General features: G+C 62.5%; 205 protein-coding genes, 2 tRNA genes and 14 pseudogenes (2 of these 221 only partly in view). 150 read left to right on the forward strand and 71 right to left on the reverse strand.

Features of this window, described 5'->3' with window-relative positions; genetic code table 11:
• The 10 genes from ACRQ5Q_RS17800 to ACRQ5Q_RS17845 form a co-directional block, all read left to right on the forward strand.
• A protein-coding gene (locus ACRQ5Q_RS17800; protein WP_439399242.1) for a TetR/AcrR family transcriptional regulator crosses the window boundary here: on the forward strand, window positions 1–594 show its 3' portion. The gene continues 3 nt to the left of window position 1, outside the view; the window shows 594 of its 597 coding nt (coding positions 4–597); its start codon lies beyond the left edge, outside the window; it ends in the stop codon at window positions 592–594.
• Between the two features lie 33 nt (window positions 595–627).
• A complete protein-coding gene (locus tag ACRQ5Q_RS17805; protein ID WP_439399243.1) occupies window positions 628–1,038 on the forward strand; it encodes a VOC family protein in 411 nt (136 codons plus the stop codon).
• 253 nt (window positions 1,039–1,291) lie between these two features.
• Complete coding sequence (locus tag ACRQ5Q_RS17810) at window positions 1,292–2,029, forward strand: class I SAM-dependent methyltransferase (protein ID WP_439399244.1); 738 nt, start codon at window positions 1,292–1,294, stop codon at window positions 2,027–2,029.
• A gap of 869 nt (window positions 2,030–2,898) precedes the next feature.
• Entirely contained in the window at window positions 2,899–3,177 is a 279-nt protein-coding gene (locus ACRQ5Q_RS17815) for a DUF2934 domain-containing protein (protein WP_439399246.1), read from the forward strand.
• Window positions 3,178–3,436: 259 nt separating this feature from the next.
• Window positions 3,437–4,156, forward strand: a complete 720-nt coding sequence (locus tag ACRQ5Q_RS17820; RefSeq protein ID WP_439399248.1) for a hypothetical protein — start codon at window positions 3,437–3,439, stop codon at window positions 4,154–4,156.
• A gap of 906 nt (window positions 4,157–5,062) precedes the next feature.
• Complete coding sequence (locus tag ACRQ5Q_RS17825; protein WP_439399249.1) at window positions 5,063–6,034, forward strand: dienelactone hydrolase family protein; 972 nt, start codon at window positions 5,063–5,065, stop codon at window positions 6,032–6,034.
• Window positions 6,035–6,342: 308 nt separating this feature from the next.
• Window positions 6,343–11,073 carry a GAF domain-containing protein gene (locus ACRQ5Q_RS17830; protein WP_439399251.1) on the forward strand — a complete coding sequence of 1,577 codons (4,731 nt, stop codon included), beginning with the start codon at window positions 6,343–6,345 and terminating at the stop codon, window positions 11,071–11,073.
• Entirely contained in the window at window positions 11,070–11,459 is a 390-nt protein-coding gene (locus ACRQ5Q_RS17835) for a response regulator (protein ID WP_439399253.1), read from the forward strand. The genes ACRQ5Q_RS17830 and ACRQ5Q_RS17835 overlap by 4 nt, the downstream gene beginning before the upstream one ends.
• Window positions 11,460–11,749: 290 nt before the next feature.
• Complete coding sequence (locus ACRQ5Q_RS17840; RefSeq protein ID WP_439399255.1) at window positions 11,750–12,739, forward strand: ABC transporter substrate-binding protein; 990 nt, start codon at window positions 11,750–11,752, stop codon at window positions 12,737–12,739.
• Between the two features lie 219 nt (window positions 12,740–12,958).
• Window positions 12,959–13,447: a cupin domain-containing protein gene (locus tag ACRQ5Q_RS17845; protein ID WP_439399257.1), complete on the forward strand. Its 489-nt coding sequence runs from the start codon at window positions 12,959–12,961 to the stop codon at window positions 13,445–13,447.
• A gap of 274 nt (window positions 13,448–13,721) precedes the next feature.
• Here ACRQ5Q_RS17845 and ACRQ5Q_RS17850 read toward each other — a convergent pair whose 3' ends face one another.
• Window positions 13,722–13,901: a hypothetical protein gene (locus tag ACRQ5Q_RS17850; RefSeq protein WP_439399827.1), complete on the reverse strand. Its 180-nt coding sequence runs from the start codon at window positions 13,899–13,901 to the stop codon at window positions 13,722–13,724.
• Between the two features lie 1,029 nt (window positions 13,902–14,930).
• Between ACRQ5Q_RS17850 and ACRQ5Q_RS17855 the strand changes: the two genes are divergently transcribed.
• Together ACRQ5Q_RS17855 and ACRQ5Q_RS17860 are read left to right on the forward strand one after the other, a co-directional pair.
• Window positions 14,931–15,152 carry a hypothetical protein gene (locus tag ACRQ5Q_RS17855; RefSeq protein WP_439399259.1) on the forward strand — a complete coding sequence of 74 codons (222 nt, stop codon included), beginning with the start codon at window positions 14,931–14,933 and terminating at the stop codon, window positions 15,150–15,152.
• A 1,645-nt stretch (window positions 15,153–16,797) separates the two neighbouring features.
• Window positions 16,798–18,879, forward strand: a complete 2,082-nt coding sequence (locus tag ACRQ5Q_RS17860; protein WP_439399261.1) for an alkyl/aryl-sulfatase — start codon at window positions 16,798–16,800, stop codon at window positions 18,877–18,879.
• 127 nt (window positions 18,880–19,006) lie between these two features.
• Here ACRQ5Q_RS17860 and ACRQ5Q_RS17865 read toward each other — a convergent pair whose 3' ends face one another.
• Window positions 19,007–19,465 carry a hypothetical protein gene (locus tag ACRQ5Q_RS17865; RefSeq protein WP_439399263.1) on the reverse strand — a complete coding sequence of 153 codons (459 nt, stop codon included), beginning with the start codon at window positions 19,463–19,465 and terminating at the stop codon, window positions 19,007–19,009.
• A 284-nt stretch (window positions 19,466–19,749) separates the two neighbouring features.
• The gene (locus ACRQ5Q_RS17870; RefSeq protein ID WP_439399265.1) at window positions 19,750–20,739 is read right to left on the reverse strand and encodes a Bug family tripartite tricarboxylate transporter substrate binding protein; all 990 of its coding nucleotides are present in this window, start codon (window positions 20,737–20,739) and stop codon (window positions 19,750–19,752) included.
• Window positions 20,740–21,062: 323 nt separating this feature from the next.
• Here ACRQ5Q_RS17870 and ACRQ5Q_RS17875 point away from each other — a divergent pair, with 323 nt between their 5' ends.
• The 3 genes from ACRQ5Q_RS17875 to ACRQ5Q_RS17885 all read left to right on the forward strand — a co-directional run bounded on the left by ACRQ5Q_RS17875 (window position 21,063) and on the right by ACRQ5Q_RS17885 (window position 24,610).
• A complete protein-coding gene (locus ACRQ5Q_RS17875; RefSeq protein ID WP_439399267.1) occupies window positions 21,063–22,037 on the forward strand; it encodes an ABC transporter substrate-binding protein in 975 nt (324 codons plus the stop codon).
• A 456-nt stretch (window positions 22,038–22,493) separates the two neighbouring features.
• Window positions 22,494–23,165 carry a hypothetical protein gene (locus tag ACRQ5Q_RS17880; RefSeq protein WP_439399268.1) on the forward strand — a complete coding sequence of 224 codons (672 nt, stop codon included), beginning with the start codon at window positions 22,494–22,496 and terminating at the stop codon, window positions 23,163–23,165.
• A gap of 524 nt (window positions 23,166–23,689) precedes the next feature.
• Window positions 23,690–24,610, forward strand: coding sequence for a hypothetical protein (locus ACRQ5Q_RS17885; protein WP_439399270.1), 921 nt, complete (start codon window positions 23,690–23,692; stop codon window positions 24,608–24,610).
• Window positions 24,611–25,865: 1,255 nt separating this feature from the next.
• On the opposite strand, the gene ACRQ5Q_RS17890 is transcribed toward ACRQ5Q_RS17885, so the two are convergent.
• The 5 genes from ACRQ5Q_RS17890 to ACRQ5Q_RS17910 all read right to left on the reverse strand — a co-directional run bounded on the left by ACRQ5Q_RS17890 (window position 25,866) and on the right by ACRQ5Q_RS17910 (window position 31,683).
• Window positions 25,866–28,535 carry a hypothetical protein gene (locus ACRQ5Q_RS17890; RefSeq protein WP_439399272.1) on the reverse strand — a complete coding sequence of 890 codons (2,670 nt, stop codon included), beginning with the start codon at window positions 28,533–28,535 and terminating at the stop codon, window positions 25,866–25,868.
• A gap of 202 nt (window positions 28,536–28,737) precedes the next feature.
• A complete protein-coding gene (locus ACRQ5Q_RS17895; protein ID WP_439399274.1) occupies window positions 28,738–28,917 on the reverse strand; it encodes a hypothetical protein in 180 nt (59 codons plus the stop codon).
• The gene (locus ACRQ5Q_RS17900) at window positions 28,914–29,225 is read right to left on the reverse strand and encodes a hypothetical protein (RefSeq protein ID WP_439399275.1); all 312 of its coding nucleotides are present in this window, start codon (window positions 29,223–29,225) and stop codon (window positions 28,914–28,916) included. Before ACRQ5Q_RS17900 ends, ACRQ5Q_RS17895 begins: the two co-directional genes overlap by 4 nt.
• A 212-nt stretch (window positions 29,226–29,437) precedes the next feature.
• Window positions 29,438–30,829, reverse strand: coding sequence for a tyrosine-type recombinase/integrase (locus ACRQ5Q_RS17905; RefSeq protein ID WP_439399277.1), 1,392 nt, complete (start codon window positions 30,827–30,829; stop codon window positions 29,438–29,440).
• 521 nt (window positions 30,830–31,350) lie between these two features.
• Window positions 31,351–31,683: a Gfo/Idh/MocA family oxidoreductase gene (locus ACRQ5Q_RS17910; RefSeq protein WP_439399279.1), complete on the reverse strand. Its 333-nt coding sequence runs from the start codon at window positions 31,681–31,683 to the stop codon at window positions 31,351–31,353.
• 142 nt (window positions 31,684–31,825) lie between these two features.
• On the opposite strand from ACRQ5Q_RS17910, the gene ACRQ5Q_RS17915 reads away from it, so the two are divergent.
• The 12 genes from ACRQ5Q_RS17915 (at window position 31,826) to ACRQ5Q_RS17970 (ending at window position 50,621) form a co-directional block, all read left to right on the forward strand.
• Complete coding sequence (locus tag ACRQ5Q_RS17915; RefSeq protein ID WP_439399281.1) at window positions 31,826–32,425, forward strand: methyltransferase C-terminal domain-containing protein; 600 nt, start codon at window positions 31,826–31,828, stop codon at window positions 32,423–32,425.
• Between the two features lie 263 nt (window positions 32,426–32,688).
• Window positions 32,689–32,880: a preprotein translocase subunit SecE gene (secE, locus tag ACRQ5Q_RS17920; RefSeq protein ID WP_007602984.1), complete on the forward strand. Its 192-nt coding sequence runs from the start codon at window positions 32,689–32,691 to the stop codon at window positions 32,878–32,880.
• On the forward strand, window positions 32,880–33,434 hold the full coding sequence (gene nusG / locus ACRQ5Q_RS17925) for a transcription termination/antitermination protein NusG (RefSeq protein WP_018647229.1): 555 nt from the start codon (window positions 32,880–32,882) through the stop codon (window positions 33,432–33,434). Before secE ends, nusG begins: the two co-directional genes overlap by 1 nt.
• Window positions 33,435–33,565: 131 nt before the next feature.
• Window positions 33,566–33,994, forward strand: a complete 429-nt coding sequence (gene rplK / locus ACRQ5Q_RS17930; RefSeq protein WP_011088164.1) for a 50S ribosomal protein L11 — start codon at window positions 33,566–33,568, stop codon at window positions 33,992–33,994.
• A 6-nt stretch (window positions 33,995–34,000) separates the two neighbouring features.
• Window positions 34,001–34,693, forward strand: a complete 693-nt coding sequence (gene rplA, locus ACRQ5Q_RS17935; protein WP_439368807.1) for a 50S ribosomal protein L1 — start codon at window positions 34,001–34,003, stop codon at window positions 34,691–34,693.
• Window positions 34,694–34,783: 90 nt separating this feature from the next.
• On the forward strand, window positions 34,784–35,737 hold the full coding sequence (locus ACRQ5Q_RS17940; RefSeq protein ID WP_439399283.1) for a 2-hydroxyacid dehydrogenase: 954 nt from the start codon (window positions 34,784–34,786) through the stop codon (window positions 35,735–35,737).
• Window positions 35,738–36,326: 589 nt separating this feature from the next.
• A complete protein-coding gene (gene rplJ, locus ACRQ5Q_RS17945; RefSeq protein ID WP_439368805.1) occupies window positions 36,327–36,845 on the forward strand; it encodes a 50S ribosomal protein L10 in 519 nt (172 codons plus the stop codon).
• A gap of 54 nt (window positions 36,846–36,899) precedes the next feature.
• Window positions 36,900–37,277, forward strand: coding sequence for a 50S ribosomal protein L7/L12 (rplL, locus tag ACRQ5Q_RS17950; protein WP_018647233.1), 378 nt, complete (start codon window positions 36,900–36,902; stop codon window positions 37,275–37,277).
• A 478-nt stretch (window positions 37,278–37,755) separates the two neighbouring features.
• Window positions 37,756–41,874, forward strand: coding sequence for a DNA-directed RNA polymerase subunit beta (rpoB, locus tag ACRQ5Q_RS17955; RefSeq protein ID WP_183245041.1), 4,119 nt, complete (start codon window positions 37,756–37,758; stop codon window positions 41,872–41,874).
• A gap of 129 nt (window positions 41,875–42,003) precedes the next feature.
• Entirely contained in the window at window positions 42,004–46,200 is a 4,197-nt protein-coding gene (gene rpoC, locus ACRQ5Q_RS17960) for a DNA-directed RNA polymerase subunit beta' (protein WP_439368803.1), read from the forward strand.
• 193 nt (window positions 46,201–46,393) lie between these two features.
• Window positions 46,394–48,454, forward strand: coding sequence for an FAD-dependent oxidoreductase (locus ACRQ5Q_RS17965; protein WP_439399285.1), 2,061 nt, complete (start codon window positions 46,394–46,396; stop codon window positions 48,452–48,454).
• A 133-nt stretch (window positions 48,455–48,587) separates the two neighbouring features.
• Window positions 48,588–50,621, forward strand: a complete 2,034-nt coding sequence (locus ACRQ5Q_RS17970) for an ABC transporter ATP-binding protein (protein WP_439399287.1) — start codon at window positions 48,588–48,590, stop codon at window positions 50,619–50,621.
• Here the strand turns inward: ACRQ5Q_RS17970 and ACRQ5Q_RS17975 are convergent.
• Window positions 50,537–51,786, reverse strand: a pseudogene (locus tag ACRQ5Q_RS17975) (FAD-dependent oxidoreductase). The gene ACRQ5Q_RS17970 and the pseudogene ACRQ5Q_RS17975 sit on opposite strands and share 85 nt — an antisense overlap.
• A gap of 669 nt (window positions 51,787–52,455) precedes the next feature.
• On the opposite strand from ACRQ5Q_RS17975, the gene rpsL reads away from it, so the two are divergent.
• The 32 genes and pseudogenes from rpsL to rplQ all read left to right on the forward strand — a co-directional run bounded on the left by rpsL (window position 52,456) and on the right by rplQ (window position 72,179).
• Window positions 52,456–52,827 (forward strand): 30S ribosomal protein S12, encoded by a 372-nt coding sequence (gene rpsL, locus ACRQ5Q_RS17980; protein ID WP_007603006.1) that lies wholly within the window; start codon window positions 52,456–52,458, stop codon window positions 52,825–52,827.
• A gap of 15 nt (window positions 52,828–52,842) precedes the next feature.
• Window positions 52,843–53,313, forward strand: coding sequence for a 30S ribosomal protein S7 (gene rpsG / locus ACRQ5Q_RS17985; protein ID WP_018647239.1), 471 nt, complete (start codon window positions 52,843–52,845; stop codon window positions 53,311–53,313).
• Window positions 53,314–53,346: 33 nt separating this feature from the next.
• Window positions 53,347–55,419, forward strand: a complete 2,073-nt coding sequence (fusA, locus tag ACRQ5Q_RS17990; RefSeq protein ID WP_439368797.1) for an elongation factor G — start codon at window positions 53,347–53,349, stop codon at window positions 55,417–55,419.
• A 40-nt stretch (window positions 55,420–55,459) separates the two neighbouring features.
• Entirely contained in the window at window positions 55,460–56,650 is a 1,191-nt protein-coding gene (gene tuf / locus ACRQ5Q_RS17995; RefSeq protein WP_235545631.1) for an elongation factor Tu, read from the forward strand.
• A gap of 81 nt (window positions 56,651–56,731) precedes the next feature.
• On the forward strand, window positions 56,732–57,040 hold the full coding sequence (gene rpsJ / locus ACRQ5Q_RS18000) for a 30S ribosomal protein S10 (protein ID WP_002712302.1): 309 nt from the start codon (window positions 56,732–56,734) through the stop codon (window positions 57,038–57,040).
• Between the two features lie 51 nt (window positions 57,041–57,091).
• Window positions 57,092–57,805 (forward strand): 50S ribosomal protein L3, encoded by a 714-nt coding sequence (gene rplC, locus ACRQ5Q_RS18005; protein ID WP_008549275.1) that lies wholly within the window; start codon window positions 57,092–57,094, stop codon window positions 57,803–57,805.
• 1 nt (window position 57,806) lies between these two features.
• The gene (gene rplD, locus ACRQ5Q_RS18010; RefSeq protein ID WP_018647243.1) at window positions 57,807–58,427 is read left to right on the forward strand and encodes a 50S ribosomal protein L4; all 621 of its coding nucleotides are present in this window, start codon (window positions 57,807–57,809) and stop codon (window positions 58,425–58,427) included.
• On the forward strand, window positions 58,424–58,726 hold the full coding sequence (locus ACRQ5Q_RS18015) for a 50S ribosomal protein L23 (protein ID WP_183245047.1): 303 nt from the start codon (window positions 58,424–58,426) through the stop codon (window positions 58,724–58,726). The genes rplD and ACRQ5Q_RS18015 overlap by 4 nt, the downstream gene beginning before the upstream one ends.
• A gap of 12 nt (window positions 58,727–58,738) precedes the next feature.
• Window positions 58,739–59,572, forward strand: coding sequence for a 50S ribosomal protein L2 (gene rplB, locus ACRQ5Q_RS18020; protein ID WP_060736369.1), 834 nt, complete (start codon window positions 58,739–58,741; stop codon window positions 59,570–59,572).
• A 12-nt stretch (window positions 59,573–59,584) separates the two neighbouring features.
• A complete protein-coding gene (rpsS, locus tag ACRQ5Q_RS18025; RefSeq protein WP_008136357.1) occupies window positions 59,585–59,863 on the forward strand; it encodes a 30S ribosomal protein S19 in 279 nt (92 codons plus the stop codon).
• Between the two features lie 10 nt (window positions 59,864–59,873).
• Window positions 59,874–60,260 carry a 50S ribosomal protein L22 gene (gene rplV, locus ACRQ5Q_RS18030; RefSeq protein ID WP_008549264.1) on the forward strand — a complete coding sequence of 129 codons (387 nt, stop codon included), beginning with the start codon at window positions 59,874–59,876 and terminating at the stop codon, window positions 60,258–60,260.
• Window positions 60,261–60,277: 17 nt separating this feature from the next.
• A complete protein-coding gene (gene rpsC, locus ACRQ5Q_RS18035) occupies window positions 60,278–61,003 on the forward strand; it encodes a 30S ribosomal protein S3 (RefSeq protein WP_080137238.1) in 726 nt (241 codons plus the stop codon).
• 30 nt (window positions 61,004–61,033) lie between these two features.
• Window positions 61,034–61,447, forward strand: coding sequence for a 50S ribosomal protein L16 (gene rplP, locus ACRQ5Q_RS18040; RefSeq protein WP_018647247.1), 414 nt, complete (start codon window positions 61,034–61,036; stop codon window positions 61,445–61,447).
• 5 nt (window positions 61,448–61,452) lie between these two features.
• On the forward strand, window positions 61,453–61,659 hold the full coding sequence (gene rpmC / locus ACRQ5Q_RS18045; RefSeq protein WP_011088144.1) for a 50S ribosomal protein L29: 207 nt from the start codon (window positions 61,453–61,455) through the stop codon (window positions 61,657–61,659).
• A 13-nt stretch (window positions 61,660–61,672) separates the two neighbouring features.
• Window positions 61,673–61,921 (forward strand): 30S ribosomal protein S17, encoded by a 249-nt coding sequence (rpsQ, locus tag ACRQ5Q_RS18050; RefSeq protein ID WP_008549247.1) that lies wholly within the window; start codon window positions 61,673–61,675, stop codon window positions 61,919–61,921.
• An 84-nt stretch (window positions 61,922–62,005) separates the two neighbouring features.
• Complete coding sequence (rplN, locus tag ACRQ5Q_RS18055) at window positions 62,006–62,374, forward strand: 50S ribosomal protein L14 (RefSeq protein WP_007603030.1); 369 nt, start codon at window positions 62,006–62,008, stop codon at window positions 62,372–62,374.
• On the forward strand, window positions 62,374–62,688 hold the full coding sequence (gene rplX, locus ACRQ5Q_RS18060; protein WP_439368793.1) for a 50S ribosomal protein L24: 315 nt from the start codon (window positions 62,374–62,376) through the stop codon (window positions 62,686–62,688). Before rplN ends, rplX begins: the two co-directional genes overlap by 1 nt.
• Entirely contained in the window at window positions 62,681–63,238 is a 558-nt protein-coding gene (rplE, locus tag ACRQ5Q_RS18065) for a 50S ribosomal protein L5 (RefSeq protein ID WP_211406466.1), read from the forward strand. The genes rplX and rplE overlap by 8 nt, the downstream gene beginning before the upstream one ends.
• A 46-nt stretch (window positions 63,239–63,284) precedes the next feature.
• On the forward strand, window positions 63,285–63,590 hold the full coding sequence (rpsN, locus tag ACRQ5Q_RS18070) for a 30S ribosomal protein S14 (RefSeq protein WP_018647251.1): 306 nt from the start codon (window positions 63,285–63,287) through the stop codon (window positions 63,588–63,590).
• 14 nt (window positions 63,591–63,604) lie between these two features.
• On the forward strand, window positions 63,605–64,003 hold the full coding sequence (rpsH, locus tag ACRQ5Q_RS18075; protein ID WP_018647252.1) for a 30S ribosomal protein S8: 399 nt from the start codon (window positions 63,605–63,607) through the stop codon (window positions 64,001–64,003).
• 16 nt (window positions 64,004–64,019) lie between these two features.
• On the forward strand, window positions 64,020–64,553 hold the full coding sequence (rplF, locus tag ACRQ5Q_RS18080) for a 50S ribosomal protein L6 (protein ID WP_439368791.1): 534 nt from the start codon (window positions 64,020–64,022) through the stop codon (window positions 64,551–64,553).
• A gap of 11 nt (window positions 64,554–64,564) precedes the next feature.
• On the forward strand, window positions 64,565–64,927 hold the full coding sequence (rplR, locus tag ACRQ5Q_RS18085; RefSeq protein ID WP_008549238.1) for a 50S ribosomal protein L18: 363 nt from the start codon (window positions 64,565–64,567) through the stop codon (window positions 64,925–64,927).
• Between the two features lie 44 nt (window positions 64,928–64,971).
• Entirely contained in the window at window positions 64,972–65,565 is a 594-nt protein-coding gene (gene rpsE, locus ACRQ5Q_RS18090) for a 30S ribosomal protein S5 (RefSeq protein WP_008136332.1), read from the forward strand.
• A 23-nt stretch (window positions 65,566–65,588) separates the two neighbouring features.
• The gene (gene rpmD, locus ACRQ5Q_RS18095; RefSeq protein WP_439368790.1) at window positions 65,589–65,795 is read left to right on the forward strand and encodes a 50S ribosomal protein L30; all 207 of its coding nucleotides are present in this window, start codon (window positions 65,589–65,591) and stop codon (window positions 65,793–65,795) included.
• An 18-nt stretch (window positions 65,796–65,813) separates the two neighbouring features.
• The gene (gene rplO, locus ACRQ5Q_RS18100; RefSeq protein WP_018322273.1) at window positions 65,814–66,299 is read left to right on the forward strand and encodes a 50S ribosomal protein L15; all 486 of its coding nucleotides are present in this window, start codon (window positions 65,814–65,816) and stop codon (window positions 66,297–66,299) included.
• Window positions 66,300–66,546: 247 nt separating this feature from the next.
• On the forward strand, window positions 66,547–67,878 hold the full coding sequence (gene secY, locus ACRQ5Q_RS18105; RefSeq protein ID WP_439368788.1) for a preprotein translocase subunit SecY: 1,332 nt from the start codon (window positions 66,547–66,549) through the stop codon (window positions 67,876–67,878).
• A gap of 331 nt (window positions 67,879–68,209) precedes the next feature.
• Window positions 68,210–68,497 (forward strand): annotated as a pseudogene (locus ACRQ5Q_RS18110) (preprotein translocase subunit SecY); the annotation flags it as partial.
• Window positions 68,498–68,560: 63 nt separating this feature from the next.
• Window positions 68,561–69,430, forward strand: a complete 870-nt coding sequence (locus ACRQ5Q_RS18115) for an adenylate kinase (protein ID WP_439375631.1) — start codon at window positions 68,561–68,563, stop codon at window positions 69,428–69,430.
• A 186-nt stretch (window positions 69,431–69,616) separates the two neighbouring features.
• On the forward strand, window positions 69,617–69,985 hold the full coding sequence (rpsM, locus tag ACRQ5Q_RS18120; protein WP_018647258.1) for a 30S ribosomal protein S13: 369 nt from the start codon (window positions 69,617–69,619) through the stop codon (window positions 69,983–69,985).
• Window positions 69,986–70,107: 122 nt separating this feature from the next.
• Window positions 70,108–70,497, forward strand: coding sequence for a 30S ribosomal protein S11 (gene rpsK / locus ACRQ5Q_RS18125; RefSeq protein WP_007603045.1), 390 nt, complete (start codon window positions 70,108–70,110; stop codon window positions 70,495–70,497).
• A 112-nt stretch (window positions 70,498–70,609) separates the two neighbouring features.
• Window positions 70,610–71,641 (forward strand): DNA-directed RNA polymerase subunit alpha, encoded by a 1,032-nt coding sequence (locus ACRQ5Q_RS18130; protein WP_018647259.1) that lies wholly within the window; start codon window positions 70,610–70,612, stop codon window positions 71,639–71,641.
• 121 nt (window positions 71,642–71,762) lie between these two features.
• Entirely contained in the window at window positions 71,763–72,179 is a 417-nt protein-coding gene (gene rplQ / locus ACRQ5Q_RS18135) for a 50S ribosomal protein L17 (RefSeq protein WP_439399289.1), read from the forward strand.
• Window positions 72,180–72,537: 358 nt separating this feature from the next.
• On the opposite strand, the gene ACRQ5Q_RS18140 is transcribed toward rplQ, so the two are convergent.
• Window positions 72,538–73,023, reverse strand: coding sequence for a Bug family tripartite tricarboxylate transporter substrate binding protein (locus ACRQ5Q_RS18140; RefSeq protein ID WP_439399291.1), 486 nt, complete (start codon window positions 73,021–73,023; stop codon window positions 72,538–72,540).
• A 333-nt stretch (window positions 73,024–73,356) separates the two neighbouring features.
• On the opposite strand from ACRQ5Q_RS18140, the gene ACRQ5Q_RS18145 reads away from it, so the two are divergent.
• A complete protein-coding gene (locus ACRQ5Q_RS18145) occupies window positions 73,357–74,145 on the forward strand; it encodes an SDR family NAD(P)-dependent oxidoreductase (protein WP_439368785.1) in 789 nt (262 codons plus the stop codon).
• A 9-nt stretch (window positions 74,146–74,154) separates the two neighbouring features.
• A pseudogene (locus ACRQ5Q_RS18150) lies at window positions 74,155–74,451 on the forward strand (DUF1330 domain-containing protein).
• 63 nt (window positions 74,452–74,514) lie between these two features.
• Here ACRQ5Q_RS18150 and ACRQ5Q_RS18155 read toward each other — a convergent pair.
• Entirely contained in the window at window positions 74,515–75,528 is a 1,014-nt protein-coding gene (locus ACRQ5Q_RS18155; protein ID WP_439399293.1) for a zinc-binding alcohol dehydrogenase family protein, read from the reverse strand.
• 132 nt (window positions 75,529–75,660) lie between these two features.
• On the opposite strand from ACRQ5Q_RS18155, the gene ACRQ5Q_RS18160 reads away from it, so the two are divergent.
• On the forward strand, window positions 75,661–76,038 hold the full coding sequence (locus tag ACRQ5Q_RS18160) for a winged helix-turn-helix transcriptional regulator (RefSeq protein ID WP_439368783.1): 378 nt from the start codon (window positions 75,661–75,663) through the stop codon (window positions 76,036–76,038).
• A gap of 171 nt (window positions 76,039–76,209) precedes the next feature.
• On the opposite strand, the gene ACRQ5Q_RS18165 is transcribed toward ACRQ5Q_RS18160, so the two are convergent.
• Complete coding sequence (locus tag ACRQ5Q_RS18165) at window positions 76,210–77,841, reverse strand: OprO/OprP family phosphate-selective porin (RefSeq protein WP_439399295.1); 1,632 nt, start codon at window positions 77,839–77,841, stop codon at window positions 76,210–76,212.
• Between the two features lie 324 nt (window positions 77,842–78,165).
• On the opposite strand from ACRQ5Q_RS18165, the gene ACRQ5Q_RS18170 reads away from it, so the two are divergent.
• Genes ACRQ5Q_RS18170 through ACRQ5Q_RS18180 form a run of 3 tightly spaced genes read left to right on the forward strand, consistent with a single transcriptional unit; the run spans window position 78,166 to window position 82,173 of the window.
• Window positions 78,166–79,572, forward strand: a complete 1,407-nt coding sequence (locus tag ACRQ5Q_RS18170) for a DegQ family serine endoprotease (RefSeq protein ID WP_439368779.1) — start codon at window positions 78,166–78,168, stop codon at window positions 79,570–79,572.
• Window positions 79,569–80,906 (forward strand): replication-associated recombination protein A, encoded by a 1,338-nt coding sequence (locus ACRQ5Q_RS18175; protein WP_439368777.1) that lies wholly within the window; start codon window positions 79,569–79,571, stop codon window positions 80,904–80,906. Before ACRQ5Q_RS18170 ends, ACRQ5Q_RS18175 begins: the two co-directional genes overlap by 4 nt.
• Window positions 80,907–80,958: 52 nt before the next feature.
• Window positions 80,959–82,173, forward strand: coding sequence for an RluA family pseudouridine synthase (locus ACRQ5Q_RS18180; RefSeq protein ID WP_439399297.1), 1,215 nt, complete (start codon window positions 80,959–80,961; stop codon window positions 82,171–82,173).
• A 115-nt stretch (window positions 82,174–82,288) separates the two neighbouring features.
• On the opposite strand, the gene ACRQ5Q_RS18185 is transcribed toward ACRQ5Q_RS18180, so the two are convergent.
• On the reverse strand, window positions 82,289–82,735 hold the full coding sequence (locus ACRQ5Q_RS18185) for a hypothetical protein (RefSeq protein WP_439368775.1): 447 nt from the start codon (window positions 82,733–82,735) through the stop codon (window positions 82,289–82,291).
• Window positions 82,736–82,810: 75 nt separating this feature from the next.
• Here ACRQ5Q_RS18185 and ACRQ5Q_RS18190 point away from each other — a divergent pair, with 75 nt between their 5' ends.
• From ACRQ5Q_RS18190 to ACRQ5Q_RS18205, 4 genes are all read left to right on the forward strand, one after another.
• On the forward strand, window positions 82,811–83,605 hold the full coding sequence (locus tag ACRQ5Q_RS18190; protein ID WP_439399298.1) for an ATP12 family chaperone protein: 795 nt from the start codon (window positions 82,811–82,813) through the stop codon (window positions 83,603–83,605).
• A gap of 55 nt (window positions 83,606–83,660) precedes the next feature.
• Entirely contained in the window at window positions 83,661–85,283 is a 1,623-nt protein-coding gene (gene fliK, locus ACRQ5Q_RS18195) for a flagellar hook-length control protein FliK (protein WP_439399300.1), read from the forward strand.
• Window positions 85,280–85,543 carry an EscU/YscU/HrcU family type III secretion system export apparatus switch protein gene (locus tag ACRQ5Q_RS18200; RefSeq protein WP_439368771.1) on the forward strand — a complete coding sequence of 88 codons (264 nt, stop codon included), beginning with the start codon at window positions 85,280–85,282 and terminating at the stop codon, window positions 85,541–85,543. Before fliK ends, ACRQ5Q_RS18200 begins: the two co-directional genes overlap by 4 nt.
• A 70-nt stretch (window positions 85,544–85,613) precedes the next feature.
• On the forward strand, window positions 85,614–86,432 hold the full coding sequence (locus ACRQ5Q_RS18205) for a penicillin-binding transpeptidase domain-containing protein (protein WP_439368769.1): 819 nt from the start codon (window positions 85,614–85,616) through the stop codon (window positions 86,430–86,432).
• A gap of 155 nt (window positions 86,433–86,587) precedes the next feature.
• Here ACRQ5Q_RS18205 and ACRQ5Q_RS18210 read toward each other — a convergent pair whose 3' ends face one another.
• Together ACRQ5Q_RS18210 and ACRQ5Q_RS18215 are read right to left on the reverse strand one after the other, a co-directional pair.
• Window positions 86,588–87,580, reverse strand: a complete 993-nt coding sequence (locus ACRQ5Q_RS18210) for a dienelactone hydrolase family protein (RefSeq protein WP_439368767.1) — start codon at window positions 87,578–87,580, stop codon at window positions 86,588–86,590.
• A 106-nt stretch (window positions 87,581–87,686) separates the two neighbouring features.
• Window positions 87,687–88,091 carry a DUF4260 domain-containing protein gene (locus tag ACRQ5Q_RS18215; protein WP_130369898.1) on the reverse strand — a complete coding sequence of 135 codons (405 nt, stop codon included), beginning with the start codon at window positions 88,089–88,091 and terminating at the stop codon, window positions 87,687–87,689.
• 139 nt (window positions 88,092–88,230) lie between these two features.
• Between ACRQ5Q_RS18215 and ACRQ5Q_RS18220 the strand changes: the two genes are divergently transcribed.
• Window positions 88,231–89,763 carry an acyl-CoA carboxylase subunit beta gene (locus tag ACRQ5Q_RS18220; RefSeq protein WP_439399302.1) on the forward strand — a complete coding sequence of 511 codons (1,533 nt, stop codon included), beginning with the start codon at window positions 88,231–88,233 and terminating at the stop codon, window positions 89,761–89,763.
• A 95-nt stretch (window positions 89,764–89,858) separates the two neighbouring features.
• Window positions 89,859–90,206, forward strand: coding sequence for a hypothetical protein (locus ACRQ5Q_RS18225; RefSeq protein WP_439368765.1), 348 nt, complete (start codon window positions 89,859–89,861; stop codon window positions 90,204–90,206).
• Window positions 90,207–90,228: 22 nt separating this feature from the next.
• On the opposite strand, the gene ACRQ5Q_RS18230 is transcribed toward ACRQ5Q_RS18225, so the two are convergent.
• The gene (locus tag ACRQ5Q_RS18230) at window positions 90,229–90,381 is read right to left on the reverse strand and encodes a hypothetical protein (protein ID WP_439399304.1); all 153 of its coding nucleotides are present in this window, start codon (window positions 90,379–90,381) and stop codon (window positions 90,229–90,231) included.
• 255 nt (window positions 90,382–90,636) lie between these two features.
• Window positions 90,637–92,595 (reverse strand): alpha/beta hydrolase domain-containing protein, encoded by a 1,959-nt coding sequence (locus ACRQ5Q_RS18235; RefSeq protein ID WP_439399306.1) that lies wholly within the window; start codon window positions 92,593–92,595, stop codon window positions 90,637–90,639.
• A gap of 105 nt (window positions 92,596–92,700) precedes the next feature.
• On the opposite strand from ACRQ5Q_RS18235, the gene ACRQ5Q_RS18240 reads away from it, so the two are divergent.
• Entirely contained in the window at window positions 92,701–93,015 is a 315-nt protein-coding gene (locus ACRQ5Q_RS18240) for a hypothetical protein (RefSeq protein ID WP_439368761.1), read from the forward strand.
• A gap of 204 nt (window positions 93,016–93,219) precedes the next feature.
• On the forward strand, window positions 93,220–93,498 hold the full coding sequence (locus tag ACRQ5Q_RS18245) for a twin-arginine translocation signal domain-containing protein (RefSeq protein WP_439399308.1): 279 nt from the start codon (window positions 93,220–93,222) through the stop codon (window positions 93,496–93,498).
• 127 nt (window positions 93,499–93,625) lie between these two features.
• Here the strand turns inward: ACRQ5Q_RS18245 and ACRQ5Q_RS18250 are convergent, their stop codons facing one another.
• Window positions 93,626–94,636, reverse strand: a complete 1,011-nt coding sequence (locus tag ACRQ5Q_RS18250) for an alpha/beta fold hydrolase (RefSeq protein WP_439399310.1) — start codon at window positions 94,634–94,636, stop codon at window positions 93,626–93,628.
• Window positions 94,637–94,828: 192 nt separating this feature from the next.
• Complete coding sequence (locus tag ACRQ5Q_RS18255) at window positions 94,829–95,527, reverse strand: metalloregulator ArsR/SmtB family transcription factor (RefSeq protein ID WP_439399312.1); 699 nt, start codon at window positions 95,525–95,527, stop codon at window positions 94,829–94,831.
• Window positions 95,528–95,691: 164 nt separating this feature from the next.
• On the opposite strand from ACRQ5Q_RS18255, the gene ACRQ5Q_RS18260 reads away from it, so the two are divergent.
• The 3 genes from ACRQ5Q_RS18260 to ACRQ5Q_RS18270 all read left to right on the forward strand — a co-directional run bounded on the left by ACRQ5Q_RS18260 (window position 95,692) and on the right by ACRQ5Q_RS18270 (window position 97,280).
• Window positions 95,692–96,000 carry an NIPSNAP family protein gene (locus tag ACRQ5Q_RS18260; RefSeq protein ID WP_439368757.1) on the forward strand — a complete coding sequence of 103 codons (309 nt, stop codon included), beginning with the start codon at window positions 95,692–95,694 and terminating at the stop codon, window positions 95,998–96,000.
• A 69-nt stretch (window positions 96,001–96,069) separates the two neighbouring features.
• Window positions 96,070–96,420, forward strand: a complete 351-nt coding sequence (locus ACRQ5Q_RS18265) for an antibiotic biosynthesis monooxygenase family protein (RefSeq protein ID WP_439368755.1) — start codon at window positions 96,070–96,072, stop codon at window positions 96,418–96,420.
• A 50-nt stretch (window positions 96,421–96,470) separates the two neighbouring features.
• Window positions 96,471–97,280, forward strand: coding sequence for an isocitrate lyase/PEP mutase family protein (locus ACRQ5Q_RS18270; protein WP_439399314.1), 810 nt, complete (start codon window positions 96,471–96,473; stop codon window positions 97,278–97,280).
• Between the two features lie 62 nt (window positions 97,281–97,342).
• Here ACRQ5Q_RS18270 and ACRQ5Q_RS18275 read toward each other — a convergent pair whose 3' ends face one another.
• Window positions 97,343–97,735: a hypothetical protein gene (locus ACRQ5Q_RS18275; protein ID WP_439399316.1), complete on the reverse strand. Its 393-nt coding sequence runs from the start codon at window positions 97,733–97,735 to the stop codon at window positions 97,343–97,345.
• Window positions 97,736–97,900: 165 nt separating this feature from the next.
• On the opposite strand from ACRQ5Q_RS18275, the gene ACRQ5Q_RS18280 reads away from it, so the two are divergent.
• Window positions 97,901–98,545, forward strand: coding sequence for a trimeric intracellular cation channel family protein (locus tag ACRQ5Q_RS18280; protein ID WP_439368750.1), 645 nt, complete (start codon window positions 97,901–97,903; stop codon window positions 98,543–98,545).
• A 108-nt stretch (window positions 98,546–98,653) separates the two neighbouring features.
• Here ACRQ5Q_RS18280 and ACRQ5Q_RS18285 read toward each other — a convergent pair whose 3' ends face one another.
• Complete coding sequence (locus ACRQ5Q_RS18285) at window positions 98,654–99,889, reverse strand: c-type cytochrome (protein WP_439399318.1); 1,236 nt, start codon at window positions 99,887–99,889, stop codon at window positions 98,654–98,656.
• 274 nt (window positions 99,890–100,163) lie between these two features.
• Between ACRQ5Q_RS18285 and ACRQ5Q_RS18290 the strand changes: the two genes are divergently transcribed.
• The 10 genes and pseudogenes from ACRQ5Q_RS18290 to ACRQ5Q_RS18335 all read left to right on the forward strand — a co-directional run bounded on the left by ACRQ5Q_RS18290 (window position 100,164) and on the right by ACRQ5Q_RS18335 (window position 113,376).
• Complete coding sequence (locus ACRQ5Q_RS18290; protein WP_439399320.1) at window positions 100,164–103,655, forward strand: indolepyruvate ferredoxin oxidoreductase family protein; 3,492 nt, start codon at window positions 100,164–100,166, stop codon at window positions 103,653–103,655.
• An 842-nt stretch (window positions 103,656–104,497) separates the two neighbouring features.
• A complete protein-coding gene (locus ACRQ5Q_RS18295) occupies window positions 104,498–105,655 on the forward strand; it encodes a thiolase domain-containing protein (protein WP_439399322.1) in 1,158 nt (385 codons plus the stop codon).
• Entirely contained in the window at window positions 105,655–106,044 is a 390-nt protein-coding gene (locus tag ACRQ5Q_RS18300) for a Zn-ribbon domain-containing OB-fold protein (RefSeq protein ID WP_057198968.1), read from the forward strand. Before ACRQ5Q_RS18295 ends, ACRQ5Q_RS18300 begins: the two co-directional genes overlap by 1 nt.
• A gap of 241 nt (window positions 106,045–106,285) precedes the next feature.
• Complete coding sequence (locus ACRQ5Q_RS18305; protein WP_439368743.1) at window positions 106,286–107,146, forward strand: MaoC/PaaZ C-terminal domain-containing protein; 861 nt, start codon at window positions 106,286–106,288, stop codon at window positions 107,144–107,146.
• 219 nt (window positions 107,147–107,365) lie between these two features.
• Window positions 107,366–108,244, forward strand: a complete 879-nt coding sequence (locus tag ACRQ5Q_RS18310) for an SDR family oxidoreductase (protein ID WP_439399324.1) — start codon at window positions 107,366–107,368, stop codon at window positions 108,242–108,244.
• Between the two features lie 144 nt (window positions 108,245–108,388).
• On the forward strand, window positions 108,389–109,342 hold the full coding sequence (locus ACRQ5Q_RS18315; protein WP_439399326.1) for a dihydrodipicolinate synthase family protein: 954 nt from the start codon (window positions 108,389–108,391) through the stop codon (window positions 109,340–109,342).
• 4 nt (window positions 109,343–109,346) lie between these two features.
• Window positions 109,347–110,141 carry an NUDIX hydrolase gene (locus tag ACRQ5Q_RS18320; RefSeq protein WP_439399328.1) on the forward strand — a complete coding sequence of 265 codons (795 nt, stop codon included), beginning with the start codon at window positions 109,347–109,349 and terminating at the stop codon, window positions 110,139–110,141.
• A gap of 64 nt (window positions 110,142–110,205) precedes the next feature.
• Window positions 110,206–110,442: pseudogene (locus ACRQ5Q_RS18325) on the forward strand (EamA family transporter); the annotation flags it as partial.
• Window positions 110,411–110,537 (forward strand): annotated as a pseudogene (locus ACRQ5Q_RS18330) (EamA/RhaT family transporter); the annotation flags it as partial. The pseudogenes ACRQ5Q_RS18325 and ACRQ5Q_RS18330, both read left to right, overlap by 32 nt.
• Before the next feature lie 151 nt (window positions 110,538–110,688).
• The gene (locus ACRQ5Q_RS18335; protein WP_439368738.1) at window positions 110,689–113,376 is read left to right on the forward strand and encodes a PAS domain S-box protein; all 2,688 of its coding nucleotides are present in this window, start codon (window positions 110,689–110,691) and stop codon (window positions 113,374–113,376) included.
• Here the strand turns inward: ACRQ5Q_RS18335 and ACRQ5Q_RS18340 are convergent, their stop codons facing one another.
• Window positions 113,377–113,730, reverse strand: coding sequence for a GrlR family regulatory protein (locus ACRQ5Q_RS18340; RefSeq protein WP_439399330.1), 354 nt, complete (start codon window positions 113,728–113,730; stop codon window positions 113,377–113,379). It abuts the gene before it with no gap.
• Between the two features lie 258 nt (window positions 113,731–113,988).
• Between ACRQ5Q_RS18340 and ACRQ5Q_RS18345 the strand changes: the two genes are divergently transcribed.
• On the forward strand, window positions 113,989–114,486 hold the full coding sequence (locus ACRQ5Q_RS18345) for a hypothetical protein (protein ID WP_439368736.1): 498 nt from the start codon (window positions 113,989–113,991) through the stop codon (window positions 114,484–114,486).
• Between the two features lie 56 nt (window positions 114,487–114,542).
• Here ACRQ5Q_RS18345 and ACRQ5Q_RS18350 read toward each other — a convergent pair whose 3' ends face one another.
• Window positions 114,543–114,929, reverse strand: a complete 387-nt coding sequence (locus ACRQ5Q_RS18350) for a VOC family protein (RefSeq protein WP_439399332.1) — start codon at window positions 114,927–114,929, stop codon at window positions 114,543–114,545.
• A 185-nt stretch (window positions 114,930–115,114) separates the two neighbouring features.
• Here ACRQ5Q_RS18350 and ACRQ5Q_RS18355 point away from each other — a divergent pair, with 185 nt between their 5' ends.
• From ACRQ5Q_RS18355 to ACRQ5Q_RS18370, 4 genes are all read left to right on the forward strand, one after another.
• Window positions 115,115–115,687 (forward strand): hypothetical protein, encoded by a 573-nt coding sequence (locus tag ACRQ5Q_RS18355; RefSeq protein ID WP_439368734.1) that lies wholly within the window; start codon window positions 115,115–115,117, stop codon window positions 115,685–115,687.
• Between the two features lie 172 nt (window positions 115,688–115,859).
• A complete protein-coding gene (locus ACRQ5Q_RS18360; RefSeq protein ID WP_439399334.1) occupies window positions 115,860–116,357 on the forward strand; it encodes a hypothetical protein in 498 nt (165 codons plus the stop codon).
• A 155-nt stretch (window positions 116,358–116,512) separates the two neighbouring features.
• Window positions 116,513–116,589, forward strand: a tRNA-Arg gene (locus ACRQ5Q_RS18365).
• A 259-nt stretch (window positions 116,590–116,848) separates the two neighbouring features.
• Window positions 116,849–117,139 carry a hypothetical protein gene (locus ACRQ5Q_RS18370; protein WP_439399336.1) on the forward strand — a complete coding sequence of 97 codons (291 nt, stop codon included), beginning with the start codon at window positions 116,849–116,851 and terminating at the stop codon, window positions 117,137–117,139.
• 79 nt (window positions 117,140–117,218) lie between these two features.
• Here ACRQ5Q_RS18370 and ACRQ5Q_RS18375 read toward each other — a convergent pair whose 3' ends face one another.
• Together ACRQ5Q_RS18375 and ACRQ5Q_RS18380 are read right to left on the reverse strand one after the other, a co-directional pair.
• Complete coding sequence (locus ACRQ5Q_RS18375; RefSeq protein ID WP_439399337.1) at window positions 117,219–118,388, reverse strand: tyrosine-type recombinase/integrase; 1,170 nt, start codon at window positions 118,386–118,388, stop codon at window positions 117,219–117,221.
• 1 nt (window position 118,389) lies between these two features.
• Window positions 118,390–118,854 carry a MerR family transcriptional regulator gene (locus tag ACRQ5Q_RS18380; RefSeq protein WP_439399339.1) on the reverse strand — a complete coding sequence of 155 codons (465 nt, stop codon included), beginning with the start codon at window positions 118,852–118,854 and terminating at the stop codon, window positions 118,390–118,392.
• A gap of 131 nt (window positions 118,855–118,985) precedes the next feature.
• Here ACRQ5Q_RS18380 and ACRQ5Q_RS18385 point away from each other — a divergent pair, with 131 nt between their 5' ends.
• The 8 genes and pseudogenes from ACRQ5Q_RS18385 to ACRQ5Q_RS18420 form a co-directional block, all read left to right on the forward strand.
• Window positions 118,986–119,177, forward strand: coding sequence for a DNA-binding protein (locus ACRQ5Q_RS18385; protein ID WP_439399341.1), 192 nt, complete (start codon window positions 118,986–118,988; stop codon window positions 119,175–119,177).
• 4 nt (window positions 119,178–119,181) lie between these two features.
• A complete protein-coding gene (locus ACRQ5Q_RS18390) occupies window positions 119,182–119,430 on the forward strand; it encodes a hypothetical protein (protein WP_439399342.1) in 249 nt (82 codons plus the stop codon).
• A gap of 188 nt (window positions 119,431–119,618) precedes the next feature.
• Window positions 119,619–119,960, forward strand: a complete 342-nt coding sequence (locus ACRQ5Q_RS18395) for a single-stranded DNA-binding protein (RefSeq protein WP_439399344.1) — start codon at window positions 119,619–119,621, stop codon at window positions 119,958–119,960.
• Between the two features lie 35 nt (window positions 119,961–119,995).
• The gene (locus tag ACRQ5Q_RS18400; protein WP_439399346.1) at window positions 119,996–121,012 is read left to right on the forward strand and encodes an AAA family ATPase; all 1,017 of its coding nucleotides are present in this window, start codon (window positions 119,996–119,998) and stop codon (window positions 121,010–121,012) included.
• 1,206 nt (window positions 121,013–122,218) lie between these two features.
• Entirely contained in the window at window positions 122,219–122,827 is a 609-nt protein-coding gene (locus ACRQ5Q_RS18405) for a hypothetical protein (RefSeq protein WP_439399348.1), read from the forward strand.
• Window positions 122,817–124,169, forward strand: a complete 1,353-nt coding sequence (locus ACRQ5Q_RS18410) for a DNA-packaging protein (protein ID WP_439399350.1) — start codon at window positions 122,817–122,819, stop codon at window positions 124,167–124,169. The genes ACRQ5Q_RS18405 and ACRQ5Q_RS18410 overlap by 11 nt, the downstream gene beginning before the upstream one ends.
• A gap of 396 nt (window positions 124,170–124,565) precedes the next feature.
• Window positions 124,566–125,648 carry a YncE family protein gene (locus ACRQ5Q_RS18415; RefSeq protein ID WP_439399352.1) on the forward strand — a complete coding sequence of 361 codons (1,083 nt, stop codon included), beginning with the start codon at window positions 124,566–124,568 and terminating at the stop codon, window positions 125,646–125,648.
• Window positions 125,649–125,938: 290 nt separating this feature from the next.
• A pseudogene (locus ACRQ5Q_RS18420) lies at window positions 125,939–126,927 on the forward strand (IS110 family transposase); the annotation flags it as partial.
• Window positions 126,928–127,381: 454 nt separating this feature from the next.
• On the opposite strand, the pseudogene ACRQ5Q_RS18425 reads toward ACRQ5Q_RS18420, so the two are convergent.
• Both ACRQ5Q_RS18425 and ACRQ5Q_RS18430 read right to left on the reverse strand, forming a co-directional pair.
• Window positions 127,382–127,769: pseudogene (locus ACRQ5Q_RS18425) on the reverse strand (response regulator).
• Window positions 127,766–132,304: a GAF domain-containing protein gene (locus ACRQ5Q_RS18430; RefSeq protein WP_439399354.1), complete on the reverse strand. Its 4,539-nt coding sequence runs from the start codon at window positions 132,302–132,304 to the stop codon at window positions 127,766–127,768. The pseudogene ACRQ5Q_RS18425 and the gene ACRQ5Q_RS18430 overlap by 4 nt, the downstream one beginning before the upstream one ends.
• A 135-nt stretch (window positions 132,305–132,439) precedes the next feature.
• On the opposite strand from ACRQ5Q_RS18430, the gene ACRQ5Q_RS18435 reads away from it, so the two are divergent.
• The 7 genes from ACRQ5Q_RS18435 (at window position 132,440) to ACRQ5Q_RS18465 (ending at window position 136,660) form a co-directional block, all read left to right on the forward strand.
• Entirely contained in the window at window positions 132,440–132,895 is a 456-nt protein-coding gene (locus ACRQ5Q_RS18435; protein WP_439399356.1) for a recombinase family protein, read from the forward strand.
• A 285-nt stretch (window positions 132,896–133,180) separates the two neighbouring features.
• On the forward strand, window positions 133,181–133,441 hold the full coding sequence (locus tag ACRQ5Q_RS18440) for a hypothetical protein (protein ID WP_439399358.1): 261 nt from the start codon (window positions 133,181–133,183) through the stop codon (window positions 133,439–133,441).
• Window positions 133,442–133,554: 113 nt separating this feature from the next.
• Window positions 133,555–134,004, forward strand: coding sequence for a hypothetical protein (locus tag ACRQ5Q_RS18445; RefSeq protein WP_439399360.1), 450 nt, complete (start codon window positions 133,555–133,557; stop codon window positions 134,002–134,004).
• A gap of 737 nt (window positions 134,005–134,741) precedes the next feature.
• Window positions 134,742–135,050: a hypothetical protein gene (locus ACRQ5Q_RS18450; protein WP_439399362.1), complete on the forward strand. Its 309-nt coding sequence runs from the start codon at window positions 134,742–134,744 to the stop codon at window positions 135,048–135,050.
• Between the two features lies 1 nt (window position 135,051).
• A complete protein-coding gene (locus ACRQ5Q_RS18455; RefSeq protein ID WP_439399364.1) occupies window positions 135,052–135,372 on the forward strand; it encodes a hypothetical protein in 321 nt (106 codons plus the stop codon).
• A gap of 414 nt (window positions 135,373–135,786) precedes the next feature.
• Window positions 135,787–135,984: a hypothetical protein gene (locus tag ACRQ5Q_RS18460; RefSeq protein WP_439399365.1), complete on the forward strand. Its 198-nt coding sequence runs from the start codon at window positions 135,787–135,789 to the stop codon at window positions 135,982–135,984.
• 268 nt (window positions 135,985–136,252) lie between these two features.
• On the forward strand, window positions 136,253–136,660 hold the full coding sequence (locus ACRQ5Q_RS18465; protein ID WP_439399828.1) for a response regulator: 408 nt from the start codon (window positions 136,253–136,255) through the stop codon (window positions 136,658–136,660).
• Window positions 136,661–137,651: 991 nt separating this feature from the next.
• Here ACRQ5Q_RS18465 and ACRQ5Q_RS18470 read toward each other — a convergent pair.
• Both ACRQ5Q_RS18470 and ACRQ5Q_RS18475 read right to left on the reverse strand, forming a co-directional pair.
• Window positions 137,652–137,855, reverse strand: coding sequence for a hypothetical protein (locus tag ACRQ5Q_RS18470; RefSeq protein WP_439399367.1), 204 nt, complete (start codon window positions 137,853–137,855; stop codon window positions 137,652–137,654).
• A 10-nt stretch (window positions 137,856–137,865) separates the two neighbouring features.
• A complete protein-coding gene (locus ACRQ5Q_RS18475; protein ID WP_439399368.1) occupies window positions 137,866–138,588 on the reverse strand; it encodes a LuxR C-terminal-related transcriptional regulator in 723 nt (240 codons plus the stop codon).
• 477 nt (window positions 138,589–139,065) lie between these two features.
• Between ACRQ5Q_RS18475 and ACRQ5Q_RS18480 the strand changes: the two genes are divergently transcribed.
• Window positions 139,066–139,383 carry a hypothetical protein gene (locus ACRQ5Q_RS18480; protein WP_439369641.1) on the forward strand — a complete coding sequence of 106 codons (318 nt, stop codon included), beginning with the start codon at window positions 139,066–139,068 and terminating at the stop codon, window positions 139,381–139,383.
• Window positions 139,384–139,506: 123 nt separating this feature from the next.
• Here the strand turns inward: ACRQ5Q_RS18480 and ACRQ5Q_RS18485 are convergent, their stop codons facing one another.
• Window positions 139,507–140,109, reverse strand: coding sequence for an ATP-dependent DNA ligase (locus ACRQ5Q_RS18485; RefSeq protein ID WP_439399370.1), 603 nt, complete (start codon window positions 140,107–140,109; stop codon window positions 139,507–139,509).
• Between the two features lie 1,670 nt (window positions 140,110–141,779).
• Here ACRQ5Q_RS18485 and ACRQ5Q_RS18490 point away from each other — a divergent pair.
• The gene (locus ACRQ5Q_RS18490) at window positions 141,780–142,037 is read left to right on the forward strand and encodes a hypothetical protein (protein ID WP_439399372.1); all 258 of its coding nucleotides are present in this window, start codon (window positions 141,780–141,782) and stop codon (window positions 142,035–142,037) included.
• A gap of 626 nt (window positions 142,038–142,663) precedes the next feature.
• Here ACRQ5Q_RS18490 and ACRQ5Q_RS18495 read toward each other — a convergent pair.
• Both ACRQ5Q_RS18495 and ACRQ5Q_RS18500 read right to left on the reverse strand, forming a co-directional pair.
• A complete protein-coding gene (locus ACRQ5Q_RS18495) occupies window positions 142,664–142,846 on the reverse strand; it encodes a hypothetical protein (RefSeq protein WP_439399373.1) in 183 nt (60 codons plus the stop codon).
• Between the two features lie 819 nt (window positions 142,847–143,665).
• The gene (locus ACRQ5Q_RS18500; RefSeq protein ID WP_439399375.1) at window positions 143,666–144,739 is read right to left on the reverse strand and encodes an adenylate/guanylate cyclase domain-containing protein; all 1,074 of its coding nucleotides are present in this window, start codon (window positions 144,737–144,739) and stop codon (window positions 143,666–143,668) included.
• Window positions 144,740–145,090: 351 nt separating this feature from the next.
• Between ACRQ5Q_RS18500 and ACRQ5Q_RS18505 the strand changes: the two genes are divergently transcribed.
• Together ACRQ5Q_RS18505 and ACRQ5Q_RS18510 are read left to right on the forward strand one after the other, a co-directional pair.
• Complete coding sequence (locus tag ACRQ5Q_RS18505) at window positions 145,091–146,413, forward strand: epoxide hydrolase family protein (RefSeq protein ID WP_439399377.1); 1,323 nt, start codon at window positions 145,091–145,093, stop codon at window positions 146,411–146,413.
• A 306-nt stretch (window positions 146,414–146,719) separates the two neighbouring features.
• Window positions 146,720–147,019 (forward strand): hypothetical protein, encoded by a 300-nt coding sequence (locus ACRQ5Q_RS18510; RefSeq protein WP_439399379.1) that lies wholly within the window; start codon window positions 146,720–146,722, stop codon window positions 147,017–147,019.
• A gap of 874 nt (window positions 147,020–147,893) precedes the next feature.
• Here the strand turns inward: ACRQ5Q_RS18510 and istB are convergent.
• Window positions 147,894–148,661, reverse strand: a complete 768-nt coding sequence (istB, locus tag ACRQ5Q_RS18515) for an IS21-like element IS1631 family helper ATPase IstB (protein WP_271608671.1) — start codon at window positions 148,659–148,661, stop codon at window positions 147,894–147,896.
• Window positions 148,639–149,615 (reverse strand): annotated as a pseudogene (locus tag ACRQ5Q_RS18520) (Mu transposase domain-containing protein); the annotation flags it as partial. The gene istB and the pseudogene ACRQ5Q_RS18520, both read right to left, overlap by 23 nt.
• A 73-nt stretch (window positions 149,616–149,688) precedes the next feature.
• Between ACRQ5Q_RS18520 and ACRQ5Q_RS18525 the strand changes: the two are divergent.
• A protein-coding gene (locus ACRQ5Q_RS18525) for an IS3 family transposase (protein ID WP_271580986.1) occupies window positions 149,689–150,902 on the forward strand; the annotation gives its coding sequence in 2 pieces (ribosomal slippage) (window positions 149,689–149,965 and window positions 149,965–150,902; 1,215 coding nt in all).
• Window positions 150,903–150,977: 75 nt separating this feature from the next.
• Here the strand turns inward: ACRQ5Q_RS18525 and istA are convergent.
• A pseudogene (gene istA / locus ACRQ5Q_RS18530) lies at window positions 150,978–151,784 on the reverse strand (IS21 family transposase); the annotation flags it as partial.
• A gap of 308 nt (window positions 151,785–152,092) precedes the next feature.
• Between istA and ACRQ5Q_RS18535 the strand changes: the two are divergent.
• Window positions 152,093–152,327, forward strand: a pseudogene (locus ACRQ5Q_RS18535) (LysM peptidoglycan-binding domain-containing protein); the annotation flags it as partial.
• 27 nt (window positions 152,328–152,354) lie between these two features.
• Here the strand turns inward: ACRQ5Q_RS18535 and ACRQ5Q_RS18540 are convergent.
• The 6 genes from ACRQ5Q_RS18540 to ACRQ5Q_RS18565 all read right to left on the reverse strand — a co-directional run bounded on the left by ACRQ5Q_RS18540 (window position 152,355) and on the right by ACRQ5Q_RS18565 (window position 160,153).
• On the reverse strand, window positions 152,355–156,440 hold the full coding sequence (locus tag ACRQ5Q_RS18540) for a VCBS domain-containing protein (protein ID WP_439399380.1): 4,086 nt from the start codon (window positions 156,438–156,440) through the stop codon (window positions 152,355–152,357).
• 1,057 nt (window positions 156,441–157,497) lie between these two features.
• Window positions 157,498–157,731, reverse strand: a complete 234-nt coding sequence (locus tag ACRQ5Q_RS18545; protein ID WP_439399382.1) for a hypothetical protein — start codon at window positions 157,729–157,731, stop codon at window positions 157,498–157,500.
• Window positions 157,732–158,732: 1,001 nt separating this feature from the next.
• A complete protein-coding gene (locus tag ACRQ5Q_RS18550) occupies window positions 158,733–158,954 on the reverse strand; it encodes a hypothetical protein (protein ID WP_439399384.1) in 222 nt (73 codons plus the stop codon).
• Window positions 158,955–159,136: 182 nt separating this feature from the next.
• Window positions 159,137–159,406, reverse strand: coding sequence for a hypothetical protein (locus ACRQ5Q_RS18555; RefSeq protein ID WP_439399386.1), 270 nt, complete (start codon window positions 159,404–159,406; stop codon window positions 159,137–159,139).
• Between the two features lie 232 nt (window positions 159,407–159,638).
• Complete coding sequence (locus tag ACRQ5Q_RS18560; protein ID WP_439399387.1) at window positions 159,639–159,881, reverse strand: hypothetical protein; 243 nt, start codon at window positions 159,879–159,881, stop codon at window positions 159,639–159,641.
• Window positions 159,882–159,931: 50 nt separating this feature from the next.
• Window positions 159,932–160,153: a hypothetical protein gene (locus tag ACRQ5Q_RS18565; RefSeq protein ID WP_439399388.1), complete on the reverse strand. Its 222-nt coding sequence runs from the start codon at window positions 160,151–160,153 to the stop codon at window positions 159,932–159,934.
• Between the two features lie 455 nt (window positions 160,154–160,608).
• Here ACRQ5Q_RS18565 and ACRQ5Q_RS18570 point away from each other — a divergent pair, with 455 nt between their 5' ends.
• The 5 genes from ACRQ5Q_RS18570 (at window position 160,609) to ACRQ5Q_RS18590 (ending at window position 163,599) form a co-directional block, all read left to right on the forward strand.
• The gene (locus ACRQ5Q_RS18570; RefSeq protein ID WP_439399390.1) at window positions 160,609–161,403 is read left to right on the forward strand and encodes a hypothetical protein; all 795 of its coding nucleotides are present in this window, start codon (window positions 160,609–160,611) and stop codon (window positions 161,401–161,403) included.
• A gap of 16 nt (window positions 161,404–161,419) precedes the next feature.
• Window positions 161,420–162,163, forward strand: a complete 744-nt coding sequence (locus ACRQ5Q_RS18575; RefSeq protein WP_439399392.1) for a hypothetical protein — start codon at window positions 161,420–161,422, stop codon at window positions 162,161–162,163.
• A 180-nt stretch (window positions 162,164–162,343) separates the two neighbouring features.
• Entirely contained in the window at window positions 162,344–162,622 is a 279-nt protein-coding gene (locus ACRQ5Q_RS18580) for a hypothetical protein (RefSeq protein WP_439399394.1), read from the forward strand.
• 242 nt (window positions 162,623–162,864) lie between these two features.
• Window positions 162,865–163,053 (forward strand): hypothetical protein, encoded by a 189-nt coding sequence (locus tag ACRQ5Q_RS18585; RefSeq protein ID WP_439399395.1) that lies wholly within the window; start codon window positions 162,865–162,867, stop codon window positions 163,051–163,053.
• 255 nt (window positions 163,054–163,308) lie between these two features.
• Window positions 163,309–163,599 carry a DUF6894 family protein gene (locus tag ACRQ5Q_RS18590; RefSeq protein ID WP_439399397.1) on the forward strand — a complete coding sequence of 97 codons (291 nt, stop codon included), beginning with the start codon at window positions 163,309–163,311 and terminating at the stop codon, window positions 163,597–163,599.
• A gap of 136 nt (window positions 163,600–163,735) precedes the next feature.
• Here ACRQ5Q_RS18590 and ACRQ5Q_RS18595 read toward each other — a convergent pair.
• Window positions 163,736–164,020 (reverse strand): annotated as a pseudogene (locus tag ACRQ5Q_RS18595) (hypothetical protein); the annotation flags it as partial.
• A 1,329-nt stretch (window positions 164,021–165,349) separates the two neighbouring features.
• Between ACRQ5Q_RS18595 and ACRQ5Q_RS18600 the strand changes: the two are divergent.
• Window positions 165,350–165,667 carry a hypothetical protein gene (locus ACRQ5Q_RS18600; RefSeq protein ID WP_439399399.1) on the forward strand — a complete coding sequence of 106 codons (318 nt, stop codon included), beginning with the start codon at window positions 165,350–165,352 and terminating at the stop codon, window positions 165,665–165,667.
• 279 nt (window positions 165,668–165,946) lie between these two features.
• On the forward strand, window positions 165,947–166,696 hold the full coding sequence (locus ACRQ5Q_RS18605) for a Crp/Fnr family transcriptional regulator (protein ID WP_439399401.1): 750 nt from the start codon (window positions 165,947–165,949) through the stop codon (window positions 166,694–166,696).
• A gap of 1,544 nt (window positions 166,697–168,240) precedes the next feature.
• Here the strand turns inward: ACRQ5Q_RS18605 and ACRQ5Q_RS18610 are convergent.
• Window positions 168,241–168,540 carry a hypothetical protein gene (locus ACRQ5Q_RS18610; protein WP_439399403.1) on the reverse strand — a complete coding sequence of 100 codons (300 nt, stop codon included), beginning with the start codon at window positions 168,538–168,540 and terminating at the stop codon, window positions 168,241–168,243.
• 875 nt (window positions 168,541–169,415) lie between these two features.
• Between ACRQ5Q_RS18610 and ACRQ5Q_RS18615 the strand changes: the two genes are divergently transcribed.
• Window positions 169,416–169,661, forward strand: a complete 246-nt coding sequence (locus ACRQ5Q_RS18615) for a hypothetical protein (RefSeq protein ID WP_439399405.1) — start codon at window positions 169,416–169,418, stop codon at window positions 169,659–169,661.
• Window positions 169,662–170,407: 746 nt separating this feature from the next.
• Here the strand turns inward: ACRQ5Q_RS18615 and ACRQ5Q_RS18620 are convergent.
• Together ACRQ5Q_RS18620 and ACRQ5Q_RS18625 are read right to left on the reverse strand one after the other, a co-directional pair.
• Window positions 170,408–170,650 (reverse strand): annotated as a pseudogene (locus ACRQ5Q_RS18620) (hypothetical protein); the annotation flags it as partial.
• A gap of 87 nt (window positions 170,651–170,737) precedes the next feature.
• Window positions 170,738–170,968 (reverse strand): hypothetical protein, encoded by a 231-nt coding sequence (locus ACRQ5Q_RS18625; RefSeq protein ID WP_439399407.1) that lies wholly within the window; start codon window positions 170,966–170,968, stop codon window positions 170,738–170,740.
• A gap of 402 nt (window positions 170,969–171,370) precedes the next feature.
• On the opposite strand from ACRQ5Q_RS18625, the gene ACRQ5Q_RS18630 reads away from it, so the two are divergent.
• Window positions 171,371–171,634 (forward strand): DUF2786 domain-containing protein, encoded by a 264-nt coding sequence (locus tag ACRQ5Q_RS18630; RefSeq protein WP_439368731.1) that lies wholly within the window; start codon window positions 171,371–171,373, stop codon window positions 171,632–171,634.
• A gap of 986 nt (window positions 171,635–172,620) precedes the next feature.
• Here ACRQ5Q_RS18630 and ACRQ5Q_RS18635 read toward each other — a convergent pair.
• Window positions 172,621–173,592, reverse strand: coding sequence for a helix-turn-helix domain-containing protein (locus tag ACRQ5Q_RS18635; protein WP_439368728.1), 972 nt, complete (start codon window positions 173,590–173,592; stop codon window positions 172,621–172,623).
• Window positions 173,593–174,020: 428 nt separating this feature from the next.
• Window positions 174,021–174,290, reverse strand: a complete 270-nt coding sequence (locus ACRQ5Q_RS18640; protein WP_439399409.1) for a hypothetical protein — start codon at window positions 174,288–174,290, stop codon at window positions 174,021–174,023.
• A 320-nt stretch (window positions 174,291–174,610) separates the two neighbouring features.
• On the opposite strand from ACRQ5Q_RS18640, the gene ACRQ5Q_RS18645 reads away from it, so the two are divergent.
• Complete coding sequence (locus ACRQ5Q_RS18645; RefSeq protein WP_439399411.1) at window positions 174,611–175,072, forward strand: host attachment protein; 462 nt, start codon at window positions 174,611–174,613, stop codon at window positions 175,070–175,072.
• Between the two features lie 30 nt (window positions 175,073–175,102).
• On the opposite strand, the gene ACRQ5Q_RS18650 is transcribed toward ACRQ5Q_RS18645, so the two are convergent.
• Complete coding sequence (locus ACRQ5Q_RS18650; protein ID WP_439368725.1) at window positions 175,103–175,366, reverse strand: hypothetical protein; 264 nt, start codon at window positions 175,364–175,366, stop codon at window positions 175,103–175,105.
• Between the two features lie 292 nt (window positions 175,367–175,658).
• Between ACRQ5Q_RS18650 and ACRQ5Q_RS18655 the strand changes: the two genes are divergently transcribed.
• The 3 genes from ACRQ5Q_RS18655 to ACRQ5Q_RS18665 all read left to right on the forward strand — a co-directional run bounded on the left by ACRQ5Q_RS18655 (window position 175,659) and on the right by ACRQ5Q_RS18665 (window position 177,906).
• Window positions 175,659–176,105, forward strand: a complete 447-nt coding sequence (locus ACRQ5Q_RS18655) for a hypothetical protein (protein ID WP_211413988.1) — start codon at window positions 175,659–175,661, stop codon at window positions 176,103–176,105.
• A 94-nt stretch (window positions 176,106–176,199) separates the two neighbouring features.
• On the forward strand, window positions 176,200–177,072 hold the full coding sequence (locus tag ACRQ5Q_RS18660) for a DMT family transporter (RefSeq protein ID WP_439368724.1): 873 nt from the start codon (window positions 176,200–176,202) through the stop codon (window positions 177,070–177,072).
• A gap of 96 nt (window positions 177,073–177,168) precedes the next feature.
• The gene (locus ACRQ5Q_RS18665) at window positions 177,169–177,906 is read left to right on the forward strand and encodes a hypothetical protein (RefSeq protein ID WP_439399413.1); all 738 of its coding nucleotides are present in this window, start codon (window positions 177,169–177,171) and stop codon (window positions 177,904–177,906) included.
• Between the two features lie 61 nt (window positions 177,907–177,967).
• Here ACRQ5Q_RS18665 and ACRQ5Q_RS18670 read toward each other — a convergent pair whose 3' ends face one another.
• From ACRQ5Q_RS18670 to ACRQ5Q_RS18680, 3 genes are all read right to left on the reverse strand, one after another.
• Window positions 177,968–178,255: a histone gene (locus ACRQ5Q_RS18670; RefSeq protein ID WP_439368722.1), complete on the reverse strand. Its 288-nt coding sequence runs from the start codon at window positions 178,253–178,255 to the stop codon at window positions 177,968–177,970.
• 66 nt (window positions 178,256–178,321) lie between these two features.
• The gene (locus tag ACRQ5Q_RS18675) at window positions 178,322–179,797 is read right to left on the reverse strand and encodes a cryptochrome/photolyase family protein (RefSeq protein ID WP_439399414.1); all 1,476 of its coding nucleotides are present in this window, start codon (window positions 179,795–179,797) and stop codon (window positions 178,322–178,324) included.
• A 197-nt stretch (window positions 179,798–179,994) separates the two neighbouring features.
• A complete protein-coding gene (locus ACRQ5Q_RS18680) occupies window positions 179,995–180,654 on the reverse strand; it encodes a peroxiredoxin (protein WP_439399416.1) in 660 nt (219 codons plus the stop codon).
• Window positions 180,655–181,046: 392 nt separating this feature from the next.
• On the opposite strand from ACRQ5Q_RS18680, the gene ACRQ5Q_RS18685 reads away from it, so the two are divergent.
• Entirely contained in the window at window positions 181,047–181,631 is a 585-nt protein-coding gene (locus ACRQ5Q_RS18685; protein WP_439368719.1) for a hypothetical protein, read from the forward strand.
• A 57-nt stretch (window positions 181,632–181,688) separates the two neighbouring features.
• Here ACRQ5Q_RS18685 and ACRQ5Q_RS18690 read toward each other — a convergent pair whose 3' ends face one another.
• Entirely contained in the window at window positions 181,689–183,542 is a 1,854-nt protein-coding gene (locus tag ACRQ5Q_RS18690) for an alkaline phosphatase family protein (protein WP_439399418.1), read from the reverse strand.
• A gap of 1,198 nt (window positions 183,543–184,740) precedes the next feature.
• Between ACRQ5Q_RS18690 and ACRQ5Q_RS18695 the strand changes: the two genes are divergently transcribed.
• Window positions 184,741–185,211 carry a hypothetical protein gene (locus ACRQ5Q_RS18695; RefSeq protein ID WP_439399420.1) on the forward strand — a complete coding sequence of 157 codons (471 nt, stop codon included), beginning with the start codon at window positions 184,741–184,743 and terminating at the stop codon, window positions 185,209–185,211.
• 1 nt (window position 185,212) lies between these two features.
• Here the strand turns inward: ACRQ5Q_RS18695 and ACRQ5Q_RS18700 are convergent, their stop codons facing one another.
• Window positions 185,213–186,052, reverse strand: coding sequence for a GNAT family N-acetyltransferase (locus ACRQ5Q_RS18700; protein ID WP_439399829.1), 840 nt, complete (start codon window positions 186,050–186,052; stop codon window positions 185,213–185,215).
• A 108-nt stretch (window positions 186,053–186,160) separates the two neighbouring features.
• Here ACRQ5Q_RS18700 and ACRQ5Q_RS18705 point away from each other — a divergent pair, with 108 nt between their 5' ends.
• The 4 genes from ACRQ5Q_RS18705 to ACRQ5Q_RS18720 all read left to right on the forward strand — a co-directional run bounded on the left by ACRQ5Q_RS18705 (window position 186,161) and on the right by ACRQ5Q_RS18720 (window position 188,891).
• Window positions 186,161–186,865 carry an SDR family oxidoreductase gene (locus tag ACRQ5Q_RS18705; RefSeq protein WP_439399422.1) on the forward strand — a complete coding sequence of 235 codons (705 nt, stop codon included), beginning with the start codon at window positions 186,161–186,163 and terminating at the stop codon, window positions 186,863–186,865.
• Between the two features lie 103 nt (window positions 186,866–186,968).
• Window positions 186,969–187,352 carry an ArsR/SmtB family transcription factor gene (locus tag ACRQ5Q_RS18710; protein ID WP_439368714.1) on the forward strand — a complete coding sequence of 128 codons (384 nt, stop codon included), beginning with the start codon at window positions 186,969–186,971 and terminating at the stop codon, window positions 187,350–187,352.
• Entirely contained in the window at window positions 187,352–187,843 is a 492-nt protein-coding gene (locus ACRQ5Q_RS18715; protein WP_439368713.1) for an SRPBCC family protein, read from the forward strand. Before ACRQ5Q_RS18710 ends, ACRQ5Q_RS18715 begins: the two co-directional genes overlap by 1 nt.
• A 205-nt stretch (window positions 187,844–188,048) precedes the next feature.
• Complete coding sequence (locus ACRQ5Q_RS18720) at window positions 188,049–188,891, forward strand: hypothetical protein (RefSeq protein ID WP_439368712.1); 843 nt, start codon at window positions 188,049–188,051, stop codon at window positions 188,889–188,891.
• A 61-nt stretch (window positions 188,892–188,952) separates the two neighbouring features.
• Here ACRQ5Q_RS18720 and ACRQ5Q_RS18725 read toward each other — a convergent pair whose 3' ends face one another.
• From ACRQ5Q_RS18725 to ACRQ5Q_RS18740, 4 genes are all read right to left on the reverse strand, one after another.
• Window positions 188,953–190,164 (reverse strand): ABC transporter substrate-binding protein, encoded by a 1,212-nt coding sequence (locus ACRQ5Q_RS18725; RefSeq protein WP_439399424.1) that lies wholly within the window; start codon window positions 190,162–190,164, stop codon window positions 188,953–188,955.
• Window positions 190,165–190,201: 37 nt separating this feature from the next.
• Window positions 190,202–191,053, reverse strand: coding sequence for a fumarylacetoacetate hydrolase family protein (locus ACRQ5Q_RS18730; protein ID WP_439368710.1), 852 nt, complete (start codon window positions 191,051–191,053; stop codon window positions 190,202–190,204).
• Between the two features lie 20 nt (window positions 191,054–191,073).
• Entirely contained in the window at window positions 191,074–192,597 is a 1,524-nt protein-coding gene (gene mhpA / locus ACRQ5Q_RS18735) for a bifunctional 3-(3-hydroxy-phenyl)propionate/3-hydroxycinnamic acid hydroxylase MhpA (RefSeq protein WP_439368709.1), read from the reverse strand.
• A gap of 77 nt (window positions 192,598–192,674) precedes the next feature.
• Complete coding sequence (locus ACRQ5Q_RS18740; protein ID WP_439368708.1) at window positions 192,675–193,466, reverse strand: DNA-binding transcriptional regulator; 792 nt, start codon at window positions 193,464–193,466, stop codon at window positions 192,675–192,677.
• Window positions 193,467–193,613: 147 nt separating this feature from the next.
• Between ACRQ5Q_RS18740 and ACRQ5Q_RS18745 the strand changes: the two genes are divergently transcribed.
• Window positions 193,614–194,597 (forward strand): VOC family protein, encoded by a 984-nt coding sequence (locus ACRQ5Q_RS18745; RefSeq protein ID WP_439368706.1) that lies wholly within the window; start codon window positions 193,614–193,616, stop codon window positions 194,595–194,597.
• A 21-nt stretch (window positions 194,598–194,618) separates the two neighbouring features.
• Here the strand turns inward: ACRQ5Q_RS18745 and ACRQ5Q_RS18750 are convergent, their stop codons facing one another.
• From ACRQ5Q_RS18750 to ACRQ5Q_RS18775, 6 genes are all read right to left on the reverse strand, one after another.
• Window positions 194,619–195,281: a response regulator gene (locus tag ACRQ5Q_RS18750; RefSeq protein ID WP_439399426.1), complete on the reverse strand. Its 663-nt coding sequence runs from the start codon at window positions 195,279–195,281 to the stop codon at window positions 194,619–194,621.
• Window positions 195,278–196,660 (reverse strand): HAMP domain-containing sensor histidine kinase, encoded by a 1,383-nt coding sequence (locus ACRQ5Q_RS18755; protein WP_439399428.1) that lies wholly within the window; start codon window positions 196,658–196,660, stop codon window positions 195,278–195,280. Before ACRQ5Q_RS18755 ends, ACRQ5Q_RS18750 begins: the two co-directional genes overlap by 4 nt.
• A gap of 184 nt (window positions 196,661–196,844) precedes the next feature.
• Window positions 196,845–197,876: an L-idonate 5-dehydrogenase gene (locus ACRQ5Q_RS18760; RefSeq protein ID WP_439399430.1), complete on the reverse strand. Its 1,032-nt coding sequence runs from the start codon at window positions 197,874–197,876 to the stop codon at window positions 196,845–196,847.
• 26 nt (window positions 197,877–197,902) lie between these two features.
• On the reverse strand, window positions 197,903–198,670 hold the full coding sequence (locus ACRQ5Q_RS18765; RefSeq protein WP_439399432.1) for an SDR family oxidoreductase: 768 nt from the start codon (window positions 198,668–198,670) through the stop codon (window positions 197,903–197,905).
• A 12-nt stretch (window positions 198,671–198,682) separates the two neighbouring features.
• Complete coding sequence (locus ACRQ5Q_RS18770) at window positions 198,683–199,882, reverse strand: mandelate racemase/muconate lactonizing enzyme family protein (protein WP_439399434.1); 1,200 nt, start codon at window positions 199,880–199,882, stop codon at window positions 198,683–198,685.
• An 81-nt stretch (window positions 199,883–199,963) separates the two neighbouring features.
• Window positions 199,964–200,188 (reverse strand): hypothetical protein, encoded by a 225-nt coding sequence (locus ACRQ5Q_RS18775; protein WP_439399436.1) that lies wholly within the window; start codon window positions 200,186–200,188, stop codon window positions 199,964–199,966.
• 24 nt (window positions 200,189–200,212) lie between these two features.
• Between ACRQ5Q_RS18775 and ACRQ5Q_RS18780 the strand changes: the two genes are divergently transcribed.
• On the forward strand, window positions 200,213–200,827 hold the full coding sequence (locus ACRQ5Q_RS18780) for a GntR family transcriptional regulator (protein ID WP_439399437.1): 615 nt from the start codon (window positions 200,213–200,215) through the stop codon (window positions 200,825–200,827).
• 24 nt (window positions 200,828–200,851) lie between these two features.
• Window positions 200,852–202,216: an MFS transporter gene (locus tag ACRQ5Q_RS18785; RefSeq protein WP_439368699.1), complete on the forward strand. Its 1,365-nt coding sequence runs from the start codon at window positions 200,852–200,854 to the stop codon at window positions 202,214–202,216.
• Window positions 202,217–202,312: 96 nt separating this feature from the next.
• On the opposite strand, the gene ACRQ5Q_RS18790 is transcribed toward ACRQ5Q_RS18785, so the two are convergent.
• The 4 genes from ACRQ5Q_RS18790 to ACRQ5Q_RS18805 form a co-directional block, all read right to left on the reverse strand.
• Window positions 202,313–203,563: an arsenic transporter gene (locus ACRQ5Q_RS18790; protein WP_439368698.1), complete on the reverse strand. Its 1,251-nt coding sequence runs from the start codon at window positions 203,561–203,563 to the stop codon at window positions 202,313–202,315.
• A 25-nt stretch (window positions 203,564–203,588) separates the two neighbouring features.
• Window positions 203,589–204,863, reverse strand: coding sequence for an MFS transporter (locus ACRQ5Q_RS18795; protein ID WP_439399439.1), 1,275 nt, complete (start codon window positions 204,861–204,863; stop codon window positions 203,589–203,591).
• Window positions 204,864–204,929: 66 nt separating this feature from the next.
• Window positions 204,930–205,370, reverse strand: a complete 441-nt coding sequence (locus tag ACRQ5Q_RS18800; protein ID WP_439368696.1) for an EamA family transporter — start codon at window positions 205,368–205,370, stop codon at window positions 204,930–204,932.
• Between the two features lie 151 nt (window positions 205,371–205,521).
• Window positions 205,522–207,999 (reverse strand): PAS domain S-box protein, encoded by a 2,478-nt coding sequence (locus ACRQ5Q_RS18805; RefSeq protein ID WP_439368695.1) that lies wholly within the window; start codon window positions 207,997–207,999, stop codon window positions 205,522–205,524.
• 223 nt (window positions 208,000–208,222) lie between these two features.
• Here ACRQ5Q_RS18805 and ACRQ5Q_RS18810 point away from each other — a divergent pair, with 223 nt between their 5' ends.
• The 4 genes from ACRQ5Q_RS18810 (at window position 208,223) to ACRQ5Q_RS18825 (ending at window position 212,816) form a co-directional block, all read left to right on the forward strand.
• Window positions 208,223–209,305, forward strand: a complete 1,083-nt coding sequence (locus ACRQ5Q_RS18810) for a zinc-binding metallopeptidase family protein (RefSeq protein WP_439399441.1) — start codon at window positions 208,223–208,225, stop codon at window positions 209,303–209,305.
• Between the two features lie 175 nt (window positions 209,306–209,480).
• Entirely contained in the window at window positions 209,481–211,496 is a 2,016-nt protein-coding gene (locus ACRQ5Q_RS18815) for an acetyl-CoA carboxylase biotin carboxylase subunit (protein WP_439368692.1), read from the forward strand.
• A gap of 157 nt (window positions 211,497–211,653) precedes the next feature.
• Window positions 211,654–212,520 carry an isocitrate lyase/PEP mutase family protein gene (locus ACRQ5Q_RS18820; protein WP_439368691.1) on the forward strand — a complete coding sequence of 289 codons (867 nt, stop codon included), beginning with the start codon at window positions 211,654–211,656 and terminating at the stop codon, window positions 212,518–212,520.
• Entirely contained in the window at window positions 212,517–212,816 is a 300-nt protein-coding gene (locus tag ACRQ5Q_RS18825) for an acylphosphatase (protein ID WP_439368690.1), read from the forward strand. The genes ACRQ5Q_RS18820 and ACRQ5Q_RS18825 overlap by 4 nt, the downstream gene beginning before the upstream one ends.
• A gap of 70 nt (window positions 212,817–212,886) precedes the next feature.
• On the opposite strand, the gene ACRQ5Q_RS18830 is transcribed toward ACRQ5Q_RS18825, so the two are convergent.
• The gene (locus tag ACRQ5Q_RS18830; RefSeq protein ID WP_439368689.1) at window positions 212,887–214,407 is read right to left on the reverse strand and encodes an ATP-binding protein; all 1,521 of its coding nucleotides are present in this window, start codon (window positions 214,405–214,407) and stop codon (window positions 212,887–212,889) included.
• A gap of 152 nt (window positions 214,408–214,559) precedes the next feature.
• On the opposite strand from ACRQ5Q_RS18830, the gene ACRQ5Q_RS18835 reads away from it, so the two are divergent.
• Genes ACRQ5Q_RS18835 through ACRQ5Q_RS18845 form a run of 3 tightly spaced genes read left to right on the forward strand, consistent with a single transcriptional unit; the run spans window position 214,560 to window position 217,232 of the window.
• Entirely contained in the window at window positions 214,560–215,117 is a 558-nt protein-coding gene (locus ACRQ5Q_RS18835) for a GbsR/MarR family transcriptional regulator (protein WP_439368687.1), read from the forward strand.
• A gap of 16 nt (window positions 215,118–215,133) precedes the next feature.
• Entirely contained in the window at window positions 215,134–215,799 is a 666-nt protein-coding gene (locus ACRQ5Q_RS18840; protein WP_439368685.1) for a DUF4166 domain-containing protein, read from the forward strand.
• On the forward strand, window positions 215,796–217,232 hold the full coding sequence (locus ACRQ5Q_RS18845) for a TIGR01777 family oxidoreductase (protein ID WP_439399443.1): 1,437 nt from the start codon (window positions 215,796–215,798) through the stop codon (window positions 217,230–217,232). The genes ACRQ5Q_RS18840 and ACRQ5Q_RS18845 overlap by 4 nt, the downstream gene beginning before the upstream one ends.
• A 12-nt stretch (window positions 217,233–217,244) precedes the next feature.
• On the opposite strand, the gene ACRQ5Q_RS18850 is transcribed toward ACRQ5Q_RS18845, so the two are convergent.
• Window positions 217,245–218,096: a LysR family transcriptional regulator gene (locus ACRQ5Q_RS18850; RefSeq protein ID WP_439399445.1), complete on the reverse strand. Its 852-nt coding sequence runs from the start codon at window positions 218,094–218,096 to the stop codon at window positions 217,245–217,247.
• 111 nt (window positions 218,097–218,207) lie between these two features.
• Between ACRQ5Q_RS18850 and ACRQ5Q_RS18855 the strand changes: the two genes are divergently transcribed.
• On the forward strand, window positions 218,208–218,630 hold the full coding sequence (locus ACRQ5Q_RS18855) for a tautomerase family protein (RefSeq protein ID WP_439368681.1): 423 nt from the start codon (window positions 218,208–218,210) through the stop codon (window positions 218,628–218,630).
• Between the two features lie 130 nt (window positions 218,631–218,760).
• On the opposite strand, the pseudogene ACRQ5Q_RS18860 reads toward ACRQ5Q_RS18855, so the two are convergent.
• Window positions 218,761–218,925: pseudogene (locus tag ACRQ5Q_RS18860) on the reverse strand (DNA helicase); the annotation flags it as partial.
• Between the two features lie 196 nt (window positions 218,926–219,121).
• A complete protein-coding gene (gene lipB / locus ACRQ5Q_RS18865) occupies window positions 219,122–219,871 on the reverse strand; it encodes a lipoyl(octanoyl) transferase LipB (protein ID WP_439399447.1) in 750 nt (249 codons plus the stop codon).
• An 81-nt stretch (window positions 219,872–219,952) separates the two neighbouring features.
• On the opposite strand from lipB, the gene ACRQ5Q_RS18870 reads away from it, so the two are divergent.
• The 7 genes and pseudogenes from ACRQ5Q_RS18870 to ACRQ5Q_RS18900 all read left to right on the forward strand — a co-directional run.
• Entirely contained in the window at window positions 219,953–220,195 is a 243-nt protein-coding gene (locus ACRQ5Q_RS18870; RefSeq protein ID WP_283042900.1) for a FliM/FliN family flagellar motor switch protein, read from the forward strand.
• A gap of 200 nt (window positions 220,196–220,395) precedes the next feature.
• Window positions 220,396–220,480, forward strand: a tRNA-Leu gene (locus tag ACRQ5Q_RS18875).
• Between the two features lie 124 nt (window positions 220,481–220,604).
• The gene (locus ACRQ5Q_RS18880) at window positions 220,605–220,931 is read left to right on the forward strand and encodes a hypothetical protein (RefSeq protein ID WP_439399449.1); all 327 of its coding nucleotides are present in this window, start codon (window positions 220,605–220,607) and stop codon (window positions 220,929–220,931) included.
• 19 nt (window positions 220,932–220,950) lie between these two features.
• The gene (locus ACRQ5Q_RS18885; protein WP_439399451.1) at window positions 220,951–221,754 is read left to right on the forward strand and encodes a toll/interleukin-1 receptor domain-containing protein; all 804 of its coding nucleotides are present in this window, start codon (window positions 220,951–220,953) and stop codon (window positions 221,752–221,754) included.
• Between the two features lie 1,038 nt (window positions 221,755–222,792).
• Window positions 222,793–222,921 carry a hypothetical protein gene (locus ACRQ5Q_RS18890; protein WP_439368679.1) on the forward strand — a complete coding sequence of 43 codons (129 nt, stop codon included), beginning with the start codon at window positions 222,793–222,795 and terminating at the stop codon, window positions 222,919–222,921.
• Entirely contained in the window at window positions 222,918–223,820 is a 903-nt protein-coding gene (locus ACRQ5Q_RS18895; protein ID WP_439368678.1) for an NAD(P)/FAD-dependent oxidoreductase, read from the forward strand. The genes ACRQ5Q_RS18890 and ACRQ5Q_RS18895 overlap by 4 nt, the downstream gene beginning before the upstream one ends.
• Before the next feature lie 105 nt (window positions 223,821–223,925).
• Window positions 223,926–223,933, forward strand: a pseudogene (locus ACRQ5Q_RS18900) (four-helix bundle copper-binding protein) (its annotated part continues 235 nt past the right edge of the window); the annotation flags it as partial.

The following is a 223,933-nucleotide window of genomic DNA, read 5'->3' on the forward strand; positions in this document are numbered from 1 at the left end:
CGAGCAAAGTTCGCCGAAGCCGATTACCTATCCGCCGCGCTGGCCATTGCTTTTGAGCATGGACCCGCAGCCGCAACGGTGGCGTCCATCAGCGAACGCCTCAAGGCACCCACCGGATCGTTCTATCATCGGTTTCCCTCGCGGGACGTTTTACTCGGGAACCTGTGGCTCAAAACGATTCTCCAGTTTCAGCAGGGCGTTTCGGAGGCACTTGCTGCCGGCGACGGATTAGCCGCGGCGCTGCACACACCGAGATGGTGTCGAGAACATCTCAACGAAGCCCGTCTTTTGCTGCTTTTCAATCGAGAAGATTTTGTCGCAGGCGAGTGGCCGCTAGAGTTGCGGGAGCGTGTGGCCGCCATGAACCGTCGAATGAAGAACGATGCACAGCGCCGTGCCCGTGTCGTTTTCGGCCAAGATGGTGCCGAAGAGAGGCGCCTCGCTGACTTCGTGATAGCGAATGTGCCGGTAGCGGCTGTGCGCGAGCACTTGAAACGGCGAGAGTCGCCGCCGCCGATTGTCGATCACATGATTTTCACGACATATTCGGCGATCGTAGCCGACTACCGCGCGCGTCACGCGGGAAGTGAATAGATCGATCTGCTCGCCGAGCACAAGGAGGTGTCGATGTTTAGTCACTTGACCGTCGGTACTCATGACCTCGTGCGCGCTGCCGCGTTCTATGATGCGGTGCTCACACCACTTGGGATCGAGCGGGTTCCTTCCAAATATCCGAGTTGGGCATCGTGGCGGCGTCCGGGTGAGGCGCAGACGTTTTGGGTAGGTTTGCCCTTCAACAAGCTGCCCGCACATCAGGGCAATGGCTGGATGGCAGCGTTCTCGGCCTCCAGCAGAAAGGCCGTCGACGAGGCATATGCAGCGGCTATCTCCGCCGGCGCGGAAGACGAAGGTGCCCCGGGATTGCGGCCCCACTTCGCACCCAATTACTACGGCGCGTATGTTCGTGATCTCGATGGCAACAAAATTCACTTCGTTTGCCGGGAAGAAGAAGCGACCGACACCGCAAATCCAGCGTGATGCGGTTTCGCACTGAGGGCGGACGACGCGCCGGCCGGTGCGGGCTGTCGGCAAGATGGAGGGGCGAATGCTGCGCTTGATCATTGCGCTAGTCCTCGCGATCCAGCTGACGAGCTCTTTTGTTTCGGCAACGGACACCGTGGTTCAGTAGGCCACGAACCATGCCTGGGTAAATCGCGGAATGAAGTTTGCCGATTGTTGTTTGTGGTGATGGACGCAAAGCCGTAACGTGGTCAGGCTAGAGACGCACATCATGGCGAATAAAAAAGCAAGTGCCTATGCTGCCAAGGTGAGCGAGTACGTCGCGGGACGCCCTGACTATCCAGCGACGTTGCTTTCGGATTTGCCGCCGGCAAATACGGTGATCGAACTGGGCGCCGGCACCGGGAAGTTTACAGAACTCCTGGCTCTGACCGGCAAACGAATTCTGGCCGTCGAACCAATCGAGAAAATGGCCGCGCGCATCCCGGTTAGTCGGATGAAGAACGTTGAGGTGCTAATCGCCAGAGCCGAAGCAATACCAGTGACGGATCATGTCGCGGACCTAGTTTGTTGTGCGACAGCCTTCCATTGGTTTGACTATGAGAAGGCGACGCGCGAAATCGATCGCATCTTGACGCCGGGTGGCACTCTTGCGTTGATCTGGAATGTGCGTGACCAGCGCGTGCCGTGGGTCGCTGAGTTCTCCAGAGTATTGGATAGTTATGCAGGTGACACTCCGCGGCAGTCCAACGGAAAATGGCGGATCATCTTCGACGATGACCGGCTTCGATTTGTGGGCCAGAAGAGTTATTCGTTCAGCCAACCCATGCCCGTCAACGGAATCGTTGACCGCGCACTGTCAACGAGCTTCGTAGCGGCACTGCCGAACACTGAGCAGAAGACCGTTCGATCGAGGATCGAAGGCGTCATCGAACGCGAGCCGGCGCTCGCGGCGCAGGAGGTAATCAAATTTCCCTATGTGACCGAACTCTATCTATTCAGAAAATAGAAGCCGAACCTGAGCCAACGATTTCTGCTCATGGCTCCGACGAGAGATAGCGCCCAACACCGAACTCCTGCAGCGCAGGAAACCCCTCACGTGATCCTCGGCAATTCGCTATGCTGCTACTCTCGCCGAGGGCAGCCGCGATGCGGTTTTTTGTTAGACGGCGCGAAGTCATCAGGGACAGCCGATGCGGCGGCGGGAGTTCATTGTGGTTCTCAGCGGTGCGGCAGCAACCCGGCCGCTGGCGAGCTGGGCGCAGCAAATGCAGAGAGAGCATCGCATCGCATTTGTTCATTCGGGCATACCGGCTGCTGAGCTGACTAAAACGATTGGCCCCTTCTGGGTACGACGGTTTTTTTAAACGTTGCGCGGACTCGGCTATGTCGAGGAAGGCAATGTTATCGTTGAGCGTTATTCGGCCGAGGGACGCTCCCAGCAATTTGCTTCTTTTGTCGGGCGCAAAACGATGGCTGCGAGAGCAAGCTCTCTGGGGGCGCCTTTGGGGAGTGAAGCTTCGAATGCGTCCGCGTCGCGCGTTCGCAATTGGGGCAGATAAAAAGATGGGCGATGAGCGCCGGGGCATCCCGGCATAGCTCAGAGCGGAACCACCTCATCTCGATGTGGCAAGTCGGACACGTTGGCGGCCCGAGCTGCTCGAGTGAGATTTTAAGCCGTTCGACCATTGACCTCTCCGCCCGGCGAGGCCGCAACCTGGCTCCGGACGTTCGGCCTAGTCTGTATACTTTTGCACACATGCCAACATTTGCCGTTGCTCGTCCCCAGGTAATCCAATGAACATTTCGGTCTCCTGAACGTACTTACTCTAGATTATTTCGAGTTTTGCGTATGGACACCGGGGAATGCTTCAAAGCTTGAAACGCCAGCTCGCCGCGGCAAATCGAGCGATGCGGATGATCGTTGACGAGGTTACCATCGAGCGCCTGCGAAGCTTTGCGCAGACCATCGAACGCAAGCTGGCGGACATACAGGTGGGACTCGAAAAGCAACAAACTCGGACTCGGGCGCATCAGCTTTGGGAGGAGGCTGGACGTCCGGAGGGACGCGATCTGGAGTTTTGGCTCAGGGCAGAGCGCGAGATTAAAGGAACGCACATGTCGGAATCTCAAGAGGCCCGGCGCGCCAGCGCTTAAGCACCTTTACCTGGTAGCTGCCAAGCACTCCGCGCTGAATGGTGATGAGGTCAGAAATTCCCTGAACCTTGACTTGCTCTCAGACCTGACTTGTTCGAACTTGGAGGTCGGCCGCAGAATGCGGTCATAGTAGAGGCCTTCCCCTCAAGGTTGAGAGCTTGCTAGTCTAGAGCTATTCTTACTGTCGGGAGTTGGGGAAGCCATGTCAAACGAGAGGAATTGCCCAGTCGTCTTACTGAGTTCTGGACAGAAACTCACATTGTTCAAAGTCATGCTCTACGACGAAGGGGGCGTTCAAGAGGTGGCTAAACTTCGGGCTCAGGCGACCAAGAGTCTCGGCGGCGGATCGCTTGGCGTAGGTTTTCTGGGAGTGCCTAGCTGGACACTACTGGGAGAGGCCGCGGCCCTCTCGATGGTGAGCGGACTGCTTTCCGGCGCGTCTCAGAAACAGGCAGCGGAAACACTGCGTGTCGCGCAAGCAAAGTCCGAGGCCGTCGGTAATAGCGGAACCTTCTTCGAGTTTCCGCAGCTCAAAAACATTCATAGTCCCCATCCGAGCGTTTGGTACGTGGATGCCTTTAGACGACGGCACGTCCACAATGGTGATGAATTTGTGAATGTCGAAACCGACGCGGGCACAATGAGTATTCGATGGGCGCAAGTGGCTGCATACTTTTCACCGCAGCGGCTGCCCCACGAAGTCGCAGAACCGACTTCCCTTCGCGAGCAAATGCCCGAGCGCGGGCACGCGAACTTGGTCCCGTGGGGTAAGGCCACCGGGCCTTCAACACCATCGGTTCAAGACCCTGAAGCCTTCCCGGTCGGCACAACCATCTACGATGCCAGCGGTGTGCGACTTGCCGTTCTTCCAGACCATTCTGCCTTGGTGGCTGACGCTGGTCGTTCATATCCGTCGGTCGAAGCGTATCGCAACGAAATGAAGGATCGTAGTCGATGGGACGTAATAACCAGATACTAAAACCGTTTCGCTGATCGGGGATGGTGGGGCCTGCAGTCGCGGATCAACGACAATTTCGCTTTCATCCCGACAAACGCACGGGTGGCGGCGTAACGCGTTGGCGCTATCGCCCGTATCGCCTTCCAGTCCTCTTTGTTGCAGGTCTTCGGGATGCAGGTTTTTTCCGATGGGGCCCAGGTCCATGCCTGCATGAATGAGCAACTTCGCTCTCTATGGCTCCGTCGCACATGACGTAGCCGAAAAGCGCGGGCTGCGAGGTCTTTCGCCCGACGCCTCCACTGGTACTATCCCAGTGGAGTTCGGTGACGTTGGAAAAGCGGTAAAGAGCCGTTTGCCAGTCATTCGGATGGCGTCTGACGCCAACAATAAGCTCGGTGTTGCTCATTTCTTTTGCTTCTCTGATCGCATCTCGGGGCGATGCCATTCACTATTTCCCCTTCGCCGCTAGCCCGATCTCGACCTCCTACTGTTTGTCGGCTGCTTCGGGAGGTGTTTCCGGCGCGGCGGGTTCTGCGGCCGGTGTACTGCCCCGTAGCTCTGACGGGGCGACACAATCGCCCGCCCAAAGCTTGGTCCCCTTCACCGTTCCCACGAGCTTACAACCCATTGGGGCCGTCGGCTGTTTTTGCGGCTTGGCCGCGCGGGCTTTGGGGGGCGCGGTCGCCTTGGGCGCCGCAGTTTGAGCGAAGGCCGATGCCGAAAAGCCAAGAATGGCGGCGGCCAGAATCAGCGGAGTCCTCATGATCTGACCCGTAGCATCCGGGCTACGTATTAGCGCGACGCAGCAAACCGATGTCTCCAGTTCAAGCTTAAAACTGCACAAATCTTCGCCTCAGGGAGTTGTTTTGCAGCCACTCGTAAGTGCTATGATCAGGCATTCTTTGGTTGAGAACATTTGAGGTAGTCATGAATCGGCTTCTTGCGCTCGCCGGAGCAGCGTTGTTGTCATTTGGTTGCGAAATAGCTGAAGCCCAAATCTCGCGGGAGGCGTTTTATTCGATCCCATCCGAGACCGTCTCGGCCGCAGATTTTCTGATGGGCAAGAAAGGCGCGCCTGTCGCGCTCGCAGGTCAACTGCGTTTTTCTAAGTCGGGCCCGGCGAAACAGCCCGTCGTCATTCTGCTTCATTCCGCGAGCGGCCCTATCACGGAGGGCGCGCCTTACGAGGAATGGCCGCGAGTCTTGAATGAAATTGGCATCGCAACATTTGCGGTCGACAGCTATGCCGGTCGCGGGCTGGTCAACTATCCAGCCGATCCAGGCAAGATATCCTTTCTGACGAGAATTGTGGACGCCTATCGCGCGCTCGAAGTCGTCGCCAAGGACCCAAGGGTCGATCCATCGCGCATTGCGGTAATGGGCTTCTCGCAGGGCGCAGCCGCCGCTCTCTATTCCGCCATGGCGCGGTTCCAGAAAATGTACGGGAATCCGGACCTGCAATTCGTCGCGCACATTTCCGCCTACGCCATCTGCAATACGCGCTTCCGCGACGACGAGGACGTGAACAAGCCGATATTCATGCTGCACGGAGCAGCCGACGATCTGACTCCCGTGGCGCCGTGCCGCGACTACGCGGAACGGCTTTCGAAAGCAGGCAAGAGCGTGCGCCTCATCGAATACCCTGAGGCATTTCATCAGTTCGACGCCCCGATGTACCGAATCGCAGTGAAATCTGAGCAAGGGCCCACGACAAGGCGGTGTCGCCTTGCGGAAGGCGAGAGCGGCGCGATTCTCAACGAGGAGACTAGGCAGCCATTTACGGCGAGCGATTCCTGTTACGAAAAGGGTTTCACGGGCGGCTACTATCAGGAAGCAGCGGCGAACAAATCCCACGAAGACGTGAAGGCTTTCTTGAAAGACCTCTTCCACCTGCAATGACCTTCTGGCCAACCTTTCGGTGCAAGGTCCGCCGGAGAAGACCTCGGCCGATCCCGCGTGTGTCCCCGCGTGCATCTTGGCCCACGACGTGAAACGAGTTTTTGCCGATATCGATGCCGATCACGGCGATCGCGGTACTGGGTGTCTTGGATATGGCGTGCTCCTTGTCTTGGCGCCCCTGGCCAGCTTATCGCTGGCGGGGCAGGAGCACGGCCGGACCAGACATTAGCGTCACGCTGGCTCATTTCACCCTTCCAGAACACGGGTTCCGCCCCATAGAATAGCCCGGTTCACCGTGAGGTCGGATTATGGCGCGGTCAGCACGTGCGGGCGGCAAGAGGGTCAGCGCGGCGAAAAAGCGGAACCAAAACGTCCGCAATCCGCCCAAGACCAAGCGTCCCATTAGAGGAACTACCCCAGAGATTCCTCCAGAGGATACAGAGCTGAGGGAAGCCCGCGAGCAGCAGGCGGCCACGGCCGAAATTTTGAAGGTGATCGCGAATTCACCCTCCGACCAGCGGGTCTTCGACGCGATTGCAAGCAACGCCAAGTTGCTGATTGGCGGATATTCAGCGGCAGTCCATCGTGTCATCGACGACGTCATCCACATGGTGGCATTCACCCCGGTGAGCCACGAGGCGGACGAAGCCCTCAGAGCCGCGTTCCCGCTGCCCTTGAGCCAATGGCCGTTGATCGCATCGATGCAGGGCGGCGAGGCCGTGCAGATCGCCGATGCGGAGACGGCCGATCCGCAAAACCAGCGACTTGGCCGCGCTCGCGGCTGGCGCAGCGTGCTACTGATGCCACTGATGAGCCAGGGTAAGTTCATCGGGTTCATCGCCTGTACGCGGCGCGAGCCCGGCGCATTCTCGCCTCACCACATCCAGTTGCTTCAGACCTTCGCAGACCAAGCTGTCATCGCCGTCGAGAACGCGCGGCTGTTCAACGAGACGAAAGAGGCGCTCGAGCGGCAGACCGCGACATCAGACATTCTCAAGGTGATCGCGAGCTCACCGTCCGACGTGCAGCCGGTTTTCGAGGCGATCGTGAACAGCGCAGCCAGGTTGTTTGAGCCGTGCTCGGCTACGATTACGTTGCGACAAAAGGACGAACTGCACTGGGGCGCGACGGCGGCGTCGATCACCGGCTTCGATGTCGACCACGCCCGCTCCATATATCCAATACCGTTCGACCCGGACCGCGCGCCCTCTGCCAAAGCCATTCTCGAACGTCGCATGATCGAAATCCCTGATACCGCAGCTCCTGGCACTCCCGAGATAGCGCGGAGCGCGGCGGTTGCAGCCGGATTTCGGTCGATCACTTATGTTCCGCTAATCAGTCAGGACCGAGGTATCGGCACGATCATTCTGACCCATCCCCAACCCGGCCGCTGGCTTTCGGAGAAGCAGCTGTCGCTTGTCCAGACCTTCGCCGACCAAGCCGTGATCGCGATCGAGAACGTTCGTCTCTTCGAGCAGGTGCAGGCGCGTACACGGGATCTTGCTGAGTCGCTGCAACAGCAGACCGCGACCGCCGACGTGCTCAAGGTCATCAGTCGCTCAGCTTTCGATCTGCAAACGGTTTTGGACAAGCTGGTCGAATCGGCCACGCATCTTTGTGAAGCGGATCATGCTTGGTTGTTTCAACGCGACGGCGAGTTACTACGTTTTTCGTCCAGCTACGGCCACGGGACGGCCCAGCACGAGCGGATCAAGGAATTTTTTCGCTCACGCGAGGTCAGGATCGAACGCGGCAGTATCGTCGGCAGGAGCGCAAGCGAAGGTCGTGTCGTACATGTTGCAGACGTACTGAGCGATCCCGAATACACATGGAATGAGGCCCAAAAAATAGGTGGCTATCGAGCCGCGCTTGGCGCTCCTTTATTGCGCGACGGCAGCGTCGTCGGCGTCATTTTTGTGGCGAAGACGAAACCCGAACCGTACAGCAGGAAACAGATCGAACTGGTTACGACGTTCGCCGACCAAGCGGTGATCGCTATCGAGAATGCGCGGCTGTTCAACGAGGTGCAGGCCAAGACCCGCGATCTCGAAGAATCGTTGCAACAACAGACTGCGACATCCGAGGTGCTGCAAATCATCAATTCGTCGCCCAGCGAGTTGGCTCCCGTCTTTGATGCAATGCTCGCTAGGGCAATGCGGCTCTGCGAAGCAGCATTTGGAGGACTGTGGCTCTTCAAAGATGAGGGATACCGCGCTGTGGCATTGCGCGGTGTGCCACCGGCTTACGCCCGATACCTTGAGACTACAACGGCAACGCCGGGGCCCCACACTGCTCCTTATCGGTTTCTTCACGGCGAACGCTCTGCCATACAAAATGAAGACTTAGCGGCTGAGGAGCCATATTTGGCAGGCGATCCTCAACGGCGCGCGCTCGTCGATCTAGGTCGCGCGCGATCAGCGCTCCAGGTTCCCCTTGTCAACAACGATAGGGTACTCGGAGTTATCACAATCTACCGTCAGCAAGTAAAATCGTTCTCCGAGAAACAGGTGGCGCTGCTGGAAAACTTTGCGGCGCAAGCCGTGGTCGCAATAGAGAACGCGCGCCTCTTTAGTGAAACAAAGGAGGCGCTTGAACGCCAGACAGCCACTGCCGAGGTGCTTGAGGTCATCTCGTCATCTCCCGGCGATCTCAAGCCAGTCTTCGATCGGATGCTCGCCAAGGCTATGCACTTGTGCGAGGCCCAGTGCGGCTTCATTTATCGGATCGAGCAGGGTGCGATGAGAGCGGTGGCCGAGATCGGCGTACCCCCGGCGTTTGCTGAATACCGCAGAACCAATTTGCATACGGGGGGCGCGGCAACTCCGGTCGATGTGATGCGTGCAACAAGAAAGCCTGCTCACGTACACGATGCTCGCGAAAGCGAGCCGTACCGAAAGGGCAATCCCAACGCGGTTGCAGGTGTCGATCTCGGTGGGGCTCGCACCGTGTTGTACGTGCCCATGATCAAGAACGATGACATCGTTGGCGTTATCAACGTCTACAGGCAAGAGGTTAGGCCATTCACCGAGGCGCAAATTGCCCTTCTGGAGAACTTTGCCAGCCAAGCCGTCATCGCCATCGAGAACGCGCGACTGTTCAACGAGACGCAGGAAGCGTTAGAGCGGCAGACAGCGACTGCAGACGTGCTGAAGGTGATCGCGTCATCGCCGTCGAACCTCCAGCCAGTGTTCGACGCCATCGCCGAGCGCTCGAACCGGTTGGTCGGCGGCCTATCGACGACCGTGCTTAGCATCGATGGCGATACGATACACCTGTCGGCATTTACTCGAACCAATGCAGCTGCCGATGAGGCTTTGGCAAAATCGTTTCCGAGAAAGTTATCGGAGCAAGCCTTTGGCGAGAGCGTCTCGCGCGGTGAAATCTACCAACTTCCCGACACTGAGGCTGAGCCAACGTTGCGAGAGTTGGCACACCAGCGCGGCTACCGAAGTATGCTGTTCATCCCGTTGCTGCGCGATGGGGTTTCAATTGGCATGATCGGTCAGACGAGGGTTGAGCCGGGTCCATTCGCCGACCGACACGTCGAGATGCTGAAGACGTTTGCTGACCAGGCCGTAATCGCCATCGAGAACGCCCGACTGTTCAACGAGGTGCAGGCGCGAACGGTCGAGCTTACGGACGCGCTGGAACAGCAGACCGCCACAGCGGAAATTCTTGGCGTCATCTCTAGTTCTGCCGGCGATCTCGCCCCCGTTTTCGATGCCATGCTCAGCAAGGCTATGCAGCTTTGCGGGGCTAATTTCGGCGTGCTTAACACCTTTGATGGCCAGGCATTCCACACCGCCGCGACCTACGGGCTCCCGTCCGCCTATGACGAGTACCGCCGCAAGCAGCCGCTGGAGTACGGCCCCGGTACCGCGCCATTCCGTCTCCTGAACGGCGAGCCGTTCGTCCACCTCGCCGATCTTCTTCAGTCCGAACCCTATCGGAAGGGTGAACCGAACCGCCGCGCGCTGGTCGACATTGGTGGAGCGCAATGCCTGCTTGCGGTCCCGCTGCTCAGGGACGACCGCGTGGTTGGTAACGTCATGATCTTCCGGCAGGAGAACCGGCCCTTCTCCGAGAAGCAGATCACCTTGCTGCAGCAGTTTGCCGCGCAGGCTGTGATCGCCATCGAGAACACCCGGTTGGTGCGCGAATTGCGCGAACGTACCGACGCGTTGAGCCGCTCGCTCGACGATCTTCGCGCCGCTCAAGACCGTCTAGTGCAGACCGAGAAACTGGCCTCGCTAGGCCAGCTCACGGCCGGCATCGCGCACGAGATCAAGAACCCGCTTAACTTTGTAAATAATTTTTCGGCGCTCTCCATCGAACTCACGGATGAACTGAACGATGCTCTAACGCACGCCACGTTGGCGGAGCAGCTCCGCAAGGAAGTCGACGAACTAACTGGCCTGTTGAAGTCCAATCTTGAAAAGGTCGTGCAGCACGGCAAACGCGCGGACTCGATCGTCAAGAATATGCTGCTGCACTCGCGCGAAGGGTCAGGCGAGTTGCGAGCGGTCGATATCAACGGGCTGGTGGATGAAAGCCTGAACCTTGCGTACCACGGCGCGCGTGCCGAGAAGCCCGGCTTCAACATTACGCTGCAGCGTCAATTTGACGCTGCAGCCGGAGAGGCTGAGTTATTCCCGCAGGAGATCACCCGCGCGTTGTTGAACCTAATCTCGAACGGCTTTTATGCGGCAACTAAACGGACGGCCGAGAACGGCGCGGAGGCAATTGAGCCGACACTGTTGGCCAGCACCAAAAATCTGGGCACTTCAGTTCAGATACGCATTCGGGACAATGGCACCGGCATACCGGCTGACGTGAAGGAGAAGATATTCAACCCCTTTTTCACTACAAAGCCCGCGGGGGAAGGAACGGGACTCGGCCTGTCGATGGCGCACGACATCATCGTGAAACAACATGGGGGCACCATCCGCGTGGACACGAACCCAGGCGAATACACGGAGTTTATTGTCACGCTGCCGCGGGCAACTGGCGCGCAGAGCAATCAACGGAGCATGACATGAGCACGTACATCGTTGTGGTCGATGACGAGCCCGACGTCGCGGAGATGTTCAGGCAGCAGTTCCGTCGGGATTTGCGGTCGGGCCGATTCATGTTGGAATTTGCCCTGTCGGCACCGGCTGCGTTGGAGCAGGTGAAGGCGATACCAGATCCGTCATTGATCTTGATCCTTTCCGACATCAACATGCCGGGTATGACAGGTCTTGAGATGCTGCCCAAGGTGAAGGCGGAGCGTCCAAACGTCCCCGTCATCATGATCACCGCCTATGGCGATGACGCTACCCGGACGAGAGCGGTCGAACTTGGTGCAGCCGGATTGCTTCCGAAGCCCATCGATTTTAGCCTGTTGCGCCAGGAGATTGAGAAGCGGCTGGAACGGGCTGCTTAGGACACCACAACGATTGGTTGGAAGTCCGACGAGGAGAACTCGAACAAGCGACGTCCTGCTGCTGCGATGGGGTGATCGAATAGCACGAGTGCGTTGTTGGCCCGTAGCTGCCCACTCAGGTGATCGCGGCTGCGTCAACTGTTGAGGGAGGAGCGGACAACCCGCGTCGCTGCCTCCAGAGCCGGTTTTGGGCCCATCTGCGACATCAGTGCGAAGTTTTGCTGTGATGCACGTTACACTTGGAATTTGAAGCATATGCTAGGCTATGACGCTCGGCCTGAAGGCGACGAATGCGACGACGCAAGTTCATTGCACTTTCAGTCGGCGCGGCCGCTAGCTGGCCGTTGGCGTCGTGTACGCAGGCGATGGGCATGCGTCGTGTTGCTTTCCTCCATCCATACCTCGAGAACGATAACGAAGTGCTGACCCGCGTCATTGCGTTTCGGGAGGGGCTCGAGGCGCTCGGTTGGATCGAGAACCGCAATATTCGAATTGAGCATCGATATTCCGGCGGCGATCTGGGCCGAATCCGAGCCTACGCGACGGAGCTGGTGCATTCGGCGCCGGACCTCATCGTCGGAAGCGGGACGCCAATCACCGCAGCACTGAAAGAGGCGACCAGCACCATTCCGATCGTATTCAACCTCGTCAACGATCCGGTCGGACAGGGTTTCGTGGCCAGCCTGTCGCGGCCGGGCGGCAACATCACCGGCTTCACCTTCATCGACTTCCTAGTGATCGGGAAATGGATGGAGATGCTTAAGGAGATTGCTCCCGGGGTCAGACATGTAGCGCTCATCTTCAATCCCGACACGACGCCTTTTTACCCGGCATTCCTGCGCGAACTCGAAGCGGCCCGCACATCGCTCGCCATCGAGCTCTCCGCATCTCCCGTGCACGACGAGGCGGAGGTCGAGGCAGCCATCACGGCACTCGCACGTGACCCCGGCGGCGGTCTGATCGTCGCACCGGACGCATTCATCAACAATCACCGGCGGGCGGTCATTACATTGACTGAACGACGGCGACTTCCTGCGATATACGGCTTCCGGCAGTTCGTTGCGGAAGGGGCACTGATCTCCTATGGACCGAATACTGTCGAGATAGTCCGACGATCGGCTGGGTACGTCGATCGTGTCCTCAGAGGTGAAAGACCGGCCGACCTTCCGGTGCAGGCCCCGACGAAATACGATTTAGTCATCAATCTCAAAACTGCGAAAGCGCTTGGCATTGCACCAGCTCCTGAGCTGCTCGCTCGCACCGACGGGGTGATCCAATAGAACGTCCTTGTTGCGGTGCATGAGTCCGGGAATGGCCCCGAATGCGAAGTTCGGGCGGGCCTCAGTTTGTTGGCTTATCGGGGTAGACCGGAAGCAGCCGGCCGACCTTCCAAACGGCGCTCATGAGCCAAAGCCGAAGTCGTCTGTGAACCTAATCGCTTCTTCGACCCGCCGCCTGCTATATTGATCGCAGTAGGACAAGGTTGGGAGGGCTTTTCCATGGTCGGAGCAAAAGTATTCAAGCCTGGCGAGGTGAGCGAAAGCAATTCCTCTGGGATGCCGGAAGAATTTCGTGAGAACCAGAGAAAGCGTTTCAATAGAAAACTGGCTGACTACGCCGGGCTGAAAAATTTTGGCGTCAACCTCATCCGCGTTATACCAGGAGGGCAATCTTCAGCTCGTCATGCCCACACTAAGCAGGATGAGTTTGTATACGTGCTTGAGGGTGAGTTCGTCCTTGTGACAGATAGTGGTCGACAAACGGTCGGGCCCGGCGCATGCATCGGCTTCCCGGCAGGTACTGGCGATGGCCACCATTTCCTGAATGAAACAGATCGAGATGCGATTTTTCTCGTTGTGGGCGATCGGACGCCCGGCGACGAAGTTACGTACCCCGATATCGATGTAGAACTCAAAGGAGGCTGCGACGGCGTGCGGAAATGGCGCCACAAGGACGGGTCGCCTTATCCATTGAAGGAGCGGGGCTGAGACTCGTGCCGCGTAAACAAAATCTGAACGGAAACTGCCGACCTCGGCTCTGGGCATCAACAACTTTGCGAAGGTTTGCCTTACCGAGGCAGTGGCGCAATTGCGAGCTGGCCGCAAGCCGCTTTCGCGCTGAATGTGATCAGCTCAATGCTCTGAGGCTGCCATCATCTGCACAAAATCTGGATCAGACGGCGCGGCGGACGTACCCGGCCTGATGATCTAAACGGCCCCGGCGGGCTTTATCGCCGGGACCGTTTCATATTCTGCGGCTTGCTTACCGCTGATGCCCTAGACCGATACCGAGAGCGAGGGCCTTCTGCCTCAGCGCACCTTCGGACCTCTTCATCAGTTTCGAAAGTTTGGCGACGGGCGTGCGGGCTTTGGAATGCGCCTTGAGCAGCTTCACGTCATCTTTCGTGTAGTCTTTGCGCTTTCTCTGAGTTGTCCTTGGCACTTGGTATTCTCCGAGTTGATTGATGAGGTTGCGTAGATATAAGCGCCGAATCGCTTTATTAAGTGAAACTGCTGCCATTGTCTTTACAAGATCGCGTCCGGTAATCGATCACATCAAAGATCGTAAGGCACGGCGGATGTGACCGGCCTGATGATCTTGAAGGACCCCAACGTGCAACATCGTCGGGGCTCTTTCTCTCTGGTGACGTCCGGATGGACGGCTTCTATGACGCGCTCCACATGGTTCCGGCCCGTATTGATCCGCTCGCAGAGCGTCGTCAGTTTGTCCACCCCGGCACATAACCAACAATCGGCAGCCACACTAGGGACCTTGTGCGATGGGTGTACGCTTCTCGGGACCGGCCGCGATGGGTGTACGGTCGGCGCCCCCGACGACTTTCTGTAGTTGCGTGTCATCCAACTCCGGCCTGAATGACGGTCTCACGTGTGCCTGTGGCTTGGTCATGCTTCTCTCCTGTTTCGCGCCTTGGCCTAAAGTTCTCCAGCGTCTTAGCTGGTTGCATCGTCAAGGACTATGATCTCCGTCACCCGCGGTCTCATCGGAGCACCGCTTCCGCGGACGCATCTCTCAACGACCGATACAACGGCGCACCTGGCGCAGGACGGCGCATTCTCCATATAAATTTCCAATTCTTTTGAAAAGCCATATGGGGAAGTGCGCCGTCCCTGCGCCGTGCGTCTGTCAAAGTGTCCAAAACACTTGTCCACGCGGACGCGAAAGTGCGCGCTTTGACGAGCGGCCTTGCCTATCCAAGGCCAACAAAGACGGCTCCAGTGGGACTGGAGCCGTCACTTTCCTAACGAGCGCTTCCGACATTGGGGGCTTGAGGTTCGGAAGAGCACCTTTATCTGCGCTCGCTTTTCGGGAGCAAAAAGTCAGACGATTGCGCTGTCACTAAATCCAGTCCAACACGGGACTATCGCTCGTCATTACAATCTGCGAAGTTCTAACTCCGACGCATCACAGAGAAGGATGCTTGGGAAAAAACAAGCCGAAGGGAGGTTCGCAATGGAGAAGGTGCGACGCTTGCGCGCGATGGGTTCGCTGTGCCGTCAACAGGCAGCGTACAACGGCATGAATAAGTGGAAACTCCTCGCCGAAGCAGAACACTGGGAGTACCTAGCTGAGCTTGCGCTGTCGTCCTACTTCGAAGAATGCAATGCGGTTAGCTCAAACGAAACAGCACAGCCTATAGCTCGCGCTCCATTGCAGGATACTGTCGGTTCTTGACCTTAATCCAGTGTTTCTGCCGCCCCGCGCGATATTGGTATCGATGCGCTTTGAGACGATGCCCTCCAGCCCCATGCGGCAGACGTGCTCGAACACGGTCGGCGCCTGTCCGGCGCTTGCTGCGCAGCGCACGGAAGTCCGGCGTCCCGTCCTCGCGCCGATCGTCGACCTCGCCGTCGATCAGGAAGGAGGATGCCTTGCTGGGGAGCGCGGCGGCAGCGATGGCGGGAAAGCGATCGGCCCAGTCATAGCCGCCGCGCGTGAAGCAGCGGAACGCGCTCGCCGTCCCGTCGCACTATCAGCCGGTAGCCATCGTGCTCGATCTCATGAACCCACAGCGGGCCGGACGGTGGTCGCGCCGCCTTCGACGGCAGGTGCGATGAAGCCGAAAGGACGCCGCTGAACCATGGGTCAATCCACACCAGCAAGCGCGAGCTGTGCACCAAAGTAGCTAGCCGCGCCACCCGTCCCAAAGACTGCGACCCGCATCTACTCACACCGCCCGGAATGCTGTTGGAGGTTTGCCTGAATCCTAGCAAGCCGTTCTAGTTCGGCTGCGCGGAATTGGTCGAATGGGACCGGTTCGCGCGGCGCTAGCGGCTTCAGGATTGCGATCCAGATAGCGGCGATTAGCGGGGAAACAGCCAGCGCTAGCAGGAACCAGCCGAGACCCGACCGATCACGACTGACGTGCGCGAAAACGCCGACAGCGAGGCATAGCCCCAAATAAAGCAGCACAAGCTCCATGGCGATGTCTCCACCAAGGAAGGAGCCCACATCGTACTGCTCGAACGGCTAGCTGAACAGGGGCCAGTCTCGCACGCAGCCGCAATTTCCTTTCAAACCCGCGACTTCGTCTTCGGGTCAATCGCGCAGTTTGGCCCGGCTTAAGTTAGGTCCGGTGCACCCCTGACAGCCGGCATATCCTCGGGCGTGCGATGCGGCAGCGATGGGCCAACGCACAAAGTCGCTGCGCTCCAGCCCGCTGCGCGGGAGCAAGAGCCGAGGAGCCGGTGGTTGGTCGAAAGGACAGCAGTAGCGGGGTGGCTAGGGTCAACACGATCGACTCGCGTCGCGACCGCCTGCTCAGTATGGTCAAGACCAGCAGATCATCTCCGGGCCAGCACCTGGCGAGCCACATCGAGCGCAATGCAGTTTGCTTGAATGTGCCGTGCATCTTTTGGGTCGCAAGAAATTGACTCGTCCTATGCCGCTAGACACCGATCGAGCGATCAATCGCGCAGTGGTTGTCAGATATGCCATTTCCGCCACGCGCAACTATTTGAAATTGCACGGGCCAAGAAGATTAAATCCCCCATTTAGCAATACTCGTGCCAAGCCGCTTAAGTTGTGCGCACATCGAGACCCCTACTCTTCGAATTTTCCTAGGTCGAGCACCTCATAGCACTCGCTGCTCCGCCGGTGCCTAACTTCCCGCGACTTCGTGCCTTGGCGCTTTTTGGACGCCGGCCAGTGAGCTTGCGGAGCCACCTTGTTGCCGGCGTCCAAAAACCTGCACACGAGCCGACCTTTGACAGCGCCGCCTTGAGGCAGGTCAACACTCGCGAGCCGTCGGCATGCCTATCCTAGTTAGTTTTTGTTAACTGATGAGGGCATGAGAGGGATGACCACAAGGCGAGAGTTTGTGACGACGATTCCTGCGATAGGCACTGCATTCGCGGTCGGTGGTCACCTGGTTTTGGACGACAGCCCCGCCCGAGCACAAGGAGCGGCGGCTCCCTTAGCAGGGCACTTCCATCCAAAGGGCAAAGCGCCCTCAAAATTTACTTTGGATGTGCTCAAGGAAGCGCGCGGCGGCCTCCCGTTGGCGGACACGAGGGATTTTGACGAGCAGAAAAAGGGGCTTATCGCTCCGATGCAAGACCTCAAGATCATGGCGGACGCCGGCCATGCCGCCTGGGACATGGAGCGGTTTCAGTTCCTGGAAAAGCAAGACGACTTCGACAGCATTCATCCCTCACTGTTGCGGCAGTCCAAGCTGAACAACAATTACGGGCTATATGAGGTGATTCCGGGCATCTACCAAGTCCGCGGCTTCGATCTTTCCGACATCACATTCGTTCGTGGCAAGACTGGTTGGATCGTCTTCGACCCGCTGGTATCAAAGGAGCCAGTCCGCGCAGCCTGGAAATTGTTTCAGCAGCACGTCGGTCAGGGCCTGGCTGTCTCGGCGGTGATCTATTCTCACACGCACGGCGATCACTGGGGTGGGGTGCGCGGCATTGTCGACGAAGCCGATGTGAGGTCCGGCAAAATCCCACTGATTGCTCCCGCCGACTTCATGCAGTTCACGATCTCCGAAAACGTGTATGCCGGCAATGCGATGAACCGGCGCCTGTTCTTTCAATACGGCCTGCTGTTGCCGGCCAGTCCGCACGGTTATGTCGGCCAGGGTCTCGGCCAGGCTGTGTCGGCCGGCGCGACCGGCCTGATTGCACCCACCCGTTACGTCGAGAAGCCCATCGAGGAATTCGAAGTCGATGGCGTCAGGATGATATTCCAGAACACGCCGAACACCGAAGCACCCCGGGAGATGAACACGTACATTCCGGATATGAAGGCCTTGTGGATGGCCGAGAACGTTATCGCGTCGCTGCACAACATCTACACGCTGCGCGGTGCGCCGGTGCGCGATCCCCTGAATTGGTCGAAATATATAGGCGAAGCACTGTACCGATTTGGTCTCGAGGCTGAGGTGATGTTCGCGTCTCATCACTGGCCGCGGTGGGGCAACGCCAGGATACAGGAAGTTCTGCGCGGCCAGCGCGATCTGTACGCTCATATGAACAATCAGGTTCTGCACCTTGCAAACCAGGGGGTGACGATCAACGAGATCCACAACGTCTACGAAGTGCCGAAGGGCCTGCAATCCAAATGGGAGTGCCGCGGCTATCACGGGTCACCCCAGCACAATAGCCGTGGCGTTATCCAGCGATATCTCGGCTTCTGGGATTGTAACCCGACGACGCTGATTCCGCTCTCGCCGCGCGACTCCGCGCCGCTTTATGTCGAGATGATGGGAGGCGCGGACAAGATCATGGCCCGAGGGCAGCAATTGCATAACGAGGGCAAATATCTTCTTGCCTCGGAAATTGTAAACAAGCTGGTTCAGGCGCAACCGCAGAACCAACCCGCAAAGGACCTCTTGGCGGATATTTTCGAGCAGATCGGCTATCAGCAGGAAAATCCCGGGCTGCGAAACAGCTTCCTCGCCGGAGCCTACGAACTGCGGACCGGGATTCCGAAAGGGGAAACTGCCAGCTCGTCCAGCCCCGATGTGGTCCGCGCGATGTCGACCGAATTGTTCCTGAACTTTCTTGGTATCCGCATGGACAGCCGCAAGGCCGAAGGAATGAAGTTCACGATCAATCTCGTCACGCCGGACAATGGCGAGAAATTCATCGTCGAAATGGACAACGCAACGCTTACGAACATAAAGGGATTTTTGGCAGACAAACCCGACCTCACGCTCACAATCAACCGCAGCGATCTGGAACTGACGATGATGGGGGCAAAGACGCTCGAGGCCCAGATCGCGGACGGGACGGCGAAGATCCAGGGTGATGCGAGTGTGCTAAAGCAGCTCGCCTCGACCATGGTCGAGTTCGACCCGCGTTTCGAAATCATGCCCGGCACAAAGGCCCTGGGTTTGGTCGTGGCACAGGAAGCCTACGAAGCCGATCTGGGCCGGCCGATCGCGGAGTAGCGCGAGGTAGCGGACGAGAGGGTGGCGTAGTTATCCGAGCGGAAGGAGCTCCCCTTCAGGCCGCTCATTCCGAGAATGTAGCGGCGGACCGTGGTCTGCTGTGGGTCACCGATGCGCGCAACTCCCATTATTTTTCTGGCGCAAAATTCTGGTTGGTCAGTGGAGACGCGATTGGACGCTGAATGCGTATAAACGGCTTGCTGGCTCCGGCGTGGCAGCTATTGCAGCCGCTGGTAAGCTCGTCGAAGGCGGCCGTAAATTTGGTACTGCTCTGTGCTGTAACCGCCTTTTCAAGCTCCTCTATCCGTGGATCGATGATGGTCTTGATCATCTCAGCGACAGGGATGCCGTCATGTGTTGGAAAAAGCCTTGCGGCGTCCTCTAAGCCTTCCTTGATCTCGTCGATCTCATAAGCAGCGAGGTCCCAGTTATTTTGTTCGCCAGCAAACCATAGCTTCGCGTGGCGAAGCTGCGTAGCTGTCATGAACTCGCCAAGGCCCGGTTGGTAGGGCTCTTTTGCTGGCTGCGCGGAGGCGAACATGACCGAACCAGTAAGCGCAATGGTGGCAGTGACTATCCACTTCATTCGTGGTCTCCCGAGAGACGGCAATTGGCCAATTTCCCAGGCATAGCTCAGACTATCCAATTCGGGAAGAAAGCATATTCATCTTGGCTGCCTGACACTGCGAGGCCTCGCTTTGATTGATGTGCGATCATGACGGCTTCTGTGCCCATCGCTGCCGCATCGCACGCCCGAGGATATGCCAACTGTCAGGGGTAGACCGGACCTAACTTGAACCGGGGCAAACCGTCGCGATTGACCCAAAGCCGAACGCGCGATTACGAGATATGGGACATACTCTCAGATACTCAGTCGATCTTCAGCCCGAGTGCTTTGACGACTGGCGTCCAGAGGGCAACATCGGCGGCTAGGGCCTGCCGGAATTTATCGGAGTTTGAATCGAGCGAGGGTTCGAAGCCTCCTTCGACCAGCATCTGCCCGTAGGCCGGTTCCGCGAGCGCTGTGCGCGTGGCTTGTGCGATCTGCTCAATAATCGGCTTGGGTGTCCCGGTTGGAGCAAGCAGCCCAATCGTGTTCGTCACAGTCAAGCCGGGAAGCCCAGTTTCGGCTGCGGTTGGAATTTCGGGCGCAGCCTTGAGACGGGTGGGACTTGTCACCACGAGAACACGTATTCTGCCGGAACGCTTTAATTCAAGCACCTGCCCAGTAAGGGCGGGCACGAGCATTAATATCTGTCCGCTGATCAGATCTGTCATAGCCGGACCAATCCCTCGATAAGGCACTTGCACGACCTCAGGTGTCTCCGCGAGGCTTTTGAACAGTTCGCCAGTCAGATGATTGGTCGAGCCCACACCGGAGTGTCCGTAAGACATTTTGCCGGGATTGGCCTTCGCATATGCAATCAGTTCGGTGAGTGTCTGTGCCGGTACCGAGGGATGCACGGCAACGCAGAAAACATTGGTTGCTATGCTTGCAATCGGGTCCAAATCTTTGACGGGATCGTGGAGCGGCCGGCTTTTGAGCAAGGCCTCGTTGACGTGCGGGATCGTGCCGCCGAGGAGGATGGTATAGCCGTCTGGGTTGGCGCGCGCGACTGCAGCGGCACCCAACGAGGCGCCGCCACCGCCGATATTTTCGACAACCACCGTGCCGAGCAGGGCCTTCATCTTATCCGCCCATGGGCGAGCGAGGGCATCGAACGCACCACCCGGGGGAAAGGGAACCACAAGCCGGATCGGCCGCGTCGGGTATGTCTGCGCAACAGCGTTGTCCGAAAAGACCGGGAGCGCGGCGGCGCCGGCTGCCAGATGCAGAAATTGCCGGCGGGAAAATCTCATGGGTTGTCCTCGGCAATGAATTTAGACGGCGTGACTATGTGGTCAGAAAAACTCAAAAATCCTACACCGACCGCTGGCGTGCTCGAAAGGGGGCGTGAGGCAACAGAAGTAAAGCAACGAATTTCTGCGAGGCATGAGTCCGGTCATGGCCCATCGCTGCCGCATCGCACGCCCGAGGATATGTCGGTCAGGGGTAGACCGGACCTAACTTGAACCGGGGCCAACCGTCGCGATTGACCCGAAGCCTTCAAAGTGCCCCACCGCGCCGCGACAAGGTGCTAGGCTCCTCCTCTCACAGGCGTATTCCTTGCAGGGAGGGACGCATGCAGCGGCGCGATTTCATCCGCCTTGCTGGAGCCGCAACGGCCTGGCCGCTCGCAGCGCGTGCGCAGCCCAGGCACACAATTGGTGTTGTTCGCATCCCGAAACGCGGCGAAAGCGCTCATCTCGAGGACGCATTTCGCAAAGGCCTGGCCCAAACCGGCTACATTGAGAATCAGAACGTCGTCATAGAATGGCGATACGCCGAGGGTGATTACCGGCGGTTGACGGGTATAGTGACCGAACTGGTCGATCGTCGAGTTGAAGCCATCATCGCGCTTGGAGCAACAACAACGGCGCTCGCTGCAAAAGCAGCCACGCAGACGATACCAATTGTGTTCATGCTGGGTAGCGACCCCATCAAGTTCGGGCTCGTTGCAAGTTTCAGTCACCCGGGAGGAAACATCACGGGGGTTTCCATCCTTCAAGGGCCGGTGGTGACAAAGAGGCTCGATCTCTTGCATCAGCTGATACCCACAGCGACGACCTTCGCGGTCCTGGTCGCGCCAGATAATGCATTCAGCGAAACAGAGCGGGATGAAGCAGAAGCCGCCGCGCGGACCTTGGGACTGGAACTCCATGTTGCCAATCCGAAACGTCAGGACGACTTCGATACGCTGTTTCCGGATCTGATTTCCCGAGGCGTCCGTGGGATCATGATTGGAACGGACGCAATCTATTTGGGCCTATCCGGCCAGATTGCCGCATCAGCCGCTCGGTACGCTATGCCATCCGCAGCTCAATGGCGCGAGTATCCAGCCGCGGGGGGCCTGATGAGCTACGGGAGCAACGTCGCTGAGGGCTATCGCCTGGCAGCAACCTACGTCGGTCGCATCCTCAACGGAGAGAAGCCGGCCGACATGCCGGTGCAGCAGCCGACCAAGTTCGAGTTTGTCATCAATCTTGCGACCGCGAAGGCGCTGCGGCTGACCATTGCAGACAAGATGCTCGCCATCGCCGACGAGGTGATTGAATAATCCGCCCGTTTGCTGCGGTGCATGAGTGTGCAGACCTTTGCGCGGTAGGTAAGGGAAGCCCCCGGCAACGGTTTTCTTGCCCGGTCGGCCGTAAGCGGGACGGCGAATATCCGGATCATCCTTGCTGCCCCAGCCTTGAAGATTTCCCCGCCCCCGGTAGGGTTTGCCCTTGGGCGGGGCGGTAAAACGCGCCTACTCCCGTCCCAAGGGCAGGGCGGGGCATCCGGCTAGGGGTGGCGACGGCCGGTTTTGGGCACTATATTTGCCCCCGGCACGGTACGGCGCACGCTGACCTCCTTGGTCGGCACACGCGGCGCGGCAATAAGCAGGCGACAGGGCAGAGGCTCCTTGAGCGGGGTGGGCTGCCCGGCCTGCACTTCCAAAAATGTTCATCGCGATTAATCGAGCGTGCGCCTTCGCGCGCGCGCCTCGGGTCGCATGTGGAGATGCCAAGCCATGCCGACACCCAAAGACAAAGAAATGAATGCATTGGCCCGCGCGGCCAAACAAGCCTATGAGCGCTCCAAGGAGAGCCGAACAGACTTCATAGCAAGCACGTTCGAGCTTGCGGCAGTGCTGCGCAAGGCTCGCGACAAGCTGCGGAGCGATCAGGCATTCTGCACTTGGATCAACAAGGCCGGGCTCCGCTCTATCTCGAAGGATGATCGCGCGGCGCTGCTCAAGATCGGTGATAACGTCAAAGCGGCACGTGCGTATTTTCACGAGAACGAAGACGCATGGTCATGGCGTCTGTGCGCGCAGTCGGTTTCGCAGGCTGCGAAACCGGCAAGCCGTTGGCTTCCAATGAAGGTGACGGAGGAGACGCGCAACATCGTCGCGCCTTACTACGACACGACAAAGGAAGATCCGGTCAACAGCATCAGGCCGCCCTCTCTTCCCAAGGCGCAAGACCCAGTCAACATCAGTCCGATCTGCCCCCAGCCAAGGGCCGTCGCGGCGATTGAAGCCATGATCGACGTTGCAGCGAGCACGATAACCGCCGCTGTTGCGGCGTACTGGCGAACCCGATCAGGTGAGCACCCAACGCCATCGTCCGATCAGGTTCGCGAAGCCGCGCAATGGCTCGACATGCTGGCTGACGCGCTGGAGGGCGATATCGATCAGTAAGCGGCTGTTGACGCCGCTTGTGACCTTATTCGCTTTTGCGGCACATCAGCGCTCCAGGCAAAAGAGCGCTGATGTGTTCTATGGGGCTGATATTTCGATCACTTTTGTCGCGCCCTCCGTGGAAACATCAGGACTTCGCCGGGTATTCGGAATAGCGCAAGATTTGCTCCACATTTTCAATTGGTTGGCACGCTCGAAATAATTCGACCCCGCATCAGCGCTCTTTTGGCATGAGCGCTGATGACCTCTAACCCTTTGATATAATTTCAAGTTATTCCTGAGCACCCGACAATCTTGTCCTCCATCGAGTTAGCCGTACAAGTCAGTAACGCGCCGGCTCGATGGTCGAGCCGAATTCGGCGAGAGGAGCTTACCCGGTGATCCAATCTCAGCGACTCGAAATTAGATTTCTTGGGACCAGAATTCGTGTGGAGGGCGTCGTAGGCATCCTAGGAGCCATGGGGATCGTAGGGCTGGTTATCATGCTCTATTCTGGATTCTAATAACGCGCGCAAACATCCGAGATGGGTCGCACGCTTAAACAATTGATTGAATGCTATCGCACCGATCCTGATTCAAATTTTTTGAATTTGCGATATCAAGTGCGCGTGAAACATGACCGACTGTTCGGTCGCTTGAGCCAAGAGTTCGGCAATCAGCCGCTTAAGAGTATTCGCTTTCGTACTTTGAGCAGTTGGTATCGCGCCTGGCTCGCGGATGGGAAGATCGCCAAGGCGCGATCGTTAGTTGACAGGCTTCGCGAGTTGTTTCGTTTCGGAGCCACTCTTCTCGAAGACGGGGATTGCAGTCGACTGTTTGAGGCTCTGCGCAAGTTGCGGCTAGAGACCGTCACTCCGCGTGCAGTGACGATGACGGTCGACCATGCAAACGCCATACGCCTCGCCGCAAGGGAGCACTTTGGTTGGTATTCAATTGCACTGGCTCAAGCGCTGCAATTTGAGTTACTACTTGGGCAGAAGGATGTGATTGGTGAGTGGGTGCCGGTGGACGAGCATGGGGAAAGTGATGTCGTGCTCGGCAGTATGAAGTGGCTTCGTGGCCTTCGTTGGTCAAACATCGACAAGAATATGATATTGCACTATGCGGTGGGTTCGAGCCGGCGTCCTATCAAGGTCGATTTGAGGACGGCTCCGATGGTTTTGGAGGAGCTGAAACTAACCAGCCCAGACTGGCGCGACGCCATTGGTTGCCCAAGTCCTCTCGTGATCTGCGACACAACGGGCCTGCCTTGGTCTCCAGCTGAGTTCCGCCGCAAATGGCGAAAGGTCGCAGCGTTTGCAGGATTGCCGGACACCATGAAGAACAGGAATAGCTTTCCCGCAGGAACAATCGTCGGTGACCAAAATCGCGCGAGCGTCTCTCAAACGGTGACACTACCGCGCATTAACTACAGCCTGCGAATGCAAAGAAAGAAGGTGAGCTAGCTTGCGGCGGGCGCGATACCATTCACTGTAGCTCATAGTAGGTGCGCTTCTAGCCTGCACATTCGCGATGGAGTCAGCGTGGAGTAGCCAGGCCAAGAGCCGAGCTGAGACGCCCAAGGCGAAGAGCACATACCTCCCAGTAGAGGATCTGCCACACCGGCCGCCGCCCCGGGCGCGACGCCAGATAGCGTGAGTTATTCCGTGTCCCACGGCCGCCGGCCAACAGGTACATTACTGATCGCGCGGCCCGCGGTGCGAGGATGCATTTGTGCCTGTGGTGTCAGTCGCAGGGCACGCGCGCACGCGGTAATTGCCCTCGTCTCTCGCTCCGCGATTGCTAGAAGCCGATCCAGCCGCTCCAGGCCGCCATCAATGTCAGTCCATTCGATCTCGAATCGTGCGATCTGCATCTCGAGCAACCGTGCGCGGCAGACATGACGACAATACGCCACCAGGATTGGATGTGCCGCGCGAGTAAGCCAATCAGCGGGCAATGAACCGACGACATCACGCCAGACCGTGGCCTGCGCGTCGGTCAATTCAAACGGCGGCGGAGCGGGCGTGCGTTCACCCGCCCCGACGACGACCGTCGAAATCTCTGAAGCTGATACTCGACCGCGGTGTCGCATGGTTCCAGTTTACCAAAATTTTGGACGATTAGCGACCGAAGAGCACCCGAGCGGTCCGTCAAGTTGCTATCTTCGAACTTTCAGAATCCCCCCCGGCCCCCGATGATGCGATTTACACCCCAGCGCATCCCGAACGATCATCACCTGGGCTCACCGAGATGCAGGAAAGAGAGTGGAGCGCTGCACTTCCGCTTCCTTCGCGAGCGCAAACGGAGCCCAAACGCCGGGGCCACGATCCGGTGGCGGGTCCGCCGCGCGTAGCTCTTGCGGGCTCGGGTCGCACCGGCCGCCCGTTGGGCCGCGCTGCGCTTGCAGGCGCGCAATCGCGGTGTGCCGCATGTCGGATGCCCAGCCAACAGGTCCGCTGCGGTCAGGGCGTGGGTGGTTGGCCGGGTGCGCCGCGCCGGGCGGGGGAGATCAACGACGGTCATGGCTCACCCTCGCGCGCGCGTTGCTGTAGGGCGGCCACAGGAGACCTTTGCGGTTTCTTCGGTTTCTGCGGTTTTTTTCCACGCCTATTGAATTGCCAGTTATTGCGAAAAACATGCTTACGAGGGCGTCCGTGTGGGATGTAAAAAAACCGCATAAACCGCAGAAACCGCAAAAAGGTAAGGTTGGCTGGCATTTTAGAAGCGCCGTTCCCAAACCGCGTTGGCAATATCCTCTGTGGTGGGCTCGGCCGGACCCTTGCCGCCCAGCACCACCCATGTGGCAGTTCGGTCGTCATCGGTGCCGAGCCGCTTTAACACGAGTCCTCCTACGTACCGGTCTCGGTTTCGGCGCAACCATTTGCCAACCGATTTGCTGGCCCATATTCCTTTCGGTGAAGCCTCCTCGATCAACGCTGTTCGCAATTCTGCCTTGGCGCGTGCGAGCACGAAGGCTTTTGCTGACGCCTCATCGCGTTCTTTCTTGGTCATCTCTTTTGAATGAACAGCGGTGTAGTCCGGCTCTATGCCAAGCTCGGACACCGTGACCTTGCGTTGTCCGAACGCATCGTCCCAATATTTTAGAACGCTGGCCAAGCTGTCCTTCATGGGATCGTGCGCGAATAATTCCGTTTGACTCTCGGCGGGGTCGGATTGGCCCAGCCACACCAGCGCGCCGCGTATCCACTCGTAGTCGCGGAAATCTCCCATCGGCCTCAGCTTGGGATCGGGCTTCGCAAGCTTGTAAGCTCGCAAGATTGTCAACGCCGCGATCAGCAACTCGTGACGCTGTTGTTTGACTTCATCCGTCGCACTGAAGTCGAACAATCTGTCCTCGGGGTGCTCGGTATTGGCGTTGAGACGACAGACCACCGCTCGCCGTACCACGTCGCCCGCGAACACGAGATTGTTGCCGGTGGCGATCACCAGCGCATTGTTCGGCAACAGACGGCGCTCTGATAGTCCTAGGATGCGCGCCTGCACCTGTTCCTCGGTCAACATGGAGCAAAGGAAAGCGCCAGTGATCGGTCGTTCGCAGTTGTCGAGCAAAATCACCGGGTCGCCTTCGTTCAGCACCACCGACAGGCGCTTCTCGTCCTCCTCGGGAGTATGTCCTTGGTTGATCGCCACAGGTGGCATCCCCGCAGCGGTGATCGCAGCCAGCTTGGCCGCCATGGTCTTGCCAGTCCCGGCGGATGGCGAGTCGATACCGTGCAGTGGCACAATGCGCAGACTTGGCCGGATCGCCGCACACAAGATCGTCGATAGCAGCACCGAGCGCGACGGCGATATTTTAGTCTTGTCGTCCTCGCCGTCGAACGGGAAACCACGTAAGGGTTGATTGAGCTTGGCCAACTCCTTTAGCGCATCGTCCTTGGTCGGGCGCGTCGGCACCGGAGGGAAATCACCGGGCTTGAAGTCCAGTAATAGCCCGCTCGCCTCATGATAACCGGGCTTCTCGATAATATCGCCGTGACAGTCCAGGGTCGGCGCCGCGATCACCCCGCGCAGGACCGGGAATTTCCATTGACCGACCCGCGCCAGAATTTCGGTCGCGTACTTCGGCAGGGGGTCGGTCTCGACCAGCTTGTATTTCTCTTTTTCTTTGACGATGCGATACCATTTGGTCGCCATTGACATTGGTCCGAGCAGCAAATGGGGCTTGTCGATCACTTGCAGCACGACCGCGTTGCGGTCGCGGTGAATGGCGGTGAGATCTTTTGGCTCGGCGTCAATTTGCCTGTCGGACTTGATCTCGTTGTATCTGACTGGCCTGACCAGATGGCCTTTGCGCTGGAAAATGCGAGCATTGGACTTGATCAGCGCGTCCTCTGCCGCGATGGCAATCGGCACCAACTTGCCGCCTTTCATCACGATGTAGTGCGCGACGTGAGGCGGTGGCGGCGGCTCGGGCGTGGACTCCGGCTCGGGTTCGGGTTCGGCCTCAAGCTCCAACTTGGGAGCTTCGCGAGTCTTGGTAAAGGAACGCTGTGTTTCCTTGGAGAGTCGATCATCTGTCCTGCCGACGTATTTCTTCGCGATTCCATTCGGATATTTTTTAAGCAGCGCGAAGATTTCAGCCACCGACCATCTGTTTTGCTTGAGCCAGCCTATGGCGTGGTGGAAGTGTTTGGATCGATCTTCTTCTTTTTGCACGCCATTCCGTACCAACGCCAGCAACTTGTCATCCAGCAACGGCTCTATCAGAGTCAGGTCAACTAACTTGGCCTCATCAATAACGGAGTCGTCCCATTGTGGTGTTCGCGTCCCCGGACGTTTTTCCTGATCGAATTCATCGAGCACGGTATCGAGCAGTCGGTCGATATCCGCAAGCTCAGTGGCTTCGCCGTTCAACGGCGCGTTGCTGATGGTGATGTAGCGTTCGCAATTCCGATAAAACTCCACCGAGATGGTAGGGCCTTTTAGTTTGCGATGGAGGTAGCGGTCGCTGGCGGTGCCGATGATGCGCAGGCCGGTGCCGCTCGGCGTGATTTCGGTATAAGAGGCGGCGCGCCTGACCAGTGAAGTCGCGAATGGATGAAGCTCTCCTGTCTCGGCATCGCGGCACTTGTCGATATCAAAGGCCGCGATGTGAGTCCCCAGCAAGTTGAAGCCGATGCCGTCGGCCTTGCCGCTATCGACTGCATCACAGGCTTGCTCGTAACCGCGCCATGTCGTGGGGTCGTTGTTCTTCGCCTTCCTGTCAGGTGCCGTCGCGACATACGGCACCTTGGTCCATTCGCCTTTGTTGTTTGACTCCCATCGCCACACCACCCAATTGCGCTGGGCTTGAAGGCGTGCGAGCGACGGGTGCAGCGGGCGCGGCGGGTTGCCGTGGGTGCGGGGTTTGCGGGAGGCATCATGCATGACGCCCTCCCTTGATCGTCGCGCGGTGGCGGATTAAGTTTGCTGTCGCAGCAGCTAAATCGGTTTGGCCCTGAACGATGCACCCACATCGTTTGGGGCTTTTTGTTGAACGAGTCATGCGCGAATCTCTCTGATCGAATTGTCATTGGAAGCATCCTCAGTTTTGAGTTTTCCCGTTTTGAATTTTTTGGCTTTTGAAAAGTCAGTGCATCATCGCGTCGTCAGCGCGTCTAGGAGAAGAATTGGACGACATACCGATCACCCGCCATTTTGCGGACGATGCGGAATTGAAATTGGTCACACCTTTGTCGCTGACCCCGACAGCAACGACCCGTCCGTCAAAACGATTTCCGAACAGGCCGATCATGGTGTTGTTGGTCATGACGCTTCCTCCATTGTCTTCCTGCGCTGTTGTGCTGTGGTGTTGCGTGTCGGCGGAGCAGTCTTTCTTTTGAGCACGTCGCGGTCGTATTGATTCAGCGCGGCGACTTCGTAGAGTCGCAGCCGGCCTTCATATCGCGGCTTGGGGAATTGCGGATCGTTCAACTTGCGCCACAGCCACATCAAACTCCGGCGGCCATATCGGCGGCAGACTTGGCTGGCGGTCGCCCACGCTGCATCGTCGGGGAGCGGCGACGGCTTGCGCGGTCCGAGTTTGTACCCTTTGCCAAAGCGGCGTTTGATCGTCACGACACGGTTCTCCTGTCGGTTGGAGCGCCGTGAAATTGAATGTTCGTGGGGAAATCGCGACGCTCGGGGGAGCGTTCAAGGCTGGCATTTTACCCGCGTATGCGGCGCGTCGAGCGGCGCGGACCCAAAAAGGGCCTATGTCAGCGATATTAACATCGAGTCGCCGCCGGGTGCAAGTTACTTACAAATTTTGTCGTAACCGACAGGCTGCGCTAGGCAATTTGCCGTCGTTCGCGCTGTTGCAAGGGCAGCACCTTGGCCACTAGCGGGCTCGACACCAGCGCCTCGACATGCGCGGCCCAGCGCGCCAGCGCAACGCGCTTCTCGCTCAAGAGCAGCGAGCGATTGTAAACACCGGCAACGCCGCTCTTTGCGCTTCCAGAGATGTGATTCAAAACGGCCTCGACCACATGCGGCGCGATTCCGAGTCCGCCATCTTCCGGCGACTCATTCAAAACAGTCGAAAGGGTTCGGCGCATATCGTGGACGCGCCATAATGGCTTGATCGTGACCTTAGCGTCTCCATTCGATTGTCGCGTCACCTTGACCATCGCGGCGTCGAGAGTCCGCTTGGCTTTTGAGAAACCAGAGACGGGCGTTGTGCCGTTGGTGGTGAACACAAGTTTAGAGCCTTCGATAGTCGGCACGCTGTTGATGATATCGAGCGCCTGTTGCGGCAGCGGCACCACAAGCGGCAGATGATTCTTGGTGCGCGAAGCAGGGACTTGCCAAAGGCCGTTCTCGCCAAGCTCGTCGCGCGTCATGCCGCTGACTTCGCGCAGGCGGCAGCCGGTCAACAGCAAAGTCTTGAACAGCGGGCCGAACACGCCGCCGATTTGATCGCAGGCTTGCCAGATCAGTTTGATCTCGTCGCGAGTCAAGACGCGCTCACGCGAGGCGGCCGGGACCGGCCGCTTGACGCCGATCATCGGATTGGTCGTGACTCTGTATTTCAGCGGCAACCACCTGAACAGAACGCTCAGCGCCGAATACATCTTGCGCGCCCGCCCGGCGCTGCCGTGCTTACGGGCGTCGTCAATCGCGGCCTCGATCTTGAATTTATCGATCTCGGTGATCGCGCCCCACTGAGCGGCCAGCGAGCCCTTGATGATGTCGGGTTCGACCGTCGCGGGATCGCTGCCGGGCTTCCAGCGCAGTCCCAACGTCGCGGCGTCGTCACGCCAGCGGCGAGGGCGGGTGCCCCACTTGCGGGCTTTGTGCTCGACAAAGAACTCACGAGCGACGACTGCAAACGTGTTGGCGGCGGCCTCGACGGCGGCGATGCGCTTCTCCTTGTGCGCCGCGACCACGTCCTTGCCATTGGCGCGCTCATTGTCGATCTGAGTGGCCAGCAGCCGGGCCTGTCGCAGCGTCAGCGTGCCGCCCTGTGCCGGCGGGTCGCTGGATTCGTCGTCGGTGAGGTTCACCCGGCCAAGGGTCAGCTTGGCGGTTTTGCCGTTCGGCCGGCGCAGCCGCACCGCCCACGACTTCGAGCCGCTCGGCTGGATGACGAGATGGAGACCGGGCGCGCGGCTGTCGGGAATCTCGCGCCGTGCGGTGTGCGGCTTGTAGCCGGCAACGCTGGTCGAGGTGAGTAATGGCATGTGAGGGGCCTCCCTGCGGGGTAACACAGGGGTAACATTTCGGGGCCGTTAAGCCAAGTCTGGAAGCGTTATTAACATCACGTCAATTTAGGCGTAAGTTGTTGCATTATCATCATAAAATTCCGCTTGTTCTTCGTGACTTGGCGTCACTTTGCGTAACGCTTTTCCGGTCTCCAAAACCGGGGGTCGCAGGTTCGAGCCCTGCCACTCCTGCCAGCAAAATCAATGACTTAAATGGGGTGCTGGCGGGACGAGGACGCTGTATGCCGCGTTTCCATCGCTGAGCCGGACCTGTATCCCTGAAACCGACCTGTCGCGACCGCGGATCGAAAACCGCTTCGCACTGTTCCCGATCATGCCTAGCCGCCAGCCCATCGCTTCCAGACCGTCTCTACGAGCGCGATGTCGGTCAGCGAGTTCTCGCCGGAGGCCAGCGGCTTCTTGCCTTCAATGACGTCAGAGACAAAGGCATCGGCCTGGCGCCGGAATGCCGGCTGTTCGCTCTTGTCAGTCGCGTGCTTTCACCCTCGTGATCGACAACGACCTGTGCCTCTCCCTCGGCGAAAGGAGCGCAATTCGATGGTGAGGGTACCGCGCTCGAAATTGTCCTCGCGCCAGGCGCCCTCTGACCCGTTCACAAGGTCCAGCGCGCGCGCCACGCGGGCGTCGTGGCGCTTCACGTAGCCGATGCTGTAGATGAGGCGCTGTCGCCGCGCGGCTTCGACCAGCGATGCGGCCTGAACGATCGTGTAGGCCATCGGCTTCTCCGACTGCACATGGCGGCCAGTGTTCAGCGCGTCCAGCACGATCGGGCCGGTGGCGCGGCGCTTCGTCACGACGACGATGGCGGACACCTCGCCATCCGCGAGCAGCTCCGCTGCGTGCCGTAGATCGGCGAGATGCCGAATTTCTGCGCGCCGGCGGCCGCAAGATCGGGCCGGAGATCAGCGATCGCAACGACGCGGCAGGCGGGATTGGCAGCGAAACCGGCTCGGCATGGAGCTGATCGACGTCCAGCACATCGGGACCAAGGGCGGTTCGATTCGCGTGACCGTGCAGCGCGCCGGTGGCGCCAAGAAGCCGTCGGCGGAAGTGGCGCGGTTCGTTGCCGAGGAAGAGCGGCTCGGGGTCGACCAGCCGGCCTATTATGCGCCCTATGTGAAGAAGATCGCTGCCATCCATGACGAATTGGTCGCGATGGCCGACGCGGCCCATGCGCGCGGTCAACTGGTTGCCGGCTATGGCGTCTCCGTGGCCACCACGACGCTGCTGCCGCAGTTCGGCCTGGAGAACAAGATCGACTTCCTGGTGGACGACGATCCCAAAAAGGCGAATGTGATGGCCGGCCCGGGCTATGATATCCCCATCCTGCCGCCCGCCGCCCTCTACGAGCGCAAGCCAGCCTTCGTCGTCGTCTTCGCCTGGCGCTTATGTCGACTCGATCCGGGCCAAGCATGCCCGCTGTTTCGCCGAGGGCGGCAGGTTCGTGGTGCCGCTGCCGGGCATTACCATGGTGGAGCGGGCCGACTGACCAGGCCGGCAGGGCTGAAGGGCTCCCCCGGGATGACGCCTTGCAGACGGTGGATAAGTTCTTGATCCACATGGCCTCTGCATGGCCTCCGGGGGAGGGCGGCTAGCCCGCACAAGCCCTCTATATCTTGACCTTTGGTCCCATCCGCAGTAGATACCCCGCACTCGCAGCCGGCCCGTTAGACGCGGATCTCCGGCGCGGCTTTAAATCCCCGAACAATCGAGCCCGGTTCCCGGCTCATCCTTCGAGACAGAGGGCTGGGCCAACGGCGGCTGTTCGGATCCCTGAATTTCATGTGCGTCTGTCGACGGACGCTGGACCTCAAACGATGGCAGTCAGCCCGTTCAAGTTCTTGCAAGAAGTGCGCTCGGAGACCGCCAAGGTCACCTGGCCGACCCGCCGCGAGACCACGATCACCACCATCATGGTGTTCGTCATGGTCGCGGTGGCCTCGATCTTCTTCTTCGCCGCCGACCAGATCATCCGTGTCCTCATCACCTTCCTTCTGGGCATCCACTGATGGCTACAGCAACCGCTCAAGTGTCCGACAAGCGCTGGTACATCGTCCACGCCTATTCGAACTTCGAGAAGAAGGTCGCCGAATCGATCCGAGAGCAGGCCAAGCAGCGCGGGCTCGAGGAGCTGTTCGAGCTGGTGCTGGTTCCGACCGAGAAGGTCACGGAAGTGCGCCGCGGCCGCAAGATCGACGCCGAGCGCAAGTTCTTCCCTGGCTACGTGTTGGTGAAGATGAAGCTGACCGACGAGGCGTTTCATCTGATCAAGAACACGCCGAAGGTGACGGGCTTCCTCGGCGCGGAAAACAAGCCGATGCCGATCTCGGAGGCCGAGGCCATGCGCATCCTGCACCAGGTGCAGGAGGGTGTGGAACGGCCGAAGGCGTCGGTGTCGTTCGAGATCGGCGAGAACGTGCGTGTGGCCGACGGCCCGTTCGCCTCGTTCTCGGGTGTGGTCGAGGAAATCGACGAGGCACGCTCGCGCGTGAAGGTCGCGGTGTCGATCTTCGGCCGCGCAACGCCCGTCGAACTGGAATTCGGTCAGGTCGAGAAGGTCTGACCGGGTAACGCGTGAGGCCTTGGGTCTTACGCAGCAAGAGGCCGTGGGAGGGAGAGGGCGGTTGCCAGCCGCATCCGACCCAGACCACGAACCTGAAACCGCCGGCCCCGCCGGCACAACAGGAGTGATACATGGCAAAGAAAGTGACCGGATACCTGAAGCTTCAGGTCCCGGCCGGTGCGGCGAATCCTTCGCCCCCGATCGGTCCCGCGCTCGGTCAGCGCGGTCTCAACATCATGGAGTTCTGCAAGGCGTTCAACGCCCAGACCCAGAAGGAAGAGAAGAACACCCCGATCCCGGTGATCATCACCATCTATGCGGACCGTTCCTTCACCTTCGAGATGAAGACGCCGCCGATGTCCTACTTCCTCAAGCAGGCTGCCAAGATCCAGTCCGGCTCGAAGGCGCCAGGCCGTGACAAGGCCGGCAAGGTGACCAAGGCGCAGGTGCGCGAGATCGCCGAGAAGAAGATGAAGGACTTGAATTGCGACACCATCGAATCGGCCATGAAGATGGTCGAGGGCTCCGCCCGTTCGATGGGTCTGGAAGTTGCGGGGTAAGCGGCCATGACAATCGGAAAGCGTTTGAGCAAAGCCCGCGAAGGCATTGACCGCGAAAAGCTTTACCCGCTCGCGGACGCCATCAAGATGGTCAAGGAGCGCGCGAAAGCGAAATTCGACGAGACCATCGAGGTCGCCATCAATCTCGGCGTCGATCCGCGTCATGCCGACCAGATGGTTCGCGGCGTCGTGACCCTGCCGAACGGCACCGGCCGTACGCTCCGCGTCGGCGTGTTCGCCCGCGGCGCCAAGGCCGACGAGGCCAGGGCCGCCGGTGCCGACGTCGTCGGCGCCGAGGACCTGGTCGAGAAGGTGCAGAACGGCTCGATCGATTTCGACCGCTGCATCGCCACGCCCGACATGATGCCGCTGGTCGGCCGCCTCGGTAAGGTGCTCGGCCCGCGTGGCCTGATGCCGAACCCGAAGATCGGCACCGTGACCATGGACGTCACCGGCGCGGTGAAGGGTGCCAAGGGCGGCTCGGTCGAGTTCCGCGTCGAGAAGGCCGGCATCCTGCAGGCCGGGGTCGGTAAGGCCTCGTTCTCCGAAGAGAAGCTTGTCGAGAACATCAAGGCTCTCGCGGACGCTGTCTCCAAGGCGAAGCCGGCTGGCTCCAAGGGAACATACATCCAGCGCGTTGCGGTGTCCTCGACGATGGGCCCCGGCGTGAAGGTCGAGCCGGGCACCATTCTCGGCTAAGGACCGGCAATCGCATGAGGCGAGGGGCGGAATCGGGCGACCGATTCCGCCCCTCGTCGTTTGTGCGGGCGCTGACAGGAAACAAGAACGATGGCTGACAAGGTCCTGATCTACTCGCGCTTTCCCAAGAAGATGATGGCGCGTTTCGCGGAGCGGTTCGAACTGCTCGACACCGGCGGCAAGCCGGCGCGCGAGGTGTTTTCGGCGGACGAGCTCAGCGGCATCCGTGCGATGCTGACCGCGGGCGGCTCGCCGCTGGGCGCGGAAGCGATGGACCTGTTTCCAAAGCTCGGCGCCATCGTCTGCTACGGTACCGGCTATGACGGCGTGGACCTGAAGGCGGCGGCCGCGCGCAACATCGCGGTCGGCCACAGCCCCGGGGCCAATGCAGCCTCCGTCGCCGATATCGCGATGACCCTGATGCTTGCGACAACGCGGCGGATTTTGGTGGCCGACCAGTATGTCCGCAGCGGTGATTGGGCTGCGGCGAAGCAGTCGCCGATGATGCGCCCGCAAGCCGGCATGCCCGGCCGCCGCATCGGCGTCTTTGGCATGGGCGAGATCGGCCGCAAGATCGCGGCACGCTGCGTCGCCTTCGAGAGCGAGGTCGGCTATTTCAGCCGCACCCGGTACGATCTACCTTATCAATATTTCCCGTCGCTGGAAGCGCTGGCTGATTGGTGCAGCCTACTGATGATCGCAGTGCGGGCGGGGGCCGAGACCCAACATGTCGTCAATGCCGACATCCTCAAGCGCCTCGGCGCCGACGGTTACGTGGTCAACATCTCCCGCGGCTCTGTCATCGACGAGAAGGCCCTGGTCGCGGCGCTCGCCGACAAGACCATCGCTGGCGCCGGCCTCGACGTCTTCGAGAAGGAGCCGCACGCGCCCGACGCGCTGACCGCGCTCCCCAACGTCGTGTTCGCCCCCCATATCGGTGGCCACACCCTGGACTCGCACGTCGCCATGCAGAACTGCGTGGTGGCGAACCTGACGGCGTTCTTCGCGGGCAAGCCGCTGCCTTATGCGGTGAAATCGGCCTGAATCGGTCCTTGTTGGGCCATCTCAAGCCCCGCCGGCAACGGATTGGAACTGGTGTGAATTTTGCTCTTGGCAAGCCGGCCCGGAGCGGTTAAAGAACCGCCTCCGGACGTGCCGGCCTCGGCTGGCGCGTCCGTGCACGCATTCCGAAAACCCGACGCGACAGGAGATCATTCCTTTTCAGGACGTCCGCAAGGATTTGCCCGAAAAGGAAGGAAAACCCGTCGGTTGGCTGGGGTGCGGGCAGAGGTCGGGCGGTTCGCCGACTGACCTTGTCCTGTCCAAGACTGCAGGCGCCTGCGGGAAGTTTCGATTTCTCAAAGGCTTAATCGCATAGCCTGCATAGACGGGTGAAGACCGGATTTCACTTCGCTCCCAGCTCTAAGGGCTGGCTTCGCGAAACGGGTCTGGTTCGGACCTCGACACGCCGCGAGCCCTTTAAGGCGGGTTCTCGGAGGGCAGGCTTTGAATTGTCGTCTTGCCCGGCGTGTCCGAAGGGTTTTTGACCCCGAGGTTCAGGTTTGGGCGGGACGATGGGTGCAACCCGGCGGTCCCGCTTCTCGCGATGACCGCCAACCGGAGAGAGCTTGCTGTGGAACGAGCGGCAAAAAAAGAAGCGGTCGAACAGCTCCATGAGGTCTTCAAGGCCACGGGCGTCGCGATCGTTGCTCAATATTCCGGCCTCACCGTCGCCCAGATGCAGACTCTGCGCAAGCAGATGCGGCAGGCTGGCGCATCGGTGAAGGTCTCGAAGAACCGTCTCGCCAAAATTGCTCTTGAAGGCACTGACGTCGTTGCCATCGGCCCCATGCTGAAGGGGCCGACCGTGATCGCGACTTCCAATGATCCGGTAGCGGCGCCGAAGGTCGCCATCGACTTCGCCAAGGCGAACGAAAAGTTCGTCATCGTCGGCGGATCGATGGGTAAGACCGTCCTGAATGTCGACGGCGTGAAGGCGCTTGCCTCGCTGCCGTCGCTTGACGAACTGCGCGGCAAGATCGTCGGCCTCATCGTGGCCCCGGCGACCAAGCTGGCCCAGCTCGCCAACGCGCCCGCGGGCAAGCTCGCGCGCGTCATCCAGGCTCATGCCTCAAAGGGCGAAGCGGCCTGACGCCCTTCGCAAAACTCAAACCCGAACCAGACTTACACGTAAGGAAACTGAACAATGGCTGACTTGCAGAAGATCGTTGACGACCTCTCGAGCCTCACGGTGCTCGAGGCTGCCGAACTCGCGAAGCTCCTCGAAGAGAAGTGGGGCGTTTCGGCTGCCGCGGCTGTCGCCGTGGCCGGCCCGGCTGGTGGTGGCGCTGCCGCCGCTCCGGCCGAAGAGAAGACCGAGTTCACGGTCGTTCTCGCCTCCGCTGGCGAGAAGAAGATCGAGGTCATCAAGGAAGTCCGCGCCATCACCGGTCTCGGCCTGAAGGAAGCAAAGGACCTCGTCGAGGGTGCTCCGAAGCCGTTGAAGGAAGGCGTGAACAAGGAAGAAGCCGAGAAGATCAAGGCCCAGATCGAGAAGGCTGGCGCCAAGGTCGAGCTCAAGTAAGCACTGTTTACTGGCGGGATCTCGGGCAAGCATCGGCTCAGCCCGGGATCCTGGTCCACTTGAGACGGTGGACCGGATGCAAAAGGCGTGCGACGGGGCGCCCTGACGCAGGTCAAACACGAAAAAGTGTGGGGATTTGAGGGTTTGTCCCTCGAATCTACACTATTGTCGCCCCATATCGGGTCGACAGCACGAAAGCGCGGTGGCAGGGAGGCCGGACTTCCCTGTAAGCCGTTGGGAGAGCAGGCTATTTCGGGCTTTTGCAGTCCGTGAAGACAATCGTTGTGACGGGCGGGCGCGCACACCAGCGCCCCGCGCGTCGTTTTGCGTTTTGAAGGTCTGAAGAACAGATTCAGGACATTCCCGCCTGAGCCTGAGTTTCCGGCCCAAAACGGGTTCGAAAAATTCAACCCGGGGAGCGGTGGCAGCCGCGTTCCGGACGGCGCGCCCAGAGTGGGCGACGAAATGAGAGGCCACGATGGCGCAGCAGACATTCACCGGTCGCAAACGCGTTCGCAAGTTCTTCGGACACATCAAGGAAGTCGCGGAGATGCCGAACCTCATCGAGGTTCAGAAGGCGTCCTATGACCAGTTCCTGATGGTCGACGAACCCCAGGGCGGTCGTCTTGACGAGGGTCTGCAGGCGGTGTTCCGCTCGGTGTTCCCGATCTCGGACTTCTCGGGCACCTCGATGCTGGAATTCGTCCGCTACGAGTTCGAGCAGCCCAAATATGACGTCGACGAGTGCCGCCAGCGCGGCATGACCTTCGCGGCCCCCCTCAAGGTGACGCTGCGCCTCATCGTGTTCGATATCGACGAGGAAACCGGCGCGAAGTCGGTGAAGGACATCAAGGAGCAGGACGTCTACATGGGCGACATCCCGCTCATGACGATGAACGGCACCTTCATCGTGAACGGCACCGAGCGCGTCATCGTCTCGCAGATGCACCGTTCACCCGGCGTGTTCTTCGACCACGACAAGGGCAAGACCCACTCCTCTGGCAAGCTGCTGTTCGCCGCCCGCGTGATCCCGTATCGCGGCTCCTGGCTCGACATCGAGTTCGACGCCAAGGACATCGTCTATGCGCGTATCGATCGTCGCCGCAAGATTCCGGTGACGTCGCTGATGTTCGCCCTCGGCCTCGACGGCGAAGCGATCCTGTCCACGTTCTACAAGAAGATCCTCTACAAGCGGACCAAGGAAGGCTGGCGCGTTCCGTTCGACGCCAACCGCTTCCGCGGCTACTCGACCGTCAACGACCTGATCGACGCCGACACCGGCAAGGTCGTGCTCGAGGCCGGCAAGAAGCTCACCGTCCGTGCCGCCCGTCAGCTCCAGGAGAAGGGGCTGAAGGCGCTGCGCATGGCTGACGAGGAGCTGGTCGGCAACTACGTCGCCGAGGACCTCGTCAATCCGAAGACCGGTGAGATCCACGCCGAAGCCGGTGAGGAAATCACCGACAAGCTGATGAAGGCGCTCAACGAGCAGGGCTACAAGGAGCTGCCGCTGCTCGACATCGACCACGTCAATGTCGGCCCCTACATCCGCAACACCCTCTCGGCCGACAAGAACATGACACGCGAGGATGCGCTGTTCGACATCTACCGCGTGATGCGCCCGGGCGAGCCGCCGACGCTGGAATCGGCGCAGGCCATGTTCCAGTCGCTGTTCTTCGACGCCGAGCGTTACGACCTCTCCGCGGTCGGCCGCGTCAAGATGAACATGCGCCTCGACCTCGATGCGCCCGACACCCAGCGTACGCTGCGCAAGGAAGACATCCTCTCCGTCATCAAGACGCTGGTGGACCTTCGCGACGGCAAGGGCGAGATCGACGACATTGACCATCTCGGCAACCGCCGTGTGCGTTCGGTCGGCGAGCTCATGGAGAACCAGTACCGCATCGGTCTCCTCCGCATGGAGCGCGCGATCAAGGAGCGCATGTCGTCGGTCGATATCGACACGGTCATGCCGCAGGACCTGATCAACGCGAAGCCCGCGGCCGCCGCGGTGCGCGAGTTCTTCGGCTCCTCGCAGCTCTCGCAGTTCATGGACCAGACCAACCCGCTGTCGGAGATCACCCACAAGCGCCGCCTGTCGGCACTTGGACCGGGCGGTCTGACCCGCGAGCGCGCCGGCTTCGAGGTGCGCGACGTGCATCCGACGCATTACGGCCGGATCTGCCCGATCGAGACGCCGGAAGGTCCGAACATCGGCCTGATCAACTCGCTCGCGACCTTCGCGCGCGTGAACAAGTACGGCTTCGTCGAGACGCCGTATCGCAAGGTCAAGGACGGTCGCGTCACCGACGAGGTCGTGTACCTGTCGGCGATGGAGGAGGGCCGCTACACGGTCGCGCAGGCCAACGTGCCGCTCGACCCGAAGGGCCGCTTCACCGAAGACCTCGTGGTCTGCCGTCACGCCGGCGAAGTCTTGCCGGTGACGCCGGACAAGGTCGACTACATGGACGTGTCGCCGAAGCAGCTCGTCTCCGTCGCCGCGGCGCTGATCCCGTTCCTCGAGAACGACGACGCCAACCGCGCGCTGATGGGCTCGAACATGCAGCGCCAGGCGGTGCCGCTGGTTCGCGCCGAGGCGCCGTTCGTCGGCACCGGCATGGAAGGCGTGGTTGCCCGTGACTCGGGCGCCGCGATCGCGGCGCGCCGTTCGGGCGTGATCGACCAGATCGACGCGACCCGCGTCGTCATCCGCGCCACGGAAGATCTCGATCCGACCAAGTCGGGCGTCGATATCTACCGGCTGATGAAGTACCAGCGCTCGAACCAGTCGACCTGCATCAACCAGCGTCCGCTGGTGAAGGTCGGTGACATCGTCAAGAAGGGCGACATCATCGCCGACGGTCCGTCGACCGATCTCGGCGAACTCGCGCTCGGCCGCAACGTGCTGGTCGCGTTCATGCCGTGGAACGGCTACAACTTCGAAGACTCGATCCTGCTCTCCGAGCGGATCGTGAAGGAAGACGTCTTCACCTCGATCCACATCGAGGAGTTCGAGGTGATGGCCCGCGACACCAAGCTTGGACCCGAGGAAATCACCCGCGACATTCCGAACGTCTCGGAAGAAGCGCTGAAGAACCTCGACGAAGCCGGTATCGTCTACATCGGTGCGGAAGTGCGCGCCGGCGACATCCTGGTCGGCAAGATCACGCCGAAGGGCGAAAGCCCGATGACGCCGGAAGAAAAGCTGCTGCGCGCCATCTTCGGCGAGAAGGCCTCGGACGTCCGCGACACCTCGCTGCGCGTTCCTCCGGGCGTGCAGGGCACGATCGTGGAAGTCCGCGTGTTCAACCGTCACGGCGTCGACAAGGACGAGCGTGCGCTGGCGATCGAGCGGGAAGAGATCGAGCGTTTGGCCAAGGACCGCGACGACGAGCAGGCGATCCTGGACCGCAACGTCTACAACCGTCTTGCCGAGCTGCTCGAAGGGCGGCAGGGCATCGCGGGTCCCAAGGGCTTCAAGAAGGACACCAAGATCACCCGCGCGGTGCTCGAGGAGTACCCGAAGTCGCAGTGGTGGCTGTTCGCCTCGCCGAACGACAAGCTGATGGCCGAGATCGAGGCCATGCGGAAGCAGTACGACGAGTCGAAGAAGGGGCTAGAGCAGCGCTTCCTCGACAAGGTCGAGAAGCTCCAGCGCGGCGACGAATTGCCGCCCGGCGTGATGAAGATGGTCAAGGTCTTCGTCGCGGTGAAGCGCAAGATCCAGCCCGGCGACAAGATGGCCGGCCGCCACGGCAACAAGGGCGTGGTGTCGAAGATCGTGCCGATCGAGGACATGCCGTTCCTCGAGGACGGTACGCACGCCGACATCGTGCTCAATCCGCTGGGCGTGCCCTCGCGGATGAACGTCGGACAGATCCTCGAGACGCACCTCGGCTGGGCCTGCGCCGGCCTCGGCAAGCGTATCGGCCAGACGGTCGATGCCTACCTGTCGAAGCAGGACATCAAGCCGCTGAAGGAAACCTTAAAGAAGGTCTACGGAGAGGACGAGACCATCAAGTCGCTCAACGACAACGAGCTGCTCGAGCTCGGTCATAACCTCAGCCGCGGTGTGCCGATCGCAACCCCGGTGTTCGACGGCGCCAAGGAAGCCGACATCGAGGAGATGCTGAAGCTCGCCGGTCTCGACGCTTCGGGGCAGTCGACCGTCTATGACGGCCGTACCGGCGATCCGTTCGATCGCAAGGTGACGGTGGGCTACATCTACATGCTCAAGCTGCACCATCTCGTCGACGACAAGATCCATGCGCGTTCGATCGGTCCGTACTCGCTCGTCACGCAGCAGCCGCTGGGCGGCAAGGCGCAGTTCGGCGGCCAGCGCTTCGGCGAAATGGAGGTGTGGGCGCTCGAGGCTTACGGTGCGGCGTACACGCTCCAGGAAATGCTGACGGTGAAGTCGGACGACGTCGCCGGCCGCACCAAGGTGTACGAGGCGATCGTGCGCGGCGACGACACGTTCGAGGCCGGTATTCCGGAATCGTTCAACGTACTGGTCAAGGAAATGCGCTCGCTCGGCCTCAACGTCGACCTGCACAACTCCAAGATGGGACCGGCGCCGACGTCGGAGGCGGCCGAGTAATTCGACCTTTCATGCCCGGCCCTCGCGGCCGGGCATTGGCGCCCCGCCCGAGGCCTTGAGGGCAGGGCGCCCTGCAGAAGTGATTTTCGAATTTGCGGCCGGAGGCGACCGGCACGCGAGGAGAAGACGATGAACCAAGAAATTATGAATCTCTTCAACCCGACGACGCCGGCTCAGGTCTTCGACCAGATCCGGATCTCGATCGCGTCTCCAGAGAAGATTCTGTCCTGGTCCTACGGCGAGATCAAGAAGCCGGAGACCATCAACTACCGTACCTTCAAGCCCGAGCGCGACGGCCTGTTCTGCGCCCGCATCTTCGGGCCGATCAAGGATTATGAGTGCTTGTGCGGCAAGTACAAGCGCATGAAGTACAAGGGCATCATCTGCGAGAAGTGCTCGGTCGAGGTCACGCTGTCGCGCGTCCGGCGCGAGCGCATGGGCCATATCGAGCTCGCAGCCCCCGTCGCCCACATCTGGTTCCTGAAGTCGCTGCCCTCGCGCATCGGCCTTCTGCTGGACATGACGCTGAAGGATCTCGAGCGGATCCTCTACTTCGAATACTACGTCGTCCTCGAGCCGGGTCTCACCGCGCTCAAGGACCGTCAGCTCTTGTCGGAAGACGAGTACCTGAAGGCGCAGGACGAGTACGGCCAGGACAGCTTCACCGCCATGATCGGCGCCGAGGCGATCCGCGAACTGCTCAAGGGCATGGACCTCGAGAAGCTCGAGGCTTCGCTGCGCGTCGAGATGCAGGAGACCGATTCCGACATCAAGCACAAGAAGCTGGCCAAGCGCCTGAAGATCGTGGAAGCGTTCCGCCACTCCGGCAACAAGCCGGAATGGATGATCATGACCGTGGTTCCGGTGATCCCGCCAGACCTGCGTCCGCTGGTGCCGCTGGACGGCGGCCGCTTCGCGACCTCTGATCTCAACGACCTCTACCGCCGCGTCATCAACCGCAACAACCGGTTGAAGCGGCTGATGGAGCTGCGCGCGCCGGACATCATCATCCGCAACGAGAAGCGCATGCTTCAGGAAGCGGTCGATGCGCTGTTCGACAACGGCCGCCGCGGCCGCGTCATCACCGGCGCCAACAAGCGTCCGCTGAAGTCGCTCGCCGACATGCTCAAGGGCAAGCAGGGCCGGTTCCGTCAGAACCTGCTCGGCAAGCGCGTCGACTATTCGGGACGTTCGGTGATCGTGGTCGGTCCCGAGTTGCGCCTGCATCAGTGCGGCCTGCCGAAGAAGATGGCGCTCGAGCTGTTCAAGCCGTTCATCTACTCGCGGCTTGACGCCAAGGGCCTGTCCACCACCGTCAAGCAGGCCAAGAAGCTGGTCGAGAAGGAGCGGCCCGAGGTCTGGGACATCCTGGACGAGGTCATCCGCGAGCATCCGGTGCTGCTGAACCGCGCGCCGACGTTGCACCGCCTCGGCATTCAGGCGTTCGAGCCCGTGCTGATCGAGGGCAAGGCGATCCAGCTTCACCCGCTGGTCTGCTCGGCGTTCAACGCCGACTTCGACGGCGACCAGATGGCCGTGCACGTTCCGCTGTCGCTCGAAGCGCAGCTGGAAGCGCGCGTCCTGATGATGTCGACCAACAACATCCTGCATCCGGCGAACGGCCAGCCGATCATCGTGCCGTCGCAGGACATCGTGCTCGGTCTCTACTACGTCTCGATCATGCGCGAAGGCCTGCCCGGCGAGGGCAAGGTGTTCGGCGACATGGCCGAGCTCGAGCACGCCCTGCATGCGAAGGTCATCCATCTCCACACCAAGATCAAGTACCGGTGGGAAGGCATGGACGAGACCGGCAAGGTCACCAAGCGCTGGATCGAAACCACGGCCGGCCGAGTCATGCTCGGCAACCTGCTGCCGAAGAACCCGCGCATCTCGTACGAGATCATCAACAAGCTGATGACCAAGCGCGAGATCTCGGGCGTCATCGACCAGGTCTACCGTCACTGCGGCCAGAAGGAGACCGTGATCTTCTGCGACCGCATCATGGCGCTGGGATTCTACAACGCGTTCAAGGCCGGCATCTCGTTCGGCAAGGACGACATGGTCGTGCCGCACGGCAAGTGGAAGATCGTCGACACCACCCGTACGCTGGCGAAGGATTTCGAGCAGCAGTACAACGACGGTCTGATCACCCATGGCGAGAAGTACAACAAGGTCGTCGACGCCTGGTCGAAGGCCACGGAAGAAATCGCCAAGGCGATGATGAAGGAGATCTCCGCCACCAAGAAGACGGCGAGCGGAGCCGATGCCGACATCAACTCGATCTACATGATGGCCCACTCCGGTGCCCGCGGTTCGCCGGCCCAGATGCGCCAGCTCGCCGGCATGCGCGGCCTGATGGCCAAGCCGTCGGGTGAGATCATCGAGACGCCGATCATCTCGAACTTCAAGGAAGGCCTCTCGGTCCTCGAGTACTTCAACTCGACCCACGGCGCCCGCAAGGGCCTCGCGGACACCGCGTTGAAGACCGCGAACTCGGGCTACCTGACCCGTCGTCTCGTCGACGTCGCGCAGGACTGCATCATCACGCAGAGCGACTGCGGTACCAAGCTCGGCATCAAGATGCGCGCCATCGTCGACGCCGGCACGGTGGTCGCTTCGCTCGGCTCGCGCATCCTCGGACGCACGGCCTGCGAGGACATTCGTGACAGCTCGGGCAAGGTGATCATCAAGCGCGACACGCTGATGGAAGAGAGCCATCTGGACGCCATCCAGCAGGGTGGTGTGCAGGAGGTGAAGATCCGCTCGGCGCTGACCTGCGAACTCGTCAACGGCATCTGCGGCAAGTGCTACGGCCGCGACCTCGCCCGCGGCACGCCGGTCAACCACGGTGAAGCGGTCGGCGTCATCGCGGCTCAATCGATCGGTGAGCCGGGCACCCAGCTGACCATGCGCACCTTCCACATCGGTGGTGCGGCGCAGCTCAACGAGCAGTCGTTCGTCGAAGCCAATTTCGACGGCAAGATCGTGATCAGGAACAAGGCCATCGCCCGCAACAGCGAAGGTCACCTGATCGCGATGGTGCGCAACATGGTGGTGGCGATCGTCGATGCCGACGGCACCGAGCGTGCGACGCACCGCGTCCAGTACGGCTCGCGCCTGCACGTCGACGAAGGCGACATGGTCAAGCGCGGCCAGCGCATCGTCGAGTGGGATCCCTACACCCGTCCGCTCCTCACCGAAGTCGAAGGTACCATCGGCTTCGAGGATCTGGTCGAGGGACAGTCGATCTCGGAAACGCTCGACGAGGCCACCGGTATCGCCAAGCGCGTGGTCATCGACTGGCGCTCGACCCGCGGCGGCTCGGACCTGCGTCCGGCCATCGTGGTCAAGGGCAAGGACGGCAAGGTGCTCAAGCTCGCCCGTGGCGGCGATGCCCGCTACATGCTGTCCGTCGATGCCATTCTCTCGGTCGACATCGGAGCCAAGGTCGCGCCGGGCGACATCCTCGCCCGTATCTCGACCGAAAGCGCCAAGACGCGTGACATCACCGGCGGTCTGCCGCGCGTGGCGGAGCTGTTCGAGGCACGGCGTCCGAAGGATGCGGCGATCATCGCCGAGATCGCGGGCACCATCCGGTTCGGGCGCGACTACAAGAACAAGCGTCGCATCTCGATCGAGCCGATGGACAAGACCGAGGAGCCGCGCGAGTACCTGATCCCGAAGGGCAAGCACATCCACCTTCAGGACGGCGACGTCGTCGAAAAGGGCGACTTCATCGTGGAAGGCAACCCGGCGCCGCACGACATCCTGGCGATCAAGGGCATCGAGGAGCTCGCGGCCTATCTGGTCAACGAGATCCAGGAAGTCTACCGGCTCCAGGGCGTGCTCATCAACGACAAGCACATCGAGGTGATTGTCCGTCAGATGCTCCAGAAGGTGGAAGTCACCGATCAGGGCGATACGGACATGATCTCCGGCGAGCAGGTCGACAAGATCGAGTTCGACGCGCTGAACGAGAAGGCCAGGGAAGAGGGCAAGAAGCCCGCCACGGGAACGCCGGTTCTGCTCGGCATCACCAAGGCGAGCCTCCAGACCCGCTCCTTCTTCTCGGCGGCCTCGTTCCAGGAGACCACCCGCGTCCTCACCGAGGCGGCGGTCAACGGCAAGATCGATCCGCTCGAAGGCCTCAAGGAGAACGTCATCGTCGGCCGGCTGATTCCGGCGGGCACCGGCGCCTCCATGGCCAAGATCCGCGAAGTCGCGATGAAGCGCGACAAGCTGATCCTGGACGAGCGCGAGAAGCAGGCGTCTGTCGTGCCGCCCGCGCCGGAGGCGGAGCTTCCTGCGCTGCCGCCCGCGGAATGATCGTTCATCCGTAGGAATACCGAGGACAATGAAAAGGCCGGCGCAAGCCGGCCTTTTTGCTGCTTTCTTTGCTTGCTGCGTTGCAGGATCAACCTTTGTTCATCTTTCCTTCAGAAGCAAAAGCGCTTCTGCTAGGGAAGCTTAGACCGGTGGATCCCGTGACGGGGGCAGGGCCGGAGACCACGGAACTGATATGCTTGACCTCGCAATCGTAGGCGGCGGCCCCGGCGGGCTGATGAGCGCCTGGTATCTGAAACGTAAGCTCGGCGACCTCTGCCGCGTCACCATCTTCGAGGCGTCGGACCGGCTCGGCGGCAAGATCCTCACGCGAAAGTTCGATTCCGCGCCCGCGATGTACGAGGCCGGTGTTGCCGAGATCTACGACTACTCGATGACGGGTCCGGATCCGCTGCGCGAACTGATCCAGCATTTCGGCCTGCAGACGATTCCGATGGATGCCGAGCAGGTGCTGTTCGGCGGCGAGCTGCTCGACGACGTGCCCGGCATGCGCCGCAAATACGGCGCCAAGACCGCGGCCGCGATCGAGGCGTTCCGTAAGCGCTGCACCGAAGTGATGTCGCCGATCGAGTATTACGAAGGCGTCGGCGCACACGACAACGAGAATCCCTGGGCCTACAAGACCGCCGAGCAGGTGCTCGACGAGGAGGTCGAGGACGACACCGCAAAGCGTTTCTTCAAGGTGATGGCGCGCTCGGACATCGCGACCGAAAGCCACAACACCAACGGCCTCAACGCGCTCAAGAACTATCTGATGGACGTCGACGGCTATATTGGCCTCTATTCCATCCAGAACGGCAACGAACAGCTGATCGAGTGCCTGCAGTCGGAGGTCAATGCCGACATCGAGCTCAATCATCGCGTGCTCACCGTCGGCAAGGCGCCGACCGGCCGCTACCAGCTCAAGATGATGAACGGCAAGGGCCCGGAGACGCGCGACTTCGACCTCGTGCTGGTCTGCCTGCCGCATTCCTGGCTCGCCACCATGGGGTGGGAAGGCGAGCAGCTGCGCAAGTCGATGGTCAAGCACGTCTCGTATTTCGACCGTCCGGCGCACTATTTGCGCGTCTCGATCCTGTTCGACGAGCCGTTCTGGGGCGAGAAGATTCCCGGCGCCTGGTTCATGTCGGAAGCCTTCGGCGGCTGCTGCGTCTACAACGAGGGCGCGCGTCACGATGTCGGCAAGCATGGCGTCTTGAATTGGCTGATTCCCGGCTCCGACGCGCTGGCCTTCGCCAATCTCTCTGATCAGGAGCTGATCGACGCCGCGCTGAAATCGCTGCCGGCCTCGCTCGGCGATGCCCGCGCGCATTTCATCGAAGGCAAGATCCACCGCTGGCTGTCGTCGGTGAATGCGCTGCCTGGCGGTCTGCCCGTGCGCGACGTCATGACCAATCACCGGCCGGAGCCGAAGGAGCATCCCGGCATCGTCGTGGTTGGTGACTACCTGTTCGACTCGACGCTGAACGGCCTGCTCGACTCCTCGGATGCGGCCACCGACATCATCCTGACCGAGATGATGCGCCTGCGCCGCGAACGCGCGCAGCAGGATAAGCCGCTCTCCGACAAGATCGACCGCGACTATTTCGAGAACTATCGCGGCATCGGTCCCTATCACGAGGTGTGGCAGCACTTCACCGATCCCGATTATCTGACAAAGCTGATCGGCATCGTCTGGGGCAAGGCCAAGGGCTCGAAGCTTCTTGTCGCGGGCTCGGCGAGTGGGGAACTGGTCGGCGCGCTGCGCGAGCGCGACATCGATGCCTGGGGCATCGAGAACAACCGTGCCGTCCATGCCAAGACGCCGAAGGCGCTGAAGAAGTACAACAAGCTCGGGTCGGTCACCGGCATGCCGTTCAAGGACGGCAGCTTCGATTTCGTGTTCGAGACCAGCCTGTGCCATGTGCCCCCGAAGCAGGTGGTCCGCGCGATCCGCGAGCTCAACCGCGTAGTCAAGATCGGCCTCGTGTTCGGCTCGGTCACCTCGGACATGGCGCCGGCTCTGATCGACCGCTACGACCTGCTGCGCGGGGTCAAGAAGCTCGGCACCTGGTGGGAGTGGTCCGAGCTGTTCTTCGGCAACGGCTTCGATCTGTCGATGCACCGCAAGGACTGCACGGATGCGCTCTGGGAGGCGACGCTCGCCGCCGGCAAGGGCCCGGGCCAGTGGTACGCCGACGCGGACTCTTTGCGTTATTCGTTCTTCGACAAGGTCGAGGACGAGGACGACGACTAGCCCTCAAGATCGGGTGAATTCGCCAATTGCTTTGCCGAATTCATCATGATCGCATAGAATCGGTGCGATAGCGGCTCTCTGCTGTCTCATGCTTTCTCTGCGGTCATGCCGGCCGTCAGCATCGGTTGGTTTCATGGCGTCCAAGCCTCTCTCGCCCGACAAACAGAAGCTCGCCGCCGGAGAGGCGGCCGAGCTCGACGACAAGCTCGCCTCCACCGCCAAGCCCGATCTCGAAGAGGCCGAGGACGACGAAGACGAGGCGGATGACGAGCTGGAGCTCGACGACGACGATGAGGACGAGGACCTCGTCGTCTTTACCGCACGCGAGGCCGCCGGCGCGCTCGCGACCATCCTGGGTTTCGTCAGGCCCTATCTGACCAACTACAAGCGGATGCTGTCATTCGTGGCGTTCGGCGTCGTCGTCGAGACGCTGTTCAACGTCATCATGCCGCTCAGCCTGAAGTACCTGATCGACGACGCGCTCGGCGAGGAGGATTTCCAGGCCCTGTACAAGATCCTCGGCGTGCTCGCGGCCGCCGGCATCTTCACCTCGATCGTCGCCGTCTGGTACGAGCGCTGGGACGCGCGGCTGGCTGCCTGCATCATCTCCGACGTCCGCAAGCGTCTGTTCGAGCACGTCCAGGACCTGCCGGCAGCCTATTTCGGCCGCACCAAGCGCGGCGAGATCCTGTCGCGTTTCTCGGTCGACCTCTCGGCCTTCGAGAGCTCGGTGAAAAGCTTCGCCAACAGCGCCGCGCTGCCGTTCCTGGAATTGATCGCCGGCATCATCCTGATGGTGTTCCTGAACTGGCAGCTCGCGGTGGTCGCGCTGCTGGTATTCCCGATCACGCTGATCGGCCCGCGCATCCTCACTCCGAAGGCGGTGCAGGCCAATTACGAGCAGAAGCAGAACGAAGCCGCGCTGCTCGGCATGGTGCAGGAGAACATCGGCGCCCAGGCGGTGATCAAGGCGTTCAGTCTCCAGCGCAAGATGTTCAGCTTCTTCAGGTTCCGCAACGACGAGACCCGCAACAGGATCGCCTCGGCCGCGTTCCTGTCGACCATGGTGGAGCGGACGGTCACCATTTCGGTCTTGCTGCTGCACCTCGTGGTGCTTGCGATCGGTGCGTATCTGGCGACCAAGGGCCAGATCACCATCGGCACCTTCGTCACCTTCGAGAGCGCGTTCTGGGAGGTCTCCTACAACATCGCCCACGTAATGCATTTCATCCCGGTGTCGATCTCCTCGGCCGCCGCAATCCGCCACATCCAGGAGCTGCTCGACGAGCCGACCCGCGGCGCCGATCGGCCCGGCGCGCCCGATCTGCCGCGCATTACCCACGACATCACTTTCGACCGCGTGACATTCCAGTACGAGGGCAGCCAGACGCCGGTGCTGGACAATCTCAGCCTCAAGCTGAACGTCGGCAAGAGCATCGCCATCGTCGGCCCGTCGGGCTCGGGCAAGAGCACGCTGCTCAACCTGATCCTGCGGCTGTACGTGCCGGACGAGGGGCGCGTCACCATCGACGGCGTCGATGTCCGCAAGGTCACCCTGGATTCGCTGCGCCGGAGCATGGCCGTGGTGTTCCAGGAGAACATGCTGTTCAACATGTCGATCCGCGAGAACATCCGGCTCGGCAAGGAAGGCGCGACCGACGCGGAGGTGGAGGAGGCGGCCAAGAAGGCCGAGATCCACCGCTACATCATGAGCCTGCCGCAGCGCTACGACACGCAGGTCGGCGAGCGCGGCGACACGCTCTCGGGCGGCCAGCGCCAGCGTATCGCGATCGCACGTGCGATCATCCGCAATCCGTCCGTTCTGCTGCTGGACGAGGCCACCTCGGCGCTCGACCAGACCACGGAAGCCGCGATCAACCGCACGCTGCTGAAGGTCGCCAAAGGCCGCACCATGATCTGGTCGACCCACCGCCTGACCTCGGTGGTCGAGATGGACGAGATCATCGTGATTTCAGGGGGCAGGGCGATCGAGCGCGGCTCGCACGCCGAGCTGCTCGCCAAAAACGGCACCTATCGCCAGCTGTGGAACGACCAGATCCACCAGCCGCACGGCGCTGTGGCTCAGGCCGACGACGACAGTGACGATGACGACGAGGATGAAGACGACCTCGCGGATGATGAGGACGAGGACGACGAGGAGGAGTGACCGAGGAAGTTCGGCTCCAGATCGAAGGCGCCTCCGAGCGGCCGCAGCAGCCCCTGGACCGACCACGCGATGAAGCGCGCCCAGCGCTGCGCCGCCCAGTAGGGGCTCCTCTCAGTCGAGACTGAGCGGAAGTCGAACGCCTTCGCCGCCGACCATTCGTCGCAAGCCCGCTTGACCGGATCGGTGTAGAACGAGGCGAGCTTGGCGGCATCCATCCCGTCGGAGGCCAGCCATCGCGGGATGTAGACGTTGCAGAGCCGCTCGACGTCGGTGAAGACCTTGTCGCAGCCGGTGCCGGCGACCGGGCAGGAGGTCGAGAAGGCATCGCCCACCAGCACGAGGCCGGGCTGGCCCCTTGCATCGTTCACATAGAGATCGACCGGGCGGATCTTCAGCTCGCCGGGGATGTCGAAGAGGCCGTGATGCGCTTGAGCCGGGGCAGGGCGGCATGCAGAGTCTCGGCCGGGACGCGGCGCAGCTCGCGCAGCCAGGGATCGTCGAAGCCGCGATACACGAACAAATTGGCGCGCATCCGCGGGCCGATCGGAAACAGCGTGATGTAGGGGATGCGGTCACTCGGCCGCTCCGAAAAATAGGTGAGGGCCGGAAAATCGAACGCATTGCGCCCGGCCGGGACAACGTCGAATCCGATCGAGATCGAATGGCAGGCGCTGACGGTTTTTCGCGCGATGCCGAGCTGGTGGCGCAGGCCGACATTCAGCCCGTTGGCGAGCACGACCAGGCGGGCCGAGATGGTCTCGTCGTCGGACAGCGTGATCCTCTGCCGCTCCTCGCTCGTCTCGATCGCGATCGCCTTGGCAAAGATTCGCTCGACGCTCGCAGGAATCTCGGCGCGGATGGCGTTGACCAGGGAATCGTAGAGGATGTTGAACTGCCGGCTCGGTGCCTTGTCGAGCAGCCGGCCGAATCTCGCGATCCAGTTCTCGCCCGAATAGGTCGCGCGCCGCAGCACTGATTCTGCGATTCCGGTCTTCAGGAATCGCTCGACCTGCACCTCGCCACTGAGTTTTTCGACCCTGAAGTCGGCCGGATAGGTCTCATGCGGATCGATCAGCACGGTCGAAACGCCGGCGCGGCCGAGCATCGCGGCGGCGGTCGAGCCAGACAATCCCCCGCCGATGATGGCAATGTCGGTGTACCGCATGGCGCAAATCTCTGCCGAAGGCGGCAGATTGCCGCATCAACAGGAAAAAAAGCCTTAGCGCGCGTCATAAAAGTATATTTCGTCCGGACATAAATAGGCTGCTGGGCTAGCGGAGGACGCCCGGTGTTCCCATATCAGGCAGGCGTGGTGAGGCGGTAAAAGTTGATTTCGATAGGCGCGAGAAGCGTTTTGGGACTGTCGTTTCACCTTGACTTGACCGATTCTCACTTATAGAAAGCGCCTCACTTAACGACAGGCGGTGAGCATCGCCAGCGTCGGAACGGGCCACCCGTTTGATCCTTTGGGATCGCAAGACGGGCACCAACCTCGACGAATGCCGCTCAAACGCTGTCGATCATAGCTAGGCAATGCCAGTGCGATTTTAGTTCTCTTGAGCAGGTTCTCTTGAGATCGAACTCGGATGCATGACCTCGGTACGCGGGCCGCAGCTTTACGCTGATCGGCCTCAATATCGCGGTCCTCTGTGGCGTCGAAGCGCTTTCCGCTCGTTGATGGAGCGGTTGGCGCAATTTCGCTTTGCGCGGATTGTTCCGCGCGAGGCGGCCTCGTCGGGCGGGTGGCCCGAACAGAATTTGCGGTCCCGGGAACGGGCCGCGCCAAGACAGCGGGCCCGCAAGGGGCCGCGGCAGAACAAAGGGTAAGGCCAGGATGCCGACGATCAACCAGCTGATCGCTCAACCGCGGGAAGTGCAGAAGTCGCGCAAGAAGGTGCCGGCGCTGCAGCAGTCGCCTCAGAAGCGTGGTGTTTGCACCCGCGTGTACACCACGACCCCGAAGAAGCCGAACTCGGCGCTTCGTAAGGTTGCCAAGGTGCGCCTGACCAACGGCTTCGAGGTGATCGGCTACATCCCCGGCGAGGGTCATAACCTCCAGGAGCACTCGGTGGTCATGATCCGCGGCGGCCGCGTCAAGGACTTGCCCGGCGTGCGCTACCACATCCTCCGCGGCGTCCTGGACACCCAGGGCGTCAAGAACCGTAAGCAGCGTCGTTCGAAGTACGGCGCCAAGCGTCCGAAGTAAGCGGGAACCAAGCCTATGTCTCGTCGCCACTCTGCGGAAAAGCGCGAAGTTCTCCCGGATCCGAAGTTCGGGAACATCATCGTGACGAAGTTCATGAACTCGGTGATGTACGCCGGCAAGAAGTCCGTCGCCGAAGGTATCGTCTACGGCGCGTTCGGCATCATCGAATCCAAGACCAAGCAGAACCCGCTCGGCGTGTTCGAGCAGGCGCTCGAGAACGTCATGCCGACGATCGAGGTTCGCTCCCGTCGCGTCGGCGGCGCGACCTACCAGGTTCCGGTCGAGGTTCGCTCGACCCGCCGGCAGGCCCTGGGCATTCGCTGGCTGATCGCGGCTGCGCGCGAGCGCAACGAGAAGACGATGACCGAGCGGCTCTCGGCGGAGCTCTTGGACGCGTCGAACAACCGGGGGAACGCCGTCAAGAAGCGCGAAGACGTGCACCGCATGGCGGAAGCCAATCGCGCCTTCTCGCACTATCGCTGGTAACGGCGAAACAAACGGACTCGCAAGGAACACCCCATGCCCCGCCAACATGCCATCGAGGACTACCGTAACTTCGGTATCATGGCGCATATCGACGCCGGCAAGACGACGACGACCGAGCGCATCCTCTATTACACCGGCAAGAGCCACAAGATTGGCGAAGTGCACGAAGGTGCCGCGACGATGGACTGGATGGAGCAGGAGCAGGAGCGTGGCATCACGATCACCTCGGCTGCGACCACCGCCTTCTGGAATGGCAAGCGCCTGAACATCATCGACACTCCCGGCCACGTGGACTTCACCATCGAAGTCGAACGTTCGCTGCGCGTGCTCGACGGCGCCGTCTGCGTGCTCGACTCCAACCAGGGCGTCGAGCCCCAGACCGAGACCGTCTGGCGCCAGGGCGACAAGTACAAGGTTCCGCGCATCGTCTTCGCCAACAAGATGGACAAGATCGGTGCGGACTTCTTCAAGTGTCTCTCCGACATCGTCGATCGCCTGGGCGCCAAGCCCGTCGCGATCCAGCTTCCGATCGGTGCCGAGAACAACTTCAAGGGTCTCGTCGACCTCGTGAAGATGAAGGGCGTCGTCTGGAACGACGAAGCGCTCGGCGCGAAATTCGACTATGTCGACATTCCGGAAGATCTCGTCGACCAGGCCAAGGAATACCGCGAGAAGATGGTGGAAGCCGCCGTCGAGCTCGACGACGACGCCATGGCCGCCTACCTCGACGGCAAGGAGCCGGATGAGGCGACCCTGAAGCGCCTGATCCGCAGGGCGGTGCTGACCGGCGCGTTCTATCCCGTGCTGTGCGGCTCGGCTTTCAAGAACAAGGGCGTGCAGCCGCTGCTCGACGCCGTCGTCGACTACCTGCCGTCGCCGCTCGACGTGCCCGCGATCAAGGGCACCGACGACAAGGGCAACGAAGTCGTGCGCAAGGCGGACGACAAGGAGCCGCTGGCGCTGCTCGCGTTCAAGATCATGGACGACCCGTTCGTCGGCACCATCACCTTCTGCCGCATCTATTCCGGCGTTCTGCAGAGCGGCACCGGCGTCGTGAACTCGACCCGCGAGAAGAAGGAGCGCATCGGGCGCATGCTGTTGATGCATGCGAACAACCGCGAGGACATCAAGGAAGCCTATGCCGGCGATATCGTCGCGCTGGCCGGCCTGAAGGAAGCGCGCACCGGTGACACGCTGTGCGATCCCGACCACCAGGTGATCCTCGAGAAGATGGAGTTCCCCGAGCCGGTCATCGAGATCGCGATCGAGCCGAAGTCCAAGGCCGACCAGGAGAAGCTGGGCGTGGCGCTGGCCAAGCTCGCCGCGGAGGATCCGTCCTTCCGCGTGTCGACCGACCACGAGTCCGGCCAAACCATCCTCAAGGGCATGGGCGAACTCCACCTCGACATCAAGGTCGATATCCTCAAGCGCACCTACAAGGTCGACGCCAACATCGGGGCGCCGCAGGTCGCGTTCCGTGAGCGTATCACCAAGCGGGTGGAGCACAGCTACACCCACAAGAAGCAGACCGGCGGTACCGGCCAGTTCGCGGCCGTGTCGTTCATCGTCGAGCCGAACGAGCCCGGCAAGGGCTTCGAGTTCGAATCGAAGATCGTCGGCGGCGCGGTGCCGAAGGAATACATTCCCGGCGTCGAGAAGGGCCTGGAGAGCGTGCTGTCGTCCGGCGTGGTCGCGGGCTTCCCCGTGGTTGACGTCAAGGTGCAGCTCGTCGACGGCAAGTATCACGACGTCGACTCGTCGGCGCTGGCGTTCGAAATCGCTTCGCGCGCCTGCTTCCGCGAAGCGCTGCAGATGGGCAAGTCCGTCCTGCTCGAGCCGATCATGAAGGTCGAAGTGGTGACCCCGGAAGACTACACCGGCTCGGTCATCGGCGACCTGAATTCCCGGCGCGGTCAGATCCAGGGTCAGGACATGCGCGGCAACGCCAACGTCATCAACGCGATGGTGCCGCTCATGAACATGTTCGGTTACGTGAATAACCTGCGCTCGATGAGCCAGGGTCGCGCGACCTTCACCATGCAGTTCGATCACTACGCAGAAGCGCCGGCCAACGTGTCGGCAGAAGTCCAGAAGAAGTTTGCCTGATTGTCGTCGGTCTCAAGCTGACGATTGAACGGAGAGTCAAATGGCCAAAGCAAAGTTTGAACGTAACAAGCCGCACTGCAACATCGGCACCATCGGTCACGTCGACCATGGCAAGACGTCGCTGACCGCGGCGATCACCAAGATCCTCGCCGAGACCGGCGGTGCGACGTTCACCGCGTACGACCAGATCGACAAGGCGCCGGAAGAGAAGGCCCGCGGCATCACCATCTCGACCGCGCACGTCGAGTACGAGACCACGAACCGCCACTACGCCCACGTCGACTGCCCCGGCCACGCCGACTACGTGAAGAACATGATCACCGGCGCCGCCCAGATGGACGGTGCGATCCTGGTCGTGTCGGCCGCTGACGGCCCGATGCCGCAGACCCGCGAGCACATCCTGCTCGCCCGCCAGGTCGGCGTGCCCGCGCTCGTCGTGTTCCTCAACAAGTGCGACATGGTCGACGATCCGGAGCTGCTCGAGCTCGTCGAGCTCGAAGTCCGCGAGCTGCTCTCGAAGTATGAATTCCCGGGCGACAAGATCCCGATCATCAAGGGTTCGGCGCTCGCCGCTCTCGAAGACTCGGACAAGAAGCTCGGCCACGACGCTATCCTCGAGCTGATGCGCAACGTCGACGAGTACATCCCGCAGCCGGAGCGTCCGATCGACCAGCCGTTCCTGATGCCGGTTGAAGACGTGTTCTCGATCTCGGGCCGCGGCACCGTGGTGACCGGCCGTGTCGAGCGCGGCGTCGTCAAGGTCGGCGAGGAAATCGAGATCGTCGGTCTGCGCGCCACCCAGAAGACCACCGTCACCGGCGTCGAAATGTTCCGCAAGCTGCTCGATCAGGGCCAGGCCGGCGACAACATCGGCGCTCTGCTCCGCGGCACCAAGCGCGAGGATGTCGAGCGCGGCCAGGTTCTGGCCAAGCCGGGTTCGGTCAAGCCGCACACCAAGTTCAAGGCTGAGGCCTACATCCTCACCAAGGAAGAGGGCGGGCGCCACACCCCGTTCTTCACCAACTACCGTCCGCAGTTCTACTTCCGCACCACCGACGTGACCGGTGTCGTGCATCTGCCGGAAGGCACCGAGATGGTGATGCCGGGCGACAACATCGCGATGGAAGTGCACCTGATCGTGCCGATCGCGATGGAAGAGAAGCTCCGCTTCGCGATCCGCGAAGGCGGCCGCACCGTCGGCGCCGGCGTCGTCGCCTCGATCATCGAGTAATTACGAGAAAAGGGACGGCGAGTAGCGAATGGCAACATTCGCTATTCGCTATTCGCCACCCACTGAAGAGAGACCACGGCAATGAACGGCCAAAACATTCGTATCCGTCTCAAGGCGTTCGACCATCGTATCCTCGATACGTCGACCCGTGAGATCGTGAACACGGCGAAGCGCACCGGCGCGCAGGTCCGCGGACCCATTCCGCTGCCCACCCGCATCGAGAAGTTCACCGTCAACCGTTCGCCCCACGTCGACAAGAAGAGCCGCGAACAGTTCGAGATGCGCACCCACAAGCGCCTGCTCGACATCGTCGATCCGACCCCGCAGACCGTCGATGCTTTGATGAAGCTCGACCTGGCCGCCGGTGTCGACGTCGAGATCAAGCTCTAAGATTTTGGATCCCGTTCGCGAAAGCGGACAAAGAGAACAGGAAGCAAGCCGATGCGCTCCGGAGTGATCGCACAAAAGGTCGGGATGACGCGGGTCTTCACGGAGGCCGGCGAACATATCCCCGTGACCGTGCTGAAGCTCGGCAATTGCCAGGTCGTAGGCCACCGCACCGAAGAGAAGAACGGTTACGTCGCGCTCCAGCTCGGTTCGGGCAGCCGCAAGACCGTTTACATGCCCAAGGCCGAGCGCGGCCAGTTCGCGGTCGCCAAGGTCGAGCCGAAGCGCCGGGTCGAGGAGTTCCGTGTCACCGCGGACGCCATGATCCCGGTCGGCGCCGAGATCCAGGCCGATCACTTCGTCGTCGGCCAGTTCGTCGATGTCACCGGCACGTCGGTCGGTAAGGGTTTTGCGGGCGGCATGAAGCGCTGGAACTTCGGCGGTCTGCGCGCCACGCACGGTGTGTCGATCTCGCACCGCTCGATCGGTTCGACCGGTGGTCGTCAGGACCCCGGCAAGACCTGGAAGAACAAGAAGATGCCCGGCCACATGGGTGTCGATCGCATCACCACGCTCAACCTTCGCGTCGTCCAGACCGATGTCGAGCGCGGCCTGATCCTCGTCGAAGGCGCCGTTCCCGGCTCCAAGGGCGGCTGGATCCGTGTGCGCGACGCCGTCAAGAAGCCGCTGCCGAAGGAAGCTCCGAAGCCCGGCAAGTTCAAGGTTGCTGGCGACGCGGACGCCGCTCCGGCTGCGCAGGAGGCGTGAGATGGAATTGAAGGTCACCACCCTCGAAGGTAAGGAAGCTGGCTCCGTTCAGCTCTCCGACGCCATTTTCGGCCTCGAGCCGCGCGAGGACATCATCGCGCGCTGCGTGCAGTGGCAGCTCAACAAGCGCCAGGCCGGCACGCACAAGGCCAAGGGCCGCGCCGAGATCTGGCGCACCGGCAAGAAGATGTACAAGCAGAAGGGCACCGGCGGTGCTCGTCACGGCTCGGCCCGCGTGCCGCAGTTCCGTGGCGGCGGCCGTGCCTTCGGTCCGGTGGTGCGTTCGCACGCCACCGACCTGCCGAAGAAGGTCCGTGCGCTCGCTCTCAAGCATGCGCTCTCGGCCAAGGCCAAGGACGGCGATCTCGTCGTGATCGAGAAGGCCGCGCTGGAAGCCGCCAAGACCAAGGCGCTGCTCGGTCACTTCTCGGGCCTCGGCCTCACCAATGCGCTGATCATCGACGGTGCCGAGCTCAACAACGGCTTCGCCGCTGCGGCCCGCAACATCCCGAACATGGACGTGCTGCCGATCCAGGGCATCAACGTCTATGACATCCTGCGCCGTCAGAAGCTCGTTCTGACCAAGGCCGCCATCGATGCGCTGGAGGCGCGCTTCAAATGACGAAGAACATCGAGCCTCGCCACTACGACGTGATCCTGTCGCCGGTCGTGACCGAAAAGGCGACGATCGCCTCGGAGCACAACAAGGTGCTGTTCAAGGTGGCCGCGAAGGCGACCAAGCCGCAGATCAAGGAAGCGATCGAGAAGCTGTTCGACGTCAAGGTCAAGAGCGTCAACACGCTGGTCCGCAAGGGCAAGGTCAAGGCCTTCCGCGGCAATCTCGGCTCGCAGTCGAACAGCAAGCGCGCGATCGTGACCCTCGAAGAGGGCCACCGGATCGACGTCACCACCGGTCTGTAAGGTCGTACGACGATGGCACTGAAGACATTCAATCCCACGACGCCGGGCCAGCGCCAGCTGGTGATGGTCGATCGTTCGGCCCTCTACAAGGGCAAGCCGCTGAAGGCGCTCACCGAGGGCAAGAAGTCCTCGGGCGGTCGCAACAACACCGGCCGCATCACCGTGCGCTTCCGCGGCGGTGGTCACAAGCAGACGCTGCGTACCGTCGACTTCAAGCGTGAGAAGGTCGACGTGCCCGCGACCGTCGAGCGGCTGGAGTACGATCCCAACCGCACCGGCTTCATCGCCCTGATCAAGTACCAGGACGGCGAGCAGGCCTACATCCTGGCGCCGCAGCGCCTGGCCGTGGGTGACACCATCATCGCCGGCAACTATGTCGACGTGAAGCCGGGCAACGTCATGCCGCTCGGCAACATGCCGGTCGGCACGATCATCCACAACATCGAGGTCAAGATCGGGAAGGGCGGCCAGCTCGCCCGTTCCGCCGGCACCTACGCTCAGCTCGTCGGCCGCGACCAGGACTACGTCATCATCCGCCTGAACTCGGGCGAGCAGCGCCTGGTGCACGGCCGCTGCCGCGGCACGATCGGCGCGGTGTCGAACCCGGATCACATGAACACCTCGATCGGCAAGGCCGGTCGCAAGCGTTGGATGGGCCGTCGCCCGCACAACCGCGGTGTCGCAATGAACCCGATCGACCATCCGCACGGCGGTGGTGAAGGTCGTACCTCGGGCGGTCGCCACCCGGTCACCCCGTGGGGCAAGCCGACCAAGGGCAAGAAGACCCGCACCAACAAGTCGACCAACAAATTCATTCTCCTAAGCCGCCACAAGCGGAAGAAGTAAGGAACGCCGGACATGGTTCGTTCAGTCTGGAAAGGCCCGTTCGTCGAGGGTTCTCTGCTCAAGAAGGCAGATGCCGCGCGCGCGTCCGGCCGTCACGACGTCATCAAGATCTGGAGCCGTCGCTCGACGATCCTGCCGCAGTTCGTCGGCCTGACCTTCGGCGTCTACAACGGTCAGAAGCACGTGCCGGTGGCGGTCAACGAGGAAATGGTCGGTCACAAGTTCGGCGAGTTCTCGCCGACCCGGACCTTCCATGGCCACTCCGGCGACAAGAAAGCCAAGAAGGCTTGAGGATTAAACGATGAGCAAACCTAAGCGCGAACGGAGCCTAGCCGACAACGAGGCCAAGGCGGTCGCCCGGATGCTGCGGGTGAGCCCGCAGAAGCTCAACCTGGTCGCCCAGCTCATTCGCGGCCGGAAGGCTTCCGCTGCGCTCGCCGACCTGCAGTTCTCGCGCAAGCGGATCGCGGTCGACGTGAAGAAGTGCCTGGAATCGGCGATCGCCAACGCCGAGAACAACCACGACCTCGACGTGGACGATCTCGTCGTGGCGCAGGCCTTCGTCGGCAACGGCCTCGTGATGAAGCGCTTCGCCGCCCGCGGTCGTGGCCGTTCGGGCCGTGTCTACAAACCATTTTCGCAGCTGACGATCATCGTTCGTCAGGTCGAAGCCGAAGCAGCGGCGTAAGGGCGCAGGAGAACACGATGGGTCAAAAGATCAATCCGATCGGTCTGCGTCTCGGCATCAACCGGACCTGGGATTCCCGCTGGTTCGCCGGCAAGCAGGAATACGGCAAGCTGCTGCACGAGGACGTCAAGATCCGTGAGATCCTGCACAAGGAGCTCAAGCAGGCGGCCGTCGCCCGCATCGTCATCGAGCGTCCGCACAAGAAGTGCCGCGTCACCATCCACTCGGCCCGGCCGGGCGTGGTGATCGGCAAGAAGGGCGCCGACATCGACAAGCTGCGCAAGCGTGTTGCGGACATCACCTCGTCCGACGTCGTCATCAACATCGTCGAGATCCGCAAGCCGGAGCTCGATGCGACGCTGGTGGCCGAGTCGATCGCGCAGCAGCTGGAGCGCCGCGTGGCGTTCCGCCGTGCCATGAAGCGCGCCGTGCAGTCGGCGATGCGTCTCGGCGCGGAAGGCATCCGCATCAACTGCTCGGGTCGCCTGGGCGGTGCGGAAATCGCGCGCATGGAGTGGTACCGCGAAGGTCGCGTGCCGCTGCACACGCTGCGCGCCGACATCGACTACGGCGTTGCGACCGCGTTCACGACCTTCGGCACCTGCGGCGTCAAGGTCTGGATCTTCAAGGGCGAGATCCTCGAGCACGATCCGATGGCCCAGGACAAGAGAATGGCCGAAGGCGAGACGGGCGGCAGCAGCGATCGTGGTGGCCGTCAGCGCCGCGACACGGCTGCGGCCTGAAGCCAGACAGGAATTTGAGGGCTCAAAGCCATGATGCAACCTAAGAAAACGAAGTTCCGGAAGGCGCATAAGGGCCGCATCCACGGCGTTGCGTCTTCGGGCGCGACGTTGGCGTTCGGCCAGTACGGCCTGAAGGCGACCGAGCCTGAGCGCGTCACCGCGCGCCAGATCGAGGCCGCCCGACGCGCGCTGACCCGCCACATGAAGCGCGCCGGCCGCGTCTGGATCCGCGTGTTCCCCGACGTTCCGGTGTCGAAGAAGCCGGCCGAAGTCCGCATGGGCTCCGGCAAGGGTTCGCCCGAGCTGTGGGTGGCCCGCGTCAAGCCGGGCCGGGTGCTGTTCGAGATCGACGGCGTCAACACCCAGACCGCGCGTGAGGCGCTGACCCTGGCGGCCGCCAAGCTGCCGATCAAGACGCGCTTCGTCGAGCGCATTGCGGAGTAATGGCCATGGCCCAGATGAAGATCGAAGACATCCGCGCGATGAGCCCCGACCAGCAGGATGACGCCATCCTGAACCTGAAGAAGGAGCGCTTCAACCTGCGCTTCCAGCGTGCCACCGGGCAGCTCGAGAACACCTCGCGCCTGCGCGAGGCCCGCCGTGACATCGCCCGGATCAAGACCGTCGCCGCGCAGACGCGCGCGAAGAAGAAGTAAGAGGCTTACGAAGATGCCGAAACGTACTTTGCAGGGCGTGGTCGTCAGCGACAAGCAAGCCAAGACCATCGTGGTGCGCGTCGATCGCCGCTTCACGCACCCGATCTACAAGAAGACGATCCGCCGTTCCAAGAACTATCACGCCCACGACGAGAGCAACCAGTTCAAGCCGGGTGACGTGGTGTGGATCGAGGAATCGAAGCCGATTTCGAAGTTGAAGCGCTGGGTCGTGATCCGGGGCGAACACAAGAAAAGCGCCTGATCTGTTGGCTTTGGCCGACTGACTTCAGGGAAATGTTGAGCGCCGGCTGGGCTGGCGCAAAGAGAAAGAGGACGAGGTGCATCAATGATTCAGATGCAGACCAACCTCGACGTGGCCGACAATTCTGGCGCACGCCGTGTCATGTGTATCAAGGTGCTCGGGGGCTCCAAGCGCCGCTACGCCACGATCGGCGACATCATCGTCGTCTCGATCAAGGAAGCGATTCCGCGTGGCAAGGTGAAGAAGGGCGACGTGATGAAGGCCGTCGTGGTGCGCGTCCGCAAGGATATCCGCCGCGCCGACGGTTCGGTCATCCGCTTCGACCGCAACGCCGCCGTTCTGATCAACAACCAGTCCGAGCCGGTCGGCACCCGTATCTTCGGGCCCGTGCCGCGCGAGCTGCGCGCCAAGAACCACATGAAGATCATTTCGCTCGCGCCGGAGGTGCTGTGATGGCTGCGAAGATCCGCAAGGGCGACAAGGTCGTCGTGCTGACCGGCCGCGACAAGGGCCGCACCGGCGAAGTGTTCGAGGTTCGCCCCGACACCGGCACCGCACTGGTGCGCGGCATCAACATGGTCAAGCGTCACCAGAAGCAGACGCAGGCCCAGGAGGGCGGCATCGTCTCGAAAGAGGCGCCGATCCAACTGTCCAACATCGCGTATGTCGGCAAGGACGGAAAGCCGACCCGCGTCGGATTCAAGATTCTGGCGGACGGCAAGAAGGTCCGCATCGCCAAGAGCTCGGGAGCTGAGATCGATGGCTGAGACCGCCTACACGCCGCGCCTGCGCGCGGAATATGACGCGAAGATCCGCACGGCTCTGACCGAGAAGTTCGGTTATGAGAACGTGATGCAGGTTCCGCGCCTGGACAAGGTCGTGCTGAACATGGGCGTTGGCGATTCCGTCAACGACCGCAAGAAGGCCGAGACCGCCGCTGCCGAGCTGACCCAGATCGCCGGCCAGAAGGCGATCGTGACCTATTCGCGCATCGCGATCGCAACCTTCAAGCTGCGTGAGAACCAGCCGATCGGCTGCAAGGTCACGCTGCGCAAGGCCCGCATGTACGAGTTCATCGATCGCCTGGTGACGGTCGCGCTGCCGCGCGTCCGCGACTTCCGCGGCCTGAACCCGAAGAGCTTTGACGGCCGCGGCAACTACTCGCTCGGCATCAAGGAGCACATCATTTTCCCCGAGATCGACTTCGACAAGGTCACGGAAGCCCGCGGTATGGACATCACCGTCTGCACCACGGCCAAGACCGACGAAGAGGCGAGGGCCTTGTTGACCGCTTTCAATTTCCCGTTCCGGCAGTGAGACGCTGACCTAAAGCCTCTCAAACGCGGATACCCAGGAGCCAAGCATGGCAAAGAAGAGTTCAGTCGAGAAGAACAACCGGCGCAAGCGGATGGTGAAGAACGCCGCCGCCAAGCGCGAGCGGTTGAAGGCGATCATCGCCGACAAGAAGCTGCCGATGGAAGAGCGTTTCGCTGCGACGCTGAAGCTGGCAGAGATGCCGCGCAACTCGTCGGCGACCCGCATCCGCCTGCGTTGCGAGCTGTCGGGCCGCCCGCGCTCGAACTATCGCAAGAACAAGCTGTCCCGTATCGCGCTGCGCGACCTTGGCTCCAAGGGCATGGTCCCGGGCCTCGTGAAGTCCAGCTGGTAAGGAGGGTCGTTTAGATGTCTACGCACGATCCAATCAGCGATCTGATCACCCGCATCCGCAACGCGCAGATGCGCTCCAAGACCAAGGTCTCCACGCCTGGTTCGAAGATGCGCGAGAACGTGCTCGAGGTGCTGAAGTCCGAGGGCTACATCCGCGGTTACGCCACGCTCGAGCATCCCTCGGGCCGCAGCGAGATCGAGATCGAGCTGAAGTATTTCGACGGCGAGCCCGTCATCCGCGAGATCGAACGCGTTTCCAAGCCCGGGCGTCGCGTCTACGCCTCGGTGAAGAATCTGCCGCGGGTCAACAACGGGCTCGGCATTTCGGTGTTGTCGACGCCGAAGGGGATCATGGCCGACCACAGCGCGCGCGACGCGAATGTGGGCGGTGAAGTCCTCTTCACGGTGTTCTGAGAAGGATTTTTCATCCATGTCACGAGTTGGCAAAAAGCCTGTGACGGTGCCGTCCGGCGTTACCGCGACCGTTGATGGGCAGACCGTCAAGATGAAGGGGCCGAAGGGCCAGCTTCAGTTCGTCGTCCACGACGACGTCGAGGTGAAGCTCGAGAGCGGACAGATCAAGGTCAAGCCGCGTGCCGAGACCAACCGCGCGCGCGCCCTGTACGGCACCGCTCGAGCCCAGGTCGCGAATCTGGTCGAAGGCGTCACCAAGGGCTTCGAGAAGAAGCTCGAGATCACCGGCGTCGGTTACCGTGCCGCGATGCAGGGCAAGAACCTGCAGCTCGCGCTCGGCTACAGCCACGACGTGATCTATCCGATCCCGGAAGGGATCACGATCACCGTGCCGAAGCCGACCGAGATCACGGTGGCGGGCAGCGACGTCCAGCGCGTCGGCCAGGTCGCCGCGGAGATCCGCGCCTATCGTCCGCCGGAGCCCTACAAGGGCAAGGGCGTGAAGTATGTGGGCGAATTCATCTTCCGCAAGGAAGGCAAGAAGAAGTAACGGAGCCGGTCATGTCCAAAGCCAAGGTTACGAATGCCCGGCGCAAGCGGAGTGTGCGGCTGAAGCTGCGCCGCTCCGGTGGCGGCCGTCCGCGTCTGTCGGTATTCCGCTCGTCCAAGCACATCTACGCCCAGGTCATCGACGACCTGAAGGGCGAGACGCTGGCCTCGGCCTCGTCGCTCGAGAAGGCGATGCGCGACGGCGGCAAGACCGGTGCCGACATCGATGCGGCGAAGGCGGTCGGCAAGCTGCTGGCCGAGCGCGCCGCCGAGAAGGGCGTCAAGGAAGTCGTGTTCGATCGCGGCAGCTACCTCTATCACGGGCGCGTCAAGGCTCTGGCCGACGCCGCGCGTGAGAGCGGGCTGAGCTTCTAACAGAATTTGAGGATTGAGGCGTAAGCCTCTGAAGGATTGGAAAAATGGCAGAACGCGAACAACGTGGTGGACGCGATCAACGCGGCGGCGGACGTGAACGCAAGGAGCGCGAGGAGCGCGACAGCGAGTTCGTCGACAAGCTGGTCCACATCAACCGCGTGGCCAAGGTCGTCAAGGGCGGCAAGCGCTTCGGTTTCGCAGCGCTGGTCGTGATCGGCGACCAGAAGGGCCGCGCCGGCTTCGGTCACGGCAAGGCGCGCGAGGTGCCCGAGGCGATCCGCAAGGCAACCGAGTCCGCCAAGCGCAACCTGACCCGGGTGTCGCTGCGCGAGGGCCGCACCCTCCATCACGACATCGCCGGCCGTCATGGCGCGGGCCGTGTCTACCTGCGTGCAGCTCCGGCCGGTACCGGCATCATCGCGGGCGGCCCGATGCGCGCCGTGTTCGAGACCCTCGGCGTCCAGGACGTGGTGGCGAAGTCGATCGGCTCGTCGAACCCGTACAACATGGTTCGCGCGACCTTCGACGCGCTGAAGCATCAGGATTCGCCGCGTTCGGTCGCAGCCCGCCGCAACATCAAGGTGTCCACTCTGCAGTCGCGCCGTATCGGTGGCGATGCCGAGGCGGCTGCCGACTAACGGAAGCTTTGGAGTAGACTCCCATGGCCAAGGACGCCGCTAAGTCCAGCAAGACGATCAAGCTCGAGCAGACCGGCAGCGCGATCCGCCGCCATCACTCGCAGCGCTCGACGCTGATCGGGCTCAAGCTCAACAAGATCGGCCGCACCAGCGAACTGCCGGACACTCCGGCGGTTCGTGGCATGATCGAGAAGGTTCACCATCTCGTCCGCATTGTCGACGAGAAGTAAGAGACAAGGAGAAGGGCGATGAAGCTCAGCGATATCGCCGACAACGCCGGCTCGCGCAAGAAGCGCATGCGCGTCGGCCGCGGCATCGGTTCGGGCAAGGGCAAGCAGTCCGGCCGCGGCGGCAAGGGCCAGACCGCGCGTTCGGGCGTGCGCATCAAGGGTTTTGAAGGCGGCCAGATGCCGATGCATCGCCGTCTGCCCAAGCGCGGCTTCAACAACATCTTCCGCGTCGAGTTCGCCGAGATCAATCTCGACCGGCTCCAGGAAGCGGTCGATGCCAAGAAGATCGACGCCGGCAGCGTCGTGAACGTCGAGGCCCTGGTGAAGGGCGGCGTGCTGCGCCGCGCCAAGGCCGGTCTGCGGCTGCTCGGCCGTGGCGAGCTCAAGTCCAAGCTCAACATCGAAGTGCATGGCGCCACCAAGACCGCAATCGCGGCCGTCGAGAAGGCCGGCGGTTCGGTGAAGATCCTCGCCCCGGCCAAGGAAGAAGGCGAGGCGGCGTAACAACTGCGTCATTGGCCCGCGGCTCGCGGGCCTTTACGCATGCGGGACGTGGACTTATCGAAGCCGAGCCCCAGATAATGTCCGGCGTCCGCTAAAGCATGATCCGGAAAAGTGTGAAGCGGTTTTCCGAAAAGATCATGCTCGAACGACAGCCTAAAGCGCGATGATGAGGCCTCCTGGTTTCATCGCGCTCTAGTAGCCCGGCCGCGGGCATGACGGCGCAACAGGCGGCGGGAGAAAGTCCAAGATGGTCTCTGCAGCGGAACAACTGGCAGCCAATCTCAATTTCGGCGCGTTCGCCAAGGCCGACGAACTGAAGAAGCGCATCTGGTTCACCCTGGGTGCGCTGCTCGTTTATCGGCTCGGAACCTACATCCCGCTGCCGGGCATCGATCCCAACATCTGGGAGCAGGTGTTCAAGTCCCAGGCGGGCGGCATCCTCGGCATGTTCAACATGTTCGCCGGCGGCGGCATCCACCGCATGGCGATCTTCGCGCTGAACATCATGCCGTACATCTCGGCCTCGATCATCATCCAGCTCCTGACCACCGTCTCGCCGCAGCTCGAGGCGCTGAAGAAGGAAGGTGAGGCCGGCCGCAAGACGCTGAACCAATACACCCGCTACCTGACCGTGATCCTGGCTGCGTTCCAGTCCTACGGTATCGCGGTGGGTCTCGAAGGCGCAGGCAACGTCGTCAGCGAGCCCGGCATGTTCTTCCGCCTGTCCACGGCGATCACGCTGACCGGCGGCACCATGTTCCTGATGTGGCTGGGCGAGCAGATCACCTCCCGCGGCATCGGCAACGGCATCTCGCTCATCATTCTGTCCGGCATCGTCGCGGAGCTGCCCGCGGCGCTCGCCAACATGCTCGAGCTCGGCCGTCAGGGCGCGATGTCGACCGGCCTGATCCTGGTCGTCATCATCATGGCCGTCGCCGTGATCGCCTTCATCGTGTTCATGGAGCGCGCCCAGCGCCGGCTCTTGATCCAGTATCCGAAGCGTCAGGTCGGCAACAAGATGTTCGAGGGCCAGTCCTCGCATCTGCCGCTCAAGCTCAACACCTCGGGCGTGATCCCGCCGATCTTCGCGTCCTCGCTGCTCCTGCTGCCGACCACGGTTGCGAACTTCAACGCGGGCAGCGGCCCGGAATGGTTCCAGTGGATCACCACCCAGCTCGGCCATGGCCGTCCGCTGTTCCTGATCCTCTATCTCGCGCTGATCGTGTTCTTCGCGTTCTTCTACACCGCGATCGTGTTCAACCCGACCGAGACGGCGGACAATCTGAAGAAGCATGGCGGCTTCATTCCGGGCATCCGCCCCGGCGAGCGCACCGCCGAATACATCGACTACGTGCTGTCGCGTATCACTGTGCTCGGTGCGATCTATCTCGCCATCGTCTGCTTGATCCCGGAGATCCTGATCTCCTACGCCTCGGTGCCGTTCTACTTCGGCGGCACCTCGCTGCTGATCGTCGTCAGCGTCACCATGGACACGGTGGCGCAGGTGCAGGGCTATCTGCTGGCCCATCAATACGAAGGCCTGATCCGCAAGTCGAAGCTGCGCGGTCGCCGCCGCTAGCTGCGGCGTCGCTCCAGTTGAGCAGGAGCTCGCGCGCCGGTCGCTTTCACGATCGGCGCGCTGCTCCTTTTCAGGCTCGGCGCCCAGATCCCCGATCGCGGGAGTCGCGGTGAATGGCGGGGGCGCGACGGACAGGATGGCCCCGGTTTCGATCTTCTCCCAGTCTCTGTTTCCCTATCTGGCTGCAGCAATTCTCGTTCAGCTCGCGCTGCGGTGTGGCGCAGGCCGAGGGCGCTCGGGGGCGAAGCCGGCCGGCGCAAGCTCACGCTGATCATGGAGATTCCGGGTCGAAGCCATCAGCGCGCATCTGCAGTACGGCGACAAGGCCCACATCGTTCTCGGATCGATCGCAGTATTCGCGTTGACCTTCGTCTACATGGCCTTTGTCATCGACCCCGATCATGTCGCCGAATCGCTTGCCCGGCAGGGCGGCGTGATTTCCGGCGTCTTGCCGGGCGAGGCAACAGCCAGTTATCTCGATCGCATGGTGTCGCCGAGCACCGTGATCGGCGCCGGCTACCTGGCGGCCCTATCGCTGATTCCCGAGGTGTTCTTGGCCTACGGGAACGCGCTGGTTTATAAAATGGGTGGTGGTGCGGCGCTGATTGTGGTTTGCACTATTCTCGATCTTCAAACACAGGTGCGCGAGGTATCGCTCACCAATCCGGGGGGGCGTACGCCGATGAGAATTATACTTCTGGGACCGCCGGGGTCAGGCAAGGGGACCCAGGCGCAGCTCTTGGTGCAGCGCTATGGCATCGTCCAGCTGTCGACCGGCGAGATGCTGCGCGCGGCCGTCGCGGCGGGAACGCCGGTCGGGCTCAAGGCCAAGGAGATCATGGCCGGCGGCGGTCTCGTGCCTGATGACGTCGTGGTCGGAATCATCTCCGATCGGATCGACCAGCCCGACGCCAAGAACGGTTTCATCCTCGATGGCTTCCCGCGCACCGTGCCGCAGGCCGAGGCGCTGGATGAGTTGCTGAAGCACAAGCATCTCAAGCTCGATGCGGTGATCGAGCTCCGCGTCAACGAGAGTGCGCTTCTGAGCCGGGTCGAGACCCGCGTCGCCCAGATGCGCGAGCGCGGGGAGGAGGTCCGGGTCGACGACACTCCGGAGGTTCTAACCAAGCGCCTGGCCAGCTACCGCAGCCAGACGGAACCGCTGATTCACTACTATTCCGAGCGGCGCAAGCTCTCCACCATCGACGGCATGATGGCGATCGACGAGGTCACCCGCGCGATCCACCGCCAGCTCCTGGCGCTCGGGGCGGTGGAACCCAAGACCCACGCCCGCAGCGCGGCCAAATCGGGCCCCGCCAAGAAGGCCAAGGCCGCCAGAAAGCCGGCAATATCGGCTAAAAAAGCGGCCAAAACCTCCAAAAAGGCGGCCAAGAAGGCCGTGGAGGGGACCAAGAAGGCGGCGAAGAAGACCGCCAAGAAAACAGCCAGGAAAACAGCCAAGAAAACGGTCAAAAAGACCGCCAAGAAGACCGTCAAAAAAGGTTCGAAGAAGGGACCAAAAAAGGTCACGAAAAAGCGATCCAAGCGCTAGCAGTGGTTGACGAAAGCCCCTGGAATCCCCTAATAAGCCCCGCATCCAAGTCGGATAGTTTCAGACGATGCCGGGCCCCAGGAAGACCGGGGGTGGGCGTCGTGTTCGCGTTTGTGAACACCTGCCCGAGAAAGCAAGCACTTAAGCCCGATTCCTGACGAGGGATCGGCAACAGGAGAGAAGGCCGTGGCCCGTATTGCCGGCGTGAACATTCCCACCAACAAGCGCGTGCTGATCGCGCTTCAGTACATCCATGGCATCGGCCCGAAGATCGCCGGTGACATCATCGAGAAGGTGAAGATCCCCGAGGATCGTCGCGTCAATCAGCTCAGCGACGCCGAAGTGCTGCAGATCCGCGAAGTGATCGACCGCGACTATCTCGTCGAGGGCGACCTGCGTCGTGAGGTCGGAATCAACATCAAGCGTCTGATGGACCTCGGCTGCTATCGCGGCCTGCGCCATCGTCGCGGTCTGCCGGTGCGCGGTCAGCGTACCCACACCAATGCGCGTACGCGCAAGGGTCCGGCCAAGGCCATCGCCGGCAAGAAGAAGTAAGTTTTCGCATCCAATCGCGGCGTGTGGCGAAAGGGAATGACCCCTTCGCCACGCGCTTTTCGTTCCACAGGTGTAGCCGCTGGCATTACGGCGGCGTTTGAGATCTTCAGGAAAGGGACTCAATGGGCAAGGAAGCCACCCGCGTTCGCCGTCGTGAGCGCAAGAACATCGCCTCCGGCGTTGCGCATGTGAACTCGTCGTTCAACAACACGACCATCACCATCACCGACGCGCAGGGCAACACGATTGCCTGGTCGTCCGCCGGCACGATGGGCTTCAAGGGCTCGCGCAAGTCGACCCCGTATGCCGCCCAGGTCGCCGCCGAGGACGTCTCGAAGAAGGCGCAGGAGCATGGCATGCGCACGCTGGAAGTCGAAGTCGCCGGTCCCGGTTCGGGCCGCGAGTCGGCGCTCCGCGCGCTGCAGGCCGCGGGCTTCACCGTCACCTCGATCCGCGACGTGACCACGATCCCGCACAACGGTTGCCGTCCCCGCAAGCGTCGGCGCGTTTGATACCAAGTTGCGGGCGCATCGGCGCCCGCAATGACTTTACTAAGAAGCCGCGGGTGCAACCTGCGGCCTTTCTCCAACGCCAGTGTCTGCAACGGCAGTTCGACTGGCCTGTATGGGTGAAACAGTGACGATCCAGAAAAATTGGCAAGAACTGATTCGGCCGAACAAGCTCCAGGTCACGCCCGGCAGTGACTCCTCGCGTTTCGCGACCATCGTCGCCGAGCCGCTCGAGCGCGGCTTCGGCCAGACCCTCGGCAACGCGCTGCGCCGCATCCTGCTCTCCTCGCTCCAGGGCGCGGCGGTGCAGTCGGTGCACATCGACGGCGTGCTGCACGAGTTCTCCTCGATCGCGGGCGTCCGTGAGGACGTTACCGACATCGTGCTGAACATCAAGGACATCTCGATCAAGATGCAGGGCGAAGGCCCCAAGCGCATGGTCGTGAAGAAGCAGGGCCCGGGCGTCGTCACCGCTGGCGACATCCAGACCGTCGGCGACGTCACCGTGCTGAATCCGGACCTGCAGATCTGCACCCTCGACGAGGGCGCCGAGATCCGCATGGAGTTCACGGTCTCCACGGGCAAGGGCTACGTGCCCGCCGAGCGCAACCGTCCCGAGGACGCGCCGATCGGCCTGATCCCGGTCGATAGCCTGTATTCGCCGGTCCGCAAGGTCTCCTACAAGGTCGAGAACACCCGCGAGGGCCAGATTCTCGACTACGACAAGCTGACCATGACGATCGAGACCAACGGCGCGATCTCGCCGGATGACTCGGTGGCCTATGCCGCCCGCATCCTGCAGGATCAGCTCAACGTGTTCGTCAACTTCGAAGAGCCGCGCAAGGAAGTCGCCCAGGAGATCATCCCGGACCTCGCCTTCAATCCGGCCTTCCTCAAGAAGGTGGACGAACTCGAGCTGTCGGTTCGTTCGGCCAACTGCTTGAAGAACGACAACATCGTCTACATCGGCGACCTCGTGCAGAAGAGCGAGGCGGAAATGCTCCGGACCCCGAACTTCGGCCGCAAGTCGCTGAACGAGATCAAGGAAGTGCTGGCCCAGATGGGTCTGCACCTCGGCATGGAAGTGCCGGGCTGGCCGCCGGAGAACATCGACGAGCTCGCCAAGCGCTTCGAGGATCACTACTGATCGACTTCACCGTCGCGGCCGGAGAGATCTGGCCGCGATTTTTATGGGCGAACGCAGGAAGCCCACCTGAGCAACTGGTCCGACCAACCGTCGCGGCAGTTCATATGTAAGGAATAGACACATGCGTCACGGCAAGGTTCATCGGAAGCTCAACCGCACGGCCGAGCACCGCAAGGCGATGTTCGCCAACATGGCGGCCGCGCTGATCAAGCACGAGCAGATCGTCACCACGCTGCCGAAGGCCAAGGAGCTCCGTCCGATCGTCGAGAAGCTCGTCACCCTCGGCAAGAAGGGCGGCCTGTCGCTGCGCCGCCAGGCGATCGCCGAGCTGCGCGACGTCGACATGATCAAGAAGCTCTTCGATACGCTCGCGACCCGCTACAAGGATCGCCAGGGCGGCTACACCCGCATCATCAAGGCGGGCTTCCGCTACGGCGACAACGCCGCGATGGCCGTGATCGAGTTCGTCGATCGCGACGTCGACGCCAAGGGCCAGGATTCCGGTCCGGTGCAGGAGAAGGAAGCCGAGGCGGCGTAAGCCGTTTCAGCGGATACGGATTGAGAACGGCGCCCTCGGGCGCCGTTTTTCATTCCTGCAATGATGCGGATCCGCGAGGCTATTCCTCCTTGATCCCCGCCCGTTGTGCGATCTCCTTCATCTCGGCCGTCTCCTTGCCGATGGTGCCTGCCCAGTTGCTGTAGCGCACGAAGCCCGGTTCGAAGCCGACCTGGGTGAAGCGCTCGATGACTGAAGGGGTGTTGACGATCTCTTCCAGCGTGGTCGTCAGCTCCGAGCTCGGCGAGCGTCGGCACGTCGGGCAAGAATGGCGTGCGCTTGCCCGAGAACACCGCGAGCACCTTGACGGTGCAGGCCTCGATCTGCGGCTTCACGGCGGTCACCGTGTCGACGTGATACTGATGTGCTTGCCGATCAGGTCGTTCATCGCCGGCGCACTGCCCTTGTAGGGCAGGTGCACCATCTTGATCCCGGCGGCCGACTTGAACAGCTCGCCGGCGAAATGCGAGACGGTCGCCACGCCGAAGGAGGCCGGCGACAGCTTGTCCGGATTGGCCTTCGCTTCAGTGACCAACGAGGCAACGTCGTTGATCGGATTGTCGCGGTAGGTGACGAGCGCGAAGGTGGTTTGGCCTTTCCGTCCGATCGGCTCGAAATCCTTGGCGGCGTCGTAGGGCACGCTTTCCTTCACGGCGGCCGGCAGGGTGAAGCTCGAGTTCGAGCTGTAGAACAGGGTGTATCCGTCAGGTGCCGCGCGCGCGGCTTCCTTGGCCGCGATCGTGGTGCCGCCGCCGGGGTGGTTCATGATGACCACGGGCTTGCCGAGCCGGGTTTCGAGTTCGCCGCCGAAGATGCGCGCGAGCACGTCCGAAGCCGCCGCCGGGCGGGAACGGGACGAGCAATTGCAACGACTTTTCCGGATAGACCGCTTGAGCCGATGCGAGCGAAGTGCCGCCGATCAGGCCGGTCAACCCGAGGACAACCGTGAGAGCCGTTGATTTTCTGTAGAGGTGTTCCGTGTTCACACGAGCAAGAGTGCTCGGCGCAACCTAGCAATAATCGTTCCATCGGGGGAGTAGGCAGGGCGTCGATGTTGCCGTCGGAATGGCTTTGCAGCGCCTCACCGATTGGTGAGCGCCGATTGCAACCCGATCCGCCGCGTCCGATATCACCAGCACCGAACCGAGGGAGATATCGCATGAACATCGACCTTTCCGGAAAGACCGCACTCGTGACCGGCTCGACCGCCGGCATCGGCCACGCCGTCGCCAAGGGCCTCGCTGCCTCCGGCGCCAGCGTCGTGATCAACGGGCGCGGCCAGGACAAAGTCGACGCCGCGGTGCGCAGGCTGGAAGGGACGGGCGCCAAGGTCCGCGGCATCGCTGCCGACGTCTCCACCGCTGCGGGCTGCAAGGCGCTGGTGGTGGCTCTGCCGGAGGTCGACATCCTCGTCAACAACGCCGGCATTTTCGAGCCGAAGGATTTTTTCGACATCCCCGACGAGGACTGGACCCGCTTCTTCGAGGTCAACGTGATGAGCGGCGTGCGGCTGTCGCGGGCCTACATGAAGGGCATGCTCAAACGCAACTGGGGCCGCATCGTCTTCATCTCCTCGGAGTCCGGGCTCAACATCCCCGTCGAGATGATCCACTACGGCATGAGCAAGACGGCCCAGCTGTCGGTCGCGCGCGGCCTCGCGCAACTCACCCGCGGCACCGGGGTCACCGTCAATTCCGTGCTGCCGGGCCCGACCATGTCGGAGGGTGTCGAGACCTTCGTGAAGGATCTCGCGAAGCAAAACGGACAGTCTGTGGACGAGGCGGCGGCCAATTTCGTCAAGCAGCATCGGCCGAGCTCGCTGATCCAGCGTTTTGCCAGCGTCGACGAGATCGCCAACATGGTTGTTTACGTCGCCTCGAAGGAGGCGTCCGCGACCAACGGTGCGGCGCTGCGGGCAGAGGGCGGCATCGTCAATACGATCGCGTAAGAGCCGCCTATGACCGCTTATGTGATTTCCGAAGTCGAGATGCGCGATCTCGAGGGTTTCGACGCCTATCGGGCGCTCGCCGCGAAGACGATCGCGTAGTTTGGCGGGCGCTATCTCGTTCGTGGCGGCAAGGCCGAGCTGGCGGAAGGCAACCTTCCGCCGAAGGCCATCGTCATCGTCGAATTCCCCTCGATGGCGCGGCTGAAGGAATGGTACGCCTCGCCGGAATATGCCGAGGCGTTGAAGATCCGCGCCGCTGCGCTCGAGCGGCGATTGATCTTTGTCGAGGGCGTGATGCCAGCCTAGAGCATCGAAATGGCAAGATGGGCATGGCGCAAGTGCGCCTTTGCCCACCCCACGAGGTCTTCGTCACCACCCCTCCAGCACGATCTTGCCGCGGGACTTGCCGCTCTCCAGCAGCGCATGCGCACGCTTGAGGTTGGCGGCATTGATCGTGCCAAAGGTCTGGTCGAGCGTCGTGCGCAACACGCCCTTATCGATGAGGTCGGCCACGTCGTTGAGCAGATGATGCTGCGCGATCATGTCAGGGGTCTGGAACGAGGAGCGCGTGAACATCGATTCCCAGTGCACCGAGATCGCCTTGCCCTTGAATGTGCTCATGGTGAACTCGGCCGGATCGTCGATCAGGCCGAACCTGCCCTGTGGGGCCATGAACTCCGCGATCGCCTTGTAGTGCTGGTCGGTGAAGGTGAGGCTTGCCACCAGCGCGACCGGCGGCAGCTTCAATTTCTCGATCTGCTCCTTCATCGGCTTGCCGTGATCGACCACCGCGTGTGCGCCGAGATCGAGGCACCATTTCTGCGATTCCGGCCGCGTCGCGGTCGCGAGCACCGTGAGCCCGGTGAGGCGGCGCGCAAGCTGGATCAGGATCGAGCCGACGCCGCCGGCACCGCCGGTGATCAGCAGCGTGCGCGGATCGACACTCTTGCCGGGGACGGCGCCGAGCCGATCGAACAGCAATTCCCAGGCGGTGATGGAGGTGAGGGGAAGGGCTGCGGCCTGCGCAAACGAGAGCGACGTCGGCTTGTTGCCGACGATGCGTTCGTCGACCAGGTGGAATTCGGCGTTGGTGCCCTGGCGCAGGATCGAACCGGCGCAGAACACCTCGTCGCCCGGCTTGAACAGCGTGACCTCGGGGCCGACGGCGTCGACCACGCCGGCTGCGTCATAGCCGAGGACCTTGGTCTCGCCCTCGGGCGGGGCGGCGCGCTTGCGCACCTTGTAGTCGACCGGATTGGCCGAGATCGCCTTCACGGCGACGCGGATGTCGCGTCCCTTGGGCTCGGGTTTTGCGGTCTCGAAATCGATCAGTGAATCCGCGTCGTCGATAGGGAGCGATTTCTTGTAGCCGACGGCCTTCATGGCGTGTCTCCATCAGTTGGCGCGATAGCTTTGGATGTGCCCTGCCTGCTAACTGTCCCGCTGGCGTCCATTTGGCAAGTACTGTAAATTCGGGGATATAGTCCCTGTTTGGATACTATCGGGAAAACATGCATGAAACGGCGCAATTTTGCCCGTCGTCCGGGCTGCTCCGTCGAGACAACGCTGGACCTGATCGACGGCAAGTGGAAGGGCGTGATCCTCTACCACCTGCAGAGCGGAACCCAGCGCTTCGGCGAATTGCGCCGCCGGATGCCCGGCATCACCCAGCGCATGCTCACGAAACAGCTGCGCGCCCTGGAGGAGGACAAGCTGGTCATCCGCAAGGTCTATGCGGAGGTGCCGCCGCGGGTGGAGTATTGCCTCTCCGAGTTGGGTGAGAGCCTCAAGCCTGTCATCGACATCCTCAAGGCCTGGGGCGAGAGCCATCAGCAGCGCCTGTCCTGCGCGCCGCCGGCCGTGGTCGTGAAGAAGCCGAAGCGCGCTGCGTGATGAAGGTGACGGGCAGTGCCGTTACCTCTGCCCGACGGGGACAGGTCGAATTGCGCCTGGCGATGCGAAGCATCGTCCAGGGCAATTCGGGTGAGGGGGCGCAGCATCCTCGATAGACCGTAACCCCTCAGAGCCTTCGGCGCGACCTCTCTGTGCGGAAGAGGTGTAAAGTCAGAACGCAAACTGCGTGCGCAACGCAACCGCGTCGAACTTCGAGCCGGTGTCCGCCGCCGACACCGCCGAGGCTTGCTTCGACACCGTGCCGTGCAGGTAGTCGAGCATGAAGCGGACGTTGCCGTTGACGTACCAGTTGACCGCCAGCGTGTAGACGGTCTGGCGCCCGCCGGCGATTCCGGCAGCGGTCGCCAGCTGATCGTTCAGATCCACGGTCGAGTAGCGGCCGGCGATCTCCCATGCACCCCAGCCGCCGCCGTTGATCGAGAACGGATCGTTCGGCTTGATACCCCCATAGGCCGCGTTGCCCGGATTGTACTTGCGCGATTCACCGGTCAGGACATAGGCCGCTTGAGCATAGCCGCCCTGGAATTTCAGGCTCGACGTACCGATGGGCGCCACGGCGGTGTTCGCACCACGATCGATGTTGAACCAGTAGTATTCGCCCTGGACCCAGAGCGGTCCATAGGTCGCGGCGGCTTCCACGCCATAAACCTGCGCGCCCGATACATTTGCAATCGCCCCGGTCGAGATGAGCGTCGTGGGATCGATGCGCAGCTCGGGACGATCGCTGAGCGTGAGCGTTTGCGTGTTCGCGACCAGATTGCGCGGCGGCTGGATCAGCCACTCGGCGTCGGCGCCGAGATGCACCGAGTAGTCGTTGCCGCTCACGACCTGGCCTGCGACGCGGGCCGTCGCGCCGTATTGCTCGCTGGTGCCGGGAGGTGAAACGCTCGAGGCCGAGTGAATGGCACCCGTGGTCGGGCCGGTCACATAGGCGCCGGCATAGAACACGTCGTTGTACCAGCGGGCACCGGCGGCAGAACGGAAATCGCCGGCGGCGATATTTTGCGCGATGACGCCGACCGAGGCGCGCTCCATGAAGGCGATGTCGTTGGAACTCGTGGATTCATCCATGGTCCACGCAATATCCATGACGCCGGCTTCGATCGCCATCTTGCCGCCGAACGGCTTCAGCCCGGTGTAGCTGATATAAGCGTTCTCGATGCCGGAGGTGCCGCCGCCGGGCAGGAAGCCGACAGGGGTTGCGCCGGCGGCGCCGGTGCCGCCAAAGCCGTCGGACGAGCCTCCGAAATCGTAGATCAGGGCAAAATTCCAGTCATTGAGGAATTTGCCGGTGACCCCGATGCGGGCACGGCGAACGTTCTCACCGCTGTCGAGCTTTTGCGGCACGGTGGCCGCGGTGTTGGGCCGGTAGTCGTAGCCGCCGACATCCCAGTGCACGCGGCTGGTGATGGCAACGCAGTTGGCCTCGTCGGCGGTGCAGATGGTCGGCCGGTTGTTCGGCATCGTCACCACGACTCCCGACGGATGCGCCGGCCCCTTGACAGGGATTGCCGCGTTCGCGTTGGCCACCGCTGCCTTCGCTTCCGAACGCGCTTCGGCCTTCGCCTCGGCCTTGGCTTCGGCTTTCGCCTTCGCCGTGGCCGCCGTGTTCGCGGCGGTCTGGCTCTGGAGCTTGTCGAGCTTCTGCTCCAGCAGCTTCAGCTGCTGCTTCAGCAGCGCGATTTCCTGCTCGCTGCTGCTGGCCGACTGGGCCTGGGCCTGCGAGGCCGCCAGCGCGCCGGCGAGACCAATCGCCGTGGCTGCAATTCTTGTCCTTCTCACCTTATGCCTCCATCGTTTAACGAACTTCCCCACGTCTCTTCCCAAGTCGCGAACGGAGAGCTAGGTGTGATCGACGACTGCCCCGCGACGCTGCGCCCGGTTGCGCGGTTCCCACTGATGCAAATTCGCTGCAACCGAATCCGCTTCTCACCAGAATGCTGGATGATGCGCATCATGCCAATGGACAGTCCGGCCTAATTGCCGATTCGCATGCGGGTCTTGCAGGCCGGACACACCGGGGAGGGGACCGAATATTGCCGCCGGGCGCCCTTCTATTGGGGGGCGAACGCGCCTATATTCCGTCGTCTTTTCCGAGAGGTAGGAATGTTTCGATCGACCTGGACTGCTGCCGTCGCGGCATTGTGCATAGTCTTTTCGGCCCACTTCGATCCGGCCGCGGCGCAGGACCGTCGGGTCCCGTCGTCGCCGGCTGAACTGCGGCTGTCCTATGCGCCGATCGTCCAGCGGGTGCAGCCGGCGGTCGTCAACGTCTATGCCGCCAAGGTGGTGCAGAACCGCAATCCGCTGCTGGACGACCCGATCTTCCGCCGCTTCTTCGGCGTGCCGGGCCAGCAGCCGGAGCAGATGCAGCGCTCGCTCGGCTCCGGCGTGATCGTCGATGCCTCCGGCCTCGTCGTCACCAACGTCCATGTCATCGAGGGCGCGGACCAGGTCAGGGTGTCGCTGTCGGACAAGCGCGAGTTCGAGGCCGAGATCCTGCTCAAGGATCCGCGCACGGATCTGGCCGTGCTCCGCCTGAAAGACACCAGGGAGAAGTTCCCGACGCTGGACTTCACCAATTCCGACGAGCTGCTGGTCGGCGACGTCGTGCTCGCGATCGGCAATCCCTTCGGCGTCGGCCAGACGGTGACGCACGGCATCATCTCGGCGCTGGCGCGCACGCAGGTCGGCATCACCGACTACCAGTTCTTCATCCAGACGGATGCGGCGATCAATCCCGGCAACTCCGGCGGCGCGCTGGTCGACATGAGCGGCAAGCTCGCCGGCATCAACACCGCGATCTATTCGCGTTCCGGTGGCTCGCAGGGCATCGGCTTTGCGATTCCCGCCAACATGGTGCGTGTCGTCGTCGCCTCCGCCAGGGGCGGCGGCAAGGCGGTGAAGCGTCCCTGGCTCGGTGCGAGATTGCAGGCGGTGACGCCGGAAATCGCCGAGAGCCTCGGCCTGCGTTCGCCGACCGGCGCGCTGGTCGCGAGCGTGGTGTCGAACGGCCCCGCGGCGAAGGCCGGCCTGAAATCCTCCGATCTCATCACCGGGATCGACGGCCAGGCCGTGGATGATCCGAACGCCTTCGACTATCGCTTCGCGACGCGCCCGCTGGGCGGCACGGCGCAGATCGACGTGCAGCGCGGCGGCAAACCGATCAAGCTGACGGTGGCGCTGGAGACCGCGCCCGACACCGGGCGCAACGAGCTGGTCGTCACCGCACGTTCGCCGTTCCAGGGCGCGAAAGTCTCGACCATCACGCCGGCGGTGGCCGACGAGCTGCATCTGGACGCCGACACCGAAGGCGTCGTGATCACCGATCTCGGCGGCGACAGTGCGGCGGCGAGCGTGGGCTTCCAGAAGGGTGACATCATCCTCGCCGTCAACAACCAGAAGATCAGCAAGACCGGCGATCTCGAAAAGGCGGCGAGCGAGCGCCCGCGGATCTGGCGCATCACGGTGGTGCGCGGCGGTCAGCAGATCAACGTTACGCTGGGCGGATGAGTCCGAAGCGACCACAGGAGACGCCAACTCTCTTTGCCGCGGCGGGGCTCGATCACGAGGCTCCGCATCCGCTGCCGGACCGGTTGCGTCCGCGTGTGCTGTCGGAGGTCGTCGGCCAGGATCACATCCTCGGTCCCGACGGCGCGCTGACGCGCATGCTGGAGACGCGCACGCTGGGCTCGCTGGTGTTCTGGGGGCCGCCCGGCACCGGCAAGACCACGGTGGCGCGGCTGCTGGCGGACGCCACGGATCTGCACTTCGAGCAGATCTCCGCGGTGTTCTCCGGTGTCGCGGACCTCAAGAAGGCGTTCGATGCCGCGCGCGCCCGCCGCGAGATGGGCAAGGGCACGCTGCTGTTCGTGGACGAGGTGCACAGATTCAACCGCGCCCAGCAGGACTCGTTTCTGCCCGTGATGGAGGACGGCACCGTGGTGATGGTCGGCGCCACCACCGAAAACCCGTCCTTCGAGCTCAACGCGGCGCTTTTGTCGCGCGCGCGCGTGCTGGTGTTCCGCTCTCTGGATGCCGCCGCGATCGAAAAGCTGTTCGCGCATGCCGAGCAGGTCGAGGGCAGGAAACTGCCGCTCGATGCCGAGGCGCGCGCGGTGCTGGTGCGCATGGCCGATGGTGACGGCCGCGCGTCGCTGACGCTCGCCGAAGAGGTCTGGCGTTCGGCCCGGGCGGACGAGATTTTCAACGCCGCGCAGTTACAGGAGATCCTGCAGCGCCGTGCGCCGATCTACGACAAGTCGGCCGACGGCCACTACAACCTGATCTCGGCGCTGCATAAGTCCGTGCGTGGCTCCGATCCCGATGCCGCGCTGTATTATCTTGCGCGCATGCTGGATGCCGGCGAGGACCCGCTGTTCCTGGCCCGCCGCGTCGTGCGCATGGCGGTCGAGGACATCGGGCTTGCCGATCCCCAGGCGCTCGTCATTGCCAATGCGGCGAAGGATGCCTTCGACTTCCTTGGCCACCCCGAGGGCGAGCTCGCCATCGCTCAGGCCGTTGTCTATCTTGCCACCGCGCCGAAATCGAATGCGGTCTACACCGCCTTCGGCACGGCGATGCAGGTCGCAAAGCAGGCCGGCTCGCTGCTGCCCCCAAAGCACATCCTGAACTCGCCGACCAAGCTGATGAAGTCGGAAGGCTACGGCTCGGGTTACGAATACGACCACGACACCCCCGACGCCTTCTCCGGCCAGGACTACTTCCCGGAAGCCCTGGGCCGCCAGACCTTCTACGACCCGCCCGAGCGCGGCTTCGAGCGCGAGATCAGGAAGCGGCTGGACTACTGGGCCAAGCTGCGCAAGGAGCGGGGCGGCTCGAGCTAGAGGCGGCCATTTCGCCGTGACGGAAGGCCGCTTTTAGGGTACGCAGGCATTCATGAGCCGCCGCATCAAGAGAATGAATCCAAGGCCCCGTTCGCGTGACGAGCGCGATGACGCCCGCCCATTTAAGGCGCGTAGCGCAAAGAAGGCCGGACCGCGTCCGGGCGGCAAGCCGGGCAGTAAGCCGCCGCGCCTTGCCGGACAGCGTGCCGAGCGGCGGCCGCCCAAAGCCGCCCAGGAAAGGCCTGCGCCGGAGAAGCCGGTCGAGGCGCTGCTGCCGACCAAGGTGCAGACCGTCACGGTCACGGCCGACGAGAACAACATGCGCGTCGACCGCTTCCTCGAGGCGCGCTTTCCCGGCCTGTCGTTCTCGCACATCCAGCGCGTCGTCCGCAAAGGCGAGCTGCGGGTCGATGGCAGGCGCGTCGACAGCAAGGACCGGCTGGAGGAAGGCCAGAGCGTCCGCATTCCGCCGCTGAAGCTCGACGCGCCGAAGGCGGTCGGCGAGCTGTCGGAAGCCGCGCAGAAGACGCTCAAGGCGCTGAAGGAGATGACGATCTGGGAGGACGACGACGTCCTCGTCCTGAACAAGCCCGCCGGCCTCGCCGTGCAGGGCGGCTCGGGCATGACACGGCACATCGACCAGATGCTGGAGGTGATGCGCGATGCCAAGGGCCAGAAGCCGCGCCTCGTGCACCGCATCGATCGCGAGACCTCGGGCTGTCTCCTGATCGCCAAGACGCGCTTCGCCGCCTCGCATCTGACCGGCGCCTTCCGCTCGCGTTCGGCGCGAAAAGTATATTGGGCGCTGGTGCCGGGGCTGCCGAAGCCGAAGCAGGGCCGGATCTCGACCTTCCTCGCCAAGGAAGAGAGCGAGGACGACACCATCATGCGCATCGCCCAGCATGGCGATGAGGGCGCCAGCCACGCGGTGACCTACTATGCCGTGGTCGAGACCGCCGGCAACAAGCTGACCTGGGTGTCGCTGAAGCCGGTGACGGGCCGAACCCATCAGCTGCGCGCCCACATGGAGCATATCGGTCATCCCATCGTCGGCGATCCCAAATATTTCAACATCGAGAACTGGCAACTGCCGGGCGGCCTGCAAAACCGCCTGCATCTGCTCGCGCGTCGCATCGTCATTCCGCATCCGCGCGGCGGCGTGATCGATGCCACCGCGCCGCTGCCGCCGCACATGCAGCAGTCGTGGAATCTGCTGGGGCTCGATGCAAGCCGGTTCGACCCGATCGAGAACGCGCCGGAGGAGTAGGGTAGCCCCGTCATTGCGAGCGCAGCGAAGCAATCCAGACTACCTCCGAGGAGAGACTCTGGAGTGCTTTGCTGCGCTCGCAATGACCGTGTAGAGACAGAAGTGGTTCACGCCCTCAATTCCGAAACTGCTCCAGAAACATCCGCAAAGAATCGTGGGGGCTCTCGACATCCGTGATCAGCCAACCCTCGGGGCCGTTGACCAGGACGAAGTTCAGCACGACCCGGCGGCCATGATTGTCGAAATTCGCCGCGACATAGGTCTTGTCGTATTGCCTGCGGACGACTGCGATCGCGACCGCGCCGAGCTTCCAGCTCGGGCTCTGCACCAGGAAATCGTACGGCTCGATTCTCGGCGCGCTCCAGGCCCTGCGCAGCGGCGGATCGAAGAACTGGCGGGCGGTCACGGCGTCGCGTGGCAGGCCCTTCGACAGCTCCGGCGCGCCTTCGCCGTAATGGGCGTAGACGTTGCGGACCAGCGATTCCGGGCTGCGGAAGCCGGCCTCGGCCGCGGCCAGCCAAAATCCTGCCAACACGGCCCCAATGCCCGCAAGTTCCCGCATGCCCGGCGCTCGCTTTATCGGCCACCGGTCTTATCTTACAAGCCTAGCATCCAGTGACCGGGACCGAAAACTCACATGCGCGAATTGTTCGAAGAAGCGGCAAGCCAGCCCCCGCCGGATCCCCGGGAATCGGCGCGCCAGTCCACCCGCACGCCGCTGCGCAAGCGCTTCTACAAGGCGGCCGGCGTCGCGGATGCCGACGCCGGTTTTGCCATCACGCTCGATGGCAAGCCGATCCGCACGCCGTCCGGCCGTCAGGTGGTGATCCCCGCGCGCGCTCTCGCCGATGCTGTGGCCGCCGAATGGGCGGCGCAGGGCGAGACGATCGATCCCGTCACCATGCCGCTGACCAGGATCGCCAACAGCGTGGTCGAGGGCGTCATCGATCGTGTCGCGCTCGTCAGCGACGATCTCGCAAAATACTTCGAGTCCGACCTGCTGTTCTATCGCGCCGGCCATCCCGAAGGGCTGGTCGCCCGCGAGGCCGCGCACTGGGACCCCGTGCTGTTCTGGGCTGCGGAGACGCTGGGGGCGCATTTCATCCTGTCCGAGGGCGTCATGCATGTGAAGCAGCCGGACGAGGCGCTGAAGGCCGCACGGGCCGCGCTGCCCGGCGATCCCTGGTCGGTCGCAGCCCTCCACATGGTGACCACCCTGACCGGCTCGGCGCTGCTGGCGTTGGCGCTCGCCCATGGCGTGCGCAATGCGGACCAGGTCTGGGCCGCCGCCCATGTCGACGAGGACTGGAACGCCGAGCAATGGGGCGTTGACGAGGAAGCGGCCGCCCGCCGCGCTGCCCGCCTTATGGATTTTCAGGCCGCCGTGACGGTTCTGGCGGCGGTGACGCCGCCCGCGCCCGAAGGTTCTTAACGAGAGGTTTACGAGGGGGCCTTAGGGTGGGAATTGCAGTCCCCGGGCCCCTGAGATGCCGACGCCGATAAGCTCGATCGTTCCCGTCAGTGCCGCCAGCCCCCTGGCTGATGCGGCGACGCCCGATCTCGTGCTCCAGGCCGGCAGCGTCGTCGATGCCAGGGTCGTCAGCGTGATGGCCGACAATCTGGTGCGGATCGCGATCGCCAACGTGTCCATGGACGTGATGTCGGCGGTGGCGCTGACGCCGGGGCAAAACCTCCAGCTCGCGGTCTCGCAGAACGACGGCACGATCGGACTCGCCATGATGAACGGGGCAGGCGAGGCGACTGCCGATCAGATCACGCTGACGCCGCGGGCGGCTTCGCTGGTGGACAGCGCGCCGCTTGCGCCGTTGGCAGTCGCGGTGCGCAATACCCTCACCCCGTCCGAGCAGGTCGCCGTCACTGCCGCTTCGGCCGAGGCCGTCACGAAACAGGGCAGCCAGGCGCCGCTGTTCGCCAATCTCGCCTCCGTCGTCACCGGCAGCGATTTGCCAGCGGGCTTGAAGCAGGCGATGCTCCACGTGCTCGCGCAGCAGACGCCGCTCAACATCGCGCTCGATGGCGGCGATATCGAATCCGCGTTCCAGAAGTCCGGGCTCTTCCTCGAAGCCTCATTGGCCGCGGGCACAACGCCGTCTGCTGGCGCGACGCCGGACCTGAAGGCCGCGCTGCTGGTGCTGCGCCAGACACTGGCCACTCTTGAGACCACCGTGCCGCAGGCGCCGGCGCAAGGCGCTGCGCCGAGGAGTGCCGCGGCCACGCCACAGGCCGCAGCTTCCGCAGCTCCGCCGGCAAGTGAGGCCACGCACGCAGTATTGCCGTCGCCCGAAGCGCAGATCACCCAACCGATGCAATCGTCGCGGGGCGCGCTTGCCGCCGCCGTGCTGGCCGAGATGGCGGGCGGCAATCCGCCAGGCCCGGCGCCGCGAACCATGTCCGCAGGCGTTGCCGCGAGCCTGCTGCAAGAGGTCACGCAGAACCTGCCGCGCATGCTCGGCAAAGTGCCGGGCTCCAACAAGGCCGTGCCGGATGGCCACATCTTCGAGGCCGCCGCGCGCGCGACCACACCACCACCGTTCCGCGGCGCGCTGCCGGCGCCGCAGGCCATTGCCGCGCCGTCGCTCGCGCCCGATACACCCCTCTCCGCAACGGTGCATCGCCTGCTCGATGACACCGATGCCGCGATCGCGCGGCAGACGTTGTTGCAGGTCGCCTCGCTCCCCGATCGCACCAACGCCAGCGGTCACCGCGTCGATCCGACCGGGCCGCAGTGGAATTTCGAGATCCCGTTCGCGACCCCGCAGGGCACCGCGATGGCGCAGTTCGAGATCTCGCGCGACGGCGGCAGTGAATCTGCCGATCCCGCCAGGCGCGCCTGGCGTGCGCGCTTCACGCTCAATGTCGAGCCGGCCGGGCCCGTGCACGCGCTGATCACGCTGAACGGCGACAAGACCTTCGTGCGGATGTGGGCGGAGCGGCCGGCCACCGCGCAGCAACTCCGCGCCGGCATCGGCGAACTCAATCAGGCGCTGACGCGCGCGGAGCTCAAGCCCGGCGACATCGTGGTGCGCGACGGCACCCCGCCGCAGCCGGCGCCGGCCCGCGTCGGCCATTTCCTGGACCGCGCCACATGAGCGATCCATCCAGGCTCGCGATCGCGCTGCATTACGAGAAGGGATCTGGCGCGCCCGTCGTCGTCGCCAAGGGCAAGGGCACGATCGGCGAAAAGATCGTCGAGATCGCGAAAGCCAACGACATCCCGATCGAGGAGAACGAAGTTTTGGCCGGTGCGCTCTCCAAGGTCGAGCTCGGCGAGGAGATCCCGCCGGATCTCTACAAGGCGGTTGCGGAAGTGCTGGTGTTCGTGCTGCGGCTCTCGGGCCGGGCGAGATAGCCTGTCATCGTTTCACCACGTAGCGGCTGCATGGTCGCGCGTGCCTTCATCGTTCAACGGTCACCCAATCTTGCTCACCCGCCGCTCCACCCTCTGCCTTCTCGCCGCAGCCGCCACCCTGCCATCACGCGCGCTCGCCCATGTCGCGCCGCCGCGCAACGAGATCCGCGACAGCCTTGCAAAACGTTTCACCGACCTCGGCACATCAGGTACCTTCGTCGGCTACAAGGTCGAGGATTATCTGATCGTCGCCAGCGACAAGGAGCGCTCGGGCGAGGGGAAGCTGCCGGCCTCGACCTTCAAGATTCCGAACTCGCTGATTGCGCTGGAGACCGGTGTCGTCACTGATCCCGACAAGGACGTGCTTCCCTGGGACGGCGTCAAGCGGCCGATCGAGGCCTGGAACAAGGATCACACGCTGCGCAGCGCGATCGCGGTGAGCGCGGTGCCGGTCTATCAGGAGATCGCGCGCCGCATCGGGCAGGAGCGCATGCAAAAATATGTCGACGCGTTCGACTACGGCAATCGCGACATCGGCGGCGGCATCGATCAGTTCTGGCTCACGGGCAATTTGCGCATCGATCCGGTCGAGCAGATCGACTTCGTCGACCGTCTGCGCCGCCGCGCGCTGCCGATCTCAAAGCGCAGTCAGGACCTCGTCGCCGACATCCTGCCGGTGACCAAGGTCGGCGACAGCATCATCCGCGCCAAGTCCGGCCTGCTTGGCGCCGAGCGCGGCGAGCCGTCGCTCGGCTGGATGGTCGGCTGGGCGGAAAAGGGCGAGGCGCATACCGTGTTCGCGCTCAACATGGATTGCGGGGAGCCTCGCCTTGTCGGCGAGCGCATGCCGCTGACGCAAGCCTGCCTCGCCGAGATCGGCGCGATATAGCGCTGTCGCCGCCCGGCCCACCGTCATTGCGAGGAGCTCTTGCGACGTAGCAATCCAGACTGCTGCCGCGGAAAGACCCTGGATTGCTTCGCTGTGCTCGCAATGACGGAGTATGCGGCGCTTTTGCCCACTCCACGGCGGCGCGTGTGGAGCAGTCATCCCAGCTTGAACAACACCTGCAAGAACTCCTCCACCGCCTTGCGCGACTCCGCGGCGGTCGCCGGATTGCCGCCGACATGCGGATTGAGCTCGACGCAGGAATCCTTGTAGGTGAAGGGCGCATTCGTATCGCCGTTCATCAGCACGCCGCCGTCGCCTTCCCTGATCTTGCAGTTGCGCACGGTCTGCGCGTTGGCGGAGACCGCAACGGTGTTGACGCCGAGCAGGCCGCTGTCGAACCCGTGAGCGCTGTCGGGATATTCGGTCAGCACCACGTCGCGCCCGGCGCTCTTGAGCCGCTCGACGAAGGCCTTGCAGCTCCTGACGGGATTGTAGTCGTCGGGCGTGCCGTGGAAGATGCGGATCGGGCGCGCCGCGACGTCGGTGTCGCCAACATAGGTCGTCGAGCAATCCGGATAGAACGGGATGTACGCTGCGAGCTGGATGCCGGACTTGTTCCAGAGCTTGTTGAAGCGCTCGAGGCTCGCATACAGCGTCGCCTGTCCGCCGCGCGAAAAACCCATCAGCACGATGCGGTCGGGGTCGACCCGCGGGTGCTTCGCCAGGATCTCCAGCGAGCGGTAGATGTCGACGATCAGGTTGAGCCGGCCGAGCAGGGCCTGGTTCGGTCCCACCACCGTCAGCCCGCGTCCGGTAAAACCGTCGATCACGAAGGTCGAGATGCCCATGGCATTGAACGTGTGCACCCAGGCCTCGGTGGTGGCGCCGACACCGCTGGAGCCGTGCATCAGCACTACGACCGGCAGCTTGCCCGTGCCCTGGGCAACGCGGAATTCACCGGCAACCGTCACTGCCTTGCCCGCGGCTGCATCGCCGCTCAAAAATTGCTGATCGGAGAGGGTGAGCGAGGAGATCGGGTAGATCTCGGCGCGCGTTGCGACTTCCTTGGGAAGCGCCTGCGCATTGGCGAGCACGCTGGAAACGCAGAGCGCAATGAGCACCATGGCGGCGCGGAATGCCGTCGGCATCAGGTCCTCCCCTGTTTTTCGGAGAGTAGAGCAACGGGCCTGTGCGCTGTCAATTTGACGCGCGAAAGCCGGCCAACCGGTCGGCGCGGCAATCTTGCGGGCCGGATCAGGCGTCCCTCTGCCGCCCGATCCGGCCGAGATGGGTGAAGCCGAAGCCCGCGGAATATTTCAGGCCGTAGCCGAGCGCCCGGTCGATGCCGATATGGGCGAGCCAGATCAAGGCGATGGATAGCGTGAGGGGCGAGGCAAGGCCGAAGCCGAGCGTCAGCAGCGCCACCGGCGCCATGTAGCTGTGGGCGGCGTTGTAGACCATCGCTCCGAATTTGGCGTCGGACAGGTATGCCAGGAAGCTCAGATCGGGCACGAAGAACAGCAGGGCAAACACCAGCCACGACCCGTCCCAGGCCCAGTAGAGCATCACCATGCCGGCGAACAGGGTCAGGCCCTCCAGCCGCAGCAGGATGTTGACGCCGCCTGTCGCGGCCCCCGTCTCGGCCGTTCCTTCCGTCATGCTCCTCTCCCGGACAAAACTTTGTAATCCCTTGCGCTTTCCCGCTACGGCAGGGCAGCCCTGCGACGGCGAAAGCGGCTTTCCGGTCCGCAAAATGCCGTGTTAGAACCCCGCATCACTTAAGACCTGGCGGGAGCAAATGAAACACATCCTGGACGCCCTTGAAGATCGTCGTGCCGGCGCAAAGCTCGGCGGCGGGGAGAAGCGCATCGAAGCGCAGCACGCCCGCGGCAAGCTGACCGCGCGCGAGCGCATCGAGCTCCTGCTCGACAAGGGATCGTTCGAGGAGTTCGACATGTTCGTCGAGCACCGCTCCACCGAGTTCGGCATGGACAAGACCAAGGTGCCCGGCGACGGCGTCGTCACGGGATGGGGCACCGTCAACGGTCGCAAGACGTTCGTCTTCGCCAAGGACTTCACGGTGTTCGGCGGCTCGCTGTCCGAGACCCACGCGCTGAAGATCACGAAACTCCAGGACATGGCGATGAAGGCGCGTGCGCCCATCATCGGCCTCTATGACGCGGGCGGCGCCCGCATCCAGGAAGGCGTCGCTGCGCTCGCCGGCTATTCCTACGTGTTCCGCCGCAACGTGCTGGCCTCCGGCGTGATCCCGCAGATCTCCGTCATCATGGGCCCCTGCGCCGGCGGCGACGTCTATTCGCCGGCGATGACCGACTTCATCTTCATGGTGAAGAACACCAGCTACATGTTCGTCACTGGCCCGGACGTCGTGAAGACCGTCACCAATGAGGTCGTCACGGCGGAAGAGCTCGGCGGCGCCTCGGTGCACGCCACGCGCTCCTCGATCGCCGACGGCGCCTTCGAGAACGACGTCGAGACGCTCTTGCAGATGCGGCGCCTGATCGACTTCCTGCCTTCCAACAACACCGACGGCGTGCCGGAATGGCCGAGCTTCGATTCGATCGAGCGCCTCGATGAATCCCTGGACACGCTGATCCCCGACAATCCGAACAAGCCCTACGACATGAAGGAGCTGATCCTGAAGGTCGTGGACGAGGGCGACTTCTTCGAGATCGCCGAAGCCTTCGCCAAGAACATCGTCACCGGCTTCGGCCGCATCGCCGGCCGCACCGTCGGCTTCGTCGCCAACCAGCCGATGGTGCTGGCCGGCGTGCTCGACAGCGACGCCTCGCGGAAAGCGGCGCGCTTCGTCCGCTTCTGCGACGCCTTCAACATCCCGATCGTCACCTTCGTCGACGTGCCGGGCTTCCTGCCGGGCACCGCGCAGGAATATGGCGGCCTGATCAAGCACGGCGCAAAATTGCTGTTCGCCTATTCGCAGTGCACTGTGCCGCTCGTCACCGTCATCACCCGCAAGGCCTATGGCGGCGCCTTCGACGTCATGGCCTCCAAGGAAATCGGCGCCGACATGAACTACGCCTGGCCGACCGCCCAGATCGCGGTGATGGGCGCCAAGGGCGCGGTCGAGATCATTTTCCGCAGCGACATCGGCGATCCCGACAAGATCACCGCCCGCACCAAGGAATACGAAGATCGCTTCCTGTCGCCCTTCATCGCCGCCGAGCGCGGCTACATCGACGACGTCATCATGCCGCACTCGACGAGAAAGCGCATCGCTCGCGCGCTGGCGATGCTCAAGGACAAGAAAACGGAAATGCCGGCGAAGAAGCACGACAATTTGCCGTTGTGAGATAGCGTAGCCCGGATGAGCGAAAGCGACAGGGTGCGCATATCGTTTCGCTCATGCGGGCTTCTGGCTCCTTCTGATTTGACATCCTCGATCCAATGACCGAAGACGATCCAACCGACGAAATCTCCGAGATCGAAGATCGGATCGAGCGGCTCGCCGAGATCGCCGAGCGCTGCCGCAAGTACATCCTGGCGTCCAAGATCGCCATCGCTGGCGGGGCAGCGCTGCTGTTGGTTACGATCCTCGGTCTGTTTGGCTTCGGTCACACCGCCGCGCTTGGATCAATCGCACTGGTGCTGGGCGGGATCGTCTCGCTCGGCTCGAACGTCAGCACGCTGCGGCAGACGGACGAGGCCATCGGTGCTGCGGAGGCGCGACGTTCGGCGTTGATCGGCAGCATCGACCTCAGGGTCGTCGCCGATGCACCCTTGAAGCTGGTGTGACGCATCCAGCGTCACCCACGCCTCACGCGGCGGACTTGAGCGTCAGGTCCGACAATTCCGTGCGGCAAGCGGCGGCGAAGGCTTGGAGCCGCTCGGCGGTCTGCCGGTCGAGGATGGCTTTGGCCAGCCGTTCGGCGCGGGCGATCTGTTGCTTGAGATATTCGATGCGGACCATGTGTCACCTTGCGAATGGCGTCGTTCCGGTGGTGGCGACTGTATGCCGGCCGCTGGATTGTTTGTGTGAGGCGCATCACACTCCGCGTCTTGCATCCGCCGCGGCGAAATGGGCCATCTGGTCCGCGCGGGCCTAGATGAAGCGGGGCGGCGGTGGCGCGCTCGAGATAGGCGCGGCAGGCCGGATGGTCCCTGAGCCCGTCGAAACGAGACCGGGCGCAGCACGTCCGCCATCCCTACGATCGCAACGTTTCGCTCACTGCCCGAGCTTCGCCAACTTCCCTTGCTTCGCGGCCTCGACCGCGCGCTCCGCATCTTCCGGAAGCAGCAGGCGTTCCGCCACCTGCCGAGCCGCCTCACGCTTCACAGCCGCCACATACGCCCCATCATCCGCATATCGCTCCGCAATCGACGGCCTGGGATCGTGCACTTCCTTCCGCGCCGCCTCGGTCGGTGCGAACGGCACCATCGCACCTTGCAGCGGATAGAGCGCGGTTGGGCCAAACCCTGGCGCGCGCGGATTCCAGGCGGTGTAGGTCGCGCGCGGCACGGCGAGCGCAAGCTGGCGGATGCCTGATATGGCCATGCCGTCAATGTCCGCCTTCGGCACGAACACGGGATAGCGGCCGATCTCCTTGGGCGGCAGCACGCTCTGGTCGGAGAAGACGGCGAACGTGTGGATCCCGGCGTAGGGCAGGCCGGGGATGTCGGTCGGCACCGCGCCTGGCGCCGGCACCAGCGTGCCGTGGGCACGCATGGGGATGCGGCTTGCGGGCGGTTTGATGCCGTCGCTGATCCAGGCGTTGAGATCGGTGAGGAGCGCGCGCATCGGCATGCCCGCATGCATCGGGTTCTGCGGCAGCGACATCGCCCGCAGGCCCTTGCGCATGATCTCCCCAGCTTCGGCGAAATGCGGTGTGCCCGTTATCATGTAGGCGCGGACGTTGTCGGGGAGGTCGAGATGGTTGCCGGCGAGATCGGTGACCAGCAGCGAGGCGTGTGAGGCCCACCATTCGTGCTCGCTGTCGGTCTGCATCACCTTCGGACAGGTGGCCGAGAGCGAACAGCGCCGCAACAGACCGTCGGTCTTGCCGGAATAGGGATCACTCAACGTCGCATAGGTGAACGGGAACAGATCGGCCTGCCACGCCGGATCCTGCGGATGGCGCGGATTGCGGCCGGGCTGGCCGAAGCGGACATTGGTCGCCATGCGCCGCGTGCCTGCGACATGCGGCATCAATCCGTCGAACACGGTGCGGCCCTGGAGATCCTCGTTGAAGCCGAGATAGAGAAAGTCGCGCAGGAAACGGCCGGACTGCGAGACGCCGAAGCCGATGGCGCGGCTGACGGAGGGATGCAGGCCATTGAGCAGCGGGTTCGCTTGCGTTTCGTCGTGGCGGAGGAAGCTGACGATGTCGCGCACGGCCGCAAAGCCCATGCCGAGCGGCACCGGATCGCGCGCGGTGTAGGTGATCTCGTAGAGCGCGCCGGCATCGAAGCCCTCGGGTCTGGTGATCTCCACTGTCGAGGGATCGATCAGCCTTGCCGTGAGGCCTGATGGCGTCTGTCGCGCGTCGGCCCAGGCGGCGCGTACGGTGACATTGAGATTGGCGGTGTCGGTGGCGGGCCATGTCAGCGTCGCGCGCGCGGGATTGATCGTGGTGTCGAAGATCACTTCTTCGCGCGCGAGGCCGGTGACGGCTTTGATCACCGGTGCCGTCATCGCAAGTTGTCCCGGCTTGGAGGGGATGTCGCCCTGCCAGCCGACCCAGACCATCGTAAAACCCTGGCGGTGCAGGAAGCCGATGCCGGCGTCCTCGGCCTTGTCCGCGATGTTGGCGCCGGGCTGTGCGGAATCGTCGAACAGCTGCGGCGCCAGCTTGCGGCCGCGATTGGGGACTTCCAGCAGCAGCGTGCCGTTGCCGTGGCTGGCATCGCTGGGCCTGAGGATCACGACGTCGGCACTGGCTTCGACCTTGCCGTCGGCGCCACGCGGTGCGAGCGCGAGGTCGGTGATGACGGCGTTGCGGTCGTCGGACGGGTTAAGCGCGAAGGTCGCGCGGGCGGTGATGCGCTCATAGGTGCCGACAGTGCCGAAACTTCTTCCGGCGAAGGCGGGCACGCGTTCCAAAATGTCGAAGCGGACGATTTCGGCGGGCGAGGCCGCAGGCCATAGGCAGGTGATCGCGATGAGAGCCGAGATGATCCCGTGCATGGTGTCCTTCCCTTGCCTGGCGCGACGGCAAGTTCCGCCACGCGGGCTTTTTGTTGCGGCGATTATTACCGGCTATCCTGAGGGCAAACAACAGGAGGAAATCCGATGCCAGCAGCCTTCTTCGTCGTCCGCGCCATCGTCGCCGATGCGAGCAAGCGCGCCGCCTTCGACAGATGGTACGAGACCGAGCACGTGCCCGATGCGGTGAACGCGTTCGGCGTGAGCAAAGCCTGGCGGTTCTGGAGCCTCGACGATCCCTCGCTGCACCAAGCGATGTATCAGTTCGATGACGAGGCGAAGCTCGATGCGATGCTGAAGGGCGATGCGCTGAACAAGCTCGTGGCCGACTTCAACCGCGACTGGCCCGACGTGAAGCGCTCGCGCGAGACGCTGGTGCTGGCCCAGGAACTCGTGAAGTAGTTGCGATCTTTGTAGCCCGGATCGAGCGCAGCGTAATCGGGGACAGTGCATCCGCAGCAACAGTTCCCCGGATTGCGCTGCGCTCCATTCCCCCTACGGCCATTCCACTTCGCAAGGAGTCTGAATGCGCGATTCAGCTTGGGTTCATGTCCTGACCGCGACACTTCCCCTGCATGACTTGCGCGATAGCCTAGAGGACATCTCATGGAGCGTCGGAACTTTTTGAAACTTGCATTGGGTGCTGCGGCGGGAGCTGCCGCGTTCACTACTGCCGCGAGCGCTGCGCCGCTATCACCGCAGCCTGTCGGTCCGAACCGGATGCCTGAAGGCAATCCCGACGCTCACCCGGCCGTCACCAGCGGCGATGAGGCCGCGCAGCTGAAGCCCGAGCAGGTGCATTGGCATGGCCACCATCGCCACTGGGGCTGGCGCCGCCGCCACTGGGGCTGGCGTCGCCGGCACTGGCACCGTCATCACTGGTAGGCTTCGCGCAAGGCCAGGCTTTCGACGGGGATCGCAATCGCGGTCCCCGTTTCGATTCGTGGCTGTTGTCTCGCTCGCGCGGCATGAACGTGCCCCGCTTCCTGCCTCCGGCGACACGCAACTGTCGCTAGCGGCCGAGGAAGCTCAGCACAAGCTCCTTGTACTTCTCCGGCGACTCCAGGAAGACGAGATGCCCGGTGTCGGGGATCACCTCGGCCCGCGCATTCGGCATCTTGGCGGCGAACTGCTTTGCAAGCTCGGCGTTCTGCCCCATTTTTGCGCGCAGCGCCTCCGGCGCGAGCGGCCGGCCCGGCGCGTTGTGGTCGTCCGCGCCCATGATGAACAGTGTCGGCAGCGCGATCAGCGGGATCTCGTGCGCGACCGGCTCACGATAGATCATCTGGCCGGAAGAGACGAAGGCGCGCAGCCAGCGCGGATAGTCCGGGCTGCCCTTGATGTTGAAGCGGGCATCGATGAACGGCGTGACCGCCTCAGGCGGCAGCTTGATCGCGTAGTTGGTCTGGAGCTGCTTGCGATAACCATCCGCGGTGAGCTTGTCCTCGGTCTCGATCATCTTCTCGGTCGGAGTCGGCGGCACGTAGAGGCGATAGTCTTCGAGCCCGATCGGCGCGGTGAGCACGAGATGGGCGACGCGGTCCGGATAGGCGCGCGCGATGCGAACGCCCAGCATGCCGCCGAGCGAATGCGCGATGACCTCCGCCTTGTCGATCTTGAGATGATCGAGCAGCGCGATGGTGTTGCGCGCCAGATTGTCGAAATGCAGCTCGCCCGCCGGCTTGGAGGATTTGCCGAAGCCGATCTGGTCCGGCACCACGACGCGATAACCCGCTTCGCTCAGCATCCTGATCACCGGCGCCCAATAGCTCGACGGAAAATTGCGCCCGTGCAGCAGCACCACGGTGCGGCCGTTCGGCTGCGCGGGCGCCACGTCCATATAGGCCATGTTGAGCTGCTCGCCGTCATTGACCACGGGAAGCAAGTGCACGGGATAGGGATAGGCAAAGCCTTCCAGCGCGATGCCGTAAGGTTCGCGCGGCGCGGTCTCGGCGGCGTGGGTGGATGTGAGTGGGGAAGCGAGAAGGGCGGCGGCGAGTGCGGCGGAGAGGAGGCGGTTCATTGGGGATCTCGTGTCTGGCGGCGTCGTTCCGGGGCGCGCGCAGCGCGAACCCGGAACCTGGAGACCGGGTTCGATGCTTCGCATCGCCCCGGAATGACAGCGCGCATACAGGGATGGATAGCGGGGTCAAGCCCGGCCATGGCGACGACCGGAGTTCGCACGCAAACGTGCGATTTCACGCGCCCGGCGTGATCAATCCTTCCTATCCCCGAACAGTGCCGCAAACTGCTTCTCGCCGGTGCGGGTGAAATTCACGACGCGGCTGCCGGGCGTCGGATCGCGCGCGGCCCATTTCAGTTCGGCAAAGCGCTGCATCATGGCGGCCCCCAACGTGCCGGCGAGATGGTGACGTCGCTCGCTCCAGTCGAGGCACGCCTTGCAGACCGGGCGGCGCGGATGGGCCAGCATGTCGGATGAGATCTGCAGATGTCTTGTGAGAAAGCGCTCGCCCTCGGCGGTCAGCTCGATCTCCTGCTTCTTCTGCCTGACCAGATGCCGCTCGCGCAAGGAGTCGAGCATCTGCACGCCGAGATCGCCGGCGAGATGGTCGTAGCAGATCCGCGCGCGCCGCAGCGCCGGATCCTTCGGTCCGGTGCGCACGCGCATGTGGCCGGTGCGCGCGGCAAGGCCAGCAAGCCCTTCGAGCACGCCGGCGACATCGTCGTCGGTAAGGCGGTAGTAGCGGTGGCGGCCCTGCTTCTCCGGCTCGACCAGCCCGCCGGCCTCGAGCTTGGAAAGATGCGAGCTCGCGGTCTGCGGCGTGATGCCGGCCTCCTGCGCCAGCTCGCTCGCGGTCAGCGCGCGGCCGTTCATCAGCGCCGTGAGCATGTTGGCACGGGCGGGGTCGCCGACCAGCGAGGCGACCATGGCGATGTCGGGTCCTGATTTCATGCTTCGATCGTAGCCGAAGCATTGAGGTCGGGCAAGCGCGTAGCCTCTCACCAACTCGTCATTGCGAGGCGCGCAGCGACGAAGCAATCCAGACTGTCCCCGCGGAGGGATTCCTGGATTGCTTCGCTGCGCTCGCAATGACGCTGTGGAAACAGGAGCCCACCATGTCCGTGACCGTCTTCATCCGCTACCAGCTCGATCCGTTCAAGCGCGCGCAGTTCGAGGAATATTCAAAACGCTGGCTCACCATCATCCCGAAATGCGGCGGCGACCTGATCGGCTATTTCATGCCGCACGAGGGCACCAACAACATCGCGTTCGCGCTGATCACCTTCGAAAGCCTCGCCGCCTATGAGGCCTACCGCGCCCGGCTGCGCCAGGATACGGACGGCATGGCGAACTTCCACTTCGCCGAGGAACACCAATTCATCCTCGCCGAAGAGCGCACGTTTTTGCGCAAGGTGGTATTGTAGCGCCACGCCAGCATGATCCGGCAACCCGGTTTTCCGGAGGAGATCATGCTCACATGAGAGGAGACGCCCATGATCGCCGTGATCTTCGAGGTCTGGCCCAAGCCGGAACACCGCCAGACCTATTTCGACCTCGCAGCCGATCTGAAGCCGCTCCTGCAAACCATCGACGGCTTCATCTCGGTCGAGCGTTTCGAGAGCCTGACCGAGAAGGGCAAGATCCTGTCGGTGTCGTTCTGGCGGGACGAGGCGGCCGTGCAGGCCTGGCGCAACACCATGGAGCATCGCCGCACCCAGGCCAAAGGCAGGGCGCAGATCTTCGCCGACTATCATCTGCGCATTGCCAGCGTCATCCGCGACTACGGCATGAACGATCGCGAGGAGGCGCCGAAGGACAGCCGCGCGGTGCATGATGCGCACTAGCGCGTCCGATCACGCGTGCCTATCTCTGCGTGCCAACAAGGGAGAGAAACATGCATGTGACGACCGCCGACAAGCGCGCGACCTTCAAGAAGCTGCACGAGAGCGGCTGCTTCATCCTGCCCAATCCGGTCGACGTCGGCAGCGCCAAGGCCTTGCAGCATCTCGGTTTCAAGGCGATCGCGTCATCGAGCGCCGGCTTTGCCTGGACCATCGGCAAGGCCGACAACCACGTCACCGTCGAGGATGTCTGTCAGCATCTGGCAGCATTGAGCTCGGCGGTCGACATTCCCGTAAACGCCGATTTCGAGGGCGGCTTTGCCGTCGAGCCGGACAAGGTCGCCGACAATGTCGAGCGCTGTGTGCGGACCGGCGTCGCCGGCCTGTCGATCGAGGATTCCACCGGCGACAAGGACAAGCCGCTGTTTGACCGCGCGCTTGCGGTCGAGCGCATCAAGGCTTCGCGCAAGGCGATCGGCGACAGCGGCACGCTGCTGGTCGGCCGCTGCGAGGCGTATCTCTGGGGCGTCACCGATCTCAAGCTCGTCATCGACCGGCTCACCGCCTACGCCGATGCCGGCGCCGACTGCCTTTACGCGCCGGGTCTGAAGAGCCGCGAGGACATCGCCGCGGCCGTGAAGGCTGTCGCACCAAAACCGTTCAACCTTCTGATCGGCGGCTCGGGCCTGTCGCTCAAGGAAGCGGAAGACCTTGGCGTGCGCCGCATCAGCGTCGGCGGCTCGCTCGCCCGGGTCGCATGGGGCGGCTTCATGCGCGCCGCGAAGGAGATGGCGGAGAAGGGGACGTTCACCGAGCTCGGCAGCGGGTATCCGGGCGGCGAGCTCAACAAGATGTTCAGCTAGAGCCGCAGCGAGACATACGAAGAGCGGCGGGATGTTGAGTCCCGCCGCTCTTCCTCGTGACCTTACTTCGCGCCGTCAGACGGCTTCTGCGTATCCGGGGCCGGCTTGCTCGGCGCAGCACCCGTGGTCGTGCCCGGCTCGGCGTTGTTGCGCGGCGTCACGTCACGCATGCCGGGAGGGGCGGCCGGATTGGCCGGCGCCGTCTGCTGGGCAGTCCGCGACGCCGGTTCGTTGCTCGCCTGGTTGCCCGTGGTGCTGTTGTTCAGGCCGTAGAACACGGCGCCGAGCACCAGGGCCACGGCTACGGCAAACAGCGCAATCTTGCCGCTGGAGGCAGGGCCTTCGCCAAGCTCGGGATCGGCCTGAAGGTCGGCATCCCGACGTGCCGCGCGAAGATGCTCATCGTCGGAGAGGTTCGGGCGATACGGATCGTTGGGAAAACGCTCGTCAGCCATCGATTGGTCTCCTCGGTTATGCGGCGAGACAACCGTCAGGTGCGAGATTCTGTTCCGCCCCCTTTATGCTTTCGTCTGATGTTGCCCGGATCTCGGGAATCGGGAACCTGTTCCACGGGGAACCGCGCGTGAGTTCCATTTTGCAAGGGAGGACGGAACACGGCGATGTGGAGCCTGCCACCGACCGATAGCGTGCTGCATTTCCTGTCGCTGGTCGCGGTGGCCGCACAGGGCATGACGGCTGCGCTCGCTGCCGGACGCCGCAGCATGGATTGGCTGGGTGTCTGCTTCCTCGGCTGCATCACCGCGCTCGGCGGCGGAACGCTGCGCGATCTCTTCCTCGGACATTATCCGCTGGCCTGGGTGCAGAACCCGATCTATCTCGCGCTTGCCGGTGGCGCCGCCTTCGTCACCATCCTGATCGCGCGCCTCGTGCACCGGCTGAAGGTCGCCTTCATCGTGCTCGATGCCATCGGGCTCGTCGTCTTCACCATGACCGGCTGCGATGTCGCCTGGCAGATGGATGCGACGCTGCCCATCGTCATCGTCTCCGGCATGGTGACGGGCTGCGCCGGCGGCGTGCTCCGCGACGTGCTCTGCAACGACGTGCCGCTGCTGTTCCGCTCCGAGCTCTACGCCAGCGTCTCGGTGGTGACGGGGCTGTTCTATGCCACCGCCTTCGGCCTCAACCTCAATGCCGGGCTCTGGACTATTTTGACCTTCGTCCTCGGCGTCAGCTTCCGCCTGCTCGCGGTGCGCTACAAATGGGAGATGCCGAAATTCGTGTTTACCGGGGATGAGGAGCGGTAGCTCCGTCCACGCCGTCATTGCCAGCGAAGCGAACCAATCCAGAATCTTTCCACGGAGGGACTCTGGATTGCTTCGCGACGCTCGCAATGACGGGGAGGCAGCGGCGGGTTACCGCTCCCGCCTTGCCTTCGCCACCTGAGACGGCGTCACCAGCGGACCGGAATTGCCCCATGAATTGCGGATGTAGTTGGTCACCGCGGCGATCTCGGCGTCGGACAATGTCTTGGCATAGCCCGGCATCTCGCCGGTGTTCGGTGCGCGCCGTGTCGTCACGGTGTAGGCACCGTCGAGGATGATGCGCAGGGTCGAGGATGGATTGACTGATTGCAGCAGCGCATTGCCCGGCAGCGGCGGATAGATCCGCGGCGCTCCCGTGCCGTCGGCCTCGTGGCAGGCGATGCAGAGCTTGGCGTAGACCGCCTGGCCGGCCTTCATCTCGGCATCGTCGGGCGGCGTCACGATCGTCTCGCGCCGCGCCGGCGCCAGGCTCTTCAGGTACAACGCGATCGCACGAACATCGGCATCGCTCATCTTCGCCGTGGAATTGACAATCACCTCGGCCATCGGGCCGCCGGCATGACTCTTCGCGTTGCGTCCGCTCTGCAGATACTCGACGATATCGGCCTCGCTCCAGGATTTCAGCCCGGTGCGCGCGGCGCCATCGAGCCTTGGTGCGTACCAGCCGCCGACCTCGTTGCCCGACAGCGCCTGCCCCTGCTTGTCGGCGCCAAAATAGTTCTTCGGCGTGTGGCAGGCGCCGCAATGGCCAAGACCGGTGACGAGATAGCCGCCTCTGTTCCACGCCGCGCTCTGGTCCTGGTCCGGCTCGAACAGGCCGGGTTTGAAATACATGGCGTTCCAGATCCGCATCAGGCCGCGGTAGCTGAACGGCCAGCGCAGCTCCGGCGGCTTGTTACGGCTCACCACCGGTGCGAGCGAGCCTAGATAGGCGCGGATCGCCAGCGTGTCGTCCTTCGTCATCCGCGTGAAGTAAGGGTAGGGGAAGGCCGGATAATAGTTCGATCCATCCGGCGCGATGCCATAGCGTAGCGCCCGGGTGAAATCGGCGTCCGTCCAGGCGCCGATCCCGGTGTCGCGGTCGGGCGTCAGGTTCGGCGCATAGATCGCGCCGAAGGGCGTGTCGATGCGCTTTCCGCCCGCGAAGGGCCTCGCCGGATCGGCGGTGTGGCAGCCCGCGCAGTCACCGGCCTCGACCAGCGTCTTGCCATAGGCGATCAGCTCCGGCGATGGTTCGGCGGCACGGGCCAGGCTTGTGACCGTACCTGCAACCGCACTGCACAACGCCAGACCCGCAAGAACCAGACCGGCCAGAATCGTCCGCATCGAAAGCCTCTCCTGCGACCAGGCGACAGTACCCGCGTGAAAGGAGCATCAATTCATTTCGCGACGGCCGGGGTATGGTGACACAAATTGAAAATGCCCGATGCCTTTGCAGCCACGAAATTGCGATTTTTACCCGGCGCTCGCATTGGCCCAGATTTCTGATGCGCCGCGTTAAGTATCCGACATAGAGTGGCAGAGGTGGTCGGCGCGCCCTAGCTAAAAACGACGGGCAGGCAACGGCTTAAGCAGTCTCAAAAGGCGGATGAGGACAAGAATGGGCATCAACCAGGGTCCGATCAGTCTCGATCAAAAATACACCCAGCAGACCGGGCACGTCTTCACCACGGGCATCCAGGCCCTGGTCCGCCTGCCGATGGCGCAGATCCGGCGCGACCGCGCCAATGGCCTCAACACCGCGGGCTTCATTTCCGGCTATCGCGGCTCGCCGCTCGGCGGCTACGACCAGCAGCTGTTCGCCGCGCGAAAACATCTCGAGCAGTACAACATCAAGTTCCAGCCCGGCGTGAACGAAGACCTCGCTGCGACTGCCGTGTGGGGCTCGCAGCAGCTCAACCTCTCCCCCGGCGCCAAATACGACGGCGTGGTCGGCATCTGGTACGGTAAGGGCCCCGGCGTCGACCGCTGCGGCGACGTGTTCCGCCACGGCAATGCCGCCGGCTCGGCCAAGAACGGCGGCGTGCTGTGTCTCGCCGGCGATGACCACGGCGCGAAATCCTCGACCGTCCCGCATCAGTCCGATCATGCCTTCATCTCGGCGCTGATGCCCTATCTCTATCCCTCGAGCATCCACGAGATGATCGAGATGGGCCTGCTCGGCATCGCGATGTCGCGCTATTCCGGCTGCTGGGTCGGCATGAAGGTGATCACCGAGACGGTGGAGACCACCGCCGAGATCGATCTCACCGACGAGATGAAGCCCTTCGTCATCCCCACCGATTTCGAGCTGCCGCCCGGCGGCCTCAATCTGCGCTGGCCCGACGACCGCTTCGAGCAGGACCGTCGCCTGCAGGACTACAAGGGCTTCGCCGCGATCGCCTTTGCGCGCGCCAACAAGGTCAACCGCGTCACCATGGATTCGCCGAATGCCCGCTTCGGCATCATGGCATCAGGCAAAAGCTATGAGGACGTGCGTCAGGCGCTGCGCGAGCTTGGGATCACCGAGGAGGTCGCGGCCAAGATCGGCCTTCGTCTCTACAAGATCGGCATGCCCTGGCCGCTGGAGCCGGAAGGCGTGCGGCAATTCGCGGTCGGGCTCGAGGAGATCTTCATCGTCGAGGAACGCCGCGAGATCGTCGAGAACCAGGTCAAGCAGGAGCTGTTCAACTGGCGCGACGACGTCCGCCCGCGCATCGTCGGCAAGATGGACGAGCACGACAAGCGCTTCCTGACCTTCGCCGCCGAGCTCAGCGTCGCCTCGCTTGCGACCTCGCTGACCGAGCGACTGCTTCGACTTAATCTCAACCCCGAGATCGCGGAGATGCTTCGCGTCAAGGCCGACTGGTTCAACGGCCGTCAGGCGACCCAGATGCAGGCGGTCGCACCCGTCTCCCGCACTCCCTATTTCTGCTCCGGCTGCCCGCACAACACATCCACGAAGGTCCCCGAAGGCAGCCGTGCCATGGCCGGCATCGGCTGCCATTTCATGGCGCTGTGGATGGACCGTTCGACCGAAACCTTCACGCATATGGGCGGCGAGGGCGTGCCGTGGGTCGGCATCGCGCCTTTCACCAACGAGAACCACATTTTTGCGAACCTCGGCGACGGCACCTATTTCCACTCGGGAATTCTCGCCATCCGCCAGGCGATCGCCTCCAAGGCCAACATTACCTACAAGATCCTCTACAACGATGCCGTCGCCATGACCGGCGGCCAGCGCCATGACGGCGATCTCTCGCCGCAGAAGATCATGGCCCAGCTTCATGCCGAGGGCATCAGCGAGATTTATCTCGTCTCGGAAAATCCGGACGCGTATCCGGCTGATAGCATCGCCCCGGGCGTGAAGAAATATCACCGCGACGAGCTCCAGAACGTCATGAAGATGTGCCGCGAATACAAGGGCACGTCGGCCATCGTGTTCGTGCAGACCTGCGCCGCTGAGAAGCGCCGCCGCCGCAAGCGCGGGCTGATGGAGGATCCGGCGCGCCGCGTCATGATCAACCCGGCGGTCTGCGAAGGCTGCGGCGACTGCTCGGTACAGTCGAATTGCATCTCGGTCGAGCCGCTGGAGACCGAGTTCGGCCGCAAGCGCGCCATCAACCAGTCCGCCTGCAACAAGGATTATTCCTGCCTCAAGGGGTTCTGTCCGTCCTTCGTCACCATCGACGGCGGTGCGCCGCGTCATCGCGCCCCAGCCGAGCTTGCCGAGATCGGCGAGCTGCCGGAGCCGGCCTCGCGCCCGTCGCTCGACAAGCCCTACAACATCGCGATCGGCGGCGTCGGCGGCACCGGTGTTCTCACCATCGGCGCGCTGCTCGGCATGGCCGCGCACATCGAGGGCAAGGCCTCGATGATCCTGGACATGTCGGGCCTGGCGCAAAAGGGCGGGGCGGTGCTGAGCCATGTCCGCCTATCCGATCATCCCGCCGAAGTGACCTGTTCGCGCATCGTCACCGGCACGGCCGATCTCGTGCTCGCCGCCGACGAGGTCGTCGCGGTCGCCAAGGACACCATCTCGCTATGCGATTCCGGCCGCACCCGCGGCATCATCAACAGCCACGTCATTCCCACCGCCGACTTCATCCTCAACCGCGACTTCAACTTCCAGACCCGCACGCTCAATGCGGTGCTGGAGACTGCGCTGCACAAGGACTCGGTGTTCTTCGACTTCACCAGGCCGGCCGAGCAGCTGCTCGGCGACAGCATCGCCACCAACATGATGATGATGGGCTATGCCTATCAGAAGGGGCTGTTCCCGTTGTCGGCTGAAGCGATCGAGCAGGCGATCGAGGTCAATGGCGTTTCGATCAAGATGAACAAGGAAGCCTTCCGCCTCGGCCGCCTCGCGGCTGCCGATCCCCAGCGCCTCGCCGACATGCTGAAGGGGACGGACGAGGTGGCTGCGCCGAAGACGCTGGACGCCATGACGCTCGACGAGGTCATCGAGCACCGCGCCAAGCATCTCACCGCCTATCAGAACACCCGTCTCGCCAAGCGCTATCGCAAGCTGGTCGATCAGGTCCGCGACGCCGCCAGGCAGGGCGGCTATGGCGATGCGCTGCCGCGCGCGGTCGCGGTGAACTACGCCAAGCTGCTGGCCTACAAGGACGAATACGAAGTCGCGCGCCTGTTCACCGACGGCGCCTTCGAGCAGCAGCTGCGCGACCAGTTCGAGGGCGACTTCAAGTTCAGCTTCAATCTTGCCCCGCCGATCCTCAGCCGCGATGTCGACGCCCTGGGGCGCCCCAAGAAGCGCGCCTTCGGCCCGTGGATGCTGAAGGTTTTCCGCGTGCTGGCGAAATTCAAGTTCCTGCGCGGCACCCCGCTCGACATCTTCGGCCGCAGCGCCGACCGCAAGCTCGAGCGCGACCTGATCGCCGGCTACGAGAAGGACGTCGCCACCGTGCTCGGCCTGTTGTCGCCGGTCACGATCGACACCGCGGTCGAATTGCTCTCGCTGCCCGACCGCATCCGCGGCTACGGCCCGGTGAAGGAGAAGGCGGTTCAGGACGCCAAGGCGCGCTACGCCCAGCTCGCCGCGGACTTGGCAAACCCGCCGGCCGCGCCAAGGCAGATCGCAGCGGAGTAGCCCACCGTAGCCCGGATGGAGCTTCGCTTCATCCGGGTTGCAACCCTGCGACACCATCCCTTGCGTCGCCCGTCAGGCAAAACACCCATGCGGCGCGTCAATTCTCGCGCGCAAAAATATTCAGCTTTACCGAAATTCGGAATCGTCGTATCCATCCACCACCTCATCCCAGTCAGAGGGGCGTATCGCGATCGTCACGAAACGCGGGGTGAGCGGCGGTGGACGCGGGCTCCGTCGCACGGGGGATTGTCTCACGTGCACGACGGGCGCGGTCTCGGGACGCCCGGGGTCTGTGCGTCAAGTCTTGCGGTCACTCGCAAGGCGACGGGGGCAATAGTGCATCGCTCCCCAAGGAGAGCCCGACATAAGCCGTAACGCCACTGCGCAGGGAAGGCCGGATGTTTGGCCGCACCTGTATGCCGCTGTGCATCTGTTCTTCGCGCATTCGCGCACAGCGGACCGTGGGTGCCCAGCCGGCACCCGGTCTTCCCTGCGCCCACTGTTTTCGGAGGAGCAAGACGGGAGCCAAACTCGGGCGAACCCGCTGCGAGGATGCGGGCGTGTGTCTGCGATTCAGCTGTGAGTGGAAAGAACGACCTCGGCATCCGCGAACTCGGTAATTGCGAGCGCAGCGAAGCAATCCAGAATCCGTCCGCGGAGGGACGCTGGATTGCTTCGTCGCAAGGGCTCCTCGCAATGACGACGGGGCAGGCAGGTTCGCTTCCTGTCCTTGCGCCAACCCGCGGCTCTCTCGCCCGACGGAATATTTCCGCGCTTGCCAACCGGGCATCAGCGGTTCAGAAAAAAGGGGGCAAGAAGAAACGCGAGCGGAGACCTCTGTTTTGACCATCAAGGGCAAGGCCTACATTGCCGGGATCTACGAACACCCGACCCGGCATGCGCCGGACAAATCCACCGCCCAGCTCCATGCCGAGGTCGCCAAGGGCGCGATCGAGGATGCCGGGATCAGGAAGGACGATGTCGACGGCTATTTCTGCGCGGGCGATGCGCCCGGCGGCGCCTGGCCGATGGTGGATTATCTCGGCCTGAACACCAAGAAGCTTCGCCACGTGGATTCCACGGAGACCGGCGGCTGCTCCTACATCATCCATCTCGGCCACGCCGCTGAAGCCATCGCAGCGGGCAAGTGCTCGATCGCGCTGGTTACGCTCGCGGGCAAACCGCGTACCGGCGCAATGCCGCCGCGCGCGGCCGGCGCGGAAGCCGACTTCGAGTCCGCTTACGGCGCGACCACGCACAATGCCTATGGCATGTGTGCCATGCGTCACATGCACGACTATGGCACCACCAGCGAGCAGCTCGCCTGGATCAAGGTCGCGGCCTCCCATCACGCGCAATACAATCCGCATGCGATGCTGAAGGACGTGGTCACCGTCGAGGACGTGCTGAACTCGCCGATGATCTCCGATCCCCTGCACCGCATGGATTGCTGCGTCGTCTCCGACGGCGGCGGAGCGCTGATCGTGACGACGCCCGAGATTGCGAAGAGCCTGAAGAAGCCGCTCGTGCGCCTGATCGGGCATGGCGAGGCCATGAAGGGCCCGCGCGGCGGCAAGGATCTCGACCTCACATATTCCGCCGGTGTCTGGTCCGGCCCACGTGCGTTCGAGGAAGCCGGCATCACGCCGAAGGACATCAAATACGCCTCGATCTACGACAGCTTCACGATCACGGTGCTGATGCAGCTCGAGGACCTCGGCTTCTGCAAGAAGGGCGAGGGCGGCAAGTTCGTCGCCGACGGCAACCTGATCTCCGGCGTCGGCAAGCTGCCGTTCAACACCGACGGCGGCGGCCTCTGCAGCAACCATCCCGTCAACCGCGGCGGCATGACCAAGATCATCGAAGCCGTCCGCCAGCTGCGCGGCGAGGCGCATCCGAAGGTGCAGGTCAGGAATTGCGATCTCGCGATCGCCCACGGCACCGGCGGCCTTCTGGGCGTCCGCCACGCGGCCTCGACGGCCATTCTGGAGCGCGTGTGATGAGCGAAGCGAAAAAGTATCCCGCCCCGGTGACCAACCCCGAGACCGCTGCGTTCTGGGACGCGGCCAAGCAGGGCAAGTTCATGATCAAGCGCTGCACCGCTTGCGGTGAAGCGCATTACTTCCCGCGCTCGATCTGCCCGTTCTGCTACTCCGACAAGACCGTGTGGGAAGAGGCGTCGGGCGAGGGCACGATCTACACGTACAGCCTGATGCGGAAGTCGCCGACCGGTCCCTACGCCATCGGCTACGTTACGCTGAAGGAGGGGCCGTCGGTGCAGACCAACTTCGTCGATTGCGATCTCGAGAAGCTCAAGATCGGCCAGAAGGTGAAGGTGGTGTTCAAGCCGACCGATGGCGCCCCGCTGCCGTTCTTCACGCCCGCTTGATTGCTTTCTTCCTTCTCGGGAGAAGGTGGCATAGGCGGCCTTCAGCCGCCGTCCTTGAGAGACGCCGAAGCGAAGCTTCGGCTTTGGCGCCGGATGAGGGGTTCTTTTTATGGAAAGAGTCTTTGTGCGGAAGCGACCCCTCACCCAAACGAGTTTGCCGCACCGTCTTCGCTGCCCTCTCCCACAAGGGGAGAGGGCGCATCAATGAGCGCCGGTGAAATTCCGGGAGGAAACCAGAAGCATGTCCGCCAGATACGAAGAGCTCAAGGGCCTGAAAAACCTCGGGCAGAAATACGCCTACACCGATCGCGAGGTCATGCTCTACGCCTACGGCATCGGCCTCGGCGCCGATCCCATGGACGAGAACGAGCTCGCTTTCGTCAACGAGGGCACGTTCACGCCGCGGCCGCTGAAGGTGGTGCCGACCTTTGCGTCGGTGGCCGCGTGGGGCTCGGGGCCGGGCGAGATGAACCTCAACCGCGTCATGGTCGTGGACGGCGAGCGCGACATCACCTTTCATCAGCCGCTACCGGTCGCCGCCCACATCACCGCGGACTCCTCCGTGCTCGAGGTCTACGACAAGGGCAAGGACAAGGGCGTCGTCATCAGCCACCAGACCGTGCTCAAGAACGAGAAGGGCGAGAAGCTGGCAACGCTGGTCGCCTCGCGCTTTGCCCGCGGCGATGGCGGCTTTGGCGGGCCGAACCTGACGCAGCCCGATCCGCACAAGATCCCGTCGCGCAGCCCGGACAGGAGCATCGATATCACGACGCGTCCCGACCAGGCGCTGGTCTACCGCCTCTGCGGCGACCGCAACCCGCTGCACTCCGATCCCGAGTTCGCCAGGAAGGCCGGCTTCCCGCGCCCGATCCTGCACGGCATGTGCACCTACGGCATCACCTGCCGCGGCGTGCTGCAGACCTATGCCGACTACGACGCTTCCGCCTTCCGCCAGCACGTCGCGCGGTTCTCTTCCCCGGTCTATCCCGGCGAGACCGTGACCATGGACCTCTGGAAGGACGGCAACACGATCTCTTTCGAAGCCAGGGTGAAGTCGCGCGGCGTCACCGTGATCAAGAACGGCAAGACGGTGCTGGGTTAGGCGGGCACCGCCGGTGCACTCCCTCGCCCCGCTCTTGTCCGCCGAAGCCCGCCTTCGGGCGAAGGCGGATGCGGAGAGAGGGTGGGGTGAGGGGCTCTCACCACGAGCTGTGACGGTATTGAGACCTGTACCTCCACGCCCGGATCGCAAAGGCGATCCGACCTCTCCCCGGAAGCGGGGAGAGGTGAAGGAAAGAAACAAAATCAGGGAGAAGCCACCATGGGACTACTCGACGGCAAGGTTGCGCTGATCACCGGCGCCGGCGGCGGGCTCGGTGAGGCCTATGCAAAGCTGTTCGCGCGGGAAGGGGCCTCGGTCGTCGTCAACGATCTCGGTGGGCCCCGCGACGGCTCCGGCGCCGACAAGTCCATGGCCCAGCAGGTGGTGGACGCGATCAAGGCCGAGGGCGCCAAGGCGGTCGCCAACGGCGCCGACATCTCCACCATGGAGGGCGGCCAGTCGGTGTTCGACGATGCAATCAAGCACTTCGGCCGGGCCGACATCCTCGTCAACAATGCCGGTATTTTGCGCGATCAGACTTTTCACAAGGCCTCCGAATCCGACTGGGACAAGGTCATCAAGGTCCATCTGAAGGGTACCTTTTGTTGCACCATGCCGGTGTTTCGCTGGATGCGGGAAAACGGCGGCGGCGTCATCGTCAACACCTCCTCGACCTCGGGCCTGATCGGGAATTTCGGCCAGACCAACTATGGAGCTGCCAAGGGCGGCATCTGGGGCCTGTCCAACGTGCTGGCGATCGAGGGCCGCAAATACAACATCCGGATCTGGACGCTGGCCCCGGGGGCCCTGACCCGCATGACCGCAGACCTGCCCCGCTATAAGGAGAACCCCGGCGCGGCGCTGGGGCCGGACGGCATCGCGCCGGCCGTGCTATACATGGTCAGCGACTTGTCGGGCGACCAGACCGGCAAGGTGCTGGGCGTGTCCGGGCCCCGCGGCGTGCGCGAAATGCGGATGATGGAGATGGAAGGCTGGAAGCCGCCGCACTCGGGCTGGAAGGCTCAGGACATCGTCGATCATGCCAAGGAGATCTTCTTCTCGGAGGAGCAGATCAAGATGGGGGCGCGGCGGTTTTGACGGCCGTCATCCCGGGGCACGCGAAGCCTGAGCTATGATGCGCAATTGCGCATCTGAGGATCCATACTCCGGATCGTGGTTATGGATTCCGGGCTCGCGACCGCGTCGCGCCCCGGAATGACAATAGAGAGAGACGAGGACTAGATGAAACTGACCGCCGACGCCAAGGGTACCTTCGCAATCGCGCCGACACCGTTCCACGATGACGGCCGGATCGACGAGCGCTCGATCGACCGTCTGACCGACTTTTACGAGGAAGTCGGCTGTGACGGCGTCACGGTGCTGGGCATCCTCGGCGAGGCCCCCAAGCTCGACGCCGCCGAGGCCGAGCAGGTGGCGGTGCGCTACGTCAAGCGCGCCAGGAAGATGCAGGTGATCGTCGGCGTCTCCGCGCCGGGCTTTGCCACCATGCGCTCGCTGGCGAAGGCCTCGATGGACGCGGGCGCGGCAGGGGTGATGATCGCGCCGCCGCCCTCGCTGCGCACCGACGACCAGATCGTCGGCTATTTCAAGCAGGCCGCGGAAGCCATCGGGCCTGATGTGCCCTGGGTGCTCCAGGACTATCCGCTGACCCTCTCGGTGGTGTTTACCCCGGCGGTGATCCGCAAGATCGTCATGGACAATCCGAACTGCGTGATGCTCAAGCACGAGGACTGGCCGGGCCTGGAGAAGATCTCGACGCTGCGCGGCTTCCAGAAGGACGGCTCGCTCCGTCCGCTCTCGATCCTCTGCGGCAATGGCGGTACGTTCCTGGACTTCGAGATGGAGCGTGGCGCCGACGGCGCCATGACCGGCTACGCGTTCCCCGAGTTCCTGATCGACGTCGTGAATCTCTCCAACGCCGGCAAGCGCGACGCCGCGCATGACCTGTTCGACGCGCATCTGCCGCTGATCCGCTACGAGCAGCAGCCCGGCGTCGGTTTGACCGTGCGCAAATACGTGCTGCAGAAGCGCGGCATCATCGCCTCCAGCGCCCAGCGCAAGCCCGGCGCGACGATGACGGCGACGGCGAAGGCGGAGGTCGACTATCTCTTGTCGCGCGTTGCTCGCTTCGACAAGCGCGCCAATCTCGCCCCGCAATCCAGCGCCGCGGGCTAGTCGCATGGCCGAGACATCAGCATCACGCCCGGCCTCGACCATCCTCCTGCTGCGTGACGGCCCCAGGGAAGTCGAAGTCTTCATGATGGTCCGCCATCATCAGATCGAGTTCAACTCGGGCGCGCTGGTGTTTCCCGGCGGCAGCGTCGATGCCGGCGATCAGGAGATCGTCGCCCGCGCCGAGCTGTATTCAGGCGGCGAGGGCTTGAGCGAAGCGGACCGCGGCTTTCGTATCGCCGCGATCCGCGAGACGTTTGAGGAGAGCGGCATTTTATTGGCGCGCTCGAAGGACACGGGCACGCCTGTCGATGCCAGGCGTGCAGGGGAGATCGCGGACAAGCATCGCATCGCGCTCAACGAGCACAAGATCAGCTTCCTCAGCATCCTCGTCGATAACGGCCTCCAGCTCGTGCTCGACACTCTCGTGCCTTACGCTCACTGGATCACGCCCGAGGGCATGCCGAAGCGTTTTGATACCTGGTTCTTCCTTGCAGCGGCGCCCCCCGATCAGCTTGGCGCCCATGATGGCCGCGAATCCACCGACTCGATCTGGGTTTCTGCGCGCGAGGCCGTGGAGGGCGGTGACAGTGGCCGCTTCAAGCTGCCTTTCCCGACCACGCGAAATCTCATCCGGCTGGCGAAGCAGCCCACGGTGAAGTCCGCGCTCGACCATGCCAAGAGCATGTCGATCGTCACGGTGATGCCGGTCATGACCAAGACCGCAACCGGCCGCCAGCTCCGCATCCCCCGCGAGGCTGGCTACGATGGCGAGGTGTTCGAGGTCGGCGCGGTCGGCTGAGACACTTCGACACGCAACGAAGTATCGGGGGAGCGCTGACGCGCTAGGTTCCGTCCATCGCGGAATGGACGGGACGCATACAACGGGCAACCGGCAGGATGTCAACGTCGCCGCCGAGCTGGCGCTGCTGGTCGTGCTCGCGGCGCTCTGGGGCGGCTCCTACACCTTCATCAAGCTCGGCGTCGCCACCATCCCGCCGATCATGCTGATCGCGGCGCGCACCGTGATCGCGGGCCTGCTGCTGCTCGTCGTCATGCGGGCGCGGCACCTTCCGCCTGGTCCAGACCCTGGGGTCGGTCAGCACCACAGCGCAGGCCTATTTGCGAAACCTTGAGCCGGACCGCCTGCATGGGGCTCGCCTGCGTCGTTCTCGGCGTCGCCGCCATGACGATCCCGCCCGGGTGGCGGGCAAGCGTAAGTCATAATCCGGCGCGGAGGCCGGCCGAAACCAGCGATATTAAGGATGTTCTGCGGCGGGAGGCATGTTTCCCCGGGCCCGCAATACGTCGTATATTGGGCCGCCAATAGCCCGGTTCTCAACGCACCAATGTCCGCCGAATTGACGCCGCCCCCCGAGAAAAAGCGAATCTTTTCGCTGTCCATCGGTCAACTGACGTTCGGAAGCTTCATCCTGGTGCTGGCGGTGATCATCGTCACCTCGACCGCGAGCGTGATTGCGATCCGGCACATCGACACCACCTTCGCCGAGTTGCAGCGGCTGCAGAGCGTCGGTGACCTCGCCGAGGACATCGACCGCCGCATGAACGAGCTGCGGCTCGCCGCGCGCGACTTCGTCACCGATCCCGGCGCCGGCATCCAGTTCAAGCAGGTGGGCGAGGCGGCCTCGACGCTCAGCGACATCCTGAAGAAGACCCGCATCGAGCTCGCGCCCGAGCAGCAGGACATGATCGACGGCGTCACCGAGCGGCTTGCGACCTATCGCAATGGCCTCGAGCGGATCTCGACGCTGATCGACCGCCGCGCCCAATTGCTTGCCGGCCTGCCGCCGCTGCGCGAGCAGTTCGACGTAGCGGTCGCCGGCGCTGCCGACCGCGAACTCGCCTCCCGCCTGTCCGAGGCGCAGAGCCGCATCGCGCTCGGTCTGCTCGCGCGCAACCCGTCGGCGGCCGAGCAGGCCGCACAGGGCATGCGCGCAATGGATATCGCCGATCCCAGGCTGAGGGCGGCGGTGAACGATTATGCCGAGGCGATCATGGCGGTCGCCGTCCGCGAGCGTCAGATCGCCGACATCGACCGCGAGGTGCTGGGCACCGAGGGGCGGCTGATCGGCCGCGTCACCGAGTTGCTGCGCGAGGTCAGCGCAAGGCGCGGCCACGTGCTGTCGCGCGATTTTGCCCGTACGCTGACGGAAGCACGCTGGCAGAGCATCGTGCTCGGCTCCATCGGCGTGCTGATCGGCATTCTCGCGGCCGCCTTCGTGGTGCGGCGCACGGTGCGGCCGCTGGCCCAGATCGCGCGCTCGATTCGCGCGCTTGCGGCCGGCCAGAAGGACACCTCGATCCCGTCCGCCGATCTCGACAACGAGATCGGCGACATCGCGCGTGCCGCTGAAGTGTTCCGCCGCGCGCTGGAGGAGGCCGACACCGCGCGCGAGGCGGCGGTGCGCGCGCTGACCGAGCAGCGGCTGGCCGAAGAGAGCTATCGCAAACTGTTCGAGGGTTCGGTCGACGGCATCTACGTCACGACGCCGGCCGGCGACCTCCTCAATGCCAATCCGGCACTGGCGCGGATGATGGGCTATGACAGCCCGCAGCACCTGATCGACAGCATCAACGACATCGCCCACACCATCTACGTCCATCCCGAGGCGCGTGAGGAATACCAGCGGCTGATGGCGCGGGACGGAATGGTGCGCGAGTTCGAGTACCAGGTGCGCCAGCGCAGCGGCGACATCCTCTGGCTCTCCGACAGCGCCACCGGCGTGCGGGACGAGCAGGGCAACATCGTCCGCTACGAGGGCACGCTGCGCGACATCACTGATCAGAAGCGGGCGGAAGACGCCATCGCGGAAGGCCGGCGCCTGCTGCAGCAGGTCATCGACACCGTGCCTGCTGTCATCAACGTCAAGGACCGCGATTTGCGCTACGTGCTGATGAACCGCTACATGGCCGGCATCTTCGGCATCGAGCCCGGTGACGCGCTCGGCCGGACCACGGCCGACCTGATGTCGCGCTACGGTGCGGCCAAGACCGACGAGAACGACAAGCGCGTGCTCAAGCTGCGCAAGGGTCTAGGCTTCTACGAGGAGGAGTACGAGGACGCCGCCGGCAACATGCGGCAATGGCTGGTCAACAAGCTGCCGCTGCTCGATGCCGATGGCGAGATCGAGCGGATCGTCACCGTTGCGCTCGACATCGGCGAGCGCAAGCGCGGTGAGCAGGAGATGCGGAAGGCCAAGGAAGCGGCGGAGACCGCGCTGCGCAATCTGCGTGAGACGCAGGCCTCGCTGATCGAGGCGGAGAAGCTCGCCGCGCTCGGAAGGCTGGTCGCCGGCGTCGCGCACGAGGTCAACAATCCCGTCGGCATCAGTCTCACGGTCGCCTCCGCGCTGGAGCGCAAGACCGCGATGTTCACCTCCGAAGTCGAGCGTGGCGAGCTTCGCCGCTCCACGCTCAACGACTTCCTCAACACCAGCCGAGATGCGTCCTCGCAGCTCGTCTCCAATCTCAACCGCGCGGCCGAGTTGATCCAGTCGTTCAAGCAGGTCGCGGCCGACCGCAACTATTCGGACCAGCGCAACTTCGACCTCGGCGATCTCACTGAGCAGGTGGTGATGAGCCTGCGGCCGGGCCTGCGCAAGCACAACCTGACTCTCAACGTCGAGTGCCAGCCGGATCTGACCATGAACAGCTATCCCGGGCCATACGGGCAGGTTCTGACCAATCTGTTCCTCAATTCGGTCGCGCATGCCTTCCCGGACGGCCGTCCGGGGATGATCGACATCCAGGTGCGCGAGTCCGGCAAGGACAATGTCGAGATCATCTTTTCCGACAATGGCTGCGGCATGTCGCTCGACGTGCGCCGCCGCGCATTTGATCCGTTTTTTACGACAAGACGGGACCAGGGCGGTACCGGCCTCGGCCTGCATATCGTCTACAGCATCGTCACGAACCGGCTTGGCGGCCGGCTCGATCTCGATTCCGAGCCGGGCGGCGGTACGCGCATCCAGATGATCTTGCCGCGCACGGCGCCGCTGGAGCAGGCGGCCGAATAGCTAGTCGGCTTCGACGAGCTTGTGCAAAGTGGCGCCGAAAATCAGGCTGGCCTTGCCGACCAGCGCCGTCCCCGTCATCTCCGCGCGGGTCTCCGTGTAGGTCCCGCTGACGCCGATGCCGACCGGGGCAGGGCCGCCGAACAGCGGATTGTCGTCCCCCCGAGGTGACGTGTGCCGCTGCACCAGCACCTCGCCTTTGAAGGTGCGCGCATCCTTCACCACATAGCTGCCGGTGTAATAGAGATAGGCATCGCCGCCAAGAATCTTGCCGTCGCGAAAAAGGATCACACCGCTGCCTTTGCCGACTCGACCGTCGAGCAGCGTAACGTGGATCGAATAGAGGCCGTTCTTCATTACGCCCCGTAGGCCGGCCGCCATCGCCCAATGGCGTCACCGGTCCAGCTTTTATGCCAAAGCACATCCCCTCGCGCAACGCGGCAGTTTGCCGGCCGGCGAGTACCTCTGTCGCGGGAACCGTATTCGTCCCGGCTTGTCTGTGACGCCGATGTGAGGGTCTCATCACCGGGCGAGGCCAGTCGTTGCGAATCAACTTGGCCCGCGAAATGCATAACCATTGTTGCACTGGCCGCGGGGTGCTGGAGCAAGACGAACGTGAGCAACTGGATCGATTCCGGCGGCGATGAGCCGCGTCTGTACAGTGCGCGTCCCACGAATTGCAAAAGTGAACGACGTAAGATTGGCAGCGCGACACGCTGGCGAAGCGTGACGAGGCTGGCATGCGCCGTAGCCCTGATTGGGCTCGCGGCTCCCTTTGGGCATGCCCGTGACCGAGGCCAGTTCGTCAACACCAATGCCGACTTGAAGGCCTGGTTCGACAGCCTGCGAAGCGGCAAGGGGCCATGCTGCTCCGATGCCGACGGCTCGGCGCTCTCGGATACCGATTGGGAGAGCAAGGATGGGCACTATCGTGTGCGCGTCCCCCGCCTCGGCTACGTGCTTGACGGCCAGCAGCAGGAACTCGTGTGGGTCGATGTGCCCGATGAGGCCGTGATCTCGGAGCCGAACCGGGTGGGGCGCACCATGGTATGGCCGATCTACGGCTACATGGGCGTCACCATCCGCTGCTTCATGCCTGGCAGCATGACGTAAGCGCGCCAGGCGGCACTCCGCCTGGTCTCGCGTTGCTTGACGCGGCTTCCGCAGCGTCAGGTGTATTTCTTGTCGCGCTCGAGCAGTTCGATGGAGATACCTTCGGGGCCTCGGATGAAGCAGATGCGCACGCCAGGTCGGATCGTGGTCGGCTCGCGCGTGAAGGTGACACCCTTGGCCTTGATCTCGGCCGCCACAGTGTCGATGTCCTTCACCGTCAGACCGAAATGGTCGAGACCCTGATGCGGGTGCGGGGGCGGCGGATTGACCGCATTGTCGCCCTCGAGCGGCGCGATGAAGATTTTGGCGCCGCCGAGATTCACGTCGATCCGTCCCGGCGCGCGCACGATCTCGCCACCGAGGATCTCTCGCAGCCAGGCCGCTGTAGCCTCCGAATCGGGGCTGCGCAGATGGACGTGATCCCAAGTGACGGCGATTGGCATTTCATAGTCTCCCAACGGGTCTTGCGATGTTGTGGCGCATGTTAGACTAGCGGCACCGGCCGGTTGTCGCCACGTCCCTGCCGACTCGCCTGACGCGCGGGAACCTTAGTTCCTCTTCCGGGTTGAGGTAAGCGGTAGTCTGTTCATCGTGCAAACGCAGTTCGGCCGCCCTCGGTGGTGCATCCATGAGCGCCAGGTTTGACCGGATCGGATTACGACGCTGGGCCGGGACCGGCGAGCGACTCGCACGGGTCATGACGGTCGCAAGCGTCTCGTTCGGCCGAGGCTTGCTGTGGCTGCTGGCGGCCGTCATCGCCGGTGGGGGCATTTGGATGCTGCTGCCGTTCTCCAGGGGGCACAGCACCGAGCCGATCAGGTCGGATATGGCCGTTGTCGAGCCGGCTGCTCCGGGGGATGCCGCCGCGGCGGTCTCGCCGGCGGCCGATGTCCCGGCTTCCGCTGCAGCAGAACTCGATCGTCTCAGGATTTCATCGCAGACCTGGCGTCGTGGTGGCCTCGGCTCGAAAGCGCTGGTGACGTTCACGCTGCGAAACGACAATGACTACGCCGTAAGGGATGTCGAGATCAGCTGCGCTTTCGTGCGTCGCGACGGCACGCCTCTCACCGCTCGCAGCCGCGTGTTGCCTGACACCGTCAGCATGAAGAGCCGCAAGACCTTCGCGCGCATTTCGGTGGGCTACGTCAACGTTAATGCCGACCAGGCGAAGTGCTCGCTGGTTGCCGCACGGCGGGCTTAGCGGGCGGCGTTCTTTGGTAGCGGAAAAGTTACCGTTTCAGGGCTTGTTCTGGCCTTGGCCAAAAAACTTGGCGTCGCCATTTGAACCAAAGGGCAGGGCCAGGAACCAATCAGAGTATCGCCTGTTAAGGCGGAGAGCCCACGCGGGGATTGCGGGGGGCGGAGTGCGGCCAATGCCCATTTTTCGGTATTTCGTGTTTGTCGGCGGAGCGTTGCTCGCACTGCTGTTTGCAGTGAACTTCGTTGTGCCGGCCTCGCCGGTGACGCCAGTCGTCGCGAGCGCAAGCAACGACCAGCCGACGATCCGGATCCGGTCCGATCGCCATTTGCCCGAACGTGTCGTGCTCGATACCAGCCAGCCGACGATTGCCCTGCCTGCGGTGAAGACCGCTGTCGCGGCGCCGCAGCCGCCGGATACCGCGTCGGCAGCGGCCCTCGCGGAGATGTCGGCCAAGGCGCGGGTGCGCGAGACCTTCGCCCAGTTTACCCCTGGTTCGAAGTCCGACGTCGCCAGGAAGCCGCAGGCCCAGGCTCAGCCCAAGCGTAAGGTCGCTAGAGCGCATCCGGCGCCGCAGTATTATGGTGGGCCGCAGTTCGGTGGGCCGCAGTATGGCCGGCCGATGATGGTGGCCCAGCAACCGCATTTCGGCCTCTTCAACACGACCTGGTGACAAGCCCGCTGCGACCCGCCTCCGCGGAGGCGGGAAGGGCTTTTTATTGGCCAGCCTCTCTGCTAATTCGAACCTGTCCGAACGCCGCCCGGTGCGCTGGCTTGCCAGCCGGGGTCTGGCGCTTCGTGGCTAACGGCCCAATCCTTAGGGCCAGGGCGCTCGTAGCTCAGCTGGATAGAGCATCGGATTTCGATTCCGAGGGTCGGAGGTTCGAATCCTTCCGAGCGCGCCAGCACTTCCCTTGACATTTGAATGGCTTACGCCGGACTAGGTTCGTTCCGCTGGCACTTTTCGTGTTGCGTAGCGCTGCAAGCCGCAACGAGCGAAATCAATGGGTTACGAACGGCTACCAATCACTCCATGCAACACGGGCGCAACATGGTCAGTTCGTGCTGTGTTCTTCAAATGCTTCGGCTGAGCGTCCCCTATTCCGCCTTGAAGGGAACCATAATCGGCGGGGTTAACGCGAGATTAACCCGGAGGAGGCGGACGTGGAATTGATGCGCTACGGCCAGAGCTACAAGATTCAGTCGCGCAACGAGTTCAACAAGGTGGACAGCCCCGACCCGGCTTTACGGGTCGACTTCCTAAACTTCGGGCGCGGATATGAGAGGAAAAGTGCTTTTGGGGTGAACATCAGGTGGCAAGACGTTGAATCGGCCATCGAGAAGTTCTCTGAGATGGGGCACCCGAAAGCGATCGAGCTTCGCAACGCCATCGACCTGGCAAGGGCAGCTCAAGAAGTGGGCTGGCAGGCGAGCAATACGTCTCCGTCCAACTAGGGAACGCGAACAAGGCCGCCAACTGCTGGCGGCCTTATTCATTCTGAACGGGTGAAAGCCGAACAGCGTCCGGATCTGCTCAGGCGCCCAGAAGCCTAGCTTGAATATCCTCCGCCGCCTTTTGGTCGGCCTCCACATCGTGAAACAGATGGCCGTAGGTGTCGAATGTCATCTGGATCGTGCTGTGGCCCATGAGGGTCTGAATGCGCTTGGGGTTCATGCCGTTCTCGATCCAGAGGGACGCGCAGGCGTGCCGCAGAGAGTGGGGGCCATACTTGGCGACCTGCCTGATCACTGGTTGCCCGACCTTGTCCAGGACCGGCTCGCCGGCCTTAGTTAGAACCGGCTCCGGCACCGTCAGGCCAGCGGCCAGGAGGATCGGGTAGAGCCCACGCTGCACAATGTTCGAGTGAGACTCGACCTTTCCGCTCCCGGTCGGGAAGACCAGCCCCAGCTCACTTTTTGGGCAGACTAACTTCCATTCGCGGAGGGCATTAATGACCATTGGCGGGCAGGGGATCGATCTATATCCGGCCTTGGATTTCAGCCGACCGATCTTGTGGAAGGTATCCGCACGCTGTGTGACGTTGATCTTCCGATCTTCGAAATCGACATCAGCCCAGCGCAGTCCTCGCAGCTCACTTCCGCGCAGGCCGCAGAATATTGCGGTCAGGACCAGCGGACGCCAGCGTCCCTCTGCCTTGGTGATGATTGCCTGAAGTTCGGCCTTAGTTGGAATAACCGGCCGCGGATCTTCTCGGGTCGAGAGGTTGAGATCCAGCCCGGCGGTAGGATCGACCGCAGAGAGACCTCGGCGGCGAGCCTCACGAAAGATCGCACCCAGTGAGCCCACGACGCGACGAACCATGTCCGGCGAGCGTCCCTCGTCACGCAGACGATCGGCAAATGCATTTACAGCCGGCGTCGTCATTTCCGCGAGCTTCTTGGCCCCAATGAAGGGGTAAATGTGAAGTTCGGTGTGCTCCTCGTATCCACGGATTGTGGAGCGCTCTAGGCCCTTCTCGTTACAGCGCTTGATCCAGAGCGCGCCCGCTTGCTTTACGGTGGGCGATACGCCGGCAGGGGTGTGCAGACCTCTCACCAGATCGTGCCGGGTTTCGGTCAACCAGGTTTCGGCATCAGACTTCCGCTCGAAGAGCTTCGCTCGGCGCTTGCCGGCGCCGTCCACGTATGACGCCTGCCAGCGGATTAGACCGGAGGGGAGCTTGCGCTTGCGGACTGTGGCCATTTCACCTTCCCCGCTTCGCGTTGATACGGTCAATTAATCTGCCGAGATCGATCATGCTGTAGGCATCAGCGCTCCGTTGCTCCAGCATCAATGGAATCTTGGAGCGCGGCGAACTCACCATTTGCCACTCCCGGTCTCCCAGGGATCTGGTCATGATGAGAAAAAACGGCTCAGCGCCGAGTTTCTTGAGGTGCTTGCGGGCAGCTTCGAGTTCTTTCCGGGCGTCCTCCAACTGAGGTGCCACAGCAACTGCCTTCATGCCGGCCGCGTCCGTCAAGAACTGCAGCAAAACCGCGTTCTCAACGGAGGCAGCCGAGTAAAGGCGGGCCCGCCCGGTGCCGGGATTGAGTTCTCCCTCGGGAGTTAGCAATCCTTCCTTGGTCCAGTTTCGGATGCGCGTGATGGCGTCACGCGGCTCCTCTTGGGGCCTCTTAATGATTTCTGCGATGTCTGAAACTGTAAACATTTGTAGCCGTTCGCGGGGCCTCGTAATTGACGGTACCTTATAAAGATCATTTACACCCTTGTAAAGGATTAAAATGATCGCTATATTGAGGATAGGATGAAAATGATCCTAAGCCAACAAAGAGGGTGTATATGGAGATCGCGGACGACCTTCTGCGCGGGGTAAAGCGCATTTCGGCGTTCATTAACGAAGATGAGCGCGCGACGTATCATAAGCTCTCGACCGGCAAGCTTCCCGGCGGGAAAGAGGGCAATCAGTGGATCGCGTCGAAATCTGTGCTGCGTGAACATTACGCGGCACTCACCAGGGGAAAGGCGGCCTGACCGCATGACCCCTGATATGCAAAACCGGCTTATTGCCCGCGTCGTGAAGTCAGGTCGCGAAGAATTCCGGATCACGTTGAGGAGCTACAGTGACGGTGTGGTTCGGACCGAGATTCGCATTTTCGAGCGCCGCCGCGACCATGATGACTGGGGGCCGACGCCGCGCCACATCGTCATCGGTCGCGCTTATCTCCTCGAGATCGTCGAGGGGCTGTTAGAGGCCAGCGCACTCCTGAAGTCGGAGGCGGCATAGTTTATGGCCGAAAAAGAAAGGGGCCGCCGAGAGGGCGACCCGATTCCGAATGATGGTGTCTGGCGAGACGCCGCGGAATCTAAAGCACCTCTTCTCAAAATTCAAGCTGTGCGCCTGACACGTCGCTGCGCCGTGAGCTTGGCGATGGCGTCGATCATCGCGCCCCTCCTGCATGGGGAAGGGCCGCGATGAGCATCGAGGCAGCATTTTTCGGCGCACTTAGTCGCGATGCCGAGCGCAAGTGTTCTGCCGCAGGCAAGGAGTATCTTAGACTGAATGTCCGTGTCGGAGAGGGAGCTGATCAGCAATGGATCAGCGCAATGGTCTTTGACGATGATGCGTTGGCACGAGCGGACAAGATGTCTAAAGGCGTGCGCGTCTATATCGAGGGCCGGCTATCGGTCAACGAATGGACCGGATCTGACGGCGCCAAGCGGCTGGGGCTAGCGGTAATGAGTTGGCATTGCCGACTTGCGCATATTGGCCGTCTTAAGCGCGACCTAGACGTTTTAACAGGGCGGGCGTTCTGATGACAGCTGACCCCCCTGACTGCAAGCGCCCGTTCATGCTCTATGCTGACTTGAACATCGCCGAGAGTAAGGCGTGGCTAGTTCACAAGATGCTGGGCGCCGGCGAACTGAGCGCCTTTTACGGGCCACCCGGCTGCGGTAAGGGAGTGATCATCGAAGATCTGGCGCTGCACATCGCGGCCGGCCATGAATGGCACGGCAGGCCAGTGACCCGCGGCGCGGTGGTGTACGTAGCCCTTGAGCGCAAGAAACTTGTCGAGCGGCGCGCGATTGCGTTCCGCAGGCGCCATGAGCTCCATGATCTGCCGTTCGCCATCGTGGGCGGGGTTTATGACTTCCGGTTGCCATCGACTGCCGATCAGATAGCCGATATCTGCAAACAGGTGGAGACTCTGACAGGCGAGATTGTCGTCTTGGTCATCATCGACACCGTTTCGCGGGCCCTGGCCGGCGGCGACGAAAACAGCCCCAAAGACATGGGCGCTCTGGTTACGACAGTCGCCAAGTTTCAAGAGAAAACCGAGGCTGCGGTCCTGCTCGTCCACCATATTCCCCATGACTCTGAGCGGATGCGAGGTCACGGCGCGTTGCTGGGGGCCGTTGATACGACGGTTGCGGTTGCTAATGCCGGCAGCGTCCGCACTGCAAGGGTCGTCAAGGCCAACGACTCGGAGGAGGGTGAGGGCGTGGCTTTCACTGTCGCTGGGGTGCAAATCGCGGCGGACGGCACCACGGCGGCTGTAGCAATCCCGGCCGACATGACTGCGGCAGAACCAACGAAGTCGAAGAGGGGCGGCAATCCTCGTGAGCGGCGGGCCCTCAGTGCGTTGGCTGAGACGGTCTTGGCTCAAGGGGAGCCCACACCGCCGAGCTTTGGGCTCGCGGCCCCGACCAATTGCGTGCCGCTGGATAGCTGGCGTCAAGAGCTGTGCAGAAGGGACATCATCGAGAGCGGCGACAAAAATCCGCGCGCCACGTTCAAGCGCCTCAAAGAGGGTATGGCCGCAAAAGGAATGATCGGGATACTCGACGATCGTGTTTGGGCTGCGTGATAGAAAGGCAACCAGCGTCTGCGCGCGTGACGACAGTTTCTCGGCGGCTCACCCTTGGCGCGACGCCGTGTTGGTCTTACGATCGCATTGCGTCTATCGCGTGGGCGATCAAGACCGCTACGCTGGCAGCAACGAGCATGACAATCAGCCACGTAATGATCACGTTCACCTCCCATCATGGGAGTTGAACGCGCCGATGCGTGCACAGTCAAAAACAAGCCGCCGAAACTCTCAATTTCGGCCTTCGGCTGAGGATTCAAAGCAACGGTTGCGCCCGTAGTCGGTCCTATCGGAATGCCATGACGAGAAGAACCCCAACAAAGCACCCCACGAGAGAGAGCAAGTAAATACCCATAGCCAAATCCCCAACTCATGGAACCCGCGGGATTTGAGCGAGATGTTATGATTTCAGACCGCTGTTGCCAACTTTTCCCCAGAGAGAAACTGACGCAAGTCACAGGATATCGCGTTCAGGTCGGATCCCGCCGGTGCTTTGAAGAGACCTTAAGACTCGAGAGCCATCGTTTTAGGGAGGAACTCGGGTGGTCAGCCAGCTTGGACAACTCTTGCTCCGGGGCGCAATCAGCCTGACCGCGTGCGCCCTCGTAGCACTTTGCGTTGGTGGCTTCTTGTCCGCACTGGCCGACAATCTTGGACCGCAACCGACCCGGCCCGCAAAGCGAGCCATTGCGTCGCAAAGGTGAAGGGTGTTGCCCCTCGAGCCCTGCAGCGGCTAAATCGCGGCTTCAGCCTTAGCAGTCGCCCCGTGCTCAACGTCTCAGAGTCATTGTGGCGGCAGGCGTAGCAATCGTAGCACCCCTAAAGGGGTGTGCTACGCTACGCTACGCCCCATGCCCCGTAGCAATGCTACAGAATGCCTACGCTACGCTACGGTGCTACGGGAGAGCGAGATGCAACGCCACATCGGATCTAGTCCGCGACGCCAGACGCGAGCGGTTGCGCTGGAGCCCCACCAAGGTGAGTATCGGATATCCTATCCGCACGTCGCAAATTCGGCGAGTCTTCTCAAGTGCTTGCAGGGCGTGTTGCGCCCGTGTTGCGTGCGTTGTAGCCGTTTGTAATCGCGGCGCTTGAATCACTACACTTCATCGCGCATATTTGCGTTGTTGATTTGCCTCAACGTGCTCATGGGTCGCGTGGATCGCGCGACAGCGGGCTTCCAGGTTCGAACAGGAAGCCGTGCGCATGGGCGAAAAGATCGCCAACCATCGTTGTCAGGTCTGCCGTCATCCCGAACGATGGCGGGTTGAGCTGTTGCGCGCCGGTGGCGCGTCTCTCGATGCCCTGGCCGATAAGTTCAGCCTGGATCGTGATGCGATCTGGCGGCATTGGCAGAAGCACGTCTCCGACGAAATGAAGGCGTCCTATCTCTGTGGCCCGGCCCAACTCGCCGAGCTTGCGGAGAAGGCAGCCTCCGAGGGTGACAGCGTGCTCGACCATCTCCGGATGGTGCGCACCGTGCTCACGGGACAGCTTGCGGCGATGAACGAGGCCGGCGACGGCCGCGGTGTTGCCTATGTCGCGGGCCGCCTGACATCCGTGCTCGAGACGATCGCCCGCGTGACTGGCGAACTGGGCTCGATGGCATCGAGCATCAACGTCACCAACAATCTCACTGTGCTTGCCGAGCATCCCGCCTTCCTGCGGATGCAAGCCACCATGCTCAGAGCCCTAGCGCCGTTCCCTGATGCGCGTGCGTCGGTGGTGGCGGCTCTGCGTGACCTGGACGACGACGGCTTACCAGCGGCTTTGCCAAGCCCGCCTACGGGCAAGGTGATCGAACATGCTGCGTAGCCTGGCCTCTCGGTTGGCAGACACGCTGGCTGATGGCGGCTGGCGATCAAACGCGCGCCCATCCCAGATCCCGCCGCTGGGGGATTGGGCTGGCTGGCTGGTGCTTGCCGGTCGCGGTTTCGGCAAGACCTGGATTGCCAGCAACTTCGCCAATGAGCAGGCCGAGAGCGGGCAGGCGAGGCGTATCGCCCTGATTGCCCCCACGGCAGCAGACTGCCGGGACGTCATGGTTGAGGGGGAGTCCGGCATTCTCGCAACGGCGCCGGCCTGGTGCCGTCCTGAATACGAACCATCCAAGCGCAAACTGACTTGGCCGAACGGAGCGACAGCCTTGCTGTTCTCTGCGGAGGAGGCCGAGCGTCTGCGCGGTCCCCAGTTCGACCTGGTGCTCGCCGATGAGCTTGCAGCCTGGAAGGAGGCCCAGGCTGTTTGGGACATGGCGATGTTCTGCCTTCGCCTCGGGCGTCGTCCACGATGGGTTGTGACGACTACACCGAAGCCTCTCAATATCCTGAAGGGGCTGCTCGCCCGTGAGGGACGTGACGTTATCGTTACGCGCGGCTCGACCTACGAAAATGCCGCGAACCTCGCCCCGAGCTTCCTGGAGGACATCAGGGCCCGTTACGAGGGCACTCGGTTGGGCCGGCAGGAGCTGAATGCGGAGCTGTTGGAAGATGTCCAGGGAGCCCTTTGGACGCGCGATATGGTGGAGCGTGCTCGCTTCTCGGGCACCATTCCTGATCTCAAGCGCGTTGTTGTCGCGGTCGATCCTTCTGGAACACGCGGCGATGATGGCGGCGATAGCGTCGGCATCGTGGTTGCCGGCCTCGGAGTGGATGACCTTGGTTATGTTCTGAGCGATGAAACGGTGAATGCGTCGCCAGCGGTCTGGGGCGCGGTCGCTGTTGCAGCCTATCGCAAGTTCAAAGCTGACAGGATTGTTGCAGAGCGCAACTTCGGCGGCGCTATGGTCGAGCACGTCATCAGGACAGTTAATACGAACGTGCCTTACCGTGAGGTTACGGCAAGCCGGGGGAAGGTGCAGCGGGCGGAGCCGATTGCCTCGCTTTACGAACAGAACAAGGTTCGCCACGTCGGCGCCTTCACGGCTCTGGAAGATCAGCTTTGCGCCATGACTGGCGATGGATTTGCGGGCGACGGCTCGCCGGATCGCGCTGACGCACTAGTCTGGGCGCTTACTGAGCTGATGACCAAGCCGACCACGCCCACCGCTGTCTTTGGCGTTTATAGCGCTCAGTCAACCCTTCCAGCGAACACACGGCACGAGGGACCTATTACCGAGGGTCGGCTTGCAGGTGGTTATGCAGTCAGTCGTCGATAAAGGAGCAAACATGTCTTTGAAATTCGCAGATCCCAAAGATTGGCGCGGCCGGTCACAACTCGTTGGAAAGGCCGTTGACGGCAACGTCGTCTATGTCAGCGGGCCCAAAGTTAGCCGCTGGAGCTGGCCGTTCGGATCGGCCCAGACCGACGTCCGGTCGAGACTTGAGACCGGACCTATGGCGGCTCCCGAAGCTCTCCGCCTTTGGGCCAGAAGCATACGAAGCGCTACTAGCAAAGGAATAGTTCACAGCTTAAGCTGCCGAGACCCGCCCGCCAGAGGCGGCATTATTTTCGGGAGGACGCCAAGATGTTTCGTAACCGTTCTATAGGACTATCGTTCGCGGCCGTCATGCTGCTAACTACGAGCTTTAACACTGGGCACGCGAAGCCCTTCATGATTGTAGGCCTCGATGAGAAACTTCTGTGGGACGAAAACGGCAAGCCCATTCTGTCCGCACCCGGCAAGGATCAAGTTCTGATCGTCGACCTCGCATCTCCTGACACCCCCAAGATCATTGCTGCCCTGCCGCTCAAGAACTCCGTCGTCGGACCGCCCGTGAACGTTGCGATCGATCCCAGCGGAGCGGTGGCGCTGGTCGCCGACTCTGTCGATGTCGTCAAGGACGGCGACGCGCTGAAACAGGTGCTCGATAATAAGATCTACGTCCTCGACCTGCAGGCCAATCCGCCTAAGCTGGCCGCAACGCTCACTGGTGGGAAGCAGCCGTCGGGGCTCAGCTTCAGTCCAGATGGCAAGATGGCACTGGTCGCCAATCGCGGAGACAATTCGATCAGCGTCCTCTCCGTGAACGGCACGGACGTGAAGATCACGGATACCGTTGCGATGCCGGACAGTCCGTCGCACGTGACGTTCACCCCGGATGGCAAGCGAGCCTTGGTCGCCCGCTTTCCTGCACATAAGGTCTCCATGCTGGACGTCGCAGGCGAAAAGGTGACGTACAACAAAATCGACCTGCCGACCGGCCAATGGCCGTACAATGTCGCGGTCGCACCAGCCGGGAAAATCGCGCTAACCTCTGACAATGGTAACGCAGGTGCTTCCGATGGAAGTGTGGATACCACGAGCGTCGTTGATTTGGAGGCCAATCCGCCGCGCATCATCGATCGCGTGGTGGTGGGCGATGGCCCCGAGGGGCTTGCAATCAGCCCAAAGGGCGACGTCGCGGTTGCCGTGATTCTGCGCGGTTCAAACATGAAGAACGCATACTTCTACGAAAAGAACGGCAGCATTTCGGTGCTCAAGATCGACGGGAAAAAAGTGAGCAAGACTGGAGACATCGAGGTAGGCGGCTTGCCCGAAGCGGCAGTGTTCACGCCCGACGGCAATTACCTCCTTGTTGGCAACTACCTTACGCAGGACTTCTCGATCCTGAAGGTGGATGGCAGCAACATCATCGACACCGGCAAGCGCTTCCAGGTGCCCGGACATCCCGCCTCGGCCAGGATGGGACCTTAAAGGCTTCCCCCGTTCGAACATCCCTCGAAGGCCCGCCTCCGCCGCGGGCCTTCATTATTTCTGCGATCGGCCCATCCAGCACAGCATGTACATCGATGCGTCCATGACCGCTTCGGATCCAATCGCGTCAATTCGGCCGCGTTTAAGTTAGATCGGGTGCAGCCCAGACAGATGGGGTAATCGGCCGGCCCAGCTTGTGGATAGCTAAAGATTTTAGGTGCTGCGCTTCAGGCTGATGGTGAAACGAGGTCCGTGGCAACGGCCTCAAGCATCAGAAGGAGAAGCGCAGCATGGACCATTTTGCTGGATTGGACGTATCGGTCAAGCAGACGAGTGTCTGCATTTTGGATGACGCGGGCAAGATCTTGAAGGAAGTGGAGGTGGCAAGCGAGCCTCAAGCGCTCCTGAAAGTTCTGGCCGATCCCGCCTACCGCTTCAAGCGGATTGGACTGGAAGCCGGGCCGTTGTCGCAATGGCTATTCAGCGCTCTCGCCAAAGCCAGCTTACCGATGATCTGTGTGGAGACGCGGCACATGCAGTCGGTGCTGAAGGCGCAGATCAACAAGACCGACCGCAACGATGCGCGCGGCATCGCTCAGATGATGCGGGTGGGATTGTACCGGGTGGTGCATGTAAAGACGCTACGCAGCCAGAAACTGCGCATGCTGCTGACCCATCGCAAGCTATTGCAGTCGAAAGCCATTGCCATCGAGAACGATCTGCGAGGGACTTTGCGTAACTTCGGTCTCAAGGTCGGCATGGTTGGAACGGTGAGGTTCGAGGCCCGCATCCAGGAGCTTGTCGAGACGATCCCCGACTTGATGGGACTGGTCGAACCGATGCTCGTGGTCCGGCGCGCGCTACGCGAACCATCCTGCACCGCCGCCTGCTTGCCATTGTGCGAGAAGACGAGGTGTGCCGTCGCCTGATGACGACTCCCGGTGTCGGCCCGGTGGTGGCGCTGACCTATCGCGCCACCGTCGATGTGCCAGCTCGATTCCGAAAGTCCAAGTCGGTTGGGGCGGTGATTGGGCTGACCTGTTCCAAATATCAATCAGGCGAGATCGACTGGAACGGCAGAATATCACGCTGCGGGGATGAGATGATGCGGGTGATGCTCTACGGAGCAGCGCAGAGTATGTTGCGTTCGAAGAGATGGTGCTGGCTTAGAGCCTGGGCCCTGCAGATCGCCAGGCGCCGCGGAATGAAGAGGGCGATCGTGGCGCTGGCTCGCCGGCTGGCCGTCATCATGCACCGCATTTGGATTGATGGCACCGATGGACTCGGGAACCAACCGCGGCAGCAGCATGATAACCGTTCAAGATCAAACCCGATAGGAGAAAACTCGAGATCCACTCAGCAGTGGAAAGATGTCCCTCGCGGGACGATGGATGAGGTGAGTTCGCATGTCGGCTTGAACCTGTCGTTCAAACTGACGAAGGCCGCCTGACAGATTGTTCTATCTCGTCCTCGAATCCCATGATGGAAGGGCCCTGGTGCCAATTCCGAAGAGAAGCGCGAGCCCGTGAGCGACATCAACACTGTAGTGGCGGATAGTCTGAAAGTGCTTGACCTCAAACGGCCGATTAGAGAAGCCGACATATCATCAGCCGATACGGCAGCGAGGGGGCATGAACAACGGACTTTGTGCTATTCGATCACCCCATCGCAGCAGCAGGACGTCGCTTGTTTGAGTTCTCCTCGTCGGACTTCCAACCAATCATTGTGGTGTCCTAAGCAGCCCGTTCCAGCCGCTTCTCAATCTCCTGGCGCAACAGGCTGAAATCGATTGGCTTCGGAAGCAATCCGGCTGCACCGAGTTCGGTCGCTTTCTTCTGGGTCGAGTCCTCGCCATACGCTGTGATCATGATGACGGGGACGTTCGGGCGTTCCGCCTTCACCTTGGGAAGCATCTCAAGACCGCTCATGCCAGGCATATTGATATCCGATAAAATCAGAATCAGTGGGATCGGGAATCGATTTGACTTGCTCCAACGCGGCGGACGCAGAGAGAGCAAACTCCATGACGAAGCGGCCGGATCGCAATTCACGGCGGAATTGCTGCCTGAACATTTCTGCGACATCCGGTTCGTCATCAACAACGACGATGTACGTGCTCATGTCGTGCTCCGGTAACTGTTTTGGACCCCCGTAATTCGCGGCAGCGTGATGATAAACTCCGTGAATACGCCGGGTTCAGTGTCGACCTTTATAGTGCCGCCGTGTTGTTTCACGATGATGTCGTGCGTCATCGACAGGCCAAGGCCCGTTCCTTCGCCCGCCGGCTTGGTAGTGAAAAACGGGTTGAATATCTTCGACTTTACCTCGGAAGGTATCCCCGTGCCGTTGTCGCGAATGCGTATTTCAACGGAAGCACCGACATCTTTGGTCGTGGCCATCAGCGTCGGCTCAAATCCCACTTCACCATTCTGACCTTTGCGTTTGGTCGCGGCATAAAAACCGTTCGAAATCAGATTGAGCAGTGCGCGCGTGATCTCCTGCGGATAAACATCGAGCGCGCCAGCATCGGGGTCAAGGTCGTGCTTGAGCGTTATCGTGAAGTCGGCTTTTTCGGCTCGAGCTCCGTGATAGGCCAGGTTGAGACTTTCCTCCACCAGTGCATTGATGTCTGCGGCTTGTAGCTCGCCCGACCCCTCCCTCGAGTGCAGCAGCATGTTCTTGACGATAGAGTCGGCGCGCTTGCCGTGCTGGACAACCTTTTCCAGATTGGATTTTAGGAGACCGGTAAGCTCATCAACTTCGGTCCTTAGCGTACCGGCGAGTTCGGCCTGTCTCAACACATCGTTAAGATCGTCCGTGAGCTCCACCGACAGCGCGGAGAAATTGTTGACGAAATTGAGCGGGTTCTTGATCTCGTGCGCGATCCCCGCGGTGAGCTGACCGAGCGAGGCAAGCTTCTCCGTCTGGATCAGGCGGTCTTGCGCCGTTTGTAGGTCCCGCAGCGCCTTTTCGGCAGCATCGCGGGCCAGCCGTATGGCCTCTTCAGCGCGCTTCCGCTTGGTAATATCGGCATAGATGAGCACAAAGCCGCCATCCGGTACGGCGTTGCGGCGCACTTCGACGACGCGTCCATCGGGTCGGGTACGTTCAAGCCGCAACTCTCGCCTGGTGTCCTCAACTGTGCCGATCAACTGTTCTTCGAGATCGGCCGAGTATTCGCCGCGTTTCGCAAGATAGCGGAAATAGTCGGCATAGCTAGGCCGCTCCGCGAGGAAGGCGTCGGGGAGATCGAGCATCTCTTGAAAATTGCGATTCCATGCGGCGAGTCGTGCTTCGGCATCGAACATGACGACGCCGTCACCCATATTGTCGAAAGTTACGCGCAACTCGGCCTGGCGCTCGCGCAACTCCTCGAACAAGCGCGCATTCTCGATTGCGATCACCGCTTGATCGGAGAACGTGGTGGCGAGCTCGATTTCCTTGTCGACGAACGGATCGACGCGCGTTCGCGCAATCACAAAAACGCCAATCAGAGCATTCTCTCGCAGGAGCGGCAATCCAAGTCCGGTGCGCATGCCCGTCAGCAGCTGTCCCTCCCTGTAGGTGTAATCAGGATCAGCCAGGACGTCTGGAATGTGGATCGCGCGACGCTCCAGGGCCACTCGGCCCGACGTCGTTCCGTGGTCCGGCGCAAACGGGTGAGTTTCGACGTAGGCCTTTGCTTCCTTCGACAAGCCATGGCTCGCAATCAAGTGATGCAGGCCGTCAGGATGGCGGCGGAACAAGTAGGTCTGGTCGGCACGACAAAGGCGTGCGACCGTCTGCACCAGCGTATCGAGTACCGTTCCGAGATCGATTGACGAACGGCTGATGACCTTCAAAACGTCAGCGGTCGCCGTTTGCTGTTCCAATGCTTCGCGGGTTTGGGTGATGAGACGCGCATTTTCCATTGCAATAACCGCTTGCGAGGCGAAGTTCTGCAGGAGCGCGATTTGCCGTTCCGTGAAAGGCTGGGCCACGTGCCGGTAAACATTGATATAGCCGAGCAAAGCGCCGTCCTTGCGCAGCGCGACTGACAACAGCGACAGCACGCCGAGGTCGACAAGGTTGCGGAAGCGTGCGTCCGCGCCGTACTCCTCGCTTTCTCTGGTGTTGGGAAGATGAATTAGGTTTGCGCCGCGCAAAAAGCGGCTGATGGGATGGTACGGTCCAGGGACCAACGGGCCACGTTGCTGCATAGCTTCGACATGCTTCACGTCGCCGCGGACAGCGGCGAGTGGAAAGCTGTTGCCATCGTAAGTTCGAAAATGCCCCGACACCGCATCGCACAGCCGAATTGCTTTCTCGAGCATCTCGTCGAAAACCGGGGCAAGATTGCCTGGCGAGGAGTTGATAACCTCCAACACCTCTGTGGTTGCGGTCTGTCGCTCTAGTGCTTCCTTTGTCTCATTGAACAGCCGAACGTTTTCGATGGCGATCACAGCCTGGCTTGCGAACGCCTCCATTAGTCTTATCTGTTCCTCCGAAAACGGCTTGATCTCTAATCTATAGCTTGTAATGACACCGACCAGCTCTTCCCCCTTCAGCATCGGGACGGACAGGAGCGTTCGTATCGGACGCGTGTCCTTCAGGGCATAGGCATAATCAGGGTCAGCTTGAATATCAGCTATATGGATTGTGCGTCGTTCCAGTGCGGCGCGCGCCGATATACTTTGCTTCCCCGGAGCAATGGGGTTTCCGTACACAAATTTCTGAACCTCGGGCCCGGCATTACAGTGGGCCACCGCGCGCAACACCTGTCCGTCGTATCGGAAAATGAAGGCTCTTTCAGCCTCACACAGGTTAACCGCATTCTCCGCAATGACATCGAAGACAGGCTGGATGTCGACGGTGGAACGGCTGATAACCTTGAGCACCTCAGCTGTGGCTGTCTGCTGACGAAGCGTCTCCTCAAGGTCTCGAGTCTTTGCCTGCACCTCATTGAACAGCCGCGCATTCTCGATGGCGATGACGGCCTGGTCGGCGAACGTCGTAACCAGTTCGATCTGTTTCCTGCTGTATGGTTCTGGTTTCGTCTTCGCGACAAAAATGACGCCGACGACGCTGCCGTCGCGCAATAAAGGAGCACCAAGCGCGGCTCGATAGCCACCTATTTTTTGAGCCTCATTCCATGTGTATTCGGGATCGTTCAGTACGTCTGCAACATGTACGACACGACCTTCGCTTGCGCTCCTGCCGACGATACTGCCGCGTTCAATCCTGACCTCGCGTGAGCGGAAAAATTCCTTGATCCGCTCGTGCTGCGCCGTCCCGTGGCCGTAGCTGGACGAAAAACGTAGTAACTCGCCGTCGCGTTGAAACAACCAAGCATGATCCGCTTCACAAAGATGCGTCGCAGATTCGACCAGCTTGTCCAAAACCGTTTGCAGATCGAAAGCTGAGCGACTGATGACCTTGAGCACGTCGGCGGTCGCGGTCTGCTGTTGCAGCGACTCAGCAAGATCCCGCGTACGCGCCTGCACCTGCTCGAAGAGGCGAACGTTCTCGATCGCGATCACGGCTTGGTCGGCGAAGGTCTGGACAAGCGACAGCTGCTTCTCCGAAAGCCAGCGGCCGGGTTGGGGATGGGTCAGAATGATCGTGCCGATACCTCGGTCCCGACTGATCAACGGAACATAAGTGATCGACCGAAATCCGGCTGCAACCGCCGCGCTCCGCGCTATCTCGGGTGTGCCAGGAGCTGCGGTATCAGGGATTTCGATCATGCGACGTTCGAGAATGGCTTTGGCAGAGGGCGCGCGGTCCGGGTCGAACGGTATTGGATATATGGAGCGGGCGTGGTCAACATCGAAGCCGGTGATCGACGCCGCCGTCGCGCCCCAGTGCAGTTCGTCCTTTTGTCGCAACGTAATCGTAGCCGAGCACGGCTCAAACAACCTGGCTGCGCTGTTCACGATCGCCTCGAAAACCGGCTGCACGTCGGACGGCGAGCTCGCGATCACCTTGAGAATGTCTGATGTCGCGGTCTGCCGCTCGAGCGCCTCTTTCGTCTCGTTGAACAGCCGCGCGTTCTCGACGGCGATGACAGCTTGGTCTGCGAAGGTCTGAAGCAACTGGATGTGGTGAGGCGAGAATGCGCCGGGCTCACGCCGCGTACAGGCGATGAACCCGATGAACTTACCCTGGCTCATCAGTGGCATCAGTAGCACGCTGCGCCAGCCGCGAGCGCGGCCAAGTCGCTGGTTTTGCGGATCGGCCGTCTCCGCATCGGCGATCTGCACGGCCTCGCCGCCCTGCATCGATGCGATCAATGGCCATTGGCTCAAGGGCAGCGGGAACGCGGCTCTGAGGGCTTCGTCCGCCTCGTGGCTCACCGGGGTGAATGCCACCATGTGGATGACGTCGTCGATGACACGATGGACTGCCGCTGAGTATCCGCCAATCAGCGACTTGGCGTTGCTTGCAATCGCGTCGAAGACCCGCTGCACGTCGGAGGGTGAATTCGCGATCACCCTCAAAATTTCGGCCGTGGCCGCCTGCTGCTCGCGGGCTTCCCTCAGCTCTGTATCCTCTGGAGGAATCGCTGGCGTAGTTCGTCTAAAGGGACGCTTGGTCTTGGGCGGATTGCGGACGTTTTGGTTCCGCTTTTTCGCCGCGCTGACCCTCTTGCCGCCCGCACGTGCTGACCGCGCCATAAATCCGCCCTCACGGTGAACCGGGCTATTCTATGGGGCGGAACCCGTGTTCTGGAAGGGTGAAATGAGCCAGCGTGACGCTAATGTCCGGTAATGGGATGGTCCGGCCGTGCTCCTGCCCGCTCCGGCTGGGAAGTGGTCGGATTTTATGAAGATGCCGGCATCTCCGGCGCCAAAGGCCGCGACAAGCGCCCGGGCTTCGATCGCCTGCTCAAGGACGCCACCGCGCGCAAGATCGACATGGTCGCTGCCTGGTCAGTGGACCGTCTCGGCCGCAGCCTGCAGAACCTCGTCGGCTTCCTAAACGAACTGCAGGCGCTCGGCTGCGATTTCTACCTACACCAGCAGGCGATCGACACCAGGACGCCGTCCGGGCGGGCGATGTTCCAGATGTGCGGCGTGTTCGCCGAGTTCGAGCGCTCCATGATCGTCGAGCGCGTCAATTCCGGCCTGAAGCGGGCCAAGGCGCAGGGCGTGAAGCTTGGCCGCGGAAACCGCAAGGATGGCGCGTGGAGCGTCGACGAGGAGCGATGGGGTATGACCTGGAAAAACGCATCCTGCGCCTCCACAAGGACGGCACGGGCATACTGAAGATCGGCAAGACGCTTGGTGTCGGCACGGCCTTCGTTCAGGGAGTCATTCGCCCTTTCGAGGCAAGCGCAAGCGTGTGAGGGGCAAAATGTAAGAAGGACAGCCTCAACGCTGCAACCGGGGAGTCTGTCAGCGCTGGGGACTGTCCTCCCGGCTTCCCTTGGAGGGAAGCGCTTCAACCAACTCCCGAGCTGAACCACCCGTTCCGGGGGATGGCGGCACCGTCGGGTTCTTCTTGGCCGGTGTTGCGCGGGTGCTTGAGCGCAACTAGGCTGCGACTCGGAATTGGGGGCGCCGAGTGGCTATGGAACTGCAATCGTTGTTGTCGCGATCCTTTATTTTTTGGTCACTTCGCCGGGCTTCAGAAAGGTGATCCTGGTCGCCGCGGCTGTGTGCGCGGTCGGCATTCTCTGGCTTGCGACTTATGGGGCCGATAAGCCGCAAACCTTGTTCTACAACGGCGAGGTTCATCCGGCCTTTCTGATGAAGGCTGGCGATGTCTGTCCTCAAGATCGGCACGTGTGGCGGGACTGGTGCGTGAAATGAACTCCCGGCCACACGATCGGCTGCTGCATGAAATCTTGCCATACAGGATGAAGTCGGTTGACACGCTCCGCAGAGCCATCCTTTGGCAAACCCGATGGCCTGAACCTCCTCCAATGGAGTTGTATGCCGACGGCATGTTGATAGCGGACGGAAACCTCAGCACGTTCATTAACCCGGCTATCGAGGCCGGATTGGTTCATTGTCGCGCCCTGTTGGAGTTTCTCGGGCTGAAAGCCAAGAGCGGGCGCATCGTCAACGTCAAGGATCGCCAACGTGGCGACATCGGCATTGAGCACTTTTCAAACTCCAAAGGTCCCTTGCCCAAGGTCAGCCCAGACGCTGCGCTTGCTCTTTATCCCGGCGGCCAGGAGGATGCTGAAAAGGCACTTCTGGCTGTGTTTGAGATCACGAACAAAGGCATCGCGCACGTTACCGAGGATCTGAAAGACAACCCCGACCACGGAAGGCTCATCGAAAATCGCGAGCCGCGGCGTGCCATCGCTGGTCATCAGCTTTCTCTACACACCGCTCGGCTTGCCCGCCCCCGGTTACAAGCTCACTGATCGCCCACGTCATCAAGTCCCGGCAACCGCTCCGGTGTGCGGCAGCAGTCGGAAACGCGCTCCAGCGGGCCGCTACGGGAACGACCTTTCCAATTCCAGCATTCGGCCTGGTCGGGGCTTTTTTCGATCAAAGGATCGCCAAGGCGCGCCGCCTGACGAAACGGCCCCAGCTGGGTCTAGCTGGGGCCTTAAGTTGACTGAACGATCGGAGGCGAGGCCCATCGTCCAGCATCAGTAGGACATGGGCCGGGTTAACAATCGGCAGTGTCCGAATTTCAAATTGCGAGTATCGGCCCAGATCGGTTTGCACGCACTCCAAACCTGCCCGAAGTGAGTGCCTCCTTCGAGCAATCCTCATCAAAGCCAGCAGGCGTATAGAGTTTGACGGCCTCCGGGGTCCAATCCCTCAGCCGACCCGGAGCGCAGGCGGCCTCGTCATGTGTAACAGCGTTGGCGGGGCCGTCGGGGGGCCCGGGCGTGCCTAGGAGGCCGGGCCCGTAACCTCAGCAACGGCTGTACCGTCGTTCGGCTATGAGCCCCTAAGTGGTGAAGTAAACATTAGTTCCCGCCGCCACGCGCTCCTCGCCAGCGATAAACCGCCCAAACGGCCCTACCATATGATGCGTCACGGGCCCCGTAAGCATCTATGCCTTGCGTCTTGTTCTGTTTTTGTGCATAGTTCACGCATTAAATACGCGATGTATGCACGAACTATGCACGCGCAGCGCCAAGCACACATGAACCTCCGCGACAAGCTGAGCAACGGCACCCGGTTGATGCCGGGCGTGGATCTGCGCAGCGCGGCTGGGCGGCGGTATCGATATTTGGTGACAGAGTATTCCAACGAGCTCGGCACCGAGTTGACCGAGCCGGAAAAGGCCCTGGTGCGTCAGGTCAGCAGTTTGCAGCTCCGAATCGAGCAACTGCAGGGGCGGCTCGTGCAGGGTGAGGATGTCGACGCGGACCAGATCATCCGGTTGGCGTCCGAGCATCGCCAACGAAATTGCGAAAAAAGGCGGGGACATCGATTTCGAGCAATTCTGTAAGATGCTTCAGAGTGTGCAGGAGCAGCTTGAGCCTCAGCTCGCGGAACGCGGCCTCGACCCCGATGGAAAAAGATACCTTCAGACGTGGATCTCGGCGGCCGCCGCCGGGCTGCGCGCGGATCTGCGCTCGGGAGCAAAGCGGATCGCAGAAACCGGTGAGCGGACCGTGGTCACAAAACACGATGATAACGGCCGCATCGTTGAAACGGAGAAGCGACCGATTTTCGAGATCGTCGAAGCCTACGACAATGAGCAACGAAGACGAGCGCTTCGGATGAAGAGCGTGCGCGCCGTATCGAGTTGCCTGCACCATGATGTGTGAGCCAACGCGGGGCTCAGATTGCTCGACGCGCTTGACAGTCGAGGCGGCATTTAGGAAATCTTTTGATCTGCTGGTCGCGGCTTAGGCGCACGACCGGCACTTCTGCACCATACTCCAGGCGCTCAGCCTCGATAGCTGGCTTGCGTTCGAAGTTGTAGCGCCACGCCTCGCGCACCTGCTTGCCGGCTGTAGCCAGGCAGAGCTCGTACGCTATTTGCAGGGGGGCGGAAGATTAGGGTCCACCTGCATTTTACGCGTCGCGAACCGAGGTGCCGTAGCCTAACGACCACGAAGCCAAAATACTGGTCCATGAAACCGTTTCAGGGAGGAAGGAAAAGAGCCTGAAACAGAGGCCGTTTACGCTCCTCGATCGAGGCAATCGAGCCTCTCTACATTTGCAACGAAGGAGCGATCATGCGTGCAAGTTCCACTTCTACCCTCGTCGCAATTCTCCTGATCGGGGTCGCTGCAAAGGTCGCTTTCTTCGGCGCTCAGCCGGCAGAGGCAGTCCCCTCAAGTACTAGCCTAGATATCCAACAGATGCATCGAAGCATCACCAACCTGCCGGTGCAGAAGTTCCAAGACATGTCCTTTGTTTTTGCCGGCGATTGAGCACGCTCTAGAAAGCCGCTCGGGGCAGCCTCCATCTTTAGAATCCGCACATAGGTGCCGCTCTCGTGCAGCTCGAGCCAGCCGCGCTCGGCTGCGAACTTGATGCCGGCGCCGAATTCCGCGTCCGTGGCCTTGCAGCCGTCCTTCGACAGGAACGGCGCGTTGATCTTCTCAATGTGGATGCGGCCGTCCTGGTCCGCCCCGACCCGACTTTCATGCGGTGCATCGAAGCAACACAACCTGATCAAGGATTACCGCTTTGGGCGAGATGCCGGTCATACTTGTCGTCGAGGACGAGCCACCCGTGCAAGAGTTCGTCAAGGACGCGTTGCACGAGGGCGGCTACGACTTGACAGTATCCTCGTCAGCCAGCGAGGCCCTTACACTGCTCAGGGGCTGCGTGGTGAAATACCGCGCCCTTGTAACCGACATCCACATAGACGGTGAGATGAATGGATGGGAGTTAGCGAGGCAAGCCCGACAGATTGATCCGGTCATTCCTGTGATCTACATTACCGGCGCTGCTGCTGCAGACCAGTGGGCGTCCCAAGGCGTTCCAGAGAGTATGATGTTGCAAAAGCCATTCGCACCCGCGCAACTCGTCACCGCAGTGTCGCAGCTCTTGAACGCCACGGCCCCAAACGCGAGCCAACCACTCGCTGAATCAAAGGACTGACGTGGCCAAGAAATCGAAACGAAGTTTTTGTGGGACGGACCCCGGGGAAGCCGCAATCGCTCTCGGCTGAAATGTCCCGTGCTAGTCCTCAATGCGGGTCAACTCAACGTATAACTGAATACGTTTGCTTCGGTGCGCTAGCTTAACACAACGCGCCCCTGTGAATTCCGGCGTCCTTAACGAACTCCAATCACTCTCATCCGCGATCTCGCTGCTGCGGGTGTCAGTGCTGGGCGGGTGATGAAGACGCCGGATGACGTGGCGGAGACGTTGCTCCTGAGGGCGTGCGGGTGGGGTCTGGTAGCACCAAAATCAAACGCGCGATCGGCAGATCCTCTGACCGACCTGACTCGTATCAAACATGATAAACCCAGGCGCTCGCATCCGAGCGCGCCTTAATTCCCTTCGGAGTTATCTGACGGCCCGTCCTCTAAATTGCTCAGCGTGAATTCGATCTGCTGCAGGAGACGCTCCAGGTCGGCGCGTTCATTCGGTCCCGGACCTTCTTGTAGTCGCGTCAAGATGACCCGCCGCCACGAATGGAGATTATCGAGTGTGGTCATTGGCTCGGCTGTGGGTTATCTCGAACTGCTCGGCAAGCGACCACTTCTCAGCGAGCGTGAGCCACTCCTTTCTGTCAAGCGTGCCCGTCGCTTCAGCCGCGTATCGGCGGCAGTCCTCAGATTTCTCGCGTAGCCCGTTGACGTCGCTCTGGATCATACAAGCATAACGCGCTGCTGCCGCATGGGATGCGCGGTAAAATATTAGGCGCTCATCAAACGACGTCACCTCGGACCCGCCCCCCGCGGATCAATCCACGACGAGCCTTCCGTGATTCGTTCCTCGTTTCCCTCCCTCCTTGGCTATCCAACGACGGGCAATTCCTCGTCACGCCGAGGGGGCAGTTTTCCATGGCGCGCAACATGCGCGGAGAGCCGAAATGCGAGGGGATCTGAGGTCCATAGTGGGAGCTTCGCACAAGGCGCCAGCGCTATTTGCCATGAGGCAGCCAAACTGAGGCGTTACGCAGTTGCTGATGCTGTTTGAGCGCCTGGTATCGAGCCATCTGGCTGGCAACTCTCATCCAACTGTTGGCGAGTTCTTCCAGAATTTTGGCCTCGACCTCACTCTGAGCTGATCTCACCAAACGATGGCATTCGCGGGCTTGATCTTGACAGTGCTGCGCGCTGTCCATACGCACCCTCCTACGACCAGGAATTAGAAGGTAAACGACCTCGACTGGGGGCCACCAACCCGTCTGAGGCGGGTTTTCCCCCAGCAGTTGGGGGGCTACCTTTTTCGGTCGCCCGATCAGTCGTCCTTCCGAAGGCATGGCCGTTTGAAGGCGATGCAAAAGTTTTGTTATTCATGCCCCAAATTGCGGCCTTGGTGCGGCTATGGACCCCTATCTTGCGCAGGATTGTCTTGACGTGAACTTTCACTGTCGCTTCAGCGATGTCGATTTTCCGAGCGATACATTTGTTAGAATTTCCTTCAACCAAGCACGAAAGAATCACCTGTTCGCGGGGGGACAGACGTAAGGCGTTGCGCTCTCCAGGGATGTTAGGTTGCTCATCCACCGTTCGCTGCAGCGGTGGCTCCCCCTGAGAGCTGCCGTCGAGCACGAATGAAAGAAACGCCTGTGGGAATACGGTTTCCCCTATCATCACAAGCTGGATGGATTTCACGAAAGCATCGCAAGAATTGACCTCTACGAAGTAACCGCTTGCCCCCGCTCGGTAAGCCGCAATCAGCTCATGCGGTCGGTAGTGCTCGGACACGACTGCAATGCGGGCGTCCGGATAGCCGTCTTTGACGTGTGAAATCTGCTTGAGAAGATCGGACTGTTCGGTGCTGTTCACGACTATAAAGAGAAGTGGATGTCCTTGCAGAGCTGTCGGAATTTCCTCGCTGGCGGCGACTGACAAGGCGACATTCAAATCAGTTCCCCGTAGTATTCTTGCGATTCCTTCTCGGAGGAGGAGATTTCGCCCAACCAAAACGACCGTGCTAGACCCCTGCCGTTTCATGACCCACTCTCCGCAACTACCGCACTTATTGGAAATAAGACCGCACTGCGGCCGTCAATTAAACCGTTTTGGTTCCTTCGGTTCCTATGATGTCCTCGGCACACGGCGTTTTATCGTGACAGCGGCAGTTCCTCTGCCGGAACTGGACAGTGATCGTCTTTCGCGGAAGCGTTCAAGAATATCAGGGGCCATCTTCGAATTCCGGAGATGTCCTTCATCGTGTCCCATTAGCCATTAATTCACCTGAGCAACTTGGAACGATCAGCGTGTTGCCGCGTCCGTGTGGCGTTGGGGGCGCCGGCTCGGTCCCTGCTGGGGAGACACTCAGCAAATGAGCCGGTTCCGATGCATCCGTAAATGACTCGGAGAAAGATCATGCATCGCTCGCCATCGATGGTGCCGCAAGATGCGGACCATGACATGTACCTCGTACTTCTGGACGCCTACGGGATATGGGTGGGCCGGGCCTGGCGCGAGACGGATGATGATGAGGGTACCTATCGCGAGATGCTGATCCGCGACCTCTTGCACGAAGTGTACAGCCGCCCAGTGCGCATCGTTGCCTTCAACACCGCCGAGGGATGGTCGCGCAATATCACAACCGAGATCGCTGCTGAGCTGAAGCAGCGCAGAGACGAAGGGGAGAACATTCCCACCTCTATACAACACTTGCTACTAATGGCCGGTGGCTAACCATATTCGCTTTCTCCGGTTTCGCCTTCCCGCTTTCAGGGTTCGTGCAATGTCCGCTTGGGCGCCGCTGTTGGAAGTAAGCGCGCTTCCTTCGAATCGTGCGAGAAGGATGAACCTAAACATCTAGGCGAGGGCGTCCATCACTCGGTACATCGCCGGGTGAGTCCGGTTCTTGACCTTGATCCAGTATTTCGATCGGCCGGCCTGGTAGGGTCGATCACGGTGTTTGGAGACGATGCCCTCCAAGCCCATTTTACAGGCCGCCCGAAATAGGTCCGGCCCGATCTCGCCTTGCTCAAACGGGCTGACGAAGATGCCTTCTGGACGGCGCGCTAGCAGCCGCCGGAGAGCATTTTTCCGAAGGTGGAGGGGTAGCTTGCGAAGATCGTCACCGTTCTCGACCAGGAGGTCGAATGCGCAGAGCTGAACCTCCTCGTCATGCTGCCGGCTATGCAGGGCGTTGAAATCCGGGACGCCATCCACGCCAAGCACGACGGCTTCCCCGTCCAGGACAAAGCGCTTCTGGCGGATCTTGCGGGCCGCCTCAATGATCCATGGAAAGCGGGCGGTCCAGTCGTAGCCATTGCGCGAGAACAGCCGGACGCGATCGCCTGCACGATCAATTCTGACGCGGTATCCGTCCATCTTGACTTCGTGGAGCCACTCGGGGCCGTCCGGCACGGCTTTAGCTGCCGTAGCCAGGCAAAATTCGAAGGAGCTGCGCATAATCCGCATCTATGCGCGGAAGGCGAAAATGCGAGTCTTCAGAGCGGCAACGGGATCTGAACTCCCACGCGGCGGCCGAGCTGGGCCTCGATAAAGTCAGTCAGGGCCTCCGAAAGCTCGCGGCCCTCGGAGCTGATGTGTCGCTCCAGCTCGCGGGCCACATCCTCCGATGCGTCTCGCCACCAGCCCTCGTAGCAAATTAGATAGGCCTTTCTCACCCGAAACCCGCCCTCCGCTGACCGTCTTTGCGGGGACGCGAAGGGCGGGGAGCAGGGTCGTTGCGTTGCGAGCGCCGGAGTATGACGCCCGTCGCAAACGTTAGCGGAACCGGGAAGAAGTGGCAATTGGACTGGGAAATTTACGGGGTCCTCGCGGGGTTTCCTTCGTCGTCTCGTGCTTGCATTGCCGGCCGGGCCTATTGGCCAAGAGGCAGCCAGACTGAGGCGTTACGCAGTTGCTCATGGGCATGGTTGGTGATGAGCCGAAGGAGTCGCGCGCGATTTTGAATTAGGACAGGAACGTTCGCGCAATTACCAAGTTGCCCCGCAGCCCTTCCCCAAGGGCACCCAGAGTGGCCCCAGCTCCATGCCCCCCGTAACCCCGCGAGCTGGGGCCCTTTTTACGGGCCAATCTCTGAATCCGATCTAAGCAACTGGAACAGGGTAATCTGACCCTGCCTCGGCGGGGTTTTTGATGATTGCCCAGTGGTCGCGTGCGCCGGGGCCGTTTTTTTTGCACAAGCGAATTACGACCTTCTAAGAGTTGCTGATGTGCGGAGCGAATGTATACTTTTGTACTTAGCTGACCGCCGACCAACGGAGCAGGCGCAGTGCGAGTGATCGACCACGAAGCAGTCGCAAAGCGATACCGTGACCAAGCCGAAGAGTTACGAGCCAGGTCGGAACTGATGAGGACGAAACCGCGCGCAGCCAATACGAGAAAATCGCTGAATCGTTCGAGAGCCTGGCTGACAACGAAGAGAAGTTGGCATTCAAGAAGGAAGGCCACTCGTTAGTCCGGAAGACCCAAGAGCCCTTCCCAACTGTGGACGGCTGCCCGTAGTGCTCCGACCACCAGTGGTGCCGGTGCACAAGCGATAGAAAGGCCTCAGCTGGGGCTGGCGCGAGCTGAGGCCTTCTGTGTCAGCGTCACGTTGTCGAGGCGTGAGGCTGCTACCCAAGTCATCTCGCACGCCATCCTTCCAGGAAATTAGGACACTGGGTACGGTCTATTTAGGATGCCGACGGTCAAATTCGGGCATTTTTGAAAAGCAAAAACGCCGCCCGCTTAAATTGAGCGCGGGCGGCGGGTTTCCAGCCCCGGGTGGGAATAAGCAATTCCCCGGTAATCATTAGTCTGCACAACCCATACCAAGGTTCATGCAGGTTCATCGATATCCCATAGCCAATGGCGGCTTGCCGCTCTCGAAATCGGGTCTGACATCGGCACCGCGTCTGCCGCAAGACTGGCAGATGAACCGCGACTCGATATCCGATAGGCGGACATCATCAGCCCATTGATCGGCGCTCAAGGCAACGCTGTGGCCGCAACGATAGTCAGCGCAGAAGACTAGGACGCCGCGCAGGCCCATCTCGCGCATCTCTCCGAACGTGATTTTGAGCGGCCGGCCGTCAGCGTGCGTAGGCGTGTGGCGGCGGGGAGGGCGAGGCATGCCGCCATCAAAGCGGCATCGTAAGTACCTCGCAAATCAGCAATCGCTTGGGCCTTGGAACGCGCGCGAGCTACTGCGCGTCGTGGGTGTGGAAAGCGCCCGCGAATTCTACTGCCGGGAGTCGCCGCCGTTGAAGGGCTTCAATGGCGTTCCGATAATATTCGGCCACGTTGAGCAGGCCCTCCCGCTCAAGGTCAAAGGAAGCGATGGCGGCGTGTTCTCTGCAAGCCCTTTCGAGCCTGCGGAATTCCTTTAATTCCCGCTTCAACGACAACTCCCGGTCAGAGGCGAACACGTCCAGGATTGAAGTGACAATCTAACCAATTGCTGAAAATTCCCGCAACAAACAACCGACTGCGCGAAATTTCGAAACCCGCTTTCCGATGTGCTTTCAATTCTTCACCGCCTCCAACTCAAAGATGAGTCGGACCTGCACTACGGGACCGGCAATTTAGGCGGCCCGGGAGCGTTCCCGAGAAGGTTACTGTCGTTGAATGATGTTCGGAGGCAGATTCCCGTCTGACTTGGGCAGACCTTCGTCGTCTATCCGCTCCTTGAGGTCGGCGGCCCTTTCGATGAAGCCGGCCGCCACCGCTGGGTCGGAACTCGTCTTGCCAAGCTTGAGTAGCGTAGCTGCTACTTCCCGGGTCGTCTTCGTAACCAACGTCATCCCTCACGTACGAAAATTGTGCAGGGAAGATTCTGGAACAGCCGAGTCCGTTCCGGGGTGTTTGTACAAAAATGTACACAAGTGATAAAAGGCCTCAGCTCTGGGGCTGGCGTTGAGAGCTGAGGCCTTTGTGTCAGCGTCACGTTGTCGAGGCGTGAGGCCGAATCATCAACTTAGGTGGCTGGTAATCGTTCCCAGTCCGGCAGCGACCTTCACTCTGCGGCGTCCTGAACGGTGCGGATCAACTCAGCTCGCCGGGCTAATTCGTCATAGGCCTCGGCAACTTTGCTGAGCGTTTGCCTAGTCTGTTCGTGCTCGCAATTGTCAGCCTTTGCCCGGAACTCCGCCGCGCGGTCTCCAAAATACGTAGGTGAGTATTTGCGCTCAATGCCCATGACGCCAATTCCCGTTGGTCGTTCATGCCGAGTAATGGACCTATAGGCCAAGCGTTCCGATTGCTAGCGAATTAGGACACCCCGGGATTCTACTTAGGACACTAGGGGTCAAAGACGGACAGTACCCCATTCCGGTGCTGTCCTAATTAGGACACCCGCGATTTGAAATTAGGACAGGAACGCATGGGTCGCTGCCAAGTTTTCCCAATGCCCTTCCCCAAGGGTACGGCCCCAGCTCCATACAAGCCCCCATAGCCCCGCGAGCTGGGGCCACTTTTATACGTCGGTATAGCTGATTAGGACACCCAAATCTGCCCGCTCCTGTATCCGGGGCTGGGCCCGGATTTGCCGGCAGCGGGCGAGTTGAAGGTGAGTGCTTCGATCCGGCACTCTCGGGAAAAAGTAGCAACCCGCGTCGATTACGCGAACCCACGCTAATGCAGAGCCGTCCTGCACAATAACTGGGCACCCGCAGAGGGTAGTTAGGACAACTCGCAGTGAGTGCCTCCTTCGAGCAATCCTCATCAAAGCCAGCAGGCATATAGAGTCTGATGGCCTCCGGGGTCTAATCCTCAGCCGACCCGGAGCGCAGGCGGCCTCGTCATGTGTAACAGCGTTGGCGGGGCCGCTGCCCACTTGAGCGCACCTGCAGAGGGTTAAATACGGATAGTACCCCCGCTCCATTTCCATTTCGGGAAAGTGACTGCGCGATGGTCGGGAAGGCTGCTGTGGGTCAAAGTCTAACCTAAACTTCACTCCGAGAAGCCGACCTCAATCTCACGATTGCCGAAGGCCAGAAACGGGCCATCAGCCGCACTCTTATTGCTGTTGTCGTCCGATATTTGCATCTAGCAGACGATAAGCCTGAATCCCGGCGAGAGCAGCCGGGCAAGGGTCCAGCGTGACAGTTTGCAGTCGGTTATGCGATGGAGTGCCAACTAGTGCATTGCGCACTGCTGCAGTGAGGAATATGCCATTTTCCTCGCGCGCAAGTAATTTACCCGACGCGCTTTGCAGCTGCGACGCGACCCAAACGTCTCGGCCGTACAAAAAAGAGCGGAAAGTGTAAAGCGATCCGCGGTGCAGCCCTATGCTGATTGTACAGCCAAACTGTTCCTGATGTCTGATTGCTTCCCAGCTCCGGATCAAATGTTCTGACCACGCAATGGCCTGAGCAGCATCCCCGAACGTTACACAATAGGAGTCTCCGAGATTAAAACGGACGATACCGCCAAATTCCTGCGTGCTGCCACGCGTTAGCACATCAAGGGCATCGAGAATGCGCTCTACCGCGGTACTGGCTGGCCCGGCATCCATCATCCTCCCGAAGCCGCTGAGGTCTGAAAACAGAATGATAGTATCGGCTACTATACGCGTGCGATCTCGCCGCTCTATCCGATAGATCGGCATCGGTTCGGCGAATCCCTTGAACGCAAAACTCTCAACGAGTGTGGTCTGGATCTCGGACGATGTGAGCGCGAGCCGAGCAGCAGCCGTGAGAAAGATTTCATCGGCTGGCGTGACTGCCTCCACTCGCGTGGCGAGCGCAAAAACATCGCCGATAAAATCACCATCCTGAGCGGCGATATCACCTAGTGCGATAACAACACGTATCGCAATGCGGTCGTCGCCTCGGTTCAATTGTGTTAGCCGCAACGCTTCCTGCATCTCAATAGCAGCTTTGGCAGCGCCGGTGGCACTGGGAAATTCTAGCCAGTGGCCGTCCCCCGCGGCCTTGATAATGCGCCCCTCGTAGCGGGCCGCATGGCGCGCCAAGAAGTCCCGATGTTCACGAAGAAGCGCTTTTAGATCTGCTGCCAGCAGTTCGCGAAAGCGGGGTGTTGAGCCACTTATGTCCGTCTTCATGACGACGGTAGTGCGGAGCGGAACCATCGTAAACTGACCCTGTCCGGGCTAGGGCAATCGTGAGCCGAAAGGCACGGGTTTGACGTCTTGGTGTTGGAGGTCGTCCAAAAAGGAGTACCGGATGCGCCGAGAACGGCCAATTGCCCTGTCCTATTAAGTAGCCTAGTCATAGCCGCCAATTTTATCACGTGCGGTGGAAAGTTCGCGGTTGTAGTGTTCGTACCACGGCCGCCGGCAGTTCATATCAAAAGTATGGTCGGAATAATTGCTCACTGGCTTAGCCCAGGCACAGCTTCAATCATTGTACAGTCTGAAGGTGGACGACGTATCCCCGTTCACCGGTCTTCGAGCGGGGCTCGTGAGCTAGGGAGGCCGACCATGGCCACAATCTCCCCCTTACCCACTCGGCGCCGCCTCCTCGCAGCCTCGGCTGCAACTGGTGCAGTCACGTTGCTTCCAATACATTTCGTCACCGCGCGCGCGCAATCAAATCAAGGTGAGTCCTCGCTCGGCACCATCAAAGCCGACCCAATTCTTCCCTTCCACATCAATGTCGCGGGTGAAGACCTCACTGATCTCCGTCGGCGCCTCGCGGCCACGCGCTGGCCCACCAAAGAGCTCGTTGAGGATCGGTCACAGGGTGTGCAGCTGGCCACGCTGCAGGCGCTCGCCCGCTACTGGTCGACTGAGTACGACTGGCGCAAAGTCGAGGCGCGACTGAACGAGCTACCACAGTTCACGACCGTGATCGACGGGGTGAAAATTCATTTTATCCACGTCAAGTCCCGGCACGAGAACGCACTGCCGCTGATGATAACGCACGGCTGGCCTGGTTCGGTCATCGAGCTCCTCGATACCGTCGGTCCTCTGACTGACCCGCCCAAGTATGGTGGCACTGCCGAAGATGCATTTCATTTGGTGCTGCCGTCCTTGCCTGGTTACGGCTTCTCAGATGAGCCGACCGAACTCGGCTGGGACACCGCCCGCATCGCGCGGGCCTGGGCCGTGCTGATGGACCGCCTCGGCTACACGCAATACGTCGCTCAGGGGGGCGATGTAGGAGCGGCAGTCACGGATGCGATGGGGCGGCAGGCACCTAAGGGGCTTCTCGGCATCCACGTCAACTTGCTTGCGGGTGTGGCGGCAATGTCCGACAAACTGCCTGCAGAATCTGAGAAAGAACGCGCAGCGCAGAAGGCGGCAGCGACGTTTAGAACGAGTGGCTTTGGCTACTTCCTGGAGCAGTCGACGCGGCCACAGACGATCGGCTACTCACTGCTGAACTCGCCCGTCGGGCTCGCGAGTTGGATGCTCGACCATGACACAGACAGCTACTACAAGATTTCCCGGGCGTTCGTGGACGGTAAGCCCGCGGGCAATCTCACCCGGGACACCATTCTCGACAACATCATGCTCTACTGGCTGACAGGCACTGGAGCCTCCGCCGCGCGGTGGTACTGGGAGGCCGGACAGGCCGCAGCCCGTGCGGCCGGCAAGTCTCCTCCGGCGGTCGCGGTTCCGGTGGGATTTACGGCGTTCCCGGGCGAAATCTTTGCCGCGCCTCGCAGTTGGGTTGAGATTATGTACCCCGGCCTGGCCTACTTCAACGAGGTCGAACGTGGCGGACATTTTGCGGCGTGGGAGGAGCCGATGCTGTTTTCAGATGAGATACGCGCAGCCTTCAGATCCTTGCGCAAGTAACGTCAAGTGCGATCAGGATCACCTCGTCAGGACATCCGGACATCCGATCTAGCCTTAGTAGCAAACGCCCAATGCAGGTGTGGAAATCCTCCTGCGTGAGCTCAGGCCTTGATATCAGCCGACCGGCTTTAGCTAGCAACGATGCGAACCCATCCGTCGAGATACGGCAGTGTCGCTGTCGCTCGCGACCCCTGAACCAAACTCAATCGATGAAGACAAACCTTCATCGAGATTGCATTGAGGTTCTCCTCAAAGGTGGCTCGATACATGCCTCTTGGACATTTCACACAATGATGGAGGTAGCCCATGCCGATCGTTCAATTCACTCGCTTCAAGACCGATAAGCCCGAGGAAATGACCCGGGTTGTCAGGCAGGCGAAGAAAATCTTCGAGAAACATGGCGCGGAATTTCTTCGGCTGTCCCGCTTCCACACCGGCCCGTGGGCTGGAGAGTTGCTGGTGACGACGCGCTACGCCAATTGGGAAGTTTACGGCAAAGTGCAGGAGGCGGTGTCAAAGGACGCGGAGTTCGCACAGGTGTATGCGGATGGAATGAAGATTGCGGAACTAACGGCCCGTAATATCGCTGTCAGCATCGATCTGTAGTCGGAGCGCCGCTCGGCGAACCACGTCAAGCGAGGAGGCCGCCGGACATATTGCCAGCGGCCTTCTTTCCATTTCGATGGATTGCACTGCGTTACTCCGCGCCTGGCCAACCAAGACTCAGGGTCATTCGCGTCGGTCGGCGCATGCCAACCACTTCCGGTCGCCCTCGAAGAGCCGGAGCCAAACAACGACCATTCGCCACGAAGTCAATTGAGTCTCAAGACCCTCGGATGTCCGGGGTGGGTCAATCGCGTTGTTTTAGCCCGCTCATCAGAGAGTCCGGTTCACCCTCGATTGCGGACCATGCAGACGGGAGGCCAGGCTGACGCGATGGGCCAAGGCACAAAGTCGCTGCGCTCCAGCCCGCTGCGCGGGAGCAAGAGCCGAGGGGCCGGTGGTTGGTCGAAAGGACAGCAGTAGCGGGGTGGCTAGGGTCAACACGATCGACTCGCGTCGCGACCGCCTGCTCAGTATGGTCAAGACCAGCAGATCATCTCCGGGCCAGCACCTGGCGAGCCACATCGAGCGCAATGCAGTTTGCTTGAATGTGCCGTGCATCTTTTGGGTCGCAAGAAATTGACTCGTCCTATGCCGCTAGACACCGATCGAGCGATCAATCGCGCAGCCATTTCCGCCACGCGCAACTATTTGAAATTGCACGGGCCAAGAAGATTAAATCCCCCATTTATCAATACTCGTGCCAAGCCGCTTAAGTTGTGCGCACATCGAGACCCCTACTCTTCGAATTTTCCTAGGTCGAGCACCTCATAGCACTCGCTGCTCCGCCGGTGCCTAACTCCCCGCGGGTCACTTCAAATTCCTCCGGGTATGGTCGGTCAAATTCCTCCACCCGCGAGGCAGGACATGGTGATTGTTAGTTTGCCTTTGTTTCCCGGGCAAGAGTTTCAGCGGCCTCTTTGAGCCGATAGCTGCGTCCGTCGAACTCAAGCAGATGGCAATGATGCATCAGGCGATCGAGGATCGTCGTGCTCATGGTGTTGTCCCCCAGGTATGTCCCCCAGTCCTGCACGACGCGATTGGAGGTAACGATGACGCTGCGGCGCAGTTTGTAGCGCTGATGGATCAGGGTCTGCAGCAATGCGCCGGCGTCGTCAGGGATGGCGCGTGCGAGGAACAGATCGTCCAGCACGAGGAGATCGCAGTCGATGATGGTTCGCAGCCGGACCTCGCGTTGTGCCGGGGAGTTCATGGCGTAGCGGTGGAAGAAGTCGTCGGTCTCAAGATACTGGACCTTGTGGCTTTGCAGGATCGCCTGATAGGCAATCGCCTTGGCGATGTAGGACTTCCCGGTGCCAGGTTTGCCGACAAGCAGCGCGTTTTCGCCGGCGGCAATGAACGCCAGGGTGTGGAGCTGGAAGCAAGTCTGGCGCGGCAATCTGGGATTGAAGGTCCAGTCGAACTCGGCGAGCGTCAGTTTTTCGTCGAGCCCGGATTGCTGGTATCGTCGCTCGATAAGGCGGGACTGACGACGGTCCAGTTCGTCCTGCAGGATCAGGGAGAAGGTCTCGAGGAATGGCTGGTTGGCGCCCTGCGCCTGCAGCACGCGCGTCTGCAGCGTGTCGCGAACGCCCGACAGGCGCAGCTGTCGCAGGCAACGCTCAATTTCCGGCATGGTCATCATGTGGTTTGGTCTCCAGTGTGAGGTGAGAAGCCGCGGGAGCGCTCGTGGCGCCGGAGCTGGCCGGGGTTGCGCAGGCGCCACGAGCGCGGGTTGCAGGGGTGCGGTCGCCGTGAGCCTCGGCCTGCCGGCCATTGTCGCCGGCATCGTGCCGCACGGCACGGCTGAAGAGATCGCCGTATTCGGCTGGAGCGCGGATCAGCGGATGATCCTGGGTGAGCGACGATGCCGGCTGTGGCGTCGCTCCAACCTGCGCGATCGCCTGTTCGAACAACCGCTCGACGGTCGCACGCACGTGCTTGTAGCGGTAGATGCGGTTCTCGACGGCGTGCGCGCAGGCTTGCTCGACCAGCCGTGCCGGATACTTCCGGCCCAGCCCGACAATGCCCCACATCGCGCGCTGTCCGGGGCGCCCCTCGGTGTCGAACACTTGCTGGCACAGCGCCCTGGTCTGCGGCCCGATGCGCTCGGCGCTCGCCAGCAGCACGGCGGTTTGCCGCGACGGATTGAACGGCCGTTCGCTGGTCGGCAGGACGACAGAACCGGAGTGCGTCATCCGGGGATGAACACGCAGCAGCGCATGGGTGTGGCGATCACGGATCTCGATCGTGGAGGCGTAGATCGCACCACGACCGGACTGCCGATGGGCGCAGGCCGCGCGGCGTAATAGCTGCTATCAACACGCACGGTGGTATCGTCGCAGACGGTCCGAACGACCTCGGTGAAGATGCGGAAGGCAGCCACTGGCAACGGCCGCAGGTGTGGCTTCTCCTCCTGGAACATCGCCTCGACCTGACGACGCGTGCTGCCGTGGATGCGCTTGGAGGCCCAATTCTCCTCCCAGTGCCTCAAGAACTCGTTCTGGGCTTCCAGTGTCTCGAAGCGCCGTCCGGCCAGCGCGGTGCCCTGGGTATGTTGAATCGCACTCTCGACGCATCCTTTCCGATTGGGATCGGCTGAAATGGACCCCGATTGTGGGACCACGTGCTTAGTTGGAAGGGGCTGCTCCGTTTGATAGACGGAGCGCATGATGACAACGAAGACGAGACGCAAGATCGACGCGGCACTGAAGGCAAAGATCGCGCTGGAAGCCGTGCGGGAGCAGACGACGGTGGCCGATCTGGCCCAGCGCTATGAGGTTCACCCGAACCAGATCTATGCCTGGAAGAAGCAGCTACTGGACCAGGCGGCCCGGGCCTTTGACGCGGGTGTCGGGCGGGAGAGCGAGGACGCTCGCGAACGAGAGATCGAGAAGCTGCACGCCAAGATTGGACAACTGACAGTCGAGCGCGATTTTTTAGCGCGGAGGTCCGGAAGATGAGCACGCCGGACCGTCGAGGAATGCTCGATCGCGCCGACATGGCGCTGTCGATTCGCCGGCAATGCATGTTGCTTGGTATCGCCCGCTCTGGGGTCTACCGGCCGCCACGGCCGGCCAACGACAACGACCTCGCCCTGATGCGGCGCCTCGACGAGCTATTCACCGCCTGGCCGTTCCTGGGCTCGCGGCGAATGACCGCGATGCTGAAGGCTGAGGGGCTTCAGGTCAATCGCAAGCGTGTGCAGCGGTTGATGCGCAAGATGGGCATCGCGGCGCTGGGACCAAGGCCGAACACGACAAAGCCGGCGCCGGGCCACAAGATCTATCCCTATCTGCTGCGCAACATGACGATCGACCGGCCAAACCAGGTGTGGGCGGCCGACATCACGTATCTGCCCATCGGCCGCGGCTTTCTTTATCTCGTCGCCATCATCGACTGGGCGAGCCGTGCGGTTCTGGCGTGGCGGTTATCGAACACGATGGACGTCTCGTTCTGCGTGGCAGCTCTGGAAGAGGCGCTGGCGAAGTACGGCACGCCGGAGATTTTCAACACCGACCAGGGCAGCCAGTTCACCAGCGTGGCCTTCACCGGCGCGCTGGCGGCCGCAAAGATCAAGATCTCCATGGATGGCCGCGGTCGTTGGATGGACAACGTCTTCATCGAGCGGCTGTGGCGGTCTCTCAAGCATGAGGACATCTATCTCAAGGGCTATGCCGACGGCCGCGAGGCCAAGGCAGGGATCGCGAGCTGGATCGCCTTCTACAATGATCGTCGCCTTCATCAGTCCCTCGGCTATCGCACGCCGATGGCGGTCTGGCGCGAACGGATGCAGGCCGCGAAGGCTGTGGACATGGTGGACAACGCTGACGCGTTGACCACATGCCCACAGCAACAGCAGCAGACAGAGTCTCTGGCAGCGTGATAGAAAGGATCAGGAGCGGTCAGTTTCCAACTAACAAACCGGTTCAAGCGGTCCCGCTCCGCGGGTCCATTTCACGGCCACACGCGCGGGATCGGCGACCACGGCGTAATGAGCCAGCATCGCGCTGTAAATCGGGTTGAGCTCGGGCTCGTACAAATCCGGCTTGAGGACGCCTTCCTTCAGATTGTCGAGCACGACATAGCTGGGGACCCCGCCAAAATACCGGAACGCCTCTTCGTGGAGCTGCGCCCAGACGTGTTGGCTGGACTTCCAGACCACCCGCCGGAAGCTGCGCCGCGAGTAGCGCAGCGTCATCACGAACAGGCGGGGACGGCGGTACCGGCCGCTCCTGGGATCAATCGTCAGAGCGCCCTCGCCATAGTCGACCTGGGCCTCCTCGCCGGGCAGGAACTCAAGTCGATCAAACTGCTCGGGATCGCTGTGTCGCAACGTGCGCACAAACCGCTTGACGCTCTGGTAGCTGGACGGAAAGCCAAAATGATCGACAAGGTCCTGGTAAATCGCCTGCGCATTCCGCTTCAGGCGGACCTGTTCTTCGATCCACATCCGATGCGGTTCGCAAGCCGAACGGGCCAGGCTGCTGGTGACCGTCGCTCCTGATGCCCCAGAAGCCGGTGGTCGGGGTGGAGGAATTTGGCCGTCCACGCTCACCGGGCCGGTGGTCGCTTCCCCGGGGGAATTTGCCTCCGCACCGGCCCGCAGCGCCCGGTAACGCCGGATCGTCTTGCGATTGATCCCCGTCAGCCTGTGGATCTCGCGCTGGCTGGCGTTGCGATCGAGTAGCGTAAATACCGTGCTTTGCAGGTGTGGCTTCAAGACGTTCAACTCCCCGGCCCCTTGCTGGCTAAAGGGACCGAAAATAACCGTCCTGCCTGACCGGCTACCGCTGTTCAGCGGCGCTGACGGTGAACATCAGGTGGGGGAGTTTCAAGTGACCATACCCGGGGGATTTTGACCGACCCACGGGGGCCTAACTTCCCGCGACTTCGTGCCTTGGCGCTTTTTGGACGCCGGCCAGTGAGCTTGCGGAGCCACCTTGTTGCCGGCGTCCAAAAACCTGCACAGCGGCGGAACATCCCGAATACCTTTAAATTGCAGTAAGGCGCGCGGCACCCGGCTGCAACGAGCCGCAATTGACCGGGTTGCGTATCGAACGAGGGCCAGCATGCTTGCCCCCCGACACGCTGGTCGAATTGGGTGATAGCGGCGTCGGGGGCCGGTCGCGGAGACACCATGAAGAGCATCGCCGCGGCCAATCGCGTGCCGCTGTGGACGCTCGGGCAGTGCAACTCGCTTCCGAAGAACGCGCAGCTCACCCCGGATCAGACCATCATCGTCCCGCGGCATCTGACGCCACCGGCGCCTGCCGCTGCGATGGCGACGCCGCCGCAGGCGCGGAAGTAAAGGAAGAGCGGTCTCAGCAGATCGAGCTCACACCAAGAGATCGTGCTGCCCGTGAGGCCCGCCTGAGCCAGCTACGCCGTGAGCGCCGTCGTCCAGCTGCGGACCCTCGTCCGGTGCCGTGGCGTGACCATGTCCGTTGTCATGTGCCGCGCGTTCATGACGATCGAGCGGCACTGCGAGATCGTCCACAAAAGCGATGCTGGAGTTCTCCATCGCCGGGGTCAGGAATTTGAAGGAATCGCCCGGCCCCGGCGGATGGGCCTTCTCGTTTCCGTGCGGGCCGTGCGTGTCGTCTGCCGCAGCATGAGGTTGTCCATTGGACTGGTCGGGGGTCTCAATCGAAGCATGACTGTGTTTGCTTTCCTGGGATTGATCCGAATGAGGGTTGCCGCCGTTTCCGAGACCTTTCTCCGAGGCGATATCGAGAAGCGCATTGGCGGTATCGGCAAGGCTTGCATGGCCATGCGCCTCGGCAGCCTTGCCGCTCTCTGGATGCTGGTCGATGGCAACGAGCGCATCCGGCACGCTGAAAGTGACGGCACGATCTTGCTCCGTCGTACCGGTTATGGCGTTTCCGTTTTGATGGATGCTGTCGTCGGTCTTGGGTGGTTCGAAGACAAATTTGACGGGCTCCGCCGATAGCAAATGGATTGCCGGTTGTGACAGGCCCGGCAGTGTTGCAGTCTCGTCCGGGGTGGAAGCGGTCATCTCGTGGCTGCTGAGATCCCGATTGATCTCGAAGGGAAAGCTCACATCGATCGCGGTCGTGCTGCCGTCCAACGAAATAGAGCCGCTGCTGTTCGTCGCCTCGGTGGTGGCATCGGAGGTAGTCAATGTCATGACCGACGCATCGCCTAGCGTAGCCGCGGCCGGATCGATTGTATCGCTCGCCGCCTGGACCGGTGCGGCGGCTTGATCAATGATGAAGTCCGAGGAATCGATGGTCGCGACACCCTGGAGATGAACTTCCAGCAGGCTGGAATCGCCGATGTGGAGGATTTGATCGGTCGGATTGACATACACGATGGTTTCGTTGGCCGAGCTGTCGTAGATCCAGGCAATGGTGTGGGGCGGCACGGGCGAGCTTGTCGAGCTCAACGCCAGGATCACGAATCCGAGCGCGCCGAGCGCCGTCAAATCGATCTTGTCGCTTCCCGATTGGAAATCGGTGATCGTATCGAACTGGCCGGCCCTGGAATCGACCGCCGACAGATAGACGAAGACGTCATTGCCGTTGCTGCCCGTGAGCTTGTCCGCACCGAACCCGCCGATGATGGTGTCGTTGCCGTTGCTGCCGTCGATCGTGTCTTGCCCGGAGCCGCCGTAAATGAGGTCGGCCCCGTTATTGCCCTTGATCGTATCGTTGCCGGATCCGCCGTAGATGGTGTCGTTCACGCCGGTTCCGTTCAGGGTATCGTCGCCGGCACCGCCATAGATGATCTGGGAAACGCTGCCGCCACCGGCGACGCTGTCGTGTCCAGGCGTGCCGAAGACGAACGGGGGATCGGAGACGACGGTTGATCCCGTCGCCAGATTGTCGAAGTCGTTGGGGTCGGCGTCGCTGGCGCCATGGATGGCGATCGTCACCTGTTGCGTGGTGCCGTCGATTGACGTCACCGTGAAATGGTCGGTGAGCGTGTCACCGACATTCAGCGCGTCGACCACGGCGTTGCTGTTGTCGAGCGTATAGGTCCACAGGCCGGACGCGGTCATCGTGAAGGTGCCGTAGCCGCCGTCGCTGGGCCTGGGCGAGGTCACCGCCGTGAAGGTGTTGGCCGGATTGTCGAGGTCGGTATCGGTGAGCGTCCCGGTCGCGACCGGCGTGCCGGAGGCGATGCCGCCGGCCTCGAGCACCGAACCCGTCGTCGTTCCGGAAATGGAAGCGGCGTCATTGGTGCCGTTGATCGTGATCGTCACCAGCTGCGGCGTGCCGTCGACCGTGGTCACGGTGAACTGATCGTTCAGCGTAGCGCCGACATTGAGCGCCTGCACTGCGCCGTTGCTGTTGTCGAGCGTGTAGGTCCACGTGCCAAGCGCGGTCATGGTGAAGGTGCCGAAGCCGCCGGCGCTCGTCTTTGGCGTGGTCACCGGGGTAAAGGTATTGGCCGCATTGTCAGGGTCGAGATCGGTCAATGTCCCGGTCGCGGTCGGCGTGCCGGGCGTACCATTGGCCACACCTCCGGCCTCTACGACCGCGCCGCGCGTCGTCCCGGAAATGATTGCCCCATCGTTGCTGCCGTTGATCGTGATCGTCACAGTCTGTGGGGTGCCGTCGGCCGAGGTCACCGTGAAACTGTCTGTCAGCGTGGCACCGTTGTTGAGCGCCTGGACCGCGGTATTGTTGTTGTCGAGCGTAAAGGTCCATAATCCGGCCGCGGTGATGGTGAAGCTGCCATAGCTGTGCGCGCTTGCCGTCGGCGTATCGACCGCCACGAACGTGTTGGCGGGATTGTCGACGTCCGCGGCGAGAAGCGTGCCCGTCGCGACCGGGGTGCCAGGCGAAGTGCCGCCCGCCTCGACGACGGAACCGATCGCAGTCCCCGAGATGATTGCGGCGTCATTCGTGCCGTTGATGGTGATCGTCACCAGCTGCGGGGTGCCGTCGATCGTGGTCACGGTGAACCGATCGATCAGCGTATCGCCGACATTCAGCGACTGCACTGTACCGTTGCCATTGTCGAGCGTGTAGGTCCACACGCCGCCGGCTGTCATCGTGAACGTACCGTAGCCGCCCGCGCTCCTGGTCGGCGAGCTGACCTCCGTGAAGGTGTTGGGCGGATTGTCGACATCGGCGTCTGTCAGCGTGCCGGTTGCGCTCGGTGTGCCGGGCGCGGAATTGGCGACGCCGCCTGCCTCCACCACTGTGCCGGCGGCGTTGCCGGAGATAATGGCGGTGTCGTTGACGCCGAGAATGTTGACGACGAATGTTCGGCTCGTCGATAGCCCGGTGTCCGAGACCGTGATGACGAAACTCATGGTCGTCGGCGACGACAGGGCATTGATGGCTTGCGCATTCGGAACAAAAGTGTAGGCGCCGGATGCGCTGTTGAGATACAGGGTGCCATACGGCCCGGTCTGCGAGAGATCGTAGGTTTCCCCATTAACGACCGTGGTGCCGGCCGTCCCGCCGCTGATGCCGAAGGTGAGGGCGCCATTGAGCGGGCTGCTGGCGGTGAAAGTGCCGGTTGTCGCGGGGAACGTGTCGTTGAATGCGATGGTGTCGATCTCGGTGGGTCCGCCCGGCACGTTCAGTGATGGCGGCGGGCGTACGATCAAGGGGATGTCGGCCGGCGGCAGTGGCGGAAGCAGGTTTAGCGGCGCCGGCGCGTTGTCCGGGTTGAAGTTGATGTGCTGCAGCGAGGGGGCGATGACGCCGGGCGGCGTACTGGATCCAGTTGGGCCTCGCGTGAGATTGGCGAGCACGTCCTGTTGAGCTGCGTGCAGCTCCTCCATGCGAGCAGCGCTGTTGGTAACCTGATTCACACTGACGGAGGAGCCGATCCTGTGCAGGATGACGGTTTCGCCTGGATCGTCGACGATAATATGCCGAGGCACCCGCTCCTTGGTGATGAGCTCGAAGGCGCCGTGCTGCAGGTCCTTGTAACTGAGCGTATCGCTGTCGAGATAGGTGGCGTCGGGGTCCGAGCCCTGCGCCTCTTTCACCATCGCGAAAGTCAGCGCCGCAATGGTCAGGATGCCGAAGCCGGTCGCATGGGAGCGGCCGCGAACGCTGCCAAGAGGTGTGTCGACCGTCAGGGTGCCGCTGTTTGCCAGCCGTCCGGCCGCGAATGCAAAGCTTCCGCTGCTGACCGCAACGATGGTCGAACGCGAGGCGCAGTCGGATTCGGAGGCGAACTCGCGCAGTTCGACGCGAGCTCCGCTGCCGACGCTGAATATGGTGTCGTCGAGAAGCCGAATCCCGATCTGCGCATGCGCAGCCGTCTCTATTACGTCATGGCGGCAGACAAGGTCGCCGATGCTGACCTGCGTGGCCGGACCGTCATCGCGCGTGAGGGTAACGTATCCCAACGTGCTTTGAACGATGCCGATGATCTGGAGGGGGAAGGTCTTGGTGCCCCCGTTCTGGGGGCCAACGCCGAACGCAACTGACATGGCCGTGGCCTCGCGCGCCGAACAATTCGGGCTCGGCGCGGTGCCGCGGCTTCTTGTCGGTATTGCTACGCCGCGGGCGCAATTTTTGGCGTTAGCAACCCCAGGCCTGCACGCCGAAAACGTCTGGTTTGAAATGCGAACTTTATTGGTATAGGCAACGTGATGGCAGGTTCAGCGGAGATGCTTCCCCGCAACAGCAATTTGCGCTCTCAAGAGATTGACGCTGAACTATGCGAGTTCAATTGGAACTTTAGTTCGCGCGATTGTCAAGGGGGCCTTCTGACCGGTCGCGCATCGATGCGATATCGACCTCGCTGCGCATGATCGGCATCTATGCCCGGAGGGCCGAAATGCGAGGGGATCTGAATCCCCTATTAGGAGCGGTCTCTCGGAACTAGCGCCACTGTAGCAGTCTTGCGTGGATGATCCTTTCGCAAGATTGTCGCCCGAAACTAAGCTCCAGCTCGCTCCCCCCGTGGGCTGGAGCATTTCTTTTTTCGTCTTCGGCGGCTCCCGGGTGCCACTCGGAATTGCAAAGACGTGAGTGCTGAAGGTGGCCTTACTGCCGTTCGATGATAGGGGCTGCGCGCGACTCCCGCCAGAATGGGAGTGTCTTTGACCTGATCCGTGTGCGCGCTGAAACTATTCCTAGGTTCGCCCGTATTTCATTCGACAGCTGCCCCCGAGGCCCCAAACCCGTTGGCGGCTGTTCGGCCCCGGGGTTTACTCGCGTGCGCCGGGGGCCTTTTTGCCGCCCTCCGCACATCAGCAATTTAGCATTTACAAGGGTCCTAATTCGCCTGTGCGGAACGAATGTACACTTTTGTACTTAGCTGACTGCCGACCAACGGAGCAGGCGAGTGCGAGTGATCGACCACGAAGCCCGTAGTGCTCAGACCACCGCTGATGCCGGTAGGCGAACGATAGAAAGGCCTCAGCTGGGGCTGGCGCGAGCTGAGGCCTTCTGTGTCAGCGTCACGTTGTCGAGGCGTGAGGCTGCTACCCAAGTCACCTGATAGTTCCACGAAATTAGGACACTCGGTCATTCGTCGAAGAACTAGGGGTTGAGGTCCCCCGCTGGGAAAGGCTCTTGGGTCTTCCGGCCTAAGAAGGTCTCGTTCGCCTTCCCGTATTTGATGAGATATTCAAGCTGATCCGCGAGCACCTTGAAGTGCTCCGCCATCCTTCCGAACGTGTCGCGCCTCAGAGGATTGGTAGCAAGGTCGCGGATCAATTCGCATTCGGCGATTTGAGTACGCAATTTCTCTAAGTGCGCCTGTACGTCTTTCATCAGACGCCTCCCGCTGTAGTTAGGGCGGGAGCGCAACCGGTCTCTCAGTCACCGAGTAGCCACGATCGGGGCGGTGATGTTTGTAGGTTGAGCCTCCGGAGCTTGACAGTCAATCGAATTAGAGGCCCCAAAGTTATTTAGGCCACCCCCAAATTTAACATGGGTTATCACACCGCGCGGTCTCGCGCGGCCTTAATCGTCCCTGCTTCGCTCTCCGCAGTGCTCGCACTCGAACATCTGGATGCTGTGCCCGGTGTCTGCGTCTAGTATCACTCGGACAATCTCTATAGGCGTCTGGCGCCACAGCAATCTTCTGAACCCTAAAAAGCTCCATCGCCCCATCCCCGCAGAGACTCACAGCAACGCCGCCCGCTTGAAATATCGACAGGCGGCGTTGGTCCAGCCCCGGGAGGGTGACGGCAAAATCCCGGATTGTGTCAGTTTGGTACAAGTGTTCGGAGTTGTCTGTTCGATACCTGCCAATCGCAAAGGCGTAGGACACCCAAATCTGCCAGATTTGCATACAAAAGGCCCGAGCTCCGGCAATGGGAAATGCTGAGGCCGTGCGCGTCAAAATGGCCCCAGCTCGACGTTTGGGGCGATGGAGCTGGGGCCACTCCTAATTTCAAAGGAGCGTGTTTCCGGGATAATCTGGCACAAGCTGCATAGCCACCCCGACTTAATCTAGGTTAAATTAGGGCATGGGCAGAGAGCAACTAGTGCTCGTGCTTGCCATTGGCGCTGGCGTCTTCACCGTGGCCGCCGCAGCGGCGCTACTCTTTGGCTTTTGATCTATCTCAATTACCACGCGCGAGCAGCCCCGCACCCTCCCATCCCACGGGAGGCGACAATGACGATGCGGCCTTGGATGTTGCATGCGTTGGCGTGGGGTGCGGCCGCGGTGGGCTTGGCCGCCATCATTTCCATGAGCATGTAGGGGTCGGGCGCCGATCGCTCGCGGGAGGCGGTGCCGGTGATGTGGAGCTGGGGCAAGCTGCATATCAGGGCACCATCGGAACGTGCTCGGCCTCGACGGCGCGCAGCAGGGCGGTGAGGCTGGGATATTCTACGCCATTGCGAGCGTAGCGGTTGACGCGTTCGACATAGCGGGCCGATCCATCGGGCTTGCCGCGCCAGCGGAACAGCAACACGGCGCTGTTGTGCTGGCGCAGAACGTGGCCCGCGCCATTACCGAAATACTTGCTCATGGCATGGCGCTTCATGGCCGCGCCTCTAGCTTCGTCCGGTCCGACTCCCGGATGAGCGGTCCTGGACGGGGACGTTCCTCCTATTGTAGGCGAGGAGAGAGTCGGCGATGGTGAACAGCTTCACACTTGGTGTTCAGGCGGACTGTCCAGCATGCCATCGCAGCGCTGAAGGCCGGCGAGGATCTGCTGGCGGCGTCTTATCTGAGCAGATCTTGGCCGAGCTTCAGCAGCCTCACATAAGTGCCGCTTTCGTGCAGCTCGAGCCAGCCGCGCTCGACCGCAAACTTGATGCCGGCTCCGAATTCCGCGCCCGTGGCCTTGCAGCCGTCCTTCGACAGGAACGACGCGTTGATCTTCTCGATGTGAATGCGGCCGTCCTGGACCGCCTCGATGCTCTTGGCGAGCTCTAGCAACTTGCGTGCTGCGGCCTCAGGGTTGGAGTAGGGCCGTTCGTTAGTCAGGTTCATCGATATCCCGTAGCCAAAGGCGACTTACCGCTCTCAAAATCGGGTCTGACATCGGCACCGCGTCTGCCGCAAGACTGGCAGATGAACCGCGACTCGATATCCGATAGGCGGACATCATCAGCCCATTGATCGGCGCTCAAGGCAACCGTTGTGGCCGCAACGATAATCGGCGCACCGGAAGCGTCTGCCGCCGAGCGTGGTGCTCGGCTGGTGGCTCGTGCCGGGGTCGCCGCTACCGATAAATCAACATGATCAACAGCAGAGCGCCGAAGAGGAGCCCGACCCCTATCCAACCGCGCAAGGGCATGCTCGCAGCCGGCGGCGGTCGGTAGATGGCTTCCTGTGCCGACCGCTGTCGATAGAGAAAGCTCAGATCACCGCGATCATCGTTCATCCCGTGTTTGGTCATGATCTCGGCGATCCTGGCGGCAGCGGATGCCGCTTCCTCCGGCGTGCAGCCGGCGGCGGTCGTCATCTTCCGGAGCTTCTTGATTTTGGCGTATGCTCTTGCCCGCCCTAGGATGCTCATTTGGTGTCGACCTCGTCCTCGCGGTCGCGTGCGGCGATGCCGATCACTGCTTCTCCGCGGGCGCGTCGCTGGGCGGTGCATCCGGAGATGGCGGAGCAGTTTCCGGCGCGCCTGGCGTCGCAGCAATGCAGTTGCCGGCCCATGGGCGCCGCAGTTTGAGCAAGGGCGGATGCCGCAAAGCCGAGGATGGCGGCGGCGAGAATCAGCGGAGTCCTCATGATCATCCTTTTCCCCAGATTTACTCTTTGGCGTCCGGCATCACTTCGTCTCCGACTTCAGAGCTGATTCGGCGAAATGTCGGATCAGCAGGCCCGATGCGCCGAGAACAATCAAGTCGCCGCCCACGATTATGAGCCCATGCCCAAGCCTCAGCGGAGTAGCTCGGTGAACGCGTCCATCCCCTATCTCTTTTTGGGCCGGTCCCGGAATCGGCCGCGTCGCCAAATTTTTCGACATGGAAGGTTTTGATGATCCGGGTAAGTGACTTAAGCCAAGCCCAGCCAATCGACTGGCGAGCCCGGATTGAAAACCTAGTCAACGCGATGGTGTCACACTCAGATTCTCTCGACGTCGAGAGAATTAGGTGCGCGTCGATGACGTAAGAAAACAAATCGTTGGCACGCAATCACAAGACCGGCCTTCGATTGCTCGCTAAGCGACAGTTACGAATGGCGTGATCGTCACGCGCGGTTCAACGTTCGATAACGCGGCAAACCTCGCCGCACCGTTCCTTGAGGCAATCAAGGCCCGCTATGAGGGTACCCGGCTCGGCCGCCAGGAATTGAATGCTGAAATCCTCGAGGACGTAGCGGGTGCCCTGTGGACCAGGGCAATGATCGAGGGCGCACGGTTCACGGGCACTGTGCCTGATCTGAAGCGCGTCGTCGTCGCGATCGATCCATCCGGCACCAACGGCGAGGACGGCGGCGATAGTGTGGGCATCGTCGTGGCCGGCATCGGTTTGGATGGGCTCGGCTATGTGCTGGCCGATCGCACTATCAAGGCGTCTCCAGCAGTGTGGGGTGCTCGCGCTGTCGCAGCGTATCGGGAGTTCAAGGCTGATCGGATCGTTGCCGAGAGAAACTTCGGCGGCGCAATGGTTGCGCATGTGGTGCGTACCGTCGATCCCAGCGTTCCGTATCGTGAAGTGACGGCAAGCCGCGGCAAAGTCCAGCGGGCGGAGCCGATAGCGGCGCTCTACGAGCAGGGCCGCGTTCGTCACGTTGGCAACTTCACCGAATTGGAAGACCAGCTCGCCGCAATGACGGCATCCGGCTTTGCCGGCGACGGCTCGCCAGATCGGGCTGACGCCCTGGTTTGGGCGCTCACGGAATTGATGACCACCCCGCACACCCCCGCCGCGCAGTTCGGCTTTTGGGGTACTGCACAAGCCGAAAAATCGACCAGCAGGTTCGACGGTCTAATCACAGACGGGCAATTGGCCGGCGGCCACGCCGTCTCACGCTAACGCTAGGAGAAGCGAAATGAAATACAGACTCGATGACCCAAAAGAGTGGCGGGGGCGCCCGCAATTGCAGGGTAAGCCGACCAGCGAAGGCGTGTCCTACATCGGGGGCCCGCGCGTCGGCAAATGGGTCTGGGCGCAGAACGCTAGCCCTGTGCTCGATACACTGGAGTTAAGCGTCTACAACACTAGCCTAGGAACGTTCGACCGCATTCGCGAAAAGCGCGCCCAGCTCGAACGCGGAGGAAAGCTGACGGAATCTGGCATCCGCGACGAGATGACGAAGCTTGGCGCGACTGCAAAGCAGACGCTTGCTCGGGCCAAGAATGATCTGGCCGATATAAAGCGCGAGGTCGCTGAGCGCCGTGCGAAGATCAAGCCGACCGAACGCAGCGCGGACGAAGATCCGACCCGCAAGCTGCAAAAGATGGAAATTCGCATCGTGCTGCGGAGCATGTCGCATAGGGAGTTGTTGGCGACGCTGGCCGGACCAAATCCTAATACGCTGTTTGTCGAGGCCCTGCTCGAGTCCGACCCGAGGATGATTGCGAATGTCAGCCCGTCGCTTCGCAAACTCATCGAGTCCAAAGCGGTGGAAGCGAAGTTCGGTCCAGAAATCGAAGAGCTTGACGAGATTGATCACGCGATCGCGACCGCGGAGCGCGCCCTGAGCGTTGCTGCGGATGGTGTCGATCGTGAGATCAACGGCGGCGCTGCGGAGCCGACCCGCGCTGCAGCGCCGCCGCTTGTCAAGGCAGTCTAGAAGGCGTCGTGAGGCTCAGATGACAGACGAAGAAACAGCGAAGCTACTTATCCAAGCATTGCAGCGGAACATCGTAGCGGTCCGACAGCTCACCGAAACGACGAAGCTCCTGACGGATCTTTATCGTGGCGAACGTCCAGAGACGACCACCGCAACGCGCCCGAATTGAGGAAATCGACTATGAGCAGCAAGCGCGAGCCTTCGGCGGAATGGCAGCAGTCGTTCTTCCAGACCATCATGGCACACCACGACAAGCAGGAAAGCGAACTCCTCGTAGAACTTGGTAAGGAGATTCGCTCCTTCGTCAAAGACGAGATTGCAAGCCAGCAGACAGAAACCAACGAACTTCTTGCGGCCATACGCGACCTGATCGTCACGATGGCGCAACCGAAGCGGCTGGTCTTCGACGCGGAAGGGAAGCCTGTTGGCGTGGCTGTCGGCAAGTCATTATCGAACTGACGCGACCAAGGAAAATTCAATGATCACCATCACGCTTGGACAAGCAACCGAGCAAGCCACCGTCGATAACGAGGGTACCACTCCACAACTCCTCGGCAACAACGGTCTCGCCGTTTCCGTTGGTGGACCGAACACGGCGGGTCCGAGACTACTCCCGCAGAACCGCAGCAGCCGAGCCCTTGGCCAGGTCCGGCCCCTGAGCGCGAAATAACGGCGCCGAGCCCAGCCAAAGGAGAGCCGAAATGCTGAATAAGGAAGACAAAGCCATGATCCGCGAGGCGGCTCGGGGGCTGAACGGCGCCGATGCCGCGGGCTTCGAAGCCGCGGTGATCGCACGGCTGCAGGAAGCGCTAGACGCCGGCATCATTGAGCGCGTGACGAAGAACAACGTGAGGGCTGCATGCTCGGCGCAATTGGCGCAGGGCAAGTAATGAAGGACGCACTGCGCCAACGCGCTCGCCAGGGCTGCGCTCTTTGAGACGCGCCTTGGCCAGCCTTCGCCATGTCGGCAAAGCTGCCGGTTGCACAGAAGCCCGCCCGTTGGGCAATCTTTGCGGGGACGCGAAGGGCGGGCAGCAAGGGTGCTATGCGTGCGCGCAAAGAGGCAATTGGCTGCGCCTCGGTATTGAAGCACCGTGGTAAGCCAGCGCTGAGGAACGCTCCGTGGCGTTCGAGATTATTCGGGAATGCCCCGATATTATTTCCACTTGCGAAAAGGAAACCAAGTCGCCCACGATGAAGAGGGGATGGATCTTCGCGAAATGGAGGCCGTTCAAAATGAGGCCGCTCACGCACTATCAGATTTGGCGCGAGACGCCATTCGAGAAGCCTCGGCGCTTGGGGTGGCGTGCAACCTCACGATTGAAGTCCGCGACGAGAACGGCCTCGTGATGCAGGTACGTTTCCAGTTCGCTATCAAACGAACGCCTACCGTAAATCGCCGACATCGCGGCAGCCCGGCTGACCGACAATCATGATTGTGCGGCGGCGTGCGAATACTGTCAGCCGCGGTGCGGGGCGACGAGGCCGACGTCATCCAGGTCGCCCTCGCCGTGGCGGCCATGGCTCGCACGCAACTCCATCCCCGTCGCGATCATGGTGCTTCCAATAGCCGGGCTCTCCCCATCTGGCAGGTGCCAAGCCGACCAGGCGGGCAAAATCACAGTTGGGGGCCGACGCGATATGTCTGAGTGTTGTCGTGACCGGCCAGGGGCTAGAACTCAGCACCCAAGTTGCCTCAAAAGCGACGATCGCGCCCAACACTGCGATTATGCCAACGTGATAGCATCGGTGATTGTGACGCTCTGATACGGCTCGGAAACGACGCTGTAGATTGCGCAGTCGTTCTTCAGGACCTGGGCCGGCACGAACGGGATTGGGGTTAGGGAGGTGAGTCATGGCCGCTTGTCCGTTCGACTTCGGCCCTTTGTGGTCCGCACTCCTCCGAACACTCCGAAGTGCACCTGCACGCGGCTTGCCTGCTCTTTCGGAGGTAGGTCCTTGATGCTCTCGCAAAGCCGACTGAATTGCTCGCCCGCTTGGTGGGAGCCCCCGTCGATTTTCTGCGTTAGATGCCTTTCTTCGCCTGGCCGGGGACGGATCAGGATCTCGTCTATCGGCTTGCCCTTCTTGTCACGTTGCCTTTGGGTCCAATGCAGATAAGCCAAGACCAGCGCACCCGCCGCGCAAAGTGCCGCTGCCGTCAATAATGATGCGGTCAATACCTGTTGCATGACAACGCGGACTCGGGAGATGTCCAAAAAAAGCGAACGGCCCAGACGCACCTTTTGGGAGATACCAGGGCCCGCCGACGATCCGCCGCAACACGCTCGGCGCTGAGAGCAGGCAGGCGAGCATCGCAACTGACACTTAGAGAGCAATCGATGGCCAGTCTTGTGATTGCGTGCCAACGATTTGTTTTCTTACGCCATCGAGCCCACCTCAGCAGCCCGCTGAGCGGCTTTCCGCTGTTCCGGCTCTCAATAAATTCCTCGCCAAGGGACCATATGAGCAATCGTTATCAGGCCGCTGGCCGCTAACGACCAAGTCACCGCATGAAATACCCACTCTGGCAGGGTACGCATATGCACGCCTCTCCTACAAAAAGCCCTCCCCAGCGGGCCTATTAGTACAGATGACGGAGATCTCTTGCTGATGTCTGCCAAGCTTTTGTTTTAATCGGCCAGCAGACGACGCGCCCGTTAGGCTGCGCGCATCACGAGAGCGCATCCATGACGCGATACATCGCAGGATGTCTGCGGTTCTTGACCTGCGTTCCCAGCTCATTTTCGATCCGGAAAAAACACGCTCGGGCTGGGCCCGTCTGGTCGGTGCCGTGTTGCAGATTTGGGACATCGATTCACATTCGTTATAGGCGGAACCGGGAGCGTCGGAGAAATCGGTAATGCTGGGTTGGCGAAGGCATTTCATTTCAGAATCATTGAACCGGCAGCGTGAGGGTCGCTGTCAAAAAATAGCGGTCCTTTGCTTTGGACTGCAAGGTCGCGAGATGTTCGAGCATGTCTTTCGTCGTGCCCCCATCAGCTATGATCCAATGAATTTCAACTGAGGCAACTTTGGAACGATCAGCATATTGCCGCGTCCGTATGGTGTAGGGGCGCCCGGCTTGGGCCTTGCTTGGGCATCTGGTCTTGGGAACAGATGCGAGCAGACACTCAGCAAATGTCAGCCGGTTCCGATGCATCCTAAATGACTCGGAGAAAGATCATGCATCGCTCGCCATCGATGGTGCCGCAAGATGCGGACCATGACATGTACCTCGTACTACTGGACGCCTACGGGATATGGGTGGGCCGGGCCTGGCGCGAGACGGATGATGATGAGGGTACCTATCGCGAGATGCTGATCCGCGACCTCTTGCACGAAGTTTACAGCCGCCCAGTGCGCATCGTTGCCTTCAACACCGCCGAGGGATGGTCGCGCAATATCACAGCCGAGATCGCTGCTGAGTTGAAGCAGCGCAGAGACGAAGGGGAGAAGATTCCCACCTCTATACAACATTTGCTACTGATGGCCGGTGGCTAACCGTATTCGCTTTCTCCGGTTTCGCCTTCCCGCTCCCGTGCAATGTCCGCTTCGCCGCCGCTGTTGGAAGCAAGCGGACATCCCGGATTTATGAGTGCACGCCCTGGAAGGCTCGTCCGAGTTGGCCAATTCAGGAGCACTAACACCAAAGGCACCGCTGCACGGCGGAAGCGGTGGCCGACTGCGTCGCGCCGTGGGGTTGTTGAGAAAATTTGGAACATCCCCTCGAATGCTGGTTTGAGGCTCTGGGTGCTTCTGCCTGCTCTAGGGACTTCCGCGATGGCGCTCCAGACTAGCCTCGGGAATGGACTTTTAGCGGCTTTGCCCCCAGCGGATCTCGACCTGCTTGAGCCTCACGTTCAGAAGATATCGTTCGAGTCTCACGCTGTGTTGGTGCGAACCGGTGATGAGCTCAAACAGGTCTATTTTCCTATCAGCGGGATCTTAGCGTTCTTGGTTGAGATGTCGGACGGACACATTGTGGCGTCCACTCTCATGGGCTCGGAAGGCGCGGTCGGTGCTTTCTCTGTTCTTAGTCCCTCGCACTCGCCCGTCACAGCAACTGCCTATGTGGCCGGAGCTGCGCTCCAGGTTCCGGTTTTACGATTACAACAAGCTTTTGAGCAAAGCGGCGCCATTAAGCGTGTGCTGCGCCTCCATCTCCGCACTCAATTGCTACAGCTTCAGAACGTGGCCGCCTGCAACGCTGTGCACTCGGCGGAGTGCCGTATGGCTCGATGGTTGCTCGAGATTCATGATCGTGTCGCAAACGGGGAGATTCGATTGACGCAAGAGGCGCTCGCACAACTTATCGGGGTGCGGCGAACGACCGTTACTCTAACAATGCGTAAACTTCGGGAAATCGGCTGCATCATATCGGAGCGACGGGGCGTGTTGGCGGTCCACCGAGCGCGGCTCGAGGATGTTGCTTGTGAGTGTTACGGCGTGATGCGCCAGAGGATCAAACGGATGTATGACGAGGAGCTGACAATGCGCTCGCCGAACGTTTCGCATCATCGTTCGGAATGATGGACGGCGAGGCCATACGCGAGAACTCCAGTGACCGGAGTCCAAGATAGGCAACATTCGGCGCCAAGGCGAATCGCGCCCGTCGCTCGTTAGGAACGAGCGCCCTTGGGGCCAGTTCAAACGACGAGTCTTGCGTGTCCTCCCTCGGCAAGACAGTTGGCGACGACTAAGCTCCAGCTCGCTCCCCCGCGGGCTGGGGCTTTTGTTTTGAGGCGGATTCACAAATGTGAATCCTCCCGGGATCATTTGTGGGATGAAGCTGTGTTTGCGGCGGCAGACCCCTCGTTCCCAGCTCGTTTCGATCCGGAAAACCTCCAGGCTGGGGCCGATGTGGTCTGCTCAAAAGCAAGCAAATCCGGGTTCGGCGGCATGCGAGTTCTTACTCTCTAGGCGGCTGTAGCTCGCTGTGGATAAGATTCTGAATATCAGGGCGCTCCAGCGGGTCTTCTGCCGGGAACGGTTCCTGCGTCTTCCGGCCCAGGAAAGTATCGGGGGCGGGAGACCGAAGGATGTCCATCGCCCTTCTGACGAGATCGCGCATAAACCCATTCTGCTCCGCGAGTTCGGCGGCGTGTCCATGGACGCGAAAAATGTGGGGGTTGTCTGGCATTGCAGCTCCCTTTGCCTTGCAGGCGGGAGCGCGCTTGGTCTCTCAGCCACCGACGCCTACGGCATAGCCTCAACCGGTGATGCAGGAACAATGCACCTTTCAGCGATTGGTTGCTAGCAAATAAAATACGATAGTACCGGGCGAAGAGACGGCCCCAGCTCGCAACTAACGGGGGGTATGGGCCGGGGCCGCTCCGCCGGCTCGGGCATAGCCAGCCAAATGCAACGACGGCTCGACAGCGGGGTTCCTCTGAAGGAGACCACAGCGGCGGAATGTAGTCCGGGGACTACACGCCGCCAACCAGCACTACCAACATCCATTTCATAGCTTTGCACCCCGGTGGAACCACCTGGACGCACGCCAGCGCTTCGAGCGCTCACGGCTGGGGGCTGGTGGTTCGCCCTCGCAGTTGGGTATGAGTGGAGGCGCGGCGCCTTCCAACGCGGCCACTCGATCGATCAACTTTCGCAGACGCGTTGGCACCGGCGAAGTGTCGCGCGCGAGGCTATGCCGAAGGCGTTCGCCGATCTCCTCGCAAATCGCCCTGCAGTCCTCTGGTCTCAAAGCGGTCACATTGTAATCTTGACGCGGAAGTTGTTTCGCCATGGGGGCACCGTCGGCAAAGTTTGCACTGCTTCCTCGGATGTGCGCACCTCCTGCCGCCCCGACAACGCGCAGTCATTTAGGCCCGATCCGTTGGAACCGGAATCTTTATTAAAGTTAAATCTGCCGTGCCGGGCGGCCCTGGATCTTCCGAGCTGATCGCCAAGGTCGAGGCCTCAAGGAACGAACGGAGTCGGGAAACTACCGATCAGGTCGTGGGGCCACTGCCATTGGCGGCTTACCGCTCTCAAAATCCGGTCGGACATCGGCACCCCGTCTGCCGCAAGACTGGCAGATGAACCGCCCCTCGATATCCGATAGGCGCACATCATCAGCCCATTGATCGGGCATTCAAGGCAACGCTGTGGCCACAGCGATAATCGGCGCAGAAAACGATGATGCCTCGGACACCCATCTCGCGCATTTCGGCAAACGTGATCTTTTGCGCGGTCAATTTCAGCTCACGATGCCATTCGGGCCCCGCCGGAACCATCTTCCCGACCGTGGGTTGGCAGAACTCGAATTTCGGCATGGTCGGAAGATAGGTGTTCCCGGCCGGTCCTGCGAGTCGGTGCCAACCGGACCTCGTCCACTTGGCGTCGGCGCAAATCCATACCTTCGAGACGCTCATTAATCTTCCGATTGACCTGCTCGTCGTGCAGCCTGTCGGCCCGACGTCGGCGCGCTTCGGTCAACACCACGGCCGCGCTAAAGACGATCACGACGCTTAGATAGATCCACCAATGCATATCCGCAGTCCCGCTATTTTCGTCCGGAATTTTAGTATCGGGCAGCCGTGGAGTCGATGGGCGCTTCTGGATCGGAGCTCACGCCGGTTCCTTAGCGTGTGGAATTCACTCACCGGCAGGAGCCCTGGCAATGAGCGGTAGCTCGGAGCCGCTCATATTTCCTTCGCCCCTTCAGCCTCTCGATTGCCTACTGTTTGTCAGGTGCTTCGGGAGGCGTTTCCGGCGCGTCGGATTCGGGGGCAGGTGTGGTGCCCCTGAGTCCTGACGGTGTGACACAATCGCCCGCCCAAAGCTTGGTCCCCTTCACCGTTCCCACGAGCTTACAGCCCATCGGGTTCGGTGGCTGCTTCTGCGGCTTGGCCGCGCGGGCTTTGGGCGCCGCGGGCGCCTTGGGTGCCGCGGTTTGAGCGAGGGCAGATGCTGAAAAGCCGAGGATGGCGGCGGCAAGAATCAGGGGCGTCCTCATGTGATCATCCTTCCCCAGACTATCCTTCCACATCGGGCGTCACGTCGTCTTCGATTTCAAGAGCCAGTCCGGCGAGAGCGCCGGATCAGCAGGCCCAATGCGCCGAGAACTACCAAGATGCCGCCTGCGGCTATCAGCCAATGGCCAGGCCCCGACGTCTGAAGCAGCCCGGCCAGTTCGCTCATTTTTCCCTCTCGGGGCCATCTTCTGCAGATCCTGCGCCATGTCATCCATAGCGCGAAGGGCCCATGAGGCTAAGCAGATACCTACTACGCGGCGGCAATTTTCCAAATGGCTGGCCGCGGCGGCTGGTGCAGCCACCGCGAGGCGCTGGCGCGCGTTGAGCGCATTGGGCCGAACCGGAGGCTCGTATTCGTGATCACCGTGCCCAGCAGCGACGGCAGCAAAGAGCAGGTTGCCGTGGTCAAGCTCGCACTGTCGGCTGATGCAGCATTCCAGGCCGCCCAAGTCATCCTCAGTGATGGCGGCGAGCCCTTGGCTGCGCTGGAGAACGTGCCGACTACCTGGGCGAACTAAACGAACCCAGGTTTGGACATTGGGCCGGCCTGCCGGTTCTCAAAACAAAAGGCCCGCGAAACGGCGGGCCCTCCTTGCGACACCAGCGCAACACGGCCCCGGTAAGTAGTTGATTTCATTGATGGCGAAAAGGATTTCGATTCCGAGGGTCGGGAGTTCGAATCTCTCCGAGCGCGCCAGCCATTCGCTGGATGACTGATGCCGCACCAGATTCGTTCTGCCGGCTCTTTTCGTGTTGCGCGTTGCTGCAAATCGATACGAACGAAATCAACGGGTTACTAACGACTACCAATCACTCCACGCAACACGGGCGCGAGATGGCAATTCGCGGTCTGCTCTTGCGAGCAGGCGCGCTCAAGGCAGCCGGTTATTGCCAAGTTTTCCCGGCCGAAGGGGGAACTTCGAATCTTCGTCCAGCTTGACTACTTCGGTCGCCAATGCGGCGCCACATCGGAGAAAAATGTCAGATGAAGCGGCTACTGCTTAGTGGGTTTGCTGCCAGCACCCTCGTTCTATCTTCAATCGTATCAGCGTCAGCGATGCCGGCGGCGTCGCCAAGTGCGCTGGGAAACTCGGATAGCGAAGTTATACAAGTTAAAGGCGGTCATGGTCATGGCGGCGGCCACGGCTGGGGCCATCATGGCGGGCGAGGCCATCACTACGGATGGGGCAGAGGCCGCGGTCATCACTACGGCTGGCGGCATCACCACTGGTAAGTCATAACCAGCGCGTTTAAAGGGGGCCGCTCATTGGCGGCCTCCTCCATACTGAGGGTCGAAATCAAACAGCGAACAGTTGCGTCGCTCTCTGGACGACCCCAAAAGCCCGGCTTGAATATCCTCTGCAGCATTCTGGTCGGCCTCCACATCGTGAAAGAGATGCCCATAGGTGTCGAAGGTCATCTGGATCGTGCTGTGGCCCATGAGGATCTGAATACGCTTCGGGTTCATGCCGTTCTCGATCCAGAGGGACGCGCAGGCGTGAAGGAGAGAGTGCGGCCGTACTTGGCCACCTCTCGCATGACCGGTTGCCCGGCGTTGTTGACGACAGGCTCCCCGGCATCGTTCAGCACCGGCTCAGGTAGCGTAAGACCGGCCGCCGCCGCCGACCTTGACGCTGAGCTCGAGTTCGCCGTTGGCACCCGAGCCCGCGATTTGCAGCGGCAGTAACCTCGGGCAGATATGGACCCAGAACGCGTACTCGTTTTTCGGGTCCTCCTTGGCCCATTCAATCAGTCGGGGCGGCCCGCCCAGCCCACGCGCCGCGGCGGCAATCATCTCCTTGATCGCTTTGCTCTGGACATTCACCGCGGCCGCCGGTCTTTTTCATGCCCTTAACGAAGGGCCGCCACGCACCTCAAGCGTGCTGAATCTCGCGACCATCGGCCTGCCTCGGATTCGGAGCCATCGTACCGCGCTTCGGGCGCGGCACTTTGGCCTATCTTAACAAATGTTTGGCGTGTAATAGCAAGGGACCATCCCAGCGCGGCGTGTAAAAGCGCGCATCCGAATCCTTGCGCTCTTCATCGTGATCCAGTTGGTTAGGTCAGTCATCATCCCCAACATGGTCGACTTGTGAAAACCGCTCTCCTCCGAGGACGCCCTCGCGACATGGAATCCGCCCGAGTGGGAGGAGATCGTGACGTGGTGGGATCAATTTGCCGGTGAGGCACGCACCACCACCGGCAAGTCCTCCAGGGGGAAGTTTAAATGATCGGCAGGGAGCTAGCGAAAGCCAGGATCAAGAAGCTGCGGAAGATGACGACCGGCGCAGGCTGCACGCTGGAGGAGGCGGCATCCGCCGCCGCCAAGATCGCCGAACTCATGACCAAGTATGGGATGGACGAGGGCGATCTGAGCCTACTCTATCGGCAGCGGACGGCAGAGGAGGCTGGCATGGCTGTGCAACGCGGCCGCATCGTCGGCATCTGGATTGCGGTCGGCGTCTGGCTCCGAAGGTTGGCGGGGCCGTGATCCTCGTTCTGCTGATTCTCTGCTGGTTCGTCGGCAGGAGCAACCCGGGCACGACGAGCCAACCACCAAGCCACGCGGCGCACTCGGCGCGAGTCGACACGCCGAGCACGCCACCAAGCGACACGCGAGTCGGCCCCGGCACGCCAACCCAGCGCACGCGAATAGTCGGTAATCCCGATTACCACGAGTACATCGACTGCTCGACCGCCACCGATTCGTGGAATCGACCGGGCCACCCGCATAGCTGCAAGGTCGTCCTTCTTGGTTCGCGAGTGGCGCGGCAATGGACTGGGTAGCAGCGAGGAAAGTGACGCCGCTCACACGCGCAGTGACACGCGACGTGCGCGAGCTGCGGCCGAGGCGACCTGCGAGCGGGTCTCTCAGTGCCGCTGGATATCCGCGGTAAGAAAAGAAACTCGTTCCTCAGGTGCCGCTTGATATTCTCGGGGTGACGCTCTCCCTGGGCAGCGAGCTTAAGCACGCGCTCGGCGACCTCTACTGCAGTCCTCTGACGCTGAAGGGTAAACGTCGGGCTCGAGAGAGCTTCGTCGAGAACATCACGAAGCATTTGCACCGTGGCTGCGTCGTAAGCCATGAGCTAAGTCCCGATCCTTTGAGCCCCGAAAAGAGCGGTGCCGAGCTCGAAATACGTGTCTCGGCACCGCCTATTTTCAAACTGAGCACTGAAATCCCAGTTGGCGTTTAGGATGCAACGGCTATGCCACAGGCTGATGACGGAGCCGGAAGGCCGCCGCTATTACAGCGTCGATTCGAGCTTCCTCATCTCCTGGAGCCGGGCCAGGCAAAACTCGCGGTACAGACTGTCAATGAATGCCCACATGGCAATCCCCCTTCGTCCAATAATGAAACGCTAGGCCTGCTTTGTTTCAGGCATGCTTCGAGCCGCCAGGAAAATGGCTTCGTGCCGCCAGCAGCACCGTTGCAACATAGTCAACTTAAGTCATTGAAATCACGCTGGTTCGAATCTAGCAGCCTCGGCCTGCCGAAACCCGGCTCTGCCGCCCGCGCGCCAGCGTGTCCGAGGGGGACTCGTGGAAGGTCGCACGGTAGGCCGCCGCGAACTCGCCCATGTGGTGGAAGCCCTGGGCGCGCGCGCAGGTGGCGACGGTAGCACCGCCGCCCTTCAGGAGCCGGGCCCGGGTCGCCCACAGTCGTTTCAACCGAATGTACTGGTGTAGGCTCATGCCGCGCACCTTGCTGACGGCCCCGCTGAGCGTCCGGATCGAGACGCCGAACTCGCCGGCGAGATCGGCCGTGTAGATCGGAGCGGTCGGATAGGCCGCCACGTAGTCATCGATCCGCTGCACCAGCCTGGTCGACCGGCCGCCCTGGACCGAGGTGCTCCGGTCGGGGCCTCCAGCGATCCGAAACAGATCGTCGAGCGCGAGCAGCAGGCCTTCCTGGAGATGGGCGGCGGCCTCGGTGGTCTCGAACAGGAACGGCTGCACCGACGCGGTTCGCAGGATGTCGAGCACAAGCTGGCGCGTATGGAGCAGGGCGGCCCGGTTGGCGACATAGGCTCGCAAATCGTCGGCGTGATCGAACCAGCCCCGGTCTTTCACGCCGGGCGAGAGGATGATCATCGCATAATGATTGGTCCGGGGCTCGACGAAATGACACTCGTCGTTGCCGCGGAGCGCCACGAAAAAGCGGGCGTCGAGATCCATGCCTCTGGAATTGACCTGAAGGTCGTCGGTCATGGGCAGGATCACCATGCCGCCGGGCATCCGATAGGCGGTGTCGAGGATGCGCGCGAAGGACCGCATCACGATGATGCGGCATGCCGGCAGGGAGACGACGGCGCGGGCGGCCGCGAAGTTCTGGACGTCGAGCGGAATGCTTCTCGCATCCTCCATCGACTCGATAGGCCGGAAGGCATCGACATCGGCAAAGCCGATCAGCTGAAGCGCGGAGGACGGGACGAGGGCGTCGAACATGCGTCTGGCCGACTGCTGCAATGTGACAATGAAATGAACGCCAGTACATTGCCATCAATGGCGAAACACTCCGCTTCAGTAAATCGGATTCCGGGCCGTAGTATTGCGGACATCATGCCATGACGTCGTCTGATCATTGCCACCATCAACAGTCCCGCCTCATTGATTGCCCGGACGGGAGGTCGATGAAATGAAGGCGCGTGCAAGCGGAACAGGCGACGGACTCGAAGCTCCGCCCTTCGGGGCGCTGCTGCTTTTCCAGATGCGTCTGCACGTTCATGCCCGTCTGGGGGCAGCGAAAAACGATCAAATCGGCCATCGGCGTAGAATGGCGCCGCGGATTTCCACTTTGATCCAGATCAGTTTTGGAATAGTCCGCCGAACGGGCGATCTCGCAAAAGCGAAGGGGCCCCGGGGGCCCCTTCTGATCACCAGCGGCGGTAGCCGTAGTATCCATAGCGTGGTCCGTAGACCCGGGGCCCATACCCATAATAGCGGGGCCCGTAATACGGCCGCGGGCCATAATAGTTCGGACGCCACCAGCAGCGGCCCCAGGCGTCGCAGACCATGCGGACCTGCTCGACGTTGGAGACCTCAGGGACGACAGGTACAGGCGCGACGGGCATGGCGGACGCCGCCGGCGATGCCGCAAGGGCACCGAACATGGACGCGACGACGAGGCCAATCTTAAGCTTCATGATATCTTCCTCCGCTTACGCAATACAGGATATCGAAGTTGTTCTGATCAAATTGTGGCGGAACCGAAATGTAATGCTGATGAACAGATCTTCAGCCACTCCGCCGCGGGCCTGATCCAGCTCCATCAGACTACCTGAGCTTTGCGCTACTGGCCATGCTGCGCCTGTCTTGCCTGACACCGCCACGATCCTTGATCCTGCGCAAGTCGCGCCGGCGGCTTCGTCCCTAGTTTCGTCGCCGTGGGCAGTCCTTCGCGGAATGCGAAGCGCGTCCGGCGGTTCGCATCGGTCCGGAGCCCACTGTTGTTTGGAGCTGTGCAATGGACAAGATGAGAATTGAGAAGGGTGACTGGCTGGTCGTTTGCGATGGGCGCAAGGCGCTCATTTTGGAAAACCTCGGCGACGAGATGTTTCCGAACCTCCACACCAGGGAGGTGCATGAGCAGCCCAATCCGTCGACCAGCGCACAAGGAAGCGATGCGCCGGGCCGGCTGCACGGCGCGGCCGGCGGCGCACGCAGCTCGGTCGAGCAGACCGATTGGCACGACGAGGCCGAGCGCGCTTTCCTGCGCAGCCTCGCCGGCCGGCTCGACGCCGCCGTCAGCTCGGGCGAGACCTCGGCCCTGACCATGGTGGCCTCGCCACGGGCGCTCGGCATGATCCGCGCGGACTATTCCGACGTGGTGCGCAAGGCACTTCACGGCGAGGTAGGCAAGGACCTCGTCAAGCTGCCCGTCTATGAGATCGAGAGGCAGTTGTTGCGGTCGGGCGCCGCGAAATAGGGGCGCCCGCAGCGGACGCGCCGGTGTCTCTCAGTAGCAGGGGTGCCGGCGGCGGTCCTGGCCGATATAGGTGGCCGAGCTCTGGTAGCAGTGGTTGGTCGCAGGCCCGTCGTAATAGGCGAAGGTCCCGGGGGTGAGGCCCGGGCCGTAATTGTGCAGGTAGCTGATCGGGTAGGGCAGCGGGTTGGTGTAATAGCGGTGATACCGGTGGTGTCCCCGTGCCTCCGCAAAGCCAGGGGTCAGGATTGCGGCTGACAGGGCGGCAACTGCGGCTACAAGCTTCAACTTGCTCATCTCGATTCTCCGGAACCCGCGCGAATAGGCTAGCCGTTTATAGCCATTTCGAGCGGTGAGGACACCCGTCCGCAGGCCTCAAATCGGAGCCAAACCCGTAGATTCCGGAGTGAGTGTGACAGAATTGCCCGGAAGTGAGGGCGAAGGCTGCCCATTTTTGGCCTTTTCGGGATGCTTAACGAATTCCCCACACAACTATGACCAAAGAGACTTCGGTTTAGAATCCTGTTTCCGGCCCTTTGGGGGTCCTTCGAGGCCGGTCCATTCCTGAAGGTTTCACCGTCACCTTGCCATGCGCATCACGCTTCTGAGCCTGCTGTTGCTCTGCTTCGCCGCCACGACGCCGGCGCGAGCCGAACTGCACATCACCCGCGACCACGGGGGCTATGTCGAGGAGTACAAGGCCAAGTATAAGCGCGTCCGCGAGAAGGGCGAGCGCGTCATCATCGACGGCATCTGCAACTCGGCCTGCACGCTTGTGCTCGGTATGGTGCCGATGAACAAGATCTGTGTGACCCCCCGGGCCAGCCTCGGCTTCCACCAGGCCTATTACGACAAGGCCTTCACCTTCGGCATCAAGGTCACCAGCGCGGAGGGGACGTCCGACCTGATGTCCTACTACCCCGACACGGTGAAGGACTGGATCCGCCGCAATGGCGGGCTCACCACCGACATGAAGAAGATCAAGAACGGTGTCGAGCTCTGGAAGATCATCGATCCCTGCCCGGAAGAATGGTGAGCGGCTGAGCTGAGCCGCCGTCCGTCGCAGCGCAGCATCGCCGGCCAAGAAATTCGCATTGCCGCATAGGCCCCCATGGGGCAATGAGGCGGCAATGAACCATAATCAAGAAGCCCTGACCGCCCGCGCCGCGCCGATCCTGTTCGTGCTGCTCTGGAGCACCGGATTCATTGGCACCAAATACGTCGTCAACAACGCCGATCCCTTGACCTATCTCGCGATCCGCATGGCGATCGTGGTCGGCCTGATGGTAATCATCGCAGGCATTGCCCGGCCGAAATGGCCTGACCGGATTGGCATCGCGCACAGCGCGGTCGCCGGCATCCTCGTCCATGGCTTCTATCTCGGAGGCACCGCGATCGCGATCGCGCATTCGATTCCGGCCGGGCTCTCCGCGCTCATTCCGGGCCTTCAGCCGATCCTGACCTCGACCATCGCCAACCGCTGGCTCGGCGAAAAGGTGACGCCGGTGCAATGGGGCGGCCTCTTGCTCGGTCTCGGCGGCGTGGTGATGATCCTGCACAACCGTCCGATGACAGGGGAGGCCGGGCTCGGCTGGCTTGCATCGGTGGTCTCGCTGATCTCCATCACGCTCGGCACGCTGTATCAGCGCCGCTACTGCAATCACATCGACTGGCGCGCCGGCAATCTCGTGCAATACGTCGCCGTCACCATCTTCTTCGCGATCGGCGCCTTCCTGTTCGAGGACCGCGTGGTGCACTGGACGCGGGAGTTCGTGCTCGCGCTGGCCTGGCTCGCGGTCGCGCTCTCGATCGGATCGATCGGGCTGCTGTACTGGCTGATCCGCCACGCTGCGGCGACGTCGGTGGCGAGCCTGTTCTACCTCGTGCCCGCGGTGACCGCGCTGATGGCCTATCTGCTGTTCGGCGAAAAACTCGATGGGCTGGCAATCGCGGGCATGGCGATGTGCGCAGCCGCGGTGTTCGTGGTCAACCGGCGGTTCTAGTCGGGCAGGCGCGGCGGCGGAATACATCCCTGACGTGCGCGGAGCGGCGTGCTAGGCTGGCTGCATTTCAGCTTTCCCTTTCACGGGGTGATTTCCATGAAGAAGGCCAGACCCGCGCTGCTTGGCCGGTCCCTGAAGCCGGTCCGCATTGCCTGCATCAACTACGCGGAGGAGTCGATCAGCGGCCGCAAAATGGCCGAGCTCACCGCGGCACTGCAAAAATGCTACGACAGGCATTTCCTCCCGATATGGGGCTATCCTGTCGACCTTTACGTCACCCGGAAGCCGAGGCCGACCGACTGGCAACTCGTCTATTTCGACGACGCCTCGCACAAGAAGATGCTGGGCCGCCACGAGCTGACCCATCGCGGTCAGCCGATCTCGAAGATCTTCGTCAAGGCGCTGGGCGATGAGCCGCTCAGCGTGGCGGCCTCGCATGAGCTGTTCGAGATGGTGCTCGACCCGATGGCCAATCTCTGGGCCGACAAGAACCCGAACACCCAATACGCCTATGAGGTCTGCGACGCCGTGGAGGAGGACTCCTTCCGCGTCGGCCGTTTCGAGATGTCGAACTTCGTCTATCCGTCCTGGTTCGAGCCGTTCCAGCATCCGCGCGGCACCAAGTTCGACCACAAGGGGACGCTGAAGGAGCCCTTCTCGATGACCGAGGGAGGCTACGTCATCAAGAAGGTCAACGGCAGGAAGGTGGTCAAGGCGTTCGGCTCGCCGGCAAAGCGGCGGCGCTTCAATCGCGAGGACCGGCGCGGTCATCGCAGCGAATTCCGAGATCCGCAAGGCGAGCATCACCCGGGCCGGCGCGCCGCCAAAAAGTGAGGGTGGAGGGGAGCCATCTCCGGGCGCGCCCGCACCCGGAGACCTGCCCTGAGTGCTGCGCTCAGCGCTTGGACTTCCCGGCCTTCTTTTTCTTCTTGGCGCCTCTTTTCGCGGACTTCTTCACCGCCTTCTTCCCGCTCTTCTTGGCCGCCTTCTTCGACGACTTCTTGGCGGCCTTCTTCGAAGAGGTCTTGGCCTTCTTTGCCTTCTTCGGTGCGACTTTCTTCGCGACCTTCCTGGCGGCTTTCTTCACCTTCTTGACGGCGGTAACTGCGGCATCCTTCGTCGCTTCAACGGCGTTGGTTATCGTCTCCATCGTCTGCTCGGTGATCGGCTTCTCGTCGTCCATATCGTCCCCCACGGTTTGTATGGTGTGATGACGATAGCGGGTTTCCTAATTGTGTCAAAGCAACGCTCAACCTTTGCGGATCTTTGCGTAGGCAGCGAGCGCCCGCTCGCGTCCCCTTGCATGATCGATGATCGGTCGCGGATAGGTTTTGCCGAGCGTGATGCCGGCGCTCGCCAGCTCGATCGGCGTCGCCTGCCAGGGCTGGTGGATCAACTTCGCCGGCAGGGCTTTCAGCTCCGGCACCCAGCGCCGGACATAGGCCCCGTCAGGATCGAACTTCTCGCCCTGCAGCTGTGGATTGAACACGCGGAAATAGGGCGCGGCGTCGGCGCCGCAGCCGGCGACCCATTGCCAGTTGGCGGGATTGCTGCCGGCATCAGCATCGACCAGCGTGTCCCAGAACCAGGCTTCGCCGTTGCGCCAGTCGATCAGGAGATGCTTGACCAGGACGGACGCCACCACCATCCGCACCCTGTTGTGCATCACGCCGGTGTGCCAAAGCTCGCGCAGGCCCGCATCGACGATCGGATAGCCGGTAGCCCCGCGGTGCCAGGCGGCAAGCGCCTTTCTGTCCGGCTTCCAGGGGAAGCCGTCGAAATTCGTTTGCAGATTGTCGGTGGCGAGGTTCGGATGATCGTGGAGGAGGTGCCGGCAGAACTCGCGCCAGCCGAGCTCGGTCAGGAATTTTTCGACGCCGGGCCCGAGCGCCGCATCCTCGGCCGCGGCGAACCGCGCGGCGTGAAAGACCTGTCGCGGGCTGAGCTCGCCGAACCGCAAATGCGGCGAAAGGCCTGAGGTGCCATTGCGGTCCGGACGGTCGCGGTCGCTGATATAAGTCCGGGCGGTGTGCTCGAGGAAATCGCGCAGGCGCGTGCGAGCCGAGGCCTCGCCCGGCGTCCATGTCTCGCGCAGGCCGCCGGCCCAATCGGGCTTGCTCGGCTCGAGCTTCCAGCTCTCCGGTGCCTCGCTCGCGATCTTCTCGCCCGGACCCAGCTCCTTCGGCGCGGGCAGAGGCTTTGGCGGGTCGCCCAGCGACAGTACCCGCCGCCAGAATGGCGTGAACACGCGCAGGCCGCGGCCTTCCTTGTTGCGGATCGCCGAGGGCGAAACCAGGAGATCGCCGGGGAAGCTTTGCGAGGCCACGCCGAGCTTTGAAAGCGCAGCTTCGAGCTGCTGCTCAACCGCCTGATGCGGAGCCTGCGCGATCCCGTTCCAGTAAACGGCGCGGGCGCCGCTCTCGCGCGCCAGATCGGGGATGAGCCTGACGGCAGCTCCCCGGCGCAGGATCAACGATCCGCCACGCGCGGCGATCTCGGTGCTCAGCGTTCGCAGCGATTGCGCCAGCCACCAGCGCGCCGCGCCGCCCGGGGCGCGTCCGATCGTGTCGTCGAGGACGTAGAGGCAGATCAGCGGCGCGCCGGATTTCGCGGCGGCGTTCAGGGCGGGATGGTCGGACAGGCGAAGGTCTTCGCGAAACCAGACGATGATGGGCGGCGAGCTTGGCGTGGTCAGGCGGGACCTCGTTTGCGATTTGGAAAGCATGCCACTCGCGGCGCTGTGAACCGTCGTCTGCACCTGAAAGCCGAGGTCGACAGCTTTCTCGACCGCGTGCGCGCGGCGTAATTCGACGCAGTCATCCCGGGATGGTCCGAACGACCAGACCTCAGGTGCGCAATTTGCGCACCGTGGGATCTCGGGATTCCGGGTTCGCGCATTGCGCGCCCCGGGATGACGTTGGCCTATTTGGGCTGCGGCACGATGCGGATGTAAGGCTTCGGCTCCTTCCAGCCCTGCGGGAAGATCGTCTTGGCCTCGTCGTTGGAGACCGAGCCCGCGATGATGACGTCCTCGCCCTGCGTCCAGTCGGCCGGGGTCGCGACGCGGTGCTTGGCGGTGAGCTGGAGCGAGTCGATGACGCGCAGGATCTCCTGGAAGTTCCGGCCCGTGGTCATCGGATAGACCAGCACCAGCTTGATCTTCTTGTCAGGTCCGATGATGAAGACGTTGCGGACGGTCTGGTTGTCGGCCGGGGTGCGGGTGAGGGGATCGCCCGAGGTCGAGGCCGGCAGCATCTCGTAGAGCTTCGAGACGTTGAAGTCGGTGTCACCGATCAAGGGATAGTTCGGCGCGGCGCCCTGCGTCTCCTTGATGTCCTCGGCCCATTTGGCATGGCGATCGATCGGATCGACCGAGAGGCCGATCAGCTTGACGCCGCGCTTGTCGAATTCCGGCTTCAGCTTGGCGAGCGTGCCGAGCTCGGTCGTACAAACCGGCGTGAAGTCCTTCGGGTGCGAAAACAGGAGGGCCCAGCTGTTGCCGATCCAGTCGTGGAACTTGATCTTCCCTTCGGTGGTCTCGGCTTCGAAGTCGGGGGCGGTGGTGCCGATCGGAAGTGTCATGGTTCTACCTCATCTTATTGAATCTACTGGATAATTTTTCTCGGGCCGTTGCCGCCACTATAGGGGCTTGGCAGGCTTAAGTGAACGCTGACTGAACCGCTTGAAGTAAAATGTGAATTTCTTCTCTGAAGAGCCGATCTCCTAGCACTTTTCTGTTACAGCCGCACGTGCGGCGAAACATCTCCACCGGGGCCACGCGGTCTCGATTGCCCCGATAAAGCCTTTTATGACCCGCATCACGCTCGCCCGACGCTCTCCGGAACCGAGATGGTCCTCGTAACGACTAATCGGCAACCATTGAGAAAAGTCGTGATCCCCGTATCGAATCATTAACCACCCCTTTACGCCGGCATGAAAATGCTGGCCTATCAGAAGAAATCTGGAAGTGAACTATGTCTGCCGCTGCGCCCAAATCCGTTGATAAGTCCGGTGAGTCGCCGTCCCTCGAACCGTCCTGCCGCGATACCGCGGCCCATGCACTCTCCATCGTGCGCGACGGCGTGATCACGGGCGAAGGCCCGACCACCAAGGGCCGGGTCCACTTTTCCCGCTCGCTCGATGCCGATGACACCGCCTGGTGCGCCCGTATCCTGACCGCGAACGCCGTCAACGACCAGCCGGTCAGCCGCGCTGAAGCCGAAGTCCTGTTCGAGATCAACGAGGCCGCGACCGAGCGCACCGATGGCGGCCGCTTCGACGATTTGCTCGCCAAGGCCGTTGCCCATTACGCCGCAAGCGCGTCGGGCCTGAAAGTGCCGCCGCGCAGCGTCGCGCTCTCGGCCGATGCCGAGATCGAGAGCTGGGCGCCGTCCTACGCCTCCAAGGTCAACAGCGAGATGCTGGAATGGATCGCCGGCCAGATGCGCGGCAAGCGCCAGAACAACCGCCGCCTGATGGCGATGGTGGCGACGTTCCTCGGCGCCACCGCGCTGCCCCTGGCGGGCCAATTGCCGAACGTGTTCGACATTGGGATGTAAGGTTCCGGGCATGTAGGATTTTCGCGCCCCTTGCGGGGCGCGAGCGAAGCGGCGGGGTTATTTCCCCGCCGTTTTTTGTTTGCCGGCCTCGAGCTCGAGGCCCAGCGTGCGGCCCGGGAAGCCGGCGGCGTCGAAATAGCGCTGGCTGCCGACGCGCTGGACGTTGAGCACGGTCTGAAGGCCGTTCTCGGACATCTTGGATTTCTCAACCGCCTTGTACGCTTTCGGCACGATGCCGTTGGGCAGGGCCTCCGACATCACCCGGCCGACCAGGCCCCCGTTATGTGCGCCGCTCAGGCCCATGAGCTGCGCGGCAGTCATGCCCACGTCGGCATTGCTGACCGGCAGCTGGTCGACGAAGCCGGCTTTGAAGTCCGGACCGATCGCGGCCATGAAGTTCATGGTGTCGCCGCGGCTGAAGCTGCCATGCATGCCCTGGCCTTGACGCAGCACGGTGTCGGCGACCTGCACCGAGCAGTTGGTCGGCGCCTCGCCGCAATCGCTGGCATAGGAGCGGAAGTTGACGACGATCGACGGCGTCGGCGTCGCCGACTTGCCGCGCAGATTGATGCTAGACAGCGGCAGGGTGCCGGGGAAGCGGCCGAGCGAGTCCTCGACGAACAGGCCGGAAACGTAATCCTGCTCGAGCAGGGCCTTGATGGTTTTCGCCGCCAGCCTTTTGTCCTTGCTCGGGAGATAGATCAGGTCCGAGCCGCCATTGGTGGCGACGACGAGGTCGGGCTTTTCCGGATCCTTGCCGAGCACGCCGTTGCCGGCCTTGGGATGCTTGTTGCCCTCGATCTTCGCATTCTTGTCGTTGGGATCGAACAGCGGCAGGTCGAGTGCTTTCGCAAGGTCCAGCGCCAGGAAGCCCATCGGCAGGAAGTCCTTCGGCGTATCGTCATAGCTGACCTTGGCCGAAGGGCTGGTCTTGCTCTCCTTGGAGATGGTCGAGAAGCCGTGATCGGCCGAGACGATGATGTTGGTCGAGGCGGCAAGGCCGAGCTCCTCGAGCGCCTTGCGGAGCTGGGCGAGGTTGCTGTCGGCGTTCTTGATGCCGGCCATCGAGGTCGGCCCGTTGATGCCGGGCAGGATCTGGTTGAGGCTGTCGCCGGTGTTGTGCTGGCTGCCGTCGGGATCGCGCGACCAGAACACCAGCACGAACGGCTTGTTGCGCGCCTTGAACATCGGCAGCACCACCTTCGTGGCGACATCGGCGAAATAGGCCTGCTGCGCGACATTGGCGACCGTGGTGCCCGGCGTCTTGGCATCGCCCGCCTTGGAATTGTCGCCGCGCGGCGGCGTGGCGAGGGGCAGGCCGGCCTTGGTCAGCGCCGCCATCACTTCGTCCGAGAGCGCGACGCCGTTCTTGCCGCCGGTGGCGTCGTCGAACACGATCGAATGCAGGCCCGCCTTCTCGGGCTTGTCGGTGTGGTCGAACTGGTAGGTCGGACCATGCTTGCCCAGCGCGGCGGTGCTGTAGCCCTTGTCGCGGGCCATCTTCAGAATGGTCTCTTCGTTGAGATAGTCGCCCTTGAAATGCTCGTCGATGTCGCCGAGCACGGCATCGTTCTCGATGAAGGGGACCACGGTGTCACCGGCCGGGACCGAGGTGTAGTTGGTCCAGATCGTATTGGAGAACACGCCGGTGTCGCCGAGATAATGGCCGGTCGACATCGCCGACCCGTTGGCCATGGTGAAGGTCGGGAACAGCGAATGCGGGTTCTTGAAGTTGACGCCCTTGTCGCGGAGCTCGGCCATCGCGGGGGCCGTGTCAGGGGTGACTTTCAGGGCACGCAGACCGTCCGGAATGAACAGGATCAGGTTGCGCGGGGTATTGTTCTGGGCGGAAGCAAGTCCGGTGGACAGCACTGTCAGTCCGGCGGACAGCAACAGCAGTGAGCGGCGCATGGAAGTCTCCTGGCGGTGAGGCGGCATGGCCGCCGACCGCGGCCCCCGGCAATCGTTTAGTTTTGCTGCATGACGGTTTTGTTACAAGGGCCTGTTGTCGATCCAAGGGGATGGGGCCTGCCGTGTCCCGGACGGGACGCAGCGCACAGCGTCCGGGTCGCGAGACCCAAGTTTTCGCGCACACCTGCATCCACATCGTCATTGCGAGCGCAGCGAAGCAATCCAGAGTGCCTCCGGAGGGACTCTGGGCTGCTTCGTCGCAAGGGCTCCTCGCAATGACGTGGTGGCAGCATCGCTTGTTCAATTCGCATTGCCATTCGCAGACATACCTTCGCATCCTCGCGGCGCATTTCGCCCCGAGCTTTGCTTGGCTGCCCCCAGCGAAAGAGGGTGCAGGGAAGACCGGGTGCCGGCCGGGCACCCACGGTCCACTGTGCGAAAGGTGGCAACAAAGAATTTGCACAGCGGCATACAGGTGTAGCCAAACATCCGGCCTTCCCTGCGCAGTGGTTTTACGGCTTATGTCGTGATCTCCCCGGGGAGCGATGCACTATTGCCCCGTCGCCTTGTAGATGACTGATGCGCGGGCCCGGTCGGGCCGCAACATCACCGCAAGACTTGACGCACAGACCCCGGGCGTCAGGACCACACGATTTTGCCGTACGCTGAAGGCACCGGTCGTATGCGCGCCGACTTCGCTCACGGTTTCCCGCCCTGCAAAGCTCTTCGCGCCAACGCCATCTGCGTCCACCGCCGCCCGGCCCGCGTTCGTGACGATCGCGATACGCCCCTCTTCCTTGGGCCGGAGTGAACAAGTTCTAACAAAAATCCGAATTCGAATAAAGAGAAATATTTCGATGCCAGTCCCTTGACCCCGGGCTTGGGTGTTTCGCCCGCCGGGCTGCGCAAGGACTTGTGGTTATTCCGGCGCGGTCGGCACAAGCGGATCAGACGCCAGCGCCTGTGCCGGCTTCACCGTCGGGCCGGGCCGGGCCGATTCCCGGTGAGATCGCGCCGCAGCGGACGCGGGGCTGTCGCGAGCGCAGAAACCTGACCTGGAATTCCGGGCGTTCTGCCGCAGCCTGTTTCCCGTTAATTGCGTGCCTTAACCAACAATTAATTATACGTTTGCGGCCGGGCGTCAGCCCGGCCTAGCGTGTGGTGGGGAGCAGCGAAGCCAAACGAGTTGGTGCGTATCATGATGTCCAGATCACATCGCAGAGCCCTTGGCAGATCGTTTGCGGCGCTATTTGCCTCGCTCAGCGCGGCCGCGCTGCTCCTTGGCCCCAGCGACAGTTTTGCCAGGCCGGCCGGTGCCGCGCCGGCCGTGGCTGGCGCTGCCGTCCGGCCGACTGCTGCGCGTCCGCCGATCGCGCCGGGGGCGCGCTTCCACCGCCGCAACAATGCCTTCGTCTACTGGCCGGGCGGAGGCGGGTTTCTCTACGACGGTGCGACGTACAGCCCGCCCTTCCTCGATGCCGGACAGCCGCCCTCCAACGACGTGCGCTACACCTACACCTATGACGTGCCCTGGGATTGGGCGCATCGCCTCCCGCCGAACGTGGTGCCGTCCGACCGGCCCTATGTGCCGAACTGCCCGACGGAGCAGGTGACGGTGCCCGGCCGTGGCGGTGGCGAGCACACCGTCAACATCATGCGCTGCTACTGAGCTAGCCGAGTTCAAAGCTGGTCACGCCGAAGACGCGGTTGATCCGCAGCGGCGGGATCGGCCCCGTGTACATTCGCGCCGTCTCGAACACCGGCTCGAGGCCGAGTCCTTCCGCCAGTGCGATGGCCTGGCCATTGACGGCGGGGGTGTCGAGGAAGATCTCGCCGCCGCCTGCACTCGCCAGCAGGGTCCGCACGATCGCTTCCGCCGCCGCGCGATCGTCGGCGACGAGGGGGCCGATCTTGCAGCCCGTCCGGCATGGCCGGATCACGCCCCATGCCGCGAGCCTGCCGTCGCGCATCAGCGCGGCGCCGACGTGACCTTGTGTGTTGATCCAGGCGCGCAGGAAGGCCGCGCGTGCAGCCGGGAAGACCGTCGCATCGTCGGCTTCGACAAGTGCGAACGGGACTTTGTCGAGCGCGATGACACCGACGGGCGGCTTCGGCGCGGCGACGATCCCGCCGTAGCGGATGTTGGCATAAGCAAGCTGGAAGCCGGACTTTTTGTAATTGTCCTGCTGTGCGACGACGCCATCGAGCCCGATCACGCGGCCGCCTGCATGCGCGATCGCCGCATTCCAGATGCGCAGGCCGTGGCCCGCACCGCGAAGGTCGGAGCGCACGATGTAGAAGCCGAGAAAGGCGAAACGGTCATCGTAATTGACGCAGGAGACGGTCGCGACCGGCGCGCCGTCGATCTCGCCGACGAGGAAGCCTTGCGCATCGGGAATCGCGAAGCAGGTGGCATCCGACAGGCCCGGATTCCAGCCTTCGGCCGCGGCCCAGTCGACGGCCAGCGAGATCTCCTCCGGGCGCAGGTTGCGGATCTGCAATTCGCTCATGACGGATGCCTTCGGGCGGTGGACCTGCCGGCCGGTCCGGCGGTAGAAGCGCTTCATGATAGGCCGGGCCTCGGGCTCGGCTCAACTCAACTCAAGGGATGAACGGTCATGGCAGCAGAGAAGGTCGCACTCGTCACCGCCGGCGGCAGCGGCATGGGGGCAGGGGCCGCGCGGCGGCTGGCGGCGGACGGATTTCGCGTCGCGATCCTGTCGTCCTCCGGCAAGGGCGAGGCGCTGGCGGCCGAGCTCGGCGGCCTCGGCATTACCGGCTCCAACAAGTCGAACGACGATCTAAAGCGCCTCCTCGATGGTGCGCTTGCCAAATGGGGACGCATCGACGTGCTCGTCAACAGCGCGGGCCACGGGCCGCGCGCGCCGATCACGGAGATCACCGACGAGCAGTGGCACACCGGCCTCGACACCTATCTGCTCAACGTGATCCGTCCGACCCGGCTGGTGACGCCGGTAATGCAGGCGCAGAAGGCCGGGGCCATCATCAACATCTCGACCGCCTGGGCGTTCGAGCCGAGCGCGATGTTTCCGACCTCCGCGGTGTTCCGCGCCGGGCTCGCCGCGTTCACGAAGATCTTCACCGACACCCATGCCGCCGACAACATCCGCATGAACAACGTGCTGCCGGGCTGGATCGACAGCCTGCCGCAGACCGATGCGCGCCGCGACAGCGTGCCGATGCAGCGCTACGGCAAGGTCGAGGAGATCGCGGCGACGATCGCGTTCCTGGCGTCCGACGGTGCGGCTTACATCACCGGCCAGAACATTCGAGTCGACGGCGGACTGACGCGCTCGGTCTGAGACGGCGCGCGGATTCCGCCGCACCCTGTCGCGACGCGCTTTAAACTTAGCCGAGAGGCTAACAATCATTGACATTCAGGGTCCGAGGTCTATAGTTAGCTACATGGCTAACCAATTCGACCGACTCGACCACGTCTTCGCAGCCCTCGCCGATCCCACGCGGCGGGCGATCGTGATGCGGCTGTGCGCCGGCGAAGCGTCGGTCGGCGAGCTTGCCGATCCCTTCGACATGGCGCTGCCGAGTTTCATGAAACACATCCACGTGCTGGAGACGAGCGGGCTGGTGCAGTCGGAGAAATCGGGCCGGGTGCGCACGTGCCGGCTCAGCCCGGACGCACTTGTCGGCGCAGAGGACTGGTTCCAGCAGCAGCGCGCGATCTGGGAGGCTCGGCTCGACCGGTTCGAAGCCTATGTGATGAAGCTGAAGAAGGAGAGGGCGGCCGCCAAGCGGCCGTCGCGTAAAACCAAGAAGAAAGGTTCCGAGTGATGACGAATTCTGCCAATCCCGCCCTCTCGCAATGGTCGCTCGACCGCGAGATCGTGATGTCGCGCGTAATCGACGCGCCGCGCGATCTGGTGTTCGAGGCGTGGTCCGACCCGAAGCACCTGCCACAATGGTTCGGGCCGAAAGGCTTCAGGGTCGAGACCTTCGAGATCGACGTCCGCGTCGGCGGCGTCTGGCGTTTCAACATGATCGGTCCCGACGGCGCGGTCTATCCGAACCGCATGCGTTTCCGGCGGATCGAGCGCCCGTCGCTGATGGAGATGGACCACGGCGTCGACCAGGACGAGGATCCCGGCATGTTCCGCTTCACCGTCACCTTCGCCGAGCAGAGCAATGGCAAGACCGTGCTGATGATGCGGCAACTGGCCTCGAGCACGGAGCAGCGCGATGGCATGATCGGCTTCGGCGCGGTCGAATACGGCTATCAGACGCTGGACAAGCTCGCGGCGTATCTGGGTGGGATGAAGAGGTAAGTCCGTCGTATGATTCCAGGGGCTCCGCATCGGCGCTCCCGGAATCAACTTTGAAATGGAGGAACGCAGCCGCTCTCGGGATCATGACAGCGCGCAGCGCTATTATGACAGTATCATGACATCGATTTCTGTCGCGTCGCGCTACTGAATTATGACAGAATTGCTACCGCCAGATGTCACGTCGATTACAGCGGAGCGATTCATCATGTTGCAGTGGCGGGCGCGGTCAAATCCCCTCGCATGGTGGTGGGGGTCGCTGACGCTTGTGAGCGGCGCCAACATCCTCGTCTGGTTCATGCTGTACCGCGAGTTCTATCCGACGGTTGCGAGCAGCGTCGGTGGAGGCTCGGACATCGGACTGATGTTCCTGCTCTGCGCCGGCTACGTGTTCGGCTGTGCCTTCAGATCCGTGCTGCCGCGCGCGGACGTGCAGCGCATCTGCCTGTTCGACACCTGGCTCTCCAGCGTCGTCGTCGGCCGCACCGTTGCGACCGTGGCCGAGCTCTGCTTCGTCGCGCAATGGGCGATCATCCTGCATCAGCTGGGTCAAATGACCGGTGCGGAAACCGCGGTGAACATCGCGCTCGTGATCGTGCCCATCATCATCATCGCGGAGTGCTTCTCCTGGTACGCGGTGGTAACGACCAACTTCCTCTACAACGCGATCGAAAACTCGCTGTGGGCGGTGACCTTCTTCCTTGCCGGAATCGCGCTGTGCCGCCTGGTGCCGGAATTCCAGGGCGTGGTGCGCTGGGCGCTGATGTCGGGCATCGTCGGCATCGCCTGCTTCCTCGCCTTCCTCGTCACCGTCGACGTGCCGATGTATCTCAGCCGCTGGCGCGCAGGGCACGCTGAGGGCAACAGGTTTCTCGGCCTGCTCGAAGGCCTGCATGACGTCTCGACGCGCTGGGTGGTGACCCACGACATCGCGCACTGGAAGGGCGAGCTGACCTGGATGTTCCTGTATTTCAGCGCCGCAGTGTGGTCGAGCCTCGCGCTCTGCGCGCTCTATGCGATGGAAGGCTATCTGACGCGCTATCTCGCCTGAGTTGCTTCTTTTTGACGCGTTTTCTTCACGCGAACCGGTATCCACTTCGCTCGAAGACACTTTATTTGCCGACCAGGCTGCATTTGCTGCGGTCGAGCGGGCGGAAGGCCTGGTCGGGCGGGATCGTCGCGACCAGCTTGACGAAATCCCAGGGGCCCTTGGATTCCTCCGGCGTCTTGACCTGCACCAGATAGAGATCGTGCACCATGCGCTGATCCTCGCGGATGCGGCCGTTGCTGGTATAGGCATCCGACACCGGTGTCGCCTTCATCCTGGCCATCACGACGCCGCCGTCGTCGGAGTCGGTATCCTTCACCGCTTGCAGATAGTGGCGCACGGCGGAATAGACGCCGGCCTGGATCTGGGAGGGCATCGCCTTGCGCCGCGCATAAAACGCGTCTGAGAACTTCCGTGCTGCCGGCGAGACGTCCTCGAAGAACGAGGTGACGATGAGATCACCGCGCGTCGCCTTCAGGCCGACCGCTTCGATGTCGACGTTTTGAAACGACATCGGCACGATCTTCATGCCCTGCGCAGCAAGGCCGAATTCCTCGGCCTGCTTGATCGCGGTGGCATTGTCGCCGGCGACGTTGATCGCGAGAATCTTCGCGCCTGACGACTGCGCCTGGAGCAGGAACGAGCTGTAGTCGGGTGTGCCGAGCTGCGCCTTGACGCTGCCGGCGACCTTGCCGCCAAGGGCGGCGATGCGATCGCGCGCGGTCGCCTCGATCGAATGGCCGAAGGCATAGTCGCCGGTGATGAAGAACCATGGCTCCTTGCTGGTCTGCATGATGCCGGAGACGACCGCGGTCGCGGTGGAATAGGCGTCCTGTGTCCACTGCACGCTGGTCGGCGCGCAGGCGTCGTCGGTAAGCTGGTTGGCGCCGGCGCCGGAGACGAGGAAGATCTTGCCGTTGCCGCGCACCAGTTCCTGCACCGCGAGCGCAGCGCCGGAGCTGCCGCCGTCGGCGATTGCCTGGACGCCGTCGCTGAACCATTTGCGGGCGAGGGAGGCCGCAAGGTCCGGCTTGTTCTGGTGATCGGCCTGCAAGATCTCGATCGGCTTGCCGTCGATCTTGCCGGCGAACTCCTCCGCCGCCATTCGCGCCGCCTCGACCGAGCCCGGGCCCATCGCGGTCGCGAACACGCCGTTCATGTCGGTGAGCACGCCGACGCGGATGGCGTCGCCCTTGATCTCGGCGCGCGCGCCGGGACCTGCGAGCGCCAGTGCGGTCAGCAGCATGGCGGTGGATGTCGTGCGGAGGGGATGCATGGCGTTTCCTAATTGTCTCGTTGATTGGAATGGGTGGTCAGGCCTGCTCGGCGACGACCTCGTTGCGCAAGATGCCGATGCCGGAGATCTCGACCTCGACGGTGTCGCCCGGGCGCATCCACAGGGGTGGCGTGCGCTTGGCGCCGACGCCGCCGGGAGTGCCGGTGACGATGACGTCGCCGGGGGCGAGCGGGCAGATCGTGGAGATGTAGGCGATCAGTTCGGGGATGGCGGTGATCAGGAGATCGGTGCTGGTGTCCTGCACCACGGCGCCGTTGAGCCGCGTCTGCAAGGTGAGCTTCGACGGGTCGGGGATTTCGTCCGCGGTCACCAGCCACGGGCCGAAGCTGCCGCTCTCGGCAAAAGTCTTCCCGGAGAGGAACTGGCTGGTATGGCGCTGCCAGTCGCGGATGCTGCCCTCATTGTAGCAGGCATAGCCGGCGATGTGGTCGAGCGCACGGCTCGCGGGAATGTGCCGGCCGCCCTTGCCGATGACGAGCGCGAGCTCACCCTCATAGTCAAAATCGTCGCTGACCTTGGGTTTCACGATCGGCTGGAGGTGGCCGACCTGGCTGCAGGGGAAGCGGACGAACAGCGCCGGCTTCTCGGTCACGGTGCGTCCGGTCTCGGCGACGTGGTCGCGGTAGTTGAGGCCGACGCAGATGATCTTGCCGGGATCGGGAATGACGGGGGCGAAGGCGATCCTGTCGAGCGGATGATCCGGGGCGGCGGACGCCACGATCCTCGCGGCCTCGGCAACGCGACCGGCTTCGAGCAGCTCGCGCAGCGTGGCGCAGGGTGCCATGCGCGTGCCAAGATCGACGATGCCATTGTCCTTGAGGGCCCCGAAGGAGGCGCGTCCGCCGGCGACGAATGAGAGCAGCTTCATGAGATGTCCTTTGAGTTCGATCAGGCCGCGGACGGCGCTTGGGCTGGAGTAATTGGGGTTGCGGGAATGACCGCGGCGATGAGCCGCTCGAGGTCGGACTCGTCGCGGGCGGAGCCTCGGATGTAACGGTCGGGACGAACCAGTGCGGCGATGATGCCGTGCTCGCGCAGCCAGTCTGCGAGGCCTTCGGCGTCGTCGCCAGTGAGGATCTCGATCCCGGCCTGTGACAGTGCGAGGCGCGACGGCAATGCGGCCGCAGTCTCGACGAGCAGCGCATGATGATAGCCGGTCCGGTCGTCGCTGCGACGTCCGTCGCCCAGCATGAACTGCGGGGCGAGATGTCCGAGGAGCGGCAGGTCACCAAACGCGAGTCCGGGGCCGAGCAGGGGCTTCTTCACTTCCAGCTTGACCGGCGCGTTCTCGCGCGCTTCGCCGGCGGCAAGGCCGGCCTCTATCGCCTTGGTGTTGATGACGCCGCCGAGGCGAATGGCGAGCTCGATGAACTCGCGCACATGCGGCTGGCGCTCGCTCTGATAGGTGTCGAGCATATCCGGCGCGGCGCCGCCACGGATGACGTCCGCGAGTTTCCAGGCCAGGTTTGCGGCATCGCGGATGCCGGCACACATCCCCTGGCCGAGGAAGGGCGGGGTCTGGTGCGCGGAATCGCCCGCAAGCAGCAGCCGGCCGCTGCGCCATTGCTGCGCGATCACGGAATGAAAGGTGTAGACCGCGGCGCGCTCGATCTCGGCATCGTCGGGGGTGACCCAGCGCGACAGCAGCTCCCAGACCTTTGCCTGCTGCGCGACCTCTTGTGTATCTTCGTCCGGCAGGACGGTGATCTCCCAGCGCCGCCGGGTGCCGGTGCCGCGCACATAGGTTGCCGGCCGCTTGGGATCGCAATGCTGGAGGCTGTAGTCGCCGAGATCGTCGCGCGCGCGCTTGAGCAGCACGTCGATCACCAGCCAGCGCTCGTGAAAGCCGAGATCGTTCATGCCGGAACCGATGAAGCGGCGAACCAGAGACCGCGCGCCGTCGCAGCCAATCACATAGCCGGCGCGGACCTCGCTGAGCTTGCCGTTCGAAAGGTCCTCGTAGCGCACGCGCACGCCGGTCTCGTCCTGGTCCAGCGCGAACACGTCGCAGCGGTTGCGCAAGGTGACGTGGGGCCAGCGGGCGAGGCCGCCGATCAGCACGTCCTCCAGATCGGGCTGGTGGAAGCGGTAGCTGAGATGCCAGCCCATGGGCGTCAGCGTCTGTGGCCGCGACCAATCCAGCAACCTCTTGCCGGCGGCGTCGAGGAAGAGCATGCCGGGGCTGAGGATGACATGCGGCAGGATCGCATCGGCAAGGCCGACGGTCTGGAACACGCGCATGCATTCGTCGTCGAAATGCACCGCTCGCGGCAGATGATAGGTCTGCGCCTCGCGCTCCAGCACCAGCGTCCGCACGCCGCAAAGGCCGAGCAGATTGGCGAGCGTCGCGCCGACCGGCCCGCGGCCGACGATGACAACATCGAATTCTTCGGGGGTGTCTTTATCTTGCATGGGGCTATCTCTTCCCCAAGCCGCGCCGCAGCATCAACGCCGCTGCGCCAAGTGTCCGCCCTGCGGACGGACGGAGGCTAGACCTCGACCGGGATGGCCAGTGCCGTCTCCTGAAGCTGCGCTGCAAATTGCTTCACCGCTTCCTCGATCCCAAGCGCCGAGCGAATCCAGATGATGGAGATGCAGCCGAACACGGCGCGGGCCCGCACGATCGGGACTGCGATCGAGGCTGTCTTGGGATTGTATTCGCCTTCGCTGCGGATCGCGTAGCCGCGGGCTTGCGTCTCCGCGATCATGCGATCGAAACGGCCGGGTTCGAGGAAGGGGCGGTCGTCGACCTCGTCGATGCGGCGCAGATGGTTGACGATCAAATCGCGCTCGCGCGCCGGGCAGGCGGCGAGATAGGCGCGGCCCGCCGACGTCCGCAGCATCGGCAGGCGCTTGCCGATCATGCCGCGGTCGATCGAGAGCGGACTGCGCGAATGCGTGGTTTCCTGCACCACCATCGCCGCGTTCTCGTAAGTCGAGAGATCGACTGGCCAGACCAGGGTCTTGCTGAGTTCGGCGAGATAGGGCGCCGCCGCCTGGCAGATCAAAACGCCGGGGTCGTAGCCATCGCCGAGGCTCAGGGCGAGCCGGGTCACGCGAAAACGATCGTCGCTGGCGCTGCGGGCAACATAGCCGAGTTCCTCGAGCGTCTCGAGCAGGCGGTAGACGGTGGGGCGGGGCAGGTCGAGCGCGCGGGCGACATCGCCGGCGCGGATGCCGCCGGAGCGGTTGACCTCCTGCAGCACGTCCAGCCCGCGCTTGAAGGCGCGGACGCCCTCCGGCTGCCGCGGCTGTCCGTTCCGCGTCCGCTCCTTGGACACTTCGTATTTCCTCCCTTGTGGCGCGCGGATGCGCGACTATCGTCTCTGCGAACGCGCAGCGATTGCGGGATGTTACCGTAAAATCGTGCGCGGCCGGTATCAAGTTCGCCGCAGTGCGGCGGGTGCGATGCCTTTGGGAGAACGTCGATGGAAATCACCGCGCTCGGCTATATCGGGATCAACTCGTCGCAGCTCGACCAATGGGGCCGGATGGCAACCGGGCTGCTCGGCATGCAGCAGGTCGATCGAGGCGGCAAGATGCGCGCCTTCCGCATGGACGATCGCAAGCAGCGGCTGATCGTCGACGGCAGCAGCGATGCTGGGTTGGCCGTGATTGGCTGGGAGGTGCCGTCGACCGCTGAGCTGGACCAGTTGGCGGGCCGACTGGAAAGCCACGGCGTCAAGGTCACGCGCGGCTCGCGCGCGCTGGCCGATGAGCGGCACGTGGCCGAGCTGATCACGTTCACCGATCCTGCCGGCAACCGGCTGGAGGCTTTCTGCAAGCCGGAGCTCGCGAGCGAGCCGTTCAAGCCGGGGCGGCCGATCTCGGGTTTCCGCACCGGAGCGCTCGGCATGGGGCACGTCGTGCTCAATGTCGAGGACGTCGGGCCGCTATTGCCGTTCTATCGCGACGTGCTCGGCTTCCACGTCTCGGACTTCGGACTCAAGCCTTACGGGCTCTATTTCTTCCACGTCAACGGCCGCCACCATTCCTTTGCGATGGTCGGCTCCGGGCGGAAGGCGATGCATCATTTCATGGTGGAGCTCGGCAGTCTCGACGATGTCGGGCAGGGCTATGACCTCGCGCAGCTCGAAGATGGCCGCGTCGTCTATACGCTGGGCCGGCATACCAACGACCACATGACATCGTTCTACGTGAACACGCCGTCCGGATTCTTCATCGAATATGGCTGGGGCGGGCGCATCATCGATCCCCAGACCTGGCAGCCGCACGAGACCTTCGACGGCCCGTCGCTGTGGGGGCACGAGCGGCTCAACATGCCGGAAGAGCAGCGCAAGCGCCTGCGCGACATGCGGTTGGATGCAGCCGCGCGCGGCGTTCGCGTCGCCGATCCGCGCGTGCCGCCGCTGAACTGCGCATGGTTGGACCAGGTCGTCGCGCGCGAATGAACGGTCGCTCCCCGGCGCAGTTCACGCCTCGCCGAGGTCGACCTGGGTCAGCAACCCCTGGCGCAGCGCGAGGCGAACCAGCTCGATGTCGGAGCCGACGCCGAGCTTGTCCTTGATCAGGGAATGCAGGTTCGCCACCGTCTTCGGGCTGACATGCAGCGTCTCGGCGATCTCCTCCGTCGTCCTTTCGGCGAGCAGCAGCCGCAGCACCTCGAACTCGCGCGGCGTGAGCACATCGGCCGCCGAGCTCTCGCCGGCGAGCCGGCTCAGCGCCAGCTCGTGGTCGATGTCGGGGCTGATCGCGATCCGGCCGGCGAGCACGTCCATCACCGCGCGCACCAAGGTCTCGGGCGGGCTGGTCTTGGTGACATAGCCCCTCGCGCCGGCGCGGATCGCCTGCACGGCAAAGCCCGCATTCTGGTGCATGGTGAAAACGAGGATCTTTGCGCCCTTGTCCCGCTGCCGGATGCGCCTCACGGCCTCGATGCCGCCGATGCCGGGCATGCTCAGATCCATGATGACGAGATCCGGTGCCTCGGATTTGTAGAGCCGGTAGGCCTCCGCGCCGTCGGACGCTTCGGCGACGACACGCAGGCCCGGCTGCTTCTCGAGCACCGAGCGATAGCCCTCGCGGACGACGGAATGGTCGTCGACCAGCAGGATGGTCGCATCGCCCGCGCTCATGCCGCGTGATCCAATCGCTGCCGATCGGCGGCTTCGAGCGGAATGACGACACGCAATGCGGAGCCGCCGTTCGGCCCCGCCTCGAAACTCAGGCGGCCGCGCAGCGCCGCGACGCGTTCGCGCATGCCGAGCAGGCCCATTCCCGATTTCGCAGCGGGCTCGTTCGACCGTCCGTCATCGTCGATCGCAAGCGCGATCTCGTCGGCTCGCATCGTCAATTCCAGGCTGACCCTCGAGGCGTCCGCGTGTTTGGCAGCGTTGGTGAGGGCCTCCTGCACGATGCGGTAGAGGTTGGCGCTGACCGCGGCCGGCAGGGTCTCGAAGGCGCCGTCGAAACGGATCGAAAACCTCGTCTGGCCGCGGCTGCGCCCGTTCCAGCCCGCGACCAGCCCTTCGAGGCTGCCGACGAGCCCGAGCTCCTCGACGTCGGGCGGCCGCAGCCGGAACAGCGCACCGCGCAGCGTCTCCATCATGCCGGTTGCGGTCCGCGAAATACCGTCGCATTCGGACAGCAGCGACGGGCACTCCTGCGTGGCGGTCTGGCGGGCCGAGGAGGCCAGCGCGCGGATGGCGGCCAGCGACTGGCCGAACTCGTCGTGCAGCTCGCGGGCGAGATGGCGGCGCTCCTCGTCCTGAAGCGCGATCAGCTTCCGCGTCAGCTCGGCGCGCTCGGCAAGCGCGGTGTCGAGGCTTTGGGCGAGATGGTTGAAGACGTCGCGGATGGCGGAGAGCTCGGCGAGGTCGAACGGCGGTAGCCGTGCCGTGAGGTCACCAGCGGCGATGCGTTCGAGGCCGGTGCGGATCATGCGGGTCGGGCGCAGTGCGCGCGCCAATGCCGCGTAGACCAACACGCAGAGCAGCGGCAACGCGATCGCGAGGGCGAGCATCAGGCGGCCAGCCTCGTGCCAGGCTTCCGCGGTCTGCACCGCCGGATCGAGCCAGACGACAGCTTCGCCGATCTTCGCACCGCGCACGATCACCGGCCGTGCCGCCTCGCGACCGGGGTCGAACAGGCTGCGATAAAAGGCGGTGAAGGCCTGCGCCGGCGGGGGCGCCGGAGGCACGCCACTACAGAAGCGCTGCAGAATGTCGCCATTGGTGTCGCGGAATGCCAGGCACAGGCCGGGGGTCATGACATAGGCTGAAACGGGATCGAGGTTCGGAAAGTCCGAGCGCGGGCTCGCCACCCACTGGACCTTGCCCTGTTGCAGCTCCAGCGACTTCGCCACGATCGCGGCGATACCGTCGATGCGCGCATGCGCCGCGCGATCAGCCGTGACAAGGAAGTAGGTGGAGATCGCGGCGAAGCAGGCGGCCGATATCGCGGCCACGCGCAACGTCAGACGGACCTTGAGATCGAACCTCGGACGGTTCCACATCGGCAGGCACCTGCTACGACGGAATTGTCGCTTGCGCATTAAACGGCAGAACGCAGGCGGCGGGAAGCGTTCCTGCCGTACCGCAGTGCAACGTCGTGAAGATTTCTCGGCGTTCGTCGGGACAGTCACGGCTGCGTGGTCTCAAGCTCCACCTGCGGGAGAGGCGAAGCAAGCCGCATCGCGATCAGAACGTCAGCTGCACCTTCATCGACTGCGAACGGTCGCTGGCGAGTTCGAAGGCGGCGACCGCGTTCTCGAACGGCATGGTCGCCGTGATCAGCGGCTTGACGTCGATCAACCCTTCGCCCATCAGCCGCACCGCTAGCTCGAACTCGGGATCGAAGCGGAAGGTGCCGCGCAGCTGCAATTCCTTGGCGACGATGGAGTTGATCGGGAGCGTCATCTCGCCGCCGAGGCCGAGCTGCACCAGCGTCGCGCCGGGCCGAAGCACGTCGAGCGCAGTGCGGAGCGCGGCCTGATTGCCGGAGGCCTCGAACAGCGTGTCGAACACGCCCTTGCCGGCGCGCCAGGGATCCAGCGCGGCGGCATCGGTCGCGACGTTGATGGCATGCGTGGCGCCGAGCTTTTTAGCGACTGTCAGCGGGGCATCGGCAACATCGGTGACAACGATCTCGGACGCACCGCCAAAGCGCGAGACCAAAATCATCAGCGCACCGATCGGGCCGCAGCCGGTGATCAGCACGCGCTTGCCGAGCAGGGGGCCGGCCTGCTTGCCGGCATGCAGGCAGACCGCCAGCGGTTCGGCGACCGCAGCCTCCGCCAGCGACAGCTTGTCGGCGATCGGCACGGCCTGTGCTGCATCGATCGTGATGAACTCACGAAAGCCGCCCTGCACATGGGGAAAGCGCATCGCGCTCCCGAGAAAACGCATGTCGAGGCACTGGTTGCGCATGCCCTCCTGGCAATGCAGGCACGCCCCGCACGGCTTGCTCGGATTGACTGCGACGCGGGTGCCAGCCTTCACGCCGGTGACGCCATCACCGACGGCAGCCACCACGCCGGCGATCTCGTGCCCGAGCGCCATCGGCTGCTGGATGCGCACGACGCCGAAGCCGCCGTGATGGTAGTAGTGCAGGTCGGAGCCGCAGATGCCGCCATTGGCGATCTTGACGCGGACCTCGCCCGGGCCGGGCGCCGGATCGGGGTAGGTGTCGATCCGCAGGTCCTTCGGGGCGTGAATGACGACGGCGCGCATGGCTTGCTCCTTCGCTGTCTTGGCGGTCACATCGCGGCGATCATGCCGCCATCGACATAGATGATCTGGCCGTTGACATAAGTGGATGCGTCGGAGGCGAGAAAGATCGCGGCGCCCACCAGCTCGTCGGGCTTGCCCCAGCGCTTGGAGGGGATGCGGCCCATTAGCCAGTTGTTGAAATCGGCGTTGTTGACCAGCGCCTCGTTCATGTCGGTCAGCATGTAGCCGGGGCCGATCGCATTGGCCTGGATGCCGTGCTGGGCCCACTCCACCGCCATCGATCGCGTCAGGTTCTTGATGCCGCCCTTGGCGGCGGTGTAGGGCGCGATGGTGGGGCGCGCGAGCTCGCTGCCGAGCGAGCCGATATTGATGATCTTGCCGCGCTTGCGCGGGATCATGCGCTTGGCCGCCTCGCGCCCGATCACGAAGGCGCTGGTAAGGTTGGTCTCGATCACCTTGCGCCATTCGTCGGTGGTGAATTCGACCAGCGGCTTGCGGTGCTGGATGCCGGCGTTGTTGACGACGATGTCGACCGCAAGGCCGTTCTTATCGAAGTCGTTGAACGCCGCGACGATCGCGGGCTCGTCAGTGACGTTGAAGGCGGCGCCTTCGGCCTGATGCCCGGCGGCGCGAAACTCGGCGACGGCTTGCTCGACGCGCTTGGGATCGACGCCGTTGATGATGATCTTGGCGCCGGCCTTGGCCATGCCCTCGGCGATGGCGCGCCCGAGGCCGCGGGAGGAGCCGGTCACGAGCGCGGTGCGGCCGGAGAGATCGAAGAGGGAGGTGCTCATCTTAAGAAATCCTCAGATGTTGGAGCGGCGCACCGTGAGATCGGTGCGCTCGAAGACGGCAGGCAGGAGGTCGACGCCAAGGCCGGGGCCTTCCATCGGGAAGACATAGCCGTCCTTGATCACGGGCATCGTGGTGACGAGCTCATTGTACCAGCCCTTGTAGAAGGCGCGCACCGATTCCTGGATCAAGGTGTTGGGCTGGCTGAACGACATGTGGATGGCGGCGATGAAGCCGATCGGCCCGATGCAATCATGCGGTGCGAAGGGCCTGTGATAGGTCTCGGCCATCGCCGCGATCTTGCGTCCTTCGGTGAGACCGCCGGTCCAGCACAGGTCCGCCATCACCACATGCATGGCGTCGCGGTCGAGCATGTCCTTGTAGGGGAAGCGCGAGCCCAGCGTCTCGCTGGCGCAGACCCAGACATCAGTCGAGCGGGCATACTCGGCCAGCGCCTGCGGCGAGTTCATGCGGATGGGATCTTCGTACCAGGTCGGCGTGTAGGGCTCGAGCGCTCGCGCGATCTGCTTTGCCGTCGGCAGATTCCACAGCGAATGGAGTTCGACCATGATCTCCATCTTGTCGCCCACCGCTTTGCGGATCCTCTCGAACGGCTCGATCGCCTGCTTCATCTGCGCGGCGGTGATGTAGAGGCCCTTGTTCTCCTGCGCCGCCGGATCGAACGGCCAGATCTTCATGGCCGAGATGCCGCTTTCCAGGAGGCTTTCGGCGAGCGCATCGGCGTTGTTCATGAAGCCGTCGAGGTCTTCATAGGGGCCTTTGGAGGCGCCGAGATTCCAGTTCGCGACCGGGCTGATATTGGTCGAGCGAACGTACTGCGTGCCGGCGCAGGTGTTGTAGATGCGCTGCTTGTCGCGGCAGAGGCCGCCGAGCATCTGGTGCACAGGCTGATCGCAGACCTTGCCGAACAGGTCCCACAGCGCGATGTCGATCGCGGAGGCCGCGCGATATTCGACGCCGGTCGAGGACTGCGCCATCGGCAGGTTCAGCATGTCGCGATGGATCGCCTCGATGTGCAGGGGATTGCGGCCGAGCAGGCGGCCGGCAAAGGTGTCGTGAATCTGCGCCTCGATCGCGCCGGCGCCGTAGAAGGTCTCGCCGAGACCGATCAGACCCGTGTCGGTGTGGATGCGCACCCAGATGACGTTGGAGAATTCCTCGGTGCGCAGTGTCTCGATCGACGTGATCCTCACGACAACTCTCCTCCCTCGAAAGGCGCCTCGCGCCCGACGTCTCTTTTCGCGCTGCAGCATGTCGCAGATCGCGCGGGAGTCTTACGCCTGCTTGTAATATATCACAACATGTTTTAAGTGTGCCACAAACAAGGCGCCACCCTGCAACGAGAGCGCGGGCTGACGGGAGAGGACGACATGGCACGGCGCAAGCGCGCGCTCGAGGTGGTGAGAGACGAGGACGACAGTGAGGGCAGACCTTCCCGCCGTAACCGTCTCAACTTCTTCGAGCTCGCCTATCAGAGGATCGAGGAGCTGCTCGTTCATTGCGAGCTCAAGCCTGGCCAGTTCATGACGATGCTGGAATTGCAGCAGATCACCGGCTTCGGCCGCACGCCGGTGCATCACGCCGTCAATCGTCTCTCCGCCGATACGCTCATCATCATCCGTCCGCGCCATGGCCTGCACATCGCGCCGATCGATCTCGCGCGCGAGCGCATGCTGCTGGGCCTGCGCCGCGACATTGAGCGTTTTGTCATTCGCCTCGCGGCGGATCGCGCCAGCCTGTCCCACCGCAATCAGGCGCTGCACATCGAGCGTTTGCTGCGCGAACGTCGTGCCAGTTTGACACTCGATGAATTCAACAGCCTCGACCGCCGCATCGACGCGCTGGTGCTGGAGGCGGCCGGCGAGCCCTTCCTGGTCCACACGCTGCGCCCGCTGCACACGCTGTATCGCCGCATCGGTTACATCCACCACCGCTTCATGCCGGGGCAGGCCGATCTGTCCGGCACGATCGATCATCATCTCGCCATTCTCAGTGCCGTCGCCAACCGCCGCGTCGAGGACGCCGTGAAGGCCAGCGATGCGCTGATCGACTACATGGGCGAGATGTTCACGGGCATGGAGGCGGGAATCGATCCGCGACTGCTCGATTGCAGTATCGAGCCGCTGCTCGGCTCGTAGAGAGTTTTGAAGAAAGGAAGAAGAATGACAACAATGGCGCTGCCACAACCGACCGCGAGCGAAGCCGCGGTCCGCTACCTCATCACCAACTACAGTCCCAAGGGCAACAAGGTCGGCTGGCTGATGATGGCCTCGATCCTGGTCGAGGCCTGGGATCTCTACTCGATCGCCTTCGTGCTGATCTTCATCAAGGAGCAGTACAATCCCGATCCGCTGATGCTGGGCCTTGCCGCGGCGGGCACGCAAGGCGGCGCGCTGATCGGCGCGCTGCTCGGCGGCTGGATGTCCGACAAGATCGGCCGTCGCGTCATGTTCCTGGTGACGATGGTGCTGTTCATCGTGCTGGCGCTGGCGCAGGCCTTCGTGCCGAGCGTGGGTTGGCTCGTCGTGATCCGCTTCCTGCTCGGCATCCCGCTCGGCTCTGATATCTCGACCGGCTATACCTACATCATGGAATCCATGGCCAAGGGTGAGCGCGAGGTCATGGGCAACCGCTGGCAGTTCATGTTCGCCGTCGGCGAGGTGCTGACCATCGGCGTCATCGTGATCTTCCTGCTGGTCGACATGCAGCACGAGATGCTGTGGCGCGTGACGCTCGGTCTCGGCGCGGTGCCGGCGCTCATCATCCTGATCATGCGCCACGACGTGCCGGAGACTGCGGTATGGCTGGTGCAGAAGGGACGCTACCGCGAGGCCAAGCAGGTCGCGCGCGAGATGTTCAACGACAATCTCGACATGCTGCCGGACCACGACGTGGAAGTGCCGAAGGTCTCGACCCGCGCCTTCCTCGCCGACCTCAAGAAGGATCCGATCCGCTGGCGCGCCACGCTGTACGGCTGGATCGCCTGCTTCGCGCAAGGCAGCGAGTTCTCGACCTTCGCCTTCTACCTGCCGGTGCTGTTCGTGATGGTCGGCGTGTCCAGCGTGCTCGGCAACAACCTCGTGACGATGGGATTGTTCTGCTTCGCCGCTCTGTCGGGCTGGGTCGGTCCGCTGCTGACGCCGAAGATCGGCCATCGCGGCATCGCGATCGCAGGCTTCGGCATCGTGCTGGCCTCGCTGCTGGTCGCGGCCTTCGCGCTCTACACCGACAACAAGATCCTGCTGCCGTTCGCGGCCGCCGCGATGCTGTGGGGCCACTATTGGGACGCCTCGAACTGCATGACGATTCCGACCATGGTCGCCAAGCCGAAATATCGCGGCACCGCCAGCGGTTTCGCCTACATGTTCGTGAAGCTGCCGTCGTTCCTGGCGATCTTCCTGTTCCCCTCGCTGTTCGCCGCGATCGGGCAGGCCAACGCCACGCTGTTCGTCGCGATCTTCCCGCTGATCGGATTGCTCGCCGCAATCTTCATCCTGCCGGAAGTCTACGGCTACGAGAACGATTGACGATGCGTGAGCCCCGATCGCGGCCTCATGGCCGCGATCGGGCTCCTTGCCCTGGGGGCTGAGGCATCGCAAACAATCGCAGTGAATTCGCTGCCGTTACCTGATCGCCGCCGCCAGCGCCGCGATCAGAGCGGGGGGCGTCACCAGCATACCGAGCTTGAGGAACGGCCAGGCACTGAGCTCGATCTTCTCCCGTCGGAGCGCAACCAGCCAGAGGATGGTGGCGAGCGATCCCGTCACCGACATGTTCGGTCCGAGATCGACGCCGATCAGGATCGCGCTGACGACCGGCGCCGGCAGATGATCGCTGGCCGCGACCGAGCCGGCGATAAGACCGACCGGAAGATTGTTGGCGATATTGGTGCCGATCGCGGTGGCGATGCCGACGCTCCAGGCAGCCTTCGGCACCGATTGTGCGACGGCCTGGTGCAGCAGCGCGCTGAGCTGCCCGATCACGCCGGTCTCGATCAGCGCTTCCACCATGACGAAGAGTCCGCCGACCAGCGGCAGCACGCTCCACGACACCCCCCTGAGCACCGGCAACGGCGACTGACTGCTGAGCAGCAGCACGAGCGCCGATGTCACCACCCCGCAGATGAAGGTCGGCAGGCCCAGTTGCTTGTCGAGCGCTGAGGCCGTGACCAGCACGACGCCGATTGCGACGATGCCCATTGCCGTCAGCTTGCCGCCGCGGCCGAGCTTTGGATGCGGCACGCTGCGGGCGATGGTCTCTTCCTTGAGCGCGCGGTGCTGGGTCAGGCGCAGCACGACATAGGTGAGCAGGATCGAGACCGCCGAGGGCAGGGCGAACAGGCGCAGCCATTCGGTCAGGTGCGGCATGCGCGCGCCGAACACCACGAGGTTGGCGGGATTGGAGATCGGCAGCACGAAGCTTGCGGCGTTGGCAATGAACGCGCAGACGAACAGATAAGGCAGCGGTTTCGCGCCGGCCGCGCGCGTCGCCGCATAGACGGCCGGCGTCAGCACGATCGCGGTGGCGTCGTTCGAGAGCAGCACGGTGACCATCGTGCCGACGAGATAGATCAGCAGGAACAGCCGCTGCGGCGAGCCGCCTGCATATTCGACCGCGAGCGCGGCGAGATAGTCGAACAGGCCCTCGAGCCGGGCGAGCTCGGCGATCAGCATCATGCCGATCAGGAAGAGATAAACGTCGAGGCCCTTCTCGATGCCGGCAAGCGCATCCTGCCACGGCAGCAAACCGGACAGCACGAGGGTGCCGGCGCCGATGACCGCCCAGATCGCCTCGGGCAGGCGGAACGGGCGGATGACGACGCCTGCGGTCGCAGCGACGATGATGCTCCAGGCCCAGATGGCGTCAGACGGCACGTTCAGTCCTCGATGTGGAACGGGTTCATTCGGCAGCGATATCCGATGTCACCGGCGCTGTCTTCCCCTGCGGTCGCAAGGCGCCATGCCGCGTCTCGGGCAAGGCGAGGAGGCAGATGACGGCGCCGATCGCCGCGACCATGCCGAGCGCGATGAAGGCCGCACTGTACCCCGCGCCGACCACCACGAAGCCGGCGAGCGCCGTCGACAGCGCGGCTCCGATGCCCTGAGCGGTGATGACCGCGCCTTGCGCGACGTTGAAGCGCCCGGTGTTGCGCATGAGGTCGGCAACGATGACGGGGAAGATGGTACCGAAGATGCCGGCACCGACGCCGTCGAGAAGCTGCACGCCGACCAGCCAGAATGGATTGTCGGAGAGCGTATAGAGCGTGCCGCGAACGGGCAGGATCAGGAGCGCCGCGAGGAAGAAGCGCTTGTGTCCCCACCGGTCGGCCCTCGCGCCGACCAGCATCGCGAACGGCACCATCACCAGTTGCGCCGCGACGATGCAGGCCGACATCAGGCTGGTGCCCATGTTCTTGTCCTGGAGTGCGAGCTTCTGTCCGACCAGCGGCAGCATGGCTGCGTTGGAGAGGTGAAACAGCGCCGTGCAGATCGCGAAGACGAGCAGGGGGCGGCAGGTCAAGAGCACCGCGAGGCCCGAAGGTGTCTCCCGCTGGGCGTCGCCGTGGGCATCGTGCAGTCCGCGGGCGAGGTCGTGGTCGATGGCCTGTTCGGGGATGGCGACAATGCTGGCGAGGCTTGCGATCGCCATGGCGCCGAGCAGGTAGAATACGACGGTCGGTCCGAACCAATAGGCGGAGACCCCGGCAAGCGTCGCCGCGACCGCGTTGCCGGCGTGATTGAAGGTCTCGTTACGGCCAATCCGCCGGGTAAAGGCGGCGTGGCCGAAGATGCCGAGCGAAACGGCTGCAATCGCCGGCGGAAAGATCACAGCGGCAGCCTGTGCGACCCCTTGCGAGATCACGACCGGCAGAAAGCCGGGAAGCAAAGGCAGAGACAGCGAGGCTGCTGTCACCATGATGGCGGCGACAAGCATCACGGCTCGCTTCGCCCGCGTCGCGTCGACCAGCGCGCCGGCCGGCGTCTGGGCCACGATGCCGGCAATTGTTGCGATCGACATCACGAGGCCGATGCGGGCCTCGTCCCAGCGTTGCTCGGTGAGGAGATAGACGGCGAGGTAGGGGCCGAGCCCGTCGCGAACGTCGGCAAGGAAGAAATTGGCCGCATCCAGCGCTCGGCCGGCGCGCCTCGTCAGATCGGGGTCCTGGCTCGACATCGGTGTCTCGATCGAGGCGCGGAAACGTCCGCGCAGAAACGGACGTCATGGCATCTTTGTTCCGCCTCAGAATTTCATGGCCAGCAGCACCGCGCCGGCGCCGATCATGGCGATGCCGAGCCAGCCCTGCGCCGTCGGCCGCTCGCCGAGAAAGGCGAAGGCGAACAGCGCGACCAGGACGACGCTGAGCTTGTCGATGGGGGCGACCAGTGTTGCGGGGCCAAGCTTCAGTGCACGGAAATAGCAGAGCCATGAAGCGCCGGTCGCAAGTCCCGACAAAACCAGGAATAGCCAGGTTTTTGAGGAGACCGCCGAGGGCACGACGAACTGTCCGGTGAAGAACAGCAGCGCCGAGAAGGCGAGCAGCACCACGATGGTGCGGATGAAAGTGGCGAGATCCGGATTTATGTTCTCGACGCCGACCTTGGCGAAGATCGCGGTCAGAGCCGCAAAGCAGGCCGAAAGCAGTGCCCAGGTTTGCCAGGCGGAGAGAAGGGCGGGTTTCATATCATCGATATCCGTTGTTTCCAGGGCCGCGCGCAGCGTCGTCATTGCGAGCGCAGCGAAGCAATCCAGACTGTCTCGGCGGAAAGATTCTGGAATGCTTCGCTGCGCTCGCAATGACGGAGTTTGTGGCTGCCTCGTGCAATTAAAGCACTCACCTTGCCATGGACAGCTTCTCCGTGATCGCCTTGCGCAGGATGCGCGAGAGCGATTCGACGGAATACGGCTTCTGGATCAGCTCGAAACCGCGATGGGCGTTTTCGGCGAGCACGTTGCTGTAGCCCGAGGTGAGCACGACGGGCAGGCCCGGATAGCGCTCGCGGATGATACCGGCGAGCTCGACGCCGTTCATGCCGGGCATGATCACGTCGGAGAAGACGAGGTCGACGGCGAATTCGTTCTCGCCGAGGATCGCGAGGGCGGCGTTGGCGTTGGCGACGCGGCGGACGACGTAGCCGAGGTCTTCCAGAAGCTCGGTCGAGAACTGGCCGACATCGTCATTGTCCTCGACCACGAGCACGCGGTAGCCGCGCCCAGTGGTCGCAGCCTCGCTGGTCAGCGCCGCGGCTTCCTTCTCGGTCGCTGGGCTTTGAGCCTGCGGCAGGTAGATGGTAAAGGTTGCGCCTTCGCCCTGCGCGCTCGTCACCGCGATGTCGCCCTCGGACTGCTTGGCGAAACCGAACGCCTGGCTGAGGCCGAGGCCGGTGCCCTTGCCGACTTCCTTGGTGGTGAAGAACGGTTCGAAAATGGAGTCGAGATGTCCCGGTGCGATGCCGCTGCCGGTATCCTTGACCGAGATCGCGACATAGTCACCGCCACGTGGTGACTGCGCGCGCAGGCTGGGAATCCCCTGGACCTTGCGCACGGCAATGGTGAGGCGGCCTTCACCCTCCATGGCGTCGCGGGCGTTGATGGCGAGGTTGATCAGCGCGGTCTCGAACTGTGCGATGTCGGCGACCGTGAAGCAATCCGCGTCCTGGATTTCGACGCTGATCTCGATGCGCCCGCCGACCAGCGGCCGGACCAGCTGCGCCACGCCCTCGACCTGGCTGCCGACATTGAAGATCTGCGGCTTCAGCGGCTGCCGGCGCGCGAAGGCCAGCAGCTGCGCGGTCAGCTTGGAGGCGCGCTCGACGGTGTCGGAGATGGCGTCGACATAGCGGCGGCGGCGCTCTTCCGGCAGCTCGCGCCGGCGCAGGAAGTCGGTCGCCGAACGGATGATGGTGAGGAGGTTGTTGAAGTCGTGCGCGACGCCGCCGGTGAGCTGGCCGATCGCCTCCATCTTCTGCGACTGCCGCAGCGCCTCCTCGCCGAGGCGGCGCTCGGTGATGTCGACGGCCTCGGGAACTGCGCCGGTGATGTTGCCGTGGCGGTCGAGCACGGGGCGCATGCCGAAGTCGAAATCGCGTTCGCCGATCGGCAGGCGCAGCCGCATCTCGAGCCTCACGGCTTCGCCCTTCAGGACGGTCATGAAGGCGTCGCGCGCGACATCGCTCATGCCAGGCGTTCCCGTGAACCACGGCGTATCCCAGAACGGCTTGCCGATGACATCCCGCGCCTCGGCGCGGATGCCGTCGAGTGCGTTCTTGTTGGCGTAGAGCAGTTCGCCCTCGAGATCGACGAGGCCCTGATACTGGTTGCTGGTCTCCAGGATCGCGCGCAGCCGGGCCTCGTTGGATTCGAGCTCGGCGGTGCGCTCGGCGATGCGTTCCTCCAGCGTCTCGTTGAGCCGCCGGAGCTCCATCTCGGCCTGCTTGGCAACGGTGATGTCGTGGGCGACGCCGATGAAGCCGATATGCTTGCCGGTCGGGTCCCAGCGTGGCTGCGATTCCGAGCGCAGCCAGCGCCATTCGCCGCTGGCGTTCCTGTAGCGCGCTTCCAGCACGAAGGGCTTCAGCGAGGCTTCGCCTTGCACCGATTGCTGCAGCACATGCGGCAGGTCGTCGGGATGCAGCACCTTGCGCCAGTCGAAATCGATCGCCTGGTCGTAGGGCAGGCCGACGAAGTCGACATAGGCCTGGTTGGCGAAGGAGCGCTTGCGATCGAGCTTGGTGACCCAGATCGGCACCGGCGCACTGTCGGCGATCAGCCGGAAGCGCTCCTCACTCTCGCGCAGCGTCTCGCGCGCGAGCGCCTGGTCGGTGATGTCGATATGGGCACCGACGAGGCGGACGGCGCGGCCGTCGCCGTCACGCTCGATCTTGGCGACGACCCGGATCCAGCGGATCTCGCCGTCGCTCGGACGGATGATGCGGTATTCGGCGGTGTAGTCCTCGCTGGTCCCGGAAAGCGCCTCCAGGAAGTGTTTCACCGCCGCGTCGCGGTCATCAGGATGGATACGGTTGACCCAGTCCTCATGCGACTCGTCGGCGGCCTCCGGCGGCAGGCCATGGATCATCAGATATTCCGGCGAGCGGCGGTTCTTGAAGCCCTCGCGGAAGTCGACCTCGAGACCGCCGACCTTGCCGATGCGCTGGATGCGCGCGAGCTCGGCCTCGCGCTCCTGGAGCGCGCGATAGGCGTTGTCGCGCTCGCGCGCGACGTCTTCGAGGTGCTGGCGCAGCCTTTCGGCGGCGATGGTCTCGGGCAAAGGATCGTTCAAGGCGTCGGCCGTTGTGAGGCGTATGCGCACGTGCCGGACCGATATTCACACAGACGGAGCGCGATGGCCATTGCTTCGAGGAAATAGACTGTCTGGAAGAACCCCGCGGCCAGCCAGAACGCGGGAAAATGCGGTCAACCAACGCCAAGTCTGGCATTTTGTTCCTGATATTGGAACGATGCGGCTGCGGACGCGTCTTCGCGAGGCGCCACAACTCTCATTCATAAAACCCCCTTTTCGAAGAGGCTAGATCTTGAAGCTCTTTGTCTGCCAGTCCTGTGGCAACGTCCTCTATTTCGAGAACCGCGCCTGCGAACGTTGCGGTCACCGCGTCGCCTTCCTCCCGGAGAAGGAGACGATGTCGGCGCTCGAGCCCGACGGCGAGGCTCAGAGCGGGGCCTGGAGGACCCTGGCCGACAACGGCAGGGGGCGCATGCTGTGCCGCAATGCCGAGTACGATGCCTGCAACTGGCTGACGGACACCGACGATACCAACGGCTATTGCCGCGCCTGCCGCCACAACGGCATCGTGCCGGACCTGTCGGACCCCGCGCAGCTCGCCCGCTGGCGTGAGCTGGAGGTGGCAAAGCACCGGCTGTTCTATTCCCTGATCCGCTGGAAGCTGCCGCTGCAGAACCGTCAGGACGATGCCGTGCACGGCCTGATCTTCAACTTCCTCGCCGACGATCCGAACAGCGGACAAAAGATCATGACCGGCCATGACAACGGCCTGATCACGATCGCGCTGACCGAGGCCGACGACATCGAGCGCGAGCGGCGCCGGCTGGAGATGGGCGAGCCTTACCGGACACTGCTCGGGCATTTCCGCCACGAGGTCGGACATTATTTCTGGGACGTGCTGGTTCAGGGCGGCGGCAAGCTCGACGAATGCCGCGCGGTGTTCGGCGACGATAGAGCCGATTACGGCCAGGCCCTGCAGCGCCACTACGCCGAAGGCGCCCCCGCTGACTGGCAGCAGAATTACGTCTCGGCCTATGCCACCACGCACCCCTGGGAAGACTTCGCCGAGACCTGGGCGCACTATCTCCACATCGTCGACACCCTTGAGATGGCTTCCGAGTTCGGCATGGAGGTGCGCCCCAAGGTCGATCGCGACGGGGAGCTGACGGCGCGCATCCGTTTCAACCCCTACGAGGCCAGGGACGTCCAGGCGCTCATCGACGCATGGCTGCCCTTCACCTTCGCCATGAACAGCGTCAACCGGGCCATGGGCCTGCGCGACCTCTACCCCTTCATCCTGTCGCCGGCGGTGGTCGGCAAACTGGGCTTCATTCACGGCCTTGTCCGGGACGCGGCCAAGGCGCGGAAGGCGTAGGCAGTCCCAAGGGCACCTCGCGCCTGTTTCGGTCTTGCGCTGGTACGCCAGAGCGGGCCGGATTTAGACCGTTGCCTCCGGCCCATTTTGATGTACCACGGGAGCCACACGGCCCGTCCCATAGGCCCCAACGGCCGGGGAAGGGTCCCGCCCAAGGTCGAGACTCAAGAAAAGCATGTTCAAACGCATTCTGATCGCCAATCGCGGCGAAATCGCCTGCCGGGTCATCAAGACTGCCCGCAAGATGGGAATTCAAACGGTTGCGGTCTATTCCGAGGCCGACCGCGATGCCCTCCATGTCGAAATGGCCGATGAGGCGGTGCTGATCGGCCCACCGGCCGCGGCCGAGAGCTATCTGGTGATCGAGAAGATCGTCGAGGCCTGTCGCAAGACCGGCGCCGAGGCCGTGCATCCCGGCTACGGCTTCCTGTCCGAGCGCGAGGCGTTTCCGCGCGCGTTGGAGGCGGCCGGCATCGTCTTCATCGGCCCGAACCCCGGCGCGATCGCCGCGATGGGTGACAAGATCGAGTCCAAGAAGGCCGCCGCAAAAGCAAAGGTCTCGACCGTGCCCGGCTATCTCGGCGTCATCGAGGACGACAAGCACGCGGTCCGCATCGCCGACGAGATAGGCTACCCCGTGATGATCAAGGCCTCCGCCGGCGGCGGCGGCAAGGGCATGCGCATCGCGCATTCCAAGGCCGAGGTCGCCGAGGGCTTCAACCTCGCCAAGGCCGAGGCCAAGGCCTCGTTCGGCGACGACCGCGTCTTCGTCGAGAAGTTCATCGTCGATCCCCGCCACATCGAGATCCAGGTGCTGGGCGACAAGCACGGCAACGTGATCTATCTCGGCGAGCGCGAATGCTCGATCCAGCGCCGCAACCAGAAGGTCATCGAGGAAGCGCCGTCGCCGCTGCTGGATGAGGCCACCCGCCGCAAGATGGGCGAGCAGGCAGTCGCGCTGGCGAAAGCCGTGAATTACGATTCCGCCGGCACCGTCGAGTTCGTCGCAGGCCAGGACAAGAGCTTCTACTTCCTGGAGATGAACACGCGTCTCCAGGTCGAGCATCCCGTCACCGAGCTCGTCACCGGCGTCGACCTGGTCGAGCAGATGATCCGCGTGGCCGCCGGCGAGAAGCTCGCCATCGCGCAAAAGGACGTCACGCTCACCGGCTGGGCGGTCGAGTCGCGCCTCTATGCGGAAGATCCGTTCCGCAACTTCCTGCCGTCGATCGGGCGTCTCGTGAAGTATCGCCCGCCGGCCGAAGCCAGCAAGGACGGCATCACCGTGCGCAACGATACCGGCGTGCAGGAGGGCGGCGAGATCTCGATCCATTACGATCCGATGATCGCCAAGCTCGTCACCCATGCGCCGTCGCGCGCGGCTGCGATCGAGGCGCAGGCCACTGCGCTGGATTCGTTCTATGTGGACGGCATCAGGCACAACATCCCGTTCCTGTCGGCCTTGATGCATCATCCGCGCTGGCGCGAGGGGCGGCTCTCGACCGGCTTCATCGCCGAGGAGTTCCCCAAGGGTTTTGCGGTGCGCGTGCCCGAAGGCGAGGTCGCGCGGCGGATCGCCGCCGTCGGTGCCGCCATCGATCACGTGCTCGGCGAGCGCAAGCGGCAGATCTCGGGCCAGATGGGCGGGCGCGTCGTGCAGCGCGAACGCCGCCGCGCGGTCTGGCTCGACCGGCAGGAGATTTCGCTCGAGGTCGGACGTGAGGGCGAGGCGATCGCGATCCGCTTCATCGATCCCGAGGGCAAGGCCGGCAATCCGCATCTGCTGCAGTCGCCGTGGAAGCCGGGCGATCCGGTCTGGCAGGGCACCATCGACGGCCACTTCATCGCGGTGCAGGTGCGGCCGATTGCCAACGGCGTCCGTCTTGCGCATCAGGGCGTCGAGGTGCCGGTCTATGTCTGGACCGAGACAGAAGCGACGTCCGCCCGGTTGATGCCGGTGACGGCAGCCTCCGACACCGGCAAGAAACTGCTCTGTCCGATGCCGGGCCTCGTGGTCTCGATCGCGGTGAGCGAGGGGCAGGAGGTCAAGGCCGGCGAGACGCTCGCCGTGGTCGAAGCCATGAAGATGCAGAACGTGCTGCGCGCCGAGCAGGACGGCACCGTGAAGAAGATCCACGCCAGTGCCGGCGCGACGCTCGCGGTCGACGCGCTGATCTTGGAGTTTGCGTAAGAGATGTGAGTGGGCCCTCGTCGGGCTCCACGAACACCGTCATTGCGAGCGCAGCGAAGCAATCCAGACTGCCTCCGCCGAAAGACCCTGGATGGCTTCGCTTCGCTCGCAATGACGGGGTATGCTGCGGCCTTCTTGACCTAACCGAGACATCATCATGGCCTTTCGATCCCGCCGCGAGAAACTGCGTTCCATCCTGTCGAGCGGGACTTGCGTCCATCCCGGCTCGGTCTATGACGCGATCTCGATCCGCATCGCCGAGGATCTCGGCTTTCCCCTCGGGATGTTCGGCGGCTCGGTGGCTTCGCTCGCCGTGCTCGGCGATCCCGATATCACCCTGATCACGCTCACCGAGCTTTGCGAGCAGATGCGGCGGATGTCGCGGGCCTCCACACTGCCCGTGCTGGTCGATGCCGATCACGGCTACGGCAATGCCCTCAACGTGCGTCGCACGGTGCAGGAGCTGGAGACCGCCGGCGCTGCCGGCCTTACCATCGAGGACACTTTGCTGCCGGCCGCCTTCGGTGAAGCAAAGACGCAGCTGATCTCGCTGGAGGAGGGCGTCGGCAAGATGAAGGCCGCGCTCGGCGGCCGCCGCGATCCGTCGCTGGTGATCATGGGCCGCACCGGTGCGGCCTCGATCACCTCGATCGAGGATGCGGTCCGCCGCGCCAAGGCCTATGAGACGACCGGCGTCGACGCGCTGTTCTTCACCGGCATCAGGTCGCGTGCCGAACTGGAAGCGGTCGCATCGGCGACGCATCTGCCTATCGTGCTTGGTGGCGCGCCGGACGATTTGAGCGCGCTCGATTATCTCGCCAGCCAGCGGGTGCGCATCGCGCTGCAGGGCCATGCGCCGATCGCCGCGGCGACGCAGGCCGTCTACGAGACGCTGAAGGCGCTCCGCGAAGGCGCGCCGCCCAAGGCACTCAACGGTCTGGCATCCGCGGAGCTGACCAATCGGGTCATGCGGGAGGCCGAGACGAAGGCGCGCAGCGCCGAATTTCTCGGATTGAAGACATGAGCCGGGCGATCCTCCAGGTCATGATCCGCGGCCGCGTCCAGGGGGTCGGCTATCGCGCCTGGGTCGAAAGCCAGGCCACCGCGAGCGGTCTCGAAGGCTGGGTCCGCAATCGCCGCGACGGCAGCGTGGAAGCGCTGTTCGCGGGGGCGCCGAACCACGTCGCCGACATGGTCGCACTGTGCCGTCACGGTCCCCCATCCTCACGCGTCGACAGCGTCACCAGTGAAACGGCGAGTGCGGACGAGCTGGATCTGCGCAGGGCAGGGGAGAAGTTTTCGGTGCTGCCGACGGTTTGAGAGCCAATTCTCTTTCGGCGCGAGCGGTGCGCTCCCTCGCCCGTTCTTACGGGGAGAGGTGCAGAAGTCATCATCTCGGCAATTTGGCGATGGCTTCGCTCAGCTCGTGGATCTCATACGGCTTGCGCAGGATCGGGAAGTCGCCGCGCACGCCGGCGGCGACCTCGCTGTAGCCGGTGGCGAGCAGGATCGGCAGGCCGGGGCGGATCTGACGCAGGCGATGGGCGAGGGTGAGGCCGTCCATCTTGCCGGGCATCACGATGTCCGAGAACACGAAGTCGACGCCGTTGGTCTCGATCTCCCGCAATGCCGCTTCGGCGTCGGCAACCCGGCGCACCTGGTAGCCGAGCTGCTCCAGAAGGCCGATGCTGACGAGCGCGACCTCGGGATTGTCCTCGACGAGAAGCACCGTTCCGCTGCCGCGGAACGGCATCGCTTCCGCGGTGTCACGTGCCGGCGCATCCGTGCCCCGCGGCAGCAGGATGGTGAACGTCGTGCCCTTGCCGAGTTCGCTTGCAACCTTCACCGTGCCGCCGGCCTGATGAGCGAAGCCGTGCACCTGCGAGAGGCCGAGGCCGGTGCCCTTGCCGATCGGCTTGGTGGTGAAGAACGGCTCGAAGATCTTGTCGACGACGTCGGCGGGAATGCCGACGCCGGTGTCGGCGATGTCGATCGCCACGAATTCGCCGGTGAGCGGGATCTCGTCCAGCACCACGTTGCGGGCGCTGATCGTCACCGTGCCGCCGTCGGGCATCGCATCGCGGGCATTGATGACGAGATTGAGCAGCGCCGTCTCGAGCTCCGAGACGTCGGTCCTGACCGGCCAGACCTCGGACGCGATGTCGAAGGTGAGGCGCACGGAGCTGCCGACGCCGGCGTCGAGCACCGCGCGGATCGCCGCGACGCGTTCGGCGAGATCGATCGCCTGCGGGTTGACGCTCTGTCGCCGCGCGAAGGTGAGGAGCTGGTTGGTCAGCGCGGCGCCGCGCCTGGTCGCGGTCTCGATCGCGGAGATCGCGCGCTGAAGCCTGGCGTCTTCGATGGACCCCTTCTTCAGGATATGGAGGCTGCCGCTGATGATCATCAGGAGGTTGTTGAAGTCATGGGCGACGCCGCCGGTGAGCTGGCCGAGGGCATCGAACTTCTGGGATTCGGCGAGCTGCTTCTGCATCGCCTCGAGCTTGAGCTGGGCATTGCGGCGTTCGGTGATGTCGCGCGTGATCTTGGCGAAGCCGACGAGGGTTCCATCCTCGTAGATCGGATCGATCACCACGCTCGCCCAGAAGAACGTCCCGTCCTTGCGAACGCGCCAGCCTTCCTCTTCGTAGCGGCCCTTTTCCCGCGCAATGCCGAGCGCTCGCGCGGGTTTGCCGTTGGCGCGGTCGGTCTCGGTATAGAAACGGGAGAAATGCTGGCCGACGATTTCGTCGGGCGCGTAGCCCTTGATGCGCTCGCCGCCGATGTTCCAGCTGGTGATGGTGCCGCTGGGATCGAGCATGTAGAGGGCGTAGTCGGCAACTCCTTCAACCAGCAGCCGGAAACTGCGCTCGCTTTCGAACAAGTCTCTCTGCTGACTGAACTTTTTTACCATTCCTAGACCCCGCCTCGACAGGAGCAAACGCTCAGGCCAGCGCTTTGGTTCCGGCTCTCTGGGAACTTTTTAGGCAAATGCCGCAGACGGGATGCAGGGGGCGCCCGGCAAATGCCCTTGACATACAGTCGCGCCCGTCAGATATTTCTGTTATGACAGAAATGCCCGGAAAGAAGAAACTTCCCGCTGCCGTCGAGCGCTTTATCCTGCATTGGGGCGACATGGGAGACGAGTGGGGCGTCAATCGCTCGGTCAGCCAGATCCACGGGCTGCTCTATCTGTCCGAGGCGCCGATGACGGCCGAGGACATCGCCGACACGCTCGGCATGGCGCGCTCCAATGTCTCCAATTCGCTGAAGGAGCTGCTCGCCTGGAACCTGATCCGGCGGGTGCCGATCCTCGGCGATCGCCGCGATCATTTCGAAGCCGAGACCGACATCTGGGAGGTCGCGGTCCGGATCGCGGCGCGGCGCAAGGAGCGGGAGCTCGATCCGGCCATCGCGGCGCTCCGGGCCTGCGTGTCCGATGCCGCCGACGATCCGGCCATTAATCCGGTCGCGAGCAAACGGCTGAAGGAGATGCTCGCCTTCACCGAGCTCGCCGACCATTGGTTCATGCAGATGCTGAAGGTGCCGCGGCCGCGGCTGGTCGCGCTGATGCGGCTTGGCGAGAAGATCGCCAACCTGCTGCCGCTGGGCAAGGCCAAATAGCGTTGAGGAGGGGGCGATGACGTCGGCTCGATTACCAGGCTTAGGCGCATCTCCCTCCGCTCACACCAGACTGCTCGACGATCGCCGCTTCCGTGCGCTGTTGCCGGACGAGGATTGGGGCCGCCTGCCGCTCGCGACCTGGCGGCGGTTTTCCAAGCGGGTCGACGATGGTGACAGCGTGATCTATGTCGGTGTCGTCGACGAGGTCACCTTCAGCGATATCGGCTGGTGGATCGCGCAGGCCGCACGGCTGATCGGCGGGCCATTGCCGACCGGCCGCGACACCGGCGTGCCCATGATCGTGACCGTTACCGAGGACGGCGCCACCGGCGGCCAGACCTGGACGCGCATCTGCGCGCGCAAGCGCGGCTTTCCGCGGGTGATCCATTCGGCAAAATGCTTCGCCGGCCCTACCGGACTCCAGGAATATGTCGGCTTCGGCGTGTCGATGGCGCTACGCATTGCGGTCGAGGGACAGGCGCTGACCTTCCGCAGCGCCGGTTACGGCCTCCAGCTCGGACGGCTTTGGATTCCGCTGCCGCAATCGCTCACGCCGGGCGACCTCACGGTGACGCATACGGATCTCGGCTGGGGCGCCTTCCGCTTCACTCTTGATGTCACTCACCCGCGCTACGGCGCGCTGATCCACCAGTCCGCCGTCTTCAGGGAGGCCGTATCATGACGCCGCTGTTGTGGACTCTCATCGCGGTCCAGATCGTGATGGGCGCGTTCGACACCTTCTATCACCACGCATTCACCGAGCGCCTGGCTTGGCGGGTGTCGCAGCGTTTCGAGCTGAAGCTGCACGGCATCCGCAACATTCTCTATGCGCTATTGTTCCTGCTGCTCGGCTGGCTCGAGGTTTACGGCTTGCTGGCGCTCTTGATGGCCGCCGTGCTGATCGCCGAGATCGTCATCACGCTGATGGATTTCGTCGAGGAGGATCTGAGCCGAAAGCTGCCGCCAAGCGAGCGCATCAATCACACGCTGCTGGCGATCAACTACGGCGCCATCCTCGTGCTGCTGCTGCCGGTGCTGATCGCCTGGGCGATGCAGCCCGTCGGCGTGACCGTCGTCAATCACGCTCTGCTCAGCATGGCCGCCAGTGCCTGCGCGGTCGGCGCGGCGCTGTGCGGCCTCAGGGATTTTGCGGCGATGCGCCGGCTCGGCCGGATGCGGAGCGTTCCGGCGGCCGGACTCGTCGAGAAGCTGCACGGCCGCAAGACCGTGCTGATCACTGGCGCGACCGGCTTCATCGGCAGCCGGCTCGCCGCGAGCCTCAGCGGGGCAGGGCATCACGTCATCGCGCTGATCCGCAATCCCGTGAAGGCCGAGATGCTGCTGCCGCCGGTGACGCTGATCACCAGCCTCGATCAGCTCGCCGCGGACACGCCAATCGATGCCATCGTCAATCTCGCCGGCGAGCCGATCGGCAACGGTCTTTGGACCGAGGCAAAGCGCGCGAGGATCGTCGGCTCACGCGTCGACATGACCGGCGAAGTGGTCAAGCTGATCGCGCGGCTGGAGCGCAAGCCCGAGGTGCTGGTCAGCGGCTCCGCGATCGGCTGGTACGGCCTGTGGGCCGACCAGGTGCTGACGGAATCGGCGAAGTCACATGCCTGCTTCAGCCACGAGCTGTGCGCGGCCTGGGAAACGGCGGCGCGGCCGGCGGAGGAGCTTGGCGTCCGCGTGGTCTATTTGCGCATCGGCCTCGTGCTCGGCACCGAAGGCGGCTTCATCACGCGCATGCTGACGCCGTTCGAGTTCGGCCTCGGCGGTCCGCTCGGCACCGGGCGGCAATGGATGTCCTGGATCGAGCGCGACGATCTGATCCGGCTGATCGCCTATGTGATCGCAACGCCCGATCTCGGTGGTCCCGTCAACGCCACGGCGCCGATCCCCGTCACCAACGCAAGGTTCACCGAAGAGCTCGGCCGCCGCCTGCACCGGCCCGCGGTGTTCCGCATTCCCGGCGGCCTGCTGCGCCGGATCGGCGGCAGCTTTGCCGACGAGCTGTTGCTGGGCGGTCAGCGCGTGCTGCCGAACAAGGCGCTGAGCCGTGGCTTCGTGTTCCGCCATAAGACATTGCGCAGCGCGTTCGAGGCGATCTTGTAGGCGCTCGCAGCGTCAAGCGGCGGCGCTCTTGAACGTCGCGGCCACCGCGCGTAGCGCGGCCAGCTTGGCGGGGGCGCTGACCTTCGAATGCAGCATTACCTTGGAGCTGCCGAGCTTCGGCAGCCTGTGCGCAGGACCGATGTCGACCAGACCGGACGGCGCGATCCGCCGCGCCAGCGGTGCAATCGCAAGTCCCGCCAGCGCGGCGGCGACCACCGCGGTGACGCCGCCGCCGACAAAGCGCTCGCGCCAGGCGAGGCCGGCCTTGTCGAGCGCGCGCACGGCGACGGCGCGCACCCCGCAGGGCGGGGCGAGGGTCGCGAGCGGCAGCGGCTCACCCTTCGGCAGGGTGAAGCGCCGTGACGCGAACCAGCCGAACTCGTCTTCGGCCAGCTTCTCGCCGCCGCGGCGGCTGCCTTCCTGGCGGATGATCACCGCATCCAGCTCGCCCGCGTCATAGGCGTCCTGCATCTCGCGCGAGAAGCCGATCGTGACGGCGAGGGTGAGGTTTGAGGACATCGCGTGCAGGCGTTCGAGCAGCGGCACCAGCTCGGGGCCGGCAGCGTGATCGGAGATGCCGAGCGAGAGCGACTGGGCGGCTGAAGCTTCGCCCGAGAGCGCGCGATCATGCGCCTCCATCAGCGCGCGGGCGCGATCGAGGAACGCGGCGCCCTCGGCGGTCAGCCGGACCGCGCGTGGCGAGCGTTCGACGAGACGTTTTCCCAGCAGTGTCTCCAGCCGCTGCAGCTTCAGGCTGACGGCCGCTTGCGTGCCGCCGAGCGCCTCGGCGGCGCGCGTAAAACTCTGGAGGTCGGCGACCAGAAGGAAGGCCTGGACGGTGGCGATGTCGAGCGTGGTTGTCATTACAAATCATTATCACTGTTATCAACATAGATAAGATACCAAAATGACAGCCGGAGGTCTAGTTTCTCACCAACGCTGCAGGAAATGCCGCGGCAATCGAGGAGAAAGACCATGCCCCTGATCACTGTGTCCTACACCACCTCCCGCCAGTCGCCCTCGCTCACGGCCGACATCGCGAACGCGGTGTCCGAGCTCACCGCCGAGATATTGCACAAGGATCCCAAGGTGACCGCGATCATCGTGAAGTCCGTCGATCCCGGCGACTGGTTCGCCGGCGGCAAGTCGCTCGCCGAACAGAAGCTCGCCAGCTACTGGATCGACATCCACGTCACCGAGGGCACCAACACCAAGGACGAGAAGGCGGCTTATCTCGCAGCCATGTTCAAGCGCATGGCCGGGATTTTGGGCCCGCTGCATCCCGAGACCTACCTGCATGTCGACGAGGTCAGAGGCGATGCCTACGGTTTCGGCGGCCTGACGCAGGAGCGGCGCTACATCGCCGGCAAGCTCGAGGTTGCGCTGGAGGCGGCGTGATGTTGCAGGCCGCGGCTGAACGATCTCACCCGCGGCCTGAGGCCATCAGCTTGCGGCGCGGAACTGCACCTCGGCGTTGTTGATGAAGCACGTCTTGTCGAACAGTCTCAGGGGTTCGGCAAGCGGACATCGCCGGCGTCAGTGCGGCGGCGGCTTTCGCCGCGAGCATGCTCCAGGCCGAAAACCCTTCCGTCGCAGCGACGCGGTCAAGCGCGTCGTGGAGCGGAATGCTGGCTTCGCGCGACAGGCGCTTTGCCTTGCGCTTCAGATGGTAGATGGGCGCAGACAGTTTCATCGTGAAAACCTCCCATTGCGAGCATGGATCGCAACCCCTCCTTATGCCTGGCGCTCGAACAGTCGGCCGATGATCAACTCGCCCGGCATGAAGTCTGCTTTCCCGGCGGAGGGGGGAGGCGTGGGCGGCACCGAAACAAGGATAGCTGATTCCGCAGCCTCGGAGAACGAGAGCCAGTTACGGCGAGCAGGAAAGGTCAGACGGCCGCCTCTGGCAGCAGCGCGCGGGTCGGCCCGAACAGCTCCTCGAATGCCTGGCGCAGCGCGATATCGACATCGGTCATGGTCACCAGCTGACCGAGATCGACCAGCGAGGTGACGCCGTAGCGGGCGTCGCTGACGCCGCAGGGCACGATGCCGGCGAAATGCGACAGCTCCGGCTCGACATTGATGGCGATGCCGTGGAACGACACCCATCGCTTCAGCCGGACACCGATCGCCGCGATCTTGTCCTCGTAGTCGGGCCCCTTGTCGGGCCTCTTCACCCAGACGCCGACTCGGTCCTCGCGCCGTTCACCGCGGACGTTGAAGGCGGCGAGCGTCTTCAGGATCAACTCCTCCAGGCTGGCGACATAGGCCCGCACGTCCGGCCGGCGGCGCTTGAGGTCGAGCATGATGTAGGCCACCCGCTGGCCTGGCCCGTGATAGGTGAGCTGGCCGCCGCGCCCGGTGGCGAAGGTCGGGAATCGGGCATCGAGCAGGTCGCTTTCCTTGCCCGAGGTGCCGGAGGTGTAGAGCGGGGGGTGCTCGAGCAGCCAGACCAGTTCCGGCGCCTCGCCCGCCGCAATGGCCGCGACGCGCGCCTCCATGGCGGCCACCGCATCCGGATAGGGCACCGGCGCGTCCGAGATTCGCCATTCGACGGGATCGCCGCCGGAGGCGGAAAACCACGTCAAATCGAGGTCTTGACGTGGGTTTTGGCGGGGGTTTTGGGGCGAATTAACCATTGGCTAACCATAACGTGGTGATGATCCCGGGAGCAAATGCCAAGCCTCTGGCGCAAGTCCCAAGTTGCGGCGGTTCTGACAGTGCCCACTCTCGATAAAGTCAGCGTGGATCTCATGGTCGTCCTCGGGACGACCACGATGCCGATCCATCAAGTATTACGTCTTTCCCGCGGCGCCATCATCGAGCTGGACGCAACCGAGGCCGACGAGGTCAAGGTTCTCGCCAACAACCTCCCGGTTGCCTCCGGCGTCGTGCTGGTCGACCGCAACCGGATCGCGGTCGAGGTCAAGCAGATGCTGCCGCGCTCGCCGGGGACCCGGTAAGGCCCCGGGTTACACGGCAAGGGGCGGGCAAGCGGTAGCGACCTGGGTATCCGATAAGGCCGATCTCCTGGGGAGCGCGGCGTTTTTCATGCCAAGCTTGTGGAATTCAGGGCTTTTGCAGGCTTGTATCCCCCTGGTGGATTTGTTAGATCGGCGCCGCTGATCCGGCCACCCGAACGACCTCAGGCCGGCATCTCCTAGCGCTCGTGGCGGAACTGGTAGACGCGCTGCCTTGAGGTGGCAGTGGGTAACACCGTGGGGGTTCGAGTCCCTCCGAGCGCACCAATCCGCGTAAGTAATTGAAATAGTTATACTATTTCTGGTCTTACCATTTGCTGGTTACTTCCACGAAACCTTTTAACTATAAATTGTGGCAGTATGGCTACGCATCCGTAGCGAGGGTAGATTTGTGACCAAAGAACCTGTTCCTGAAAGTATTCGGGAGGTGCTTGCCCGACTCATCCAAAAGTGCGCCGCGAGTGCCGGCAAGTGCGTGTTGGTCCTGACGGCGAAAGAAAGAGAAGACACGTTTGTACCGAAGGAGGACGGACTGCTGCTGCATCAGGACTCGCTTGAGTTCATTGACGCTGACGGGGCGCATACGGTTTTGCCCTTCGCAAGCATTGCGCTGATCGAGGTCGATGAAGACGATGAGGTCTACGAAGAGAACGTCGTTCCCAAGGCTGATGCCCACACGGGCGAAGTGATACGATTTCCTAGAAGAAGCGAGAACTGAGGTTGAAGGGTATTCACGGATGGCAAAGCTTTGGCTGACGTATGCTTGGAAGGACAATGAAGACCAAGATGTGGACCACGTTGTACAGGAGCTTCGGCGCGTAGGATTGGAGGTGGGATTTGATCGGGCCCACATCATTCCGGGTCAAAGGCTATGGACACAAATCGATCAAGGCATTTCTGATCCGCAAACCGACGGCTGGGCAATTTTGGTGACTGAAAACAGCTTGAGAAGCGAACCGTGCTTAGAGGAATTGGCTTACGCACTCGACAGAGCTTTGAGGACCCGCGGCAGCGACTTCCCATTGATCGGCATATTTCCTGCGCCAATCGATCGGGCAATGATTCCGTCAGCGATCGCCACTCGGCTTTATGTGAATCTTCGCCAGTCCAATTGGGCTCGCCTTGTTGCCGATGGCGTGGAAAAAAGGCGTCCGGTTGCAGCGGCACAAACTGTCGCCCGCTTCGTCGCTTGCGTCCATCAAGTAGACGGAAAGGAGATACTAGAAGTGCGCCCGCGCAGCGGTCGTTGGTACCCAGGCGTGGTCGGGGTACCGAAATCAGGACCCATGAAAGTGGAGTCAGTGATGCCTGGTCCCAGTGGACATCCTACTCTGTCAGGCATGGTCAGTTCCGGGTCAGGCGAGTCAAAGGATGGCCAGTGGATCTATACGGCGGCCTATCATGCCATTGATGCATTGAACGCGTTGTATGTCACGTTCGATATGCCCTTGCAGGGGCAATTGAGCTTCGGAGGCGGCCAAGAGGGTGACCTTCACTTCGTCGATTCCGCGTCGATCCCGAGGTTGCCCCCGGCGTCCTGATAGACTCTCGTGTACCTTCCGTGAAACTCGGAGTTATTCCCAAGTAACGCCGTGACTATGTAACCTTCGTGAAACTTAAGCCGCGGATCAAAGCTTGATGACGGCCGTGTCTTCGGCTTCCATTTTGAGAAACGCGAAGAGGGATTTGTCGTTTCTCTTTACGGCAACAAGCTCCCAACCGTGTATCCCGAGGCTTGTCAGGTGTTTGGTGCTAGCGTTGGCGTCACCGCTCAAGGCAATCACCTTGTATTTCCATCGCATGAATCGATCGTCTCCGAAGTGGATTTCCAGTAGTCAGTCCGAGTGCTCGCGCTCGCCAAGAGGTAAGACCATCTCGGAAGAAAGCTTTACAAAATCAACGAGCGTTTCGGTCGGTAAGACCATTGTAACTCATTGATTCTGTTAAGTTGTGAGTCATCCTCCGAGCGCACCATATCGCGGATCGCGCCGCGTGAGCCGACGTAGCGGCCTGTTTGTGCCGAATGCTCTCGCAGATGAAATCAATGATCTGATCACGAAAGTGGCGGCGTCGGAGAGATGCCTCCGGGCGAAGCGACTCAACCAATCCTTTTGTGCCGGGATTGGCCACGGCAGCCTGGCGCGGCGGCGGTCCCCAATCGATCTTGTCGCAATCGCTTTCGGGCGCCTGATTGAGATGGTCGATCGCCAGTCTGTGCGACGCATACCCTCAAACCCTCTGATGATGTCGCCAGATCCTGCGCGGCCGCTCGTTCGGCGGCGCCTAACAGAGCGGCTCCCACATCTCGATATCGCGATCACGTGCGAGCAATGTAGGAAGCGTCTCATGCCAGGCGTCTCGATAAGCGCGCTTGATCTGGACGTTCACGACCTCCTCAACCGCGCTCGGTCGATTAGCTCGCAGGTCAAACACACGCTGACACGCAGCACGATTGATCTCGGACGAAGTTACGGCGGACATGGGTGATGATCGCGGCCCGCAGCCCGGTTCGTCGAGCTTGGAACCGCGAGCCGCACCTCAAGGTTGGTCACAGGGGATCGATCCGAGGAGGAGCCGGCATGATGGTGATCGACTTGCGCGATGGAATTCGGCCGGTCAGCCTGGCGTTGGAGCGAAAGGCCACGCGCGCAGCGATGAGAAGCCTCGAGGAGGCCGGCGCAACGCTTCGGGATCCACCCTCCAAATGAGCGGCACGCAGGCGTTCGATTGCCTCATCATCGGGGGCGGCCCGGCAGGGTTGATGGCGGCGATCTATCTGGCGCGCTTCCGTCGCCGAGTCGGCGTCGTGGACGCGGGTGCGAGCCGGGCCGCACTGATTCCACGCAGTCATAATGTCCCCGGCTTCGTGCATGGCCTGTCCGGTGACGAGTTGATCGCGCGCATGTCGGCGCAACTGGACGATCTTGCCGTTATGCGCATTAAGGCCGAGGTCACGGCGTTGCAGCGTCACGACCACGTTTTTCGGGCGAGCTGGAACGGCGGCGCGCACGGCGCCGCCACCATCATTCTCGCCTGCGGGATCGTCGATACCCATCCACCGTTCGAGCAATGGCGTGCCGCTGTCGCCGAAGGTCTGTTGCGCTACTGTCCGGTCTGCGACGCGTTCGAGGCGAGCGGCCGCCGCATCGGTGTCATCGGACCGCTTCACCGTGCCGCCGGCAAGGCGCTGTTCCTGCGCGGCTACTCGCGCGACGTGACGCTGCTCGCAACCCGGTGGGATGAAGAGACGGCCGCAACATCAGAACTGGCCGAGGCGGGGGTCCAGGTCATGGCCGCGCCCGACCTGCGTTTGCGACGGAGCGACGACAGCCTGGAAGCCGTCTTCGCCGGCGGCCGGACGGCGCGCTTCGACGTCGTCTATCCCGCGATGGGAGCGCAAGTGCGCTCGCAGCTCGCGATGTCGTTGGGCGCCGAGCATACCGGGGAGGGCTATCTCAAAGTCGACGACCACCAGCGCACCTCGGTCGATGGGCTCTTTGGCATCGGCGACGTCGTCACCGACCTGCATCAGATCTCGGTCGCGTTCGGCCACGCGGCGGTTGCCGCCTGCGCGATCCATCACGGCCTGCCGCGGCGCCTGGCGTGACTGACCTCGGTCAAGTCTCACAATCGCGGCAACCAGGAACCAAGCGCGGTGGCTGGCCTTGGTTGAGCGGGCGAGGACGACGTCTGCACGATCTGGAGAGACCGCATGGCGCA

It is taken from the genome of Bradyrhizobium sp. PMVTL-01 (assembly GCF_051861855.1).
Taxonomy (GTDB): Bacteria; Pseudomonadota; Alphaproteobacteria; order Rhizobiales; family Xanthobacteraceae; genus Bradyrhizobium.

What these genes read in the sequence shown, in the direction of transcription:
- ACRQ5Q_RS18605 (WP_439399401.1), top strand. Translation starts at nt 165,947, where the DNA reads ATGGCGCTCCAGACTAGCCTCGGGAATGGACTTTTAGCGGCTTTGCCC.
- ACRQ5Q_RS18565 (WP_439399388.1), bottom strand. Translation starts at nt 160,153, where the DNA reads ATGAGGACTCCGCTGATTCTCGCCGCCGCCATCCTCGGCTTTGCGGCA.
- ACRQ5Q_RS18675 (WP_439399414.1), bottom strand. Translation starts at nt 179,797, where the DNA reads ATGCTTTCCAAATCGCAAACGAGGTCCCGCCTGACCACGCCAAGCTCG.
- rpsS (WP_008136357.1), top strand. Translation starts at nt 59,585, where the DNA reads ATGGTTCGTTCAGTCTGGAAAGGCCCGTTCGTCGAGGGTTCTCTGCTC.
- ACRQ5Q_RS18830 (WP_439368689.1), bottom strand. Translation starts at nt 214,407, where the DNA reads ATGGTAAAAAAGTTCAGTCAGCAGAGAGACTTGTTCGAAAGCGAGCGC.
- ACRQ5Q_RS18785 (WP_439368699.1), top strand. Translation starts at nt 200,852, where the DNA reads ATGACAACAATGGCGCTGCCACAACCGACCGCGAGCGAAGCCGCGGTC.
- rplP (WP_018647247.1), top strand. Translation starts at nt 61,034, where the DNA reads ATGATGCAACCTAAGAAAACGAAGTTCCGGAAGGCGCATAAGGGCCGC.
- ACRQ5Q_RS18710 (WP_439368714.1), top strand. Translation starts at nt 186,969, where the DNA reads ATGGCTAACCAATTCGACCGACTCGACCACGTCTTCGCAGCCCTCGCC.
- rpoC (WP_439368803.1), top strand. Translation starts at nt 42,004, where the DNA reads ATGAACCAAGAAATTATGAATCTCTTCAACCCGACGACGCCGGCTCAG.
- nusG (WP_018647229.1), top strand. Translation starts at nt 32,880, where the DNA reads ATGGCTACAGCAACCGCTCAAGTGTCCGACAAGCGCTGGTACATCGTC.
- ACRQ5Q_RS17825 (WP_439399249.1), top strand. Translation starts at nt 5,063, where the DNA reads ATGAATCGGCTTCTTGCGCTCGCCGGAGCAGCGTTGTTGTCATTTGGT.
- ACRQ5Q_RS18820 (WP_439368691.1), top strand. Translation starts at nt 211,654, where the DNA reads ATGGCCTTTCGATCCCGCCGCGAGAAACTGCGTTCCATCCTGTCGAGC.
- rplA (WP_439368807.1), top strand. Translation starts at nt 34,001, where the DNA reads ATGACAATCGGAAAGCGTTTGAGCAAAGCCCGCGAAGGCATTGACCGC.
- ACRQ5Q_RS18270 (WP_439399314.1), top strand. Translation starts at nt 96,471, where the DNA reads ATGCATGTGACGACCGCCGACAAGCGCGCGACCTTCAAGAAGCTGCAC.
- ACRQ5Q_RS18355 (WP_439368734.1), top strand. Translation starts at nt 115,115, where the DNA reads ATGAGCGCCAGGTTTGACCGGATCGGATTACGACGCTGGGCCGGGACC.
- rplQ (WP_439399289.1), top strand. Translation starts at nt 71,763, where the DNA reads ATGCGTCACGGCAAGGTTCATCGGAAGCTCAACCGCACGGCCGAGCAC.
- ACRQ5Q_RS18490 (WP_439399372.1), top strand. Translation starts at nt 141,780, where the DNA reads ATGCCGCCATCAAAGCGGCATCGTAAGTACCTCGCAAATCAGCAATCG.
- ACRQ5Q_RS18410 (WP_439399350.1), top strand. Translation starts at nt 122,817, where the DNA reads ATGCTGCGTAGCCTGGCCTCTCGGTTGGCAGACACGCTGGCTGATGGC.
- ACRQ5Q_RS18175 (WP_439368777.1), top strand. Translation starts at nt 79,569, where the DNA reads ATGAGTCCGAAGCGACCACAGGAGACGCCAACTCTCTTTGCCGCGGCG.
- ACRQ5Q_RS18745 (WP_439368706.1), top strand. Translation starts at nt 193,614, where the DNA reads ATGGAAATCACCGCGCTCGGCTATATCGGGATCAACTCGTCGCAGCTC.
- ACRQ5Q_RS18885 (WP_439399451.1), top strand. Translation starts at nt 220,951, where the DNA reads ATGGCAAAGCTTTGGCTGACGTATGCTTGGAAGGACAATGAAGACCAA.
- ACRQ5Q_RS18765 (WP_439399432.1), bottom strand. Translation starts at nt 198,670, where the DNA reads ATGAGCACCTCCCTCTTCGATCTCTCCGGCCGCACCGCGCTCGTGACC.
- ACRQ5Q_RS18160 (WP_439368783.1), top strand. Translation starts at nt 75,661, where the DNA reads ATGAAACGGCGCAATTTTGCCCGTCGTCCGGGCTGCTCCGTCGAGACA.
- rpoB (WP_183245041.1), top strand. Translation starts at nt 37,756, where the DNA reads ATGGCGCAGCAGACATTCACCGGTCGCAAACGCGTTCGCAAGTTCTTC.
- ACRQ5Q_RS18560 (WP_439399387.1), bottom strand. Translation starts at nt 159,881, where the DNA reads ATGACGACCGCCGCCGGCTGCACGCCGGAGGAAGCGGCATCCGCTGCC.
- rplO (WP_018322273.1), top strand. Translation starts at nt 65,814, where the DNA reads ATGAAGCTCAGCGATATCGCCGACAACGCCGGCTCGCGCAAGAAGCGC.
- ACRQ5Q_RS17845 (WP_439399257.1), top strand. Translation starts at nt 12,959, where the DNA reads ATGGTCGGAGCAAAAGTATTCAAGCCTGGCGAGGTGAGCGAAAGCAAT.
- ACRQ5Q_RS17870 (WP_439399265.1), bottom strand. Translation starts at nt 20,739, where the DNA reads ATGAGATTTTCCCGCCGGCAATTTCTGCATCTGGCAGCCGGCGCCGCC.
- ACRQ5Q_RS18280 (WP_439368750.1), top strand. Translation starts at nt 97,901, where the DNA reads ATGTGGAGCCTGCCACCGACCGATAGCGTGCTGCATTTCCTGTCGCTG.
- rpsC (WP_080137238.1), top strand. Translation starts at nt 60,278, where the DNA reads ATGGGTCAAAAGATCAATCCGATCGGTCTGCGTCTCGGCATCAACCGG.
- ACRQ5Q_RS18550 (WP_439399384.1), bottom strand. Translation starts at nt 158,954, where the DNA reads ATGAAGCGCCATGCCATGAGCAAGTATTTCGGTAATGGCGCGGGCCAC.
- ACRQ5Q_RS18835 (WP_439368687.1), top strand. Translation starts at nt 214,560, where the DNA reads ATGACAGAAATGCCCGGAAAGAAGAAACTTCCCGCTGCCGTCGAGCGC.
- ACRQ5Q_RS17970 (WP_439399287.1), top strand. Translation starts at nt 48,588, where the DNA reads ATGGCGTCCAAGCCTCTCTCGCCCGACAAACAGAAGCTCGCCGCCGGA.
- ACRQ5Q_RS18760 (WP_439399430.1), bottom strand. Translation starts at nt 197,876, where the DNA reads ATGCGCGCCGTCGTCATTCACGCCCCGAAGGACCTGCGGATCGACACC.
- ACRQ5Q_RS18665 (WP_439399413.1), top strand. Translation starts at nt 177,169, where the DNA reads ATGAAGAAGGCCAGACCCGCGCTGCTTGGCCGGTCCCTGAAGCCGGTC.
- ACRQ5Q_RS18755 (WP_439399428.1), bottom strand. Translation starts at nt 196,660, where the DNA reads ATGTGGAACCGTCCGAGGTTCGATCTCAAGGTCCGTCTGACGTTGCGC.
- ACRQ5Q_RS18315 (WP_439399326.1), top strand. Translation starts at nt 108,389, where the DNA reads ATGAAACTGACCGCCGACGCCAAGGGTACCTTCGCAATCGCGCCGACA.
- ACRQ5Q_RS18465 (WP_439399828.1), top strand. Translation starts at nt 136,253, where the DNA reads ATGCCGGTCATACTTGTCGTCGAGGACGAGCCACCCGTGCAAGAGTTC.
- ACRQ5Q_RS18450 (WP_439399362.1), top strand. Translation starts at nt 134,742, where the DNA reads ATGAACCTCCGCGACAAGCTGAGCAACGGCACCCGGTTGATGCCGGGC.
- rplX (WP_439368793.1), top strand. Translation starts at nt 62,374, where the DNA reads ATGGCTGCGAAGATCCGCAAGGGCGACAAGGTCGTCGTGCTGACCGGC.
- ACRQ5Q_RS18750 (WP_439399426.1), bottom strand. Translation starts at nt 195,281, where the DNA reads ATGAGCGCGGGCGATGCGACCATCCTGCTGGTCGACGACCATTCCGTC.
- ACRQ5Q_RS18695 (WP_439399420.1), top strand. Translation starts at nt 184,741, where the DNA reads ATGATGTCCAGATCACATCGCAGAGCCCTTGGCAGATCGTTTGCGGCG.
- rplB (WP_060736369.1), top strand. Translation starts at nt 58,739, where the DNA reads ATGGCACTGAAGACATTCAATCCCACGACGCCGGGCCAGCGCCAGCTG.
- ACRQ5Q_RS18430 (WP_439399354.1), bottom strand. Translation starts at nt 132,304, where the DNA reads ATGGCGCGGTCAGCACGTGCGGGCGGCAAGAGGGTCAGCGCGGCGAAA.
- ACRQ5Q_RS18895 (WP_439368678.1), top strand. Translation starts at nt 222,918, where the DNA reads ATGAGCGGCACGCAGGCGTTCGATTGCCTCATCATCGGGGGCGGCCCG.
- ACRQ5Q_RS18455 (WP_439399364.1), top strand. Translation starts at nt 135,052, where the DNA reads ATGCTTCAGAGTGTGCAGGAGCAGCTTGAGCCTCAGCTCGCGGAACGC.
- ACRQ5Q_RS18585 (WP_439399395.1), top strand. Translation starts at nt 162,865, where the DNA reads ATGCTGAATAAGGAAGACAAAGCCATGATCCGCGAGGCGGCTCGGGGG.
- ACRQ5Q_RS17965 (WP_439399285.1), top strand. Translation starts at nt 46,394, where the DNA reads ATGCTTGACCTCGCAATCGTAGGCGGCGGCCCCGGCGGGCTGATGAGC.
- ACRQ5Q_RS18890 (WP_439368679.1), top strand. Translation starts at nt 222,793, where the DNA reads ATGATGGTGATCGACTTGCGCGATGGAATTCGGCCGGTCAGCCTGGCG.
- ACRQ5Q_RS18155 (WP_439399293.1), bottom strand. Translation starts at nt 75,528, where the DNA reads ATGAAGGCCGTCGGCTACAAGAAATCGCTCCCTATCGACGACGCGGAT.
- ACRQ5Q_RS18650 (WP_439368725.1), bottom strand. Translation starts at nt 175,366, where the DNA reads ATGAGCAAGTTGAAGCTTGTAGCCGCAGTTGCCGCCCTGTCAGCCGCA.
- ACRQ5Q_RS18680 (WP_439399416.1), bottom strand. Translation starts at nt 180,654, where the DNA reads ATGACACTTCCGATCGGCACCACCGCCCCCGACTTCGAAGCCGAGACC.
- ACRQ5Q_RS18185 (WP_439368775.1), bottom strand. Translation starts at nt 82,735, where the DNA reads ATGCGGGAACTTGCGGGCATTGGGGCCGTGTTGGCAGGATTTTGGCTG.
- ACRQ5Q_RS18300 (WP_057198968.1), top strand. Translation starts at nt 105,655, where the DNA reads ATGAGCGAAGCGAAAAAGTATCCCGCCCCGGTGACCAACCCCGAGACC.
- ACRQ5Q_RS18445 (WP_439399360.1), top strand. Translation starts at nt 133,555, where the DNA reads ATGGAGTTGTATGCCGACGGCATGTTGATAGCGGACGGAAACCTCAGC.
- ACRQ5Q_RS18610 (WP_439399403.1), bottom strand. Translation starts at nt 168,540, where the DNA reads ATGAGCGTCTCGAAGGTATGGATTTGCGCCGACGCCAAGTGGACGAGG.
- ACRQ5Q_RS18640 (WP_439399409.1), bottom strand. Translation starts at nt 174,290, where the DNA reads ATGAAGCTTAAGATTGGCCTCGTCGTCGCGTCCATGTTCGGTGCCCTT.
- ACRQ5Q_RS18190 (WP_439399298.1), top strand. Translation starts at nt 82,811, where the DNA reads ATGCGCGAATTGTTCGAAGAAGCGGCAAGCCAGCCCCCGCCGGATCCC.
- rplN (WP_007603030.1), top strand. Translation starts at nt 62,006, where the DNA reads ATGATTCAGATGCAGACCAACCTCGACGTGGCCGACAATTCTGGCGCA.
- ACRQ5Q_RS17830 (WP_439399251.1), top strand. Translation starts at nt 6,343, where the DNA reads ATGGCGCGGTCAGCACGTGCGGGCGGCAAGAGGGTCAGCGCGGCGAAA.
- rplR (WP_008549238.1), top strand. Translation starts at nt 64,565, where the DNA reads ATGTCCAAAGCCAAGGTTACGAATGCCCGGCGCAAGCGGAGTGTGCGG.
- ACRQ5Q_RS18265 (WP_439368755.1), top strand. Translation starts at nt 96,070, where the DNA reads ATGATCGCCGTGATCTTCGAGGTCTGGCCCAAGCCGGAACACCGCCAG.
- ACRQ5Q_RS18720 (WP_439368712.1), top strand. Translation starts at nt 188,049, where the DNA reads ATGTTGCAGTGGCGGGCGCGGTCAAATCCCCTCGCATGGTGGTGGGGG.
- istB (WP_271608671.1), bottom strand. Translation starts at nt 148,661, where the DNA reads ATGATGACCATGCCGGAAATTGAGCGTTGCCTGCGACAGCTGCGCCTG.
- ACRQ5Q_RS18845 (WP_439399443.1), top strand. Translation starts at nt 215,796, where the DNA reads ATGACGCCGCTGTTGTGGACTCTCATCGCGGTCCAGATCGTGATGGGC.
- rpsQ (WP_008549247.1), top strand. Translation starts at nt 61,673, where the DNA reads ATGCCGAAACGTACTTTGCAGGGCGTGGTCGTCAGCGACAAGCAAGCC.
- ACRQ5Q_RS18210 (WP_439368767.1), bottom strand. Translation starts at nt 87,580, where the DNA reads ATGCCGACGGCATTCCGCGCCGCCATGGTGCTCATTGCGCTCTGCGTT.
- ACRQ5Q_RS18505 (WP_439399377.1), top strand. Translation starts at nt 145,091, where the DNA reads ATGGCCACAATCTCCCCCTTACCCACTCGGCGCCGCCTCCTCGCAGCC.
- ACRQ5Q_RS17940 (WP_439399283.1), top strand. Translation starts at nt 34,784, where the DNA reads ATGGCTGACAAGGTCCTGATCTACTCGCGCTTTCCCAAGAAGATGATG.
- ACRQ5Q_RS18385 (WP_439399341.1), top strand. Translation starts at nt 118,986, where the DNA reads ATGGAGATCGCGGACGACCTTCTGCGCGGGGTAAAGCGCATTTCGGCG.
- ACRQ5Q_RS18730 (WP_439368710.1), bottom strand. Translation starts at nt 191,053, where the DNA reads ATGAAGCTGCTCTCATTCGTCGCCGGCGGACGCGCCTCCTTCGGGGCC.
- ACRQ5Q_RS18375 (WP_439399337.1), bottom strand. Translation starts at nt 118,388, where the DNA reads ATGGCCACAGTCCGCAAGCGCAAGCTCCCCTCCGGTCTAATCCGCTGG.
- rplC (WP_008549275.1), top strand. Translation starts at nt 57,092, where the DNA reads ATGCGCTCCGGAGTGATCGCACAAAAGGTCGGGATGACGCGGGTCTTC.
- ACRQ5Q_RS17865 (WP_439399263.1), bottom strand. Translation starts at nt 19,465, where the DNA reads ATGAAGTGGATAGTCACTGCCACCATTGCGCTTACTGGTTCGGTCATG.
- ACRQ5Q_RS18690 (WP_439399418.1), bottom strand. Translation starts at nt 183,542, where the DNA reads ATGCGCCGCTCACTGCTGTTGCTGTCCGCCGGACTGACAGTGCTGTCC.
- ACRQ5Q_RS18780 (WP_439399437.1), top strand. Translation starts at nt 200,213, where the DNA reads ATGACGATGCTGGAATTGCAGCAGATCACCGGCTTCGGCCGCACGCCG.
- tuf (WP_235545631.1), top strand. Translation starts at nt 55,460, where the DNA reads ATGGCCAAAGCAAAGTTTGAACGTAACAAGCCGCACTGCAACATCGGC.
- ACRQ5Q_RS17880 (WP_439399268.1), top strand. Translation starts at nt 22,494, where the DNA reads ATGCCGACACCCAAAGACAAAGAAATGAATGCATTGGCCCGCGCGGCC.
- ACRQ5Q_RS18635 (WP_439368728.1), bottom strand. Translation starts at nt 173,592, where the DNA reads ATGTTCGACGCCCTCGTCCCGTCCTCCGCGCTTCAGCTGATCGGCTTT.
- fliK (WP_439399300.1), top strand. Translation starts at nt 83,661, where the DNA reads ATGCCGACGCCGATAAGCTCGATCGTTCCCGTCAGTGCCGCCAGCCCC.
- ACRQ5Q_RS18290 (WP_439399320.1), top strand. Translation starts at nt 100,164, where the DNA reads ATGGGCATCAACCAGGGTCCGATCAGTCTCGATCAAAAATACACCCAG.
- ACRQ5Q_RS17805 (WP_439399243.1), top strand. Translation starts at nt 628, where the DNA reads ATGTTTAGTCACTTGACCGTCGGTACTCATGACCTCGTGCGCGCTGCC.
- ACRQ5Q_RS18275 (WP_439399316.1), bottom strand. Translation starts at nt 97,735, where the DNA reads ATGGCTGACGAGCGTTTTCCCAACGATCCGTATCGCCCGAACCTCTCC.
- ACRQ5Q_RS18250 (WP_439399310.1), bottom strand. Translation starts at nt 94,636, where the DNA reads ATGAACCGCCTCCTCTCCGCCGCACTCGCCGCCGCCCTTCTCGCTTCC.
- ACRQ5Q_RS18405 (WP_439399348.1), top strand. Translation starts at nt 122,219, where the DNA reads ATGGGCGAAAAGATCGCCAACCATCGTTGTCAGGTCTGCCGTCATCCC.
- rpsE (WP_008136332.1), top strand. Translation starts at nt 64,972, where the DNA reads ATGGCAGAACGCGAACAACGTGGTGGACGCGATCAACGCGGCGGCGGA.
- ACRQ5Q_RS17840 (WP_439399255.1), top strand. Translation starts at nt 11,750, where the DNA reads ATGCGACGACGCAAGTTCATTGCACTTTCAGTCGGCGCGGCCGCTAGC.
- ACRQ5Q_RS18495 (WP_439399373.1), bottom strand. Translation starts at nt 142,846, where the DNA reads ATGGGCATTGAGCGCAAATACTCACCTACGTATTTTGGAGACCGCGCG.
- ACRQ5Q_RS18645 (WP_439399411.1), top strand. Translation starts at nt 174,611, where the DNA reads ATGGACAAGATGAGAATTGAGAAGGGTGACTGGCTGGTCGTTTGCGAT.
- ACRQ5Q_RS18170 (WP_439368779.1), top strand. Translation starts at nt 78,166, where the DNA reads ATGTTTCGATCGACCTGGACTGCTGCCGTCGCGGCATTGTGCATAGTC.
- ACRQ5Q_RS18225 (WP_439368765.1), top strand. Translation starts at nt 89,859, where the DNA reads ATGACCGAAGACGATCCAACCGACGAAATCTCCGAGATCGAAGATCGG.
- ACRQ5Q_RS18255 (WP_439399312.1), bottom strand. Translation starts at nt 95,527, where the DNA reads ATGAAATCAGGACCCGACATCGCCATGGTCGCCTCGCTGGTCGGCGAC.
- ACRQ5Q_RS18415 (WP_439399352.1), top strand. Translation starts at nt 124,566, where the DNA reads ATGATTGTAGGCCTCGATGAGAAACTTCTGTGGGACGAAAACGGCAAG.
- rpsK (WP_007603045.1), top strand. Translation starts at nt 70,108, where the DNA reads ATGGGCAAGGAAGCCACCCGCGTTCGCCGTCGTGAGCGCAAGAACATC.
- rplE (WP_211406466.1), top strand. Translation starts at nt 62,681, where the DNA reads ATGGCTGAGACCGCCTACACGCCGCGCCTGCGCGCGGAATATGACGCG.
- ACRQ5Q_RS18260 (WP_439368757.1), top strand. Translation starts at nt 95,692, where the DNA reads ATGTCCGTGACCGTCTTCATCCGCTACCAGCTCGATCCGTTCAAGCGC.
- rpmD (WP_439368790.1), top strand. Translation starts at nt 65,589, where the DNA reads ATGGCCAAGGACGCCGCTAAGTCCAGCAAGACGATCAAGCTCGAGCAG.
- ACRQ5Q_RS18615 (WP_439399405.1), top strand. Translation starts at nt 169,416, where the DNA reads ATGGCTGGCCGCGGCGGCTGGTGCAGCCACCGCGAGGCGCTGGCGCGC.
- rpsG (WP_018647239.1), top strand. Translation starts at nt 52,843, where the DNA reads ATGTCTCGTCGCCACTCTGCGGAAAAGCGCGAAGTTCTCCCGGATCCG.
- ACRQ5Q_RS18115 (WP_439375631.1), top strand. Translation starts at nt 68,561, where the DNA reads ATGAGAATTATACTTCTGGGACCGCCGGGGTCAGGCAAGGGGACCCAG.
- mhpA (WP_439368709.1), bottom strand. Translation starts at nt 192,597, where the DNA reads ATGCAAGATAAAGACACCCCCGAAGAATTCGATGTTGTCATCGTCGGC.
- ACRQ5Q_RS18800 (WP_439368696.1), bottom strand. Translation starts at nt 205,370, where the DNA reads ATGAAACCCGCCCTTCTCTCCGCCTGGCAAACCTGGGCACTGCTTTCG.
- ACRQ5Q_RS17885 (WP_439399270.1), top strand. Translation starts at nt 23,690, where the DNA reads ATGGGTCGCACGCTTAAACAATTGATTGAATGCTATCGCACCGATCCT.
- ACRQ5Q_RS18130 (WP_018647259.1), top strand. Translation starts at nt 70,610, where the DNA reads ATGGGTGAAACAGTGACGATCCAGAAAAATTGGCAAGAACTGATTCGG.
- ACRQ5Q_RS18500 (WP_439399375.1), bottom strand. Translation starts at nt 144,739, where the DNA reads ATGGTTCCGCTCCGCACTACCGTCGTCATGAAGACGGACATAAGTGGC.
- ACRQ5Q_RS18855 (WP_439368681.1), top strand. Translation starts at nt 218,208, where the DNA reads ATGCCCCTGATCACTGTGTCCTACACCACCTCCCGCCAGTCGCCCTCG.
- ACRQ5Q_RS18670 (WP_439368722.1), bottom strand. Translation starts at nt 178,255, where the DNA reads ATGGACGACGAGAAGCCGATCACCGAGCAGACGATGGAGACGATAACC.
- ACRQ5Q_RS18230 (WP_439399304.1), bottom strand. Translation starts at nt 90,381, where the DNA reads ATGGTCCGCATCGAATATCTCAAGCAACAGATCGCCCGCGCCGAACGG.
- ACRQ5Q_RS18795 (WP_439399439.1), bottom strand. Translation starts at nt 204,863, where the DNA reads ATGTCGAGCCAGGACCCCGATCTGACGAGGCGCGCCGGCCGAGCGCTG.
- ACRQ5Q_RS18685 (WP_439368719.1), top strand. Translation starts at nt 181,047, where the DNA reads ATGTCTGCCGCTGCGCCCAAATCCGTTGATAAGTCCGGTGAGTCGCCG.
- ACRQ5Q_RS18715 (WP_439368713.1), top strand. Translation starts at nt 187,352, where the DNA reads ATGACGAATTCTGCCAATCCCGCCCTCTCGCAATGGTCGCTCGACCGC.
- ACRQ5Q_RS18850 (WP_439399445.1), bottom strand. Translation starts at nt 218,096, where the DNA reads ATGACAACCACGCTCGACATCGCCACCGTCCAGGCCTTCCTTCTGGTC.
- ACRQ5Q_RS18660 (WP_439368724.1), top strand. Translation starts at nt 176,200, where the DNA reads ATGAACCATAATCAAGAAGCCCTGACCGCCCGCGCCGCGCCGATCCTG.
- ACRQ5Q_RS18555 (WP_439399386.1), bottom strand. Translation starts at nt 159,406, where the DNA reads ATGAACCTGACTAACGAACGGCCCTACTCCAACCCTGAGGCCGCAGCA.
- ACRQ5Q_RS18305 (WP_439368743.1), top strand. Translation starts at nt 106,286, where the DNA reads ATGTCCGCCAGATACGAAGAGCTCAAGGGCCTGAAAAACCTCGGGCAG.
- ACRQ5Q_RS18580 (WP_439399394.1), top strand. Translation starts at nt 162,344, where the DNA reads ATGAGCAGCAAGCGCGAGCCTTCGGCGGAATGGCAGCAGTCGTTCTTC.
- ACRQ5Q_RS18390 (WP_439399342.1), top strand. Translation starts at nt 119,182, where the DNA reads ATGACCCCTGATATGCAAAACCGGCTTATTGCCCGCGTCGTGAAGTCA.
- ACRQ5Q_RS18240 (WP_439368761.1), top strand. Translation starts at nt 92,701, where the DNA reads ATGCCAGCAGCCTTCTTCGTCGTCCGCGCCATCGTCGCCGATGCGAGC.
- ACRQ5Q_RS17875 (WP_439399267.1), top strand. Translation starts at nt 21,063, where the DNA reads ATGCAGCGGCGCGATTTCATCCGCCTTGCTGGAGCCGCAACGGCCTGG.
- lipB (WP_439399447.1), bottom strand. Translation starts at nt 219,871, where the DNA reads ATGGTTAATTCGCCCCAAAACCCCCGCCAAAACCCACGTCAAGACCTC.
- ACRQ5Q_RS18655 (WP_211413988.1), top strand. Translation starts at nt 175,659, where the DNA reads ATGCGCATCACGCTTCTGAGCCTGCTGTTGCTCTGCTTCGCCGCCACG.
- ACRQ5Q_RS18600 (WP_439399399.1), top strand. Translation starts at nt 165,350, where the DNA reads ATGCATCGCTCGCCATCGATGGTGCCGCAAGATGCGGACCATGACATG.
- ACRQ5Q_RS17895 (WP_439399274.1), bottom strand. Translation starts at nt 28,917, where the DNA reads ATGACCAACAACACCATGATCGGCCTGTTCGGAAATCGTTTTGACGGA.
- ACRQ5Q_RS18285 (WP_439399318.1), bottom strand. Translation starts at nt 99,889, where the DNA reads ATGCGGACGATTCTGGCCGGTCTGGTTCTTGCGGGTCTGGCGTTGTGC.
- ACRQ5Q_RS18200 (WP_439368771.1), top strand. Translation starts at nt 85,280, where the DNA reads ATGAGCGATCCATCCAGGCTCGCGATCGCGCTGCATTACGAGAAGGGA.
- rpsJ (WP_002712302.1), top strand. Translation starts at nt 56,732, where the DNA reads ATGAACGGCCAAAACATTCGTATCCGTCTCAAGGCGTTCGACCATCGT.
- ACRQ5Q_RS18360 (WP_439399334.1), top strand. Translation starts at nt 115,860, where the DNA reads ATGCCCATTTTTCGGTATTTCGTGTTTGTCGGCGGAGCGTTGCTCGCA.
- ACRQ5Q_RS18485 (WP_439399370.1), bottom strand. Translation starts at nt 140,109, where the DNA reads ATGCGCAGCTCCTTCGAATTTTGCCTGGCTACGGCAGCTAAAGCCGTG.
- secY (WP_439368788.1), top strand. Translation starts at nt 66,547, where the DNA reads ATGGTCTCTGCAGCGGAACAACTGGCAGCCAATCTCAATTTCGGCGCG.
- ACRQ5Q_RS18575 (WP_439399392.1), top strand. Translation starts at nt 161,420, where the DNA reads ATGAAATACAGACTCGATGACCCAAAAGAGTGGCGGGGGCGCCCGCAA.
- ACRQ5Q_RS18220 (WP_439399302.1), top strand. Translation starts at nt 88,231, where the DNA reads ATGAAACACATCCTGGACGCCCTTGAAGATCGTCGTGCCGGCGCAAAG.
- rpsN (WP_018647251.1), top strand. Translation starts at nt 63,285, where the DNA reads ATGGCAAAGAAGAGTTCAGTCGAGAAGAACAACCGGCGCAAGCGGATG.
- ACRQ5Q_RS17855 (WP_439399259.1), top strand. Translation starts at nt 14,931, where the DNA reads ATGGAGAAGGTGCGACGCTTGCGCGCGATGGGTTCGCTGTGCCGTCAA.
- ACRQ5Q_RS18395 (WP_439399344.1), top strand. Translation starts at nt 119,619, where the DNA reads ATGAGCATCGAGGCAGCATTTTTCGGCGCACTTAGTCGCGATGCCGAG.
- ACRQ5Q_RS18350 (WP_439399332.1), bottom strand. Translation starts at nt 114,929, where the DNA reads ATGCCAATCGCCGTCACTTGGGATCACGTCCATCTGCGCAGCCCCGAT.
- ACRQ5Q_RS18310 (WP_439399324.1), top strand. Translation starts at nt 107,366, where the DNA reads ATGGGACTACTCGACGGCAAGGTTGCGCTGATCACCGGCGCCGGCGGC.
- rplL (WP_018647233.1), top strand. Translation starts at nt 36,900, where the DNA reads ATGGCTGACTTGCAGAAGATCGTTGACGACCTCTCGAGCCTCACGGTG.
- ACRQ5Q_RS18460 (WP_439399365.1), top strand. Translation starts at nt 135,787, where the DNA reads ATGCGTGCAAGTTCCACTTCTACCCTCGTCGCAATTCTCCTGATCGGG.
- rplF (WP_439368791.1), top strand. Translation starts at nt 64,020, where the DNA reads ATGTCACGAGTTGGCAAAAAGCCTGTGACGGTGCCGTCCGGCGTTACC.
- ACRQ5Q_RS17915 (WP_439399281.1), top strand. Translation starts at nt 31,826, where the DNA reads ATGGAGCTGATCGACGTCCAGCACATCGGGACCAAGGGCGGTTCGATT.
- rplD (WP_018647243.1), top strand. Translation starts at nt 57,807, where the DNA reads ATGGAATTGAAGGTCACCACCCTCGAAGGTAAGGAAGCTGGCTCCGTT.
- ACRQ5Q_RS17905 (WP_439399277.1), bottom strand. Translation starts at nt 30,829, where the DNA reads ATGCCATTACTCACCTCGACCAGCGTTGCCGGCTACAAGCCGCACACC.
- ACRQ5Q_RS17810 (WP_439399244.1), top strand. Translation starts at nt 1,292, where the DNA reads ATGGCGAATAAAAAAGCAAGTGCCTATGCTGCCAAGGTGAGCGAGTAC.
- ACRQ5Q_RS18340 (WP_439399330.1), bottom strand. Translation starts at nt 113,730, where the DNA reads ATGAAGAACGGCCTCTATTCGATCCACGTTACGCTGCTCGACGGTCGA.
- ACRQ5Q_RS18630 (WP_439368731.1), top strand. Translation starts at nt 171,371, where the DNA reads ATGATCGGCAGGGAGCTAGCGAAAGCCAGGATCAAGAAGCTGCGGAAG.
- ACRQ5Q_RS18725 (WP_439399424.1), bottom strand. Translation starts at nt 190,164, where the DNA reads ATGCATCCCCTCCGCACGACATCCACCGCCATGCTGCTGACCGCACTG.
- ACRQ5Q_RS18480 (WP_439369641.1), top strand. Translation starts at nt 139,066, where the DNA reads ATGCATCGCTCGCCATCGATGGTGCCGCAAGATGCGGACCATGACATG.
- ACRQ5Q_RS18700 (WP_439399829.1), bottom strand. Translation starts at nt 186,052, where the DNA reads ATGAGCGAATTGCAGATCCGCAACCTGCGCCCGGAGGAGATCTCGCTG.
- rplV (WP_008549264.1), top strand. Translation starts at nt 59,874, where the DNA reads ATGAGCAAACCTAAGCGCGAACGGAGCCTAGCCGACAACGAGGCCAAG.
- rpsL (WP_007603006.1), top strand. Translation starts at nt 52,456, where the DNA reads ATGCCGACGATCAACCAGCTGATCGCTCAACCGCGGGAAGTGCAGAAG.
- ACRQ5Q_RS18545 (WP_439399382.1), bottom strand. Translation starts at nt 157,731, where the DNA reads ATGAAAGACGTACAGGCGCACTTAGAGAAATTGCGTACTCAAATCGCC.
- ACRQ5Q_RS18825 (WP_439368690.1), top strand. Translation starts at nt 212,517, where the DNA reads ATGAGCCGGGCGATCCTCCAGGTCATGATCCGCGGCCGCGTCCAGGGG.
- ACRQ5Q_RS18245 (WP_439399308.1), top strand. Translation starts at nt 93,220, where the DNA reads ATGGAGCGTCGGAACTTTTTGAAACTTGCATTGGGTGCTGCGGCGGGA.
- ACRQ5Q_RS18705 (WP_439399422.1), top strand. Translation starts at nt 186,161, where the DNA reads ATGGCAGCAGAGAAGGTCGCACTCGTCACCGCCGGCGGCAGCGGCATG.
- ACRQ5Q_RS18380 (WP_439399339.1), bottom strand. Translation starts at nt 118,854, where the DNA reads ATGTTTACAGTTTCAGACATCGCAGAAATCATTAAGAGGCCCCAAGAG.
- rplK (WP_011088164.1), top strand. Translation starts at nt 33,566, where the DNA reads ATGGCAAAGAAAGTGACCGGATACCTGAAGCTTCAGGTCCCGGCCGGT.
- ACRQ5Q_RS18840 (WP_439368685.1), top strand. Translation starts at nt 215,134, where the DNA reads ATGACGTCGGCTCGATTACCAGGCTTAGGCGCATCTCCCTCCGCTCAC.
- secE (WP_007602984.1), top strand. Translation starts at nt 32,689, where the DNA reads ATGGCAGTCAGCCCGTTCAAGTTCTTGCAAGAAGTGCGCTCGGAGACC.
- ACRQ5Q_RS18815 (WP_439368692.1), top strand. Translation starts at nt 209,481, where the DNA reads ATGTTCAAACGCATTCTGATCGCCAATCGCGGCGAAATCGCCTGCCGG.
- ACRQ5Q_RS18540 (WP_439399380.1), bottom strand. Translation starts at nt 156,440, where the DNA reads ATGTCAGTTGCGTTCGGCGTTGGCCCCCAGAACGGGGGCACCAAGACC.
- ACRQ5Q_RS18015 (WP_183245047.1), top strand. Translation starts at nt 58,424, where the DNA reads ATGACGAAGAACATCGAGCCTCGCCACTACGACGTGATCCTGTCGCCG.
- ACRQ5Q_RS17890 (WP_439399272.1), bottom strand. Translation starts at nt 28,535, where the DNA reads ATGCATGATGCCTCCCGCAAACCCCGCACCCACGGCAACCCGCCGCGC.
- ACRQ5Q_RS18335 (WP_439368738.1), top strand. Translation starts at nt 110,689, where the DNA reads ATGTCCGCCGAATTGACGCCGCCCCCCGAGAAAAAGCGAATCTTTTCG.
- ACRQ5Q_RS18180 (WP_439399297.1), top strand. Translation starts at nt 80,959, where the DNA reads ATGAGCCGCCGCATCAAGAGAATGAATCCAAGGCCCCGTTCGCGTGAC.
- ACRQ5Q_RS18590 (WP_439399397.1), top strand. Translation starts at nt 163,309, where the DNA reads ATGCCCCGATATTATTTCCACTTGCGAAAAGGAAACCAAGTCGCCCAC.
- ACRQ5Q_RS18775 (WP_439399436.1), bottom strand. Translation starts at nt 200,188, where the DNA reads ATGAACGAGCAGCTCCTCGATCCTCTGATAGGCGAGCTCGAAGAAGTT.
- ACRQ5Q_RS18235 (WP_439399306.1), bottom strand. Translation starts at nt 92,595, where the DNA reads ATGCACGGGATCATCTCGGCTCTCATCGCGATCACCTGCCTATGGCCT.
- ACRQ5Q_RS18400 (WP_439399346.1), top strand. Translation starts at nt 119,996, where the DNA reads ATGCTCTATGCTGACTTGAACATCGCCGAGAGTAAGGCGTGGCTAGTT.
- ACRQ5Q_RS18470 (WP_439399367.1), bottom strand. Translation starts at nt 137,855, where the DNA reads ATGGACAGCGCGCAGCACTGTCAAGATCAAGCCCGCGAATGCCATCGT.
- rpsH (WP_018647252.1), top strand. Translation starts at nt 63,605, where the DNA reads ATGTCTACGCACGATCCAATCAGCGATCTGATCACCCGCATCCGCAAC.
- rpmC (WP_011088144.1), top strand. Translation starts at nt 61,453, where the DNA reads ATGGCCCAGATGAAGATCGAAGACATCCGCGCGATGAGCCCCGACCAG.
- ACRQ5Q_RS17835 (WP_439399253.1), top strand. Translation starts at nt 11,070, where the DNA reads ATGAGCACGTACATCGTTGTGGTCGATGACGAGCCCGACGTCGCGGAG.
- fusA (WP_439368797.1), top strand. Translation starts at nt 53,347, where the DNA reads ATGCCCCGCCAACATGCCATCGAGGACTACCGTAACTTCGGTATCATG.
- ACRQ5Q_RS18510 (WP_439399379.1), top strand. Translation starts at nt 146,720, where the DNA reads ATGCCGATCGTTCAATTCACTCGCTTCAAGACCGATAAGCCCGAGGAA.
- ACRQ5Q_RS18320 (WP_439399328.1), top strand. Translation starts at nt 109,347, where the DNA reads ATGGCCGAGACATCAGCATCACGCCCGGCCTCGACCATCCTCCTGCTG.
- ACRQ5Q_RS18145 (WP_439368785.1), top strand. Translation starts at nt 73,357, where the DNA reads ATGAACATCGACCTTTCCGGAAAGACCGCACTCGTGACCGGCTCGACC.
- ACRQ5Q_RS18215 (WP_130369898.1), bottom strand. Translation starts at nt 88,091, where the DNA reads ATGACGGAAGGAACGGCCGAGACGGGGGCCGCGACAGGCGGCGTCAAC.